Below are 230,686 nucleotides of genomic sequence, written 5' to 3'. Positions count from 1 at the left end.
TGGTATATACCAGATGCTTTTTACGCTAACGGGTTTATATGACAAAAAGATGAAATACAGCTAAATAGCTAAAATTATTTTTATAAGCAAAAATGCTTACAAAGTATCGACTTCGATGCGCAAACTATCATGGCGCCAATATTCAACATCATAATCTAAAATTCGCCCATGTTGGTCATAGTTTAAACGCTGCAACAATAGGGCTGGACGACCAACCGTAACGCCCAGTGCTTGCGCAGCTTGAGCCGGCATTGCCGTTGGGTAGAAAGACAAATGCATACTGGTATAAATTAAATTGAAATGAGTTTGGTATACCTCCGTCAGGCTGCCATTGAGGTCATGGCGCAATAGCTCGGGAACGCGAGCAGGTAAGCAATGGTTTTCACAGTAACAAACGGGCCTGTCATCAGCAAAACGTAGGCGGGTGAGTAAATAAATTTGTTCAAATGATTGAAGTTTTAACGGATCCATAGCCTCGAGAGGAACGGTAATAACTTTTCCATCCAATAAAACTGTTTTTGGTTGGCGACCTTGTTCGAGGCAAAGTTTATGGAAATTGGTATTTTGGGTTGGATCCAACCAAAGACGCTCAGGTGTGACAAACCAACCGCGGCGCTCAGAGCGGTAAATTGCCCCACTGGACTCTAACTGTGCCAAACTTTCGCGAATAGTGATGCGTGTGGTATTGAAAATAGCACAAAGTTCGCGTTCTGAAGGGAGTTTATCACCACATTTTAGCTCGCCATTTTGAATCCTTTCCTGTAATTGGGCTTTGATAAGCAGGTATTGTGGGGTTTCATCCGCGGATAATTTCATGGTTATTTCCTATTATTGTTTCCGCCATATTATACATAGTTATATGAATTTTTTGTTTCACACGCACTTTTCCTTTGACCTTTTGGGCGGGCTACGATCATTATAATAGCAATCTGGTATAGACCAAAGGTGAATTGAATGACAAACAACAATTATTTGCTATTAACACCGGGGCCGCTTACGACGTCTAAAACGGTGAAGGAAGCCATGCTGTTTGATAGCTGTACATGGGATGATGATTACAATTTAGGTGTTGTCCAAAACATCCGCCAACAGTTAGTCGCACTGGCAACCGACAAAAAAGGGTATTCGTCGGTGTTACTGCAGGGAAGTGGGAGTTATGCGGTTGAAGCTGTTCTAGGCAGTGCAATTGGCCCTAAAGAAAAAATCTTAATTATCAGTAATGGCGCCTATGGTGCTCGAATGGCAGAAATGGTTCAAGGTTTAGGAATTTCCCATTGTATTTATGATTGTGGTGAAGTGTCTCTGCCTGATCTACAGCAGATTGAGCAGATATTACAACAGGATAACCCGATCACGCATATTGCGATGGTGCACTGTGAAACCACGACAGGGATTTTAAACCCGATAGAAAAAGTCGCGAAATTAGCGAAGCAATATCAAAAACGCTATATCGTGGATGCAATGAGTAGTTTTGGCGGGGTTCCCATGGATATTGCTGAGCTTAACATTGATTTTTTAATTAGTTCAGCAAATAAATGTATTCAAGGGGTTCCGGGGTTTGCTTTTGTTATCGCCCGTACCGAAGCGCTTGAACGTTGTAAGGGGCGCTCTCGTTCATTATCGCTAGATTTATATGCGCAGTGGCGTTGTATGGAAGATTTTCAAGGTAAATGGCGATTTACTTCTCCAACTCATACCGTATTAGCGTTTGCCCAAGCGCTCAAGGAGTTAGCTCAAGAAGGCGGGGTGGCAGCTCGCTTTCAACGTTATCAGGGGAATCAATACAAGTTGGTGTCTGGTATGCGTAAATTAGGTTTTACCACACTGTTAGAAGATAGCCTCCATTCGCCGATTATCACCGCATTTTACTCACCAAATTCGCCTGATTACCAATTTAAGCAATTTTATCAAAATTTAAAATCACAAGGCTTTGTCATTTATCCGGGCAAGGTCTCGCAAAGCGACTGTTTTCGCATTGGAAACATTGGTGAAGTTTATGAAAAAGACATTGATGCATTGCTGGTAGCAATAGAAAAAGCCATTTACTGGGAAATATAAGGAAAAGAAATGAACCGTATTGAAGCCGTTATTCTTGATTGGGCGGGAACCACTGTAGATTTTGGTTCTTTTGCACCCACTCAAATTTTTATTGAAGCGTTTAAAGGGGTGTTTGATATGGATATCACACTGGCTCAAGCGCGCATTCCTATGGGGCTGGGTAAATGGCAACATATTGAAGCATTAGGAAAATTACCAGAAGTTGATACGTTGTGGACAGCAAAATTTGGTCGTTCAATGAACAGTGAGGACATTGATAAAATCTATGCGGCCTTTATGCCATTGCAAATTGCTAAGGTTGTCGATTTTGCAGCACCAATCGCTGGCGTTGTCGACACAATCAATACATTACGCAGCCAAAATATTAAGATTGGCTCTTGTTCAGGTTACCCCCGTGCCGTGATGGAAAAATTAGTTCCTGCAGCAAAGGCGTTGGGTTACCAACCCGACTACTGGGTCGCGAGTGATGACCTACTTGCTGGTGGGCGTCCGGGGCCTTGGATGGCTTTACAGAATGTCATTGAGTTAGGCGTGGGGTCCGTCTCTGCTTGTATCAAAGTGGATGATGCTGTTCCTGGTATTGAGGAAGGGCGCAATGCTGGGATGTGGAGCATCGGGCTATCGGTTTCGGGTAATGAATTCGGTAAAACATGGGAAGAATATCAAGGGATGTCGATTGATGCGGTGAATTTATTGAAACAGCAAGCTGCAGAGAAATTGTATGCCGCTGGTGCTCATTATGTGATTGATACTTTGGCTGATTTACCATCAGTTATTGATTGTATCAATGAGCGTTTGGCAAAAGGTGAACGTCCATAATGATAGGTTACCCTCAACTCATTTGATTGAGTTGAGGGGGATAAATATTAAAAAATATTAATAGGAAGCTCTGGCGCTAATGTCGCCACCATTACCGCTTTGATGGTGTGTAAGCGGTTTTCTGCTTGGTCAAAGACAATGCTATAAGGTGATTCAAAGACTTCTTCCGTGACTTCTAAACCGCCAAACATATTGAATTCTTTAGCCAATTGAGCACCTAATGTGGTGTCTTCATTATGAAATGCAGGTAAGCAATGTAAGAACTTCACATTCGGGTTACCAGTAAGCTTGATTACATCCATATTCACTTGATATGGCTTCAATAAATTAATGCGCTGTGCCCATACTTCTTTGGCTTCGCCCATCGATACCCACACGTCGGTATAAATAAAATCAGCATCTTTTACACCTTCGGCGACATCTTCTGTGAGTGTGATTTTTGCCCCCGTTTTTTGAGCCAGTGCTTGGCAAGTTTTCACTAAGTCTTCATCTGGCCAGCAACTTTTTGGCGCAACAAGGCGTAAATCTAAACCTGTGAGTGCAGCGGCTTCTAGCATCGAATTACCCATGTTGTTACGCGCATCACCTAAATAGGCAAATTTAATGTCTGAGAATGGCGTATTTGGTCGGTGTTCTTGGATGGTCAGCAGGTCGGCTAATAACTGTGTGGGATGGAATTCGTTAGTTAGTCCATTCCATACAGGCACTCCCGAGTGCGCGGCTAAGAGTTCTACTGTGTTTTGGGCGAATCCACGGTATTGAATACCGTCATACATCCTGCCCAAGACTCGAGCGGTATCTTTCATGGTTTCTTTATGGCCAATTTGGCTACCGGAAGGCCCTAAATACGTGACTCTAGCACCTTGGTCAAATGCGCCAACTTCAAATGCACAGCGTGTCCGTGTTGAATCTTTTTCAAAAATAAGGGCAAAGTTTTTACCTGAAAGGAGGGGCTGTTCTGTGCCCGCTTTTTTTTCTGATTTTAACCAAGAAGAGAGTTTTAAAAGTGAATGAATTTCGCTAGAAGTAAAATCAAGTAACCTTAGAAAAGGTTTATTATATAGGGGATTCATAATTGGCAGCCTTTTTGTTTTGAATTAATATTCAATTTATATTCATAAAAATTCAAAATCAACCCCCAGTGTAAAAGAAATTATCTTTAAATATATGGTTTCACTGTCAACCGTATGGGAGAATGGCGCAAAGAAAGATGAGCGACAAAGAAACAAAAGGGGTGTGGATATGGTAGATAAAGCTGAACTCGATGCGCAGTACGAAGAAACTCGCTTAATTATCGAAGAATTACTGGAAGATGGCAGCGATCCTGATGCATTGTATGCGATTGAGCATCATTTCTCTGCGGACAACTTTGCGCTGTTAGAAAAAGCGGCTGTTGAAGCTTTTAAACTAGGCTATGAAGTCACGGATGCGGAAGAGCTCGAAATTGAGACGGGTGAAACCCTGATGTGCTGTGATGTGATTAGTGAAAGTGCATTAAATGCAGAACTGATTGACGCACAGGTCGAGCAATTAATGAAACTGGCTGAGAAAATGGGCATCAACTATGATGGTTGGGGCACGTATTTTGAAGACCCAGATGCAGAGTATGACGACGAAGACGGTGACGATATCGACCCTGAAGATCGCGTACACTAATTATTAGTCACATCATATAATTACTTAAAAGGATAGCTAAAAACTATCCTTTTTTGTTGTCTGCATTAAACCATTCCTTAAGGAGATAGTGGTTAACTCTACGGTACCTCAGTTTGATTGGTTTGATATGACCTAGAACGTCTATTTTGTAGCGAGCTACGGGTGGGTAGCTCGTATCGTCGGTTTAGCCGTTGGTGAAGAAATAGCATAGCGAATACAGTGCCATTTCTTCGGGTTGAGCGGAAATTAACGGTTTGAAATGCCTAACCATGCAGGTGTTGCGCCAGGTTTCCCATTTTCGTTTGTAGGTGCTGAACACCATACACGGTTATCAGGACAAGAAGATTTTGTTCTTATTCCACCATAAACAGTGAAACTATCATCTTTGATTGCGATAGCAGCGTATGGGCCACCAGAGAACTCAATTGCATTATCTACATGTAATGCTTTGAACAGGCCATATAGCTCACGACGGTCTAGGCCATCATCTACGTCTCCTCCTTGATAGATATAAATCAGATTTTCATCTTCATTAAAACTCATCGCCACTCTACCCAACCCTCTTTCTGCATATGATGGGGTAATAGAAGGATCCTCTATTCGGTCGTTAATCCCCACACCGGAAACAGCAATATATTTGAATCCATCACGGTCTAACTCTTTCATCTGTTGTTCGACATTTTTTGCTTCCAGTGAGTCTGCATGGATCAGCATGCGATGTGAATAAACATCATCGAGCCAAAGCATTGTATCGAGTTTGATAGATTTATAGTTGTTAGGGTTTATAAAATAAGGCAAGCCCGCGAGATATTTATTTGGAGAATTATGAGTACCTTGAGTTGGCCCTTTTGTTACATTGTCATAATACATACCCATTGGAGATGAACACCGATTCATCTTCCAGTTGGTTTGCGCAGCTTGCTTGCGGATATCAAAGAAATTGGCATTTAGTGCCACTAAAGGGCCATCAAGTTCTTGCCAGGCTTCATACGGCGTATAGATTTCAGCGTTTTGATGCTGATAATCTACGGTAGCGTAAGCGTTGTATTCACAGCGCTCAGACTTACCCTTATGCATATCTCCTAGCAGATGCGGGTATACATAGCGAACTCTATCAATGAGTTTAGGGATCATCAGAAGGCTACCGGTCAGTCTAACTGTATAACTGTCCGACCCGAGAATGACAGGAACCTCATAATAATCTGTATGATCTTTTCTTTGACCGAAAACGTATTGACCTGCCTTTTTAGTCTTTTGTACATCTGATGCCGCTAAATGAATTCGATTAGCTTCATAGGCAGCTTGTCCTGCTATGAATGAAGTTCCTTTTCGGCTATCAGCTCCTTTAATTACGAAGGACCAGACAGGATAGTTATCATCGAGGTATTCAATTTTTATCATTTCAATTTCGATTTCGTAATCCCCTGAGCGGATAGCAGGGAACTCAAATCGAGTTTTAAATTCTTTGATTTTTCCAAATACTTCATTTGATTCTTGTCGCATCAATTTTCCAGAAATCACGTGTTTAGCTGATGCGGTTACTCGGACTCGTGTCTGGTCGTAATTGGGCCCTTGGTATTTCATATTATGTAGATAGACGTCTACCAATAGAGGCCTTTTGTTATTTCTCACTTTTACATCACTTTTGGCTTTAAAGCTATAAATTGGAGGGCTACCTAGACTGATGGATTGCTCCCCCCAGCTTACCCATGATTCTGTTTCCTTCATCTCATTTGCATGCACTGGTAATCCATAAATAAAGAGCATTAATGTCATATAAAACAATGACTTCATTAACTTAACTATGTTTGCCATGTTGGACGCCTTAAGGTTCATAATTTGGATGGTCAAGTCCGTTTGTTTTTTTAGTGATTACTGTGGTTGATATTATTATAAAACTTAAAATATCAAATAGTTCCGTTCGCTAATAGAAAGTGTAGATGCAAAACACAAGAGAGCAATTTCAGCACCTCGGAATTGGAACGTATAACTTTAGAAAAGCAAAAATAAACATAACAGCGACTGCAATAATTAAGTTAAAGCCTGCCATGTAAAAACAATCAAAGAACCCTATTGGCAATTCGTAATTAAAATTAATTTTGGATATGTATTGTGATCTCTGTTCAATTTTTAACACCAACGCATGGAATTGATACGTTCAAATCGTATGATTGATAAAATCGATTCAGCGAGGTCAATATGGAAAAAGTAGAAATTTTAGTCTCAGGGGGAATGGGCTATATCGGAAGTCATACTTGTGTCGAACTCATTAAAGCGGGTTATATCCCTGTGATACTCGATAATCTAATAAATTCGAATATAGAAGTGTTAAACCGAATTGAAAAACTGACAGGTGTCCGTCCTGTATTTTTCGAAGGGGATATAAGAGAAGCAAGTATGCTTCGCTGTATCTTTAAAGCACATAATATTCAATCTGTTATTCATTTTGCAGGTTTAAAGGCAGTGGGCGAGTCTGTTGAAAAGCCACTTAGTTACTATGATGTAAACGTCAATGGCACGCTTGTATTGCTTAAAGTAATGCAAGAACATGGCATTCACAGCATCATTTTCAGTTCGTCTGCCACTGTTTACGGTGAGCCTGACACTGTACCTATAGACGAAACCTTCAGTACGGGGGCAACGACCAGCCCTTACGGAACGAGCAAGCACATGGTTGAACGTATTTTAACGGACTTGCAGAGTTCAGCGCCTGAGTGGTCAATAACCCTGTTACGTTATTTTAACCCCGTCGGGGCACACTCGTCTGGCGAGATGGGGGAAGACCCGTCAGGGATCCCCAATAATCTTACCCCTTATATTACTCAAGTCGCTGTTGGTAAGCGTCCTATCCTTTCAATTTTTGGTGATGACTACCCCACGATTGATGGTACTGGCGTTCGGGATTATATCCACGTTATGGATCTGGCGGATGGACATGTTGCAGCACTGGATGTGGTGAGCAAGCAGCCTGGGCTACATGTTTATAATTTGGGAACGGGCAAAGGTACCAGTGTTTTAGAAATGCTTCATGCATTTGAGGTTGCTTGTGGCAAGCCCATTGCTCACGAATTTAAAGCCCGTCGTCAAGGTGATATTGCAGAGTATTGGTCAACACCGGAGAAAGCCCAACGTGAACTCCACTGGAAGGCAACACGAAACATTCAGGATATGGCTGATGATGCTTGGCGTTGGCAAAGCAATAACCCGGAAGGCTACAACGATTCAAATATTAATAAATGAGGTCCAACATGAGTTTACCCAAATTCGACCCAACAGAGGTGCCACATCGCCGGTATAACCCGCTAACTGACCAGTGGGTGCTTGTGTCACCTCACCGAGCTAAAAGACCGTGGAATGGCATGGATGAGGCTCCTGAGGCAACAAAACAGCCTGAATATGATGAAAAGTGTTTTTTATGCCCAACAAATAAAAGAGTCTCAGGTGAGATAAACCCAGACTACAAAGGAACTTTTGTTTTCCAAAATGACTTTTCTGCCTTAACACCACAAGGTTCTGCGCAGCCTGAAAATATAACTCGTTTGCTCCGCACTCAAGCTGTGCGAGGTCTTAGTCGAGTGATATGCTTTTCTCCAGATCACAGTAAAACATTGCCAGAACTGAGTGTTTCACAAATTAAAGACGTCGTGAAAACATGGAACGAACAGCTTTCTGAACTTGGGGAGGAGTATTTGTGGGTTCAAGCGTTTGAAAACAAAGGTGAAATGATGGGGTGCTCACAACCTCACCCTCACGGGCAGATTTGGGCCTCTGATTTTCTTCCTAACGAAATAAAGCGAAAAGATGAAAACCTACAGCGTTACTATAAGGAAAATGGCTCCAATCTTCTTTTGGACTACGCTGCTTTTGAAATGAGTGACGGAAAACGCACGGTGGTAGAAACGGAGCATTGGATTGCGGTGGTTCCATATTGGGCGGCTTGGCCATTTGAAACAATATTGATGCCAAAATCAATTGTTCATCGCATGAATGAATTAACGGAAGAGATGCAGGGTGACCTCGCACTTGCATTAAAAAAGCTCACTTCACGCTATGACAACCTGTTCAAAACATCTTTCCCTTACTCGATGGGATGGCACTTTGCACCTTTCTTCAAGGATGGCCAGAGCATTAACCATTGGCAGTTACACGCCCAATTTTATCCGCCATTACTACGTTCATCTTCAGTACGAAAATTTATGGTAGGCTATGAAATGTTGGCTGAAACGCAACGAGATTTGACTCCAGAACAGGCTGCAGAGAAGCTAAGAGCCGTTAGTGATATACATTATAAAAATTAAACAAGACCACGGCCTCGAGAGGCTGTGGCCTGTATTTTTAAAGATTTTTTAACCCTAGATTTATCTTCTGAATGGTTTCCTGAATGGTCATTAACCCATCTAAAGCATCAATGACCCCACGGCCAATGATATTTTCAGCCTGACGAAGATTAAATGCTTCTCCATTAGGCATTGTGGATTCACGGACTCCCGTCCTAATTTCATTATATGAAAGCGAAAGCCAAGGATAACGCTGCCTAACCTCTTGCATGTAAATATAATTACGCTGAATAGTATTCCCACCAAGCATCAGTATATGATCCTGAATGACGTCAGAGTATAGCCAGCGGTAAAAATGCTCGACTAATTCTGTCTTTTTACTACAACGTGACATACCTAAAACCCCACCGCCAATTTGAGGCTTTCCTCCAGGCACTGGGGCGAATCCAATGTTATTGGACATGGGGCTATGAGCTACATCATTAAATAAATTCATATACGCGATATTCATCGCAAGGCCTCCTGACTCAAACCGTTTTATCGATTCTCCCCACCACTCACTGTTAATCCGGTCTGTGTAGGAGAGTTGGTTCATGTAGTCAGTAAGCACTTTCTCAGCAATCAAAGGGCTTAAACTTGGTTCTGTACTGGTGTCAAACAAGCGTCCACCTGCGGCATAATAGCGTAGCAGGTACTCTGATGAGATTATTCCAGCACTGCCTGTTGTCGAAGAGGAGCCATAAGGTTTATTTTCGTTGCCTGCTTCTCGATGAGTATAGAAAAAATGGCTTATTTTGTCGTATTCTTCAAAAGTAGAAGGAACTTTCAGCTCTTTGCCTGTCGATTCAAAGTACATGCGTTTTGTAATTGGGTCTTCGAATAGGTCTTTTCTGTAAAACATAAGTTGTACACTTGCATCCAACGGCATTGCATAGGCTGTGCCATTAACCAAACAGAATCGGTTTTGCTTTTGTTCTGTGTACTTTGATTGCAAGTCTGTTAATCCATTACCTATCGCACTAAGTGGAACGAGTGTCTTTTCTGCAAACCAAGGAAAGAAAGCGACATCAACGCGTAATAAATCGTAAAAAGCATGTTCTTCTATCGTATTAAGGATGTTGAATATCTCACCAAAGGGGCGAACAGAGATATTAACGTGGACTCCTGTTTGGGCGAAAAAGTTAGGAAGCAGCTTTTGTAATGCGTCGGTTGAAGGACTGGGGATCGTTAGTAAATTAAGCGTATCAATTCGAAGACGTTCACCATCTCTAACCTCACTGGTGTAAACACGGCTACAAGGGTTGGAGATTTGCGGTTCCTGTTCTAGCTTTTGCCCCTCATTTTGAAATAAGCGAATAGCAACATCTTGACCTAATTGGGCGTAATTAATCGGGGAGCAATATATTCCATTAACCATTGGCGGTGTGCTGCCAGTTAATGAAAAAATACGGGGCGCAGCTCTCGAGCTTCCGAAATAACTAGCCTGAGTGATATATCGAGTTCTTTCGAGATCTTGCGTAATGATTGCATCTAACTTTTGGTTATTTGCGAAAAAATCAAATGCGGTATTGTAGGATTCGAGGTCGCTTGAGTAGCACACAACAATTTCGATATTCGGCACGTATTTTTGTAATGATAGCCGTACTTCCCGCACAAACTCCTCACTATTCAAATGATGTGAGGCCTCGGCAAAAACTCCAATTCTTTTATATGAGTTTTTTGCTATCTGATTTGCGATGGCTTCAGCTGCCTGAACGTAGTCAAGGCCAAAATGGATTTTAGCATTTTGGGGTTTTCGATAGACAAAAGTCACATTTTCAGGGGCAATTTGAAGCGTATCAAAATAAATAGCAGCATCATCAAGACAACTAACAGAGATAACACTTTTATATCCACCGGAGGCGATTTTTTGCAGTACTTTCAATTCTTTAGATTTGAGGTCATCAGTCAGGAAGATATCAAATGGCAAATCTGAACACTCTTCGATTGTTTGGCGAATAGAGTTGAATAGTACAGTGTATTTTTCTGATGTTAGGTGGGGGAGTACAATAGCAATCTTAATATTTGTATTTGCTCTGAGTAATTGAGCTTGTGTGTTAACGCTATAGCCCAGTTCTTTGGCTGCATTTAACACAGCTTCCATTTTCTCTACGCTGACGTTACCACGCCCATTTAACACATTAGAGACTGTGCCGTGCGAAACACCAGCAATCCTACAAATATCCCTCATCGTTGCCATTGATTATCCCCTCCAAATTGACTGTCAATAATAATACCTTAATTTGAGGTTATATAAAGATAAATGAAATTGATTCGTATCATCATATAGGACTTATTGTATGACTAAGAACATAATGAATTCAATTCTCTTACATCTAATTAACTTTGACTTATTGCATTGATATTTTTGGTATTAGTGAATTTTACTTTGAACATGATCACTTAATTCACTATAAAAGCTTTGTGATTATCTTAAATTATATATATTGATACGTATCAAATGCAGATAAGCATGATAATTACAAATAAAAGGAATTCACTATGAAAATCCATTTTTTAGGTACAGCTGCTTCCGAAGGTATCCCAAATCCATTTTGTCGATGTGAACATTGTTTAGAGGCACGCCGGCTAGGCGGAAAAGATATTCGAACCCAGTCATCCGCTATCATTGATGATGTTATGCTAGTAGATATGTCTCCGACGTTCAGTCATCAGTTATTGCGAGATGGTCGTGATGCGACTGATATTGAAACGCTTCTTTTTACGCATACTCACCCTGACCACTTTAATGTTGGCGATTTATATAGCCGTATGGAAGGTTATGGCTACGAAATATGTCACCCTTTGCACATTTTTGGTAACGACAGAGCAATTAATGGCTCTATCAGTGTTTTACCTGGTTACAGCAAAGAACGCTTCGGCTTTCATTGTATGGTTCCCTATGAAACCGTTGAGCATAATGGCTATAAAATCACCCCCTTGCTGGCTAATCATGCAAAGTGGGAATATTGTTTTGTGTATCATGTAGAGAAAGGTGGAAAGAGTATTTTTTACGGACATGACTCCGGTTGGTTCCCTGAATTGACTTGGAATTGGCTTGTCGATAAGCCGTTGGATATCGTTGTTTTAGAATGTACCTATGGCTTGAATGGTGATGATAGAACGGACAATCACATGAGTTTGGAAACCGTGTTTGCAGCCAAACAGAAGCTGGAAGATCAAGGCTGTATACACTCGAAGACAAAAACATTGGTTTCCCATATCTCACACAGCGCGCGTTTATTACATGAAAATCTGGAAAGTATTTGCGCTGAACATAACATTTTAGTTGCTTCTGACGGCCTCACGGTTGAAGCAAACTAAGGAGATCACTATGAGCGTGAATATAACTTCCAGGCTGTTGATTATGATGTTTGTCCAATATTTCATGCAAGGCGCATGGAATATGACGATGGGACTGGTATTGAGTTCTTATGGAATGGCTAACATCATTGGTAATGCTTATGCTTTACTGGGACTGGCGACTATCATGTCACCACTCTTCATCGGAATGATTGCGGATAGATTCTTTTCATCACAAAAGGTTATGGCTGTACTTCACATTATCAATGCAGGTGTGTTGCTAACGGTGCCTCAATTTGTGGAAACACAGAATGTTGGAATGACCTTGTTACTGATCTTTATCGTCGGTTTGCTGTTTTACCCTACCACAGCACTCTCCAATAGTATTACTTTCTCGCACATTAACGGCGTGAAAATGTTCCCGGTTATCCGAGTGTTTGGAAATTTCGGTTTCATGGTTGTGGGATTCTCATGGGTGAAATGGGCTTCTCTGGTAGTACCATGACTTGGTATATTGCTGCGGGTGCAGGTGTTGTGCTAGCGCTATACTGTTTAACACTGCCGGACACTCCTCCGAAAGCTAAAGACCAACCATTTAAGCCTAGGGATATTCTATGTCTTGACGCACTTTCTTTATTTAAAGACCGCTATTTCGCAATTCTCATGTTTAGCATCTTTGTGCTCATGATCCCAAAAACAGCCTATTCCGCTTATATTCCGGTATTCATTAAGGCGCTTGGGTTCGATAACGCAGCATCTATGATGCAGATTGGCGTGGCCTGTGAAATCGTCTTCATGTTTGTGCTGTCATTCGTGCTGTTAAAATTCGGGTTTAAAATTACATTAGCATTAGGTATTGGCTCTTGGATTATCCGAACAATCCTTTTCTCTTATGCAGCAATGGATACTGGCACGATGTTCATTATCATCGGCCTGTTACTGCAAGGTTTGTGTTGGGACTTTTTCTTTACTGCAGGCGACATCTATGTTGATAAAAAGGCGCGCCCAGAAATCCGAGCTCAGGCTCAAGGGATCCGCTTTATCGTCTCTAATGGTGCAGGCTTATTATTTGCTTCAACTGTCTGTGGTTATATTTTCAACAATACAGTCACAGAGACAGGAGCCGCGTCACTGCCTCAATGGGTTACCTATTGGCACTACCCAACAGTAGTTGCAGCCGTTGTATTAGTCTTCTTCCTTATTTTCTTTAAAGATGATGTTTCAAAAAAGAAAACAACGCAGCAAGATAATCACAATGTGGATGCTGTTGTTGAGAAATAAATGGAGTGAGGAGAGAGGTAAATGGAAGGCTTAACCTATATTTATGAGCAGTTAAGCAGCTTCCCTCCTACATTAATCAAGTTGATGGTCGCCTTTGTCTTAGGCGGCCTCCTTGGTTTAGAAAGGGAAGCAAAAGGTAAACCGGTTGGTTTTACCACATGTGTTATCATTTCTGTTGCTAGCTGCCTGTTAACGATTGTGTCAATACAATCCGCTGAATACTACGCAGGGATATCCGACAATATACGTAGCGATCCCATGAGGCTAGCGGCGCAGATTATTAGTGGAATTGGCTTTTTAGGTGCAGGGGTCATCATGCACCGCAGCGATGATGCCATCTCAGGCTTAACAACCGCTGCAATTGTGTGGGCTTCAGCTGGGATTGGTATAGCGTCAGGAAATGGTTTTTATATTCATGCTATCGCAGTGACGGTCTTATTTTTTGTTGCAATATGGATTAGCCCACAAGTCTTGCTCTATCAAGCAAAGAGCAAAAAACTTGGTAAATTAAATATCCGAATGTTGTTCAATGATGAGGATGGCTTGCAGTTAATGATTGACTACCTGAAATCGAACAAAAATATAATAGACAGTCTAAATATTCGGGATTTAAAAAAGGAGCGTGTTGAAGTTAACTTGAGAGTGAATGTCAGGCAAAAAATGACGTTAACTGAGTTTTACATAGCACTCAAACAACTCCCACATGTGCAGGCGGTGACTTTAGAGCATTAATATTAGGCCAGACAAATTATCTGGCCTAATATTACTATCAATTACTACTGTTATATATCCCCCACAGTCCCCATGTGTCATCTTCTACATAATTACCAGTTGCCAAAGAGCCATACATATCAGTCCCATACATGCCTTCGTTCATATTTCTAACCATTTGTCGCCCAGTTTCTGAGTGATAATACTGAATAGGAATTAAATGGTTTCTATCGAAAATAAATAGAGATTGCTCTTCCGCGGTTTTACAGCCTTTTTCCCACAGCAGTCGCCTTCTTGCATCTCTATCTACGGTTAGGCAGTATTCTGAGTTTTCATTAAAAATTTGAATAGCAGCGCCTGCTTCTGAAGAATACTTATGCTTTTCAATCACTTTTGTATGAAATACTTTATGATAACCATCAGCTGTCGCATTGGAATAATCGCACCGATAGGTCCAAGCATAATGATCGCCATCAAAGTTATCCCAAAGACAGACTACACCTCCCCAGCCCCATGCTGCTTCACCTAACCAGGGCTTGATAAATATGCTGTTTTCTTTTGGAAAATTGTCTAGCAAATTAAGTTGACGAGAAAGGACGGAGTTCATCTCTTTTGACGGTTTTACAGTAACTGGAATCGCGACTTTATCCAACTCGCCTTGCATTTTGTAATAAGTATCAACGGAGTCAGGGTCATCAACCGTAATTACATTTGCACCAATACTTCTGGCCCATGCTAGGTTCATGCGGATATCTTTTTGTTCGTTAGGACCTAATCGCTCTTCCATTGTGTAACAACAGTTACCAGTATTAAGAATATAGGCACTTTCAATATTTAACTGCCGACCATCCGTAGTGCTCTTAATGGTTACTCCTTGAGTAACTTTGTCTCTTTTCCATTGAATGAAATCTGGATTGGGCACAAATAACCCTAGTGCTTTTTGTTTGCTTTTAATAATTGAGATCATTCGAGCCATTGAGCCTTTAAAAGTGTTATCACTTTCTAAGCTAGTTGGCTTTTCATACATACCTTGATCTGAAAGACGCTTCGTAGTTGTAATAAAATCATCTGAGTTTTTAATCACAACCTCAACATTTGGCACCAATTTAGCGGGTTGCCGAGCCCAAGAAGCAACCGCTCGACTGGTATTGTCCTCATATTGTTCACCTGGAGGGTTAGGTATATCCATTTTATTGATTTTTTCCGCTCCCCAGGGACTAATATAAGGGTTTGCCATAACGGCGGAGTTCGCGCCTTCCTTTATAAGCAGTTCTTGCCACTTTTCATAAGTTGGCACATGCTCCATACCAAATTTGACAATAAATCGCTTTAGAACATCAGGATGTGTTTTAGCTTCTTCAGAAATCGCTTTCGCAACCATAATAATTGCTTTTTCATCTTTAATATCAAAATAAAAAAGAGATTGACCATTGTTTGCTATGTAATCTGTGATAACTTCTTCAACCGTTGGTACATATTGATTCGTCGCATCCCAGTTAACAGAATGCATTTGTTTTGATTGAATTTCACGTTGAGTAAGACTTGATATAGGGGGATTCGGGCCGCTATTTGTTTCAGGGTTGTAACCCATTTCCAATACACGACCAATATTAGCATCATGAAAAACCATTAGAGCCCCGTCACTAGAAAGTCTGACATCCGTTTCTATCGCGTGCCTGCATTTCTTGTATGAACCTTGGAACGCTAGCAGACTATTTTCGGGAACTTTGCCATTCATATCTCCCCTATGATCCACTGAAACAACGGTGTCATCTTTACCTATGAAATCTAAACGGTCATATTGTTCTTGCCCTGTAGGGCATGTTGCATTTGCTGTAATAGGAATTAAAGTCAATACGGCTGTGCTGAGTAAGAGCAATGTGTTTTTTTTGAAATTAGCGAATTGCAGATTCATTCTGTTCCTTAATTATTAGGTATTGAACAATTAAATGATTGAGATAAATCGATAGATCACTATCCCAGATATTTGGTCTATTCAGTACAGCATGGAAAAACTGAACAACCAGCCGCATTGGTCGCGGGGAAGGGGAAAATTTTAGTTAAGTGACGTGTCTCACATTATTATTGAGTTTAGTTATTGGCTATTTCCAAAAGAAATACACAAATTGTGGAGGGATATAAATCAGCAAAGTTGGTTTATATGGTATCGAGCTTGGTTAGAATTCCTCTAACCTTAAGCGTATTTAGTGGTATTTATTAGCACTGATTTGAAGACAATGAATAACCATTTTGGGGGTAGGGAGTATTTTACTGATACAGTAGGGGATAATGAAACGGTCATCAGGCGTTATTATGGTATCAGGATAAAGTCGATCAGGAACTCGGCCAACAAATGGAACTGCTCGGGGATTAATAAAGAATATAGCCCCCTTATCGTAGGAGGCCCAACTTAAAGCCATCTCTTCTCGAGGCGCTATTTTACTTATAGCAAAGCTATAGCGCTTTCAACATGCGAATTTCACAGTCACTATGGCCAGTATTACCCAGTGGCTCATCAATAAATTCAAAACCTAATTTTTCATACAGCTTAATGGCCGCTTGGAGCTCTTTGGTTGTCTCTAAATAGCAGCGGGTATAGCCCTGTTGTTTAGCAAACGCCAGTGACATTTGTACGATTTGCTTCGCTAGGCCTTTGCCTCTGAGTACAGAAGATAGGTACATTTTTTGTAGCTCAGCTGTTTGGCTATCACCACCTGCGACTTGCGAAACACCGCCACCGCCAACAATTTCGCCATCCATTTCCACCACCCAGTAAGCACTGCGCGGTTTGCTATAAACTTCAAATAAGGTATCTAAGATAGGGTCTGCAACGGCAAATCCTTTGTCTGCGGTTAAGCCATGTTCAGCAGAAACTTCGCGGATCACTGCGGCAATGCCTGCGTTATCTTGTTGTTCGATAAGACGAATTTTGTAGTTTTGTGTTGTCATGTGAAACTCTTGATTATTATTGTGTACAACTCAGTGTAGAGAGAACCAGAAGGGAACTTCAATCTGAGAACTGCGAACGCAGTCGTTTGATGATACTCGAATAAAAAGCCCTTATCAACGAATCGATAAGGGCTTAAAAATGATGAATTACTTAATAATTATAAAGAGGCGATAGTCACTTTTTGCGCTTCAATTTTAGCTTTTGCTTCAATATTAGCAGTTAAGCGTTCACGCTCTTTTTCAACAACGGCAGCAGGCGCGCGGCTCACAAAACCTTCGTTAGCTAATTTGCTTTCAATGGTTTCGATTTCTTTCACCACTTTTTCCAGCTCTTTATCTAAACGAGCCAGTTCTGCGTCTTTATCGACTAAGCCAGCCATTGGGATCAGCAGCTCTGCACCGCCAACGAGTTTAGTGACGGAAACCGGTGCTTCTTCACCATCAGCCAGTACGCGGATGCTTTCTAAACGTGCCATTGATTTGATAAAGCTTTGGTTTTCTTCGATACGACGTTTCGCATCAGCAGAAGCACCACGCAGCATCACATCCAGTGGCTTACCTGGAGAAATGTTCATTTCCGCACGAATATTACGGACAGCAATAATGGCTTCTTTGATCCACTCAAGGTCGCTCAGCGCAAGTTCATCCACTTTAGCCGCATCGAACTCAGGGAACGCTTGCAACATAATGGTATCGGCATCAATGCCTTTAACCACTTTCACACGCTGCCAGATAGTTTCAGTGATAAATGGAATGATTGGGTGAGCAAGGCGCAGTAAACCTTCTAGCACTTCAATCAGGGTGAAACGCGCTGCACGGACTTGCGCTTCGTTACCTTTATGAACAGCAGGCTTAGACAGCTCTAAGTACCAGTCACAGAATTCATTCCATGTGAAATCATATAAAATACCCGCTGCGATATCATAACGGTGAGTATCTAACGCTTCACGGTAAGCTTTCACGGTCTGATTAAATTGCGCCATGATCCAGCGGTCAGCCAATGAGAAGCTCATTTCGCCACCGTTTTGACCGCAGTCTTGGCCTTCCGTATTCATCAGAACGAAACGGCTCGCATTCCATAATTTATTACAGAAGTTACGGTAGCCTGACAGACGTTTCATATCCCAGTTAATATCACGGCCTGTTGATGCGAGTGCTGCTAAAGTAAAGCGCAGAGCATCAGTACCGTGGGCTTCGATCCCTTCTGGATACTCTTTACGGGTACGTTTAGCAATTTTCTCAGCCAGTTGTGGCTGCATCATGTTGCCAGTACGTTTTTCAAGTAAGTCTTCCAGAGAAATACCGTCAATCATATCCAGTGGGTCGATAACGTTCCCTTTGGATTTCGACATTTTTTGGCCTTCTTCGTCACGGATCAGGCCTGTCATGTAGACGGTTTTAAATGGCACTTGTGGCTCACCGTTTTCATCTTTGATGAAATGCATGGTCATCATGATCATACGGGCGATCCAGAAGAAAATAATATCGAAACCACTGACCAATACATCGGTTGGATGGAAAGTTTTCAGTGCATCGGTATTTTCTGGCCAGCCTAGGGTAGAGAATGTCCACAGACCGGAAGAGAACCAGGTATCCAGTACGTCATCATCTTGGCGCAGAGCGATATCCGCACTTAGATTGTTTTCACGACGAACTTCGTCTTCATCGCGACCCACATAGACATTGCCTTTTTCGTCATACCATGCAGGGATGCGATGACCCCACCACAGTTGGCGAGAAATACACCAGTCTTGAATATCACGCATCCAAGAGAAATACATGTTTTCATATTGGCGTGGAACGAATTGAATACGGCCATCTTCAACAGCTTTAATGGCATCACGCGCTAAAGGTTCGGTACGTACATACCATTGGTCGGTCAGCATTGGTTCAATAACCACGCCGCCACGGTCACCGTAAGGCACAGTTAAGTCATGCGGTTTAACTTCAACTAACAGGCCAAGTTGTTCGAACTCTGCCACGATAGCTTTACGAGCCGCAAAACGTTCCATACCGCGGTAAGCTTCTGGGATTTCACAGCTATATGCGGTAGATGGGTTACCGTTAGTATCGAAAACTTCCGCTTCATTACGGACGTTACCGTCTAAGTCCATCATGTTAATCATGGTTAACTGATGGCGTTTACCGACTTCATAGTCATTAAAGTCATGAGCAGGGGTGATTTTCACACAACCGGTGCCTTTTTCCATGTCGGCGTGTTCGTCACCCACAATTGGAATACGGCGATTGATAATTGGCAGAATAATTTCTTTGCCAATTAAATCTTTATAGCGTGGATCTTCCGGGTTAACTGCGACACCGGTATCCCCTAACATGGTTTCAGGGCGGGTAGTTGCGACCACTAAATAGTCTTTGCCTTCAGCGGTTTTTGCGCCATCAGCTAATGGATAACGCAGGTGCCACATAGAGCCTTTAACTTCACGGTTTTCAACTTCTAAGTCAGAAATTGCCGTGTGCAGTTTCGGGTCCCAGTTAACTAAGCGTTTACCACGATAAATTAAGTTTTCTTTGTAAAGGCGAACGAACGCTTCTTTAACGGCTTTAGATAAGCCTTCATCCATAGTGAAACGTTCACGTTCCCAATCAACAGAGTCGCCTAAACGACGCATTTGTTGTGAAATGGTACCGCCAGATTCCGCTTTCCATTCCCAGATTTTGTCAATGAATGCATCGCGGCCGTAGTCGTGGCGGTTTTTACCTTCTTCTGCTGCGATTTTACGCTCAACGACCATCTGAGTTGCGATACCCGCATGGTCTGTCCCCGTTTGCCATAAGGTGTTTTTACCTTGCATACGTTGGTAGCGGATCATGGTATCCATGATGGTTTGCTGGAAGGCGTGACCCATGTGCAGGCTACCAGTGACATTCGGTGGTGGAATGACGACGCAGAAGCTGTCTTGGGTGGTATCCCCATTAGGTTTAAAATAACCGCTTTTCTCCCAGTGAGCATACAGAGATTGCTCAATCTCAGCGGGGTTATACGTTTTATCGAGCGAAGGCTCATTCATTGGGCTATCTGGTTTCTTTTCCATTGTCTTTTTGTATTCAGTAAGTTGGCGGCGCCGCCATAGTCAAATTGAAGCCGACGCTACGGTAAGTTTTATACCGTTCACGCGCCAACTGTTTTAAAGTTTCATCAATAGGTACGAAGTCTACCACTTCATGGAAAGCCGTGGCAAAATCTGCGAATTGATTTTGTAAATTAATCAGAACATCACGAGGAGTATTTCCCCGTTTAGCTGGCCAACAAATTTCAATCGGAGCACCATAACGTGGCCCTTCACCTGCCAGATTATGCGGGACAAACTGGTGCGGGTCGCGTTGCCACAGGGCTTCATCAATCTTTTCAGCTTGTTGTTGTGTTTCGCAAGCAATCAAAACGCGTTTTCCACTGCGCCATAGCTGAGCCGCAAGCTCACAAGCTAACAATTCGTGGCCATCGAGTTCTGATGACGGCGAGGGAAGTTCAAGTTGATAGAATATTGCTTTTTTCATATACCCGTCTATACCCGTCATACTTCAATCTGTAGGGGTGTTGGCTACACGTTTTCACCTTAGTCACATACTTTTGTATGCTCCCAAGGTCTCAACCGCTTGCCGCCTACCTACAAACTGAATTATTTAGGGTATAGCGTAAATAGCTGCCCTTCAATTTGCAGGGTTGTTGGTTATGTTCTTTTGGTGACTGAAAGCCAGATTATTTCTATGCTGAATTATAACCTTTTTTATAGCTGGCTCAAAATGGCTTTCTTGGGACATCAAAAACCAAAAAATAATATCCCGAATCGCTATTGCTCATCGGGATATTTTTACGAGTGATATACAGCTAAATCACTAAATGGGATTAATCATCACCATTAAGGCCGGCACGGTTCAATAAGAACTGTGCGAGCATAGAAACAGGGCGACCAGTAGCCCCTTTCGCTGCGCCAGAACGCCAAGCAGTCCCTGCGATATCAAGGTGTGCCCAGTTATATTTCGTGGCAAAGCGAGATAGGAAACAGCCTGCAGTGATAGCCCCCGCAGGACGACCACCTGTATTGGCTAAATCCGCAAAGTTCGGTGTGATTTGGTCAAAATATTCATCGGCTAATGGTAAACGCCATGCACGGTCACCCGCTTGCTCAGATGCATTTAACAGTTCGTGAGCCAGTGGGTTATGGTTTGACATCAAACCGGTGTAGTGGCTACCTAATGCAATCACGCAAGCCCCTGTTAAGGTTGCGATATCGATAACCAGCTCAGGCTCAAAACGTTCAATATAGGTGAGAGCATCACACAGAACTAAACGGCCTTCGGCATCGGTATTGAGGACTTCAACGGTTTGCCCTGACATCGTCGTTAGGATGTCACCCGGACGATAAGCGCGACCGCCTGGCATGTTTTCACAGCCAGCTAATACCCCAATCACGTTGATTGGCAGTTGCAACTCAGTGATAAAACGCATGACGCCATATACACTTGCGGCACCACACATATCGTATTTCATTTCATCCATGCCTTCGGATGGCTTGATTGAAATACCGCCAGAGTCAAAGGTTAGACCTTTACCAAGTAAAACGATTGGCTTACTTTCAGGGTCTGAACTGCCTTTATATTCCATGATGGACATTAGCGATTCATTTTGTGAACCTTGACCCACCGCGAGATAGGCGTTCATTCCTAACTCTTTCATTTGCTCTTCACCAATGACTCGAGTGGTGAGTTTGCTGTCTGAAATATCTGCTAATTGACGTGCTTGGGACGCTAAATAACCTGCATTACAGATGTTTGGCGGCATATTACTTAAATCTTTCGCTGCTTTAACCCCAGATGCAATAGCTAATCCGTGAGAAATAGCACGCTCACCACTGGTTAATTCACGGCGTGTTGGTACATTGAATACCAGTTTACGCAGTGGGCGGCGATGTTCTGTTTTATTACTTTTCAGTTGATCAAACACATACAGCGATTCTTTCGCTGTTTCGACAGCTTGACGAACTTTCCAGTAGTTATTGCGGCCTTTGACATGTAATTCAGTTAAGAAACAGACGGCTTCCATTGAGCCCGTTTCATTCAACGTACTGATTGTTTTCTGAATAATTTGTTTAAATTGGCGCTCATCTAATTCGCGTTCTTTACCACAGCCGATAAGTAGAATGCGTTCAGACAGAACGTTGGGTACATGATGGAGTAGCAGGGATTGCCCCACTTTACCCTCAAGTTCGCCGCGGCGCAGCAGGGCGCTGATATATCCGTCACTTATTTTGTCCAGCTGTTCAGCAATTGGGGACAGACGGCGTGGTTCAAAGACTCCGACAACAATACACGCACTGCGTTGTTTTTCCGGGCTACCACTTTTTACACTAAACTCCATGCGTTCTCCTGAATCTTAAAGACAAAGGCCGATGCTCCCGCTAAAATTAGCGTTTCGCATGATCTACCTCATAGAGAATGAACTCTTTATGTTAAACTAACCATCTATACGCGAAATAGCTCACGTTGTATGCTGTTAATTGCGATACACCATGAAGTATGGCGGGTATATCTGGTTTCTCGAATATTAAGCATGTTCTGATATTTCTATCAGTACAGAGAATGCTTTTATATCATTGTAGCCATACAATAAACTAGAGTATATGTTAGTAAATGGCAGACATCGAACGAACTTAGCCATTTTCTTCCCAAAAGACAAGTTTTCACAGGCGTAATAAGCGTGATCATTATTAGATATTTGGTACGGGAAACCCTGAAAAGTCAGTTAGCCATACTTTTTGTATTGATGCTAATCTTTTTTAGTCAGAAGTCGATAGATATTCTTGGCGCAGCGGTTCAGGGTAACATTCCTTCAAACTTAGTACTTCCTTTGCTGGGGTTAGGTGTGCCTGAAATGGCGCAGCTTATCTTGCCTTTGAGCCTATTCCTTGGGCTTTTGATGACTTACAGTAAACTTTATACTGAAAGTGAAATCACGGTAATGCACGCCTGCGGTTTAGGCAAAAGTGTTTTAGTGAAAGCCGCGTTAGTCCTTGCGGTGATTACCGCGATGGTCGCAGTTGCTAACATTACATGGATGCTGCCATGGTCATCTCAATATCAAGAGCAAGTATTGGCGGATGCGAAAGCGAATCCTGGGCTAGCAGCCATGGTGGAAGGGCAATTTAAAACCACTAAAGATGGCAACTATGTGCTGTATATCGGTGATGTAAAAGGGAATAACTTCAAGAACGTTTTTCTTGCTCAGTTACGTGCTGCAAATGAACAACGACCTTCTGTTGTGGTAGCTGATAGCGGCTATATGAAAGAAGACCCTGATGGCCGTCAAGTCGTTGTTCTAAATGAAGGAACTCGTTATGAAGGAACAGCGCTACTGCGCGATTTTCGCATAACGGACTTTGTTAATTACCAAGCCATTGTTGATCACCAAACTGCAGAAACGCGTAGTGACCGAGTCGAGCAAAAAAATATGTTGCAACTGTGGTCTGAAAATACGCCTGAAGTAAACGCGGAGTTCCATTGGCGTTTAACGATTGTTTTCTCTGTTGTTGTCATGGCTTTGATGGTTGTGCCGTTAAGCGAGGTTAACCCACGTCAGGGGCGGGTGTTGAGTATGCTTCCTGCGATGCTGCTGTACCTTATTTTCTTTCTATTACAGAGCACATTGCGGAATAGTGCCGATAAAGGCGACCTCGACCCAAGGTATACCATGTGGGCGGTAAATGTGGGGTATTTGATATTAGCGATAGTTTTAAATGCGTGGAATACTGTCCCAATGCGCCGTATGCGTCTTAAATTGAGTAAAGGGGTTGCCTGATGTTTGGTGTTTTAGATAGGTATATCGGTCGAACCATCTTAAATTCGATTTTAGTGACGCTATTTCTGCTCGTTTCACTGGCAGGGATCATTAAATTTGTCGAGCAGCTTCGCAAAGTGGGCGATGGCGACTACACGGCATTGAGTGCAGGTGTATTCACCTTATTAACTGTCCCAAAAGATATTGATATTTTCTTCCCAATGGCGGCATTGTTGGGAGCACTAATGGGGTTAGGCGCACTGGCTTCACGTAGTGAGCTGGTGGTCATGCAAGCTTCCGGCTTTACCCGTTTACAAATTGCATTATCTGTGATGAAAACGGCTGTTCCATTGGTCATTGTTGCGATGTTTATCGGTGAGTGGATTGCGCCTGCGGGAGAGCAGTGGGCAAGAAACTATCGTGCAGAAAAAATTGTGGGTAACTCATTAGTGGTGACAGATGAGGGGATGTGGGCAAAAGATGCCAATGACTTTATCCATATTCAGCGGATTAATAATGCGACCTCGATTCAAGATGTATCGGTTTATCGCTTTGATGATCAACGTAAGTTGAAGTCAGTTATGTTTGCCGCAAATGGCGAATACGACTCAACAAATCAACTTTGGGTGCTATCTCAAGTGGATGAGTCAATTTTAAGTAGTGAGAAAAAAATCACAGGTTCACAGCGACTAACAGTAGATTGGAAAACTAATCTGACCCCAGAAAAACTGGGAATAGTTTCACTGAATGCTGACTCGCTATCCATTCGCGGCTTGTATCAATATGTCTCGTATTTAAAAGAGAGTGGCCAAGTGGCTGCTGTTTATGAGCTTAGTATGTGGAAAAAAATACTCGCGCCATTATCCGCAGCCGTCATGATGCTAATGGCAGTTTCATTTATTTTTGGGCCACTGCGTACCGTTCCTATGGGTGTTCGTGTTATTTCAGGTATCGTGGGGGGGTTCCTCTTCTACGTACTTAACCAAGGGTTTGGTAACTGGAGTTTAGTCTATTCGGTTCCCCCTATCATTGCTGCTGTTTTACCGAGCCTGCTATTTTTGATAGTGAGTATTGTTTTGCTAGTTAAGCGAAAATAACGGTAGGCCAATGAAAAATAAAAAACGGTAGTAAATTGAAAATCTACCGTTTTTTTTAGCCAAACAGTGCGTAACCTAGAGCGCTGATATAGGTTAATAACCCAGTTTGTGGTTGGAATAACTTTTTCCTGACGATAGATGTATTTGCTGGGTTATCAATAATAGCTAAAATATTTTCGCCACTGCGATTAGCTAGTTGTTGAGCAAGAGAAAACATTCCCCCGCATAGGCTATTATGGGTTTTGAATTTAAACGCTTTCTGACATTTTTCACGATAAATTCGCCTCTCTTCTTGCCGATAAGCTCGGATAGCCTGCATTTCAAAATCGCCTAAATACTTACAGGTAAATTGAGGGTTAATTGATTTATCTTCTATCTGTTGGGAATATTTAACTTTATGGCTTTTAATGTCATTTAGGATACTCGCCAATTCTGATTGACTTGTTTTATGGGCCAGAGTGGAATGGCTACTGGGTGATGTAGCGTAATTTTTAGTTCTCATTTTAGCTTTGCGGTTGTGGATAAAGTAGCTAAAAGATTACCGAGAAGATTAGATAATTGATTTTAAAAATGGATAGTAAATTTATTAAAAACAGCCTGAATATCTCAGGCTGTCCAGACTGCAGCCAAACATATAATGTTTGGCTGCAAGTCGAATAGGTTTTTAAAATAAACTAGGAAAATCAAATTATTGATTTTCGGCTGATAACACAAAGTGGGAAAAACCACGCTTTTATCCCGCTTTGTCAACAACCTCAACAGCCTGAATATCTCAGGCTGTTGTCGCAATTAACGTGATAACACGGGTAAATCCACGTTTTAAGGTTGGGGTGTAACTCGCCATTGCTTGTAACGCTTCGGCGGTACTCCTTCAATGTTTCCCATACGCATGGTTAGTAGACAATGAAGCGACTAGTTCGTTAACGCCAATCGTTAATTTACTGAATTTACTGCTATCTTTTCGGGTCATCACCACAAATACCCCAATGTTTTGCTGTGGTATCATCGCCATATAGGTATTAAACCCACCGCCACCACCGGTTTTCTGATAAATACCCGGAGTGCCATTTTTAGGTTTCATATACACCCACCCAAGGCCGAGTCCATCAGCATGGCCTGCAACATCCATCCCTTTAATTTCTAAAAGCTTTTCACGTGGGAAATAGATACCTTGTTCACGGGCTGCGGTGACTTTTCTTAAGTTACTGTCTGTCGATAAAAATTGTTGCATCCATTTTTGCATATCTGCAGGGGTAGAATACACGCCACCACTGCCTGCTGCTGCGAGTGTGTTATGGCAAGGGCTTGGTTTCGTTCCTTCCATTAAACGGGCACATTGAGCATTATTTGGCGTGTAAGTGGTATTTGTCATCTTAGCCGGAGAAGTCACGTAATGGCTAAATAACTGTGGGTATGAGTGCCCTGACGCTTTAACCATCGCATCAGCGAGTAAATCATATGCAAGGTTGGAGTAGGAGGCTTCTGTACCCGGTGTTGCATCTAACTTGCCAGTTTTTAGCCATGTCCAGCGGTTATCTTGAGTTGGCCAAATAAAAACAGGACGTCCCCATTTCCCACCGGGTTGTTCACGAGGTAACCCACTGGTATGGCTTGCTAAATGATATAAGCGAATAGGTTGCCCACTGGCATTATCAGGAACATTAACACCGTGGTAGGCGTACTGTTGCAACGGATCAGTAATTAACAGTTTCTTATCTTGCTCGAGCTTAATTAATATTTCGCTTGTCATTAATTTTGTAATTGATGCAATGCGAATTAATGAATTTGGGCCCGGTTTTTTACCATTACCCGGCGCAGTTTCACCATAATAGCGCGATAGCGCCTGATTATTATCGATAACAATAATCGCCATGCCTCGCGCATCACTTTCATTAAAAATGCGATTAGCATATAAATCGACAATCTTAGCGACGCGCTCGTAAGTCCTTCTATCTCCCTCAAAAACCTGCCAGTCTGAGGATTCAACATCATTACTTTGCAGAAATTTTGGTGCTTTTTCTGTCTTACTTGAACATGCCATTAACACTAAAGATAATGCGGATACAGACAGAACTTTTAGAAATGATTTCTTCATGTTGGAAGCCAGCCGATATGATTGTTTGCAAATAGCTTTTCAGCCAATATTATTTTTTCTTAGCGAAAATCTTCATGACGACACCAATTAAGATGCCAATAAAGATACCTGTTGCTATCCACCCAACAAAACCCATGATTAAACCTTAAATATTGACATTAGATTGCAGATAAACTAACAAAAATAATGACCTGCCGCCAGTCACAGAGCCTCGCGATAAGAAAAATAATTTGGGAAAAGTTAACATACTCATTAATAGATATATAAACAAAAGAAGCTTTCCCTGTGATTTTATCAAATCTAAGGAATATGCTTTTTTTTTAATCGAACAAACAACATCTTCACGAATAAGTGTTGCCAGTAGGCATAAGGCAAGTATAATGACAGCGTTTTCCAAGAAACACATCACTTCGTGCCGGAGTGGCGGAATTGGTAGACGCAGTTGATTCAAAATCAACCGCCTTCGGGTGTGCCGGTTCGAGTCCGGCCTTCGGCACCATAAGAACATCAAGAGACGTCAACCGACGTCTTTTTTTGTATCTGAAATCCAGTGTTTGCAAGGCTTCCCCCGTGTTTTCAGTCAATGCATGTCAACCTAACTCAACCCACATCAACCTCCGAGTGAGTATACATCTGAGTATATACACCGCTTCGATAATGAATGTATACTCATTATATCTCGAATTACCGATGCTAAAGCAATACAGGCGCAGCCTGTGGCGTAGGTACATAGTTGATTATGTCACTCGAAATCATCAACTGTAATCTGAGATATCTCGTTTATATACTCACTCTGGGGTGAAGAGGACAAAGAATATGGCATTAACCGATATGAAAGTTCGTGCAGCTAAACCAGACGAGAAAGCTTATACACTGACAGACAGTGATGGCTTGTTTCTTTATATTCACCCCAATGGTTCTAAATATTGGCGCTTCCGTTTTCGCTTTGGCGGCAAACAACATTTAATGGCTTTTGGTGTATACCCTGAAATTTCTTTAGCAGATGCCAGAGAAAGAAGGGATGCCGCTAGAAAGCAAGTTGCTTTAGGTATCGATCCTCGTGAGCTCAAGAAAGAATTAAAGGAAGAGCAGCAAAAAGAGTTCAATACCTTTGAGAAGGTTGCTCGTGATTGGCATGCAACAAATAAGAAGTGGTCAGAAGGTCATAGCCATCGAGTACTCAAAAGCCTTGAGGACAATATCTTTGCTGCTATTGGTAAGCGTAATATCGCTGAACTGAAAACTCGCGATCTACTCGAACCGATTAAAGCCGTAGAGATGTCTGGACGTCTTGAGGTGGCGGCGCGTTTACAACAACGTGTAACAGGCATCATGCGCTATGCCGTACAAAGCGGTTTAATTGACTATAACCCAGCGCAAGACATTGCTGGTGCAGTTGCCACTGGTAAAAGAGTTCATAGAGCAGCATTAGAGCTTAAACGCCTACCTGAGTTCTTACAACGTATTGACGATTATAAAGGAAGACCTTTAACTAAACTTGCCGTCAAACTTACCTTGTTAGTCTTCATTCGTTCCAGTGAACTACGCTTCGCCCGTTGGGATGAAATTGATTTTGAGAATGCCATGTGGACGATCCCTGCTGAACGCGAAGCGATAGAAGGGGTTAAGCACTCCCATCGTGGATCAAAAATGCGTACTCCTCACTTAGTCCCTTTAAGCCGACAAGCCATTGAGATTTTAAAACAGATCTATCAATTCAGCGGTAACCATGAATTGATATTTATCGGCGATCACAACCCTAGAAAACCGATGAGTGAAAATACGGTAAACAACGCATTACGAGTGATGGGCTATGACACTAAGACAGAAGTATGTGGGCATGGCTTCAGAACGATGGCGTGTAGCTCGTTGATTGAGTCAGGGCTATGGTCGAAGGATGCAGTAGAAAGGCAAATGAGCCACCAAGAACGCAACTCAGTGAGGGCTGCTTATATTCATAGAGCTGAACATATTGAGGAACGGAGGCTGATGGTGCAGTGGTGGGCTGATTATCTGGATGCGAATAGGGAGAGGGAAATTTCGCCGTTTAGTTTTGCGAAATTAGGCAATGAGATAGTGTGAGGGTTGCAGATACAGTTTTGCATACCTTGCTAGATATTCATCAAAAGCTGGTTAGCCAAGAAAGCGATTTAATTGCTTAGGTATGAAGGAGGGCTAACAGGACACGGTCTTCGCCACGAGATGGGGACTATCGTGAGAAAGGTTTTAATTTAGCATGGGTTGAAACCCAGCTGGCACATATCGATAAAAACGCGAACCGTGGCATGTATAACCATGTTCAGTATGTGGATGGACACAAATAAATGATGCAGCGGTATGCGGATTACATGGATGAGTTGGAGGGGAGCTTGGATAATGTGGTTAGTGTGAATTTTAAGTAACTAAAATAGCCATTCGTACGTAAATGCGTATAGATGGCTTTGTAAGATGGGTTATATTCGCGATTTCATGCAATTTATATCGAAAATTAGTGAAGCGGACTCCCTAAGCAGATGGTAATCCAAGTTTGTCAAAGAATGCACGGTTACGCTCTCCTGCAGCTTTCACCAATTGATCAAAACTAATCACTTCGATATAAGCGTGGGAAGGTTCGTTATAACCGAAATAGCCCATCCCATCAGATGTGATCCGCAAATTGCCCCGACGACAGCGTCGGTGCATAGATTCAGTGAGGTCACAAAGAACGTAACAATAGCCAGGTATGTCATTATTACCTGGAATTGGGCGGCCATTCTTTGTCGTTACCTTCCCTTCACGTATACGCTCTAAATAACTGAGTGCTTGATCAATAGGATCTTTATCTTCACCTTCTCGCATATCATTTCGCATTGGCCGTTTGATTTCGACAACGGTAATGGAGGCAAGTGGGAAGCTGTTTTGGTCATTAACAAGAAGTGGGTTGTCAAATACTTTCATGCTGAGTAAATCAGGTTCCTTTGTAGAACTATTGCCAGTGATAGGCATCGAGTTGAGCGTTTTATCCGAAGCTAAATAGTTATGAAATGCCAAACGTTCGTCAATTAACCAAAGGTTGCAGGAATCAAGGAAAATCTCGCCGGAATCTTTGCGCATAGGCATGATAAGTTCATGGATCATATCTTCACGGGCATATTTTCCGTCTTCTAGCCGCTCAATAGATTTTTGTAGAAGGTCAATAATCACCTTGCGGTGAGAAACATAATTGGCAAGATCTGACTTTTTAAGGTCCCCAGCTCTGCGTAGATACTCGCTTAGTCGCTCCTTATATTCTTCTACATGTTCTTTATTCTGGGGCTGCATGATATCGTGGCCTTCGCTCACCAGTTGGCGCTCTACTTCATACCACTGAGCATGTAAATGCAACTCTAGTTCTTTATCTGACTTCTCAGGGTCAACGATCAGTAAATCTTCTGGAACATAATTCGCAATAGGGCGATAGCGTGGTGCATGGTTGTCGATGAAATCATCCACTCTAACTTTTCCTGCGGATACATTTTTTGTTAGAACGTCTTGAAGGTACTCCTTGGTTCGAGCCAATATTGCTTCCCGAATATCTTTGAAAGTTACTTCATTGAGCATGTCTTCAACATCTTCAGTAATATCAAACGAAGTTCGTTCACTTCGCACATGTTGATTTAGATATTCGGAAGATACATAGCAGGTATAGGTGAACTCACCGGAAGAGTCAGATATTTTTGCGTAGAGACCAGGAAGTTTGCCTTGTATAGATTCTTCCTTAACAAGTCGATTAGCAGCACAGAGTGCTAACTGATGTTTTTTATTAACAGAGGCACGGAATTTGATATGAGTTAAGTCAAACGGATGGTCCCGAATTGTAATAGTTTCGATAAATGCGCTGGCATGCATATGTTCTTCGAGTAAATTATCAAGGTCAAAAATCTCGCCCAAATCCTCTAAAAGAATCTTAGGAGCGCTTCCTTGCCGCACAAAGTACCAGAGTACATGTTCCAATAATTGGTTAGCTATAGACAGACCTCTTGAAGGAACATGCTTGCGAAGGTTTTCATCAAAATTAATCAGTTTAATAATCGTACCTGGTTGTTGAGATGTGGCCTCAACAAGTTTTTCACCATGAATTCCTGATTTATCATTGAAGCGAAATATGCGTTTTTTAAGTTTGCTGTCAATATCGAAAAAGTGGCTTTCTATTTCAACTAAATCAAATGCCTTTAACCACATCAGACGACCAACACCTCGGCATCCCTTGTCAATTTTATGGTCGGAATCTAGAGTTTTAAATGACTTAACGTTGATTTCATTAAAACCACAGCCATTATCAATTATGGTGAATCCGATAATTGGCGGCTGAGACTTTATATCTAAATCCAAGTTAACTTGCGTGGCTCGATTAATGCGGAGAGTGATCTTTCCATCAGGAAGATTATTCATCTCTTCAATTGAATGGATGGAGTTTACCACAGCCTCGAATACAGGCATTAAACCGTGATTTTTGGGCAGCGAAGTGTTTCGTAAACGGCCTTTTAAATTTGTTTGTAAACTCACTGCTTAGCCACTCCCTTTTAATCGCTATTGCTGAAAAATTTGTGTACCTGTAAGTGAGCAATATTCCACTTATATGACTTAGTATTGTTCTAATCAACAAATACAGTGAATATAATATTATTAATTAGATTATTGTTTCTCATTGTAGCTGTATTTTACTGTGATTAATGGTGCTGATTGGACTGTTATGTATAGTAATTATAAATGCACAAATTATTTAAAGAAACATTGCAATCTTAAATTTGCTCAAGGATATACTCCCCTCCATCAGCAGCTTGTTGCTGAATAAAATCCAATTTTGCAACAAATGGAGATATATCTATTTGCTGTAATGCAAAAAAAAGTTGTTGGTACCAAAATGCCCATTCTTTGCGCTTTAGAGTATCTGCACTTTTAGGGGCGGCTTCTTCTATTATTCTCCTTGTAAGATGAGTGGGGTCTCTTGGAGTTATTTCATCTTCAAGGATAGCTTCCAGCGAGCGAAATTTTCCTTCAACTCGGCTACAAATTTCGTAGATATCATCCCATGTATTTAGCTTGTTTAGTAACGTTGTGTCTTGCACATTCCACTGAACTTGAATTGTAGGTTCAGGATCTGACAGGTTATTGATTTGAATTCTAATAAAATCTTTAGCTTCCTCATTGTATGGATAGAATGCTATACGACCAGTTTTATTCGAATCTTCAAATAGGTCTTTTGCTTTTTTAGCGTCTTGATTGCAAACATCACATAGCGGAATGAGATTATCAGGATGTACAGCAAAAATAGGATACTTTGACTTGCATAACTGATGGTCGTAATCTGCGCGCCACTGATCACCATCTGGCACACAAGCTCTGAATGAAGCCAACTCTTTCATACCACAAGCCTTGCATATATTGCCATTAATAGTTTGTTGCCTGTATTCATTGAAATGCGCTGTGATATTCGTGTCTTCAGCTGCTTCAACAATAGAAGTCAAATCTTTGGTTGAGCAATATAAATGAGTGCTCAACGATTTTAGGGCTTTGAAACATGGTTCAGGTAAAAAATTAAGTATACGCCTTTGAGGGGTATTAAAAAATGTCTGTAAATCCTGATTGTCCCTCATTATTTCAAATAATCGCTGTTTGATACTCTGGCCTGCTTCATTTAATGTATTGAAAAATTTTTCAAATTTATCTCTAGTTAAATCATTCTTGGCTCTAGAATCATTTTCTTTTGCGTTATCCCAGCAAGCTTGTCCTACGTGACTAGTAGTAAACAATGTTCTATTAAACGTATTTGTGCTTACAGCTTGCTCTAAAAAATATAGAAGTTCTGCATTTAGTAGCCTAAAAACCTCAAATCGCGGAGTATTGTCTGCTAATCGAAATAACATTACTGGCTTAACTTCCTTATTAAGTAGGCTTTTTCTGGTGACAATCCAAGGTGTTGTTCAATCCAATTCTTGGCGTGTTCATCACCTTGTTTTAACTGCTTACGAATTTCGTCTATGACACCTTGCGATATAAGCGAGCGTAGCTCAAATAAATCTTTAATCAATACATCAAATGATGCGCCGTAAGTTTCATTTTGGACTACTCTCATGTCTATTAAGCAGTTATCGTTTCGACGAAACTGATAAACATTATTTCGTTTTAATGATGAAATCATAAAGGGGGAGTGTGTTGAAATAAATAACTGGTTTTTTTCATTATCAACACCTATCGCACTTTCAACAAATGAATGGAAATAGGTTCTCCAGGATGGGTTTAAGTGTGTTTCAGGTTCATCAAGTAAAAATAGAGCTCTGCTATCTTTATATATCGAGGCCATAGATAAAATTTGAATTAATTGTGCTTCACCATCAGACAAGTCATCAAATTCAATACACTGTTGTCCATCCGTTAGCTTAAGAGATAGAATATGAATAGGTGATTTCCATTTTTGTGGTCTTCTTACTGTACCACTGAAGTTATCTTGTCTGAGGTGATGTTTGGTCTCACCTTGCCAATATTGCGCTGCTAAAAGTTGTAATCGATAGAGTTTTTCAAACAATATTTGCGGAGTGAAGAAACTACTCTCAAGAATGTTTTGCACACTATGACAGCTAAAATCTATCATGATTTCACCCGCTAAATAGTCCAATTCAAATTGGTTAAAGAACTCCTCTGAAGTTTTGTCTAATCTCGGTAATGCTTTAAATGAAGAAGAATGAATTTTACTTAAACAATTGATTAATTTTGCCATATCCAACAGGGCACTTGCATCATATGTAAATTTACGCAAGTCATAACGAAGCGTAACTGAATGAATCTTATTGAAACGCTGCTTTCCTTGCCATATGGATTTCTGCTCTTCGTCTGACATCATTCCCATACTTGCTAACATTAATGAAGTTGTGTCTTGATCAAAATATTTAAGGCGTGGTAATGCCGTTGCTCTTAAGCCGATATTAATGTTATCAGATGGTGATGATAATTCGGGTAAAGCTGGAAACAGGGCTGGGTAGCGAACTTGGTAATAGCTATAAACGTTCTTGTATTGTTGGTCAATCAACTCAATATCTGCTTCTGTTAGGTGTTTACCTTTTTCATTTTTCGTTTTATTGATGACTAGTAATCTTTGCTCCCAGGCTCGTTTTATATTCATCACGTCCAGATATTGAATCGAGTTCTTCATGAAAGCGCGCTGTAGGTTTTCATTTAAACCAGATGAATAGCCAATTATCTGGCTAGGTAAAATCTGTTCTTCTATATTTTCATTTTCAGAAGACGTTAGATCTAACCAAACACCATTACTATAGATAGTCACAGTACCATTTTGCTCGATACTGATTGAGTAAGTATTTGTTTGGGTTTCCGAATCATAAACTTGGTTGTTATAGCGAAGCTCAATTGATAAATTAGAGAACCAATTACGACATTTAAAGTCACTTCGTAAAAAACGTTCCAAATAGCCAAAGGTTTCAGCAATCAATTCTAATAGCTGAGATTTGCCAGAACCATTCAAACCAATAAAGGCAATGATATTTCCTTCGGTGGAATCAAAATTAAAAGTTTGATTCTTCAATCCCTTATATTGTCCTCTTAAGGCTAGTGACAATAAATGCATCAGATATTTTTCCTTTCTCGTGCTTTTTTCTCTTGTTTCAGTGACTTACGTTCAGATTTAATCTTTTCTAACAAGGATTCAGCACTATTTTCACCACTAATTAAATCTGGGTTAGCAGCACGCCAGTCAGCAGTAAGTTCGCCACGGAATGCTTTGGCAAGAATAGATTGAGTAAGGTTATTCACACGATTCAGTGCTACATTGGTTTTTTGCTCTATACTGTCAGCAAAGTCAAAAAGCTTTTCAACGTACTGAACGATTTCGGTTTGCTCTTCGATTGAAGGCAAAATAAACTTGAGTGCGGCAAGTTCCTTAGAATTTATATTATTTACACCACTCGTAGATCTTGAACCAATTTCTATGACATCTCTTACCACTCTCGAGCTCATTATATTCAAAAGGAAACTGGGTAATATTTTGTTCTCATTGCACCGGATTCGAATTAGATAGCCAGCATATAAAAAACCTTCATATTTTTGCTCAACTAATGCGGGTTTTGCTACTAAATCAAGGCTTCCATTCGATCTAATTACTAGTATATCTCCAGCTTTTAGAGCTAAAGTTTTCAGCTCTTTTTCTGTAAAATCAGCATACTTTAGATCTGAGGTATTTAGTTTTCTGTCACTAATGTTTGGAATTCTTATAACAGGGGTTTGCCCGCCATTGTAGTCACATTTTTTAGAGGTTCCATACCGTATATCAGTGGCTATTTCTCCAACTGTAACTGTAATGGGATTGTCTACTGAAACTAATTTCCCACTCACTGCTGCGGATAGAACAGATTGGCGAAAAGTATTCAAAAGCTCAGAAATACGTTCGAGACGAGTTTTGGTTTGTTCTACCTTGGTTAAGAGGGTATTGAGTTTATCAACGATACTTTTTTGTTCAGCTAGAGGGGGAAGTGGAACTGGTATTGTTCGCATATTAGCCTGAGTAAGCTTTAGCCGGGTTCCTCCATTGACATAACCTTGATAGTCAAATTGGTTTAAGTAGTGGAGAAGTAATTTGTTGTTTAAGCCATTTGGCCAACCTTTTAAAACGTGGGCGTGATTATTTACCCAGGTTTTCCCTGTCAGCAAATATGCTTTAGTTTTTAAATGGTCGAAAAATGGAACACCATCTTCACCGAGTGCAACTAATTCTTCATTAAAAAGATACCCATCAATTTTCCCTACTTCACCAGTAGCACCATAATATGGGAAAAGCTCACTAGCAAGTTTTCCTTCTATTCTAGACTGACGCTCATTGTTATTGACAGGGATTCGCATAGCATCAAGAATTTCAACGACTATTTCTAATTTTGTGGAAACCCAATCATTTGGAAAAATTTTTGCCATTACTCAATTCCTCCCAACGCAGCCAATAGCCCTTCCAGCTCACATAGTGCGGCTTCCAATTCTTCTTTCGTTTTTTGTGCTAATATACTTGGTTCAGGCAAGTCCTCTGCATCCACACTGTTTTTATCTTTTAGCCAGCTAATATCCAGTGAATCATCTTTAGTTTTGGAAATCCACTCGCGGCTAAAACAGCGCCAACGTGAATAGGCTAGACGGTCATCGACACCTTGGTTTTCTGCTATAGTTTCTTTATCGACGTCAATCTCTTGGGCATTGAAGCTATATTCACCTTCAGTTCGTTTACTGGTACCGTCTGAGTTGTCACCGAACACTTTTTCAAACGCGCCTAGGTGTGGGTCTGTGCCAAATTCTTTTGATGTAAAGCCAATATCCGAATTACCAAACGGAGTACGTTTACCAAAGCTAGGCATATTAGTTCGTAGATCGTAGACCCAGACATTCTCAGTGCAATTTTCTTCTTGATATTTGTTTTTAGCTGAGCCTTTAGTGAAAAACAGAACGTTGGTTTTAACACCTTGAGCGTAAAATATACCTGTAGGTAAGCGCAGTATGGTATGTAAATTACATTTATTCATTAAATCACGGCGTACATCTGTGCCCACACCTGCTTCAAACAAAACGTTATCAGGCAATACCACTGCAGCGCGACCACCAGGTTTAAGGTTACGATAGATGTGCTGCAAAAACGCTAATTGCTTATTGCTGGTTTTATAAGTGAGGTCATCGCGGGTATTAGATGCTTCACCGCCTTTACTGGTACCAAAAGGTGGGTTTGCTAAAATAACATCAGCTTGTTTTAATGACTTACCTGCCTCACCTAAGGAATTCCCTAAGTGAACTACGCCTTCGTTATCTCCTTCCATGCTATGGAGTAAGCAGTTCATTAAGGCTAAACGTCGGGTGTTGGGGACCAATTCGACACCGACAAAGGCTTTGTTTTTTTGAAAATCGGCGTCTTTCGCGCTTAAATCCATATAGTCATCGGTTTGTTCACGCATGTAGAGATCTGCCGCAACCAAGAATCCAGCTGTACCTGCCGCTGGGTCTTGTATTATTTCTCCAACTTGAGGTTTGATACAACGCACCATGCTGTTGATCAATGCACGAGGTGTAAAATACTGGCCAGCACCCGATTTAGTTTCACTCGCGTTCTTCTCTAAAAGTCCTTCATACAAATCACCTAGGCCGTCTTTCTGCGCGCTGAACCAGTCGATTTGGTCGAGAGTTTTGATCATTTGCTCTAAGTGACGAGGTTCACGCAAGCGTGTTTGTGCATCGGCATAAATAGCACTAATTAGTGGGTCTTCGTGAACCTGAACTTCAATGGTTTTACCTGGCTCGTTTGGATCGGCTTCTGTACGCTTACCTGTAGATAAAGCTAATAGCATAGCTTTATAGTCATTGAGTAGGTTAATACCTGACTTAGCATTGATATCGGTCCAACGGCATCCCTCTGGTAACGGATGTTTTTTTAATGTCCCTGCTTCTGTATTTTCGTGCACCATTTTAACAAATAGTAAAAGTACCAATTCGGTTACATAATCACTGTAGTTGATTCCATCGTCACGCAGTACGTCACAAAGATTCCAGAGTTTTTGAACGATGTCGTTGTTGGTCATAATTGTCTCTTCATTAAATTTTTATGTCTATTGAGCTTAGGCTATTTTCTGTGGCCAAATGGCATCACTGAGCTCATTTAATACGGTATTAAGTTGATTACCGAGTATCTTGTCAAATTGCTTAGCACCACCTTGCTCAGAAAAACGATTGTTCACGAACTCATGGTCAATGATAACTTCGTGTACTAGTTGTTTTGCTAAACGATCGAGCCATTTACGCTGTGCAGGGCTCCAACTATGGCTTTGATAAATACGTTGCATTGCTTGCGCTACTCGTTGGTTAAAGGGGATTAGTGGTTCCCTTAGGACAGCTCGGCGGATATGACCAATAATACTGGCGGCAATGTCTTGGTTAGTTTGATTACGTACGGCACTTTGCAATTTGGCTTCTGAATAACCCGCACTATCCAATAATAATTTTACTTCCTTCAATTGCTCACGGGTAAGATCTCTAGGTTTATTGATAATGACAGAAAGAGCGGCACTTTGGTTGAGCTGTTCTTTAATAAATTGAGTAAAGCTATCCAAATAGTCTTCAGGTTTTTGGTGTACACCATAGCTTTGTGTTCGTTCACGAAGCTCATCAAAGTGTTCAGAAATCAAAGGTTGGCGTTCGCTACCCAGTAAATGATTAACTTCAGCCAATTGGTTTAGCAGGCCACTGTGTTGAGTGATGAAGATTGCTGCTTGTTTAGGTCCTAGCTCCTGTAAGTGCTTATGTAGATTTTTAGGCTCTACCCCCCACAAATCTTGTAGCTCGTTCAGTTTTTGTCTTAACGTTGGTTTATTTTCCGCTTTTTTCTCTGCTTTACGTAAAACACGCATGACTTTTTGGCTGAGTTGACTAAGAACAACATCTGCATGGCTTTGCTCTGGCGTATCTCCTGGGGCAATCAAAGCTTGTTCCAATAGTTCTGGGGTGGTAATTTCATCAACCAATTGTTCCAGTGTGATGTTAGGATCTTTTACTAATGGTTTCATTGTATTGACGTCAGCGAGAGCTGCGTATATATCAACAGGATCGTAGATACGAAATACAGTTTTCCCAATATCATCACAGCGGCGCGTAGCACGACCAATCATTTGCTCGTACAAAATTCGTGATTTAACGCGACGCATAAACACCAAGTTACTGATTTTAGGTACGTCAATTCCGGTAGTGAGTAGGTCGACAGTAATGGCAATATTTGGGTAACGTTCATTTTTATATTGTCGAATTAGTTTGTCTACTTGATCACTTTGACCTGTGATTTTAGCTACCGCAGCTTGATTATATTCACCGTTGTACAGCGCTTTGAATTCATCATCCAGTAAGCGCTTAACCATGTCAGCGTGTAGGTCTGTAGCACAGAAAATGAGGGTTTTCTCATCACCAAATGGGTCAAGCTCTTGAACCAATTGCTCACAGATAACTCGATTAAAGTTTTCGTTAATCACTCGCCGGTTGAAAGCATCTACCTCGAAATTGAGTTCATCATCCAGTTCCGCACACTGTACTTCACCCGTTTGAGTATTGATTGCACTGACTTTTTCACCTTTGGCAAAAGTAATACCATTCTGGGTGAGTAGTGTTTCATAGCGGATTGGAGGTTCGTGGTCAATCAGCCAGTCATCTGCGACAGCTTCACGGTAGGAGTAAGTGTAAACGGGCTTACCAAAAATCTCGCTAGTATGTTTTGCGGGTGTGGCTGTTAAGGCTATTTTGACTGCGTCAAAATATTCCAGTACTCGGCGATAGCTGGAAAGATATTGGCTGGTATCACGCGTGGATAGCTCACCATCAGTCATCTCTTGGTCTAGAGTATAACCCCTATGAGCTTCATCGATAATGATGCAATCAAATAGATCAACTGGTGGTGGAGTATCGCTTATAAAAATACGATGAACCATGGCTTGTACTGTCGCAACCTGAATACGAGTTTCGGCTTCTGTTGCCATATCACTAAGCTCAGCAATATTATAAATTTTTGATAATGTATGGTTTTGTTCTAACGGTGCTTCGTTAAAGGCATCAATCGCTTGTTGCCCAAGAGCTGTGCGATCAACTAAAAATAAAATACGCTTGAATCGTTCAGTTTTTAGAAAACGATACATTAAGCCAATGATAGTTCGTGTTTTACCTGTTCCGGTTGCCATAGCCAATAATGCACTACGTATTTCTTTAGCTAATGTATTTTCCACTGCGATAATGGCTTTTTGTTGATAATCACGTAGTTTAAGATAACCAAATGGCTCTGTCTTAAGTTTTTGCTGAGCGGCATCTTTACTACGTTTAAGCTGGTCAATGAGGCCTTCTGGTGTATGGAAACCTGGTAATGCGCGCTTAGTATTAGCGGAATCGCGTACATCTCGAAACCATGTACCTGATTGCTCGGCTAACTGCGGTACATAGGGACGTCCATTACAGGAGTATACAAATGGAACTATATAGTGGCTATCACTCTCATCTGGCCAAGCAATAGTTTCTCCAGCTAGTTCCCATGCGCCTTGCATAGGGGCTGTTATGTTAAAGCCTTTACTGTAGCGTTCGGCTTGAGAGATTTTCCCTGCGACATTAGTATTTTCTTTTTTCGCTTCCACTATTGCGATTGGTGTGAGACCTGAAAATAGCACGTAGTCAGCTCGACCTTTTTCGTTCTTATGATTGGTTGGCCATTCGGCTATGGCAATGTTTTTTCCTTTTTCAGGACGAGTACCTTTTTGAAAGGTAAGAGCTTCGCTATCAGCTTCCCAGCCAGCTTCTGTTAATTGCTGGTCAATAAGAATCCGAGTTAAGGATTCATCTAAGACAATATGTTGAGTTGCAGCATATGCATTACGGTTGAGCTGTTGTCGTTGTGAGGCCTGGACTTTTTGATCTTGGCTTGCTAATTGAGCGAGAAGTGCCTTGATTTTTGTTTCATAGTCTTGTCGTTGTTGATTCAGAGCTTGTTCATGATCTGCCGCTTGCTGTGCTAATTCACGTGATTCTGCATCCATTGCGTGAGCAAGAGCTTCATACTCATTTTTTTCTTGAGCGATGAGCTCGTTAAGCTGTTGGCTTGAACCAAGGTCGATGTTGGCTTGTTGTAATTCATTTTTGAGGCGTGTGATTTCATTTTGTAAATTACGTAGCTGTTCGCTGGGATCTATTGGGGGATGGAACGGGCCAGGTTTGAATTGGGTTCCCATTTTACCAAAAGACTGATGAAACCAGATAGCTAGTTTGCGAGCGATGATTAAGCCATTAATAGCTTCCCGGTGCTGAGTCTTGAACTGGTGAGTAGCCTTATTACCTTCTATGCGCAGAGTATGAAATAGTTCCCTTACAACAGGTTCTAGTTTCAGCTCACGATGTATTTTATAGAGTAGGTCGGCTTGTGTAGTTTGTGCATCGAAAGGTATTCCAGCCAAAGCTGCAATATGTTGAGCTAGTGCTTCTCCCAGCTGACGAAGTTTAATGAGTGTTGTGTTAGGGTCACTAGAAAATGTTTGTTCTGCAGAGCGGGCTAGCTCGACAAATAATGGATCATGTTCAGCAAGGAATTCAAAGTTGCTGGTTTGATTGGGGAAAATCATAATACAGAAACTCCACTTTACTTATTGGCCAGTGTCATTTGGGATTCGTTCTAACAGGTCACTCAATTGGCAGTCGAATAGTTGACACAATTTATCAAGTGCTTCCAGATCCACTTTTTGAGCAGTCTCTTTATAGAGTAATGTTACTGTAGCGCGACTAAGCCCCGTCTCTCTGGCGACATCTGCAATGCGTAGCTTATGTTCACCCATCATGCGGGCTAGGTGGCAGCGGATCATGGTTGCGGCTCTTGCTGAATAGTTCAAATATAGGAAGAGTATAAGTATATCACAAATTGCTAATTAACGTGGTAATTTGTAATTTTAAATTATATTTTTTAGCTTAAACTCTCATTTTTAATTATTTGGACTAAAGAGAATATTCAAGGAGGGAGGATAGATAAATTTTCTTATTACCCAAACAACACATTTCATCTATTATTTTTTCACTCCCTCAGCTCATCATTTATCTGCCAATTATCCAACGGAAAATTTTTTTTCAATCATTACCAACAGAGCAACGTCAGTTTGTTGGTAAACAAGTGTTGCCCAAGTTGCATACTCTCTCGCATCAGAGGGTATGTAGTAGGTTATGACATTATGCTAATTTGAATAGCCATTCTTGGTGTTTTCTTAAAAATTCAAAATTACTAAAATTTACCATCACATTTTATCCTTCAAAAAATTCCTCATCGATACGTTTCAAGTACAGGATTTGTTCGTCACGACTGCCGATATTATAGCGAAGCATCAATTTCGCTAATTCTTGCCCATTGATAAGGACGATACGCATGCCTAAGTTTTTTGCAGTTTGTATTGCTGATTGAGTGAAGTCAGATGTAGTGACAAATATGCCTTTCTGTGCTTTCTTGAGGTTAAGGGAACCGAAGAAATCACGGATATCTCCTGAACTGACATTATTTCCTTCAGCGTAACGCTTAGCTTGTATATAGACTTGATCTACACCTAATGGATCTTGACTAATGACTCCATCAACACCGTTATCACCACTTTTGCCTAGAGTATGAGCCATTCCTTCATTGGTGCCGCCATATCCCATAGCAAGTAATAAATCAATAAGTAGTTGTTCAAAAAAGGCAGGACTAACTTTACGAGTACGAGTAAGAATTTCTGATGCTAGAGTGTCATTGATTTGTATGTAAGCCTTACGGAGAACTTCATCTGGAGTTATTTCTTCAATATTTTTATCATCAGATTGAGTTAATTTTGCTCGCCCATTATCTTGACCTTTAAATGCAATGAACTCATCGAACTGTTTTAGGTAATTATTATCTACGATAATGTTAGGGTCGTTAACTGCCAATTGTCCTCTTTCCGTTAAGACAAAATGTGCACGGCGTGTAACTTCAAGTAATCCAGCTTTAGTCAAATAAGTTCTAGCCCAACCTATACGATTATCTAAAACAGTTTGTTTACCACTAGGTAGACGTTCTTCCCGTTCAGCATCAGTGAGTTGAAATTTATCAGATAATTGATTGATGACATCGCGAAGTTTAACTTCTTTTCCACCAGCAGCACCTACAATTTCTAAAAACGGGCGCATAAAGGTTTGGTAGTTAGGTATCATTTATCACCTTTTAACTATGAATTCATACATTAAGGTTGTCATATTTGAAGCATCATAAGCTTTTAGTTTAAAAACCTGTCAACTTGTTCTGGTTAGTACGTCTATAAGATGTTTTTTCTGTAAGACATAAATAAAATTATTAATTAAAACAAAAAGTAAATTGTTTATTTTAGCGTATTAATTATAACGACTCTTATTGCTGAGCTTAATAATTAGAGGATATGAGAAAATTAGCAAAAGAACAATGATTCGTGTTGAGTTATAGCGTGGTTGAGACTGTTATTTGTAAAGTAGTCACGACATTGCACACAAAACCAGTCCATGACCTTTAAAATTGGTGAAACTGACTGAATGTGTGTATTCAGCCGTTCCTTGCCTCGTAAGCTCTTGAGCTTGCTGATGAGCAGTGGACAGTGTTCTGCTGTTTGAGGCTCTAAATGGGTAAACCATGACTCTGTCTGTGTTTTGTACAGTGTGGCAGACCCACCTTATAAATTAGAATGCCCTCGGGTAGTGCAGGCAGTACGTTTAGTGCATACGGCACCTAAAACGCACTGAATCGCATCAGGGATGGTATAGGGATTGTGGATGAGTCATGGTGGACATTAACTGGAGGAGGTGGATAGTTTACTGTTAGTAGCGCTAGTGTCTTAAGATGCAAGGTAGGGGTTGGGGCCTCTAGATTCAGCAATACGATTCTGTAACCATTGCTCAATTTCACTCCGTAACCAACGTGAGCTACGGCCTAGTTTGATAGGCTTAGGAAACTCACCATCTTGGATCAGCTTATAAAACCACTTATCCGTTAACCCCGTTAGTTTAGTGATAAATTTCATGTCAATGAATTGGTCGTTCAGTAGTGGGATGTCAGTTGTTTGAATAGTCATTGTTTGTTTCTCCGATAATTGAAAAGGAGAAGGATTCGAAAAGGGATAATAGGTGTGACGGGAATCCTTCAAACAATAACTGGCTGGCGTTATTTTTGATTTAGCGTGAAAGATTTACTTTTGCCCATATATGAAAATTACCCCCTGAGTCAGGGGGTAATACATTATGATGTCATTTTTCACTTGCCTATTTTTTATTTCGTTTTCGTCCAATTTGTCTTGCGGTCGGAATATCACTGATCTGATAAATACGGCGTTCTGTACGCTGACTATCTTTGCCTAAATAACTTAATATATATTTCATACCACTACGTCCATCCTCGTCGGAATATTCAATAACACGCTCACCAGGAACTGGATAATATGGTTTTGGTTCACAGTGGTGTGCATAACCTTCACCTTCAGTAACTTCTTCCCATATATCGCGAATATCTTCCCAGAAACGCCATACCTTCTGATGACGTTGACCATTAATGTAAAATGCTGCGTGAATATGCAAACGATGTTGCTCTCCATATTCTAATACCCATGCAAAACCTACAATGCTAGAAATATCTTTTACTTGTTCAATTAACAATGTCATATCCGAAGTGATTTGATGAATATCGGCATATTTAAATGATTCACTGTTTTTACGATAAGCAAAGTCGATACGCAACATAAGGAGTTTTGAATAATATTCAAATAGGTCATCTTGATGATTAAATAAATCATGTTGTAATAAATAGTCTGGTTTGTGATTAAAATTAATTGTGCTTTTCATAATGGTTATCCTCAGTGATTAATGTTTCTCATGGGATAACGGTATGTTTTAAATTTTGAATGAAATAAATCATTATGGTTCTACGCGGGAAATTATCATCAATCATGAATTGCTAAGAAATTTCATTTAATCAGTGAAAACTTAAAAATCAGTAGGTACTGATTCAAATATTTCTTCTGGCTTATTTTAATCCCATTGATATGGAAGAGTGGATACTCGACTCACCTTTCATGAATCTAACTACAGTTATTCATAGTAATGACTGAGAATGAATAGCCAGATTGAACTCAATACTATTTTGGGGAGTGGATTAATCAATTATGATCTTTATAATATTAAATAACCTTCTTTATTAAATAATACTAATTAACCTTAATGAAATATTTTAACTAAAAAATGGAGAGGGAAAGCATGGGTTAACTTGTCTAGGATTTGAGTGCTTTGAATGTTCAGACTTTGACTAAGCGCTCCTTGATGACAAGTAGGTACTACATTAGAATTGTTTTCTTCCATAAAAAGCATCTTTTGTGATTGAGTACCTGGAATTTATCTTGTTTTTATCAAAATTAGTCATGAATAAATCATGGAAATTTGATGTGAAAAACAAGTATAAATCATGAGGTTTTAATGGTAGCATCTTGTCATTATCACGGCGTGATTTACTGGAGGAGAGATGGCTTTTAATTATAATGATTACTCAACGGAATTCAGTAAGAAGACACGTTCTGAGTATGATGTCTTATTGAATAGTAATAAAAGGGAATTAATTTATTATATTCATCGCTTACAGAGTTATAGAAATTGGCGAGCTTATATTTCAGATTTGAATTACAATGATATTAGTAATATAAAAAAACAAATAGAAAACTCGATAAATAAATTTACATATCATGATGGTGATATAAATAAATTCATTGATAGAATGTTAAATAATTATCATAATCACGGCATTCGAGAAAGTGAATTTGAATGGTTGAAAAGTGATGAGCGAGCATGTTTTTTAGTATTATTAACCTTATTAATTAAGGATACTAGACCTGATGATTTAATCGGTATAGAAGAAAATAACAAACTTAATCTTCAATCTGGCTCTATTTATTACTCTATCATTGCTTGGTTTGATAAATTCACTGAGCCAAGAAGTCAGCGAAGTGGAAGGCATGAGAATGAAAAAAAATTAAAAAAATATTATGAAAGGTGCATGGGCTTAGACGAAAATTCAGTTTTCAGCTGGCTTATGGGTATGAATGATGTAGGTGAAATAAATTATTGTTATAACTACTTGCAACGCTTAGGTATGAATACGTTAGTTGTTGCTGTGAGTAATGAGAGCGCAGAATTTATATTTCGCCTAGGTGAAAAATATAATGTTAATAAAAAAGCAGTTTTAATCGCTTTTTTTGACTACCTATACTTATCATCAGATATAGGTGTTTTTGCTGCTGAAAACTTAAAAATGAAAATGGCGAGTGCACTCTCTTCTTGGAAAAATAGAAAAAATAAAGAAGGCTATGTTGATGTGCATTTTGATATCAAAAAAGAAAATATTCCTAAGCTGGATGAACTTAAAAAACGATTTAACGTAATGTCTAAAAAGGATGTCGTCAATGCGTTGATAGAATATATGTATGATAAAAAAGAATAGTCTTTCTAGATATATTCAATAGCAAGTTTAAAATTTTTTCAGATATATATCATTTTAGTGATATCTCATCCTTGATATCTCAATAAACCATCAGCCACCCATTTGGGTGGCTGATTTATTTTGAGGTTAATATGAAAAAATTATCGGGCAATGCCCTTATTCGTCGTCATCTCCGACGCTACCCTCGTTCACTGCGTCAAACCTTATTAAAAGAGCTCAATCAGCTTGTTACCTATCAGCCTGTGATTGGTATCATGGGCAAGACTGGTGTCGGGAAATCCAGTCTGTGTAATGCCTTATTTCGCAGTCAAGTTTGTGTTGTCAATGCTGTTGTCGCTTGTACTCGGCAGCCCCAACAGGTCAAGTTACGCTTTGGACGGCACACACTAACGCTAGTTGATTTACCCGGTGTCGGAGAAAGCCAAGCGCGTGATGAGGAATATCGTGAACTCTATCGTAAGTGGATACCTAAACTCGATATGGTGTTTTGGGTTTTGAAAGCCGATGATCGCGCATTTTCTATTGAAGAACAGTTTTATCAAACAGTATTCACGGAGTATAACGGACAGCTACCGGCTATTACTTGGATTTTGAATCAAGTTGATAAGATAGAGCCTGTAGAGCAGTGGCACTGGGCATCCGCACAACCTTCAAAACAGCAGCAAGCTCATATCACATTGAAACGACATGCTATCGCCAAACAAATGCATATCTCTGCAGATTCCATCATTCCGATATCTGTTAAAGGCCGATATCATCTCCCCCAATTGGTGGAGGCGATTATTACTCGTCTCCCAAAGCAGGCACGTAGTCCCTTAATCCCACATCTACAAAATGCCTATCAGACCACAACGGTTATCAATCATGCACGTAGCTCTTTCGGTGATACGGTCGTAGATATCATTGAGCGCGTGATTGATTTCGCTCCACTTCCCCAAGTCGCTCGACATGCTCTCAAATCAACAACGCATCATATCGCTCAAGCAGCGCGCTCTGTTTGGTCATTTTTCTTCAATTAATTCAATTGCATCCCTGAAATACTAACCTATAGATAAATGATTTTACGTTGTCATGATCGAATTTGTCGATCGAACCGATCGGTTTTTTTCATTATCCATACGGAAATGATGGCTATACAATCTCTCAGAGGTATCAATGAATTAAATTTAATTATAAAAATCAATGCGATAAGTCGCAGGGTTTGTCACGTTATTAAGAATGGAAAACCATCAGTCTCTTATTTAGAGCTCACTCTTTGTTCGCATTAATGAGTTCTTACGGTCCTATATCTGAATAGGAAAAATAGCTAATTGGAAAATATCATGAAAACAAAACTCATTATTTCTGCATTTTTTATTTCGGCTTTAACACCGACATTTACTCACGCTTTTGGTAACCAACACACTTGGATGAGTAACAAAACACAAGGCGTGACCGAGTTTGTCATTCTGGGGCAGGGCCAGTCTCAGCTTTATCTGTCTTGTGAAGATAAAGGCGATAAGCCTATTAGGATTATTTTTACCGATATGAATGGTCATCAGACTAGCATGGATTCCGGGCAGTATTTGGAAATGAAATTTGACGGAAAGGAGATATATCAAATCAGTGACAGTTCAAGCCGAGTCGGCTCAAGTCACGTCGAAGTCGCGTGGGATAATTTACGTCATGAAAAACAGGTCACCGTCTCTGCTGACGGCGGCCAGCCCGTGACCTTTACCTTAAAGGGGGCAGCAAGCGTTATCCCTGAAATCGGGAATAACGGTTGCTGGACTCAATTTATCCTCTAAGTGCCCTTTGGACTCAACGATAAGAGACCTAACTCACTGAAGCCACGGGATAGTAAAAACCGTGACAGCATTAATCGAGTGGGGGATGCCCCCTTATTCGAGATCAAGTCCGACATATCCGTGATTTTTATGCTCATTCCATCATAAGGATACTCATTATGAAAAAACTCATTTTTGCACTTTCGCTGGGGCTGATGACGTGTTTCGCCTATGCAGAAAAAGCTCCTATTCGACTCAGTGAAGGGCCCAGTAATGCCGGGCGTTCATACAGTAAAATCTATATCACCTCAAACGTTGATAGCGTGGTCATCAAAAAAATCTTAGTTAATCGCGGCAATTGTAAGGATGCGGAATACCGTCCTTGGAAGCCCATTAGGCTGAATTTTGGTAATACCTACACACGTCTATTTACGGGTAAAAGCCCGGGAATACCGTGCAATGTCATCGAAGTCGCCGTGGATACCAACCAAGGCGTTTGGACATTTGATTTCAATCCCTAATGTGATCATGTCAATTCTTACCACTAAAGGCCTGCTGCTTATCAGCAGGCCTTTTTGTTTACTGTCGTCATGACACTTCTTAGGTATCGGTAGTCAAACAGGTGGTTTGTAGTCCTGTTCACTCATCATTTTTATTACCCGTTATTAATTTATTAACAGGAGAAATCATATGTCTTCCTCTTATTCTGCTTCTGCGCTAGAACCAAACTCATTTATTCTCGCTAATGTCGTGCCGCTTTCAGCTAGACCAAATTTCTGGCAAAGCCACTTTGGTACAGTGAAAGGCTTCGCCACGTTTGAAGTAGTGATTTTCACTATCATGGGCCAGTTCTGTGATGAATATACGGGCGGCTATTGGGAGTACTGCACTTTACCCAACGGTGGCGCATTTATTTATCCTGATTTGGGCTCTGAAAAACTCACACTGTTCAATATGCACAATGGCAATGAAGAGATTCTAAGCCCTGAGGCAGCTGGAGTGGCTGTTTGCTTGATGCTGTATAGCCAGTGGTCGTTTAGAACGGAAAGTGAGCTGCTAGTTGAGCGTTTCTACCAACTTCGTGACTACGCTATTCAACACACTGAAAGCTCAGCTATTTTCCATCTTATCGATTAACTCTCTCTTAATTCATTCTTTCAGTTTTACCTATCTTATTTATATTCAAGGAAATTCATTATGACTCGTTTAGCTTCCCGCTTTGGTGCGGCGAATAGCATTCGTCGCGACCGCCCGTTAACTACAGAAGAATTATTTCGTACTGTACCGAGTGTTTTCTCAGAAGAAAAACACGAATCCAGAAGTGACCGATATACTTACATCCCAACCATTACCTTACTCGATAGCCTTCAAAAAGAAGGTTTTTATCCGTTCTTTGCTTGTCAGACGCGGGTACGTGATACCAGTCGTCGAGAGCATACTAAGCACATGCTACGGCTCAGGCGACATGATCAAATCACAGGAATCCAAGTGCCTGAAATTATCTTACTTAACAGCCATGATGGCTCAAGCAGCTATCAAATGTTGCCGGGATTATTTAGAGCGGTGTGTCAAAATGGTTTAGTTTGCGGTGATACCTTTGGTGAAGTGCGTGTACCACATAAAGGCGATGTGGTAGGCAAGGTGATTGAAGGGGCTTATGAAGTATTGGAAACCTTTGATTCAGTGGCTGAAAAGCGTGAACAAATGCAATCTCTCATGTTATCTCCACCAGCACAGCAAGCCTTGGCACAAGCAGCTTTGACGTATCGCTTTGGTGAAGAATATCAACCCATTACCGAGGAACAAGTATTACAGCCTCGTCGCTGGGAAGATAAGAAAGATGACCTTTGGACGGTATACCAACGTTTACAGGAGAATTTAATCAAGGGAGGATTATCAGGTAGAAATGCAAAAGGTAAACGCGCTCGTACTCGTTCGGTGAATGGTATTGATGGGGGTATTAAATTGAATAAGGCATTGTGGATAATGACTGAAAAGATGTATGAGTGTTTTTCAATTAATTAAATATAATATTTTATCGAGGAATATACCTAAATATATTCCTCTGTTTTTTATTATATTAGATAGCTTTGTAAGACTTTAACATGTCTGTGTTTTTTAAAATGAAATTATAATGATTGTCAGACTCTATATCCTTTTCATAACAAACCAACCATTGATTTAATATTATCCAGACAAATGCTGCTCTCGAAGTCATTAGTACTTTATTATCTAAACTATTAATACCGAAATCTCTTTTTATTTCATCTTTTTTTTGTTTTTTAAGGTTAGGGTTAATTTCTAACTCAATAGGGAGATTCATGTTCCACAAATCATCATAATCTAAGGTTTGATTATAATCTATTGATTCATTGGTTTTTTCTGCCTCGATTATACGAGAAAAATTAAAGTTTTTATATTTTATTTCCGTGTCAGAATCCTCATGGTAAGCCCTGAATATCCAATTTCTACCATCAAATAAAATGACTAGAGGTGATAAAATTCGATTTTCTTTATTATTACTAGTTGTTGAGTTATATTTAATTTTAATTTTATTTTTATTAAATATAGCTCTTGTTATTATGGCTACCTTGTTTTTTTCTAAAGGAGACTGAATGAAGTCTATATTTTCATATCGTATAATATTTCGACTTCTAACGAACTTATTTTTATCAAAACCTTCTGATAGCATCTTTAGTGCATCTTCAGAGCTAAAATCAACAAGAGATTGATACTCTAATTCATTTAATTCAAACTTTTTGCTTTTATTATCATAATAGAGATTTTTCTCTCTTAATTCTTTATATTTAGATATTATTCTAGTTGCAGTTATTTCAGAGATATCAAATTCACTTGTAATATCTGTTCTTGACAATGCACCAGTATAAAAAATTTTGAAATCTATAAATGCTAATCTAATAGCTAAGGCTTGGTCATTTTTTAAAATATCAATAAATGAGTTTAGTGACATGGGATAACCTTATAGGTATAAAAACATACCTAATTTTAGCATAAATTTTTTAAAAGAACATTTATCATTTTAACCTTAACCCCTATAAAGCAACCATTAAAACTCAATATTGCTATCATTTTGATAATCATTCCGGATGTTGTGCGGTAGGTTAATTGATTTTTTTATTTTCTAATATTGTTGACATCTTAAGATTGACAGGTTAGATTTAAATTGAAAAGAAGGAAATGGTTTTCTTCTAGTAGGATTACAAGAGGAGTCTATAATGGCTACAAATCCACCAAATGATAATCGTCGTATTGGAATGGTTCGTGAACGTTCTCAGGTATTGAACCCTGTGACAGGTACATGGGTTAAACGGGATGCAAACACAGGTCGTTTTATGGATGTAAAATCAGATGGTACACCATTCAAAGGTGTCAGAAAGGAAAAATAGAGCGGAATTGTTAGTAGCAATGATCCGCTTTATTTGTTTTTAGCACTTTTTCTTGACCGTTTAAGTGCGTAACCTTAATAGGCTGTTGCCTATGATCTCAATTTTATAGAGGCAAGTCAACAGCCCTTTTAAAAAAGAGCATATAATGCAATATCAATATTATAATTTAAGATCTTTAAATGCAGGGCAAGTTGTCGAAATTAGTCTTTCAGGTAATGCGGCTAATGTTAAATTAATGGATGCTAATAATTTCCATAGCTATAAGTCTGGCCGTCAACATCGTTATTATGGGGGGTATGTTACTTCATCATTAACAAGGCTAGATGTTCCATTTAGTGGTAGTTGGCATTTGGCTATTGATTTAGGGGGACGCTCAGGGTCTGTGAGATCAAGCGTTAGAGTGTATTAAAGTAAAAAACTAGAAATTTCTTAAGAAAGCATGAAAGCATTAGCGATATTTGGTAGTACAGCTAGGAATGAGAGAGAGTTTGATTCAGATATAGACATGATAGGAATTTATGAGGGCAGTATCATAAAATCAGTTAATCATGCTAATGTCAGCTTGTTCTTATACCCAGAAAAAGTACTAAATGAAAAAATGCTTTCAGGGGATTTGTTTGCTTTACACTTGGTAAAGGAGTCAATACCAATATTTGGTGAAGAAACCCTTAATAAGATATACTCAAGGTTTAAGTATAAAGATAGCTACAGGGAAGAAATGGATACTTCCCTGATGCTTGCCTTTAAAATACTTAATCTATATGAAGAGCTGACTGTTTTTAATGAAGCAAACAAAAAACTAGTATGGAGCCTTCGTACTTTTATAATTTCGGTATCTGCACAAGATCAAACTCCTGTTTTTTCAAAAAAACTAATAGCAGGATATTTAAAGCTTTTATCAATAAATTCTGAATCAATACTTAGACTAATAAACATGAAAAGTATGAAAAGTAAATTACCGAAATGTATTCTTAATGAATTCAAATCATTATTCGATGAACTATATGTTAAGTTTGGAAGTAAACACCTATTAGCAAATGAGTCATTAATTAATGATATAATTGATGGGATTAAGGGCTTAGATAAAGTCAGTGACTATTAAATAGCTTTTTTATGAGTATACTCTGTGAGTATATATTTAAGTATACAATAATTTTCACATAAAATTATATTGCTTAAAAACAATGTGTTGGCTATTAAAAGCGAGTCCGGCCTTCGCACCATAAGAACATCAAGAGACGTCAATCGACGTCTTTTTTTGTATCTAGAATCCCAGTTTTACAAGGCTTTTTACCACTTTTCAGTCTTCCCAAGTATACTAAGGTCAACCTACATCAAGTACCTACTGTTGGTTTAATTATTGGTGTTTACCTTGATATTTTATGTGCAGAAGACAGAAAGAAAAGAGATGCGGGTAGAAAGTTAATAGCAAATGGTATTGATCCCAGAGAAAATGCAAAGAAGTGGTCAGAAGGCCATAGCCATAGAGTGCTCAAAAGCCTTGAGGACAATATCTTTGCTGCTATTGGTAAACGTAATATTGCCGAACTGAAAACCCGCGACCTCCTCGAACCGATTAAAGCCGTAGAGATGTCTGGACGTCTTGACGTGGCTGCACGTCTACAACAACGTGTGACAGCCATTATGCGCTATGCCGTACAAAGTGGTTTAATCGACTATAACCCCGCGCAAGATATGGTTGGCGCAGTGGCAACAGGTAAACGAGTCCATAGAGCCGCATTAGAGCTTAAACGCCTACCTGAGTTCTTACAACGCATTGATGATTATAAGGGAAGACCTTTAACTAAACTTGCAGTCAAACTTACCTTGTTAGCCTTCATTCGCTCCAGTGAACTGTGTTTTGCTCGTTGGGATGAAATCGGTTTAAATAGAGGTTCCTTTTGTGAACAGAATGCTTCATATAAGCCCGTTGCATTCACTTGCCCTTAGACCCTGTATAAAGCACATATAAATTAAGCAAGAACTACGTTCGAGATATTGCGACAAATAACAAGCGACTAAAAGTCGAGATATTTCCTGTTGAGTTTAATTCCTACCCGTTTCTTTAAAGGAAAAATTTCTTTAAGATGAAATGAAATTAAGTCAAATAAAGTCACTGTTAGGTTTCCATGAGAATACTATTAATTGAAGATCACCTAAAAACCCAAGTGTGGGTCAAAAATGGGTTAGAAGAAGCGGGTTTTCTCGTTGATGTGACTAATGATGGCCGCGATGGTCTCTATTTTGCCTTAGAAAACAGTTATCAGTTGGTGATCCTCGATATCATGCTGCCTGGTATGAATGGCTGGGAAATTTTAAAAATCTTACGTACAGCTAAAAACATACCGGTAATTTGCCTCACTGCGCGGGATGCCGTTGATGACAGAATTAAAGGTTTAGAGCTTGGTGCCAATGACTATCTGGTTAAGCCGTTTTCGTTTTCTGAATTATTAGCTAGGGTTAAAAACCAATTAAAAGTTAACCAACCAGCCTCAACCACCATGACTATTGCGGATTTAAAAATCGATTTAACTCGCCATGATGTTGAGCGTGCGGGAAAGAAAATCACCTTAACGCGGCAAGAGTTTTCCTTATTGCTATTCTTCGTTCTACATTGCGATGAAATTTTACCTAGAACTTTAATTGCTAGCGAAGTTTGGGGCATTGATTTTGAAAGTGACACGAATATTATTGATGTGGCTATCCGTCGGTTGAGAAAAAAAATCGATGATGAGTTTGACGTTAAACTCATCGAAACCATTCGAGGGATGGGATACCGTTTAAATAGGCCTATAGAATGAAAAAGAAGTCACTTCGCTTCAAACTTATTTCTCTGTTTATCGTTCTTATGGTTACTAATGCTGGGGTGGTGACATGGGTTTTGTATCATTCACTCAAAAATGAGCTATCTGAACAAGATAATAATTTACTGGTTAACCGTGCGGAGCAACTTGCTAAGCTCATCGCTGGTGGTATTGATATCAAAACACTTCCCATGTATTTCCAAAGCATGATGGACATGCGTCAAGACTTGATCCAAATTTCTGATGCAGCAGGGAAAATACTGGTTACTACCAAACAAGAGTTATTGGGCTCCCAACCTCTTCAGTTAGTCAACCTTGAGCAGCTAAATATCAATGCCATTAACCATTGGCAAACTGCTCAAGGTATCCCTATTTCTGCGGTTTATTTCTCGATGAATTCCCCAATAGGGCCGCTCCATGTCGTTCTTGGTAAAGTTTCTGTCGACCGTAGTGGCGTGTTGACTCAATATCTCATCCAAAGCGTAGTGATTTCTATTTTCTCAATTTTGCTGATGGGGCTACTCAGCTTATGGCTGTTGAAAAAAGGATTATCCGACATTCAAGCATTGAGCCAGATAACGGTCAAAACAGACGTTCACGCATTAAATGATCCAATTGATATTGACCAGTTACCACAGGAGTTGAAAGAGTTGGGCGAATCAATGAATACGATGCGCCAGCGGTTAAAGCATGATTTTGTCAAACTTACTCAGTTTGCCGATGACTTGGCGCATGAGCTGAGAACCCCAATTAATGCGATCCGGGTACAAAATGAAATAACACTTCAGCGTTCGCGCAGTGTTAGCGAATATGAAGGGATGATAGTCAGTAATATTGAGGAGCTCGATAAACTGTCACAAATGATACAAAGTACTTTGTTTATTGCCCGTGCTGAAAATAAAAATATTACCTTAAATCGAGAAAACCTTTCTTTATATACGTTAGTTAACGATGTCTATGAGCTCTTTTCTGCCTATGCAGAAGAAAAACAGATTGAGCTGCATAGCGAGCCCTCATCCCTGACTCTTGATGCTGACCCTGTATTACTCAGCCGAGTTTTAGTGAATATTGTCTCCAATGCGATTAAATATTCTCACCCGGGCACCTGTGTCGTTACCCAAATTATAGCGCTGCCGCAACAGAGAGAAATTAAAATGACTAACCAAGGAGAACCTCTACAAAATAGTGATGAAATTTTCACGCGTTTTTGGCGTGGTGATAATGCTCGAACTACAGAGGGAACAGGACTTGGGTTAGCGATTGTGAAAGCGATAGTCGAATTACATGGCGGGTCAGTGAGTTTTGAGCACCATGCAGGAACCAGTACCATTACCCTGAAATTTCCTACAATTAAGTAAGATGACAAATTTGTCATCTTACTGTCAGCCACTTTTACTGCGCTTTCGGTATAACTAATTTCATATCCTTTTTGCTATGGAGCGCATGATGAAAAAGTTACCTAAAATTCCCACATCTCAAATCACGGATGAAACCCTCTTTTTTATGAAACGCCGTCAGTTACTTAAGGCTTTAGGCATTGGAGCTGCAGGTTTAACCGTTGCGGCGACAGCTAATGCCGGGCTGTTTTCTTGGTTTAACGACGATACGCCAACAACTCCGATGACGCCAAGAAAATCTCTGACATTTATTCAACCTGAAGAGTTTCAGCCATCTTTAACCCTCACACCAGAAGATAAAGTGATTGGTTATAATAATTTTTATGAGTTTGGGCTCGGTAAATCCGATCCTGCTGAGAATGCTCATACTTTAGTCACGGATGAGTGGACGGTGACAATAGACGGCGAAGTGAATCGTCCTCTTACGCTTAATTTGGATGATATAAACACTAAGTTTCCCTTAGAGGAGCGCATCTATCGCATGCGCTGTGTTGAGGCTTGGTCGATGGTTATTCCATGGGTTGGTTTCCCTTTAGCGAAACTATTGGCTTTAGTCGAACCCACTAGCAAAGCCAAATATGTGGCTTTTGAAACACGCTACGCTCCAGAACAAATGCCAGGACAAAAAAGTCGTTATATTGGTGGTGGTTTATCGTACCCCTATGTTGAAGGGCTACGCTTAGACGAAGCCATGAATCCACTGACTTTGCTGGCGACTGGCGTTTATGGAAAGACATTACCCAACCAAAACGGAGCACCGATCCGGTTGGTCGTACCATGGAAATATGGCTTTAAAGGGATTAAATCTATCGTCAAAATTCGCCTTACTGAGCAAATGCCTGACACGACATGGAACCTATCAGCGCCGAGCGAATATGGCTTTTTTGCCAATGTGAATCCAGGTGTAAACCATCCTCGTTGGTCACAAGCCACTGAGCGTTTTATTGGTGCTGGAGGCTTAGGCCAAGTGACCCGACAGCCAACATTGTTGTTTAATGGATATGGCGAGCAAGTGGCAAGTTTGTATCAAGGAATGGATTTGCGGAGATATTATTGATGCCCCAAGACAATAAGTTCATCGTTGGATTAACCAAAGGGAGTTTTCACCTTATTGCTTTGCTCCCTCTAGTATGGCTAATTTTTTTAGTCGAGACCCAACGGCTTGGAGCCGACCCAGCTAAAGATATCCAACATTTTACAGGAATAGCTGCTTTGCGTTTGCTCGTCATTATTGTATTGATCCCACTGGTTGCAAAATTATTGCGATTTACCGTATTGTTTCAGATGCGAAAATTACTGGGGGTATGGTGTTTTTTCTGGGCTGCGCTGCATTTAAGTAGCTATCTATTACTGGAAATTGGCGTAAATAATTTGGCGTTATTTTTCGAAGAGATTTTTTCGCGGCTCTATTTAGCAATTGGAGCGATAGCTTGGTTGTGTTTATTGTTAATGGCAGTTAGTTCATTCAACCGTATACGCCTTTATTTGGGCGTATGGTGGAACAGAATTCATATGCTGCTTTACCCTACGCTCATATTGGCGCTTTGCCACTATACTTTGTCACTAAAAACCTTAACGCCTGAACCATTTATCTATTTAGCCGTTGTGGGGAGTGCGTTTGCTTATCGCATGCGGAGCCAGCAAACACAACGAATAAAACCTTAATAAAGGGTGACGCGCTTTAATCGTATTCTTTCCTGATACTATCAAATGCCAGTACTGAAGTTTCTCAGTATTAGGTATTTGGTATGTATCTCAATATTGTGTAAAGCAAATCTGTACATCGTTTTATGATAAGTGCTTGTCGTCTTGCTCATCCCCTTCTTGTGGTAACGGTTATATCGTTACTATTTGAATTGAACCCAAACTTAGTGTGACTCGGCTAAATTCTTATTTTTCTACAGGGATGAAATGTTTAAACGAATCTTTCATGTACACTTTATTAAAGTATAAAATTAACAAATATGAAATATAATATCTTAATACTCATTATCGGAGTAATAAATATTCTGGTTTTTTATATTGTGTTGGAATTTATTGGGTGTTAGTGATGTTTTCTATGGTCTATAATTCTGGTGATAAACTTTACGGTAATTTATAATTAATTTGTTGGTGTTTATAAATAACAAAGCTCAGATAAGTCTTAAAAAAAATTCATATAATTTACAAACGCAAAATTCGAGTAATGCTGCATTCTTAAGTTGTATTTTGCGATTGAAATTTCACCATAAAATACATCTCATTAGTAAAATCTGTGTTTCAATATTTTAAAATGTACCAAAATGTAATTTCCAATATGAGTAAATCTAATTTTGCATCCATAACATATTGTTATTTATATTATTAATTTTACTGTTGAGCTGTTTTGTTACATTTACTTCGTATTAATAGGGCAATAAATTGTTTTTAATAGCAATCAATTTGCCTTATCGATTATACAAAACAAATAATCAACCATATAATCATTAAAAATTTTAGGACGGTATCTATGGTTCAGATTGGTGCCTATAATTAATTTTTAATACAAAGGTTGAATTAAATGACTTATTTTTCTAATGAGATAAATAAAGAGATAGGACAGTATTTGAGAGGAATTAGAAAAGAGCAAAACTTAACTGGTGGAGAGTTAGCAAGAAGATTGAATATTAGCCAGCAGCAGATATCTCGATACGAGACGGGGAAAACAAAGCTAACATTTGAAATGATGGATACAATCCTAATCATATTCAATAAGTCTTGGAGAGATTTTTTTAACCACGTAATAGATAAATATGATAATGAAAGATTACAGTACACCATGAAAAATGGGAATAATTATTTTTCTATTTTAGATAAAGATATTAAGAAAATGTGGCGATAATTCGGTTAATAAATAGTTTAATTCGTTTAGTGAAGGGAAATTGTTAAACATAACTAATGTAATATATTAAAATGAAAACTTTATTAAAAATAATCATTAATTAATTTTAAAGTTAATGATTATTTTTATCTAAAGTTGTTATTAACAACTGTTACGTTGAAACATACATCATGTAAGAATTACACAGGATTAAATAATCATGAAATTGAATAAATTTGTAATGGGTGCCGTATTTGCATCAGGTTTTGCTTCATTCGCAGCAATGGCTGCTTATACTGGTACTCCTACTAACGGTACTATCGAATTTTCAGGTGAGTTAGTGAATTCTGCTTGTGGTTTAAGTCAAGAATCAAGTCCTGTAAAAGTTAACTTTTATCAGATCCCTATTTCTAATTTAAAAAATGGTGAGCGTGCAGGTAATATCAAGAAAGATATCGTTCTGCAAGGGTGTGATACTACCGTTGCACAAACAGCAACAGTAACTTACACACCATCAACTATTAACCCTAATGATAATACATTAGCAGCGTTCACTTCAGGTACTGCAAGTGGTGCTGGTATTGGTTTAAGAGACAATGGAAATAAAGATGTTGTTTGGGGACAAGCTTCTTCTTCTGTTAACTTGTCTAATGGTAAAACTGCAATTCCATTCGTTGCTTATTTAAAATCTGATAATGCATCTAATGCAGTGACTCCAGGTAGCTTTGATTCAACTATCAATTTTAAAATTGATTACCAATAATTTGTAATTGGTTTTATATCAATGTGCGGAGTATTTAATACTCCGCATTAATAAAACCTACCAATAACTAAATGGTATTGTCCATGATAAGTCGGGTTGCAAAAATAACACTAGGCTCTAGTTTGTTATGGCCTCTATTAAGTTGGGGAATGACCGGCAATAACACCCCTGGTGATATTGTAATGCAAGGTGAATTAATAGAAGCCTCATGCACGATTGATCCTGAAAGCCGAGAGCTTTGGGTTAATTTTGGTGAAATTAGTGCCCGAGAGATTACCCCAGAAATCAATATTTTGGTGAGTAAGGATTTTGATATAAAGCTCGTTGGATGTACGTTGCCTTCTAATGACAAAGGTAGTGCATCGCGCGCGCAAATAACCATGATGGGAACCTCTGTTAATGATGACCAAATTTTACAAGTGAGTGGTGATTCAGAAGGATTTGGAATTCAATTTAGAGATTCTCACGGAGAAATACTTAAGCTTAATAGAAAAATGCCGGATTACACATTATTAGAAGGGCGCAATAGATTAGATTTTACTGCTGTTTTAGTTGCTTATCAAAAGCATATTAAGGCAGGTGATTTCGAAGGGGTTCTAAGGTTTAGGATGGATTATTTCTAAAACTAATAATTACATATAAAAGAGAATTGAACTAAATCTCTAGCCAACGAGTGAATACTGAGTAATTAAAATGATTATTTTAAATGGAAATATAAATAATATAAAAAGACTATTTGCAATATATATTGCAGTACTTTGCTATTCACCAAATATGTCTGCAAATGATCTTGTTGAGTTTAACGTTGACGTATTAGATGTTGGTGATCGTAACAATATTGATTTAACTCGATTCTCTAAAGATAACTTTGTATTTCCTGGGACTTATTTATTAGATGTCTATATTAATGGACAATCATTGTCGCAGCAGAAAGTCACTTATATTACCGATCCTCAAGATAGTGAAAAATCATTAGTTTGTTTTACTCCTAAGCAAATTGAAATGTTAGCGCTCAAAGAAGATGCGTTAAAAAAAATCCAAGCCATATCCCCTGAATGTTCAAATATTTTACCTATTTCAGGCGTTAAAATTAATAATAATGAAGGCAAACTGGATATCACTATTCCACAGGCATGGATGAAATATTCCGATCCTAGTTGGGTACCGCCTGAGCGTTGGGATTCAGGGGTTTCAGGCCTTATATTTGATTATAACCTGACAGGGTCAATTTCTCGTTCTTTGACGACAAATACAAACAAGCACTCATTGTCAGCATATGGCCAAACCGGGTTTAACTTAGGGGCGTGGCGCTTTAGAGCTGATTATCAAGCTAATTATAACGAGCGCGGTGATAGAAAATTCGATTGGAACCAGTTTTATGCATATCGTCCTCTGATCCACATGGCGGCTAAGCTGACACTGGGGGAAATTTATTTAAATTCTCAGGTTTTTGACACGATCCGCTTCACCGGTTTTAACCTGGCCAGTGATGAACGTATGTTACCACCGAATCTACGGGGATATGCGCCACAGATTAATGGTATCGCGAAAAGCAATTCAAAAATTGTTGTGACTCAAGCTGGGCGTGTCGTTTATGAAACGACGGTACCTGCGGGGCCATTCAGTATTCAAGATTTGCAAAGCTCCGTTCGTGGAACCTTGGATGTCAAAGTTGAAGGCGATGACGGCGAGGTATCGACTTTTCAAGTTGATACGGCAAATATCCCTTATTTAACGCGCCCAGGTTATGTGCGTTACAACGCTTCGGTCGGTAAGCCATCTCGATTTAATCACAAGCTTGAGGGGCCAATGTTTGCCACGGGAGATTTCTCTTGGGGACTGAGCAATAACTGGTCACTCATTGGTGGGCTACTTTTTGCTGGTAGGGATTACACCGCAATATCTGCTGGGTTAGGGCGTGATTTATCTATATTTGGTGCGCTTTCTGCAGATGTCACACAATCCATTAGCAGAATGCCAGGTGATAACACGCAAACGGGTTCTTCTTATCGCCTGAGTTATTCAAAATCATTTGATGAACTTAACAGTACGATTACTTTTGCGGGTTACCGCTTCTCGCAGGATAAGTTTAGAACGCTGTCGCAATACTTAGATGAGCGTGAGAACAGATATCTGGGTATTGGCCGTCAAAAAGAGATGTATACCGTGACAGGGAATAAAACTTTTTGGGCTGATGATCCTGATTGGAGAACGACGGTATTCCTAACTTATACCCATCAGACTTTTTGGGACCAAACATCTCAAGATAGGTATGGCTTATCTGTGGGTCGAACATTTCGTCTAATGGGCATCGATGGTGTCTCAACCAATATTGCGGCTTACCGTTCTGACTACCGAGGCCGACGTGACGATAGCATTTCACTTTCGGTTTCAGTACCTGTTGGTGATAGCCGTTGGGCAGGATACGACTTGCAAAACAGCGGCAGTAAGACCAGCCACATGCTCTCTTACAGTGATAACAGGGACATGAATAACTTATGGCGAGTTAGAGCCGGCCGAAGCAGCGATGATCGCGTGCGGTTTGATGGATATTATCAAAAACGGACGCAACTTGCTGAAGTTAATACCAATGTCAGCTATCAAGAAAGGCAAACGGCATCGATCAACGGGACATTACGCGGTGGTTTTACTGCTACCAAACATGGATCTGCATTACATAACAGTACTGGTACAACGGATACAGCAAGAATTATGGTCGATACCAACGGTGTTGGTGGCGTGCCGTTTAACCATGAAAAAACGCGGACTAACTGGGCTGGTATTTCTGTTGTGCCTGACATTGTCAGCTATTACAGCTTCGACACACGTATTGATGTCGATAAGTTAAAAAATAACGTTGATACCAATAAGGCGATAGCAACATCGACATTAACAGAAGGTGCAATCGGTTATCAGCGGTTTGATGTAGCAGAAGGTGAAAAGCTCATCGCAACTATTCGTTATAACGATACGGTACCTCCGTTTGGTGCTGATGTGACAAACGCTGATGGTATTAATATTGCCATGTTAATGGAAAATGGATTGGCGTATTTGATGGCAGTAAATCCTAAAGAAACATTAACGGTATCTTGGGGCGGAAAAGCGCAATGTAAAATTCAACTGCCTGAAAAAATTAATTCGGGTATGTCAGTTTTGCTGCCTTGCCAATAATGTAATGACAGTTTGAAAAAGTATCTTATAAGGTAGAGAAAATGGCGATTCGTATAAATAAATGGGTAGGTGGTTTGCTAGTTATGATGGTTGGCGTAGGGCAATCATATGCAGGTATTTCACTAGATAGAACACGACTGATCATTAAAGGCGATGAAAATTCTGCGAGTGCTAATTTATCAAACACCAGCTCAAGTATTCCTTTTCTTGCTCAGTCATGGGTTGAAGATGCCAATGGGAAAAAAATCACATCGCCATTAGTTGTATTACCTCCATTACAACGCATTAATGGTGGGCAAAAAGGCGTTGCTCGTGTTTCAAAAACAGCCGAAATAGATAAGCTCCCCCAAGACCGAGAAAGTCTGTTTTATTTAAATGTGCGTGAAGTTCCACCGAAGCCTGATAAACCAAATGTTTTACAGCTAGCGATGCAATCGCGCATTAAATTATTTTATCGGCCGACAGCTATTATTCCTGAATCTAAAAGTGCGGTTTGGCAAGACCAAGTGACATTTTATAAACAGGGGAATAATTGGCGTGCTGAAAACCCAACACCTTATTTTGTAACCATTATTAGCCTGAATAATAAACTTGTGGCAGACGGCGGAAAAAAACTGACTGATTTTCCTGGCGTAATGATCGCCCCTAAATCTAATCTCGATATTAAGGTCAATAGCTCAGCTGATAGTTTCACCATGATGTATGTGAATGATTATGGTGGTCATCCAGAACTGAAATACAGTTGTAGCGGAAATACGTGTAAAGCGTTACCACCAGAACAACAGATTCGCTAGGAGTATTCATATGAACATTAGGTGCTTAGGGATCGTATTGTTAGGGCTAGGAAGTTTCTCTGCGGTTGCAGATATTGCGGATGAAAAACTATCACGCCAAACGTTGCTAGACGTTCATAGTACTGTGCATTTTACAGGGAGCGTTTATGCATCACCTTGTGTCCTCGAATTGGAGACTCAAGAGCAATATATTGATTTAGGTGAGATTAATGCTAGAGCGTTTCGTCGTATTGGCGATAGAAGCGCGCCTGTTGCATTTAATATTCGACTCAAAGATTGTCAGCGAGGAGCATCTAAGTCATTTGTGAATGCTGCTGGAGAGTCAACTCAAAATGCGCAGCGTTACTACCTAACAGGTGAAAGTGCTGTTTCATTGAGTATTGCAGGAGATTCGAATTTTTTTAACCCTGAGCTCGTGCGAGTTACAGGTGATATTCGAGGCGCAGGATTACGTATTTCCAGTAAGGAACATCAAAACCTAATGGTCAATCAGCCAACAAGCTCATGGGTGATCAAACCTGGTGATAACAACATTACACTTAATGCCTCATTAGAATCTACAGCACAGTCTGTTTCAGCGGGAACTTTTAGTGGGTTAATTAGGCTAAAACTGGAGTATTTATAACCATGTTTGTATCCAACAACAAAAAACTAAAAGATATGACTCTTGTGGCTGGTTTACTGACAATAGGGGCTTTCCCGTTATCTGCTTTGGGCTTTCCTCACGGCTCGGTTATACCTACTGGGGGGACTTATACATTCGAAGCAAGGATGAATAATCAGATACTTGTCAATGAGAAGGATGCCGAAACAGTATTCAATTTTGATGTAGGTAACTGGCCTTTTTTCGATATTTATTGCCAAAAAAAAATGAATACAGGAGGGTCTGGGAGTTCAGATCCTGATTCAGGAATGACATTTGATTTAATGTCAACCATTCCTACATCAATGCAAAACCCAGGGTATCTGAACCTTAATGAATATTTTGATGTAAAAGTTGAAATTCAAATTGGGGGAACGATTGGTCAGAAAGTTCCTGTTCCTGTTAAAGATATATGGAATGGGGGATCTGAGCCAATAGAGTGTATTCCACCGAGTGTCAATAGCCGTGATTATGGCGTCGAGTTACGGACGGGATCGAGCGGAACAATCACGTTTAGACTGAAAAAACCGATTATAAATGGTATTACCATCAACCAAGCTGAACTGGTACAGGTTTTTGCTAAAAAAGGCAGCCCAGCGAATGGCAGTACAGCTTATGCGTCAATCCCTTCAACTCGGGTTGTTTTAGGTGCAGGGATTATCACAGTTGCTGACGAGTGTACGATTAATCAAGGTAACCCAATTAATATTGATTTTCTTGATGTAGCAAATACGAGTGAACGGTTAAATGGAGTTAATTATGCTCAGCCCTTTAAGATCCCAGTCAAATGTAGCGGTGGGAGTTTTACGACAGGTGATTTAAATATCAAACTGTCACTCTTACCAGGGGCGTCAGGTAGTGCGGATTTTAACCCTGCTTATTTCGGTACATTAAAAAATGGTGTGAAACGCACAAATCTTGGCATTGTGGTGACTGATAATGTGACGGGTACATTGGTAAAACCGAATCAAGCATACCAAGTGCCTAACTTTATTAATAACCAAGGTACTTGGAACTTAACGGCTGCGCCAATAGCAGCGCCTGGAAGTAGTGTGGAAGAAGGTGAGTTTACAAGTACCGGAACCATTCTTGCTGAATTCCAATGAGGCCGATCATGCGAAATAATAATCAGTTAAAACGTACAAAATATTTATTGTCGATTGGCTTATATTTATTAGTCTCGGGGGCGGTGAGTGCGAGTGTGATCCCGAGTAATATGGGTAGCTATTCATTCAAAGGCATGGTTGTTGCTACGCCATGTCAGATAGCGCCTGGAAGTGAGAAGGTCTCTGTTAGTTTTCAACAAATCTCGGTTAAAGAACTTTATAAAGAAGGCAAATCGAAACCTTTAAATTTCTCAATTCATTTAGCGAATTGTAATACGACTATATTTAAATCGGTGACAGTGACATTTAATGGAATTGAAAATGGGAATCTTCCTGACCATCTTGCGATTAGTGACCAAAGTGAAGCTAGCGGTATTGGTATTGGGTTATTAAATTTAAATGAAACACCCATAGAATTGAATACGCCATCACTAGCGCAAAACTTGGCAACAAATAATACGGAAATTCAATTTAAGGCTTATGTCGAGGCTGAGCCTGAAGCGAGAGTTAACCAAACTATTACTTATGGGAATTTTTATAGTACAGCATACTATACATTAAATTATCAATAACGAATGAAAATATGATTTTTGCAATAAAAAATAAAAATAATAAAAAAGAAAGTTATCCATGGGGGCTTTTAGGTTTTGTTATAATATTTTTTGGTATTATATTGCATATTTATTTGCCGAATATGGGCGGAACAGGTTTGTCATTACCATTTAATATAATTAGTAGTTTTTTTATTGCTTTTTTTATTATAGTGGTTAATATTACTCAAATTAAAAATTAAAAATTATATTACTCTAAGTCGAGTAATTATATTACGCTTGGGTTGGTGTTATTATTAGGTTTATGTTTTTTTTCACCTGAAGATTACCAGCTTAATGCATACTTGACTGCATATTGGTTATTGGGTGCGTTATTTTTTTATCAAGTTTTATTGCAAATAAATATTTCAGAATCCGTATTGAAAATAATTGTTTGCAGTGTATTATTTGCTGCTATTATTGAGAGTCTATATTCAATAGCACAAGTTTTTAAATTTTTCCCAATATCAGGGGATAGGCCATATGGCGTATTCCAACAAGTTAATGTTCTTTCTAGTTTTATTTGTGTTGGCATTGCCAGTGCAATAGGTATGTTTATTTTAATAAGAACCATCACATGGTATGCGTCTACTATTATCATTGTGAGTCTCATTTTAATGAGCACAGTATTATCGTTGTCTCAATCATTAACTGGATATTTAAATTTATTATTAATTGTTGTTGTTTTTTATTTTTTTGCAAAGTATCATCGTAAATATATTTTTTATTCTGTAATAGCGATTGTTATCGGTCTTATTTTTGGTTATGGAATAAAAGTTGCTTTTAATATTTCTGACTTTTCTGAAAGTAAATTACAGACATCGCATATTAGATGGGTATTGTGGCAGCATAGTTTATATTTATTCAGTGAGAATGTTTTATTTGGTACGGGTGTTGGTAGTTTTGAATCTGTATTTTTAGAGCGCTTTGGTGGTGGGTTACTAGAAACCAAAGTAAGGGGCATGTCACATCCACATAATGAGATATTACGTTGGATGGTTGAAGGTGGGTTAGTTGGCATTGCTGCGATATTGTTAGTTATTATTGGTGGTGGGTATCTACTTTATTCTTCATTAAAAAATAAAAATAATAATTATGTTTTTTTAGTTATTGCATTACCAATTGTTTTACACATGATGACAGAGTTTCCATTGTGGCTATCAATACCTCATGGGGTGGTACTGATACTGCTAATACGTTGTGCTGATATTCCAACTAAAAAATATCATTTGAATAAAGTTGTAGGGTATTGTTCTAAAATAGTTATTGCGTTAGGTGGTTTTTTATCAATGGGGTTGCTGTATTTTACTTTGCAAACGCAGCAATATTTAACCTATATAGAAAAAACAGGGCAACAGTTTCTTCTTTCGAGAAATGAGCCTGATTATAGCGAATGGAAATATTACTTAATCGATGATCGTTATAAATTAGATCTCAATATGGGATATTTATTACGCTATAATGAGACGCAAGACCCTTATTATTTGAATTTGTTTTCATCTTGGGCTGAAAGTTATTCACGTTCTTGGTCAGATGTTAATGTTTATTTTTCTTGGATCCTTGTTTTAAATGAATTAGGTGAGAGAGAGAAAGCGAAAAGTGTCAAAGAAAAAGCGATTTTTTTATTTGATAATAATGAAAAATTAGAAGAATTGAATTTTTAATTATTCATGTGGTACTTCATGTGTTAATTAAAAATCTAAAGAATTTATTGATGTCCATTATCAATAAATAGGGTGTTTTATTAATTTAAATCTATATAAAAGGAAATAACATGAAAAAGTTAAATGCTATCGAAGCTGCTGCTGTAATTGGTGGAACAGAACAAGTTTGTACTGATACTTATGAGAGCATCACTATTGGTGGAGTTAAATCTTGCCAATTAGTAACAACTTGTACTGATAAGCACGGTAACAAAACATACTCAGCGAAAGCTGTTGATGCACCAAACTGTGATGTAACAGCTCCATAATATTAAATTTAATTTTTATTAGTTGATACATGGGGAGCTATCCCCATGTATTTTTCGTACCTGAATGGAATTAACTGTTATGAATACTCGTTTTAAACCAATAACTATTACACTTTATACTCTATTTGTTATTATCGTTTCTTCACTCATGACGGTTTTGTCCTATCATATTTTTGTTTTTAATACTTTCTCAAATGATGATGCACAAGTTTCTTCTTTTATTGAATTTAATAGTGAACAAGCTCTGTTGAGTCCAATAAAAGAAAATAATAGCATCATAGAAGTTGTTTCTTATGGTTGCCATTATTGTGCAGTAAATCATGACAATGTCAGCCAATTCGAAAAAACACTCCCTGAGAATGTCAACTTTAAAGTCATTCATTTAGCCAAGGATAATAATCTAGGGCTGGCTGCCTATGCGCCTATTTTTGCGACATTGGAAGAGATGGGTGTGGAATCTCAATACCGTCAGGATCTTTATACTGCCGTTATCAGCGATAAGCTTGATTTAGCTAACAAAGATGTCTTAAACCAATGGTTAAAACAGCACAATATTGATTCTACTCAATACCTAAAAACCAGTGAAAGCCAAGCCGTTCAAGAACGTCTTAAATATATGCTTGAAATTAGCAAATTTTATCAAATCACTGGAACACCTGCCTTTATTATCAATAAACGCTATGTTGTTTATCAAGACCGCGATTTTGCAGACTTTACTACCTATATGCTTGAGTTATTAGATAAAAGTAATGAGGAGTTACGGTGATCCGGTTTTTCATTGTTTGGACGGTATTTACAGCGAAAAACTGTTTGATGCCGTTTAAAAAAGGATATCAAAAACTTAATCATAGTGGGCTTGCCTTTTTACGGTTGTTATTGCGTCGGGGCTATATCACATCGGTATTATTTGTTTCTAATTTATTATGTCGCGCTGGTTTATTAGGCCGTCAATATCGTAATCGTAATAAAGTCGCCACGGAAAACTTTCGTAGTTTAATGGAAACGAAAGGGCATATTGATATGAGCTGGATAGCTATTCGACGCTTCATTTTGGAAGAGGCAGCCACATGGGGACAAAACCAAGAAATCATGGCGCAAGTTCGAGTTTGTACCCTTGAACTTGATAGCGTTGTTGCGCCTTTGCACCAACAAAATAAACCCGTTGTACTTGCTCCGTTGCATATGGTTTCTGATGTTTTAGCCACAATGGTTGGGGCGGGGGTGACTCCTGGCAATGCGACGGTGGTGGTTTCGTCGAGCGCAGAGCAGCAAAAGTATAACGCTTCGGCACGTGAGCTAGGTCAGGTGAATTTATCTTATTGCTCTATTCATCAGGGAAATAAAGTATTAGCTAGCCAATTAATGACCGCGATGACAGAAACGGCGACAGGGCAAAAGAATATGATTGTTTTCCCTGATATTACCCCTGATTACACGGTTCAAACTGAGGAAGGGGCGTCGAGCAAATTATCGTGCCATTTATTTAACCGTGCAGCAAAGTTACACAATGGTGTCGTGCGTTTATCCAGTGCGATTTCGGCACAGGTAGTTTTTTATCATCTGTACTACCAAAACGGTTTACAAATCAAAGTTTATCCGCCTGTTGCAGCAAAAGATGTTGCAACTCAAATGCCAGCCATTATTGAAAATGCGGTTCGTCATTATCCCAATGATTGGCTTTTATGGCATAGCCATTCACTTTATTTTATTAGCCATTAAATAATAATGAAAAATATTATTCCAAATTTTGTTTCTCAAGAAGAAACCAATGAATGTGGCTTAGCATGTATTGCGATGTTAGCACAAACCCAAGGCCTCAACGTTTCTCTTGAAACGCTGCGAGAGATGTATCCGGCATCGGATCATGGAACTTCTTTGATTGATCTTTCGTCCATCTTAGCTAATTACGGTGTTGCGACGACACCGGTGCTATTTGAGCACCAAGAGCTCAATAGCTTACCGCTTCCCGCTATTTTACATTACGGAGCAAACCATTTTGTGCTGCTTGCTTATCGTAAGGGAAATAACGTGTGCGTGATGAACCCTGCAATTGGGCAGCAATGGTTACCTTTCTCTGCATTAAAAGCGGAAATCAGCGGCTATGCATTAATTTTAGAGCCGGATACCGCGCTGGAAAGAATTGAATCGCTAGCACCAGAAGACAAAAATGATGGGGATGGGAAAAAAGCTCCTCATGCAATGAGCCTGAAAGAAACCTCAGAGATTCGCGGTGTTTATTGGTTGATGATATTCGCTTTTTTGGTTTCTTTAACGCTATTTTTAATGCCAGCCATGGTGAGCAATGCGATTAACCAAGCCTTTTCCGACGCTAAAAATGCCATTTTCCCTTATGGCTGGTTTATTGTTGCCTTTGTGGTTGCAACACTATTAGCCCTTGGCGTGAGAATGCTCAGCGAGCGTTTCGTAAAACACTTTGTGTTGATTAAAAGCGGGGTTGGCTTTTCCCGTTTATTGAGTAATCCATTGCGCTTTTTTGAAAAACGCGCACCCGGGGATGTTTTTAGCCGTTTTGTTGCTTGGCAGAGGGCATTAACCGAAAAAATTGAGCTGGATAACGGGTTACGAACGGATTGGGTTATTTGTGCAATCGCATTAGGTACCATGTTTTGGATTGCCCCCGTGTTAGCCGCTATTTCGGCTGCGGGTGTTACCGTGATGGGCTTAATTAGTGTATGGGCGATTATTCGTGACCGGTGGTACACCCAGCAGTTACAGCTAAAATCAGCAGAATTAAATGACTTTTTTATGGAGACGCTGCAAGGCATTCTGACCATAAAAACAGCAGGGATAGAAAATCAGCGTAAGGCGCAATTTGCATGGTTAAACCGTGAATTGTTTACCTGTATGCAACGCAGAAATGTGTATCAACAAATTAAAGATGGCATCTATCAATTAATCGGTAGTTTGGAGATGGTCATTTTTATGTTGGTGGTTCTACCTATGGTGGCCAATGAGTTAATTTCGTTGGGGGATTTCTTTGCTTATAGTTTCTTACGTCAAATTTTCACCAATTATGTGACGCGTATTTTTTATGCGATTATACATAAGTCACAACTGCATATTATTGATACACGCGCCCATTCTTTATTCCCTAAGAAAAGCGAGCAGGACACCGAACCATTCCACGAGAAACAAGCCTCAGTGCAAGGAAATGCACCACACTTATCTTTCAAGGGGATTCATTTCTGTTATGACCCTGCAAAACCGATTTTAAATAATGTGTCATTAGACTTACCTTCAGGCTCACAGGTTGCCATTGTTGGGGAATCTGGGGTAGGAAAAAGCACGTTATTACGCACCATTGCGGGTTTATTCAGCCCACAGCAAGGAATATGCGAATCCAATGGGGAAGCCGTCAGTGTGCAGCAGCTTACGCAATTGGTTTGCTTGCAAAGCCAAGAAGATATTCTATTCAATGCGAGAGTCTTAGATAACATTACGCTATTTGACCCTAATTTCCGTGAAAAAGATAAAAAAAGAGTCGAAGTGCTGCTCGATAAATTGGCACTCGGTGCAGTGATTAATCAATTACCTGGTGGAGTGAATGCGTTAATAAGAGAAAGCCATGCGGCACTGTCACTTGGGCAACGCCAACGTTTGTTATTAGCTCGTTCGTTGTACAGTGCCCGTCCTATTTTATTATTGGATGAGCCCACTGCCAATTTGGATGAAGAAACAGCAAAAATAGTCATGGCGACTATTCAATCACATTGCCAGAAAACAGGTAAGACATTGATTGTCGTCACTCACAGTGAAGAGCTGGCGGCTAATTTTGATGCACTTTACCGAATCGTGGATGGGAAATTAAGTCTTGAGATAAGCACCAATAAAGACCCTTCTGTCACCGCAGGCACGCCTCAATCTGAACCTTCTTTATTAGCGGTAATGGAAGGTACTCCCTTATGACCTCTCGTCACGTAACACCAATATTGGGTTTAACGGCCCGACGATTACGCACTTTAGGTGGGCTGGTGGCACTGCTTGTGTTGATCGTGGTGATCGGCCGTTTTGTTTGGCAACCACCCGCCCCTGTATTGTATGAAAACGTAATTTTATCGGTGGAACGTGGCGATATAGAAAAAATCGTTATGGTAACGGGGAAATTAAAGCCCTCAATGCAAGTTAACGTAGGGGCTCAGGTTAACGGGCAAATCAGAAAATTGTATGTAAAACAAGGCGACAAAGTAGTTAAAGGGGAGTTATTAGCAGAAATCGACCCGACGATCCAACAGTCTGAGCTCAAAAATGCAACCGCCCGGTTATCCAGTGCTCAGGCGCAAAAACGGGCTGCAGAAGCAACTTTAATACAGTACATCAAAGCCTATCGGCGTCAGGTAGTGATGCAGCGAGATGGTTCTGGTATTCGCAGTGAATATGAACAAGCGCAAGCACAATATGAGGCGCAATTACAGCAGGTTAATGTCAATGAGGCGTTAATCACGCAATCAGAAATGGACGTACAAACTGCACAAGCTAACCTCAATTTTACACGGATCGTCGCGCCGATCAGTGGTGAAGTGCTGGGTATTGTGGCGAACGAAGGGCAAACCATCGTTTCTTCACAGACAGCACCAACCATTTTAGTGTTGGCGAACCTGGATAAAATGCAGGTTCAGACACGAATTTCAGAAGCGGATATTCAAAAAATTAGCCCAGGCCAACCCCTCACGTTCTATGTGATTGCAGACCCGGAAACGCACTACGAAAGTACGATGGGGTATGTTCAACCCATTCCGCCCGAAGCGCTTGATGAAAATAACAATAATTCTGGAGGGCAACAGAACAGCGCAATTTACTACAACGGAACGTTCGAGGTTGATAACGCCAATCGTGCATTAAAGACATCAATGACTGCGCAAGTATTTATTCGTGTTGCACAAGTAAAAGATGCCATTCGACTCCCTACTAGTGCGCTGGGGCGTGCGATGGGTGCAAACCAATATGAAGTGACCGTGATCAAAAATGAAAAACCGGAAACGCGCACCATCAAAGTGGGCATTAATGACCGCCATTTTGTCGAAGTTCTTGAGGGAATTAGTGAGGGTGAACAAGTTGTTATTCAATCAGATAATGTGGCGAGTGAATAATGGCGATGACACGAAATGTATCTTTAACTCGTCCTCTGATTGAACTTCATCATGTTTATCGTGAGTTTTCAGCTGGTACACAAACCATTCCTGTTTTGAATGATATTTCGCTATCAATTAATCAAGGAGAGATGGTCGCTATCATTGGCGCATCAGGTTCAGGTAAATCAACTCTGATGAACATCATTGGTTGTTTAGATAAGCCCTCTCAAGGGGAAGTATTTATTAATGGGATTGCGGTTCATGAGGTGAATAGCGACCAACTGGCGGAATTACGTAGCCAATATCTTGGGTTTATTTTTCAACGTTATCACCTAATGCCCTACCTGACCGCAGAGGAAAATATTGCGATCCCCGCTTTGTATACGGCGATGCCAGAAGATGAGCGGAGCGCTCGAGTTGCTTTATTAGCAGAAAAGTTAGGGTTACAAACGCGTTTGGATCACAAACCTTATCAATTATCTGGTGGGCAACAGCAGCGTGTCAGTGTCTGTCGCGCCTTGGTCAATGGTGCGCAAATTATTCTTGCGGATGAACCTACAGGGGCATTAGATAGCGCTAGTGGTCACGCATTGATGGATATTTTACATCAACTTCATCTCGATGGGCACACTGTTGTGATTGTGACCCACGATAAAAATATCGCTCAGCAAACTCAGCGAATTATTGAAATTAGTGATGGAAAAATTGTTTCTGATAAGCAGAACCAAGCGCAGAAAGGCACAAAACAACGACACCAGCTTCCTACTGTTGAAGATAATGGCCGTGCATCGGTGTGGCGCAATATTATTGAGTCTATTCGTATGGCATGGCGGGCCTTACTCGGTCATCGCATGCGTGCATTTTTGTCGATGTTGGGAATTATCATCGGTATTTCTTCTGTGGTGTCATCAATGGCCGTGGGGGAAGGAGCAAGACGCTCCATCATGGATGAAATCGGGAAACTCGGCAGCACGACTCTGGAAATTCGCCCTGGCACTGGGTGGGGGGCTAAGCGGCCTGATATGGAGCGTGCGTTATCGTTAAATGATGTCAAAAGCCTAAAGCAGTTGCCATGGGTTGAGTCTATTTCCCCCGTCGCGAGTAGCATGACGATGGTCGTTAATAAAGGCTTGGATAACTCCATCATGCTTAATGGGGTTTCAGAAGAATATTTTGCGGCACAAGGGTTTCAGCTTTTACATGGTAGCTTATTCAGTACGCTCGATATGGCAGACAGTGAGCCTGTTATCGTATTGGATGAAGGAAGCCGAGAGGTACTTTTTCAGCCAGAAGAAGAACCATTAGGGCAAATTGTGCAAATTGGCCATTCACCATGGCGAATTATTGGTATTGCCCGTAAACCGGGGCCCAAAATGTCGAGTGGCTTTGTTATGGGGTGGGTGCCTTACTCATCCTTACAGCAACGTGTGGTTGGGGACAAACCCATTGAATTTATTTCGTTGCGTTTCCCTGAAAGCTTAACTTCTCAACAAGCTAAATTACAGGTTGAGCGTTTGTTATTACGCGAACATGGTAAAAAGGACTTTTTTATTCAGTCGGATGACCAGCTCGCAAATGCATTACAGAAAACATCCGATTCTATGTCATTACTGATCACCTCGATTGCTGCTATTTCCTTATTGGTTGGCGGCGTTGGGGTGATGAATATCATGCTGGTTTCTGTGACGGAACGAACTCATGAAATCGGGATCCGCCTTTCGGTCGGAGCGCGTCCTCAAGATATTATGAACCAATTTCTGATAGAAGCCGTGATGATTTGTTCGCTTGGCGGGTTTATTGGTATTGTCGGTGCATGGTTAGCGGGGTGGGTTTTTTCTTATCTCACCACTGAATTTACGATGGTGTTTACTCTGTTCCCTATTTTATTAGCGTGCGGTTTTTCCGCTCTAATTGGTTTTGTTTTTGGCTATTTTCCTGCTCGTCGGGCTGCCAAACTTAACCCAACGGAGGCATTGGCACGCGAATGAATATCAAATCGCTTTATATCATTTCTGCTTTATTTTTGCTAAATGGCTGCGGCAGTTTTACGCGTACGGAATACCAACGTCCTGAGCTCACATTGCCACAGCAGTGGGATGATAAAATACACCAATCTGGTACAAATGACGTAGTGACGTCAGTTCAGTCATTGAACCTAACTGAAAATTGGTGGGATAACTTTAAAGATCCTCAGCTATCTCAACTGATCAACCAGGTACTAGAGAATAATAATGATTTAGCCGCAGCGGCAATTAAGTTAAAGATGGCGCGAAGTACGGCCGGGCTAGCAAACACCAATATAACCCCAAATGTCTCCCTTGGGGGCTCTGCAAGCAATACAAAATCTATTCGCAATGGAACCTCTCCTCAAGAGAGTTATAGCTCAAATCTAAACTTAAATTATGAAGTTGATTTATGGGGAAAGCTTGCACGTATTCGTGAAAAGAATGAGTGGGAAGCAATAGCAACCGAACAGGATTACCATGCAACAGCATTAGTGGTTATTAATACGACAGCACAATTATATTGGAATATTGCACTGTTAAATCAACAGATTGATAACCTGATAGCGAGCCAAAAGATTGCAGAAAAAAGTCAGCAGCAAATTAAGTCTTGGTATTTGGCAGGAAAAGTTAGCCAACTGGATTTTTTACAATCGCAGCAAACTGTGATTAGTCGAAAAAATGAATTGCGACGAATCATTAAAGAACGTGACAGTTCCCGTAATGCGCTAGCCCTATTGTTGAACCGCCCTGCAGAGCAGCATGCCAGTGAGCTCACCGCACTTAATCGAAATCAACGAATTGAAATTCTTAACGCGACACCGTTGTCCGTATTAGCACAGCGGCCAGATATTCAAGCTGCCGAGTCACGTCTTCGTTCCGCGCTTGCTGACTCTGACGCTGCTAAATTGAGTTTCTACCCGACACTGTCTTTGCAAGGTGCGCTTAATGCGGGTAGCCAATTGTTTTCTCAATGGTTTAGTGACCCGACACGAGTTGTTGGAGGTTCGATTTCTCTGCCTTTTATTCAGTGGAACACGGTGAAATTGACCATTGAACAATCCGACTTACAAGTGCAACAAGCTGCGGTGGCATTTCGTCGTGCAGCTTATACCGCCTTATCAGAAGTCGATAACGCGATGGAAGCCCGTTTTGCCGCGGATGAAATTCGTCAGCAATTGCAACAGTCATTATCACTTAGCCAGCAGCGGTTAAAGCTCACTAGCAGCCGTTACCGAGCTGGTGCCGCGAATTATCAAACACTGCTTAATGCGCAAGATGACCTTTTAACTATTGAGAACACATTAGCTCAAAATCAATACGATTATCTTTATGCAACGCTGCAACTTTGGCTAGCACAAGGTGGCGGTAGCGCCCGACAAGAGGACAACCCATTATGAACCAAAAATCTCACTTTAAACGCGTTGTTGTCACAGGCTATGGGGCTGTCACTCCATTGGGGGATACGGCTTCAGCATGTTGGCAAGCGATTATGGATAAAAAGCTCGGTTATCGTTACGTTGATAAAACTGCGCAAAATATCCACAGTCATTTTTTAGGGCTTATTGATAATGAACCCAGCTTAAAAGGGGTTCCCGCGGCTATTCGTCGTCGTTTACCGCGCCATACGCGCTTAGCTTTGGGGGCCGCACGAGAGGCCATGAACATGGCCTTCGCAGACACGCCATTAACGGATTTATATGACCCTCTGATGTGTGGCGTCATTATGGGATCGGGGTGGGCAGGGCTTGATGAAAATTATATGTCGGTAAGTGAATTCGAAGCGACAGGGATGACCTCGCCTTTCAACTGTTTTTATGCAATGCCAAGTGTGACAACAGCGGCTTGCAGCCAGTTTTGGAACCTGCGTGGATATCAAAATACGACCATCGCGGCTTGTGCGACAGGCACTATTGCGATTGGTGATGCTTTTGACGCGATCCGTCATGGACGAGCCGATATGATGCTCGCTGGTGCAGGAGAGTCCTTGCGGACCGATTGTGCTGTATGGAATATCGATGTTCTTGGTGCTTTAACTCGTGAAGCGGAAGACCCGACTCGTGCATGTTGCCCATTCAGTGCGGACCGTAGTGGATTCGTGCTTTCTGAAGGTGCAGCCGTGTTGTGTTTAGAAGAGCGTGAGAGCGCTATTTCACGTGGCGCCACTATTTTGGGTGAAATTACAGGGTATGCGAATTTTTCTGATGCATTTGATTTTACATCACCAGCAGAAGATTGTGTCGCCCGAGTGAAAACCATTGAAATGGCTTTACAACAAGCGGGAGCCGCTCCTGAATCTATCGATTATATCAATGCCCATGGGACCTCAACGGCTCTTAATGACTTAAATGAAACAGAATCACTGAAAAAGGCATTAGGTGCGGCAGCTTATCAAATCCCAATGTCTAGTACTAAATCCTATACCGGACACTTAATTGCCGCTGCTGGTAGCTTTGAAACCATTATTTGCTTGCAAGCGATGGCGCATGGCGTGATGCCTGCAACCGCTAACTTACATCACTCGGACCCGCAATGTGACCTCGATTATATCCCTAACGAACACCGTATTGGTGAAGTTAAGCGTGCACTAAACCTGAGTTTTGGCTTCGGTGGGGCAAATGCGGCGCTGATTTTAGAGAAAGCGTCATGAGGACATTACGTTATACCCTTGAGGATGCAAAACAGTGGGCATCATTTTCTGGTGATGATAACCCGATTCATTTTGACCTTGAATGGGTCAAAGCGAAGGGCGTAGAGCAACTGAGTGTACATGGCATGCGTGCACTACTCGATGTGAAACAATTTGCGAGTGAATCATTAAATCACGAACTATTGGCTTCACAAGAGGTTATCGACTCTGAGTTTATCAAATGTGTCGTGCGGTTACGCAATCCGTTATGGAACGATAAAGATTATCAATTAGTTGCACGAAATAAAGCGGGATCTGTGGCTTTACTCTCTTCTGATGAGCAACAAAATTGTTTAACTTGCCAATTGTCGGTCACCTCCCCACCGCGATTACATGAAATCGCAAATGAGATAACGATTTCGACCGCCGAACTTGTGAAATTGCAGTCAATATTCTCTCAGTTTCCCAACGAAATGTATGAATGGCAATTTATTGATGCAGTTTTGTTTTGGTACTTAATTCATGATAGCTCTTTATTTCAACAACAAGAGATCGCGCAATGGCTGCCAGCCGGCTCAACGTTGAAAGATATTTTTTGCCGTTATCCTATCGTACAAACCCACCAAGAAGTGGTTTTTGACCGTGCACTTCTGACTAAATGGGTTCCTATCACCTCTCCTGAACCTATTTACCTACGTATTTTACCCGCCTTAGTCATTGCGGATAGTGAGAGTGGTCGATTAGTAAGTATCAGTATCACTGCCCATTACGGGGAAAAAATAATAAACAATTCAATAACATTGAAAGTTAATTCAATAACTCAATAAGAATGCAAGGATAAAAAAAATGAGCCAATATCAAGAAATTTATATCAAAATTAGTGACATGATCTGTGACGCAAAAGATATAGAAGCAGAAGAGTTGAATGCGGATATGACTTTAGTCCAGTTAGAGTTTGATAGCTTAGATTATGTTGAACTTATGGTGCTTGTTAAACGTGACTTTAATGTTGTTTTAGATGCGGAATTTTTCCTAGAACATCCAGAAATTTCGGTAAAAGCACTGTGTGAACATATTGATAAGGAACCGAAATCTTAAAATGGCAAATAATCAATGGATACTCGTGACGGGAGGAAGCCGAGGAATTGGACTCGCACTGGTTAGTGAATTGCGACGCCACTGGAATGTAGTTTTTACTGGGCGTAACGTTGATGGTGTTAATGAAACACAAGCGAGTCTTGAAAACCCCGATTTAGATACATGGGTGAAAGGATCCCCGTGTGATGGTAAGAATGAAGCACAAGTTGACGCGCTTTCTAGCTCGTTATTGGAACAGTTTGGGGCTCCTACGGCTATTATTCATAATGCAGGTATCACTAGGGATGCCTTACATATTCATCAAGATGCTGAAATCTGGCGAGACGTGCTAGAGAACAACGTCATTTCCGTGATGAATTGGCACCGTAAATTATTACCTGCAATGTTGATGACGGGGAATGGCTCGATCGTATTGATGTCATCAATTACTGGGCTAAAAGGCAATATTGGCCAGACAGCTTATGCGGCGAGTAAGTCCGCGATGATGGGGTTGACGCGTTCATTGGCTCATGAAGTTGGGCGTTTTGGGTTACGTGTGAATTGTATTGCTCCGGGGCTTATTGATAGTGATATGACCCGTGCAATGCCTGAAGCTAAATTAAAAGCTATGTGCCAAAACATCCCGTTACGCCGCTTAGGGCAACCCCAAGAAGTGGCAGAGCTAGTTGAATTTTTGATTGGCGATAATAGCCAGTACTTAACAGGGCAAATATTGGTCTTAGATGGTGGCCTAACTGCGTAATGGATTGTTTTAATTACGGTTAGCAGAACAAATATTCACTCGATAATTTATATTTTATATTTCCCCTTAAACGTTTTAGTAAATTTCCGTTTAAGGGGTTTTTTTATGGGTTTAAACAACCTTATTTAAAGTGATTTATTCAGCTGTAGTATGGCTTTCATGCAGTGATGTGTGGGTAGTAAAGAGCTGTAATATGACACCAAGTAGTGCGCAGGCAGCCATTGCAAAGAAGGTATAAATATAGCCTAAAGAGCTATTCCAGCCTCCACCAAGATTAATTAACCAGCCCATTAATAGCGGGGATAATGCACCACCAATGAACATGGATGTGGTGATAATACCATTTGCAGTAGAAATGGATTGGTCATTGGCATTATCAGATGCCATAGCGTAGTAAATTGGCCAAACGGCATTAGCCACCAAGCCGAAGAACAGCTGTATAGCGATAATTTTTGGCATTGACGTTGCGAAGTAAAATAAAGCGATACCAATGCTCATCCATAAACCGCAAATGATTAAGGTTCTTTTTCGACCTAATATGTCTGATAGCCAAGGCCAAACAATTTGCCCGAGTACACCCGTTAATGTGAAGATGATACTCAGCCCCGCTGAAGCGGCTAAAGATAACCCAGAGACATGATATAAATAGGAGGGCAATACCATGCTGATCCCCATATAAACAATCTGAGTTAATAATGTATTCCCAGCTGTTAGTGCAATATTTCTATTTTTTAGTGTCTTAATAAAAATTTTAAATCCTTGGCCTTTTTGTACTTGAGTACTACTACTTTCTGCTGGTTTGGTCATGCCTGATTTTTCAATATGCTCATATAATATTGAGATCCGTGCTGCGGTTGAATATTTAGCCCAAAAAATCATAATAGGCAGTGCGACCACGAGTGGTATAAAGAAGCTATATCGCCAGTTCGCTTCGCCAAATTCAGAGATAATAAAACTTGCAACAACACCGCTTAATAAAGCTCCGATGGGATATCCAGTATGGTGTACACCAAGTGCAAAACCTCTTTTTTCTTTTGGCCACCATTCTGCCGTATTACTTACTCCAACAGGTTCACCCCAACCGGCACCGAGATTCACTCCAAATCTTAATAGGATAAAATAGGTTAAATTATGGCTAATAGCTTTAAAACCAGAAACAAATGAAATAGCGGTATAACCTAATACTAAAGGAACTTGAAAACGAGCACGTTTCCAACCTGAACCATATCGATCACTTAGAACTGAACCGGGTATATCTAAAATAGCGAGGGCTATCATAATAATAGCAACGATATTCCCCCATTCTTCAGGGCTTAAATTAAATTCCTGAGAAATAACAGGGCCTAGTCTTAATATCATTTCTCTATCATAAGCATTTAATAACCAAATAAGCCAGCAAACAAATAATGAGACCCACGAGAAACGATGTATTTTCTTAAATGATATTTTATTATTTGAAACATTATTTTTAATCATAATTGTAGCTCTTTTATAAGTATAATAATTTGTGAACCGTTGATATTCATTTTTGATTTAAACGTTATTTAACCCCCAAACCGTTTTTCAGGAATACCGGTCACACCAAGATTATGTATGGAGAAGACACTACCGCGTAATTGGCCATCTTCAGGAAAGCGAGGTAAAGGCGGCCTTGCCATCGATGTGACATATAAAATATCTAAGTTTTCACCTCCAAAAGCGACGCTGGTGACTTTCTTAACAGGCATTTCGATAATTCTGTCAATTTCGCCAGTAGGGCTATATCGAACGATTTTTCCTGCATATACAAGGGCATTCCAAAGATAGCCTTCACTGTCAACGGTCGCACCATCAGCAGCTCCACCCGATGAGGTGTTAACGGTACAGAATGTTTGGCGATTACTGATATTGCCTGTTAAGCCGTCATAATCATATTTCCATATTTCACCTGTCCATGTATCAGCGAAATAGAAAGTATCGCCTTTAGGCGACCAGCAAGGCGCATTTGAAACAATAATACTTTGTTCAATTTTATGAAGGGAATAGTCCGTATCTAGTCGATATAACGCACCTGACGGGGTCTCTTCTTGCATATCCATCGAACCGACAACAAAGCGTCCTTGCCTATCAACTTTCCCATCATTGAATCGATTATGAGGTTTATCACTTTCAGGTGAGTGCAGAAGATTTGTTTCTCCCGTAGCAAAATCAAGAAGATAAATTCCTTTCTCGAGTGCAACAATTGCGGAGTTTCCATCTTTACATAAAGCCATTGAACCAATTTTCTGCCTAACATCCCAGCTTTTAATTTCAGTTCCACGTTCCGTACAGGAAAATACACGGCCATCTAAACTGTCAATCCAATATAAGCGTTGCTGTTGAATATCCCAAACAGGGCCTTCCCCTAAATTATTCTTCAAATCTAATAATACATTTATTTTCATTTTTACAGCCTTATTAATAATATCGATTGATTAAAAGGAATGTATCTAATTAATTTAGATATGATGTGATATATATGATTGGCTATTGGTTAGAGGTAATCTTAATAGTAGGGAAGTACTATTAAAATAATGTGAAGATAGCTGTATTTATTGTACGGCCAATTGTTAATTTGTTTGTTCATTTGCACAATAGAAATGAATGGCGCAATTTATTAAGTAAAAAATATTTATTAAATAAAAAGGCTTTAAAATAGTTAAATCAACTCAACTTAAGAAATAATCTCACTATATTTATTTTAATTAAATTAATTTTTAAAGATAAAAACTGGGATGGTTTTATTTTCAATATTATTTAATGATTGCTAATGGATAAAAACCATACTTTTTGTGCTGGATTGTTGATCGTGCACAATACCCCACGGTGCCTCGGTTATAGAATGGTAATTGGAAGTCGATAAATAAATTAAAGATAAAAATAAATTTCAAAAAAGCCATTTTAAAACGCTGAAGCAATGTTAAGTGAGGCAGATTATGAGTAAAGCATTATCTGAGGGAGTACTCCAATCGGAGATCAGCCGCAGGAAGCTAATGCAAACCAGTACCGTCGGGGGACTCGCACTTGCAAGTGGAGCGCTAAGTTTACCTTTTAATAGTGTTGCTGATACCAGTGAAACAGCACCCAAAACAGCCATACCTGAAGAAAAAATAGTTTGGAGCGCATGTACCGTTAACTGTGGAAGCCGTTGCCCACTGCGAATGCATATTGTTGATGGTGAAATAAAATATGTTGAAACCGACAATACCGGTGATGATGTTTACGGTAATAAGCACCAAGTTAAAGCCTGTTTACGCGGGCGCTCAATGCGCCGTCGTGTCTATAACCCTGACCGCTTGAAATACCCGATGCTGCGCGTTGGGGCACGTGGTGAAGGTAAATTCAAACAAATTAGTTGGGAAGAAGCCTACGATTTAATTAGTGACAATCTAAAACGGATTATTGCCGATTATGGCAATGAAGCGGTGTACTTGAACTATGGAACTGGCACATTAGGTGGCACAGTCGCACGTTCATGGCCGCCAGCGAATTCACCAATCGCCCGCTTGATGAACTGCATGGGCGGCTATTTAAATCATTACGGTACCTATAGTACAGCACAAATCAGCTGTGCGATGCCTTATACCTATGGTAGCGGGGCGGGTAATAGCGTTTCTGATATCGAAAACTCCAAGTTGGTGGTTCTGTTCGGAAACAACCCTGCCGAAACCCGTATGAGCGGTGGTGGGATCACTTATCAACTCGAGCAAGCCCGTGAGCGTTCTAATGCAAGAATGATCGTGATCGACCCGCGTTATACTGATACAGCAGCAGGGCGTGAAGACGAGTGGATCCCAATCCGTCCGGGAACAGACGCCGCATTGGTGGCAGGGATCGCTCATGTGCTGATCACTGAAAATATGGTTGACCAACCTTTCTTAGATAAATACTGCGTCGGCTATGATGAGAAAACGCTACCCGCAGATGCTCCGAAAAATAGCCACTACAAGGCATATATTTTAGGGCAAGGGGATGACGGTGTAGAAAAAACACCACAATGGGCTGCGCAAATCACCGGTATTCCTGCTGATAAAATCATCAAACTAGCGCGTGAAATCGGTTCCGCAAAACCTGCTTATATTAGCCAAGGTTGGGGGCCACAGCGCCATTCGAACGGCGAGCAAACCGCACGTGCGATTGCGATGTTACCGATTTTAACCGGTAATGTGGGTATAAATGGGGGAAATACGGGGGCTCGTGAAGGGAACTATGATATTCCATTTGAGCGGATGCCAACGTTAGAAAACCCAGTTAAAGCAAGTATTTCTGTATTTTTATGGACCGATGCGATAGAGCGCGGCCCTGAAATGACCGCAACTCATGATGGGGTTAGAGGAAAAGATAAACTGGATGTTCCGATTAAGTTTATTTGGAACTACGCCAGCAACAGTTTAATCAATCAACACTCTGATATTAATAAAACGCATGACATCCTTCAGGATGATAAAAATGTGAAATGATAGTAGTGATTGATAACCATATGACGGCTTCAGCGAAATATGCGGATTTAGTCCTGCCAGATTGTACCGCGTCTGAACAAATGGATTTTTGCTTGGATGGTGCCGCTAGTAACATGGGGTATGTGATTTTCGCCAGCCAAGCCATTGAACCACGTTTTGAGAGCAAAACGGTGTATGAAATGTGTACACAAATCGCACGCCGTATGGGGGTTGAAGAGAAATTTACCGAAGGGCGAACCCAAGAAGAGTGGCTACGCCATTTGTATGAAATTTCACGACAAAAGTTACCTGAGCTACCTGATTTTGAGACATTCCAGCAGCAAGGGATTTACAAAAAAATGAACCCACAAGGGCATGTCGTGGCACATAAAGCCTTCCGCGAAGACCCAATTGCAAACCCATTAAATACCCCGTCAGGAAAGATTGAGATCTATTCATCTCAATTAGCGGATATCGCGAAAACATGGACGCTCGCAGAAGGTGATTTGATATCAGCACTCCCAATGTATTCACCAGGCTTTGAAAGCCATGATGATAAGCTCACCGAAAAATACCCACTGCAACTGAGTGGTTTCCACTATAAATCACGAGTTCACTCCACTTACGGCAACATTGATGTGCTTAAGGCTGCTTGTTTACAAGAGATGTGGATCAACCCTATTGATGCAAAACGTCGCAATATTAAAGATGGCGACATAGTGCGTATTTACAACGATAGAGGGGAAGTGCAGATCGCTGCCAAAGTGACCCCACGCATCATCCCAGGGGTTGTGGCTATGGGGGAAGGGGCATGGTACGCACCTGATGAAAACAAGGTGGACCATGGTGGTAGCCTAAACGTCCTGACGACTCAGCGCCCGTCACCGTTAGCGAAAGGTAATCCGCAACACAGTAATTTGGTTGAAGTGGCAAGGGTATAGGGAGATAAATCATGACAACACAATATGGTTTTTATATTGATTCCGCACGATGCACCGGATGCAAAACGTGTGAATTAGCTTGTAAGGACTACAAAAATTTATCTCCTGCGGTGAATTTTAGACGCATTTATGAATATGCAGGGGGAGATTGGCAAGAAGATAACGGTGTATGGCATCAAAACGTATTTAGTTATTATTTGTCGATTTCATGTAACCACTGTGAAGACCCTGCTTGTGTGAAAGTGTGCCCAAGTGGCGCGATGCATAAACGTGAAGATGGCTTTGTCGTTGTTGATGAAAGCGTGTGTATTGGCTGCCGCTATTGCCATATGGCCTGCCCATACGGTGCGCCGCAATTTGATAGCGAAAAAGGGCATATGACCAAGTGCGATGGTTGCTATGAACGTGTTGCGGTTGGCAAAAAACCGATTTGTGCTGAGTCTTGCCCACTGCGTGCATTAGATTTTGGTCCCATTGAAGAGTTACGTGAAAAACATGGCAATTTGGCAGAGATTGCGCCACTACCTGAAGCGCATTATACCAAGCCCAATATTGTCATTAAACCCAATGCCAATAGCCGTCCTGTCAATGATACGACAGGCCATTTAGCCAATCCTCGGGAGGTATAACATGGGCAATGGATTACACGAATGGCCGCTGATTTTATTTACGGTATTAGGCCAAAGTATTGCAGGTGGCGTGATTGTGACAGGGCTTGCTTGGTTATCGACAGATGATAAATCCCAAAAACAGCGCATTGTGAATGCAATGTTGGCGTTATGGGTGTTGATGGGCTTAGGCTTTCTCGCATCCATGATGCATATGGGCTCACCGATGCGTGCATTTAACTCGATGAACCGTGTGTTTGCGTCATCATTAAGTAACGAAGTGCTGTTTGGCTCCATTTTCTTTGCTTTGGGCGGCCTATGGTGGCTGTTATCTGCAATGAAAAAAATGCCAACAGGGTTAGACAAAGTGTGGTTAATCATCACCATGCTGGTGGGGCTGTTATTTGTTTGGGCAATGACTCGAGTTTATATGATAAGCACGGTGCCAACATGGAATACGCCACATACCACCATTGGTTTCTTTATGACTTTGTTTGTTGTTGGGCCAATTTTAGGCGCACTTTTATTACGCGTGGCTAAATTTCCGTTTAATAGTGGTAAGTTAGCAGCGATTAGTATCGTGGCTTATATTGTGACTATCGCGTCAGTACTACTGCAAAGCGGAGAAATTGCATTAATTGCCACTTCTGTTCAAAAAGCAGTGGATTTAGCCCCTGATTTTGGTGTTTTACAAGTGATACGCTTAGTGGTGACCAGTCTTGGGTTACTGCTATGGATTTTGCCTGTTGTGCGACAAAATCAGCCTTCAGTATTGAGTTTACTTCTGGGTACCGTGCTGGTACTGATTGGTGAATTTATCGGTCGTGGGCTATTCTATGGTTTACATATGACAGTCGGTATGGCTGTGGCTTAATTGGTAAACCTTTCAGCGCAGGAGATGGTTTCCCTGCGCTGATAACTTCAGAGACAATCAATATGCAAGAAGCGCACTTTCTTGAGCACGTCGCAGTCACAGGGCGAGTTCTGGGGGCTTTATTTTATTTCTCACCAGAAAATGAAAACAACGCAGAGATTATTTCGATTTTACAAGAGCCAACTTGGCATGAAGAATGGCCATTTTCCTTACCTTCTTTAGCAAAAATTAGCCAGCTTTTACAATCCAGTGCTCAGGAGAATGAACCCCTCAGTGAAGCATGGCAGCGCTTGTTTATCGGGCCTTATGCTTTACCCGCGCCTCCTTGGGGCTCAGTCTGGTTAGATAAAGAAAAGATTGTTTTTGGTGACTCAACCGTTGAGCTGCGCCAATGGATGCGTACTAAAGGTGTTGAGCCAGTGACAACACAAAAAGAGCCAGAAGACCACTTTGGGCTGATTTTGATGTTAGCGGCTTGGCTCGCTGAGCAAAATCGCAGAGCTGATTTAGAAGAGTTACTCGCTTGGCATCTATTACCTTGGTCGGCACATTTTCTCGAAGTATTGATAGATTCGGCTAACAGCGATTTTTACTGCGCATTGGCGATACTGGCCAAAGAAACATTGGATGGATATCAACAACAGTTAACATTGCCTGTATTAGAGAAAGTGGTGTTTTACAAAGATACGTTATAAATAAAAATAGCACCGCTATCATTTGCGCGGTGCTATTGGTTTTTCATATCAATCAGCTATTGATATTTACTGTTGTGAATCACTTTGTTGCACATACGGTGTATACACACCGGTTAAGCTTTCAAGAAAGGCAACAATGTCATCGACATCTTTCTGTGGCAGTTCTTTACCGACTTGATAACGCAGCATCAGTTTCACGGCTTCATCTAAGGTGGCGACATCCCCACGGTGGAAATAAGGCGCTGTTAATTCAACATTTCTTAGCGTTGGTACTTTTTGGCGTAATTTATCACGCTCATCAGAGGTGACATTCATACGACCAATATCTTGTGCAGTGATTTCACCAAACTCATAGTCTTTTTTCAAACCAAGCGGTTCGAAGGAACGACCACCTAAGATCACACCACCATGGCAGGTTGCACATTTGTTTTCTTTAAATAACTGGTAGCCATGGAGTTGTTGCGCGGTTAATGCAGTCTTGTCGCCTCTTAACCAATTATCAAACGGAGAGTCTGGGGTGATTAAGGTTTTTTCGAACTCTGCAATCGCATCTGTGATGGTGTCACCCGTGAACCCTTCTGGGTAAACGGCATTGAAATCTTGCTTTAAGATAGGGTCTTTATCCAGTTTTTCAATGATTTCATCCCATGATTTTGATGCCATTTCGATAGGGTTTAATGGTGGGCCACCGGCTTGGGCTTGTAAATCAGGTGCTCTACCATCCCAAAACTGTTCGACATTAAATACCGAGTTAAACACCGTTGGCGCATTGATTGGACCTACTGCACCGCCAACACCAATTGACGTTTTACGGCCATCAACACCACCTGCATTGAGCGCGTGGCAGTGTGCACAAGAAATCGTGCTATCCCCTGACAGACGCGCATCATGATACAAGCGGAAACCTAATGCGACTTTTGCATCATCGACATCCAGTGATTTTGGAATTGGTTGAATTGGTTCATTGCGGTGCTCAGCAGCGGTATCTTGGCTGGCATAGTGTTCTTCCCGCTGTTTAGCTATCCAATTCAATAGGTTATCACGTTCTTCGTCACTGACGCTACTGGCCCAATGAAGTGCAACATAACGCGTTGGTGGCATGGTGTGGTTCTGCATAACCCACTCAATTTTATTTAATTCACTTTGCGGTACAGGTTCTCCTGCGATGAGTGCAGCGCGAGCGGCCTCAAGGTTGAATGATTTATAACCTAGCTGAATATCGTACTCCATCAGTTGCTTAGCAATGGGGAATGATGCGTAGGCAGGTAAATCAGTTGACGGCGTGTGACAGTAATCGCATCCTTTTTCAGCAAAGAATTTTAGGACTTGATTATTTTCTGCAATTTTAGATGTCTGAATGTCATTATTTTCTCTTCGTTGGTTATCGTGATACCACACATATCCAGATAACCCAAAATAACCGAGTAAAAGCAAAAATATGACAGCGACCGTAATGCGAGTAAGTTTTTTCATTACACTATCCTTGAAAGATTGCGGTCAAATATATTTAAATATTTTTTAATTAATATAATTCTACAGCCGGACTATGATGGATAAATAAGTCTGAGAGGTTCTTGATTTTTATCAATGATGGCCATCGGTTTAAGCGATTGCTGAAATAAGATTTGCCTATCAATGGTCGGGAAATAAATAATCCGAAGAAATTGTTTTAATTTAACCATATGAAATATATGTGTTATTTAATATTTTTTGTGGCTGAAATATTATTGTCTGAGTAAAATGATTAGATAGCATTTATGATGAGTTTCTTTATTTCTTAAATTATCAAAATGAATTTAAGAAATTGAGTGTTTTTTATTTGTTGTAAATTAAATGCTTGTTTTAACTTGCTAGCTAATCTCACAAGGAAATCATGAAATTAAATTTTATCATTTAAACTTTAGGCTTTATTTATAATGAAAATGAACAAAAGTTAAAAATTAATTGTTAATTAAAAAACTATTTTTTTACGAAAAATAAGACAGTGTTCGACAATGGTCGTTAATACGAAGGTACTAGTTTCAAGCCAGCACTCAATAGGATTATTAGCATTTTTATGGGTATTTTCCTTTTCTTATTATAATGGGTAAATTTAGAGGTTTCATTACTCTCTCAAGTAGCGAATCATAGAAGAATCTATGCTAGGTTTTTATCAATCTTGTCTACAAAAGTCTACGTCAGCTCGTTACATCAAGAGTTTTGGTTTGAAGAATGACAAATCTCTCTGAGTATGTCGATATGTGGTTATTTGATGAAAAATATTTGCTCTATCTGTTGAATCATAGAAGAATAATAAACAATAGCATGTTTTTCTTTGCGAAAGATAAAATTGAACACAGTACGTTTTCAATGGGTGAAGAGTGTGAATTTAATTTTTAAATTCTTAAACAATTTTTTTATGTACTTAGAACTTAATATTACGGTTCCTTATTATGTATATACTTAAAAGAATACTCATAAGTCTTTGCTTATGTAACTTATTATTTTTTTTATTAAACCCATTAGCAATATCAAAGCCAGCCTCAGTACCCAAAGAAGTAATCACAGTTGGTGTTTTTGCTGATAGAGGGGTAGAAGAGGCGAGTAATCGTTGGCAAAAGACTATAGATTGGCTAAATGAGCGTCTCCCAGAATATCACTTCACTCTACAGCCTTTATTACTAGAACAGTTACAAGAAGAAATTTTACGGCAACGTTTACCTTTTATTATCGTTAATCCCTCTGAAAGTATCCGTATTGGTCGAAAATCATCACTCTCTTGGTTAGCAACTTTGATTAGCCCTATGGATAGCGGAACAAAATATTCAACAGGGTCCGCGGTTTGGGTGAAAGAAGAAAGTGTTATATCTTCAATTGAAGAGTTATCGGGGCATTCGATTGGGACTGCGAGTAAACAAGCTTTTGGCGGGTTTATGGCATTTGCTCATGATGTCATTCATGAAAGGAAGCTAAAGGGATATTTTTCTCATCTGGTTGAGATTGGCTACCCTCATGAACATGTTGTGGATGCATTGGTTAGTGGGCAAATAGAGGGGGCGATCTTACCTGTTTGTTTGATTGAATCTATGATTTTAAAAGGTGAATTAAAGCCAAATCAATTACGTATACTTGGTCAACGAAATAAATCTGACGCGCATTGTAAAGTATCTACTCATTTATATCCTAATTGGAGTTTTGCTATGACTAATGCGGCAGACCGTTTATTGGCTAAGCAAGTCGTTGTTGCTTTATTCGATATTCCGTCAGATTCTTCTGCTGCAAAGAGTGCCCAATCTCTGGGATGGAGTGTTCCTGAAAGTCAAATTGAGTTAGATCGGTTATTTACTGACTTAGGGGTGCATCCACTACAAGAAAAATGGTGGTATCAAACTTGGAATTGGTTAATTAATAATTACTACGCTACCATTGCTGGTCTATTACTGTTTGCAATTCTTCCTATTCAATATTTCTTTTTGTCTCTTCGTTACCGAAAAAATTATCTCAAACTGAGACATGCTCAAGAAAGTTTGCATAAGGTTCAACGTCACGCATTAGTTGATAAATTAGGTTCAGGCTTGGCACATGAATTGAATCAGCCTCTAGCTGCAATTCGCCTCTATGCTGAAAGTGAAATTTCACGAAGGAATCAAGGCAAATTAGATACAGATATCACTGTACTCTTAGATAAAATCCATCGACAGGTTAATCGAGTCGATGAGGTTGTGCGCCGTTTTCGTTCATTACTTCAAAAGAAAGCAATAGAAAAAAAGTATATAGATATAAATGCATTAATCGGTGGAACAATAGATTTAGTTAAAATATATGCAGATCAAAAGCACGTTCACTTACATTGGAAGTCAGCTAGTGATGCAGTTTTTATCTTTGGGGATAAAGCAGCAATTGAACAATTGCTTGTGAATTTGTTGACAAATGCAATTGATGCTACATTTCAAAATGATCGTGAACAAGTCACCATTACCTTAACGAAAACAAATGATAAAGTTGAAGTATCGGTTTACGATCAGGGTACAGGTTTATCAATGCCTTTTGAAAAGTTGTTAACTCCATTTGTGACAACGAAGCAAGATGGTATTGGTTTAGGGTTGGTGATTTGTAAAGAAGTCATGGAGTCCCATTTCGGTGAGTTTGAATTGATAAATTTATCAACCGGAGGCTGCCGAGCTGTAGCTCGTATCCCTATAGCTAAAGTTAAATAAAATATATTGACTGTAACCCGTCTTAATGTTCGAGAGCTCCAGAGGATTTTGGGATGAAAAAATCATTTTTATTTGTAGTTGATGATGATGAGTCCGTATTAGACGCCTTGGAATTTATGCTACAAGGTGAAGGGTATGAGCCATTATGTTTCTCATCAGCAGAAGCATTTTTGGACTTTATTCAAAAACAATCAGGTGTATTGCAAGGATGCCTGGTTCTTGATAGCCGAATGCCAGGAATGAGTGGGCAAGAACTACAAGTTATCCTTCAACAGAATCATAAAACTTTAGGTATAATTTTTATTACTGGGCATGGTGATGTCCCTATGGCAGTTGATGCGCTTAAACTCGGTGCCGTAGACTTTTTACAGAAACCTATCTATAGGGAGTCATTGCTTAGTGCGGTAGAAGCCGCGTTGTCTTATAGTAAAAAACAAATATATCAAAAAAATCATATTGAAAAATATCAAAAACTTACGCAACGTGAACGTGATATTTTAGCCTTGCTTGCGAATGGGAAAAATAATCTAGAAGTGTCAAATATTCTTCACATATCACCACGGACTGTAGAAGTTCATAAAGCGAGTACACTACGTCACTTGGATGTAACTACATTGGCGGAAATGATTAAAATTTACATTCAGATTGAGCCATTTATAGCAACTATTCCTCCTCCTCCAATGAGAATTCGGCGAAAAAAATAAAACCGTATTATTGATGCTTATTGATTAAATAGTTCTTGGATAGAGCATCTAATTTGAGAAATATAAATATATTTCAATTGGTTATGATATTTTTTTGATGTTCTATTAATTATAGAATTTAGCAGTAATCACTGAATTCAAAAACAGTGAACCACATTATATACCCATATTTTATGTGGGTACCCCTAATAGAAAAATGGCAAAAAAATCGTAAATATACTTATAAGGATTTAATACTATATAGGTATATGGTTATGGCACAACAGTATGGTTTTTTTGTTGATACGAGTAAATGTACTGGCTGTAAAACTTGTCAGGTTTCTTGCAAAGATAAAAACGAATTACCAATCGGCGTTAATTTCCGCCGTGTATATGAATACACAGGTGGTGAATGGACTAAACAAACTAGTGATGATACATGGCAACAAAATGTATTTGCCTATTATGTTTCGATTAGTTGTAATCACTGCAGTAATCCTGCTTGTACAAAAGCTTGCCCTACAGGAGCAATGCATAAGCGTGAGCATGATGGCTTAGTTGTTGTTGATGAAAAAATTTGCGTAGGTTGCCGCTACTGTGAAATGGCTTGCCCATATGGAGCGCCGCAGTATAACCCTGAAAAAAAACATATGACAAAGTGTGATGGATGCTTTGAGTTAATAGCTCAGAATAAAGCGCCAATTTGTGTTGCATCTTGTCCTTTACGGGCTCTTGATTTTGGGCCAATGGATTTCCTTCGAACTAAATATGGTGAAACGGCTAATATCGCTCCCCTACCAGATTCCAATCTGACTCAACCATCTTTAATTATTCGACATAATCGTCATGCTAAGCCTACTCATAGTCAGCAAGGCTTTATCATTAATAAGGCGGAGTGGTAACTATGCAGGAATTTCCTTTAGTTTTTTTTACTGTATTAGCTCAAGCAGTCGCTGCTAGTTTTATATTCTTGCAGTACTTGCGAGTCATTTCAGTCAGCTATCAATTTCTGATAAATAAAAAGCAGCTTACTAATATTTTCATTATATTACTTATTTTACTTGGAATATCAGGGGCCGTGGCATTAACTCATTTAGGTACTCCTTTACGGGCTCCAAATGTGTTACTCGGTTTAACCCATTTATCAGCTATGTCAATAGAAATTATAACGATATCTATTTTTGGTGCTATGTTATTTTCTCTGATATTTCTTGAAAGGCTTAATATAAATAATGTGATAAAAATAATTATCAATGTTATTGCTACTATTTTTGCATTTGCACAAATCATTGCCATTTCAAATGTTTACTATTTGGATACTGTTTATTTATGGAATTCGGAATGGACGTTAATAAACTTTATATCTAGTGGTTTTATTTCAGGTTCACTACTGATTGCACTGATCATTAAAATAGTCACTAATCAAGAAGATATTCGGAAATTTTTTAATCAACTGTGGAGTGTTATTTTTATTATAAGTATGGCAGTTAATACTGGATATTTAATGCATTTTTTTACCCAGTTAGTTATAGAAAATATAATTTTACCTCAATGGATTAAATTGTTTTTGTTCATCAAAATGATGCTGATTGTATGTGCTTTTACTTGGGTAATCAGAAGTGCTGTACAGATTAAAACAGTCTCTTTAATACTTGTCACGCTTTTAGTCTTCAGTGCTGAGTTATTAGGCCGTGCTGTATTTTATGAGTTAATTACATTTAATCACCTCTAGAATTCTTATTAAAAATAGAGATATCATTATGCTTAAAGATACAAAAGACCAATTTGAAAAAGAACGTTATACGCTTTCTCGACGCCATTTTATAAAGCTGGGAACATTTTTAGGTTCAGGTGCTTTTTTATCTACTCATTCTATGAATGCAATAGCATCAGCAGTAATAGAAACTCATATTGGAGAAGTAACAAAATGGCATAACTGCTGGGCACATTGTCATTCCAGTTGTTTACTAAAGATTGTTACAGAAAATAATCAGATAAAGCGAATTGAAACTGATGATATAGGTAATGATCAATTTGGACAGCATCAAGTTCGAGCATGCTTACGTGGGCGTTCGCTACATAAACGTACATTTTCACCAGATCGCTTGAAATATCCAATGAAAAGAGTTGGCAAACGAGGAGATGGTGAGTTTAAAAGAATTAGTTGGGATGAAGCATTAGAAGAAATATATACTAGGCTGAGTAAAATTATTAGCCAATATGGTAATCAGGCTATATTTAGCCGTATAGGCTATGGTAAACCTGATGGACCCTATCATTTTGTTCCTCGCTTCCTTAATATGATTGGTGGTTTTCTATCACCTGTTGGTAATTATAGTAGCCACCAAATTGATACTGCCTCAACTTATACCTATGGGGATAAGTCTTACACAATGGGGAGTGCTCCAACAGAATTAGCTCGTTCAGACCTCATTGTTTATTTTGGTAATAACCCCGCTAATACTAGAATGAGCGGAGGTAGTGATACTTATCATTATCAAGTTAGCAAAGCGAAAAGTTCTGCTCGGACTATTATTATTGACCCTCAATATACTGATACAGCTTGTGGGCGGGAAGACCAATGGATTCCAATTCGCCCAGGAACAGATGCTTTATTAGTCGAAGCGTTGTCATGGGTTTTGATTACCGAAAAATTTGTTGATGAAGCTTTCTTAAAGGAATATTGCTACGGTTATGATGCAGAGCCTGCGATACCAGAGCATGGGCTATCCGCTTTAGACGCATCACTTAGTTATAAAGCGTATATTTTAGGGCAGGGTGAAGATGGAATAGAAAAAAGACCTGAATATGCGGCTCATATTTGCGGTGTTCCTAGCGAGCAAATATATAAGCTAGCGCGTGAATTAGGTAATGCTAAAGCTCCATTTATCGCTCAAGGTTGGGGGCCTCAACGTCATGCAGCTGGTGAGCAAACAGCTCGGGCCATATTTATGTTACCAATTTTACTTGGAAAAATTGGTTTGCCTGGAACGAATAATGGCGGCTCAGATTTTTTATTTCATAAAACTGATATTGCTAAGATGCCTACAGGCAAGAACCCCGTCAAAGCAAAAATACCTTGTTTTAAATGGTCGGAAGCGATCCTACGAGGTCACGAAATGACATCATTAAGTGACGGTATTGAAGGTGAAGATAAACTTAACACAGATGTAAAATGTGTGTTTATGTATCAAGGTAATTGGCTATTAAATCAACATTCTGACTGTAATGCAATGGCTAAAATATTAGCCAATGAAGAGCTGCTTGAGTTTATTTTTGTCATGGATAATCATATGACTGCAAGTGCCAAGTTTGCAGATATCTTACTCCCTGATATCACATGGCTAGAAAATTCACGCGTTGTTGCATTTTCTACACATATAACAAAAACAGAACATGTATTGGATCCATTATATGAGTGTCGCCACCCTTATGATGTGTTTTCAGATTTAGCAGGAAAGTTTGGCATAAGAGAGCAATATAGAGAAGGTAGAACATGGGATGATTGGCAACGTCATTTATATGAAGAAAGCCGGGTTAAACATCCTAATTTTCCTAGTTATCAGGAATTGTCACAAAAGAAAACAATACGTAGACCTTTCGATCCTGAAGAAGATCGCTATGTATTAAAAGCATTCAGATTAAATCCTAAAGAAAATGCATTATCAACGGAATCAGGCAAAATTCAGATATATAGCCATAAGCTAGCTAAAATCGCGAATACTTGGCAATTAGATGAAGGGGACAAAGTTACTCCTTTACCGCAATATATACAAACATGGGAAAGCTACACGGATATAGATACGAAGAAACGATATCCACTACAGCTAATAGGATTTAAATCAAAAGGGCGTCCACATTCTACATTCTATAATGTCCCTTGGCTGCGAGAAGTCATTGAAGATGCATTGTTGATTAATCCTATTGATGCCAGTGAGCGTCGCTTGGAGCAAGGACAACTTATTCACGTTTATAATGATCGGGGAACTATCCAGATACCGATTAAAATCACACCTCGTATTATGCCTGGTGTTGTCGCTTTGGCTGAAGGAGCATGGTATAAGCCGGATTCTAATGGTGTCGATATAGGCGGATGCATTAATACGATTACTCGCTTAAGACCTACTGCATTGGCTAAAGCCAACCCACAAGGCACCAATTTGGTAGAAGTTAAAGCTATATAGTTGCTGTAGTTTATGGGGAAAGAGGCAAGTGATGAGAAATGACCAAAGTATTATTACAGATACTCAATTACAACTTGAACCATCAGAAACTGTTGTTACATTGAAATTGTTATACCAATTATTTTTTTTCGAGCCAAATGCTATACTTTTAAAAGAAGTTTGTTCAAGTGGTATTTTATTATATTGGCAAGAAAAATTAGGTAATGATTGTAGTGTATTAGAAAACTATTTATCTGATGAAAATGTTTTAGATAAATTACAGGCAGACCATTTATCATTATTTGTTGGTATTGGAATGCCTCTAGCTCCACCATGGGGCTCTGTCTATCTAGATGAAGAAAATTTATTATTTCGCTCATCAACTTATCAGTGGATAGCTTTTTTAGAAGAGCATAAATTCCGATATATACTTGATGAAAAACAACCGCAAGACCATATAGGGTTAATGCTGTCAGTATTAGCGACACTATGGCAAAAAATAATGGACCCAAATTTAAAGGGTGAAGATAAGGAGTATTATAAACATGCAACTCGTATTGTTTTATATGAACATCTTCTTACTTGGGAAGAACGTTTTTGCCAATTAGTTTATCAAAATACAAAAACTCCAGTGTATCGATTGGCTGGGGAGATTACACATATAGTAGTAAATATGTTAGCAAGAGAATTACAAGTACAGCGTACAATGACCAAGCTGTTTTTCTAAATAATGCTCCCGCCAATATAAGGCGGGAGATAAAGTTAAAGGATTAATTATACATTTTCTTAATGCTGACCTTTTATCTTACATGTTTGTTAATTATTCTTTTAAATTTAATGCGCAATTGTGAATGAGTAGTATGGATTAATTATTTATAAGGATTTTTTAATAATGTTAATTTGAAAATAAATGTAATAAATAATTCAGAAACAATTAGGATGCGGATCATAAAAATACGCTTATAAAGAGAGTTCAGTCCCTGACATAAATAAGTTACACGATAAAAGTTTATATTTGATAGAACAATATTGGCATACTTTAGTGAGCTTAAATGAGGGGTAAAGTTTAAAAAAGCACAAGGTGAGCTCATAATAACTACCTTGTGCGATTTAAGTACTTTGGTTGGTAAAAATGACTTAACTTATATCACTCGCATCGTGGCGTTCGCGTACTTGCTGTGCAGGATCACCTTGTAGGCGATTAACCCGTCGACCGCGCTGTACTGCTGGGCGTGCATAGACTTCATCAGCCCAACGAATGACATTTTTATATTCATGGACAGATAAAAACTCAGCGGCATCATAAAGCCAACCTTTCACTAATGCACCGTACCACGGCCAGATGGCGATATCAGCGATACTGTAGTTTTCCCCTGCAACATATCTATGTTCTGCTAAACGTTTGTCTAACACATCTAATTGACGCTTGGTTTCCATTGCAAAGCGGTTAATAGGGTATTCAAATTTTTCAGGAGCATAGGCATAAAAATGGCCAAAACCGCCACCTGCAAAAGGTGCTGAGCCCATTTGCCAAAATAGCCAAGATAAGGTTTCAGCACGTTCTGGTTGAGTTGTGGGTAAAAAAGCAGAAAATTTTTCAGCTAAATAGGTCAGAATCGAACCTGATTCGAATACTCGGATTGGCTCCTTACCACTTCTGTCGACTAAGGCGGGGATTTTTGAGTTAGGGTTAATTTCAACGAAACCCGAACTAAATTGGTCTCCTTCACCGATATTAATTAGCCAAGCATCGTACTCAGCCTCCTTAATGCCAAGGGCTAATAGCTCTTCTAACATAATAGTGACTTTTTGCCCGTTCGGTGTTCCTAATGAATATAGCTGTAGTGGGTGCTTACCTACAGGTAAAGATTTTTCGTGAGTTGCACCGGAAATTGGACGATTAATATTGGCGAATTTTCCGCCATTACCTTGCTCCCATTGCCAGACATTAGGGGGAATATAAGGGGGGTTTGCCATGAGTTAACTCCTTAACCGTTTTCAAAGATGGCGATTGCTTTCACATCATTTCTTTCATTATGACCGTGTTCCACTGTAGCAATCTCTAGTGAATTCACCACTATTATTATCTTGTTGGGTTTGGTGAGAAGGCTAAATAGCACAGAGTGCAAGAGCAGATAGGGGATAAACGGGCTTGTTAAGTATTAACCCTGAACTCTTTTTCGTTTGTGAGTCGTTGTTTATACGCACAATGGAGGTTGAGTTCTTTATAGGAATTTCTGTGCCTTTTGGGTGGTTCGCCAATAACAAAAGGTAAATATTTTCATCTGTTACAAAAATCAGGGTGTGAAATGAGACCTAAATAAAAAAAAACGTTAACAAATGGGTTGTGCAGATCACTAATTCAAATAAAAAAAGGGTGTGAATAATTTGTGAAGATTGGCACTAATTTATCGGAGTGTATTTTATACATTGATAGCATATCAGTCATATTCAGCGGTATCGGAGTGTGTCCATGCTTGTGCCAAATTCAAACATCTACCAAAGCTTATTACAGAGAGCAAAAGTGCAGCCAGACGCTGTTGCCATTGTATTTGAAGAGCAAAGTTGGAGTTATCGCCAATTACTTGTGAAAGTAAACCAAACAATGTTGTGGCTAACAACCACCGTGCAGTTAAAAAAAGGCGATCGAATTGTACTCGGCTGGGGTAATACGATTGAATTTTGCCAATTATTTTATGCCGCGGTAGGGCTGGGTATTCAGGTAATGCCCTTAAGTACCAAAATGAAAGAATTTGAAGGTAAAGAGCATTTATCCTGTATTAATGCCGATGCCATTTTTTGGGATGATACATACCAACCATGGCTGGCACAGCTCAGTGAAAAAGGAGTTAGCCTTTCTCAGTGGCGTAATTTAATCCTTACCGATGAAATTAATTTTATTAACCAAGTTGATGAAGAAGACCCAGCGGTGGTGATATTCACTTCGGGCACAACGGGAACACCGAAAGGTGCTGTGATCACGCACAAGAATATATTATCTGCTGTATATGCCTATCAGGAAACGTTAAAGTTATCTGAACACGATAAAACAATTTTGGCTGTACCGATTTATCATATTACGGGGCTCTCCGCTATTTTAGCATTATTTATTCATATTGGTGGTACGATCTATCTTCAGAAAAAATTTAATGCAAAAGATATTATCTCAACAATTGCAAGAGAGAAAATAACATTTCTACATGGTTCTCCAACTGTATTTATATTGTTAATTCAAAAAATAAAAGAAAATAAAAGTATTAATCTAGAAAGATTTAATTCATTAAAAATGATTGCTTGTGGTGCAGGGCATTTAAATGAAGGTACGATTAAAGAGCTTTCTTATATATTCGCCAAAACATCTATTCATTCTATTTATGGTTTGACTGAGACATCATCCCCTGCCACCATATTTCGTGAAGATATTCGTTATAGTGATAAGAAAGCGAGCTCAGGTACACCAGTTCCCGGATTACAGGTGGCCATACGTGACGATAACGGTAAAGATAAACCCGCTAACACGACAGGTAACATTTGGGTGAAGGGGGATGTTGTTATCCAACGTTATTGGCCTGACAGCCCTGCGAACACGACATCATTTAATGATGGTTGGTTTTTCACAGGGGATATTGGTTATAGGGATGATGATGGTTTTCTTTATATTCAAGATCGAATTAAAGACATGATTAACCGTGGTGGTGAAAAAATATATTCTATTGAAGTCGAAGATTTGATTTCTAATTATCCGGGTGTTAATGAAGTCGCTGTCATTCCAATTGAAAGTACCATTTATGGTGAAGAGCCTATTGCATTTATTATTCCTGAAAACCAAGTATGTTTAACCAGTAAAGAAATTATTGAATGGCTAAAAGACAGGGTGCCAACTTATAAAGTTCCAGTAAGAATTATGTTTACACGTAATTTCCCTAGAACGTGGAATGGGAAAATAAGTAAGAAAGATTTGAAATTACGATATTACTCTTTAAATAACTAAATTCTAAATTAGTTTTTAATTAATCAAAAAGGGGCTATGAAATATTAGCCTTCAGGTAGGTTTTATCATGAATAATAAATTTATTTCGAAACAAGATGCCGCTAAATTAATTAATAATGGCGATACGATTTGTACTGTGGGAATGACATTAACCAGTGCTGCTGAATCTATTTTATCGGCAATTGAACAACGTTTTTTATCCGAGGGTACACCAAATCAATTAACACTGGTTCATGCAGCTGGACAGTGTAACCGTATTCGAGGGAATCAACACTTTGCCCATGAAGGGATGGTGAAACGGATCATTGGTTCCCATTGGGGGTTAGCACCTCGATGGATGCAAATGATTAATGATAACCAAGTCGAAGCGTATTGCCTCCCTCAAGGGCAAATGGTGCACTTATATGGCGCAATGGCTGCAGGCTTACCGGGGCGCTTATCCAAAGTAGGGTTAGGGACATTTATCGATCCTGATCTTGAAGGCGGTAGGATGAACGCGAAAACGTTGGCACTTCCTCCTTTGGTTGAAAAAGTGAATTTCAAAGGGGAAGAATGGTTATGGTACCCAGAAATTCCCTTAGATGTGGTGGTGATCAGAGGAACTCACGCTGATAGTAAAGGTAACCTCACCACCGATGAAGAAGCCATGGCCCTAGAGGTCTTGCATGCGGTACTGGCGGCTAAACGCTTTGGTGCGAAAGTGATTGCACAAGTGAAGTATTGCGTTGAAGAAGGGACTCTGCATCCCAAGCGTGTCACTGTTCCCGCAAGCTTTATTGACCACATTGTCGTGTGCGATAACCCTGAAGAAGACCATCGCCAATCCTCAAGCTGGTTTTTTGACCCAACTCTATGCGGTGATATTCGCACCCCTGTCCAACAAACTACGCCATTACCTTTGGATATTCGCAAATTGATTGGGCGAATTGCATGCCGTTATCTATATGAAAACTGTGTGATTAACTTAGGAACGGGTATTCCAAACGATGTTATCGGCTCAATTATTCAGGAAGAAAATGCAACTAAGCGCGTCGATATTACCGTGGAGTCAGGGATTTGGGGGGGCGTCCAAGCTGGCGGTATTGACTTTGGTATAGGCCGTAACCTGTCAGCGATGATTAGTCACCAAGACCAAATGTTGTACTACAACGGTGCAGGCGTTGATATCACGTATATGGGCGCAGGGGAAATGGATGCCCGTGGCCATGTCAATGCGACGTTGCTAGGCAATATTTGCCCTGGGGCAGGTGGGTTTATTGATATTACCCAAAATGCGCGGCACGTGGTGTTTTGCTCGACGTTTACCGCAAAAGGGTTAGATATTCGTTGTGAAAATGGGCAGTTAAATATTGTGCGGGAAGGGGATATTAGAAAGTTAGTTAACCAAGTACGGCAAATTTCATGGAATGCGGATGTCGCACGAAATATCAACCAAACCATGCATTTTGTCACGGAACGTGCAGTGTTCACATTAGGGGGGGGAACCCCAGTACTGGTTGAAATTGCCCCCGGTATTGACCTAGAGCGTGACATCCTTGCCCATATGGACTTCGTACCCGAAATTTCCCCTGATTTGAAGGTGATGTCTTCTTCACTATTTGAAGAAGCGCCTTTTGGACTGGTTTCGTATTTGTAGTTTCAATATTAAAGAGGAATTTATCCATGTTAGTAAAAGATAAAGTCGCCATTGTGACGGGTGCTGCAAGAGGTATTGGTTTTGCGATTGCTCAGGTACTTGCGGAAGAAGGGGCAAAAGTCGTTATTTCTGATTTAGCCATGTCATCAGGTGAAGAAAGTGCAAAACAGCTACAAGAGCAAGGTCATCAAGCCATTTTCATTCCTTGTGACATTGCCAAACGTGAAGAGGTAAATGCCTTATTTTCTAACGCATTAGCGCATTTTGGGGCGATTGATGTACTGGTAAATAATGCGGGGATCAACCGAGATGGCATGCTGCATAAATTAACGGAAGATGATTGGGACAAAGTGATTGATATCAATCTGAAAGGGACATTTAACTGCATGCAAGAGGCGGCAAAGCTAATGCGTGAACAAGGAAATGGGCGAATTGTCAATATTTCCTCGGCCAGTTGGCTTGGGAATGTTGGGCAAGCCAACTATGCCGCGTCTAAAGCAGGGGTTATTGGTCTGACAAAAACGGCTTGCCGTGAGTTAGCCCGTAAAGGTGTCACAGTAAATGCGATTTGCCCGGGGTTTATTGATACAGATATGACCCGTGGTGTACCTGAAAAAGTGTGGGACATCATGATCAGTAAGATCCCTGCGGGTTTTGCCGGGGATCCGCGCGATGTAGGCCAATGTGTTGCCTTTTTAGCCTCTGATAAAGCGCGTTATATCAATGGTGAAGTGATCAATGTTGGCGGCGGAATGGTGCTATAGGGGGAAATAATGAAACAAGCGAATGATATTGTCATTGTGAGTGGTGTGAGAACAGCAATTGGCACGATGGGGGGAAGTTTTGCAAATACGCATCAACATGACCTCGGAGCTGTGGTGATCCGTGAAGCTGTGAAAAGAGCAGGAATTGCCCCCGAAGATGTTGATGAAGTCATCGTGGGTAATGTTGGGCAAATCGCAGAAAGTGGTTTTATCGCACGTATTTGTCAGCTACGAGCAGGGCTCCCAAAAGAAACGACTGCATATTCGGTTAACCGCCAATGTGGCTCAGGGTTACAAGCTTTAGCTGATGGCATGATGCTGCTACAGACTGGCCAATCCGATGTTGTGGTGGCATGTGGTACAGAAAATATGACGATGCTGCCGTATTACTTACGCAAAGCGCGTTATGGCTACCGCATGGGGAATGATGTGCTCGAGGATGGGTTAACGTCTATCTTAACTTGGCCAGAAGGCCCTTATCACAACGGAATGACGGCAGAAAATGTTGCAGAACAGTTCAATATTACCCGTGAAGAAATGGATGATTTTGCATGGGATAGCCAGCAAAAAGCGTTAAAAGCGATTCAAGCGGGTTATTTTGCTGATCAAATATTACCCGTAGAAATACCTGAAGGCCGTAAAGGCACGCGTATTTTTGATACCGATGAACATCCACGGGATACACCACGTGAAAAATTAGCAAAATTGCGCCCTGCATTTAAAGCTGATGGTGTGGTTACGGCAGCAAACTCTTCAGGTATCAATGATGGAGCTGCGGCATTAGTGATGATGCGTCGTGAAGAGGCGGAAAAACGTGGTTTGAAGCCAAGAATGAAAGTGGTCGATTGGGCTGTAGCAGGTTGTGAAGCGGCCATTATGGGCTTTGGACCCGCGCCAGCAACCCGTCGATTAATGGAAAAGCTCAAAATGGATGTAAAAGACATTGATTTAATTGAGTTAAATGAAGCGTTTGCTGCACAAGCTATTGCAGTCATGAATGATTTGTCTCTTGATAGCACTAAAGTGAATGTGAATGGTGGCGCAATTGCTCTGGGTCATCCTGTGGGTGCCAGTGGGGCTATTTTGCCTGTGAAGTTAATGTATGAAATGGAACGCCGCCAGGTTGCTACCGGGTTAGTGACTATGTGTATCGGTGGTGGTCAAGGGATATCAATGTTGTTCGAAAGAGAATAAGAAAAACTGCAAGCAGAAAGCCCGACGTGGGGCGTCGGGCTGTTGCTGAAGTAAAACAACAGGTATGGGTCACTTATTGCCGAGAGCCGTACCTGTTTCACTACAACATGAGGATCTTATCTATGTTTTCTACAAATGCAAAGTTAGATTATGCAGCTCAGGGTAAAAAAACTAACGCAAAGATATATCGTAACCTGATGCCGTTGTTGATTTTAGCGTACATTATTAGCTTTATTGACCGAACCAATATTGGCATGGCAAAAAATGCGATGTCGATTGATTTAGGATTATCTGCAACCGCATTTGGTATTGGTGCAGGGCTTTTTTTCCTAACCTACTCGATTCTTGAGATCCCAAGTAATTTAATAATGGAAAAAGTGGGCGCGCGTTTTTGGATCACGCGGATTATGATCACTTGGGGGTTATTATCTGCGGCAATGGCGTTTGTGACAGGGCCGACTTCTTTTTATATCTTGCGGTTATTACTAGGAGCGGCTGAAGCGGGTCTATATCCTGGGGTCATTTTGTATATGACATATTGGTTTAGCCAAGAGGAGCGGGCTAAAGCAACAGGATTATTTTTACTTGGAGTCTGTCTCGCGAATATTATTGGGGCACCGCTGAGCGGCCTATTATTGAGTATGGATGGCTTATGGGGCTTCCATGGTTGGCAATGGATGTTTGTTATTGAAGGCCTGCCAGCAGTTATCCTAGCATTTGTTGTGTGGTTCGTGTTGCCGAATAAACCAGAAGATGCGAAATGGTTAGATGAAGATGATCGGAATTATATTAAATATAAACACGATCAAGACAAAAATAGCATTAGTGTGAGTAACAGTAAATTCTCACTCAAGGCGGCATTTAAAAATAAAGCCTTCATGATGATTGTTGCTATCTATTTCACTCACCAGTTCTCGGTCTATGGCTTAAGTTACTTCTTGCCTACTATTATAGGTGAGTATGGCAAATTGACGCCTATTCAAATTGGCTTATTAACAGCAATCCCTTGGATTTCAGCTGCAATTGGTGGCATTTTTGTGGCGAGAAAGGCCAATACACCACGACGTTCATCACGCATTCTAGTTTCAGGTTATGCAGTAATGGCGGTTGGGTTAGTGATTGGTGCCTTAGGTGGCCCAGTAGTCGGTTTAATTGGCTTTTGCTTAACTGCATTTATGTTTTTTGTGGTTCAATCGATTATTTTCTCGCTTCCACCGACGTATATGAGTGGCAGCATGCTAGCGGGAAGTTTGGCATTATTGAACTGCTTAGGGTTATTTGGTGGCTTCCTTGGCCCGTTTATTCTAGGATTTTTTGAAGATTATACAGGAACAGCCACTTCTGGATTATGGTTTGGTGTCGGTTTGTTAGTTATTGGAACGATTATTGCTTCACGAGTGAATACTAACGGTATGAGCGAGCCTGAATCACTACAAGTATCGGCTCCAGCGGAAAGCAAATAATTCAACATCGCCATTTACAATAGGAAAGTCTGCATGAAAATTGTTATCGCACTTGATTCCTTTAAAGGAAGTTGTTCTGCAAGGTTGGCATGCCAAGCCGTTGCTGAGGGTTTCAAGCGTGTATCCTCTGAGTTAGATATGACGTTATTACCCATATCTGATGGCGGAGAAGGTTTGTTGGAGTCACTGGAACATAGCCCCGTGCTTTCTGGTGTAACACCTTACATTTTTAGCTGTACTGGGCCTTATGGTAGTAAGGTTGATGCAGGGTTATTAGTGCTGGAGGAAAAAACTGCCTTTATTGAAATGGCGCAATGCTGTGGGCTGGAATTAGTTCAACGTGAACACCGTCGAGTTGAGAATGCCTCAACTTATGGTTTGGGTGAAATGGTCAAACATGCATTAGATATGGGCTGCTCTCGTATTATTATTGGGATAGGAGGAAGTGCAACTAATGATGGTGGTGCGGGATTTGCTCAAGCATTAGGTGCTCAGTTCTATGATAAAAACTCGCAGCTTATTGAGGCGCCAATTTGTGGTAAAGATCTCATTAATATTGCAAAGATTGATTTTGATAAATTTGATTCACGAGCCGTAGAAGTTGAATTTAATGTCTCTTGCGATGTTGAAAACCCTTTATTAGGCAAAAATGGTGCGACTTATGTTTATGGTCCCCAAAAGGGGGCCGACCAAGCCACACTCGACCAGCTTGAAATCGGAATGGCTCACTATGCGAAATTGATGTCAACAATAACGGGGAAAGATGTCTCACTGGAGGCTGGCAGTGGTGCAGCGGGTGGGTTAGGTGCGGGGCTTCGTTGGTTTGTTTCGGCAAAACTCGAAAAGGGAATTGATCTCGTTTTGGGGCTCCTTGGCGCAAAATCTTATATTCAACAAGCGGATTTAGTCATTGTAGGAGAAGGGCGGCTGGACAGCCAAAGTGCGAATGGTAAGGCTCCTGTGGGAGTGGCTCGTATGGCCAGCCATTATGGTGTGCCTGTCATTGCACTTTGTGGGGGGTATAGTGATGATAGCCGTATCCTATACCAACATGGCATTACCGCAATGTGGTCGCTTTGTCCGGGGCCGGTTTCCCTTGAGCAAGCAATGATAAATTGTGAGCGTTACTTGGCAGATACAGCTGAAAATTTGCTGCGTACCGTACTCGCAAATTCGAATACGTACATAAAACCCTAAAGTGAGGCGGTAAGATGCTACTGACTGAAAAACTAGCCAATGATATTGTCACGCGTGCAATGGGAATTATCCATCACAACGTCAATGTGATTAATAGTCAGGGCGTGATTATCGCTTCAGGAGAAAAAAAGCGTATTGGTGAAACCCATGAAGCCGCAGTGGAAGTGATCCGCTGCGGCAAACGGATCACTATTTACAATGAAAATGAAGCGCGAGCTTATTCGAATGTGGCACCGGGGATAAACCATCCGATTGTTGTGGCAGATAAAGTGGAATTAGTTATTGGTGTGAGTGGTGATCCTGTTGTGATCCAGCGTTATGCCGAGCTCGCTATACTGACGGCTGAGCTGCTAATTCAACAAGAAATTGAGCGGCGTAGTATTAACTGGCAGCATCGTTTGCGTGACATGTTATTTGTCCAGTTTATAGAAAGCACAACGCCAGCACAGGGGCGCAGTGCATTACTAAAATTGCATAATTCCGGTTTTGCGTTCACTTTACCGACTATTCCTGTGATTATTAATATTGAAGCTATTCAGTACCGTCCTGAAATACTCGATACGATCATTACTGAATTATCCGCTATGGAGAAAAGTGATGTGTTATTACTCAATAGCCGCGAAATTTTGATGCTATTTCCATCAACACATTATCAAAATGAGTCATTTATTCCGAGCCTTCATTTCATTTTAGATAGCCAACTTAGCCAATATTACATTGGTGTTGGTGTTCAGGCAGATACACAGGAACATGTGAGAGATGCCGTTCATTTCGCACGTTCAGTGATTGAAGTTGGCCGGCTAACGGTTCCCGATAAACAAGTCTTTTTATTTAAAGAAATGGCATCTTTATGCCTCTTTAATGAATTGGAAAATAGCTATCTATTTAATTTCTTTTTAGATATTTGCCATAAAATATTGTTGCATGATTCGGGCGATATTTTGCTTGAAACCCTGGAGTTATTTTTATCGCAAAATGGCGAAATAGGTAGCACAGCGCAGCAATTAGGTATTCACAGAAATACATTAAGTTATCGGTTACAACAAATTAAAAAGCAAACTAGTTTGGACCCCACAAGGTTTACGGATCTTATTCAGCTATCTGTTGCTATGCATGGCTATCGTCGACGTTACCCAAAACAACAGCCATGGCTCGATGCATTAAGTTGAGGTGCTGTGTCATGACTTTTGTTGTAAAACCCAAATAGCGGCTTCAACACGCGATTTTAAATTAAGTTTCTTTAGTAAGTGTTTGACGTGGACTTTGACGGTGCTCTCTGTGATTTGTAATTTATTCGCAATCATCTTATTTGATAGCCCCTGTGAGATTAAATCTAAGATATGCGTTTCTCTTGGGGTTAATGCGGATAGATTATGCTCTGTAGCGGCTCGGCTATCTCTTAAAGATTCAGCTAAAATGGAGGTAAGCGTTGGGCTAACGACCATTTTACCACTTGCTGCTTCTTTTAATGCAATAATGAGTTTTTCGGGTTCCATGTCTTTGAGTAAATAGCCATCAGCACCTCGTTTTAATGCATGAATTAAGTCTTCACCGTAATTGGATACTGTAAATAAGATAATTCGGCCTGAAAGTTCGCGGCTACGTAAATTATCGAGTACTTCAAAGCCATTCATACCCGGCATATTGAGATCTAATAGGATTAAATCGGGGTCTTGCTCTTCCGCAATTTTAATACCCGTTATTCCATCGTCTGCTTCACCAATGACCTTCAATGTGGGTTCTAAACTAATTAATTGTTTAACACCGTTACGTAGCATCGGGTGGTCATCAATCAGTAGAATGGTAGATTGCCCAGTCAGTTTATTGTCATTTTTCATTAATGAGTTACTCCAATTTAATTAGGCCACAGTCAGTGGAAATACGACATTAACCGTAGTGCCACCCTGAACTCTTGGGGAAATTTGATATTTCCCATTTAGGCTTAGGGCTCTTTCTCTCATAATAATCAATCCATAATGGTTATTTTTTGTTGGCTGAGGTTGGATCCCTTCCCCATTGTCTTCTATCATCATGGTGATTAACCCATTATTTTCGATTAATGAGACTCGCGACCAGTTCGCATTAGCATGTTTGAGAATATTGCTTAAAGCTTCTCGGATTATCTGAATAATATGAATAGATTGATGTGGAGAGAGGCTTTTGGCTGGAATTTGGTAATCTAATTCAATTTGAAAACCAAGACGTTGGCTGAATTCTTGGATTGTGCTTTCTAAAGCAGGGAATAAGCCTGGTTCAGTTAATTTTAGCCTGAAGGTTGTTAAAAGTTCACGTAATTGGCTATAGGCGGAATTTATTTCATTGCGCATTTCGTTTAATAGTTCTTGGTGCTTAGTTGGCAATGTTTTAGGTTGCATTTGCAGATAACTAATTTGCATTTTGAGACAAGATAATGATTGTGCGATGGAATCATGTAATTCTCTCGCAATCGCCGAGCGTTCATCCATAATCAGTAACTGCTGTTGTTGTTCTAATTGGTGCTCCATCGCTAGCATTCCAGCAATTTGTTTGACTAGCATGAGCACTAAATTATTTTGCTCTTCAGATAATGGCTGGTTTATATCTATTTCAGCCAAAATCATGCCATAACGCTGTAAGTTATCGGAAATCTCCCATGATATTACTTTAAGGTGCTCAGCTTTTTTGGGTGACTTGAGGCAGTGTTCCTTGTTTTCAGGGCAATGAATTTCTTGAAAGCAGGCATTATTATTTTCTTCATATAGCCTCAATCTGATGTTTTGTAATGGCATTAAGCTTTTCAGTTCAGATAATACTTTTTCTAACCTGACGGATAGTGGCCCAATGGCATGTAAGGTGCGATTAGATTGGTATAAATAGAGTAATACGTTATTTTTATTTTGTAGATCAGCCGTTTTTTCGATAACTCGGGATTCTAATTGATGGTAACTCTGTGCGAGCTCATCCGACATTTGATTTAATGTTTGACCCAGGGAATTTAGCTCATCTTGTTTCTTGCCGACAGGGAAGCGCTGACTAAAATCTTGATGGCTAATCGCATTCACCATATGAAGTAACTTAAGCCAAGGTGCATAAATTTTCTTTCTAAAATGGCAGATAGCAAAAATAAGTAGCAATGAAACGAGGCTAATAAATACCATTTGGGTGATGGCTACATAGGTTATTTTTCGTTCTGTTTTTTCATCAATATTACGAACTAATGCATCGAGTTTATTAACGAAGGTAACGACCGCAAGACGTGCATCATTAGGAGAAACTGCATGGTTAAGTGCTGGTTTTAATTCTGTAACCCAATATTGATAAAGCTCAGCAAATTGCGGATTTAAATCTTCTATTTCGACAACTTGTGTCAGTTCATTGCTTAATAAATTTTTTTCAAGCTCACTAACATATACGTCAGAGTATTGGTTGAGTGGCACTAATGAAAGTAAATGATAGCTTTGCATCCGCAATGAGCCTGACTTATTAATTGCATGTGCATTTCCTTGCACACTAATAATCATACTATTTGAAATTGTCATGCCAATAATACCGAGTACGGCAATCAATAACATTAGACCAATAACTTGGTTAATGATTGAAAATCGGTGATAAGCAATAGACATAAGTGATCCTTTCTACTCTTTACGTTTATTCATTATTTTTGATAACGTAGATATTGTTTCTCTATTATATAAAATTGAATATGCCACTTCGGTATTACTCCTTAATATCCCATTGAATTATTCGCTTTAAATTCCAACAAATAAAATTACGCAGTAATAAGTTTTTTTGTTTTAATTCAATTTGTTATTGTTTTGTACTCCTAATACCCCTCTAGTGGTTAACGAAAAAAATCACGCATATTTCATTTAAATCTCTCTTGATTTAGATCAGCTTCACAGTGGTCTATTCGCCACACACTGCGAGCAGAATTTGTATTTATCGGGGTGATTTATGTCTCAACGAGATAATGTTAATAACGTGGTTGCACAGTCAAATAATGGTGTTATACAGGATTGGCGTCCTGAAGATATTCGGTTTTGGCAGCAAACGGGGCAGCGTATTGCAAATCGTAATTTATGGATTTCTATTCCATGTTTATTGCTCGCATTTTGCGTATGGATGTTATTTAGTGCCGTTGCTGTGAATTTAAATAAAGTGGGTTTTAATTTTACGACAGACCAATTATTTTTATTAACCGCATTACCTTCCGTTTCAGGCGCTTTATTAAGAGTCCCTTATTCATTCGTTATTCCTATTTTTGGTGGGCGTCGTTGGACTGCTATTAGTACGCTATTTTTAGTGATCCCATGCATTTGGCTAGGTTATGCGATTCAAAACCCCGCCACGCCTTATCAAGTCTTTGTCATTATTTCCCTACTTTGTGGTTTTGCCGGCGCTAACTTTGCATCCAGCATGTCTAATATCAGCTTCTTTTTCCCTAAAGCTCGTCAAGGTGGTGCACTTGGCCTGAATGGTGGGCTAGGCAATTTAGGGGTCAGTGTCATGCAATTGGTGGCCCCTTTCATTGTGGGTGTTGGCGTATTTACTTTCGTGGGGGGAACGGGAGCGACTCAACCTGATGGCTCAACGCTGTGGTTAGAAAATGCCGCTTGGATTTGGGTGCCATTTCTACTGCTTTTTACGGTGATGGCTTGGTTTGGCATGAATGACTTAGCGGCTAATAAGGCATCTCTTAAAGCACAATTACCTGTTTTGAAACGGGGGCATTTATGGGTATTAAGCCTGTTATATCTGGCGACATTCGGCTCATTTATCGGTTTTTCTGCCGGTTTTGCGATGTTATCGAAAACGCAGTTCCCAGACGTCATTATTCTGAAATTTGCTTTTTTTGGTCCTTTCCTCGGGGCGTTAGCGCGTCCAGTTGGCGGCATGCTGTCTGACCGTTTTGGCGGCGTGAAAGTCACATTACTGAACTTTGTTGTCATGGCTGTTTTCTCTGGTTTGCTGTTTTTTACGTTACCAGAAAAAGGTCAAGGGGGCTCTTTCGGGGCTTTTTATGGCGTATTTATGGTGCTGTTTTTAACGGCAGGGTTAGGTAGTGGCTCAACCTTCCAAATGATCGCAGTCGTTTTTCGTAAATTAACCATGGATAAAGCCATTTTAAGAGGGGCTTCAGAGCAAGAGGCTCAAAAAGAAGCGGTAACAGAAAGTGCTGCGGCTCTAGGGTTTATCTCTGCTATTGGGGCAATCGGTGGCTTTTTTATTCCAAAAGCGTTCGGAACATCATTAACACTGACGGGTTCGCCGGCAGATGCGATGAAAGTATTTTTTGTATTTTATATTTCCTGTGTGTTTATCACATGGCTGGTATACGGCCGTAAACACAAATAATAACAAGTCATAAAAATCAATTTTAGCAATGTACGGCGCCGGTCGCCGTCTCTTTGGAGGCAATCCGATGAGCAAGTTTTTAGACAGATTTCGGTATTTTAAGCAGTTGGGCGAAACCTTTTCAGGTGATCACGGGCAAGAGTTAAATGTAAACCGTGATTGGGAAGATGGTTATCGTAGCCGCTGGCAGCATGACAAAGTTGTGCGTTCCACTCATGGTGTTAATTGTACTGGCTCTTGTAGCTGGAAAATTTATGTCAAAAATGGGTTAGTCACTTGGGAAACTCAGCAGACGGATTACCCACGAACTCGCCCTGATTTACCTGACCATGAGCCGAGAGGATGCCCTCGAGGGGCAAGCTACTCTTGGTATTTATACAGCGCAAACCGTGTTAAATACCCAATGATGCGTAAGCGCTTACTTAAATTGTGGCGTGAAGCAAAAGCGGAGCAACAAGACCCTGTTGCAGCGTGGCTATCTATAATCAATGACCCGCAAAAGGCACAAAGCTATAAACAAGCTCGTGGTCGTGGTGGTTTTGTTCGCTCAAGCTGGCAGGAAGTGAATGAACTAATTGCAGCGGCAAACGTCGCGACGATTAAAGAATTTGGTCCTGACCGCATAGTTGGTTTTTCACCCATTCCCGCGATGTCGATGGTTTCCTATGCCTCAGGTGCGCGCTATTTATCATTAATTGGTGGCTCGTGCTTAAGTTTTTATGACTGGTATTGTGACTTGCCGCCTGCATCACCCATGACGTGGGGCGAACAAACTGACGTACCGGAATCAGCAGATTGGTACAACTCGTCTTATATTATTGCTTGGGGTTCTAACGTTCCGCAAACGCGTACGCCAGACGCACATTTTTTTGCAGAAGTGCGTTATAAAGGGACGAAAACGGTCGCGGTGACGCCAGATTACGCGGAAATTGCCAAATTATGTGACCATTGGTTGAACCCGAAACAAGGAACAGATAGCGCCATGGCAATGGCGATGGGGCATGTGATCCTCAATGAATTCCATGTAAAACGCGAAGCTGAATATTTCCGTGAATATGTGCGTACGTATACCGATATGCCGATGCTTGTCATGCTAGATAAGCGTGAAGATGGCTCTTATGCCGCAGGCCGCATGCTACGGGCATCTGATTTACATAATTCATTAGGCGAAGAAAAAAATGCCGAATGGAAAACTATTGCGATTGATGAAGAGACAGGCGAATTATGTGCTCCACAAGGTTCAATGGGATTCCGTTGGGATGGCGGTCAAAAATGGAATTTAGAACCGCGCGCTGGACAAGATGCACATAACATTAAAATGAAACTCAGCTTGGCAGATAGCTATGATGAATTTGTCGATGTTGGTTTCCCTTACTTTGGTGGCTTAGAAAGCGAGCACTTCCTGCATGTTGAACTTAAAGATATTTTATTACATAAACTGCCCGCTAAACGTATTCAGTTAGCTGATGGTAGCGAATCATTAGTTACTAGTGTTTATGATTTAATGCTAGCGAACTACGGCATTGACCGTGGTTTTGGTGATGAAAACTGTGCAGTTGATTACGATGATATGAAAGCGTATTCACCTGCGTGGGCGGAGAAAGTCACAGGGGTTAGCCGCCAAAATATTATTCGCATAGCGCGTGAGTTTGCCGATACCGCAGAGAAAACCCATGGCCGCTCTATGGTGATTGTTGGCGCAGGGATTAACCACTGGTATCACATGGATATGACCTACCGCGCGATTATCAATATGTTGATTTTTTGTGGTTGTGTAGGGCAAAGCGGTGGTGGCTGGTCTCACTATGTGGGGCAAGAAAAATTACGTCCACAAACGGGTTGGTTACCTTTAGCCTTTGGTTTGGACTGGCAGCGCCCACCTCGCCATATGAATAGCACTTCTTTCTTTTATAACCATTCAAGCCAATGGCGTTATGAAACAGTCGCAACAGAAGAGTTGTTATCGCCTCTAGCCGATAAGCAAGCCTTTAGTGGCAGTTTGGTTGATATGAATGTACGAGCAGAACGCATGGGGTGGCTGCCGTCAGCACCACAGTTAAATGTCAACCCATTAAATATTGCGAAGAATGCACAAAGTGAAGGGATGTCACCCACTGATTATACTGTTAAACAGTTGAAAGAAGGCAATATTCGCTTTGCTTCAGAACAACCTGATGACCCTCAAAATTTCCCACGAAATCTGTTTATTTGGCGTTCAAATTTATTGGGTTCAGCAGGGAAAGGCCATGAATACTTACTGAAATACTTATTAGGAACTGAAAATGGTATTCAAGGCAAAGACTTAGGTCAACAAGGCGGCGTCAAACCAGAAGAAGTGGAATGGCAAGATAAAGCGGCAGAAGGGAAAGTTGACTTAGTGGTGACTCTCGACTTCAGAATGTCGAGCACCTGCCTGTTCTCGGACGTTATTTTACCGACTGCTACTTGGTATGAAAAAGACGATATGAATACCTCGGATATGCATCCATTTATTCATCCGCTCTCTGCGGCAGTTGACCCAGCTTGGGGATCCAAAAGCGATTGGGAAATTTACAAGGGGATTGCCAAAGCATTTTCTGAAGTCAGCGTTGGGCACTTAGGCAAAGAAACGGATGTGGTGACGCTGCCGATCCAACATGATAGTGCTGCTGAGATGGCACAGCCTTTTGATGTGAGAGATTGGAAAAAAGGCCAGTGCGAGCTGATCCCCGGAAAAACTGCACCGCACATTATCTGTGTTGAGCGTGACTATCCAAATACTTATGCACGTTTTACCTCTCTTGGCCCACTGATGGATAAATTGGGTAATGGGGGAAAAGGGATCAATTGGAATACGCAAGATGAAATTGATTTCTTGAAAAAACTCAATAGAACCCAGCCAGAGGGGGCTAATGCTGGGCGGCCAAAAATTGAAACAGCGATTGATGCCGCTGAAGTTATTTTAACACTCGCGCCTGAAACCAATGGGCAAGTGGCAGTAAAAGCATGGGATGCGTTAAGCAAAGTAACAGGCCGCGACCATACTCATCTTGCTCGTCATAAAGAAGACGAAAAAATCCGTTTTCGCGATATTGTTGCGCAGCCGCGTAAAATTATCTCTAGCCCGACATGGTCAGGATTGGAAGATGAACATGTTTCTTACAACGCCTGTTACACCAACGTTCATGAAATGATCCCATGGCGAACGCTCAGTGGTCGTCAGCAGTTATATCAAGACCATGAATGGATGCGCGCCTTTGGGGAAAGCCTTGTGGTATATCGCCCACCGATTGACACACGAGCCGCTCAGCCACTTATGGGGAAAAAATCCAATGGGTTCCCAGAAAAAGCACTGAACTTTTTAACACCGCACCAAAAATGGGGGATCCACTCTACTTACAGCGACAACTTATTAATGTTGACGTTAGGCCGCGGTGGCCCAGTGGTTTGGCTTAGCGAAGAAGATGCCCGCGAGCTTGGTATCGAAGATAACGATTGGGTTGAAGCTTTTAACAGTAATGGTGCATTAACCGCTAAAGCGATCGTTAGCCAACGTATTCCTGATGGCATGATCATGATGTACCACGCCCAAGAACGGCTGATCAACTTGCCTGGATCTGAAATTACGGCTCAACGTGGCGGAATTCATAATTCGGTCACGCGTGTTTGCCCGAAACCTACGCATATGATCGGTGGCTATGCGCACCTTGCCTATAGCTTCAATTACTACGGAACAGTAGGTTCTAATCGTGATGAATTTGTGGTTGTTCGCAAAATGAAACAGGTTGACTGGCTGGATGGTGAAGGTGATGCCTACCAGCAGACCTTGAGCGGAAAGGAGAAAGCATAATGAAAATTCGTTCTCAAGTCGGCATGGTGCTAAACCTTGATAAATGTATTGGTTGTCACACTTGCTCAGTGACCTGTAAAAACGTGTGGACTAGCCGCGAAGGGGTTGAATACGCATGGTTTAATAACGTCGAAACTAAACCGGGTATTGGTTATCCCCATAATTGGGAAGACCAAGAAAAGTGGAAAGGAGGCTGGATACGCACTATTAAGGGTAAATTGGTTCCACGGATGGGGAACAAAGTGGGTGTTTTATCGAAAATCTTCGCTAACCCAGATGTACCTGCTTTGGATGATTATTATGAGCCGTTTAATTATGACTACGGCCATTTAAAAAATGCCAAAGAAGGCAAACACGTACCAACCGCGCGCCCTCGTTCATTAATTACGGGTGAGCGAATGAGTAACGTGAAAATGGGACCAAACTGGGAAGATGATTTAGGCGGCGAATTCGCCAAGCGAGCCCAAGATAAAAACTTTGAACATATTCAAAAAGAGATGTACGGGCAGTTTGAGAATACATTCATGATGTATTTGCCACGCCTGTGTGAACATTGTTTAAACCCAGCGTGTGTAGCGACCTGCCCAAGTGGGGCAATTTATAAGCGCTCAGAAGACGGTATTGTGTTGATTGACCAAGACAAATGCCGCGGCTGGCGTATGTGCTTAACCGGTTGCCCGTATAAAAAAATCTATTTCAATTGGAAAAGCGGTAAATCAGAAAAATGTATTTTCTGTTACCCACGTATTGAGTCAGGCATGCCAACGGTTTGTTCTGAAACCTGTGTTGGTCGTATCCGCTATTTAGGGGTATTGCTGTATGACGCCGATAAAATTGAGTCGGCAGCCAGTGTCGAAAAGGAAACCGACCTTTACCAAAGCCAACTTGATGTTTTCCTTGATCCCCATGATCCAAAAGTGATTGAAGAAGCGCAAAAACAAGGGATCCCATTAAGTGTGATCGATGCGGCACAGAAATCCCCAGTGTACAAAATGGCGATGGAATGGCGCTTAGCTCTGCCACTGCACCCTGAATACCGCACGTTACCCATGGTGTGGTATGTCCCCCCTTTGTCACCAATTCAGTCAGTGGCGGATTCAGGGCTCTTAGCTAATAACGGTGTATTGCCGGATGTAGAAAGTTTACGTATTCCAGTGCAATACCTTGCGAATTTGTTAACGGCGGGGGATACCGAGCCGGTGTTATTGGCGTTAAAACGTATGTTAGCGATGCGCCATTTCAAACGGGCAGAAACCGTGGAAAACCAATGTGATACCAGCGCGTTAGAGCAAGTTGGATTAACACAAGCTCAAGCACAAGAAATGTACCGTTATTTAGCTATTGCTAACTATGAAGACCGTTTTGTCATTCCATCCAGTCATCGAGAATTGGCGCGTGAAGCATTTCCTGAAGCGAAAGCTTGTGGCTTTAGTTTTGGTGATGGCTGCCATGGTAGCGATAGCAAAGCGAATTTGTTTAATAGCAGACGCATTGATGCCATTGATATCACACCAAAAAATAATCAGGAGAAAGCACTATGATGGCACTAAAAGTGATCTCTCGGTTATTGGAATACCCTTCGGAAGCGCTTTGGTTACATCGTGATGAGCTCATTGAAGCGCTAGAACAGGCTGATGAACTGTCTGTCACACGGGCTGTTCAACTGATGGTGTTTGTGCGTGAGTATCTCAATGAAGACTTACTCGATATGCAAGCGCAATATTGTGAGCTGTTTGATAGAGGCCGCGCAACATCATTATTGCTATTTGAGCATGTGCACGGTGAGTCCCGAGACCGAGGACAAGCGATGGTGGATTTAATGGCTCAATATCAGCAACACGGTTTGCAAATTGATTGCCGTGAATTACCTGACCATTTGCCCATTTATTTGGAATATCTAACGGTATTACCGACCAATGAAACTATCGAGGGGTTGCAGGATATTGCGCCAATTTTAGCGCTGTTAGGGGAAAGGCTAAAACAGCGAGAAAGCCGTTTCTCTGTTTTATTTGATTTTTTACTTGAGCTTTCCCATAGCGATATTGCTGCGGAGCAATTAAGCAAACAAGTAGCAATCGAAGTACGGGATGACACTCCAGAGGCGCTAGATGCGGTTTGGGAAGAGGAGCAAGTGAAATTTTTTGCTGATGAAAAAACATGTGGTAGCGAAGTGGCGGCACATCAACATCGCTTCGCCAATGCGGTGGTACCACAATATTTGGATCTCAGTGTGGGTAGCCATGTAGGAGTTCAAAAATGAATTTTATCAATCAATTTTTCTTCGATATATACCCCTATATCGCTGGGACGGTATTTATTGTCGGTAGTTGGTTACGTTACGATTACGGGCAATACACGTGGCGAGCGGGTTCCAGCCAAATGTTAGATAAAAAGAACATGCGTTTGGCATCAAACTTATTCCATTTGGGGATTATTGGGATTTTTGTCGGGCACTTTTTAGGTATGTTAACGCCTCATTGGATGTATGAATCTTTTCTGCCAATGCATATTAAGCAATTAATGGCGATGATTGGTGGGGGGGCAGCAGGTGTGATGATGTTAATTGGTGGCGCGATGCTGTTGAAGCGCCGCCTGACGAACCCTCGCGTGAGAGCAACTTCATCCTTCGGTGACATTATGATTTTAACCTTGCTGGTGGTGCAAGTTTGCTTAGGGTTACTCACCATTCCATTCTCAGCACAACATATGGATGGTAGCGAAATGTTGAAATTAGTGGGATGGGCGCAATCTATTGTGACATTCCATTGGGGGGCATCCAATTACCTTGAAGGGGTTGGCATCGTTTTTAAACTGCATATTGTGTTGGGTATGACGATATTTTTACTCTTCCCATTCTGCCGTTTAGTGCACATTTGGAGTGCCCCTATCGAATACCTGACTCGTCGGTATCAATTGGTGAGAAATCGCCATTAGGTTTGGCTCGACAAGGCGGTGGGCCAGTACATTGCTTTTGTACAACTTGTTCTTGTGTAAACAACAAATATTGCTATTTTGGCACCCCATTTCATATGAGATGGGGTTTTTTGTTTTAAGTGGTGATTTACTTTGTATCGCCATATAAACATACTCTAATTTGGGTGTAGGTAATGTTAAATATAATGGTAAGTTATGCTCAGTCTTTATGGTGTTTTGACTTAAACAGCGGTTTCTATATTTGAGATATTATTATTAGGTCAGTAATGTAATTGTCGACAATAATTTATGGCATTACTTTTACTCATTTTTGGGATATCCTCATTTTCGTTATTTAACTTACCTTGATTTAGCTAATCAACTTAAATAGAGATTGGTTTATTTCTATTAAAGGTGTCTTGTTTTTCTATTTTAATCCTTCTGGTGGTATTTATAAAGTTATTGAAAGTTACTTTTAATTACTGTTTGAAATAATTTGAAACATTAAGGCTGTCTGACTATCGTTTTTCATTTTATTTTCTATCAATTATTTCTATTTTTATTTTTATTTAAAAAGTGTTTTATTATATTAATGGCACCTAGGTGTTGCTTATATTGAATGCATGGTTGTTTTTAATCTATCATGATGATATTTATGGATTTATTTTTAATTTATTACTCATTTAAAATGTAACAATTGGTGAGTTTAGAAACATTATGAAAATATTTAATTGTTTTTTTTGGGAAGTTTCTGATTAATTATTTTTCGGTAAAATCTCGATTTAATATTTTTGAGTTAATTTCATGATTTCACTTTATCTCATCCCATTTTTTTTCACTAATAAGAACCCGTTTTATGAGTATAAAAAACTTTATTAATAATGATTGGGTTTATTTTATGGTTTTTTATTAAGAAAAGGTCAATTTAATTAGAAGCACATCACCAACTTATCCCGTAATGGTGTATTTAAGATGGGGTATGTTATGAATTATATATATATATCACTAACTTATAGTTAAGGTGTTTAATTAACCCTTAAATTTGACATAACTAAAATGTGGTATAATAATGGCAACGCATTGATGCATTGTTTAATTATTTCATTTATTAACTAATAGAGTTTGATAAATAGAAATAGTTATTGGTGTCAATCTTTAATATTTGCTAATCGAATATATTTTAAGAAAAAGTTGAAATAATCAGATTAATAATAACTCATTATTTTAATTTGTGTTGTCTTTTTATCTAATGGAAATGTATAAAATGAAATTAAATAAACTTGCTTTAGTATTAGGTTTAGGTTTAGCAGTAGTTGCTGGTTCTGCTTCTGCAAACCAAGGTGGCGGCCAAGTCACTTTTAAAGGTTCAATTATTGATGCTCCTTGCTCAATTCCACCAGGATCTCAAGCATTTGAAGTACCAATGGGTGCTATCGCAACATCTGCATTAAACGGTGGCGGTAAAAGTATTGCTCGTGACTTCAATATTCAATTAGAGCAGTGCGACATCACAACTCTGAAAACAGTTCAAACTACATTTACTGGTATTCCAAGTACTTCGGTAACTGATGGTTTAGCTATTGCTGGTACTGCGAAAAACGCGGGTATCGTGATCACTGATTTCAACGGCACCAAAATTGCTTTAGGTGCTAAATCACCATCTCAAACTTTATTAACTGGTGCGAACACATTGCGTTTCCAAGCTTATTTGCAAGGCGATGATGATGCAACAAACAAACCAGCTGTACCAGGTGAATTTGATGCAATTGCAACATTTGCTCTGAGCTACCAGTAATTGGTATAGCCCGTACAAGGATGTATGGGCACTAATTTTAATGCATTGAAATTGGTTATTAAGTTGAGATGGAGTCGCTATGAATCACTTTGGCATCATTGTCATGGTGCTTTCAGGAATGATATTTGCCCCGATAGTCAGTGCGCAAAATCAAAATTCTCGGGCACAAAGTCAGTTCAAAGGAACTGTTACTATGGGCGGTTCAATCATTGAGAGCCCTTGTGCAATAGATGCAGATAGCCGAGATCAATCAGTTAGCATAACGACTGTACCGGTTAGCCAGATAATTCACGACAGAGAAAGTCCAACAAGTGATTTCTCTATACGCCTTATCAATTGTGTTCTAACACCGGTAACTCCTGGAACCCCTAATTGGCAAACTTTCAATATTACATTTGATGGCCCAACTGATGGCCGTAACTTCGATGTTTTTGGGCATGCAAATGGATTGTCAGTAAAAATTTCTGATATGGCTGGAAATGTTGCAATACCTGGTAAGGCAATGCCTGATTTACCTATTAGCGCGGGGGAGACAACTCTGCACTATAAGGTGCGGGTAGTACCTAATAATAAACGCTTAAAACCAGGAAATTATCAGACAACTATCCGTTTTAAAATGGATTATTACTGAGTTATTACTAAGGGACTATTATGGCTCTGCGATTAAAAAGTAAAAATAAAGTATTTAATAACTCAGTAAGTTATTTTTTAACGCCTGTTGCTACCATGGTGTTTATAGCCATTGCTCATATAAATTTAGCTAATGCAAATAATGATAGTATTGAGTTTAATACGGATGTTTTAGATCTTCAGGATAAAAAAAATATTTCCTTAAATGAGTTCTCTCGCGCAGGTTATGTTATGCCTGGGAAGTACCCATTTAAAATTAATTTAAATAGTCGCGATTTAGCTGACATTTTTGATATTGAATATATCGCGGATCCTAATGATCCGGGTATGACTGAGCCTTGTTTAACGCCAGATGTTGTTGACCATATCGCTTTGCGTGATGAATGGAAACAAAAGGTTGAATTTGCTAAAAATGGCCAATGTTTAATTCCAGAAACGATCCCAGGAATGACAGTAAGTGGTTCTTTAGCCAAAGAAACGATCACCATTACTGTACCTCAGGCTTATATCGAATTTACCTCTGATAACTGGGATCCACCATCTCGTTGGGATGAAGGTGTTCCCGCTCTGATCTTTGACTATAACTTGAATGCTAACTTAACAAGGCCTGCAGATTCAGCCAATACCCAGTCAGTTACTGGTAACGGTACGACAGGTTTTAACTTAGGCGCATGGCGTTTTAGAGCTGACTGGCAAGCAAGTTATAATCGAACGAATGGTCAATCCACAGATCGTAAATGGGATTGGAGTCAATATTATGCTTATCGAGCCGTCAAAGAGCTAAATGCAAAGCTAACGATGGGGGAGCAATTTCTTCGCTCAGGGTTATTTGACTCATTCCGTTATATGGGGGTAAGTCTTATCTCTGATGAGAGAATGTTACCACCTAACTTACGTGGCTATGCACCTGAAGTCACTGGTGTTGCGAGAACCAATGCAAAAGTGATTGTGACTCAGCAAGGGCGTGTCATTTATGAAACGCAAGTTGCTCCGGGGCCTTTTCGTATTCAAGATTTAAGTGATGCCGTTAGCGGTAAATTAGATGTACGTATCGAAGAGCAGGATGGCTCCATACAAGAATTCCAAATGAATACCGCCTCCATTCCGTATTTAACTCGTCCAGGCTCAGTGCTGTTTAAGATTGCCGGTGGCCGACCGAATAATATGGAACATGAAACAGAAGGGCAAGGATTCGTTACAGGGGAATTTAGCTGGGGGGTCTCTAACGGTTGGTCATTATTCGGTGGTGGTGTCGCGGCAGGTGACTATAACGCATTATCACTCGGTGTTGGTCGAGATTTACTCGCCTTCGGTGCAATTTCATTCGATATCACTGAGTCACGAGCAAAACTGAAAACAGAAAACAAAATTTATACAGGGGCGTCTTATCGCTTAAGTTATTCAAAACGTTTTGAAGAATATGACAGCCAAGTCACCTTCGCAGGATATCGATTCTCTGAACGCGACTTTATGAGTATGAACCAATATCTCGACCGTCGTTACAGAGGGGTGGAATTCGATAATAGTAAAGAGCTGTATACGATCACATTTAATAAGTATTTCACTAGTGCGGATCTGACTGCGTATCTGAACTATAACCACGAAACTTATTGGAATAAGCCTGCGGCAAAACGCTATAACGTTTCTATTGCTAAATATTTTGATATTGGTCGTTTTAAAAACATCAATTTAAGTTTAACGGCATTCCGTAACAAATTTGATAATAGAAATAATGATGATGGGCTATATATGAACCTCTCTTTGCCTTGGGCTGATAGAGCGTCAATTAGCTATAACAACATGGTGACGAGGGATGGTAATTCACATACCGTCAGCTATTTCGATTCCGTTGATGATAAAACAAATTATCGTGTTGGTACTGGGGTTAGTAGTCGTGGACGTGGAACCATTGATGGTTTCTATACGCGTTACGCTGATTTAGCAACCGTTACGGCAAGTACCAGTTATATCAATGGCGATACCTCTTCAGCTGCATTTTCTCTACAGGGTGGTGCAACAGTCACAGGGCATGGTGCCGCATTACACCGCATTAACACGCCAGGTGGAAGCCGGGTGATGGTAGGTACTGAAGGTGTGAAAAATGTCCCTATTCAAGGTTTTGGGCCAACCACAGAAACCAACATTTTTGGTAAAGCAGTAGTCTCTGACATCAGTGATTACTACCGTACCAGTGCGCATATTGATGTGACTCAGCTGCCTGACGATGTGGAAGCTATTCGGACATCGCAGCCTATTACGTTGACTGAAGGGGCTGTTGCTTACCGCGAATTTGAGGTGTTAGCGGGTGTTAAAACGATGGTGAGATTGGCATTGGCCGATGGAAGTTATCCGCCATTCGGGGCTACCGTGAGAAATGAGAAAAATAGAGAGCTCGGTATCGTGACTGATAATGGCTCCGTATATATCTCTGGTGTCAATCCAAATGAAGTTTTAGATGTGCATTGGGATGGAAGTGCGCAATGCAAAATTCAGATCCCAGGAAATATTAAAACGGCGGAATTTAACTCACTGTTATTACCGTGTACAAGCAGCCCAGGTATTGAACCTGGATATATGCCTGCAAAAGCTGTTCCTGTTGGGCAACCAGCCCCTGTCTACAAACCTGCACCCGTTAAACAGGGCGTAGAACCGAGTCAGCGTTGGTTATTGAAGCCACCGGATATTGCTTACAGCGCAGATTATACCGAGTAACCCAAGTTGCTTGATTTTATAAATAGTTGGTACATATGAATATTAAGAAAATTGCATTTTTTACTACGACAATTACGTTATCTGCAGTGCTATGTGGACAGGCTTTGGCCGCTATTGCACTTGATAGAACACGCGTCATTTATAATGGGGCTGAAAAGACCATTAGCTTAAATATTAAGAATGAAAACACAGAGTTACCTTATCTTGCGCAGGGCTGGATTGAAGACGCTAATGGTAACAAAATTGAAAGCCCACTCACGGTTTTACCACCAGTTCAACGTGTAGAACCTGGTGAAGGTAGCCAAGTTAAAATTCAATCTCTTCCTGATATCGCGACATTACCTCAGGACAGAGAAAGTGTTTATTACTTTAACTTACGTGAGATTCCACCACGTAGTAAAGAAGCTAACGTATTACAAATTGCATTACAAACACGTATTAAGTTGTTTTATCGACCAAAAGCGTTATATGCCACTCGTACGGATTTAGAAAACCCATGGCAAGAAAAAATTACGTTAACGCGTAAAGGTGATGCCTACGAAGTCACGAATCCAACTGCTTACTTTGTCACGATTGTGGATGCAAGTTCAAAAGTGGGAGGAGATACGGTGAAGCAGTTTGAGCCTGTGATGATCTCACCAAAAGGTAACGGAATGCTTAAGGGTAGCGCAAGTGCTATGGGGGCAAAGCCAGTTCTAACTTATATCAATGATTATGGTGGAAGGCCTAAATTGACGTTTGGTTGCGCAGGTACAACTTGCAAAGTTGAATCTTCGACGGACAGATAACGGAGAACAATGTATGAAAAGGACTCTCCAGTTCAGCACTATCTTATTCAGCTTAGTTCCAGTGTTTACCTTTGGAATAAGTAGCTGGGATATTGATGGATTACACGGAACATTGACAGTAAATGGCATGATGACCGAGGCACCTTGTACGATGGATGTGACCAATTCAAAGCGCCAAGAAGTGTCTCTAGGGGAGATCCCTTCTTATTCACTCCGTAAACCTGGTGATAGAGCTGAACCAGTGTCATTTGAATTAGAATTTAGACATTGCATTCGTACAGAAAGCCGAATGAAAGACACGAGAACGGGCAGAGCGATTTGGGATGCAATGCAGCCCGTCATAACGGTTTCCTTTGTTGCCGTATCGGATAAACACTTTCCAGAAATGTTAAGTGTAAAAGGTGTCTCTGGCTTGGCATTAGAAGTGACTGACGCACAACGAGAAGATATCAGGCTAGGAAGCCGAGGTCGTCCACAATTCCTTGATGCACCGCAGGGGACTCTTCAATATTTTGTCACACCAGTGAGAACTCCCGAAAAATTGACGGAAGGAAGTTTCAGCGCCGTAATGGACTTTAAGGTGGATTATGAGTGATTTAAATAAGCAGCGGTACCTGCTGGCATCATGTCTCGTTGGACTACTTTTTACATCGGCCTCCTATGCAGGGTTACCCGATTCACGTATTAGCCCGTCGGGAAGTACACGGGCGACAGTCACACCCGGTATGATAACCGTACCGATTAAAGGGGTTGTTTTAGCACCACCCCCTTGCAAAATTAATGGTGGAAATATCATCAAAGTCAATTTTGATGAAATCATGAGTACGCGAATTGACGGGAACGCCTATTCGAAACCCATAAATTACAATATTGACTGTGAAAAAAGGCCAACGTCGCAAATGAAAATGACGTTGATTGGTATTCCTGCATCTTTTGATACTGGTGCAATTGAGACAGATCTTCCGGGTTTAGGGATTGCTTTTCGTTATAACGGAAGCAAGCTTCGATTAAATCAAGAAATCAAGTTCGTGTACCCAAATGCCCCTCAATTTGAAGCTATACCTGTTCGTGACTTATCCACAACATTGACAAAAGGTGGGGTTTTTCATGCGGGCGTCACTATCAAACTTGATTATCAGTGAGGGAAAAATAATGCAAAGAATAATGAAAAGATTTCCGCTGATAATGGGTCTGCTAGTAATACCTGCTAGCGCTGCGATGGCGAACGATGTGGAATTTACGGGAACTTTATTAATTCCACCGCCTTGCACTGTTTTTGAAGATAAAGTCAACGTCATTGAATATAAAGATATTGGTTTACATAAAATAGATGGGGTCAGATTCACGAAACCTATTAATTACGCATTGAAGTGTGAAGACAATTTAAAAGGTTGGGACTTGATGCTGACAATCAAAGGAACTGCAACCGACTTTGATACGTCGGCTCTGGAAACCAATTTCCGAGATCTTGGCATGCGTATTACCCAAAATGGTTTAGGCTTTGAAATCAATAAACCGTTAAAGATTACGTATGGGCAACCGCCTGTTTTAGAAGTTGTTCCAGTTAAGAGATTGGGAGTTACGTTGCCTGAAGGAGGCTTTACCGCAACAGGGACATTGCTAGCGGAGTACCAATAATGAACAAACTAATTCAATGTGCAGTAGCTGGAGCCTTACTTATCGACGTTAGTACGGCTTTTGCTGTACCTGATAATTTAAGGATTATCGGTAATTTAGTGGAGGAACCCTGCACTATTTTACCTGGTGATGAAAACATCCCGATGGATTTTTTTGATACACCAGAAAAAAACTTTTATGCCTATGGTGAAACTCCACCTAAAGAGTTTGTGATTAAGCTGTCTGATTGTGACACAACGATTGGTAAATTTGTAGAAGTCACTTTCTCTGGAACTCCGAATCTAGCGCTTCCTGGTTTTTTAGCATTATCAACAAGTAGTGTCGCATCTGGTTTTGCGGTGGGGCTGCAAAATTCAGATAAAACACCACTGGCTCTTGAACAGAAAGGCTCGAAGCTAACGCTACAAGATGGCGCTAACCAATTGCGGTTCTATGCCTATTTAAAAGGTGAACCGGATGCTATTGCAGATAAGACAATAAAAGTAGGGCCTTACAGTGCTGTAGCAACATTTAAATTAGATTATGAATAATAAGGCTGTGAACTAATATGAAAGTATTTTTATCGCTATTAATTGGTGCAGTCATGTTTTCATCTACTGCATCAGCTTATGTTTTTTCCTATATCACTGAATCAAGACCCGGTAATAACCCAAATAATGGCGATGCAGACTATAAGTACGTTATTGCCCGCTGGGACCCTGAATTGCCAACTACGCCTAATCCTTGTTTCGGATGGTCGAAATGCTATCTCACCATAAGCCATAAGCATACCGCTAATGGAACACCGGGGGCGGCAACCGTCGAGTTGGCCGAAATTTCTAGATATCGATACATGCTTGATGTTCAGAATATACCCGGCGTTTTGGCAAAGGCGACAGCTCCAGCAACACAGTGGGCTGTTCATACCGGGGTTAGGCTACAGAATAATCAGGAATGTGTGGGGCTGTTTTACCAAGATCGCACAGGGGTTACAAGTAACGGTGGGTTAATTCCCGGCTCATTATGTGGTATTGCGCCTCCACCAATTGGAGCTTGTAAGATCAACAATACCGTCCCGGATATCAACTTTGGCCCAATTAGTGAAGCCGATCTCGCTGGCCAATCAAAACAAGTGAACATTAGTGTGACATGTAACTTATCGATGGATGTTTTGGTGGTTGCAACTGGTGTTAACGTGACAAATGGTCGTGTAAATCTACGGGCGGATAATAGCTTATATGCGAATTTGTATTTAGGTGGGAACGATACACCTGGGGAAAATGGTTACAAAATCCATGTGCCTGCAGGTGGAACAAACTCGGTCACCCTCAAAGCCGTGCTAGGCACTAATGGCCGAGTTCAAGCTGGTCAGTTTGAAGGTGCTGCAGCCCTTATTTTAACTGTGCCTTAATAAATGGTGAAAATATGTATTCAGAAAATGGTAGTGAAAAAATCCATTATATGGTAGGTCAGAGGATCTTAGAAAAGCGTAGAGAGTTGGGATATACAGGCTTTCAGTTAGCTCAGTTGCTAGGTGTTAGCCAACAACAGATCTCGCGTTACGAAAGAGGCAAAATTAAAATTGACCTGTTTCATCTGTTCAAACTTGCATTTTTAATGGGAACCCCAATCGATTGGTTCCTTGAAGATATTAGCTCCCAGCTTAATAAACATGGGAACTTGGATGATATACAATAATGAGTTTTTAAATGATTAGTGGTGATAGGTAGGTTGAGATTACGGTGTTGTATTGTCTTTTGCACAAATGAGTAGGGCATCAAGGTTTAACTGTAAATTCAATCTATCTATCAATATATCCATCTATCAATATATCCATCTTCAAGTCACCATTTCCTCATCTTAATTCTTTAATATCTTCCCTATCGTTTTACTTTTGCAATTCTCTTAATTATCCACCAATAGAATGAAATTGATGTTTTTGTGCGTTGTAACAACTTTTTAGCGAATGCAAATGCAAACTAATATCATTTGCGCTTATTTGCGTGTAATATACGCTAAATTATGGGGCACCAAATTTAATCATCAGTACTTTTATCGATGGACGGAGGAAATTAGATGTTTGTAAAATCATTAGTTTCGGGTATTGCTTTGTTATCAGCATTAGTATTAGCGGGTTGTGATAACGCGAAAGACACATCAGAAACAGCTCAAGTTGCAGAAAAACAAACTATCACAGTAGAACATGCCCAAGGCAAAACTGAAATTCCTCGTCATCCGCAAAAAGTTATGGTGATGAACATGGAAACACTGGACATCATGGATGCACTCGGAGCCCCGGTTGCTGGTGTTCCACAAACCAACGTTCGCTTCCCTGAATTCTTAACGAAATATAGCGGCTCTGAATACGTCAATGGCGGAACATTATTTGAACCTGCTTATGAAACATTAAGTAATGCTAAACCTGACCTGATTTTAGGTGGTAGCCGTGCTCGTGATGCCTATGACAAACTCAGTGGTGTTGCTCCAACTATCTCATTAGACATTGATAACAAAAACTTTATTGGTAGCTTAACTGAGCGTACTAATGAGCTTGGCGCATTGTTTGGTAAAGAAGAACAAGCCAAAAAACTGATTGCTGACTTCAACACAAAAATTGAAGGTATCAAAACTAAAGCACCGACAGCAGGTAAAGCGATGGTGATCTTAGTCAGTGGTGGTAAAATCTCCGCGTATGGCCCAGGCTCACGTTTTGGCTTTATTTTTGATGTGTTAGGTTTCGAACCGGCTTATGTATTTACTGAAAACACAGGGCGTCACGGTAATATCGTTAATGCAGAATTACTGGTGAAATTGAACCCAGATTGGTTATTTGTTATCGACCGTGATAGTGCGATTGGTAAATCTGATGCTCAGCCAGCAGCAGAGGTACTTGATAACGCATTAGTGAGAAAAACAGCAGCATGGGAAAAAGGCCAAATTACTTACCTTGACCCAACTGCCGTGTATATCGCAGGTGGGATCCAAACTTATTCTCAGTTGATGGACGACATCAATACAGCACTAGAGAAGAGCCAAGCAAAATAACCGATGAAAACGCTTTATCTTTTTTGTGGAATTATCGCGTTATTGGTTTTAGCGGTATTAAGCTTGTTTATTGGAGCGGGTGACGTGTCACCCGTTTCGCTTTTCACCGACCCAGAGATGCAAGACATCTTTTTTATTAGCCGAATTCCCCGAACCATATCCTTGATTTTAGCCGGTAGCGCGATGAGCGTTGCAGGTCTAATCATGCAATTATTAACGCAAAACCGTTTTGTGGAGCCTTCTCTTGCAGGAACAACCCAGTCAGCCAGCTTAGGTTTATTGGTTGTCATGGTACTTTTCCCAGCAGCGAGTATTATGACCAAGATGGTGGTCGCCAGCGGTTTTGCACTCCTTGGCACCATGCTGTTTATGATGCTATTGCGCCGCGTAATTTTAAAATCTGCACTAATCGTCCCTCTGGTAGGGATTATGTTAGGTGCAGTGATTAGCGCATTAACCATCTTTACTGCTTATTATTTCGACTTATTGCAATCTCTTGGTGCATGGATGAGTGGTGACTTTTCTAGCATCATTCAAGGTCGATATGAACTCTTGTGGTTAGTAGGAATATTAACGTTAATTGCTTGCTGGATTGCAGATAGCTTTACGGTTGCCGGTATGGGACGTGAGTTTTCAATTAATGTTGGCCTAAATTATCGCAAAGTGATGACTATCGGTTTATCGATTATCGCCTTAATCAGTGGTGTGGTGGTCGTGGTGGTCGGGGCATTACCTTTCCTAGGCTTAATTATTCCAAATCTGGTGAGCTTAGTGATGGGCGATAACATACGTAAAACCATTCCATGGATTTGTCTTGCTGGTGGTGGCTTAGTTTTACTCTGTGACATTATTGGGCGCTTAATTCGCTATCCATTTGAAATCCCTGCAAGTGTGATTTTAGGTGTTGTTGGCGCGGTGATTTTTTTATATTTATTGTTGAAGCAACAACGTTATGCAAAAAGTTAACTCATCAATAGCGTTGCCTAGGAAAGGGGTAACGCCGTTGCAAAGAATATGGATACTACTGGCATTGTCATTGTTATCCATTGTTCTTTATATGACGGTCAATTTGGGCAGTAATCTTGCCTACATTTTGCCGCACCGAGGCTATATTGTTCTCACCATGATCGTGGTGGCTTTTGCCTCAGGGGTTTCAACAGTTCTCTTTCAAACTATTGCTAATAATAAGATATTGACTCCATCTATCATGGGATTGGAAGCATTATTTATATTATTACAAACCATTTTTGTCTTCTATACCGATAGCTTTCCATCCTCTTGGCTATTGAATATTGGTAAGTTTTTATTAGAGTCCACACTACTCGTGCTGTTCTCTGTACTGCTTTATCGCTGGTTATTTGTGTCAGTTAAAATGAATATCAACCTAGTATTGATGGTGGGTATTATTCTTGGCACATTATTTCGCAGTGTAGCGACATTGCTACAGCGCTTAATGGATCCCAATGAGTTTTCCATTTTACAAAGCCGGATGTTTGCCACCTTTACCAAAGGGACACCTGAGCTCATTCTATTCACGCTGCTTATCACTGCGGTCGTGGGCGTTTTATTGTGGCGTATGCGCTATTGTTTCGATGTTATCGCGTTAGGGCAAGCCAATGCGGTGAACTTAGGGATTAATTATCGCCAGCAAGTCACGGTTATCTTGTTGCTTATTTCAATCTTGGTTGCTGTTTCGACGGCACTGGTTGGCCCTTTAACATTCTTAGGCTTGATGGTCGCGAACTTAGCTTACTTAGTGGCTGGCAGTAGCCAACACCGCTATTTGCTACCCGTTTCCTTTCTACTTGGTGTCATTGCACTGGTTGGTGGTCAATTGATCCTTGAATATGGCCTAAATATGGCGGGGACATTATCGGTTGTTATCGAGTTTGTCGGTGGAATATTCTTTATTTATATGGTGTTAAGAAGGTTTTAGTATGATTGAAATTAGTCAGATATCGAAAAGTTATCAGGATACTAAAGTCTTAGATAACGTAACAACAACAATTAAAAATAGCGGTATTACCTCAATCATCGGGCCTAATGGTGCAGGTAAATCAACACTGTTGTCGATTATCGGGCGTTTGTTACAGCCCGATGACGGTGGCTATGTCAAAGTGAATGAACTTGATGTATCAACAACTCCGAGTGATAAACTCGCAAAATGTTTATCTGTTTTGCGCCAAGAGAACCAATTTGCGAGTCGACTAACGGTTGAAGAGTTGGTCGGTTTTGGGCGCTACCCGTATACCAAAGGTCGTTTAACCATTGATGATAAAAAGAAAATTGATGAGTCACTCTCTTTTCTAAACTTATCAGATTTACGTCACCGTTATTTAGATGAATTATCGGGTGGTCAACGTCAACGGGCCTATGTGGCAATGGTTTTATGCCAAGATACAGAATATGTTTTACTCGATGAGCCATTGAATAATCTTGATATGAAGCATGCCGTGATTATGATGAAACTGCTGCGTAAAGCCGCAGACGAGTTGGGAAAAACGATTATTTTAGTTATCCATGATATTAACTTTGCGTCAGTTTATTCTGACTACATTGTTGCACTGAGAAACGGCCGTTTGTCTTATCACGGTAAGCCTGAGGAGATCATGAAATCTGAAATTATTGAGGATATTTTTGATACCCCGGTTGATATTAAGAGGGTGGATGACCAGTATATTGCTCTCTACTACTAAATTTTCGTCATCCTTCGAGCTGTAGCGGTGTTGGCTATGCTCGCTACCCCGGGTCACATACTTTTGTATGCTCCCAATTTTCGTCATCCTTCGAGCTGTAGCGGTGTTGGCTACGCTCGCTAACCCTAGTCACATACTTTTGTATGCTCCTAGGGATTAGCTTCTCTTACCGCCTTGCTACAGTTCGAATGATTTAGAAAATTAAATGTTAGAATATTTTTTATAAAAAGGGGTAATCTTCACTGCGGTGAAATTTCAATGTCTTCATCGGTTGTCAGCAAGTCCAGTGATTGCAACATTTCTAAGCGTTTTATCCCATCGGCATTTACCACTAAACGCGCCAGCTCATTGTAGGTTTTTTTATTTATCGTGATGCGACGGCAAAGGTAAATATGGTAAACCTTTTCTCCCATAATCGCGGGCTCATCATCATTGACGGTTAACTCTTCATAACTAATATCAATGTGTTTCAAAAAATCAGAAATATTGAACCGAGTAATATCGGCGATAGAAGATTGGTTCTTTTCGAAGACGGATTGGCGATTATGCAGTAGCACATCCTTTCGGTAATACAGTATGTCTTCCATACGTTGAACATTGACCAAATTAACCCAATGGGATTTTTGCCGCATTTCACGGATATCGGGTGAAAGCATCGCTTCATTGATAAAACGAAAGGACTCCTTACAGATACCAACAGGTGCTTTAATACCTTCCCGATAAATACGCAATTGGCGGTCAGGGATCCATTTTTGGAATAGCCGATACAATTGCTCCCGGCCAACTTCTTTTAGCCTATCTTTGAAGATATAGCCGATGATCATCGCTAAAAATAAGTTGGCACTTAAAGCACCATATTTTCCTTGCCAGAAAAAGGCGATAACAGTCGCGAAAATCATTGAAATTGCAGCTGCAATACCATAGATAGAGTGTAGTAGAAGAGGAAGTCCCCGTTTATGACGAATTTCTAAATAGAGATAACGATTAATATATTTTTTCAATAAATTGCGGCGGTATGTGACTAATTCAGCATCCGTTTCATCACTGGGAAAACAATCAGGATACTGCTTTTTCAAATAACGCATCTCTTGGTACCAAAAATGACGTATTTCTTCGCGTAACGGTATTTGTTTATCTGCTAATAAATCACGCAAATAATTCATGGTGTAATACGTCATAAATTCGTCACAATAAGAAAAAGCATTGGAATGGATAGCTTCTTCAATTTTGGCTGACGGAATGGCTAATTCCCGATAAGCACAGAAACATTTGGCGATATTTGCCATGAACTCAGTCAAATATTCGGGAGTCTGCCGTTGGGGAGTTTGGCTTACCATTTTAATGTTCAAGCGGATCGTTCTTTTGAACGTTAAAGCATAACGTTTTAGCCTATTTTCATATTCGTCCAATGAAGGTAAGTTTTGTGGGTTATATTGCTGTAGCCACTGCTTTAGCTCATTCAATGCCCCGTTTTCATCAGTAAGTGATGATAATTTTACTGTAGGTGGGCGTAGCCGAATATAGTTCTTTAGGCTGCGCTGGAGGTTTGATGCTGCATAGAGGTCAGGGTTAATCTGTAATGATGAAGGTAAAAAGAAAAAAGTATCTACTTGGTAACGGATCTCTTTAGACTTACGTGGAAACAACACTTTTTGTTTGATTTCAAACTGCTTTTTTCCATGGATCTTGAGAGACTCTTTAATCATACATTACCTTGTCTTATGCCATTACTAACGTTTACGATTGATAATCGCAGCATAGCACGTTTATTTATTGAAGAACTTTAAGCAATAGCATACAGGAAACGAGAGTAACAATCTGTGAGAGGATGTTGAAAGATATGGCAATAGAAGAAAGGTAATTAATATAACGAGGCACATTGCTATGCCCCATTATCGTTTAGTTATTCGTTATCGAATAACTTATTTTTTTGCAGCTGGGCGTACCGCTGTCACTTCGATTTCTACTCTCCAAGCTGGATTAGCCAGTTTAGCGACTTGGAAGGTAGAACGAGCTGGCAGATTAGTTACTTTCTCAGACTCATAGAACTTGTTGTAACCAGCCATAAAGCCAGCAAAGTCCATAGTACCTTGAGTTTCTTCACCACCAACTAAGAATACTTGCATTTTAACAACGTCGTTCATGGTCAAACCCATACCTTCAAGGTTAGCTTGGATTTGTTTTAACACGTTGATAGTTTGTGCTTCGGTATTACCATAAGACTCTAAAACGCCTTCTTTAGCGTCTGCAGAGATTTTAGAAGGTACTTTTCCGCTCAGGAAAATAAGGCTGTTGCCCGCACCGATTTCTACTGATTCAGAGATAGGGAATCCTTTCACTGGAACGCGTTTAACATCATCAGCTGCATTCGCACTTGCTACACCTAAAATCAAAGGCAGAGAAAGCAATAAAGTTTTATAGCGCATGTAAACTCCTTAACATTATCAAAGTAAATAGGATCTATTAATTTTATCAAAAATTAAACTTTCATTTAACTTTAAACTATTCACTAATAGATCCACAGTAAAAATCGCTATTTTTCCCGTTTTTTAGTTAAAACGAGAAAGTTTGTACGGCGTTGGGTCGATAAATGGTTTTTCGCCCATTAATAATTCAGCCGTTAATCGACCAGATGCAGGGCTTTCTGTCATACCCCAGCCTGTTGCGGTGTTGATGACTAAACCTGGATACTGCTCGACTGTTGAAATAATTGGAATTTCATCATCCGTTGGCGCAACGGTACCACCCCAACGTTCAACCACTTTGGACTCTTTAAATACTGGGAATTCTTTTCTCAGTCTTTCTAGAACGCCATCTAAGTGTTCGTTGTTTGGTGTATTCGTTGCTGTACGGAACTCTTCGAATGGTGTCTTCTCATCTAAGTTCCAAGATGTTGCCATCATGAAGGAGTTGAATAAGTCTTTACCAATAGAGAACTCTAATGGTAATTCTCCACCGCCTAATACGTGCAGGAATCTTGGTCCTAACAGGAAGCTGTCTTTAACGATAGAGCTGGTAAAGATACGTGGAGCAACCGCGTAGGTGCCATCAGCTTGTTCACGGAAGTGAATACCATTAGGTAAGTGTACGTTACCTTTTGGTGCACCTGGTACGCCAGTAATACGTTGTTGTGACAGGTAAACGTTCAGTGTTGGAACGTCAATACCTAAGTTACCCATGAACAGACGCGACCAAATACCACCCGTCAGAACAACACGAGAAGTTTTGATTGCACCTTTTTCTGTGACAACATCAGAGATTTTACCGCCTGCAGTTTCGATACCACGTACTGCACAATTGGTGTAGATGCGGATACCGATTGATTTTGCGTAGTTTGCCATGGTTGGTGTGACAACTTCTGGGTCAAGGCTACCTGAGTCTTCTTCAAATCCACCAATTTTCCATGGAGTTTGTGCATCAACCAGACGATTAGCCAGTTCAGTACCTTCAATCATACGGGTACGTAATGGGGTATCGAAACCTGGGTTTTCAGATGCAGATTTTATCCACGCTCTTGAAATTTCTAAATCTTCTTCGCTAGAAGGTACTTCAACACGGCCTTGAACACGGTAGCTGGTGTCAGCACCGATTTTTTCGTTCATTCCAAGCCATTGAATTTTCCCGTAGTGGTGTAAAGGGAAAATCGCTGGGGAGGTCTTGTAGCTGATGATTTGGCTGTATGCACGGCCTGATTGCTCACCGCCGACAACACCTTTTTCACAGATAACAACATTAAGACCTTTTTCTGCAAGGTTAATTGCAGTCATGATCCCTTGAAGGCCAGCACCGATGATGACTGCATCTGCAGACTCAGGTAATTTGCCTTCAGTACCAGCAACAGCAGGTACACGTGATTTAGTCGATTCAAAACGACCTTCACGATTGATCATAGGAACAACTGCAGCACCCCCTGCTAGAACTCCAGCAGCACCAACCCCTAATAATAGCTTTCTTCTCGAGATTTTCATCTATAACCTCAATAACAATCTTGTTTTTTATATAGTAAATAATTTCAAATTGAGATGATGATCTTATCATATATTTTGTAATTGTTAAGTGCCGGTGGCATTTGTTAACAAAGGTCATTGAAATGAAATGTGACGTAAATTGATGTGCTCAGTGCTGTAAAGGCTTTGTCGGTGATTACTTTATTTTAGAGATGTAAGAATTAATATTTTTTTAATGTTAATGTCATTAAAAGTGTACAGGTGTAAATATGATAATTTAACTTAAGGTTAATAATTGATGAGGGGATCAAAGAAGGAGATTAATATTTCACCATAGATGAAAGTTCTGAATATCCCTTAAGTTATAAAATGAGAAATATAATATATAAATGGAATTTTAATGACCTCTTTGAGTTATTTTTGTTCATTTGATTATTAATTATCCATCTGGTAAGACCTGCAAAATTTAAGTTTATTTAATATTGCTTGGCTGGCCTGTCTAAATATCATTCATGATATTAATAGTAATGGCTGTTTTTAACGTGTTGATAATGTTGTTCATTCTATTTTTTATGTGTAATACATAAGCAGAAGAAAATAACCTAGCATTTACTAAGGTTAATTAACGTCATCATTTATGAGATAGAATTAGACAGACTCAAAGAGATAGGTATTTTCTATTATCTTTAATGTTGTAAAAATAACCATTTATTTTTTGATGACTATCAGAGATAAAAGTTAAGAGAATGTATAACAAGAATAGATAATTAAGATTAAGTAATGAATTGGAAATTGAATAAAAAGCTAAATTGGTTGTAATAAGAAAAAATACAGAGTGATTCATGTGGTTAATTGTCATTTAGCGGATGGCTATTTTTTATTTTAGGTACATATCATTCAGTTATTTTACTTTATTAGTCGATATGCACCATGATAGGTTCAATTATTAGTGATATATTCATTCCCTGTAGGAATTTGTGCGAAAAAATTAGCATAATCCTCGGATCGGACTTGTTGAAGAATGGTGACAAGCGCGGATAACGGTGCTTCAGACCAGTCACAGCGAATATCGATATCTGCATATTGTCGGTTATTCCATATTTTTAATGCAGCGGAACGGATCCCCCGGTAGTCACCGCCTTCATCTGCACCTGCTTGCATGGCAATCAGTAGCCTATCAGCCAGATCTTGATGGGCGTTTTTATAATAGCTTTGATGTATGGCATCCAGAACCTGCTCACCAGCTAACATATTTCCAGCAATGGCGAAGTTGGGCTCCGATAAACTTCCACACCAAGGTAAGCAATCTTGTCCCGTCCAATCGGCTGTACCACCGTGGTTATCAAGAATAATCAATTGCCGTTGTTCGCAGCCAATATCTTGTGTCACTAGGTAATCTAAGCTTTTATTCGCATTATGACCTTGTTGCAAATATTCAATACCTGTTAGTCCTGCAATAGGGTTTGTCATTGCTTGAGTAGCGATTGCACCCGTTTGGCTTTCACCATGTAAGACTAATGCACCAACAGCAGGGCCACCTGTTGCCGTTGCTGCGCCTATTTTTCCTGTCACTGGGCAGCGTGCCACAATTGAAAATGTCATTTTACACCTCATAAATTAGACCTTGATCAAATTTATCATCATAAATTCTTGCTTGAAATATAATTTATCATCATAAATAAAGAAAAAGATAAAATTATTAACAAAATTGACACAAATCACACTTCACAATCATATAGCAATGTCAGCACTCGGGGAGGCGCGAATGAAGATGCGTTTATGTAGATGGATAGCCAGTCTTTGGCTTTTATGCTTTATTTCGCTACCGACATTGGCGGTGAATCATCCTAATGTCTTGTTATTAGGGCAAGTTGCTGAGCCGCAGTCATTAGACCCACAAGTGGCGACAGCAGCGAATGATTCCCGAATTTTGGTTAACTTGTATGAAGGGTTAGTTCGCAATGCCGATGGCACATTAACGCTTGAGCCTGCTTTAGCCCAGTCATGGTCTATTAGTGACGATGGCCTCACCTATACTTTCCACTTACGTGAGAATATAAAGTTTCATGATGGTAGCCCCTTCAACGCAGATGCAGTCAAATTCACATTTGAACGAATGTTGGATAACCAGCACCCGTATTACCATACAGGGCCATTCCCATTATCGTTTTTTTTCTCCGCGATAGACAAGATAACGACCCCGGATGACAGAACCGTCGTTTTTACCTTAAAAGAGCCGTTTGCCCCGTTTTTATCGAACTTAGCGACACCGGCAGGGCTGATTGTTTCACCTACAGCAGTAAAACAATACGACAAAGACTTTAGCCGCCATCCCAGTGGAACAGGGCCTTTTAAATTTGATGAGTGGACCGCAAACCAAAGGGTGGTCGTATCCGCGAATGAAAACTATTGGGATGGAAAACCCAGTTTAGAGCATGTGGTTTTTCGGCCTATTACTGACGCTAATACTCGAGTCGCAGAAATGTTAGCAGGGGGGATTGATGCCATGGTTGAGGTACCCGCTGATAATGTCCCGCTATTTGTTCATGACGACCGCTTTGATGTTTATGAAGCGGTAGGGCCTCATGTTTGGTATGCCATGCTCAATGCGTCTCAGCCACCGTTTGATGATGTGCGGGTAAGGCAAGCAGTTAACTACGCGGTAAATAAAGACAATATTGTGAAATATATTCTTCAGGACTCTGCGGGGGTAGCACAAGGGCCCATCCCATCGGCATTTGATTGGGCATTTGATGCAGAAACAAAGGCTTATCCTTATGACCCTGAAAAAGCACGCCAATTGATAGCAGAAGCAGGGGCTCAAGGGCAAAAAGTTATTTTTTATGTCACGGAAGGGGGCTCAGGGATGCTAGACCCGATCCCCATGGCAACCGCCATTCAAGCTGACCTGAAAGCGGTTGGGTTATCTGTCGAAATCCAAACTTTTGAGTGGAATACCTACCTATCCAAGGTCAATGCAGGCCTCAAACAAGCACACATGGCTGAAATGGCATGGATGACGAATGACCCAGATACTTTACCCTTTTTAACCTTACATAGCGCCTCTTGGCCAGATAAAGGCGGGTTTAATTCCGGTTATTACAGTAACAAGCAGCTCGATAGGTTATTAGACAAAGCTCGAGTCACCAATAACCTCGAGGAGCGCGCCCAGCTATATCGGCAAGTACAAAAAATTGTTCATCAAGATGCACCTTGGCTGTTTGTCGCGAATTGGAAGCAAAATGCGGTCGCGAATGAGCATGTTAAGCATTTCAAATTGCAGCCTAATTTTAATTTATTACTTAAAGACGTTCGTAAAGATTGATTAATGTGAATTGATTATTCAATTAATCATTTGATTTTATGGGGAAAAACTATGTGGTTATACTGTTTGAAACGCGTTTTAGCGACCATACCCATACTGATTGGTTTGACGTTAATTGTCTTTTTTATCATGGCAATGATCCCTGGAGACCCAGCTCAAGCGTTGCTTGGCCCTTGGGCGACTCCTGAAAATGTGGCGAGAGTCAAAGTTGAGCTTGGGCTCGATAAGCCGTTATATCAGCAATATTTTATTTGGATGAATAATTTAATTTCGGGTGACTTTGGCCGCTCATTTGTCCTTAACCGTCCAGTTGTTGATGAGGTTTTAGAGCGATTTTCTGCCACGTTAATTTTGGGCGGAAGTGCGTTGTTACTCAGCTCAATTCTAGGGCTGCTGGCGGGGGTCCTTTCTGCCATTCGTCAGTTCAGTTGGAGTGATCGGTTTATTACACTCGCTGTTTTATTGGGTATATCAATGCCATCTTTTTGGATAGGCTTACTGATGATTATGCTTTTTTCTGTTCAATTACAATGGTTTCCGGCATCTGGAATGTATGATATTTGGCAAGGAGGTGGCCTGAGCGATTTATTACATCACCTTGTTTTACCTGCTGTAACGCTTTCATTGGTTGCGACAGGAGTGATAGCGCGTTTGACACGTACGGCAATGTTAGAAGTATTAAGGCTCGATTTCATTCGTACCGCCAGAGCTAAAGGGCTGAGCGAACGCAGAGTGATTTTCCGCCATGCATTTCGTATGGCGCTGGTTTCAGTCATCCCAGTCATTGGTATCCAAGCGGGTTTCGTTTTTGGTGGTGCGGTGTACATTGAAACCGTTTTTCAGTGGCCGGGGCTAGGCGCCATGCTAGTCAAGGCAGTAGCAACCCGTGACTTGTTTTTAGTCCAAGGGGGCGTATTGATTGCGGCAGCGTCCTATGTCTTTATCAATTTGCTTGCGGATGTTGTGCAAGCCATGTTAGACCCGAGGTTGAAATCATGAGCCAGTCTGTGACCCCTGTTATTCAGCATCGTCATCGCCAATCGATCGGCTCGTTATTATTGGCGAACCGTCTAGCAACGTTGGGGCTATTTATTTTAGTTATCATTATGCTCTTGGCATTTTTAGCCCCTTGGCTCCCCCTTGCTGATCCAGATAAAACCGATTTAGTGAATCGGCTACTTCCCGCTTTTTCACCTGATCATTTATTAGGGACAGACCATTTAGGGCGAGATATTTTGTCTCGATTGCTGTGGGGAACCCGAGTATCCCTATTGGTCGGTATCTCAGCAACGTTCATTGCGGCAATATTCGGCACCCTGATTGGCTTGGTGGCTGGCTATGTAGGCCATCGCACCGATACATTATTGATGCGTTGTATTGATATGCTAATGGCATTTCCATACATACTATTGGCATTAGCGATTGTCGCAGTCCTTGGGCCAGGGTTACTCAATGCGTTATATGCTATCGCATTGGTCAATATTCCCTTTTTTGCGAGAAATATTCGTGGGTTAACGGTGGGTTTGCGTGATAGGGATTTTATTCAAGCAGCAAGGTTGTCAGGTAAAAACCACCTACAAGTGCTATTAACGGAAGTGTTACCGAATGTCTTGCCAATTATTGTGGTTACCATGTCAACGACCATCGGTTGGATGATCTTAGAGACGGCGGGCTTGTCATTTTTAGGGCTAGGGACTCAGCCACCGAATGCAGATTTAGGTTCAATGTTAGGGCAAGGGCGCGCACAAATGTTTGTCGCTCCTCATGTGGCATTGGTACCCGGTATTATGATCTTTCTTATTGTGATTAGCTTTAACCTGTTAGGGGATGGCGTGCGTGACATTCTTGATCCCCGGTTAAAATCAGGGGCTCTACAGCGCTCACAACCGATGACACAGACTGATAGAGTTAATATTCCTGCGAAAACAGGGGATAAACAAGCGGTATTAGAAGTCAAAGAGTTGTCTGTCGCTTTTCGCCAAGGAAATCAATTACGTCCGACTGTAAAAGGGATTAGTTTTACCGTTGGGGCGGGGGAGTGCTTAGGGTTAATTGGGGAGAGCGGCTCAGGTAAGAGTGTTACGGCTTTGTCTGTGATGGGGCTGCTAGCGTCGCCTCCTGCGCTGATTACCGCGGGGGGGATTTATGTAGAACATGAAGAAATGTTGTCATTGCCATTATCCGTTATGCAGCGCCGTCGTGGTGCGAAGGTGTCCTATATTTTCCAAGACCCACTGACGACACTCCATCCGCAATTTACCATTGGTGTGCAATTGCGTGAAGCCATCACTGCTCACCAGTCTTTGTCACTCTATGAGGCGAAAAATAAAGCTATCGAATTATTGGATAGTGTTGGGATCCCTGATGCGCAAGAACGTTTTGGTGCCTATCCCCATGAGCTCTCGGGCGGGCAGCGTCAGCGGGTAGGGATCGCGATGGCGTTGGCCAATGACCCGGTGTTGATTATTGCCGACGAGCCGACCACCGCATTAGACGTCACGGTCCAGGCGCGTATTTTAGAGTTACTCAACCAACTACGCCGTGAACGCGGTGTTGCGCTCTTATTTATTACCCATGACTTCGCGGTTATTAATCAAATTTGCGACCGTGTTGCGGTGATGCAGCAAGGTGAGATAGTCGAAACGGGGGATACGCAAACGGTATTACGTCAGCCTCAGCATCCTTACACACAACGTCTGATCGCCAGTGTACCGAAGTTAGGGGAAGGGCGTGGGTTTTTAAAGCAGGTTCAACAACTCTATGGTCATCAGCCTAATGGTAATGATTTAGCATCAACGCAGGAGGCTTAATGAAAAAAGTGATTGAGGTTAATCAGTTGGTGAAAACCTTCGGGCAGCCGAAGAGCCTATTTCACCCCCGAGGGCGCCAAGTTCATGCACTAAAAAACATTTCATTATCGCTCTATGAAGGCGAAACACTTGCTGTTGTAGGGGAGAGTGGTTCTGGAAAAAGCACCTTAGCGCGTATTTTAGTTGGGTTGGAGCGTGAAACCTCGGGGGAAATTACCGTATTAGGGCAGACTCGAGCCGAGTGGCTGCAGCAAGGTGCTCGTGCGTTTGGGCAAGCTATTCAGTATGTTTTTCAAGACCCTGTCGCATCTTTGAACCCACGTAAAACGATTGGGGAAACATTAACGGTTCCCTTGAAATACTTAAAGCACATGAATGCATCACAAAGGGCGAAACGCTTGGCGGAATTACTTGAGGCCGTCAATATGCCAATTGACGCGTTAGCTTGCTATCCCCATGAGTTTTCGGGAGGACAGGCACAGCGGCTAGCGATTGCGAGAGCCTTAGCCGCAGATGCGCGGATATTAGTCCTTGATGAGCCAGTTAGTGCGTTGGATGTTTCGGTGCAAGCGCAAGTCTTGTTGTTATTAGAACAACTTAAACAACAGTTTTCGTTGTCGTATTTATTTATTAGCCACGATTTAGCGGTAGTGGAATCGATAGCAGATAGGGTTGCCGTACTCTATTTAGGGGATTTGCTAGAATGTCGAGATACCCGCAGCTTATTTGCCGCGCCGGAGCATGAATATACGCGAAATTTATTGGCTAGTGCCCCACGTATTCGTGTTGATTCAGTCGTTTAGAAAATAATTTAAACCAGTTGAGAACCTAATATGAGCACCAATAAGCCGACGACAATAGAGCCAGTACGTATTAAGCGGACTGATGAAATCGTCAATGCAATAAAAGAAACTATCATGGCCAATAACCTCATACCCGGTGACCGTTTGCCACAAGAAAAAGAACTGATTGAACATTATAACGCCAGCAAAAGTACGGTGCGAGAAGCACTGAAATCATTAGAAGTTCAAGGATTAATTAAAACGAAAACCGGGCCGGGTGGTGGCGCGTTTATTGATTCCATGACTGAATCCCGAGCAATGAGTTTGTTATCGAACTATTTGTTTACGCGGGATATATCAATCAAAGATATTTATACGCTACGTAAATTACTCGAACCAGTGGTTGCCGTTAGTGCGATTGACAACATTGATAATGAGGGTATTCAAAAGCTGTACGATACCATCGCCATTTATGACCATGAACCCGTAGATGAAAACGAACGCTGGCAACAGCGGATGGCCGAACTGGATTTTCATGCCGTGGTTGCCAGCTATTCCGACAACGTTTTATTAGTGTTTATTTGCCATTTTTTACAGCGTTTACTCAAAGATTTAGCGGTTTGTAAGGATATTTATTTAAAACCTGAGCCTGTCGATAGACGCCAAGGCATTGAATACCAATATCAATTAATCGAAGCATTACGCCGTAAAGATGTCGCAAAAGTTCAATCGGTGATGGAAGCTCATATGGCTTATGCAGAACAAGCCATGTTAGCGCTGCAAGCCACATTGCAAGAACGTTTTTTAAGTGAAGATAGGTAATATAATGATAGATAAAGTATATCTGACCTCTGTATTAAAAACATTGTTATGTACGCCTAGCCCGGTTGGTATGACGGAGCAAGCCGTGGCGCAAACTCACCAATGGTTGACTGAGTTGGGGTTCACTCCGAAATACACACGCCGTGGGGTGTTATATATCACGCTTGGCTCTGAAGAGCCTAAACGTGCATTAGCCGCCCACCTTGATACGTTAGGGGCGATGGTGACACAGCTCAAACCGAATGGGCGTTTGGCTCTGCGTAATACAGGTACATGGGCAGCGCGTTTTGCAGAAGGTGCAAGGGTGACGGTATTTAGTGACAATCACCAATATCGCGGCACGATTTTGCCATTAAAAGCCTCTGGGCATCGCTTTAATACTGAAGTTGATACCCAAATAGCCGATTGGGATAATTTAGAAATTCGCCTTGATGCCCCCTGTTATAACTTCGCTGATTTGCAATCCCATGGCTTAAATGTCGGTGATATTGTTGCGGTTGATGCGCAACCCGAATTCATTGACAACGGTTTTATTGTTTCTCGTCATTTAGATGACAAAGCTGGCTGCGCGGTGATGTTAGCTGCATTAAAATCACTGGTGGATGATGGCATTGTGCCAGCGGTGCCTTGCCAGATGATGTTCACGATTTCAGAAGAGGTCGGTATTGGCGGAACACACGGTTTTGGTCCGCAGGTTCAAGAATTATTAGCGATTGATAACTCTGTTTCTGCCCCAGACCAAACCACACGGGATGACGCACTCACTTTAGCTTTTCGTGACAGAACCGGGCCGTTTGATTTAGCCATTACACGGCATTTATTGCAGCTATGTCAGCAGTATGATATTCCTCACGTCCGCGATACGTTTAAACATTATCGTTCGGATAGTGCCGCCGCGATTGATGCAGGGTGGGATATTCGTGCGGCTTTAGCCTGTTTTGCTCTAGACAGTTCCCACGGCTGGGAAAGAACGCATCTTGACTCATTAGTCGCGCTCGCAACGTTAGTAAGACGCTATATTGAAAGTGATTTAGTGCCATTACCGGGGCAATCATTATAAAGCGAATAATGTGCGGTTGATGGTAAAAAGCCCTCATATCATTTAACGTGAGGAGGGCTTTGAACATGTTAATTGTTAACTTAGATTGGCTTGTGATAAATATTTTTGCATTTCATCTGCAGGAACCATACCACCACCCGTTGCCCATACCAGATGTGTTGCGTTAGCCAGTTTCGTTGGTGTGAGTGCTTTTGATTGCAAATAATCGGTGTTTTGCGTGACATGCACGCAGCCAGTCATACCCGCCAAGGCCGACGGTTCTAATTTAATAGACTCTGTCTGGTTGAGTAAGCCTAACAGGTTATACATTTCGCTATCTTCGATGGTGTAATAACCATCAATTAACCGCTCCATTGCGCGTCCTACAAAGCCTGATGCACGGCCAACCGCAAGGCCGTCTGCGGCGGTGATATTATCGATACCAATTTCTTGAACAGAGACTCCATCATGCAGGCCAGTATGTACTCCTAGCAGCATACAAGGTGAGTGGGTTGGTTCAGCGAATAAGCAGTGGACGGCATCCCCAAAGGCGAGTTTTAACCCGAAAGCGACACCACCGGGGCCACCCCCGACACCGCAGGGTAAATAGACAAACAGCGGGTGGTCGTTATCTACGGTAACACCTTGGTCTGTAAATTGCTTTTTCAAGCGCAAGCCTGCCACGGCATAACCTAAAAATAAGGTGGTAGAGTTTTCATCATCAATAAAAAAGCAGTTCGGGTCTTTTTCGGCTTCTTTACGGCCTTGTTCGACGGCAATGCTGTAATCTTGCTCGTATTCCACCACATTCACGCCATGTGAACGCAATTTGTCTTTTTTCCACTGTCTGGCATCTGCGGACATATGCACGCTGACGCTAAAGCCAAGCTTAGCGCTCATAATACCGATAGACATGCCCAGGTTGCCGGTTGAGCCTACCGCGATGCGGTATTGGCTAAAGAATTGACGAAATTGTTCAGAGAATAAAATTTCGTAATTATCGTCTGTAGATAAAATACCCGCTGCTAAGGCGAGTTTTTCCGCATGGGTGAGGACTTCATAGATGCCGCCCCGAGCTTTGATTGACCCTGAAATTGGCAGGTGGCTATCTTTTTTAAGTAATATTTTCCCGGTAATTGGCGTTTGGTAGCGAGCTGCAAGAGCGGCTTGCATCTGTGGAATAGTGACCACTTCGGATTCTATGATCCCTTGTGTGGCTTGGGTTTCAGGAAAGGCTTTCATCAAATAAGGCGCAAAGCGGTTTAATCGCGCTTCTGCGTCTTGCACATCTTCAATGGTTAGCCCAACATAAGGCAAACCCGCTTGTGTTGTCGTGACATTTGGGTTGAACCACGCAATTGGCTTTAAATCGATTAAGTCCTGAACTAAAGGGTAGTCAGCAATTAACTTATCAACATTTATCTGAGTCATAATTACTCTCTTTTAAATCACAAATGAAAGTGCAAAAGTCCCTGCCAGCGCGACGAAAGACGCAATCAACGTGGCGACACTATAAAAACGGAATGTTTCGGCTAAAGTGGCATTACAGTACTGTTTAACTAACCAGAACAACGAGTCAGTGACGATAGTGCAGCCAATTGCGCCGGAGCCAATGGCTAATGTCATGATTTCTGGGCTAATGTGTGGGTACATTGGCATTAATGGAGCCACAATCGCGGTTGCGCCCATCATCGCAACGGTGGCAGAACCGACAGCGGCATGAAGAATAATGGCGACTAGCCAGGCCAGCAAGATGGGGTGCATATCAATGCCCGATAACACCATCGCTAAGGAGTCGCTCAATCCACTGCCTTTTAAGATGCCGTTAAATGCTCCTCCTGCGCCGATAATCAATAAAATATTAGCGATTGAGCTAAAACTCTCTTCGGTTTTGCTGAGTAATACGCTCATACCCATGTTACGTCGGATCCCTAACATGTAATAAGCGACAAAAGCAGCAATAAACATAGCGGTTATTGGGTTACCAATAAACTGTAAGAGGGTAAATAACTGGCTATCTTTGCTCATGTTCAAGTCAGCGGCAGTCTTGATTAACATGAGGGCAATTGGCAATAACACCGTGAACAGTGTCGCACCTAAAGAAGGTAAGTCTTTTTCTTCACGTACCTCAAGATCTGAGAACGCTTCTGGCACAGTTTTAAATGGTAAGCGGTCACCTAAGAATTTGAGGAACAGTGGCCCGCCGACTAATGACGCGACTAGGCCTACGGCTAACCCTGCAACAATCACCGTACCAATATCAGCACCTAATTCATTTGTGACAAATAGAGCAGCAGGGTGTGGCGGTACGATGCAATGGACGGCCATCAGCGCAGTACACAATGGGATCGCTAACTTTAATAATGAAGTATTGGTTCTTTTGGCAATGGAAAATGCGAGTGGGATCAGTAACACCACACCGACCTCAACAAACAGGGTGATACCGCAGATTAACCCAATGAGTACCATGGTGACATCGGGAGTCAACCAACGGCTTTTTTGTAATGTCACTCCAATTCGCTCTGCTGCCCCGGAGATTTCCATCATTTTTCCAAGAATAGTTCCTAGCCCGATAATGGCAGCTAAGAAACCAAGTGTACCCCCAATGCCATTTTCGATAGCGTTGACCATCTCCAATGGATTCATTTGCATGGAGATACCAACAAAGAAGCTGGCGAGTAAAAGTGCTAAAAAGGGATGAAACTTAAATTTAATAATTGAAACGATGATTAGTAAAATACTGATAACTAAAGTACCAATCATCCACATTGTAGAGTCCATATCCTACCTCTGATCATCTTGTTATTGTTTTTCTATTGGATAATAAATATTCAGTGGTGACAAACGATGAAACACGAGCTTTAGATGAATCAAATTAACTCAAAGGTGTGATATTAGTCATATAAAATGGAGATTAGTGCATTTGAGTCACCCTAATTCATCTTAAAATGGGTATTGTAGAGATCATTGGGGGTCATTGTTTTTATCGGAGGCGTTGTGTCAGCACATTTCAATCAATTTGAGCAATCTGGATTTATTCAGTGGAATAAACGGTTATCAAGTTATCAGCTATCGCGTCTACATACCTTTGAAGCGGCGGCACGGCACTGCTCTTTTGCATTGGCGGCACAGGAACTGGCGTTAACGCCTAGTGCAGTTAGCCACCGAATTAACACCCTAGAAGGGGAATTGGGGTTTAAATTATTTGAACGTTTTCATCGGCGCATTGAATTGACGGTTGATGGTGAGCGGATTTACTGGGCTTTACGCAAAAATTTGGATGATATTAACCAAGAAATCATTGATATCAAGAACCAAGAAATCTCGGGTGAACTTACGGTATATTCGCGACCATCCATCGCTCAGTGCTGGTTAATTCCCAAAATTGCGGATTTTGCTCATCAATACCCCTCGATTCAATTGAATCTATTAACAGGGAACGATGACGTTAATTTTCGAGGTTATGGTATTGATGTTGCTATTTATTATGATGATATCACTCGGCCAAACTTATATTGTGAAGATTTAATGTCAGAATCAATTGTCCCAGTTTGTAGCCCACAATATGCAGAACAGCATGATTTACTTAATAATATGCACCAATTGAAAAATTGTACTTTATTGCATGATAGGCAAGCATGGAGCAGTAACTCTGACTATGATGAATGGAAGGCGTGGAGTGAGTATTACCAATTAACGTTGTTTCCTCATCGCCGAAACTTATGTTTTGATCGTTCTGATCTAGCGATTGTTGCCGCCATGAACCATGCAGGTGTAGCCATGGGGCGTAAACAATTGGTTGAAAAACGTCTTAAGCGGCAAGAGCTAGTAATGCCATTTGGCGATATTTCGCTGAAGTGTGAACAACGCCACTATTTTGCGATGCTTAATGATAAACGTAATCCGAAGGCAGATATTTTTATTCAATGGTTAAAACAGCAAGTTAACGCAATATCACAAGTAAAATGACGCTTACTCGAGTAAGATAACCACTTGGTGATGTTTTTAGAGAATGGAAAAACCGCAAGCTATGGCCCCGAAAACGCAAAAAGTTGCCACGATCAAAGATGTCGCTGCCAAAGCTCAGGCAGGGAAAACCAGTATCTCACGTTATTTGAATGGTGAATTCCATTTGCTTTCAGATAATTTGCGTCAACGTATTGAAAGTGCCATCCGTGAATTAAACTATCGCCCCAACCAAATGGCACGTAGCTTGAAACATGGGCGGACAGGCTTGATTGGCTTGATTATTGCCGATATCGGTAACCCATTCTCTGTTGAAGTCCTAAAAGGGGTGGAAGCCGAGTCAATCAAACAAGGTTTTATGACAGTGGTTTGCAATGCCAATAATAGCATTGAGCGTGAATGCCAATTTATTCAGCTACTAAAAGGTTACCGCGTGGATGGGCTTATTATAAATTCAGCGGGTGTTAATGAGCAATTCATTGATGTGTTGAAAGAAACCACGCTTCCTTTTGTCTTATTAGATAGAAAAATCGATAACTTTCCCAGTGATATGGTTGGGTTAGATAACCCCGCTTCTGCACAAATGGCCTTTAATCATCTGATTGAACAAGGGTTCGAAGCGATTTGCTTCGTGACTGAGCCCATTGTGTATAACAGCGCACGTCAGGAGCGTTTACAGACATTCCAAGCGTTATCGCAGAGCCATCAACATATTCAAAGCGAATTTCATGAAGTGACCTTGCCTGACCCGGCAAAATTAGAAGCCATCGTTGCTGATTTTTGTACGGCACATCGTGGTATGCGCAAAGTGATTGTCGCCGCCAATGGCGTGCTGACCTTGCAGTTGGCATATGTCATGAATAAGCAAGGGCTACGTTGGGGGACAGATATTGGTTTTTTAAGTTTCGATAACCTCGAATGGGCTGCATTAGCTGGGCAAGGGGTGACTTCGGTGTCTCAACCGACAGCGGAAATGGGGCACAAGGCGGTGGAGTGCTTGCTAGAAAAACTGGAAGACCCAGATAAACCCCCAGTGCAATACTTATTTAATGGGGAACTACTGATCCGTAAATCAACGACATTGTAGTCTTTAGTGGCTCTTAAAATTTAGTTACCATTTACCAATTTAGCTTAAGATTTATTACATGTATACTGATGTGTAGACTAAATTGTAACCATTTTGAGAGCATAGGGAACATATGAAAAAGATAGGGATATTATTGCTAGCTAGCCTTGTTTTAGCGGGTTGTAGCACCAGAAGTCAGGTCAAAGAGTATACCTGCCAAGTAGACCAAAGTTATAATCACATCACATTAGAACGTAACGGCAAATTTACCTTTCCAACAGGGGCAAGTAAAGTACAAGTCTTTTTCAATAATGGTCAGGTCAATATTGTTGATTTTGTTGGCTATGAGTATATGAGTTATCCGCTAGTGAAAAGTACAGAGCAGCGACGTGTTGAGAAAATAAAAGACTTTAACATCGTGATAAATAAAGGTGATTATTATTCTGATGTCAATGGCATGTTGGAAATTTACTCACCAACTCAAAAAACAGTGGGGTTATATTATTTAGCGCCATCGACCAGTAAACTGAATTCTATCCAATTTCTGACGGAGTGTGAACGAAGCAGTGTTGCTCGCCCGGGACGCGCTCATGAGCATTGATGGGTAAATAGGCAAAGAACCCTAACAAATTAGGGTTCTTTAGGTTCTGAGTTATTTTGCTATTTCAGGGTTAACACAGTTTTGGCTTAGGTCACCCTTTAAAGCCGCTATTAGGTTATCAACGGCACATTCGACCATAGCATAACGGGTTTCATGGGTGGCGGAACCGATATGCGGCAGAGCAACCACATTTGGCAGCGTGAGTAGCTTAGAGTCGCTTGGAAGCGGCTCCACCTCAAACACATCTAAACCCGCTCCACGAATTATGCCCATTTCTAATGCATCGGTCAGCGCGGCCTCATCAATAATTCGACCTCTTGAACCGTTGATCAAAAACGCACTGGGTTTCATTTTTTCCAACTCATTTTTGCCGATCAATTTTTCGGTTGAAGGTAATAATGGCAGCACGACACAGACAAAATCAGATTCCGCGAGTAATGAATCGAGGTCACAACGACGTGCCTTAAGTTGGGTTTCTGCATCGGAGTGGATATGGTTATTGTAATAGAGAACTGGCATTCCGAAGCCTAAGTGAGCACGTTTAGCGACAGCATAGCCAATGCGCCCCATTCCGAGTATACCAATCGTTTTACCATGCACATTGCTGCCGTATGCATTTTCACCAATACTTTGGGTCCATTGGCCGTTTTTGACCATCTCAGCCATTTCGATAATGCGTCGCGCACTGCAAAGCACTAATGTAAAAATGGTATCCGCGGTGGTTTCGGTTAATACATTGGGGGTATGCATCAATGCAATCTTTCTGGCATTCATGGCGTCAATATCAAATTGGTCGACACCAACCGAAATGGTCGACGCGGCTTTCAAATTTGGTGCATTGGCAATGTCATCTGCTGTGATCGGGTAACTAGCACCAATAATGCCGTCAGCACTCGTCAAAGCTTGTTTAAAGCAAGCGAGATTCTCAGGGGTAATGCTATCAAATGCAGTGACATTAAAGTGCTGCTGTAGCCGCTCAAGTTGATCTGCGGGAATGGATTTATATAAAACAATATTCTTTTTCATGGTATCCCTTTTAAGCATGCTCTGTGATGACGGCATCACTCTTTTGCTCTTGGTTTGGTTTAACAATCAGGGTAAAGAAAACCGAAGCTAACAATGCGATCCCCATAAACATATACGAGGCACTTGGGCTACCTGTCGCCCCATTTAAGTAACCCACAAACCATGAACCAAAGAATGAACCTAATGCGCCCATACTATTGATTAATGCCATTGCACCACCAGCAACGTTCTTTGGCAACATTTCAGGAATGATAGCGAAGAAGGGCCCGTATGGGGCGTACATTGCAGCACCTGCAATCACTAATAAGGTATAAGAGAACCAGAAATTCGTGCTACCGAGTAAGTATGAACCGAGGAAACACACCGCACCGAGCAAAAGCATTGGCCAGACAAATAATTTGCGGTTATGCATTCGGTCAGATGCCCATGAAACTAAGATCATAGCCATCGTTGCTGCAAGGTATGGGACTGCGGAAAGCCAACCTGTTTCTACCATCCCGAGGTTGGATGCGCCACGAATAATGGATGGCAACCACAGCACAAAGCCATACACCCCAATGCTCCAACAGAAATATTGAGCGCAGAGTAAAATCACATTACGAGACTTGAAGGCTTCACGGTAATTACGAACGGGTTTGATGTTTTTCTGTTCGTCACTCAGGATCTTATCTAATGTCTCTTTTTCTGATTGGCTTAACCAATTGACTTGGTTTGGCTTATCTCGTGCTGTTCTCCACCAGAAAAAGGCCCATAAAATCGCAGGCACTCCTTCAATGATAAACATTTCACGCCAACCGAAGGCTTGAATGAGATAACCAGATAGCACGGACATCCACAGTACCGTAACGGGGTTGCCTAGAATTAAAAAAGTATTGGCGCGAGAGCGCTCTGATTGGGTAAACCAGTTACTGATATAGATAAGCATCGCAGGCATGACCGCGGCTTCGACGACCCCTAGGCTAAAGCGAATAATCACTAGCATTGGGATATTGCTCACCATGCCAGTTAAACTAGCGAATAAGCCCCATAGGAAGATACAAGCAAAAATGAGTTTACGGACACTGCGCTTTTCTGCATAGATAGCCCCCGGTATTTGGAAAAAGAAATAGCCAAGGAAAAATAATGAGCCGAGTAGGGACGACATCCCTTTGGTAATCCCTAAGTCCGCGTTGATCCCTGCGGCAGCGGCAAAACTGTAGTTGGCTCTGTCTAAGTAGGCAAGGCTATAGGTGATAAACACGATTGGCATGATGCGCCACCAACGTGACGCTGCTGGAGTATTCATTGTCATAATCGATTTCCTTTTAACATACCGCTTTAGTGGTGGCTGCAGACAGTAATGCCATTTCATGCTGCAGTTGTGCCTGAGTTGGTAAACCTTCACTGTCGCCAATGACTTGAATGGCTCTTGCTCCAACAAAATTACCTCTTGCAACAGCTTGTGGTAATGTCAAACCTTCAAGTAAGGCGCTAATAACGCCAACGGCGAAACCATCACCAGCTCCGACGGTATCAATGACGTGTTTCACATGAACGGCAGGTGCTATGCCCTGTTGGTTATTTACCGTTTTATAATATGCTCCGTGTTCCCCGGTTTTAATCACAACCACTTCGACACCTTGAGCGAGATAAAAATCAGCAATAGACTCGGGTTGGTCGAAGCCCGTCAGGATTTTGCCTTCTTTTAAGCCAGGTAAGACCCAATTAGCTTGGAACGCGAGTTGGTTGAGCTGTTCGACCATTTCCTGTTCACTTTTCCATAGGGATGGGCGCAAATTGGGGTCAAATGACAGTGTTTTACCTACATTTCGCATCCATTTTGCTGCATACAGTGAAAGTTGATAGCTGGTGGGCGAAAGTGCGGCTGCCACGCCACTTAAATGTAAATGACGGGCAGACAGAAAATACGCTTCATTAAAGTCAGTGAGATCTAAATGGCTGGCTGCTGATCCTTTACGGAAATACTCCACGGTGGGATCGGTTCCATTTTCGGCTTTAGATTTAAGTTGGAAGCCCGTTGGGTAACGAGAGTCCACTGTAACGCATTGAGTATCCAGTTGTTCTTTATCCAAAGTGGCTTGAATAAAACGCCCGAAGGAGTCATCGCCAAGTCGGCTTATCCAGCCACTTCTTAACCCTAGGCGAGACAGGCCGATGGCGACATTCAGCTCAGCACCGGCTGCGCGACGGATGAAACTTTCAATTTCGTGCAATTCCCCTGTTTGTGTTGCCACAAACATCATCATGGCTTCACCAAGAGTGATAACATCTAATTGATTTTTCATGATGTTAAATCTCCTTCAACAGAGAAACATAGTATTCAGTGACTGTGCGTAAATCATGGCCTTCGAGTGGAAACTCGATACCACAAGGAACGTCACTCGGTAGCGCGTTTAGCACTTCTTTCCATGTGCCATCGCTGTCATCAAGTGCTACTGCAACGCGTTTATTGCCACGTAATTGGCAGGCTTTAACGTGAATGTAAGCGACTTGGGGGGCAAAAATATGTGCGGCTTTTAACGGATCTTCTTGATGCCAATACCAATTCGCCATATCAAATGCCATTTTTATAGGTAGATTTTGGTGTTTTACATCAGCAAAAAAACGTTCAAGAGGCGCAATGTGACCGCCAACCTCGGTTTGGTCATTCTCGATCACTAACTGTGTGGTGTATTGATTGAGAAGGTTAATGACTTCGGATAAATCATAATTTTCTGGTAATTCACCGAGTGATAGTTTTAAAAAGCGAGCATTAAGTTGTTTGGCATCTTCAAAATAGCCTTGTAGTTTAGTGATTGCGATAGGGGTCTGTTGTTGGAATAGCGTGTCTGGCACGGAATAAACCGCAGTGAGCTGCCTTGATTGCAGTCCTTTGGCAATATCCAAAAAATTATCGCTTGGTAGCAATAGTTCTTGACGGATCTCAGCACCATCCGCGTGGCTGCTTTGAATAATATCGAATAAAGCTTGTTGGCCCCCTAACTGTTTTACGGTTTGTGCACCGTAGGCGGCAGTAACAATGATAATGTCTTTGCTCATGACTTTCCTCTGTCTGATTAAAGGGTATTTAGCCCATTTGTCATTGCGAATGACTTATTATGGAACCGGTTCCATAATGCTTTCTAGTGACGAAAGAGCAAAATCAGAGCTATATCACTAACCAAATGGCGATAAATGTTTAATTAACGATCACTGTCACAACTTTTGATGTAATGGGTGTAATAAAAAGTTCAGATAGGTTTTTCACAGAGTATGTGATTTCGTCAAAGCATCATTTTTAATAGTTTTGCTCATGGGACGTTTTGGGCTTTAACGGGCTAAAAGAAAGGGCGCTAATTCATTTCTTACTGCAATCAAGAACGATAATTTATTAGTCTAGAAAAAGTAAGGCAGAACTGAGTTATAAGTTCTGCCTTTATTATTTTTATTCAATAAGTTATTGGCTCAATGCATCGGCAACTGCTTTAAAACGAGCAAATTTGTCACGTAGCTGTTGATGGCTAATTGTATTCGGTTGATAAGTGGTGATTTTTGGGGTACTTGCCGCAATAGCGACATCAAAACCTGAATAATAACCTGTTCCGACTGCGGCACAAAGTGCAGCGGCTTGGCAACCTGATTGCTGCACGTTGACGACATCTAACGGCAAGTTACTGGCATCACAGAACATTTGCATCCACAGTGGTGATTGTGTTGGGCCACCCGTGAACCGAATGGATTCGGTTGTATTATCAAGGCCAACAATACGGTCTTGATGCAACAAATGTGAGAATACAATCCCTTGATAGATAGCATAAACAATATCAGCATCTGTATGGTGTGAGCTCAAACCGAGTAGGCCACCGTGCAAATTACTGTGGTAGTTAGAGCCATAAAGCCAAGGGAAAAACAGAATATCATTTTGCCGTGTTGCCCCTTCAGCCACGCAGTGATTCAGTACGTCATAATCTTGCAAACGCTGATTGAAGAAGTGCCGAGTAAACCATGCGAGGTTACTGGCTGAGGTCGGGCTGCCTTCATGGACAAAATAGGTGCCTGGGATGCAGTATTTACTCCAAACGTATGGGTAATCAGAAGGCACAATTTCATCAAAGACACGCGTTGAAATAGTCCAAGTACCTGCTACCGCACTGAGTTTATCTTTTTGACTCACCCCAGATGCTAACGCTGCGCCGACTACATCAAAGAAGCCACCAAATACAGGGGTTCCTTCCACCAGTCCAGATTCTGCGGCAGCTTTGTGGGTTACGGTACCCGCTAATTGGGCCGAGTTAATCACGGGAGCTAGTTTGTCATTTGCCTCATCAATACCAAACAGTTGGCATAGTTTAGGGTCATAACTCGACTGGATTTGGTTAAATAATTGGCTACCCGAAATATTGGTTTCTTCGCAGGCAATTTGGTCGGTTAAGCGATAGCGAATATAGTCATGAACCATCAAAACATGCTGAGTATCGCGATAATTATCAGGCTCGTGTTGTTTTAGCCAACGCAGTAGTGCCACGGGATGAGAAGCCCATAATTGCTGCAAACTCAATGGGTAAGCTTTATCCGCAGTACCGTTTTGGTGCCATTCATCAACAATGGATTGAGCGCGTGAATCAGATGACACAATCCCATTTCTAACTGGCTTTCCTTGGCTATTGAGCAAATAAAGCCCTTTACCGTGGGAAGAGAAACTGACACCGGAAATTTGGGCGGCACTGAGCTGGCTATTTTGAATCGCTTTGCGGATCACGCTGCAAGTCGCTTCCCATAACATTTCCATGTTGCGTTCACTAAAACCCGCCTGTGGGCTTTCAGTGGGAAAAGAGTGCTCAGCAACCGTAATTTCTTGGCCTTCTGCGGTATAGATACCCGCTTTGATGACGGTACCACCAAGGTCAACACCCATAAAAAATGCATTCATTATCGGCTCCTTTAGGCGTTATACCAGCCAGCTTGTTGCATTTTGTCTTCCATCCAATGACGGGCTTTGATAATTTCAATCAGTGGCTCATCGGCTTTTTCTGTCCACATTTCAATCAGGAAGGAACCGCGGTAATTTAAACGTTTTAATAATTTGAATAAATTAACAAAATCTACGCAGCCTTCACCGAAAGGGACATCACGAAATTGGCCTTTACAGGTTTCAGTCACCGCATATGTATCTTTTAAGTGAATGGCTGCGACGTGTTCAATTCCTTGGGTGAATTCTTTTTCGACATCATTACCCCATGCCGTTAAGTTACCGACATCAGGATACACCTTGAACCAAGGTGAGCGAATTTTATCGGAAAGTGTTTGCCATTTGCTAATGGAATTCATAAATGGCGTATCCATGATTTCCACTGCGCACATCACTTGAGAAGCGGCCGCAATTTCGCTGACCCACTGCATGCCTTTTTCGAAATTGGCAATCGTCTCGGCATCTTGCTCTTCATAGTAAACGTCATATCCTGCGAGCTGAATAGTGCGAATGCCTAAGTCTTGAGCGAGCTTAATGGCTTTTTCCATTAAGGAGTAGGCCATCATACGAGTGGCTTCATCATGGCTACCAAAAGGAAAGCGGCGGTGACCAGATAAACACATACTTGGAATGCGAATACCTGTTTCTTGTATCGCTTTCACAACTTCCAGACGCTCTGAGGTGCTCCAGTCTAATCGAGCCAGACGTTCGTCAGTTTCATCTACTGACATTTCCACAAAATCATAACCCGCAGATTTTGCGATGACTAATTTTTCTAACCAACTGCTGTTTTTCGGTAATGCTTTTTCATAAATACCAATTGGATGCTTACGCATGGTTTTCCCCTTGAAAAATTAACTTTGTGTCGATGCTTTATTAAGGCGTTGGTTACGGTTCATCGCACGTTTAGCACTCCATTTTTCTTTGAAGAACTTGAATGCTAATGCCAAGATGAGCGTGATCCCCCAAACTGCGAGGTTAAAATGCAGGCTTACACCTAGCAGACTTAAACCTGTCGCAATGACCTGTAAAACCAATAAGGCACAGAACACTCGGCTAACCTTACCAACTCCCCCAAATGGGTTAGTTCCACCTAATACGATGGCAAGAATGGTGAGCAGTAAATAGGAATCCCCGTAGCCCATACGTGCAGAGTTAAAGCGAGCCATCATGATGAGCCCAGCTAATACACATAACAGGCTAGAAATGGTGTATATCGCAATCATGACACGGTCGGTACGAATACCGCTGAACCACGTTGCATTGATATTACTGCCACTCATATAGATATTTTTACCTAAGCGCGTACAGCCTAGAAACAGCGCTAAGAGAATTGCGGTAACAATGAAGATAATCATCGCAATTGGCACCCCAAGCACAGTATCGGAACCAATGGCACGAACAATGGGTGGCATGCCACTCAGTGCGGCTCCTTTGGTGAGGTAAACACCAATGCCGCTGATAATCGTCATTGTACCGAGGGTCACTAAGATCGGGTGGGCCCCGATATGGGAAATCATCAGCCCTGTTAAGCTACCGATAATGACCGCAATCACGGTTGCGCCGATTAATGCGAAGACCAACCACATTAGCTGTGTGCCAGTACTGGCATCCACTGGGAGGTAATTGATAAACACCCAAGCCATAAAGAGCCCCGTTAAGTTAGCAGTGCTAATAATGGCAAGGTTTAACCCGCCACTTAACATAGGAACAAACATGGCAAAGGTGAGTAAGCCCAACTCAGGTAACTGAAACGTGATGCTTAAAAAGGTATTTTGGGTAAAAAAGTGCCCTGGCATGGCGATACTAAACGCAGCGATAGCCAAAACAAAGATTGAAAGCAGTCCGATAACAGAGCCATCAATTTTAAAAAAAAGATTTTTTCTCATGGTGATATTCCTGTTAAACAAAACCTACGTCCGTCTCTTTACGTTTTTTGTAGTGGGTAATACAAATCGCAATGAGAATAACCAGCCCGATGACGATATTGACGAAGTAGTTTGAAACACCAATCAGGTTAAGGCCGTTTTTCAAGATACCAATCAGGAAAACGCCCATGAGTGTGCCTATCACTGAGCCTCGCCCACCGGATAAACTGGCACCACCCAGTACAGCCGCGGCAAGCACATCTAGCTCTCCGCCCACAAGGGCACTCGGTACCACTTCACTCATTCGGTAGGTTTGCAACATACCGCCAATCGCTGCCATCGCGCCAAGGTAGCCGTAAGCAAACAGGTAAATCACTGAAACACGGATACCAATACGAGACGCAGATTCTTGGCTGCCACCAACGGCATATAGCTGACGGCCGATGTGCGTTTTATTCATTAAAATCCACGTTAAGAAGGCAATGCCAAGCATCACAATTAACGGCAAGCCAACTTGGTAATATTCACCATCCACTTCAAAAGGCAGGATAGTCACAGGGTCTACCCACCAATCAGGTAAGTCATAAATACTGTGTCCGTTGGTTAGCCACATCAGCATTCCGAACAGCAGTGATTGCATACTGATGGTGATGATAATTGACACAACATTCAGCGAATAAATTAAGATAGCGTTGATTAAGCCAAAAGCGATACCGATGATAATCGCCAATGTGATACTGACGGCAGGGCTTGCAATAAAACCTTGCAATAGCCAAGTGGCGATCACGTATTGCACTACGGAAGCCACTGCGGCAAACGAAATATCAATGCCCCCAGTGACGAGAACCACAAATAAACCTAAGGCGAAAATACCTGTAACGGCGTAGCTTTCACTGAGGTCGAGTAAATTTTGAATAGTTAGAAATTGCGGGCTCATCAATGTGAAGAACACCACCATGATAAGAATGACCCAAGTCAGCCAGCCTTCGACAGATTGTGGTCGTAATTTTTGCCAGTTAGCCATTGATGATTTCCTCCAATTGTTGCTCATTGATGGAATCTGTCTCAATTTCTTTGACGATAGAGCCTTGTTTCATATGTAAAATTCGGTCGCAATTGTAATACGCTTCGGAGGCTTCATCGGTAATTAATAGAATAGAGATACCGACACCTGACAAACGGTGAATGAGTTTGTAAATACTGTCTTTTGCGCCAATATCGACGCCAACGGTCGGTGAGTCTAAAATGAGTACTTTAGGACGTGTTAAAATCCATTTAGCAAGTACCACTTTTTGTTGGTTACCGCCTGAAAGTGTTGAAAGGGCATTATTGGGGTCAGTGACTTTAATATCTAAGTCGGCTATCCACTCTTGCACAATTTCTTGGCACTGTTTTTCATCAATTAAATGTAAAGGCGTTTTGAGGCGATCGAGAATCGAAATCACCATATTGTCTGCGATGGATTGCTGTAAAATTGCACCTAAAGTCAGGCGGTCTTCGGAGACATAACCAATGCCGCGCTTAATGGCGTCGGTGTTGTTTTTTAACTTAACAGGTTTGCCTTCGATGAGTAATTCACCACTATCTGGGTGGGTAATGCCAAACAACGATAGCGCTAATTCAGTGCGGCCTGAGCCAAGTAAACCACATAAGCCTAATACTTCGCCGCGTTTTAGATTTAAGTTGATATCACGATATTGCCCAGCTCGGCTGAGGTTTTTTAGCTCTAGTACCGTGCGTCGGTCTTCCGCATTATTAGGTGGCTTACGTTCATGGACAATATCTAAGCCAGTCATTAACTCAGTAATTTTGCGGGTAGTTAAGCCTTCAGCAGGCCATGTACCAATTTTTTGACCATCGCGGATCACGGTGATGCGGTCAGAGATCTCTTTGACTTCTTCTAGTCGATGACTCACAAAAACAACGGTAATTCCCTTATCTTTTAGGTAATTAACCGTTGAGAGTAGTTGGTTGACTTCTGTACGGGTCAATGAAGCCGTTGGTTCATCCATAATCACCAGACGTGCATCGGCGACTAGGGCGCGGCAGATAGCAACCTGTTGACGTTGAGCAATGGGTAAAAATTGCACAGGTGTGTCTGGGTCAATGGTGAAAGCCAGTTCATTGAGGATTTCTAAGGCTTTCTCGCGCAGTTGTTTTTTGCGAAACCAGCCAAAATAGCCTTTGAGGTTTAGCTCAAAGGCGATATTTTCAGCAACGGTTAAATTTGGAAATAATGACAAATCTTGGTAGATAACTTGTACGCCTAATTCACGCGCTTTATCGGGCGTCAATCGGTGATAACTTTTCCCATCAATTTCAATTTTACTACCGTCATCAGGGGCATAGACACCACTGATAGTTTTAATTAATGTGCTTTTCCCACACCCATTGGTGCCCGCTAAACAGTGCACTTCACCTTTGTTGAGCGTCAAATCGATATTGCGTAATGCACGGTGACCACCGAAGCTTTTGGAAAGGTCGCGCAAGGTAATGAGTGGATCGGATTTGTCAGCTTTTGAGGTGCTTGTCATAAGTACAATTCCTACTGCAAATAAATTGGTGTTGGCTTGTTCGTGATGAGCGCGAGCCGCTGTGCTAGTGCAGGCGACCCGAACTCAAAGAACATAAAATTTAATATCTTGATAAATATTGTATTTTTGTTTTAAACATTATTTTGATAATGTGAAATTACAGACCGACTTCAACCAATTTTTTCGTATTTTCAATATTCAAATTAACAGGGTTATCACTTAAAATCGTGTTACCACTGACTTTGATTTCACCCATATCACCAATAGACACGCCATCTTTAATTTCTTCACCATTCATCATGGCTGTTGCGACTTGTACAAATACTTGTCCTGCGACTTTTGGATTAGAAATATAGCCGCCATCAATTGCACCTTTTTCCAGTAACTTGATGCCTTGACCTGGTGTGAACGTTCCGAATACACAGGTTTCGTCATTTTTACGGCGTTTATCAATGGCTCGTCCTGCACCGATAGGGCCTTGTGAACCAAATGACATGATGCCTTTTAAGTCTTTATGCTTAGATAACAAGTCATTAGCTGTACGCATTGAGTCATCAACGGATTCGGCAACACCAAAGCGGTCATCGACCATTTGCATTTTCGGGTAGTTCGCTTTTTGGTAAGCAATTGCCGCGTCGGCCCATTCGTTCACTAATGGTACTGTCAGGCTTCCCACAAACATGGCGTATTTGCCTTCTTCACCCATACAGGCCGCCATATCTCTCATATGGTTAGCACCCATGCTTTGGGTATCAAGTAATTCAAAGTCCCAATCTGCATTTTTTTGATTTGGTGATTCGTGGGTAATAACTTTAATTCCAGCGTCTTGGGCGCGTTTTAATACAGGCTCAAGCACTTTAGCGTCGTTAGGGACAACGCCAATGACATCCACTTTTTTCGCGATTAAATCTTCGATAGCACGAACTTGTTCCGCTGGGTCAGCCGTTGTTGGGCCAACTTGGAAGGCATTTACACCGAGTTTTTTGCCTTCTTCAGTAATACCTTGTTCCATTACATTAAACCAAGGAATACCACCGACTTTAACGACGACACCCATGGTAAAGGGCTTTTGTGCTTTTTGTGATTCAGCCATCGCGACATTTGAAAATAGTGCAACGCTCATTAAACAAGGTAAAACTAGCTTCTTCATGTTCATAGTTGTATTCCTTAGTGTAGATGGATACTAAATCAAGAAATTCCATTATTTAGAAATAATGAATTTCTCATATTTAGGTATGCCTATAATTAAGTGCCAAGGAATTATGAATAAATAACATCCCTGCACTTATTTAATACAGAAAATAAAATAGAACTTGTTTTTTTACTTACATCATAGTTACATGATTTTTATATTTATAAATTATTTATCGCACTCGATAATTCTAAGGTTGGAAAATTGTTTTTGAAAATTATTATCATTTAGTTTGTTTGTGATTAATACGTCGATATCATCAAATGTACAAACCTGACTAAATGCATACTTTCCTAATTTACTATTATCCGCGAGCAAAACTTTATTTTCAGAAACCTGTAACATAATATTTTTTAATTTTGAGTTTATTTCACTGCCATCACGAATACCATTTTCGATATTAAATCCTTGGCATGAAAGAAATAAGGTTTTTATCTGAAAGCTACGAATAATACTTTCTGCAATTGGGCCATGAAAATCATCATGACGTTCTGAATATTCCCCACCAATACCAATGACGCGTACTCGGTCACGGCAGGCCAACGCTTGGATAATCTTGACCGAGTTTGTCACTACCGTAATGTCGATATCAGGTATTTGCCGTGCGAGAAACCAGCAAGTACTGCTGTTATCTAACATAATACAGTCACCAGGCTGAATTAATTTTAGTGCAGCCTTCGAAATCTTCATCTTGGCATCAGGGTGCTCTTCGGTTCTTTTGCGAAAAGATTCTGCACCATCAACCATTTGACTGAGCTTGACCGAAGAAGGCATCACATTCACCATCGGCATTTCTTCTTGGTCGATGGCAACTGCTCCCCCAAAACTACGGATGATCCTATTTTCACGTTCAAGAGCCGTTAAATCACGACGGATAGTTTCTTGAGAAACGAGGCATAATTGAGCTAAATCACGCACTAGCGCCGAGCCATTCTGCGAAACATGAGAACAAATTAATTTATGGCGTTCGGCTTGTAACATATTTAACTCCTATTCTTTCCACGATATTTATTCTGCCCGTATTGCTTTTTTTTTGTCGTGATTAGATTCAAGTTATCTCTTTTTGAAAAAAACAAAGCCGATTAAAGTGATTGCGATCGGTATTTTATGAATTTAATTTCACTCAGTTACACAATAACTAGACTTGCATCACTATATTTGCGGTATCTTTTTACTTTTATGGTATTAAACAAAAAGCATTGGGCTAATTCGGTCAACTAACCACATCCTATTTATGTGTTTTCTTGACTGTCTATGCCCGAATGCGTCCGAGTTGGTCTGTTTTGTTGCGAGTTTGTAAAGTGAGGTGCTTTTTAAATGGCCTAAATCTGTTTACCTTAATAGGTAGATATAGGTTATCAACACACAGAAAACATCATGATAATAAATTTTTGTTGTTGATATTAAAGCATATTTAATAAAGCTAGGGAGTTGTTATGTTAGAAAAATTGAAACAACAAGTCTTTGAAGCAAACCTTGCCTTACCCAAACATAACCTAGTGACCTTTACTTGGGGGAATGTGAGTGGTATTGACCGTGAAGCTGGGTTAATGGTGATAAAACCTTCTGGCGTTGATTATGAAACCATGAAAGCAGAAGACATGGTGGTGGTCTCGTTGGAAAGCGGAAAAGTGGTAGAAGGGAAATATCGGCCTTCTTCGGATACCGACACGCATTTGGCGCTGTACCAAGCATTCCCTGAAATTGGCGGTATTGTCCATACTCACTCTCGCCATGCGACTATTTGGGCTCAAGCAGGCCTGCCATTGAGTGCTTTAGGGACAACCCATGCCGATTATTTCTATGGTGAAATTCCTTGTACCCGTAAAATGACAGCAAGTGAAATTGAAGGCGATTATGAAAGAGAAACGGGTCATGTGATTATTGAAACCTTCAAGGAAAAAGGCCTGTCAGCAAAAGATATTCCAGCCGTATTAGTGAATAGCCATGGGCCATTTGCTTGGGGAACAAGCCCCGATAATGCAGTGCATAACGCCGTAGTGTTAGAAGAAATTGCCTATATGAATTTATTTACCCGTCAATTAAGTTCACAAATAGGTTCCATGCAACAAGTATTATTAGATAAACACTATTTACGTAAGCACGGTAAAAATGCGTATTACGGGCAAAAATAAAGCGGTTAAAAAATTAATTAAATAGAATTGGCAAACGAGAGCAATTATTGATCTTATGATCAATAACGGATTTCTTCGTTTATAAAATAGCCACAATGAATATGCTATGTGGCTATTTTACTGTTTTTTAAATACAGCCATCACTCAGGTTTATTTAGTTAAACCTGTGGTTGTTTTTTGATTAATTAAATATTTTTAAACTAAGTATATTTCTCTAAGCTGATTAATATCATTATCTGTGAATTTAAGTTCATCTTTAATATACCTTTCAACAGAGCCAGATATTTCTTCCATTGTATTAAAGACTTCTAAAATAAATGATTCTTGAGTATCAATTAGAGAAAGTAAATAATCCAGTACATTTTGGTCTTGGGTTATTTTGCGATATCCCGCCATTTTAATTTCGTTACGTTCAAGGCGATTAAAATGAGTAAGCATATAATCCCGTACAATGGTTTCTTTTGGCACTCCTAACATGGAAAGTACCAGTAATGCACCATAACCCGTTCGGTCTTTTCCTCCTCGGCAATGCTGAATATTTGGGGCATTGTGGCTATCGAGTAAAACCTCGATCATTTGTTTGAAGGCAGCTTTTGACTTATCACTTACCACAAATTGGCGATATTGCTCCAATATTTGTAACCCATCGCCGTTAATCATCTCTTTAGGAATATGTTGGATAACACTTTCGATTAATGCTTTGTCTTCATTATCCGGTGATGCGGCAAATTGTGCTGCTAATTCAGCGGTTTGAGCTGTAGCATCGAGATGATACGTTTTCTTTTCACCAACATGGCAATTAGGCGATTTATTAATTTCATTTTGAGTACGGTAATCGATGATGCTGTTTATCCCTAAATGGGAGATGTAATTTACTGCTTGTTCATTTAGATTAAACAGATGGTTAGAGCGATATAGCATTCCCCATTTCACCTGTTTTCCGTCTGTTGTGGTATAACCTCCAAAGTCACGGAAGTTATTTAACCCCTCAATAGGCAATGTTCTTTCAGCGAATAATTTACATCCATTGGCATTTTGTAAAATAAAATAGATACGTTGTTTCGCCTTTAATGGGTCTTGAACTGTAATTGTATTCTCTATTTTATCCGTAATGAAATTCTCAGGACAAACCTGAGTATCAGGTTTGTCCGTCCAATATAATGCCAGAGGGGAGGATGGAACTTCACTAAATTTTATTTCGAGTGTTGATTCACTCACTCTATTGATTTCGATTTCCATATATTTCCCTTTATCATCCTAAAATTCCGAATACAGAACAAACAACACCTAAAACCATGATGGCGACAATTAATGCAACGGTATGTTTCCCTTGGAATTTACGAACAAGGAAGAAAATACCGAGCGCAAAGAGAAGAGTGAGTAAGTTAGGTATTACCTTGTCAAACATCTCTTGTACTTTGATAGATTGCTCACCAACGGCAATGGTTAGCGGTGTGGAAAGTTTGACGGTCGTGGCAATTAAAGAGCCGAGGACCATGACCCCGACAACGTTCGCCATATTAGTAATTCGCTGAATAATATTTGATTTTTTCGATTGTTCGATTAAATCAACGCCTTTGTTATAGCCATAATGAATAAAGAAATATTTGGTACCGATATTGACGATATTAAACAAAATAAACATTAATATTGGGCCAATAATATTACCTTGCAGTGCAAATGCAGCTCCGATGCTGCCGCAAATAGGCAGCCACGTAAATTTTAATAAGCTATCACCGAGACCTGCAAATGGCCCCATCAAACCAGCTTTTACAGAAACAACAGCCTCTTTTTCTTCTTCTGTTGTTTTTTCTTCTAATGCTGCGGTCACACCAAGAATTAATGCGCCTGCGTTAATTTGTGTGTTAAAGAATTCAAAATGGCGTTGCATGGCTTTAATACGCGTTTCTTGGTCAGCTTTTTCATAAAGCTTATCGAGAACGGGTACCATACAATGTGCAAAACCAATAGTTTGCAGTTTTTCGTAGTTGTATGAGAATGACATGGTTTGAATTCGCCAAAACATACCATTGAGTTCTTTTTTCGTGAGTTTCTTATTTTCAGAGGGGGTTATTTCACTCATAAGTCATATTCCTCTTCTTCATTTTTATGGGCGGCTGGTGTAGCTTTTTCATCTGGTGTTTGGCGCAAACTGCTGGCGAATGCCATGTCATAAAGCACAGCAAATGCCAGAGCGATAAATGTAATTGGGATAATTGGCAGTTTTAAATAGGTTGTAAGCATGAAGCCGAGCAGAAAGAAAAACCACATTCTGCCTTTCAGCAGCATTAATAACAGAATACAGATACCGACCGCAGGGATCAGCTTAGATGCAACCCCCATACCTGTTAAAATACTTTCAGGCACAGCATTTAATATGCTATTGACTAAGTCACTACCAAAATAAACGGCAATAAAGCAGGGAATGGCGCGAATAAAAAACCACAGTGGTGTCGAGAAATAATGGACTTTGGTTAGGCCGCTGTAGTTTCCATCAAGAATGGATTTACTTGCCCAAACATTTAAGAAACTGGCAAAAGAGCGCCAGATAATCAGTAATTGCTGACATAAAATAGAGACAGGTACGGCAAGGGCGATACCTGCTGCAATTCCACCATTGGAAGCAATACCGAGAGCAACTCCAATAATAGAACCGGCGATGATATCGGGTGCGGAATAAGCCCCAACGTTACCAATCCCCATCCACATCAATTCTAAGGTGGCGCTAATGGCGAGTCCTTGAACCATATCACCCATGATAATACCGGCCACAGTACCGGTGAGCAGTGGGCGTCTTAGCATTTGCGGACCGACATCATCCAATGAGCAAATACCGGCCCAAATCGCAATTAAAATGGCCTCTACCAACATAATAGGCTCCTCACTTATTAAGTGAAAATAAGCATGACTAAATGAATTAATTGAGTAATGTTTTCAATTCAACAATGGGGTCTTTAGGAACCATTTGAATTTCAACGGCAACGTTATTGTTGATCAGTGACCTAAAGGCGTGTTCTTCTTCTGGTGTGACGGCAACTGCACGGGATAAATTACGACGGCCTTCTTGCATACGCATTCCACCAACATTCAATTTTTCCAGTTTTAAGCCACTTTCGACGAGTTTGTTTACATCAATGCTGTTAGTAAACAGCAACATGGTGCGACGTTTAATTTCTGCTTTTTTTAAGACCTCAATGAATTTATCGACACCAAAAACGACGACTTTGAGATCTGGTGGAGCCGCCATAGTCAGAACTGATTGTTGAACGGTGTCATTGGCAACTTTGTCATTAACGATAATCACCTGCTCAATATCAAAGTTTTTAACCCAAGTGGTAATAACTTGGCCGTGAATAAGTCTGTCATCAATCCGAGCAACATTAATTGGCATGGGGTTCTCCTAAAGTTCGCTATCGTTTTGTGTTAATGGTTTAAGTTGTTCACCGACATTGATGCAACTGCCAGGGAATACATCATTAATGATTTGATGAAGTTCATGTAAAGGGAGGTCTCGGTTACTGAGTATTTCGAGAAAAGTAGGCACATTGATCCCGCAGTACAGCACAACATCATTTTGGGTAATAACGAGCTCGCTGGCTAGGTTGCAAGGAGATCCACCTAATAAATCCACTAAAATTAAAACGCCATCACCTTTATTAACATTTTGATATGTTTCAAATAAATGCTTTTTTACCTCATTAATATTGCTTTCTCTTTGAATCGAAATCACGCTGATATCTTCTTGCGAGCCAATTAGCATTTCTGCACATTCCAATAACCCTTGTGCAAAAGGCCCATGGCTGGCCAGAATGATAGGTATCTGAGAGCTCATTTTTTCCCCTTATCTTTCTTCTTTTAGTAATAAAATTACTTTTATATATTTATTTTAAAGTAACAATATCACAAAAAAGAGGAATGAAAAGGGGCGCCTATTAGAAAGGATCATTTTTGTGAGCAAGATCGAAGTGGCTACTTAGAGCCACGTAGAAGATACTAAGAAGAAAAAGGGACTAGTTATTGCTATTTAAGCGAGAAAAGCGCTCTGCACGAGTGCTAATTTGTTTTTGAATTCTTTCATCATACTGTTTAATAAATAGATTAGTAATCAGCATATTAATTACAGTCAGTTGCGAAATTTTTGAACGAATAGGAATGAGCCTTGAAACATGTTCAGTGGAAATAGTGTGCAAGATAGTTTCTGCTAGCGATGACACCGAACTTTGTCCCATTTTAGTGATAGCAATGGTTGGAACATGTAATTCACGCGCAAGGGTAAGTAGCTTGATGCATTCGTGGTTTTCACCGGAATGAGAAATGACAATGACAAGATCGTTTTGATCTAACGTATTCACAATACTGAATTGGATGCTGTAATCAAGGTGGCAATTGACATCTTTTTTTATTTTAATTAGTTGATATTCAAATTCTTTTGCAACTAATCCGCTACTTCCTGCACCATAAATGACAATTTTTTTACTCTTACTAATTAATTCATTTGCTTGCGTAAAGGCATTTAAATTAACCAGAGCACACGTTTCTTCTATGGATGATTTCTCAATCAGTCCTACTTTGTGATTAACGGTTTCCATTGAGTCATTAAGATCAATATCTTCTTGCAGCAGGGTGCCGTAAGACTTGTGATTAATCGATGAAATTAAATCAATTTTTAGGTCGCTAAAACCTTGGTAGCCCAATTTATGACATAGGCGCAAAATAGTGGTGGTACTGACCTTATTTTCTTGGGCGAGGGATTGAATGCTAATACTTTGCATGTTTTTCTTATTAGCAATAATGTACTCAGCAACTTGTTTTTCTTTGGTGGAAAGGCTGTCTCTGGCCTCTCTAAGTTTTAGGTCTATCATTATTTACCCTGCTAATAAATTAAAATTCGCCATCACGAAACGGATCCTACCATATCTTAAAAATAGGGAAATGGTGACTTTTCTTTATTGGGGGTGTGTCACGATAAATGGGGTTATGGCTCAGGCGAGAAAGTAAGGTTAGTAAGAAAAGATTAACAACTATAAATAGTTAGCTATATCCCTATTGCTTAATAGTTACCTAAGCAATAGGGGACAGTTTGTTTTTAAAGTGTGACGCCCATTTTAAAAATCGCTAATTCACGGAAATCATTGATTTCATTTTTAGTGTGTTCACCATTAACGGTTTTGACAACAAGCTGAATGAAGTCATCTAATAATTGATCCATGGATTTTCCTGTTAATAAGGCGCCTGCATTAAAATCAATCCAATGGGGTTTTTTGGCAGCTAACTCATTATTGGTCGCAATTTTCATGGTGGGAACAAATCCCCCATAGGGCGTACCTCGACCTGTCGTAAATAATACCATGTGGCAGCCAGCTGCGCCTAAGGCACTGGTGGCAATGGCATCATTACCCGGTGCGCTTAACAAATTGAACCCTGGGGTTGTCAGGCGCTCTCCATATTTTAAAACATCCATTACTTGGCTAGTACCCGCCTTTTGTGTGCAGCCGAGGGATTTTTCTTCAAGTGTCGAAATTCCTCCTGCTTTATTGCCTGGAGATGGGTTTTCATAAATTGGCTGGTCATGAGCAATAAAATACTGTTTGAAGTCATTGATCATATTGACCGTTTTCTCAAACGTCAGCTCATCATGGCAGTGGTTCATTAGAATTTGTTCAGCACCAAACATTTCAGGCACTTCGGTTAACACCGTCGTTCCGTTATGGCTGACTAAAAAATCAGAAAAACAGCCTAACAATGGGTTAGCTGTGATCCCTGAAAGGCCATCAGAGCCACCACATTCAAGACCAAATTTTACTTCGCTTAGCTTACCCGCCTCGCGTTTGTCTTGCTGTACAAATTGATAAAGTGCATTAAGGTGCTCGACACCGGCTTCAATTTCATCATCTAATTGTTGGCAGACCATAAATTTGACGCGTTCATCATCATAGTCACCTAGTGTTTCTTTAAAAGCGGCGACTTGATTGTTTTCACAGCCTAAACCGATGACGAGTACGCCACCTGCGTTAGGGTGCTTAACCATATCTTGTAAAATAGTACGGGTTGTTAAATGGTCATCACCGAGCTGGGAACAGCCTAAAGTATGGTTATAAAGATAAACACCATCAATATCAGAAGCGCCATTATGTTGTTTATTAAAGCGTTCGATCATTTTTCTCGCCAGCGCATTAACACAGCCAACCGTTGGGATCACCCAAATTTCATTACGGATAGCCACATCACCGTTTGTTCGGCGATAGATTTGCACGTCTGGATCCGGCCGTGTAGCGGTAATTGTGTTGTGCTCAGGGTGGTACTCATATTCATTTAAAGCACTTAAATTGGTAGCGGTATTATGAGTATGAACATGTTCTCCAGCTGTTATGGTAGTCGTTGCATGGCCGATGGGAGCGCCATATTTAACAATATTTTTGCCGGTTTCAATCGGGTTCAGGGCGATTTTATGCCCTCGGTCAACATCTTGTTTTAATGTCACTGATTGCTCTGCAACAGTAATGGTTTCCCCTGCTTGCCGGTTAACTAAAGTAATGGCGACATTGTCATTGGGATGTATTTTAATTATATCTTTTATCATATTGCGTTCCCTGAACTGGAAATCGGATTAAGCGTGATCAGCCACAAAAAGTATGAATGATCTTTTGTTGTCTAAATTTCATTCATTATACGATCTGGTTTATAACTTTAAAAGATGTTATACCAATTTATTGCAATTTATTTATTAGTGAAGTTCTATTTCACCCATCGTCGAAAAATTTCGTTATACTGTGAGGCATTAGTGGCCAGCGAGTCGGGTGGTTATGTGAAAGGAGAAAATAATGAGCTCACAAGAGAGTGAACCGCGCCTATACCAACAAGTTGCGGCTCTGGTCAAAGAACGTATCGAAAATGACGAATACCCAGTTGGCACTAAATTACCTGCGGAACGGTTACTTGCTGACGAAATGAAGGTGAGCCGTACGGTGATCCGCGAAGCCATCATTATGTTAGAAGTGGAAGGCTATGTGGATGTACGCAAAGGATCTGGCATACATGTCATCAATAATCGGTCTAATAACTCAGTCAATACAGAAACCGGATTAGAATTTAGTCGTTGTGGGCCATTTGAACTCTTACAAGCAAGGCAACTGATTGAAAGCCATATCGCCGAGTTTGCCGCGACCCAAGCCACTAAAGAAGATATTTTAAAACTAGTTGATATTCAAAAGCATGCTCGCAAAGAGGATCGTTTTCGTGACTCAACATGGGATCTTGCCTTTCACATGCAAATTGCCGCGTCGACCCATAACAGTGCGATGGTGGTGATCGTTGAGCAAATGTGGAGCCAACGCTTACGTAACCCATACTGGCTCAAACTTCATGAGCACATTGATAACCGTTCGATTGAGAGCTGGTGTGATGAGCACGACCAAATTTTGCAGGCACTAGCGCGTCGAGACCCAAAAGGGGCGCGGCAAGCCATGTGGCAACATTTGGAAAATACCAAAAAAATGTTATTCAACGCGACTAGTGATGACTTCGAGTTCACCATGGATCGCTACTTCTTTGCCGATAGCCCAACGATGGATGATAACAGCTAGTTATTCCTCATCATCTTCAGATATCTGCTTCAGCGCGGGGAGGTTAACTAAAATAATTTTCCCGTATTTTGCATCAATCCAGCCTAGTTTTTCCCATGCGACTAAACGCTTATTGATAGTTTGCCGTGTGGTATTAATGATGGTCGCCAAGTCATCTTGTGTCAGGTATAGGCTCAATTGAATTCCCTTTTCATGGGGCTCACCATAGCCTTCTGCTAAGCTCAATAAGCGTTTGGCGAGTCGGGCTGAAACGGACAATAAGGCACTGTCATTGATAATGGTAAAGGCATTACGGATCACTTTACAGAGCAAAATATTCAGGAATTGGTAAAAAACGGGGTGTTTTTCCAAGATCATGGTTAAGTCTTTCGGTGATATCGTCAGTAAAATAGTTGGGCTAATCGCTTTGGCATCATGGGTGCGCGCTGATTTATCTAGCATGGCAATTTCGCCAAACCAATTGCCTGGTGAAAGATAGCGAAATACACATTCACGGCCATCTGAGGAAATTGAACTTACTTTTACTGAACCTTGGAGCACCGCATATAGACCACGGGCAGGGTCACCTTGGTAGTGAACCATTTCACCATCTGGATAAAAACGCAATGTGGCGCATGTCATTAAGATAGAAATTAAATAATCAGGTAAGTTACTAAACCAACTATTTGTTTTTAATATTTCAAGAATATTTTCATGCGTTAGAACTAATTGGCTGTTTTGTACCGCAATGTTCATCTGAATGCTCCCTGCATGATTAGCTAACTTTATCATGACATTTGGTAGGGTTATGTTCAATCATGAACCGCTGTAATATTCGAGTAAACCTCATAAATAAGAAATAGGGTAATAGAAAACCCGAGCCATTGATGCGGCTCGGGAGGGATTTAAAAGATAATTAATTAATCTTCAAATCGTTTTTCAATACCTAATCTTTTTAATGTCAAAATCAATAGACCTCCGATAAAGGCGACTAACGCGATAAAATAGAGCCCTGCACGGGCAGACTCAAAGGTAGCCTCAGCCCAAACTCGTAAGTTTGGTGCCACAAAACCACCTAAGTTACCCACTGAGTTAATCAACGCAATACCCGATGCAGCTGCGGTGCCGCCTAAGTATGCCGATGGGAAGCTCCAATACAGCGGTTGCATAGCTAAGTGGCCAGCCGCTGCCACACACAGGGCAATAATCGCAATGACTGGAATGCTATCGAATAAACCAGAAACCGCAATGCCCGCAGCCCCTAACATAAAGGTAATAGCGGCCACTTTACGACGTTCTTTGAGACGTTCTGAAATACGTGGAACATAGTAAACGGCAATTGCAGCGCACAGTGGTGGAATGGCGGTAACAAAGCCTACAAGTATGCCGACTTTACTGCCCAACAACGTACCGATTTGGGTTGGTAAGAAGAAATAAATCCCATAGCCACATACTTGAACGGTAAACCAAATCAGACACAGGTAGAGAACGCGCATATCTAATAGCGCACTCAGGGCGCCTTTCGGGCTATGGCCTGCTTTGGCATCTTCTTCCAAGGCTAATTTAGCGGAAAGTGCACTTTTTTCCTCAGCTGTCAGCCACTTGGCTTTTTCAGGGCGGTCATCAAGGTAAAAGAATACCCAAATCCCGACGATAGACGCTAATAAGCCTTCTACGACAAACATTAACTGCCAGCCGTATAAACCGAAGGCAAATGACGTTCCTTCTAACGACAATAATGAGCCGGATAATGGGCCGCCAATGATAAACGCCAGTGGTGCACCAAATAAGAAGTAGCCTGTCACCCGTGCACGGATATTTTGTGGGAACCAGAAGGTTAAATACAGAATAACCCCCGGGAAGAAGCCGGCTTCACTGACACCGAGTAAGAAACGTAGCACAATAAAGGTGGTTTCATCATGGGCAAACATCATGGCGGCAGAGACTAGCCCCCACGTGACCATAATGCGCGATAGCCATACCCGAGCACCAATGCGGTACAACAGAATATTACTTGGCACTTCAAACAGTGCATAGCCGATAAAAAAGATCCCTGCACCAAATGCGTATGCAGCGTCACTTAATCCAGTTGTTAATTGAAACTCTTGTTTTGCAAAACCAATATTTGAACGGTCTAAATAAGCCAATATGAACATTAATACCACCATAGGTATTATTTTTCGTATTGCTTTGCTGGTAGCCGATGATAAATGATCCGTATTGGTGGACATGGTTCACCCCAGTTTTTTGTAAGATAGTAATGTTATCTATTCATTTTTATTATGTGTTTAGCCCGCCGCTGAATAACCAGCAGAGTAGAGTATAGAGCTAATATACTCGTCATACTTCAAGTTGCGGTGTTGTTGACTGCACCATGAATTATTTAGAGTGTAAATAAGTAATTTAAAATGAATAATTCTTGTTATTAATTTCCCTTTTTCATGTTGTTAGAAATGAAATATTGAAAAAGGGAATGATCATTATTTCACGTTAAATTTAGCTAATGCTTCAGGTTTTAACGTTGTACCTGCCCCAGGCGCGGTTGGTGTGGTATAAACACCATCAATGACTTCGACTGGGTCAACAAAGCAATCCAGTGTCCATGGAATAAATTCCAGTAAAGAACAAGCTGGATGTGCCATTACCAGATGCAATTGTGCTTGCATCATATCGCCATGGTGTGGTGTCACGGGTAAATTAAAGGCCATACCTAAGTCAGCAATTTCCCATACCGCCGTTAAACCGCCACAGCGTGTTGCATCAGGCTGTAAATAATCAACGGCACCCGCCAAGACAAATTCCTTGAATGAATCATTGTGATAAAGTAATTCACCTAATGCGATAGGTGTGTCCATATAAGCGGCAAGCTGTTTATGGCTGGCGACATCATCATGCCATAATGGTTCTTCAAACCACTTAATATTAAAATCATTTAAACGGTGGCCATATTGCTTGGCAATACTGATATCCCATTTACCGTTTGCATCGACCATTAGGTCGATATCGTCGCCAATTGCGTTGCGAACAGCTTCAATACGCTGAAGATCTTCGCGTGGGTCGGGTTTGCCAATCTTCATTTTTATTGCTTTGAAACCTTCTTCGAAGATCATTTTTTTACAATCATCGACTAAATCTTCTTGGCTACGCACTAACCAACCGCAGTCAGTGTTATAGGCGTTAACTTTATTGTGTTTTGAACCGCCAAACAGTTGCCATAGTGGCTGCTCTGCGGCTTTAGCTTTAAGGTCCCAAAGGGCGATATCGATGGCAGAAATCGCCATTTGCATCAAACCACCACGACCTACCCAGATATTGGTTGAGCTGCGAGTGAGTTTTCGATGTAAATAGCGCACTTCTGTTGGGTCTTCGCCGAGTAACATTGGGCCGAAAACATCTTCCATAATAGTGGTGATTAAACGGTCAGTGGTGATGTCGGCATGTGTCCCTGTATGGCCATAACCGACTAATCCACATTCTGTTTTGATCATGACACCCGGCATCCCCCAATGGGTAATGCTGTGAGTTGAGTCACCAATTAGGTCATTAGTGACAGGTACGTGCATGATAAAAGTACTAATTTCTTTTATTTTCATTGTTGTTCCCAGGTGTTGTAAGGTGGTTGAATGCCAATCTAGCAGCGGGAAATGGATTAAACTGTCAAATGATTTACAGATTGTGCCTGTATGGTGTTTTTTACTGATAAATATGAGCTAGATCTCTTTATTCTGTGTGATAGGTTAGGTCATATTTTTAAAATTGGTATAACAGCTTAGTGGGCGAAAATAATGGGTGGCAGGGAATAATAAAAATTTCTATCAGGGTATGGGGTTCAATCTAGAGTCGGTTTAGAATAATTACGGAAACCCAGCGTTATAGTGGATAAAACATGTCTAGACGATTTCTTTTATTGCTTTGTATTTTATTTACGAATTATCTTCCCCAATCTATGGCTTCTGAGACCGTCAACAACACTGACGATTGGCAGTTGGCAGACATCCCACCAAAGCTAGTGCAAACGAAACAGCCTGAAATTATTTTTGCGATGATTGCTGGAGAAATGCGCGCTGTCGCAGAACTTAACGCAGAACACGGTTTTTACGCTTATTCTCCCTCAGGGGATTATTGCGCGATGCAGTTTGGCAATGACTACGCATTTGTAAAAACAATATCGTTTTCTAACCAAAAACCGCGTTATGTCCCTGAAGTAGATAGGCTAAATGACTTACAAAATCCTATTTATGATTATTTGGTCACACACCAAAAAACAGCGGTATATAACTCAACTCAGGGTAATCGTAAGCAAATTGCCTCTTTATGGGAAAACCTGCGCTACCCTGTGTTAGCTCGGATGATTAAAACGGATAAAGCAGGAGAAAAGAGTGCTTGGCTAACCATCCGTATAGGGGATAGGCTGGGTTATGTGCGTTTAGATGATGTCGCATTAGATAAAGGCATTCCAATTTTAACTTATCACCATATTCTCAAAGATAGTGAAAATAAGCATTTCCGTGAAACATCCACGACGACATCGGTAGAAGCATTTCGAGAACAAATGAATTATTTAAAACAGGCGGGTTACCAAACACTTTCGCTTGCCGATGTGGAAGATTATCTGAATAAATCCGCTAACCTACCTGGTAAAGCCGTCGTGCTGACATTTGATGATGGTTTAAAATCAGTTTATCGCTATGCATTACCGATTTTAAGGCATAACCGCCAGCAGGCGACGTTGTTTATTATTTCTTCACGTATCAAAACACAGCCACAAAAATGGTCAGCGCATGACTTGCAATTTATGAATAAGCAAGAAATCAAAGATAGTCGAGACGTTTTTAATATCCAATCTCATACTCACTTTTTACATCGTTTAGATAACCATAATTCACCCATTTTATTTAGCCGGAAAGAACATACGATCATGTTGGATTTTAAACGGTCGATAAGAGTTTTAAGTCGTTTCGAACCTGAGCAGCGTTACCTTGCATATCCATTTGGTGGTTATAACCAATCAGCGATGGATGCGGCTAAAGATGCGGGGCTACACCTTGCCGTCACGACCATTCAAGGAAAAGTCAAATTGGGGGATAACCCTTTTGCGCTCAAACGTTTGTATGCTTTTCGGACTGACCCATTAGAGAAATTTGCTCAGATGGTGGGTAATAGTGAAAAAAGCGTGATAAATCAAAATATTATTATCGATAGATAATCAATGTAGTGAACTAAGCACTGGGTTTTTGGCTCAGTGCTCATCCGCTTTCTTGCCCGTTCCCATCTCTTTTAAAAACTGCTGTTGGTAAACAAACAATTCTTTTGCGCTAATACAATGATAATCCATCGAAAACTGTTTGGCGGTTTGCTCAATAATCTTAGCAAGGGCAGGGTAATGGCGGTGGTTCCAATTGGGAAATAAATGGTGCGTAAGATGTAAGTTTAACCCGCCTAACCAATAGGTTAGCCAACGAGGCGTGGTTTGCCAATCATAAGTGGTTGAAAACGTGTGAGTATAAAAACCATGTGGCATATTGCCTTCTTTGGGAGGCGTATAAAAAGTTGCTTTCGCCCAATGGGTGCCAAGTATCAATACAACAAATATGAGAGAGGCAAACATTTGGCTAAATAAGTAAGTGAGCAGCAAGGTCCCTAAACTGATATCAGTAATAACAAACGCAGGTATGACTATTGCAACAATCAAATGCAGTAACTTAGCCAATAAAAATGCCCCAATACCACGACGGCCTTGATGGCGCATATGAGGGGCGACGCGCGTCAAATGAAATCTGTCCATCCAATCAAAGAACCAAATCAGTGCAGGGAAAGTCATTGCGGCAATTAATGGCCAATACAGATGCTGAGCTCGCATAAACGGGTACCAGCGCTGATAAGGGGTTTGGCGTAAGACGAAATTTTCTTCGATATCTAAATCATAATGGCGAATATTGGTGTGCGCATGGTGAAAAATAATATGCCTGACTCGCCAACATTCAGGGTCTAAACCCAACGGAATAGTGACCCAAAAATTGAGCCAATAATTGGCTTTGGCCTGTTTAAAAATTGCATTATGGGAAGCATCGTGAACTAAATTAATCGCCAATAACAATGCGAAGCAAATAAATAGAGGGTAAAAAATAAAAAACGCCCAAGACGTATTAACACATAACGCTATGCCGTAGCTGCCTAAGCAGCACAAGATTAAAACCAGACTTTTTAAATAAAAACGTGTGTCAGCGAATCGGTGATCAGCCCGCTGTTGTAAATAGTGTTTGGCCGCCATGTTCAATGCTTTTTGGAACGCTTGGTCATGGCGATGTTGGTAGCCTAACGGCCTTAGCGGCTCAGAAGACATCACTCACCTGTATGGGTTTTCGGCCTATACCGATTAACATTAATAAACTATGCAACCACAGAGCACTGGTAAAAATAACCCAAAATGGGGTTGTCCATTGCCAAATAAATAAAATGCAAATTAATAGCAAGCAAGCGATGAAAAACCAGCTCAACAGGCCAATTTTACGGCCATCTGAAATACCGGATAGTGCCACGGTACCTAAGGCTAATAAGATAAATAAAATTACTTGTTGTTGAGTCGTCCCTTGGTAACCATAGCCATAAATATAGACATAACCAATAACTAGGCTAAATAGAAGGAGCGTTCCCATTACTAATGCAATTTGGTTTACACGAAATAATGGTGCGGGTTTTACCTTGGGTTGACTGCGGCGTTTAATGATACGCCAAAAAGGTAAATTACTATCAATAAACGGGTTTTCAGATGCGGGAGCCCCTTTGATACCAAAATGGTGCTCAGTTTCAGGCAATTTGGAAAATGTACCAAACAGTTTGTCCCAAAAAATAAAACTGCCACCAAAATTACGGTTGGAATAATGCCCTTCCTTGACATGATGAACTCGGTGGTGTTGTGGCGTTACCATGAATTTCTCTAACCAACCCAAACGAGGGATCAGCGCACTGTGGTTAAAAAACTGAATGGTATAGTGCAATATTGAAACGGTGATAAACACCTCTAAGGGGATCCCCATTAGCGCCAGTAACATAAAGAATGGGATTGATGTCAGTGATGAGTACCAAGAATTACGCACACCTAATGATAGATTGTAGTGTTCCCCTTGGTGATGTACCACATGAACGGCCCATAAAACACGGTAGGTATGGTGCAAACGGTGTAGCCAGTAAAAACCAAAGTCCCAAGCCAAAATCGCAAACACCCACACCAGTGCGGTTAGCCAGTTTTCAACGAGGTTGAATGAGTAGTGGGTCACGACAAAGCCGTAACAGAAAATCTCTAACCCTCTGAATAACCATAACATGATATGGCCGGAATTGAGGTTGAATACCAATTCTTGCCAGCTAACGGTGCCTTTTTGTGTTTTAGCGATCACTAAACCTTCTGCGACTACGACCGCTAACATGAAAACAATCGGAAAGGTTAATTCATTCATTAGTGTTTCTCTTTAAGACAAACTTCGCAGTGTGAACAATCACTAATGCTCCACAAGCGGTGAGTGCGCCAGTGACAACATCAATAAATAAATGGCGTTTTAACACCAATACAGAGACACAAATAGCAATGGCCCAAATCACGGCGAGAACCGTGCGAAATTTTTGTTGTGTTGACCATAATGCATTCAGTACGACGAGAGTCAATGAGACATGTAGAGAAGGGAGTAAATTTTGTGGGCTATCAATATCAATCAATGCAGACAAAATCCGCCCAGATAAGGTTGAAAAGTCGTAATCGTGGTACAGCATGGTCGTGGGATACCACAGATAGACCGCCCCAGAAACCAGCGCACAGAGCTGCATGGCATACATGAGTGAGCGAGCCTTTCTTAGAGGGCTGAGAAAATACCCAAGTGGGATAAACAGGAAAAATGAGAGATAAAGCCAGATGGCGTCGGGTGAAAATGGCACGGCATTATCAATCTCACTGGGGGACAAAATATGAGCCTGCCCCATTACTTGCCCGGTATATTGATAAACAATACCAACGGTTCCCCAGCCGAGCAGGCAATAAATAAGGCGAGTGAATAATTCTTTGCTACTCATTTCGCTTCCTTACGGGTTATGCGTCGCTTTTTAACCGAGAGTGTTTGCATAATAGCAGCTGATGATAATTGCCAATCTAATTGAGTAATATCAACGTGTTGGTTTGAAAAATAGCCTGCCAGTTGTTGTTGGCAATGGGACAGCTCCGTAGGGGAACATTCAGCCTGTAAATATAATGAGTTTCCTTGCTGTGTTAAGCGGAAATCGGCAGTAACAGGTAAGTGATTCACAATAACCCTTGCACAGGGATCGGCGAAAATCGTCACAATTTTGCCGTTATAGCCTGGAAGTTGCAGCAAATCATCACTGCGGCCCTCAATGCGTTCAATCGCCATTTCAGGAGAGCCACAGGGGCAGGCATTTTTTTTCACCACTAACACATCATCCAGTTGATAGCGAACAATAGGCTGTGTTTTACGGGTAAAATCCGTGATAATCGGCGAAAAACGGTCATTATCAAGCCAATTAGGCTCAATATGCACAAACGCTTCATTTAAGTGCAAAGTACCATGGGAACAAGTACAGCCTAAAAACCCTTCCGTTGCTTGGTAGACTTCCCCGACATTGGGGAAATACTCCTGTAATTTTTGTTTGTCATGAGGCTCTAATACCTCAGCGACAGAAATCACTTTTTGTGTATTTAATTGAATTTTCTGTTGGCTGATGGCATCAGCAATCGCGCATAACACTTGGGCTGGCGCAACGATGATGGAAGGTTGATATTGTTCAAGCGCAGCGAGTTGTAGGTCAAAATCTGCAAAAAGGTCATAAAAACGTAGTGAAATCCAACGGTTATTGACACTTTCATACAGGTTATTATTGGCACGTAAAAACAGTGCAACGCGTTCACCACTAAACAAGCCTTTAGGTAACATTTTAGCTAACATACTGCCAGACCAGACATTTTGTTCTTCTGGGCTAACAACGAACAGGCCTCGACGGCCTGAAGTTCCAGAGGATAACCCGACACTGTAGCGCCCCACTTTAGGGGCAAAATCCCGAGATTGCTCACTTTTTTGTGCACATTCTAGAAGTTTTTGACTAGAAAGCCCGGCGGTATTCATTTCATCAAAATTATCCATCATGATTTGCTTATTCATAATGGGGAAATCATGTAACTCTTGATGAATATAAGGCTGAAAATAGGGGCTTTTGGTTAATACGTTGCGCTTGAATTGTGCCAAATGTCGTTGTTGATGGGCTTCTAGTTCATCCCGAGTTTTAAATTTTAAACGGCGTGCGCGCCAGTAATGCCAGAGCATCGAGAGGATCACAATAAATCCCCTTCATGGCACAGTTGGATAACCACATTGCGTTTATCAATCTCATGCAATTTATTTAGTGTTTCATAATAAGCTTGCTTATCATCCATGATGATATTGGCAATTGCCATAGGGCCGCGTAATTCACGATAATTAGTGGGAGACCAAGCCGCATCGCCTGCGAGCAATATCCAGCCTGAGTTAGTTAGTACACACAAACCAATATGCCCTGCAGCATGCCCAGGGAGAGGGACAATGAGTAACGTTTTCTGCTGATTGACGGCATAGCCTTCGCCTAAAACTTGCAATTCATTGGGTAACGCGACCTTGGGGAAACCTTCATAAAATACAGTACGTTGTTCGAAGTCGTCAGGTAATAGACCACTGACAAAGGCATTTTTCAGTGCAGCAAACCCAGTTAAAGGGCGAGTTTTAGCCCAACCATCCCCTGAACAAATAATGGGTATGATGGGGAAGTCACGTAGCCCTGCGATATGGTCGCCATGAAAATGGGACAAAATCACACCATTGATATCATTAGGTTTTAGGCCATCACTAGCCAATTGATTGACAAGGGCGTCTTTGCTGTCGAAATACACTGGGGTAACTGTTCGGTATAGCCGCATAATGCCATGGCGCGTATGATCATAAAAATGGGTGGCATAACCGGTATCAAACAGCCAACGTTGGTGCTCATCTTCAATCAGCCATGCTCTTGCTGGGAATTTACAGGATTTAAAACTAGCACCTTTCAAAGCTACACAGCCTGGATGTGTGCAATAACCCACCTCATATTGATGAATAGTTAGCATGGGGTCTCCTGTTGTTTCAGCCATTTTGCAGTTAAATGAACGCCTTGTTGCATACTATATAAAGGATAGTAACCCAGCTCTTGTTGGGCTTTTTGGTTATCTAATGTCATGGTGAAATAGGCAGCGCCAAGGCTATAGCGTGTCAGTAATGGCTCTTTTCCCGTTAAATAGCCAATGGTCTCTAATAGACAGGCAATAGCATACAGTAAAGGGTAAGGGGCTGAACGAATTTCACAATCTAAGTTAAGTTCACTAAATAGCTGATTTAATGTTTGTTTAAGAGCTTGTGGCTGCTGGTTCGTAATATTATAAATGGCGCCACTGGGGAGTGTTTCTTTGAACGTCGCCAGCTGCATGCTGTGAACCACATTTCCCACATAGGTGAGGTCAAAATGGTTATTTCCCCCATTAGGCAAGACCAACTTTCCTTTTCGTGATTTTATTTGGGCAAGCAAACGCGGTAGCAAAACGCGATCATGAGGGCCAAATAAGCCTCGAGGGCGCAAAATAGTGTAACGCGTTGTTGGAAACTGCCTAACACACTGTTCTATCATAGTCTCGGCTAAATATTTTGTTCTAGCGTATTGGTTAGCGAAATGTTTATTAACCGTAGACTCAGGAATATTTTGCTGGTGGGTGAAATTAAAATAGATGGCAGGGGTGGAAATATGGATAAAGCGTGAAACTTTGGCTTCCCCCGCAGCGGTAGCCAATATTTGAGTTGCATGAACGTTTGTTTTCTCAAAATCTTGGCGTTTTCCCCAAGGCGAGGAAAGGGCAGCGCAATGCCAAATTGCATCACAGCCCGCCATGAGTATTTTTGCTTCTTGAACGGTAAGTTCAGATAATTCACTGGCAATAAATGTTGCACCTAATTGGCTTAACTGTTCCCCTGCTTGATGGTTTCGGCCACAAGCGACGACATCAATGCCTCTTTGAAGTAAGTACTCGCTAGCATTACGTCCCAGGCCACTTGTTGCGCCTGTTACCAAGATCTTCATGGCACCAACACCATAGCGCACAACGCTAAACCGGCGGCAGTACCAATCAGCATCGCACTTTGTTTTTCATAGAAACGGCCTGTGATAATCGCTTCGTGCAGTGCTGAAGGAATCGATGCCGCGACTTGGTTCCCGCGGTGACGGTAAATATCAATCAGTTGGTCAGTCGTCACGCCTACACGTTGGCGCATATGTTCTAAAGAAAGGTGACTGGCTTGGTGTGGGATAACGGTACCAATTTGTTTGAGCTGTAAACCCGATTCACTGAAAACCTGTTGCATAAAATCTTCAATCAAAGAAGACGCGAGGCGAAACAGTTTTTTCCCTTGCATATGAAAAAGAAAATCATCGTCAGTCATACCTGAGCGCGGGTTGCATCTTGTGCCACCTGCGCGAATTTCGCAAAAATCGATCCCTGCAGTATAGGTGGTATGGGTGTAAGAAATAATTCCGCTATTTCCATCTCCTTTTTCCACAACAACACAAGCTGCGCCATCACCAAAAATCAGCGATGATTCTTTATCTTGCCAGTCAATACCGCGCGAGGCGATATCTGCAGAAACAATTGCGATGCGTTGGTAAGCACTGGTGGCTAATAACCCAGCCGCGACCTGAAGTGCAGTGATGAAGCTGATGCAACTGGAGTTGACATCAAAGCAGGCAATACCTTGGTTTAAATTCGATTGCTCAAGGATATGCGCAGCTGAACACGGTAGCGCTTGCACTGGGATAGCTGAAGCATTAATCAACATATCAATACTGGCTGGTGCGATATGGTTCGTATGTAAAGCATTTTGAATCGCTAGTGCGGCTAATACTGCTTGTGAATCGGTATGAGTTGCATGGAAGCGGTATTCGATACCTGAATGTTTTTCGACAAACCCTTTTGGTTTATTTAATTTTTCATCCAACATGGATGAGTAAATTTTATGCTCAGGAAGTGCAACTCCAGAAGCAATGATTTTTAGGGGGGTTATTGACTGGTTACCAGACATATCAATATGTGCCTATCTTGCGATGATAATGACAATAAATATCAGAGTTCAAATATTTAATATATAGGAATTACGGAGTTATTCTGATTCTCTTTCTCTTAAGAATATTTCATAAACTTCATCAATTAATTCATTGATGGTTTTTTGCCATGATTTAGGCAATGAAGCCTGCCATATCACATCAATACACCATTGGGCTTGTTCACAATGTTGAGCGAGTGTCATTTGAGCTTAAAGTTTCACTTAAGGCATGAAAAAGCCTCATCTGGTAACTTTGGCACATGCCAATAACCAGTAATACATATCTCAGGCAACACCACTATTTTCACGTCTTGTTGTTCGACTTGGGTAATAAAGTTATGAATACGGTCTAGGTTATAGGTCTTATCATTAGGGCGATGTCGAAACTGAACTGTTGCAGCGTGAAGTAGGGGGTATCTTTGCATTCTTTTTATCTCCTTAGGTTAAGGAGATAAAAATATGTCGTTCGAACAAAAAATAATGAGTTATTTTTGTATTTTATTATTATAAGTTGTTGAATATAATGTTTAACTAACTCGTTACAGGTGTTTTTTTCGGGTAAGTTAACTTAAAAAGATGATTCATAGTTACATTATGTGAAAAAAATCTTTAATTTAGCTTTAATATTCTTATATTATCAACTTTGCTTAAAGGTGCTTGGGTGATTTTATCTTAATAAGTGTCTTTATTTAGTGAATTAGCCATGTAAGTAACCTTTATTCTTAGCATTAAAGGCAAGAAACTAACTTAAGCTATGAGCGCAAAATGTAATAATGATAGGTGTCTTTCTTGTCATTTTGACTATTTATTGGGGAAATTGCGAAGTGAAATGCTTGTATTACTCATTTTGTAATGCTCCAGGCTAATATTATTATGTTTTATTTTTGTTATTTTCCATTTTAACTCTATAAAATTGCAATATACATTTGTGATTTGTTACAATTTGAAATAAATGTAACTTGTTGTTATTTAAAGGTTATTTATGTCATAAATTGTTTTATTTTACTCTAAATATGTGTTAATGAAGGCTATCGACATTTTTTTACTTTAATTATGAGTAACTTGCTCTATTCATGATTAAATAGTAGTAATTTAAAGGGTATTTCAGTTTTTTATATTCTAAACCCTTAATGTGAGTAAGTTAAAATTGCTATTAATCTAATCATAATAAATGATAAAAATAAAAAAAACATTGTCAGTTGTTTTTTTGAAGTAAACATTAAAAATGTAAAAATTAAATTAATTTATAAAAATAAATACATAAAAATACTTATTAATCAATGAATACCATATTAAATCAACAGTAAATGCCTTTATTTTATTGGAAATTAAATTTACGGCATATTTCCCGATGTTACCATTGGTGATGGTTATTATTTTTTTTGATTTAAAATCAACACCTTGAGATGGTGTAATTCGTTTTATAAAAAATAGTAACTAATATGAACAATGTGATTTTTATCTTATAAGATAATCAAAGCTTAAATAATGAAATATTGATAGGTTTCAATGGCTTTAATTTATTATATTGATCGTTATAAACAGTTTTACTTTTATATATTGAAAACTATAATTAACTCAAATTTCGTGTTTTAATTGGTTCTTGCTATTTTGATTTGGATATATAAGCGGTGTATAATCAGTGCAGTTTATTATGTTAAAGATTTTGATCTGTAATATAATTTAGCCATTTAATATTTTAGGTTATTTTGGGCTATTGTTAATGATAAATGTAAATCGGATAGTAGGCAGAGAGATTAGAAAAAGAAGAAAGCACTTAGGGCTTTCAGGTATTGAATTAGCGAATCTTGTTGGCGTTAGTCAGCAGCAAATTTCCCGCTATGAAAGAGGCGAGTGCAATATTAATATTGAGAATTTGCACGTGCTTGCTAATGCGTTAGAAACTGAAATGATTTGTTTTTTTATCGATGATGTTTTTATCAATAAAGAAAATAATTAATTTAAAAAAATAAGAATAATCTGGTTACAAGATTAAATTAATAAAGTTATATGTTTTTAAATTAATTAATAATTTAAATTAATAAAGGTGTAGTGTTTTTACTTTTATCTAGTAAAAACCTAGATCTTGTATCTTATTTATCATTACACTCTCAGTAAATAAATATCAACTTAATAATTTATTGATTATTAGGTGATTGGTACATCTGTCGTCTTTTTATAGGAAAATATAAATGAAATTAACTAAAATTGCATTAGCTACAATTATCGCTTCTTCATTTGGTATTGCACACGCAGCACCTGTAGATCAAGGAAGTGGCATCATCAACTTTACTGGTAAAGTGATTAATGCACCTTGCTCAATCCCTGGTGATGGTACAATCAACGTTGACCTTGGCCAAGTTGCAAATAAAGTATTGGAAACTGGTAACAAATATAGCCAAAGCGTTCAATACAATATCCAGTTAGAAAACTGTGATTTAGGTGCAGTGACAGATGCTGACAACAAAGTTATCTTCCCTGCGGTTAGCAAAGTTAAAGTAACGTTCACTGGTACTCCAGATACTACAGCTAAAGAATTGCTGGCAAATACTGGTACTTCTAAAGGTGTGGGTGTTCGTTTAATCAACGCAGATGGCGCAACAATGAAAGTTGGTGATACCAGCGTTGAGATGCCATTAGCGGATGGTCCAAATAAATTAGCATTCAGTGCACGTGTTGAAGCAAATGGTAGCAAAGTTGAAACTGGTAGCATTATTTCTCAAGCAACTTACGCTTTAAACTACCTGTAATTTTTTATTTTAAATAACAGGCATATATTTGCCTGTTATTTTCCTTTTTTTATTTTTTGACAGGGAACATCATGTCTCTATTGCCTCAGTTTAAAATAAATAAAATATTATTTTCAATTGCTTTGGCGTTTTCCGTTTCGGGAATAGCGAATGCAGTGGAATTTAATATGAATATTATTGATGCTAAGGACAGAGATAATATTGATTTGAGTCAGTTTTCTAATCCCGATTTTATTCCTGCTGGTGAATATTTAACAGATATTACATTGAATGGTAGAAAGTTATCTGGGCAGTATTTAATTAAATTCATTGAAGAGAATAAAGATACTTCAACACTCTGTATTACACCAGAGATGGTAAATATTTTTGCATTAAAAAAGAAGGTAAAGGAAGAACTTCTGCAAAATAATAATGGTCAGTGTGTTGAACTATCTAAAAATTTAGATATTACCTATCGCTTTGATAAAGCGAATCAGAATATCTTATTTTCTATCCCTCAAGCTTGGCTTGAATATGATGACCCGTATTGGGTTCCACCTTCCCAATGGGAAAATGGGATTGCGGGCGCATTTCTCGACTATAACCTGTTTGTCAATTACTCAGCGCCTAAAAATAACAGTGAAACATTCAGTGGTAGTAGTAACGGTACCGCTGGCGTTAACTTAGGAGCTTGGCGTTTTCGTGCTGACTATCAATATCAATATAATCGTTCTCAAGGTAAAACGAATGAGCGGTTTGATTGGACTCAGTTATACGCTTTTCGTGCTTTACCTCAAATGGGTGCAAAGGTTTTACTTGGTGAGTCTTATTTGAAGACTGACTTATTTGATAGTTTTCGCTTTATAGGGGCGTCTATTTTTAGTGATAACCGGATGCTTCCACCTTCATTACGCGGTTATGCACCTCAGGTTACCGGTATTGCGAAAACGAATGCGATGGTGATTATTTCACAGAATGGGCGTGTGATTAAGCAAGTTAAAGTCGCTCCAGGGCCATTTAATGTTCAAGATATCACTGAAGCGGTACAAGGTACTTTAGATGTAACCATTGAGGAAGAAGATGGTTCAAAAACCACTTATCAAGTGACAGCGGCATCGTTGCCATTTTTAACGCGTCAGGGGCAGCTACTTTATAAATTTACCATGGGGCAATCCGACCCATTTGGTCGCTCACAGAAAATTGATCCTAAGTTTATTGTAGGAGAAGTTTCCTATGGTTTATTTGGTGATACATCCATCTTTGGTGGGTTAATTGCAACGGTAGATAATAACAATTATCAAGCGATGAACTTGGGGATAGGGCAAAACATGAATATGTTTGGTGCTATCTCTGTTGATATCACTCGCACCCATGCAAATTTAGATAATTTTGGATCTTATTCAGGTAATAGCTATCGTTTAAATTATTCTAAACGTTTTGAATCTACCAATTCACAGATAACATTCGCAGGCTATAAATTTTCTGAAAAAGAATTCTTAACGATGCCTCAATACATTGATGCAGCTAACGGTGTGCTTGATTTTAGACGTGACAAAAACGTCTATACCGCGTCTTTTAATCAATACATTAGCCCACTGGATTTAACTGTCTATTTTAATGCTTCTCATCGCCAATTTTGGAATAGTGAATCAACAACAAACTTTGGGATGAGTTTTAGTAAGTTATTTAGTATTGGGCAAATTAAAAATATTTCCGGCACATTATCACTCAATAAAATTAAATATGAAGAGACGGATGATAATCAAATTTATCTATCTTTCTCCGTGCCACTCGAAAATGGCGCTTCAGTGAGTTATGACGCTCAGTATGCAGACAATGACCATAGCTTTGGTCAATCTGTGGGTTATTACAGTGCAAACGAGAATAACAACTATTGGAGTATGCGTGTTGGTGGTGATCAGCACAAACTTGGACGCGCAGAACCAAATATCAGTGGTAGTTATCAATATTCATCACCTTATGGCGTATTAAATGTTAATGCGACTGAAAATGTGAACTCATATCGTGCTGTCGGTGGTAGTTGGTATGGTTCCATGACAGCAACGAAATACGGTGCGGCCATGCACCGCAACGGGACTAACAACGAGCCTCGTGTGATGATTGATAGTGACAATGTTGCAGGGATTTCGATTGATAATGGCGAATCAGTCACAAACCGATTTGGGATTGGTGTAGCGACAAGCTTAAATAGTTTTTCTAATTCAGATGTTTACATTGATATGAATACATTACCTGATGATGTAGATGTCAATGACAACATTATTGGTAAAACCCTGACTGAGGGGTCAATTGGTTATCAGAGAATAAAAGCGAATCAAGGAAAACGTATTTTAGCAATTATCCGTTTGAATAATGGAAATTATCCACCGCTTGGCACCAGTGTGATTGAGTCAAGCACAGGAAGAGAAGTCGGAATTATTGCTGATAGCGGCGTTGCGTATTTAACGGGTGTGGATCCAGAAGAAAGCTACATAGTGAAATGGGCTGCGGGCGCAAACCAATGTAGTTTGAATTTACCTAATATTGCCGAAAAAAATCAGGGTAAAGTCCTGATCCCTTGCCAATAAAGGAATGATGTATGAGTAAAAAGTATGTAGTAGCTTTAGGATTTTCATTAGTTTTTGTCGGCATGCAAGTTGCGTCTGCTGCGATCAATATTGACCGTACACGAATTATTTTTCCAGGTAAAGATAAATCAATAAGTCTGGTTATTAATAATCAAAGTAAAACAATGCCTTATTTAGCCCAATCTTGGATGGAAGATGAAAAAGGGAATAAGGTTTCTGAACCTTTTACGGTTTTACCACCGATGCAACGTGTTGAGCCTAATGCTAAAAACCAAATAAAAATTATTAAAACAGAGGGAATTGATGCTCTTCCACAAGATAGAGAATCGCTGTTCTATTTAAATGTGCGCGAAATCCCCCCTGTTGCAGATAAAGAAAATGTTGTTCAGATTGCGATTCAAAGCCGTCTAAAAATGTTTTATCGGCCACCTCAAATCGAAAATAATAGCGACAAAGTATGGGCTAAAGAGCTGAAATATACGCATACAGGTGGACAATTATTAATTGAAAACCCAACTAAATATTACGTGACACTGGGTTACCTTAGTAACAACAACCAGAAAAATTTCCCTGGTTTTGAAAGTGTGATGATTGCTCCGCTTTCTAAGGAAAGTGTCTCCGTGCCGACAAGCGGTTTTAATCAATTATATACCGGCTATATGGATGATTACGGTGGGATGAAAATGTTGACTTACCAATGCGCTGCGTCGACCTGCCAGCTGTCAAAAGAGAGCCAATAGGATTTTAGATATGAGAAATTGCTACTTTTCAATATGTCTTTTCATGCTATCTCTATGTGGAAGCCAAAGCTATGCAGATAGTAGCATGATGAGAGGTGATCTTAATTTTACAGGGAATGTAGTGGCATTGCCTTGTAAAATTTCATTTTACTCTATAGATCAAAATATTGAATTAGGCCCAATATCTCTGAATTATTTTAATGAAATTGGGGATAGAAGCCCTAAGCATGAAATCAAATTAAAATTTGATGACTGCATTTTCCCAAAACGCGATCGCGATGATAGGGATCCAGTTGTCAGGATCATGTTTATTTCAGAGCCAACTGCAAGTACAGACCGCAATTTATTTGGTGGTAAAACCATTCTAAATGGCTACGGCATTCGCTTAATGGATAAAGATAGCAATATTGTTCCTAATGGTGAATATCGTAGTTATCCAATCTATTTTGATGATAACCAGCAAATTACGATTTATTCCATGCTAGAGAGTTATCTACCCAGAAATGAATTAACAGTGGGTAATATTAAAACGCAAATTACCTTAAATATTACTTACCTATAAGGTGTATAAATCATGATACACAGGTTTATTCAAAAATATGGTTTTTATATTGTATTTCTATTCGTTTTTATTAGCCCAAAAACCTTTGCATTAGATTGTGTGGAAGCCGGAACCGGAGTGGTTATTAAACCTGCAGTACCTGTTGGCCAATTAGCTATTCCGGCAGATACACCAGACGGAACAATTATTTGGCAATCTGACCCACTGACAGTCACCGTTTTTTGCGACAACGTGCTTGGAAATATGGTTGACGTTGTTCATATGTATTTTAACCCAACATCTCAAAAGTTAGGTACTGGCTTACTACTCGGTGCGAACTATCAAGGCCAACAGCTTGAGAGAGATAAACAAAAAGTGAGTTTAGGTACAAAACCAATTAGTGGCAACGAAAACGTGACAGTGACGGTGACATTTACACTGTATATCAAAGTGACAGGGACTGTACCGCCATCAGGTAACTATGAGGGTGATAATCAATTTACAGTTTTCCAATTTGATGGGAGCGGTGGGATCAATACGACACCAGGGGCGAAAAACTTACGCTACTCGATATCTGGATTACGGGGGATCCGTTTCTTAAAGTGCGGCGCAGATATTAAAGTTTTCCCTGAGTCACAGCAAATTGATTTTGGCCAGCTAATGATTACAGACTTGAATCAAGGGAAAGAGTTTAAAAAGGATTTTCAAGTCCAAGCGGTGAAAAGAGGTTGTCTTGATAATTTCTCTATGAATATCAATTTTGAAACGACTGATCCACTGAATGGTGAATATGCGATTGATTTAAAAAATGGCACCAACTTAATAATTATGGACGATAAAAGTAATAATATAAAATTCAATTACTTCCAGTTTTTTGGTAGCCTACCGCAAGGAAGTACTTCAGTAACCCGTGATTACAGTGCAACAATTAAAAAGGCGGGGACGGTGAAAACGGGTGGATTTAACGCCTCAACCATTGTTCGAATTAACTATTATTGATATCAGTAATATATCGATGTGAGTGATAGTTAAAATAATAGTATAAAATGATAGTAAAAGAGTGGGCTTTTGGCCCACTCTTTTATTATATAACTGTGTGATTATATAACTGTGTGATTATGTAACTGTATGATTATGTAACAGCATGGCTATGCTACATCGTCATACCGGCTAACGAAAGTTAGCGCACTCCTTTGCGCTAGGGTGGCTAACTCTATTTAACACATTTGCCGCAAGTTTCATTTTGCACTTGCTCAAAGAAGTTATTTCCTTTGTCATCAACCAAAATGAACGCAGGTAACCCTTCAACTTCCATTTTCCAAATTGCTTCCATTCCAAGTTCTGGATATTCAAGGCAATTTAGACTTTTCACATATTCTTGAGCAAGTATTGCTGCGGACCCACCAATACTGCCTAAATAGAACCCACCATGCTTTTTACAGGCATCCGTCACCAATTGAGTTCGGTTACCTTTCGCCAACATTAGCATGCTGCCACCGTGGGACTGGAATAGATCGACATAAGGATCCATCCGATTACCGGTTGTTGGGCCCAAAGAACCGGAAACCATATCTTCAGGTTTCTTCGCTGGGCCTGCGTAATACACCATGTGATCTTTAAAGTATTGAGGCAGTTCTTCGCCGCTATCTAAACGCTCTTTCAATTTCGTATGCGCAATATCCCGAGCAATAATAAGTGGCCCACTGAGGGAAACACGTGTTGATACAGGGTGTTTACTCAGCTCAGCCAAAATGTCTTTCATTGGGCGGTTGAGGTCAATATGTACTACTTTTCCTTCAGCTTGATTACGCATAGACTCAGGAATGTATTGGGCTGGGTTGTGCTCCATTTTTTCAAGCCATAAACCGCTTTTGGTTATTTTGGCTTTAATGTTTCTATCAGCAGAGCAAGAAATAGCTAAGCCGATTGGGCAAGAGGCACCGTGGCGAGGTAAACGAACAACACGAACATCGTGAGCAAAATATTTACCACCAAATTGTGCGCCAAAACCAAGATGACGTGAAGCTTCTAATAACTCATTTTCTAGCTCTATATCACGGAAGGCACGGCCATACTCATTACCTGTGGTTGGCAGATTATCGTAGTATTTTGCAGAGGCAAGTTTGGCGGTTTTCAGGGTTGTTTCTGCAGAAGTACCACCGATAACAAAGGCAATATGATAAGGCGGGCAAGCTGTTGTGCCTAGATTCCGCATTTTTTCAATTAAGAAATTTTTTAACTTAGCTGGAGTTAATGTTGCTTTTGTTTCTTGGTAAAGTGCTGATTTATTTGCTGAACCGCCGCCTTTGTTAACAAACAGGAAATGATATTCATCGCCAGTGGTCGCAAAAATGTCAAACTGAGCAGGTAGGTTTGTGCCAGTATTGACTTCATTAAACATATCTAGCGGGGCATTTTGAGAAAAACGTAGGTTTTCGTGTTGGAAGACGTTATAAATCCCTCGAGAGAGGTACTCTTCGTCGTCGCAGTCTGTCCAAACTTGTTGACCTTTTTTCCCAACAACCGCGACAGTGCCCGTATCTTGGCAGTTTGGTAATATACCTTTTGCCGAAATTTCAGCATTGCGAAGTAACTGCAATGCAACATATCTGTCGTTTTCGCTGGCTTCTGGGTCATGTAAGATAGCAGCGACTTGTTTCTGGTGCGCGGCTCTTAAAAAAAACTGAGATTCATAAATTGCGTGTTCGGCAAGGAGGGTTAATGCTTCAGGTTCAACTTTTAAAATTTGCTTTCCCGCAAATTGTTCTACAGAAACATATTTATCAGAGACTTGGAAATACTCGGTTTTATCCTCAGATAATGGATAAGGTTCTTGGTAAAAAAACTCTTTATTAGCCATTTTGCTCACTCACATATTAATTTCAGTGGAATTTCCAAAAATAGTCACCCGCAGGCTTATGTTTATTCTTTAATTGGTTTAACGCGAAAGATACAAAGTAAAATTTATAGGTGCAATAATGAAACAAAAATCACAAAATAAATCACTAAAAGTTACAGTTTAGCTTGGGATTATACTAATTTGATTATTATATTCAAAGGGATGCAGGGGATAATATGATGTTGGTTAAATTTATTGAGATAAAAGATAAGGATTAATGAAAATTAGATTTAAATCACATAATAATATTATTAACTGCAACTTTAATTATTTGTTATAGATGTTACCGGTTATTTGATTTTTTCATGTGTAATCACGATATATACCTATTGAATATAATTACCATCATAACTTGATAATTTTGTTATACGGTTTTTATTGTATTTTTCTTGTGCATCTAATAGTAAGATTTATATCACTGAATACATTAATTAAAAAATTTAAAATAATAAAAACTATTAATTTTATAATTATTATTTTTATTGTGAATTGTATTAACCCTATGAATTTTAGTGTATTTGACTTAAGTTTCACCCTCTAATGCATCATGTAAATCTATAGATATAGGCGGATTAATTCTATATATCGCTATGTTGCTTATTTTTCTCAAAAATCTGTTTTATTTATTGAGAATTCATAATGAAAGGCAAACGAAGTTGTGAAAATGGCTTTCAATTTACAAAAACAGTGTTTATCATGCATGCCTTATGAAGTTTAAATGGCGCTACTGGTTTTGGGCTTTGCTGGGGAAAATAATTTGCTTATGTCACGTTAAGTCGACAGAGTAAACCTCCGACAAGCTTATACAGTCTTTAACGGTGGCGGTTCTATCTGCATTATTCCTAGGGATAGAGTGTATAAATAAATGACTGAGACAACCTCTCTGACACCACTCATTGAATTAAAATCTTTAAGTAAAGGTTTTGATGGCAAACAAATTATTTCTGAGCTTGACTTAACCATTCAGAACGGTGAGTTTTTGACCATTCTTGGGCCTTCTGGTTGCGGCAAAACGACGGTTTTACGTCTTATTGCTGGGTTAGAAGATGCCGATGACGGCCAAATTATTCTTGATGGTCAAGATATTACAGATATTCCTGCAGAACAGCGTTTTGTGAACACTGTGTTCCAGAGCTACGCTTTATTTCCTCATATGACGGTTTTCGATAACGTTGCTTTTGGCCTACGCATGCAAAAAACGCCTGCGGCTGAAATTCAAAAGCGTGTCGACCAAGCCTTACGTATGGTGCAGCTAGAAGATTTTGCTGAGCGTAGACCCAACCAACTGTCTGGTGGCCAACAACAGCGTGTGGCGATAGCCCGTGCGGTAGTGAATCGCCCGAAAGTCCTACTGCTGGATGAATCATTGTCTGCGCTTGATTATAAACTGCGCAAACAAATGCAAAATGAGCTAAAAGCCCTTCAACGAAAACTGGGGATCACGTTTATTTTTGTGACTCACGATCAAGAAGAAGCCTTAGCCATGTCTGATCGGATCATTGTGATGCGTGAAGGGCGAATTGAGCAAGACGGCACACCTCGTGAAATCTATGAGGAACCGAAAAACCTATTTGTTGCTCAATTCATTGGTGAAATTAATATTTTTGATGCGAAAGTATTGTATCGCATTGATGATAAACGTATTCGTGCCAATGTTGAAGGTCATGAATGTGATATTTTCACTGAGCTCTCTGTCAACGAAGGGCAACACGTTAGTGTGTTATTACGTCCTGAAGACTTGCGCGTTGAAGAAGTAAATGATGCAGATAACCATCCAGGGCTGATTGGCTACGTTCGTGAACGTAACTATAAAGGCATGACGTTAGACTCAGTGGTTGAAATGGAAGATGGCAAAATTGTCATGGTGAGCGAATTCTTCAATGAAGATGACCCCGATGTCGACCACTCCCTTAACCAAAAAGTTGCTGTGACTTGGGTTGAAAGCTGGGAGGTAGTTCTGGATGATCATTCGTAAACATAAAATTTTGCAGAACGTTATTATCACCGGGGTAGTCGCCTGGCTGCTGCTGTTCGTCTTTTTGCCTAATATTATGATTATCGGCACTAGCTTTTTGACGCGTAGCGACACCAACTTAGTTGACTTAGTTTTTACGTGGGATAACTACATTCGCTTGTCTGACCCGATGTATGCAGAAGTGATGTTGCACTCACTCAATATGGCGGTGATCGCAACTTTTTTCTGTTTAGTTATTGGCTATCCATTTGCCTTTATATTGGCAAAGCTACCTAAACGGGTGCAACCTTTGATGCTGTTTCTGTTAATTGTGCCATTTTGGACCAATTCATTGATTCGTATCTATGGGTTAAAAGTTTTTCTCAGTACCAAAGGGTACTTAAATGACTTTTTACTGTGGGTTGGTGTTATCGATAAACCGTTGAAAATTATGTATACACCTGAAGCCGTCATACTAGGTCTCATTTATATATTGTTGCCGTTTATGGTGATGCCGCTGTATTCAAGTATTGAAAAATTGGATAAGTCATATATAGAGGCTGCAAAAGACCTCGGTGCGAATAAATTTCAGCGGTTTGTGAAAATCATCATTCCGTTAACGATGCCAGGAATTATTGCAGGCTGTTTGCTGGTTTTATTACCCGCAATGGGGCTGTTTTATGTAGCGGATTTAATGGGCGGTGCGAAAAATCTACTGATCGGTAACGTGATTAAGAGCCAGTTCTTAAATATTCGTGATTGGCCATTCGGGGCCGCAACCAGCATTTTCCTCACAGCGATGATGGGGTTATTGCTGTATGTCTATTACCGAGCAGCTAAGCTTCTGAATAAAAAGGCATATGAAGAATGATCGGACGTACTCTCCGTGGTGGCTTTATGGCCATCATCTACGCTTATCTTTATATTCCAATCATTATTTTGATTGTTAATTCCTTTAATGAGTCACGTTTTGGTATTCAGTGGCAAGGGTTTTCAACTAAATGGTATGAATTACTGAGTAATAACGATAGCCTATTAGAAGCTGCGGGGCATTCATTAACTATGGCGGTTTTGTCAGCGACTTTCGCGACAGCCATTGGCACACTCACTGCCGTCGCATTATTTCGCTATCGTTTTAGAGGAAAACCTTTCGTCGGTGGCATGTTATTTGTGGTCATGATGTCCCCGGATATCGTTATGGCGATTTCGTTATTGGTTCTATTTATGATCCTTGGGGTTTCGCTCGGTTTTTGGTCGTTATTATTTTCGCACATTACCTTTTGCCTGCCGTTTGTCGTGGTGACGGTCTATGCAAGGCTGAAAGATTTTGATGTGAAGATGTTAGAAGCAGCGCGCGACCTTGGAGCGGGTGAATTTACCATTTTGCGTAAAATTATTTTACCTTTGGCATTACCTGCGGTTGTTGCCGGCTGGCTACTCAGTTTTACCTTGTCGATGGATGATGTGGTGGTTTCCTCATTTGTCACGGGGCCAAGTTATGAAATTTTGCCATTGAAAATATATTCCATGGTAAAAGTTGGGGTTTCCCCAGAAGTTAACGCATTGGCAACGGTGCTGTTGATTATGTCCCTCTTACTGGTGTGTTTAAGCCAGTGGGTGATGCGGGATAAATACTCAAAAAAAACTAAGTAATACGTTAAACGACGGTGCTGCCCATTTTTATCGGGCAACATCTTTTTCAGTGCCATTCGGCGAGAGGGTGGGCTCCAACTGAGCCTATTAGATATAACCCCGAAATCATTCAAGCGGCTGCTTGGTGCATTAAGGGATAAAAAACACTTTGTTGAGGGAATCTCAGTAATGAAAAAATGGTCCTATCTACTGGCAGCGGGTTTAATGGCTGCAAGTATTGGCACGGCGACTGCCGCTGACGATAACAAAGACGTACTGTATTTCTATAACTGGACAGAATATGTTCCCCCCGGTTTATTAGAGCAATTTACCAAAGAAACTGGCATCAAGGTGATTTACTCCACCTATGAATCAAACGAAAGCATGTATACCAAGCTAAAGACCTATAAAGACGGTGCTTATGATTTGGTGGTGCCTTCTACTTACTTTATTGCCAAAATGAGTAAAGAAGGGATGCTACAAAAGATTGATCAAAGTAAATTAACCAATTTTAAAAACCTTGACCCAAATTTAATTCATAAAGAATTTGACCCGAATAATGATTATTCAGTGCCTTATATTTGGGGGGCGACAGGGATTGGTATTAATGGTGAAGCGGTTGACCCACAATCTGTTACTTCATGGGCTGATTTCTGGAAACCTGAATATAAAAATAGCCTGCTGATGATGGATGACGCACGGGAAGTTTTCCAAGTGGCCCTCAATAAATTAGGTTATTCAGGCAATACCACTGACCCGAAACAAATTGAAGAGGCGTATAAAGAACTACAAAAATTACGCCCAAATATTTTGGCCTTTAACTCTGACAACCCAGCGACACCTTTTATTGAAGGGGAAGTGGATGTCGGTATGTTATGGAATGGCTCCGCATTCGTTGCAAGGCAAGCTGGCTTGCCGATTGAAGTGGTGTGGCCTAAAGAAGGCGGAATTTTCTGGATGGACAGCTTAGCCATTCCTGCTAATGCCAAAAATGTGGAAGGGGCCCATAAGTTAATTAATTTCTTATTGCGTCCAGAAATTGCGGCTCAAGTAGCTGAATCTATTGGCTACCCAACTCCAAACTTAGAAGCTAAAAAATTATTGCCGGCTGAAATTGCTAACGACCCATCACTTTACCCAAGTGAAGAAGTTCTCCAAAAAGGCGAATGGCAAAGCGATGTTGGGAACACGAATATTTTGTACGAAGAGTATTTTCAGAAGCTAAAAGCCGGGCGTTAATGACTTGAGCATTACGTTTACGTTTCCTAGAAAGGGCACTGATTGAGAATGAAGTGCCCTTTTTTATACGCGTCATTATTGCTCAGCGACTTATTTACTCACTGCATTATGGGCAACAAATTTGGCAAAGGTATCGGCCCACGGCTGTAAGAAATCTTTGCTTTTTGGGGAAATATTGCCTTGCTCATCCACCATACCGTCATACCATTTTAGGAAACATTCAGGCTGGTTCATGGTTGGCATGTTTAAAAATGTCAGGCTATTGCGTAAGTGCTGTTGGGCAATTGCCGTACTGATATTGCCAATAGAAACACCAAGAACACCTGCTGGAATGGCATTCCACGAGTTATCTCCCCATGGGCGAGAGCCTTGGTCTATCGCATTTTTCAATACACCAGGTACCGAGCGGTTATATTCTGGGGTGGCGAAAATAATGCCATCACAGGCTTTAATTTGAGATTTGAAATTAGCCACAACAGGAGGCACATTTTGGTCTGCATCTTGGTTATAGAGAGGGAGTTCACCAATATTGATAAATTTAAACGTGAAATTTGTGGGGAATAATTTAGTCATGGCCTTAGCGACAACTAAATTATATGAATCAGCGCGCAAACTACCCACAATGACACCAATATTGTATTGATTTGACATGATAAAACCTCTTTCACGGGGAGTTAATTAGGGATACTGCAAACCACTATTTATTGAATAGAGCATTGTTTCACTCTCACTATTAAACATCATAATCTGAGGATGTGCAAAACTAAGTGAAATTAATATAGATAACTAAACATCAAAAATATTTGATATTTTTAAATTAATTATGGAGTTGCAACTTATCATAATTCGATATTGTGAGTCCTCTTACACTATTTAGATTTACCCATGAACAAATCAGGGTTACTTGATTTTAGTCAAAATGAAACATACCGACTGGTCGGTATCATTCATCGCATGAATAAGTCTGCTCAGCATAGAAAAAAAGATCCTATTAAGCTTCAAGTGGAGCTATTGAAAGCTGCTCGCATTATTGCTGGCAGAGAAGGGATCTCTTCACTCTCACTTAATGCGGTGGCAAGGGAAGCGGGTGTTAGCAAAGGTGGGTTGATGCATCACTTCCCAACGAAGCAAGAGCTTATTCATGCGCTGTTTTTGCAATTGTTGGGGATTATGGATGAGCGAATACATACCATTATGGATAATGACCCAAATCCCTACGGGCGTTTTTCTCGTGCTTATTTGCACTATATTGGCGAATTAAAAGAATCTGATGAAAGTTTTCAGCTCGCGTTATTGTCCTTAGCCATGCCAACCGAGCCAGTGTTACGTCAGTGCTGGCGAGATTGGGTAATTAACCATTTGGAAAAGGGGGATGAGTTCGATAACAGTTATTTAGGCGCGTTAGTGCGTTATGCGGCTGATGGGTTGTGGCTTTCGTCATTGACTGAGGGAGAAACGTTATCACAGCAAGAGCGTGATGCGATTGTGAGTCGGTTAACGACAATATCATTTGAACAAATTCCATAAGTAAAAATAACGCATAAGTAAAAATAGCAATAATAACGGTAGTGCAATTTTATTCATAAAATAAGCACATGAGGCGATAGTGAAATATAAAATCAATGCTTTCATTCTATATGATGCGGTTGATGGCACTTTATCTTTAAAAGAAGATGAGGTGGATACACAGCTGTCGATAACTGCCAATGCATTATTGTTTTACTTTATTCAGCACAGAGGTGTTGTTTCTCGAGATGAGGTATTAAAAGCAGTTTGGGATGATAATGGGTTAGTCTCATCAAACAGTAATTTAAATCAATATCTCAGCCTATTACGAAAAGCATTTCGTCCATATGGTATTGAAAATATTATTGTGACAGTCGCTCGGGGTCGATTAGAGTTTAATTCCGATGTTTCCCTTGAATTAATTGATGATATCAAAATTTCTCCAACTGAATTAATAACTAGCTTAAGTGACGTAGAAGAAACAGCGGTTGTTTTATCTCCAGCTTCCAAACCTATCTCTGTCCCTACAGATCCCAAAAAAATAGATTCAGCACTGACGCCAGAAAAAAAAGAGATCTGTTGGTATCTTGCGAGTGGTGCTTTTTTATTATGTTCTATTTTATTAGCTATCATGGCTTATTTATCAAAACAACCGTCAGTGCCAATTGACATGACGGTGCTTGAGCACTCTGGTTGTGATGTATTATCGAATGAAAAAATGATCAATAACACTGTCGCACTAAACTATGTGCAAAACTTTGATAAAGTTAGAAATAACTTAAATCTAGAGTGTGTTGAGAAAGAACGGTTTGTTTTTTTCTATGGGGACAAACTGCAGACTAATGGATTGGGTCGAGTATTTCTTGCACATTGTGCAGTCAATGAAGATAACCCATTTAGCTATTGCGATAACTACTTTTACTATTCTTGGAAACCATCATGAAGATATCAGGAAAAGTATTATGCTTACTGAGTTTTTTGTTATTCATTATTGTTACGATTTATACCCAGTCGGTCTTCTTTTCCAATAAACAAGATGGTTTATTAGTGTGCTCGACAAAAGGCATTATGCGTTTTGAGAATATGCAAGATGAAAACGTTAATGGCAATATTCACTTCAATTTTGGCGCGAATGGAAAGGGCTCAATTGTGGTGGAAGGCTATACTGATTCTAAAGCGGGCTGGCTGTATTTGCAGCGTTATGTGAAATTTAGTTACACGACAAAACGAGTTTCCCCAATAGAACGTCATTATATTATTAGTCAGTGGGAAGCGAGCGCTTCTTCTATTGATGAATCGCCAGATGTGATATTTGACTATTTTATGCGGGAAATGTCAGATAGCCATGATGGGCTATTTCTTAATGCACAAAAGCTTAATGACAAAGCCTTACTACTCAGCTCAATTAATTCCCCACTTTATATTTGCACACTCAAACCCAATAGTAAGTTCGATTAGCTTTCTTGTAGGTGGTAACAAATATCATATTTAAATAGTCTGGGTTTCACTTGGTGAAAGGAAAAGCGTTAAAGGCGTAGCTCGGGGCTTATCGCGTTATATTTAAATAACCAGTCTGTATCCGTCTTCTTTTTTAGCCATGTATTTGTACTTGATAACTTTTGTACAAGCGCTACGCGTTCTATACGGTAACTCTGATATTGATTAAAAGCGCATGAATAATTATCAATGCCGTACTGTTGTAGACATTTAACTAATATAGCCGCATCTTCAATTGCCATCGAAGCACCCGACATCATATGAGGTCGCATCGGATGACATGCATCTCCGATAAGTACTATCCTACCTTTATTCCACGTTGAATCAGCTGTTCTTTCGTGTAATGGCCAAAGTGTCACGCTTTTAGTTAATGACAGCATTGATTTTGGTACATCGTGAAATTCATTAAATATTTTCAAAACATCATGTAAAGCAGCGGGTTGAACAGAAATACCTCGAGGCCAGTAGGGGAAGGAAAAACCAGCTACGTAATAAAATTGTGTTTCATTTTTGTCTAAAAAGTACCCAATGATAAATTTATTATCTTTACCAAACCATTTATTCACACTGTGTTTCATTTGAGGTGCCAGCCCTTGAAGCTCGACTAATCCCCTAAATACAGCTTGTCCAGTATAGCTGGAGCATTGAATATCTGTGCCAGTTATTGCATTTCTTACTTTTGAAAATATCCCGTCGGCACCAATGACAATATCGGCCTCGTAACGACTGTTATCGTTGAAAACGAGTTCAATTTTGTTTTTTATCTCATTAAGCGCAATTAACTTTTTTCCCATATGAAGATTGTTTAAGTTAATTTTTTCCGTCATTGCACGGTGTAAGTCTCCTCGATGGATAGTCAGGTAAGGCATGCCATATAGGTCGCGCATTTCCTGTCCTAATTTCAAGTAATTTAGCGTTTTGTTTGAATAGGCATCGCGACTGATAAATCCGTTAGGCTCCCAGCCAAGCTTTTCAATAGATTTTGAAACACCTATTTTTTCCATTATGTACATGAGGTTCGGGGATATATGGATCCCTGCCCCGATTTTTTCAAACGAAGAAGCTTGTTCAAAGACAGCAATATTAAACCCTATATTCTGCATTAGGAGGGCGAGTGCTGAACCGCCAAGGCCACAACCTACAATCGCAATAGTAAATTTATGTGTCATTCTTTTCACCTATGAGTTTTATCACTTTTAGATGGAAAGTAGCAAAATTGTTGTCGCCGTTATTTTTTATTATTTAGCAGAAGGGAATATTTTTAAGTACGCGATAGCCATTGATAGGGAAGTTATGGCGAATGGTTTTCAAAGAGTGCGGTGGTCTGAGTATATAAATTAAGGAATTAACAGAAAGTAAAAATATGCCGCAAAGCGATCACGAGCACAGTTATAAGAGAAGAAAAAACGTAGGCATAGCAGCTTAGTAATACCTCATTAACAATCCTTCATAAATAGCTCTAAATACATTTCCCCTTCAATTTTCACCTCAAATTTCAAACGTGAATTTTTGGTTTTTTTAGCATAAACATATAAATGACCTGAGTGTTCACTCTAATTATCAGCCTTAAAAACTAAATATCTGTGCTTTGTGGATTTATATTTTGTTTTTATTTTTCAGTTCTATAGTGGGTTTGAAGCCAAAGGCTGCGTTCAATAGATCACCGCGCAGACACCATTGGCGTAAATGATTACTTAGATATTTCAAGGGACATGTACTCGGACACATTAGCTTGGAATATCGAAGGTAAAGAAAAATAAAGAAGGCTTCTCGGAGGAAACAACAATGGGTGATGCATTAGGTCTTATTGAAACAAAAGGTCTGGTGGCTTGTATCGAAGCAGCTGATGCCATGTGCAAAGCGGCAAATGTTGAGCTAATTGGTTACGAAAATGTCGGTTCAGGCCTCGTTACCGCAATGGTTAAAGGCGATGTCGGTGCAGTCAAAGCAGCCGTCGATTCAGGTGTTGAATCAGCACAGCGTGTTGGTGAAGTCGTGACCTCACTGGTCATTGCGCGTCCACACAACGATATCAACAAAATCGTTATTAAGCATAAAGCATAACTTTTTCCGGAGGAAAAAACATGGGTGACGCATTAGGTCTTATTGAAACTCAAGGGTTAGTGGCTTGTATTGAAGCTGCAGACTCGATGTGTAAAGCCGCAAATGTTGTGCTGATTGGTTATGAAAATGTTGGGTCAGGTTTAGTTACCGCCATGGTCAAAGGCGATGTGGGTGCGGTGAAAGCTGCAGTGGATTCAGGTGTTGAATCTGCCTCTCGTATTGGCACCGTTGTGACATCACTGGTTATCGCTCGTCCTCATAGCGATATTCAGAAAATCGTCGCCCAGTATAAAGTCACGGAATAAAACAGGAAATTACTTATGAAAGAAGCACTTGGTCTGATTGAAACCAAAGGTTTAGTGGCTTGTATTGAAGCTGCTGATGCCATGTGTAAAGCCGCAAATGTCGAGCTAATCGGTTATGAGAATGTCGGTTCAGGGCTGGTAACAGCGATGGTTAAAGGCGATGTCGGTGCCGTTAATGCTGCGGTTGAGTCAGGTGTTGAGGCTGCAAAACGTATCGGAACAGTGGTGACTTCACGTGTGATTGCAAGACCACACAACGATATTGGCAAAATTGCACAACAACACAAAGCCTAAGTCATTGGCTAATAAGCCAATAACACGACAAGCGAATGAATTAATTTTGGCTCCGATACGGGGGAAGACATGGTTGCATTAGACAAAGATCTGCAATCCAGACAACTGGCAAGAGAGCTAGTTAGAAACGCGAAACAAGCGCAGAAAGAGTTTGCGACATTTTCGCAGGAAAAAATCGATAATATTGTTAAACACATCGCAATTGAGTCCGCACTTCATGCAGAAGAGCTGGCAAAAATGGCTAACGAAGAAACTGGGTTTGGTAAGTGGCAAGATAAAGTCCTGAAAAACACTTTTGCTTCAATGCGTGTTTATGAACACATTAAAGATCTCAAAACCGTTGGCATCATTAATGATGACAAAATCAACAAAGTTATGGATGTGGGTGTTCCTCTTGGTGTGATCACGGCGTTAGTTCCTTCTACTAATCCAACATCTACCATCATCTACAAAACGTTGATTGCCTTGAAGGCGGGTAATGCCATTGTCTTCTCCCCTCATCCAAATGCCAAAGCCTGCAGTTTCCGCACATTAGAAATTGTCAAAAAAGCCGCATTAGAAGCGGGTGCTCCAGCTGGAATTGTCGATGCTGTCACAATGCTGACTTTAGAAGCAACGAAAGAACTGATGCACAGCAAAGACGTCTCTTTAATCTTGGCAACGGGTGGTGAAGGCATGGTACGTGCAGCTTACGCATCCGGTACACCAACCATTAGTGGCGGTCCAGGTAATGGCCCTGCATTTATTGAACGTAGCGCCAATATCAAACAGGCGGTAAGTGACATCATCACCAGTAAAACGTTTGATAACGGTGTGATCTGTGCTTCTGAGCAATCCATCATTGTAGAGCGCTGTATTTACAACGAAGTTCATCGTGAATTACTCGCTCAAGGCGCTTACTTCATGAATGAAGACGAAGCGAAACGCATGGCATCGATGTTGCTTAGAGCGAACGGCACCATCAACCCAGAAGTGGTGGGGAAAGATGCCATTACACTCAGCCAACGTGCAGGTTTCACTGTTCCGGCTAACACACGTGTGTTGATTGCGTTGCAAGACACCGTATCACCGAAAAACCCATACTCCCGCGAGAAATTATGTCCAATTTTAGGGATGTATATTGAGGAAGATTGGCAATCCGCTTGCCATCGCGTGGTTGATTTGCTGACCAACGAAGGTCTCGGCCATACCTTGGTGATCCACACGCAAAACGAAGATGTCATTCGCCAGTTCTCTTTAGAAAAACCCGTTAATCGTATTTTGATCAATACGCCAGCAGCATTGGGCGGAATTGGTGCGACGACGAATATCACGCCAGCGTTAACACTGGGCTGTGGTGCAGTTGGCGGCGGTTCTAGCTCTGATAACGTTGGCCCAATGAATTTACTGAATATTCGTAAAGTGGGTTATGGCGTGCGTTCCATTGATGATTTAAGGCAACCCACCCAGCCTTGTGCAGTGGCTCAGCCAACAGCACCGGCTACGGTAAATCAACCTCAAGTCAGCATTTTTGATGATAACCGTTTCCGTAATCCAGCGGCAGCGTCAACAGCAGTGGTTAATCCAACGGGCGATGACCGATTCGGCAGTGCGGTAACAACGGCTGCGATTGCTGAAGCGGTGGTTTCTCAAGGCGACATCACTGAAGAAAATGTTGAGCAAATCATCAAGGCTGTTCTCGGACGCCTAAATAAGTAACTCATTGGAATAAGGCGGTATAAACCATGATCCTCGCAAAGGTAGTCGGACATGTTGTTGCAACGCAGAAATGCCAAGAACTTAGTGGCAGTAACTTATTAATGGTTACCAAGCTAGGGGATGACCTTGAACCGTTGAAAAACAAAACGTATGTGGCAGTCGACAGTGTTGGCGCAGGTATTAACGACATTGTGTTAGCTGAAGCTTACTTCGCTTTGAATAAAGACAATTACAAAGCCATGTCAGTGGTTGCCATTGTTGAGAAGGTTTATACCAAGGAGTAAAAACAGCATGAACCAGTTTTTGATTAAACCTAAAGTCCAATTCGGTGCTAACGCATTGGATTTTATCTCACAAATGAGTGCTCACCATGCCTTTATCGTCACTGACAAAGCGATGGTGAAGTTTGGCTTAGCTGATGAAGTCACTCGCAGGCTAACCCAAAGTGGCATCGCATTTTCGATTTACGACGATGTTGAGCCAGATCCTGACATTTCAGCCATCGTTAAAGGTATGAAAATCATGGATAAGCAATATCCAGATGTGGTGATTGCACTCGGTGGTGGGTCGGTTATTGATGCTGCGAAAGCTGTTATTTACTCCCTCTGGCACACGAAAAAAGACGTCAATCGAGTTAAACCGCAGTTTATCGCGATCCCAACTACCAGTGGGACGGGCTCGGAGGTCACTTCATTTTCAGTGATCAAGTCCCAGTCTGAAAAACTGGTTTTAGTTGACGAATTTATGTTGCCAGATGTCGCCATTTTAGACCCTGCACTGGTGAAGTCAGTACCCGCTTCTATTACGGCTGACACAGGTATGGACGTGCTGTGCCACGCGCTAGAAGCCTATGTTTCTCGTACTGCATCTGACTTTTCTGATGCCTTAGCAGAAAAAGCCGTGCAGTTAGTGTTCGGCCACTTAATTGATTGTTATCGCGACGGTAGCAACTTAGTGGCACGCGAAAAAATGCACAACGCTTCATGCATTGCGGGAATGGCCTTTACTAACGCATCACTAGGGATAACTCACAGTTTAGCCCATGCATTAGGCGGCGTATTCCACATTCCACATGGTCGTGCAAATGCCTTATTGATGGCACAAGTTGTGGCCTTCAATGCGGATTTAGAAGGGCGATGCGATAACGAAGCTGCAAAACGTTACGCTCATCTCGCGAAAAACTTAAATTTACCTGCCTCAACAATACGAGAAGGCGTTGAAAGCTTAATTATGGCAATCAACGTATTGAAAGATGAAATGAATATGCCAAAAGGCATTCAAGCAACCGGTACCAATGAATTCGATTTTAACGCCCGTTTAGGGGAAATGGTTGGGCAAGCACTGCGCGATAGTTGCACTCCGACCAATCCACGGGATGTGAGCAAGGTGCAACTGGAAATGCTGTATAGACAGTCTTTTTAACAGTTAACGCTTTTATGTGATGAACAACAAACTAGAAAGAACATCAGGATAGGCTAACATGAATAAATATGCTTTGACCCCACGCGTAAAAATGCTGGCTGAACGCTTAAGTGCCCGCAACAGCTCAATTATTACTGAACGTGCGAATATTTTAGAAGCGCTTGGCAACCAACTGTCTGGCGCACCACAGGCGATTAAACCTGCACAACGTTTTTATGAATTTATCCGGCATTTTCCGGCATTTATTGGCCAAGATGAGCTGATCATCGGTAGCCAATCATCAACCCCTCGTGGTGCCATTTTCCATACTGAAAATGAAATCAACAGCCACAGTATTTATACCTTTTTAGCTGGCGATAGCACAGTGGATGCGCCTGATTACTTAGCGGTTTTAAATATTGGTTTCTTGGCTATCAAAGCCCAATTAGAAAACAAAGTCAGAAACATTGGCAGTGCAGTTAGCCGTAATAGCATTGATGAAGCGAATAACTGCCGCTCAGCAATTTACGCATGTGATGCGGCCATTCATTTTGCACAAGCTTTAGCGTCTAAAGCAGAGAGCATGGCGGCAGCAGAATCTAATCAATATCGTCGTGCAGAATTGCAAGAAAGCGCAGCCATTTTACGCAATGTGCCGGCAAAACCAGCGCAAACCTTCAAAGAGGCTTGCCAAGCTTTCTACTTGCTTCAGCTAATATTACATCTAGAAAATGGCAGTTATGCGGTGAACCCAATGGGGTTCGATAAAGCCGTTTATCCATTCTATCAACGTGATATCGAACAAGGCCGCTTAACCCAAGCACAAGCTTATGAAATTGTAGAAAGTTTATGGTTGAAACTGGCTGAACTCTCTGAAGTTCGCTCAACCAAGCAAGTCGATGGCTACCCAATGTTCGATGCATTGAAAGATGGCATTTATCTGAATGACCCGCGTGTATGCATTAACGAATTATCTGCCATGATGTTATCCGCTCATGAAAATATCAGTGCTATCAATAATGGATTGAAAGTTCGCTTATATTGTGGAAAAAACAGCGCTCAGCCGCAATATTCTGCACCAAATGCGAATTATGTTGCTCCAACGGCACAAGTAGAAACCGAATTCAAAGTGATGGAAGGCTTAACGCCTCGCTTACAACGCTTACGTAACCGTTACTTAGAAGCGCGTCCAAGTGTGTCTATTTATCGCGCACTCGCCTTCACTGAAGTTGTTAAAAATAACCCGGGTTTACCGCCAATTCTATTGCGTGCGAAAGCATTCCGCCGCGCTTGTGAAACCGCGCCAATCTTAATTCAACCTGAAGAACTGATTGTGGGGCATCCATGTGGTAAAGCCCGTGCGGGTGCCTTCTCACCGGATATCGCATGGCGCTGGGTAGTCGAAGAACTTGATACGATGAGCACGCGTCCACAAGACCCGTTTGTTATCTCTGAAGAAGACAAAAAAGTGATCCGTGAGGAAATCGCCCCGTTCTGGGAAGGTCGTTCACTGGATGAGATTTGTGAGGCTCAATACCGCGAAGCGGGGGTATGGGAATTTAGTGGTGAAACCTTTGTCAGTGACTTGTCTTATCACCAAATTAACGGTGGTGGCGATACCTGCCCTGGTTATGACGTGCTGTTATTCACCAAAGGAATGAATGGTATTAAAGCAGATGCTCAGGCGAAACTGGCTGAATTAAGCATGGAAAACCCTGATGATATTGACCGCATTTATTTCTATAAAGCATCAATTGAAACCTGTGAAGGGGTTGTGGCGTATTCACACCGTATTGCTGCCCACGCTCGTGAATTAGCAGTGTTGGAGTCAGACCAAAAACGTCGTGAAGAATTGCTAACTATTGCACAAGTCAACGAAAATGTGCCAGCGAACCCACCGGCGACGTTACAAGAAGCATTACAGAGCATTTGGACGGTTGAGTCACTGTTTGAAATCGAAGAGAACCAAACCGGTCTTTCTCTAGGACGCCTCGACCAATATTGTTTGCCAATGTATGAAAACGACATCAAATCAGGCCGTTTGACCCAAGACCAAGCGCTAGAAATGATGCAGGCGTTTATCATCAAATGTGCTGAGTTAATGTGGATGTCGAGCGAATTAGGTGCAAAATATTTCGCCGGTTATCAGCCATTTATCAACTTAACAGTGGGTGGGCAAAAACGTTCAGGCGGTGACGCTTGTAACGACCTGACCTACTTAATTATGGATGCGGTTCGTTTCGTTAAAGTGTATCAGCCATCGCTGGCTTGTCGTATTCATAACCAATCACCACAGAAATACATGGAAAAAATCGTTGATGTCGTGAAAGCCGGTATGGGCTTCCCTGCATGTCACTTCGACGATTCCCACATCAAAATGATGCTGCGTAAAGGCTTCGACTTTGAAGATGCGCGTGATTACTGCTTGATGGGCTGTGTTGAGCCACAAAAATCAGGTCGTATTTATCAGTGGACTTCAACGGGTTACACCCAATGGCCAATTGCGATTGAATTCGTATTAAATCGTGGTCGCATGGTGTTATTCGATAGCTATCAAGGTTTAGATACTGGTGACTTACGTGACCTGAAAACATTCGAAGACTTTGATAATGCAGTGAAAGCGCAGATTGCTCATATTGTTCGCTTATCCGCTATCGGTACCGTCATCAGCCAACGCGTTCACCGCGATGTGGCACCAAAACCATTAATGTCCTTGCTGGTGGAAGGCTGTATGGAAAAAGGGAAAGACGTTGCAGCGGGTGGGGCGATGATCAACCACGGCCCAGGGCTGATTTTCTCTGGTCTTGCAACCTATGTTGACTCCATTGTCGCTATTCGCAAATTAGTTTACGAAGATGGTCGCTACACCCTTGAGCAAATTCGTGATGGCCTGCTAGCCAACTTTGAAGGCTATGACGAACTGCGTCGTGATTGCTTAAATGCGCCTAAGTTTGGTAACGATGATGACTATGTTGACCAATATGCACTGGATATTACGGAGTGGACAGAGCGTGAGTGCCGTAAGTACGACATGCTGTATTCAACACTGAGCCACGGAACCTTATCTATCTCCAACAACACACCGATTGGTGAGTTAACCGCCGCGAGTGCCAATGGTCGCTTGGCGTGGATGCCGCTATCCGATGGTATCAGCCCAACACAAGGTGCGGATAAACAAGGCCCAACTGCCATTATTAAATCAATCAGCAAAATGAATGTTGAAACGATGAACATTGGTATGGTGCATAACTTTAAGTTCTTAAAAGGCTTATTGGACACGCCAGAAGGCCGTCATGGCTTAATCACCTTGCTGAGAACCGCGTCTATCTTAGGAAACGGGCAAATGCAGTTCAGCTATGTAGATAACGAAATGCTGAAAAAAGCCCAGCAAGAGCCTGAAAAATATCGTGATTTAATCGTTCGTGTCGCAGGATACAGTGCTTACTTCGTGGAACTCTGTAAAGAGGTTCAAGATGAAATTATTAGCCGTACTGTAATTGAGAAGTTCTAAACCCATGTAGGCAGGTATGAGTTTATACCTGCCATTTTATACCGGCTATTTCATAACAACAATAATAAATTTTGATTTATAAACATAGTTTTAGAGGTGCAATGATGAGCGCGGCAGAGATTAAAGGTCGGATATTTAATATCCAAAAATACTCGATTTATGATGGCGATGGCATCCGCACATTGATTTTCTTAAAAGGGTGCAATATTCGTTGTCCATGGTGCGCCAACCCAGAAGGGCTAAGCAGCCAGTTCCAAGTGATGTTTTCCCATGACAAATGCGTCAACTGCGGAAAATGTGTTGATGTCTGCCCAACAGGGATCCACTACAAAACCATTAATGAGCAAGGTGAACAAATTCACCGCGTGAATCGTAGTATTGATTGCATTGGTTGCCGTAAATGCGAAGAAGTGTGTATTGGTGGTGCGTTAGACATTATGGGGAAGGATGTCACAGTAGCCGAAATGATGGAAATCATCATGCAAGATTATGATTTTTATATTTCTTCCGGTGGTGGCGTGACAATAGGTGGCGGTGAAATGAGCCTACAAACCGATTTTGCCGTTGCGCTACTGCGTGAGTGTAAAAAAATGATGATCAACACCGCAATAGAAACCCAAGGCACTACATCGTTAGAAAACTATGAAAAGTTATCTGAAGTTGTCGACCTATTCCTCTATGACATTAAACATATTGATACTGCACAGCATAAAAACCTGTTCGGTATTGGCAATGAAAATGTTCGCCGCAACCTTGAAAGGTTGGTTGAACTCGGTGCCAACGTTGTAGTGAGAATGCCATTGGTTCGCGGCTATAACGACTCTTTTGATGCCATCACGGGGGCGATTCACTATGCGATGGAATTATCCAAACGTGGCAATGTAAAACGTATTGATATTCTGCCTTATCACCAGTTGGGACGCGGCAAATACGACAAACTGGATATGATTTATCCCGTTAAACAAGACCCAACCTATAGCGCAGAAGAGTTAGATCAACTTGAAGCATTCTTCAAACAATTTGATTTCGATATTCGACTGGTTCGTCATTAAGTAGGAGAGACAGATGAAAAGTTTAGGCGTAATTGAAACTCGGGGGCTGACATCCGCCATACAGGCTGCAGACGCAGCCTGTAAAGCCGCCAGTGTAGAAATTGTAGGTTATCGAAAAATCGGCTCTGGACTGGTATCCGTTTGTTTTCAAGGCGAAATCAGTGCCGTTCGCACCGCAGTTGACCATGGCATTGAAGTGATCGCCAGTAGCCAACTATTAGTCGGTTCATTAGTGATTGCACGGCCTGAAGAAAGTGTGATCACCAAATTACTGACAGTGAAAAGTAAAAAGGGCGAATTAGAGAAAAGTATTCAACCAGAAGCAAAAGCAGAAAAGCTAGTGGAAAAAGCAGTTATTGAAGCTAAAACTGAAGCGCCAGTGGCTGAAGTTAAAACCGATATCAATGTGAAAGACATCAAAAATGACCCGCGTAAAGGGAAAAAATCATGATGAATGAGCAATTGATGGGGAAAATACTGGCTCGGCTTTCAGCTTATACACCGGCACAAAATGGCGTTGCTAACATCGCTATCCCTGTTGGCATCTCTAACCGTCATGTTCACCTTTCACAGCAGGACGTTGAAGCGTTGTTTGGCCAAGGTTATCAGCTAACGCCATTCAAAGATTTAAAACAGCCGGGGCAATTTGCTGCGAAAGAGTGCGTGATGGTCGTGGGGCCAAAAGGCTCTATTAGCAAAGTCAGAGTGCTAGGGCCTGTTCGCCCAAAAACGCAGCTCGAAGTGTCTAAAGCCGATTGTTTTGCCCTTGGCATTAAAGCTCCTGTGAGAGAGTCTGGGGATATGACGAATTCGGGTAATGCTTTACTGATTGGCCCAGCAGGACATGTCAATCTTGAGTCACAGGTCATTTGTGCTCAGCGTCATATTCATATGAGTGTGATGGACTCAAGAGCACTAAATGTAGTGAATGGGCAAAAGGTGAATATCCGTACTGAAGGTGAACGCAGCTTAGTGTTTGATGAAGTTGTCGTGAGAGTCGATGAGCGGTTTTCTCTTGAATTTCATATTGATACCGATGAAGCGAACGCAGCGGGATTACGGAATAACGATAGCGTATTCATTGCAGGCTAAGGAGCGGTGGCAAAATGAACGAAAAACGGATCGAGCGAATTGTGCAACAAGTTTTACGTCAGTTGAAGCGACAAGTTCTGGTTGTGCTATCGCCTGTTGAGGGGTATCAGCAAGCGATTTACCAAAGACTGGCACAGCTAGATTCTGTTTCTTTTTCCTTTTATGCCACCGCATCCATGCTTCAGTCCTCTGATGTTGAAAAATGGGCTGAATTGGGAAGTGTTGTAAATAAAAGTACCTTATCAATAAGTAGGTTAAGTCATTATGACAGCCTGTTTTTACCGTTTATTGATGCAAAAGTGGTTGGTGAGATAGCCAATGGTTTGTTTGTGAGTGAGGAAAGTGAGCTAGCCCTACATGCCTTATCACAAAACATGTCGATATTGGCACTGAAATATCATTGTTGCCCTGAAAGTGAGTTAAGTCAGGTTTTAGGTTTAAATAAAAACGAAAATTATAATCGTCTGATTAAAGAAAATATCAGTAAGGCTATTAATTTAGGAATTCATTTTGGCTCGTTAAACGAAGTAGAAAAAAAATTTATAGTCAATGAAATTACTGAGGAATTAAAACCTGAAATAAATAATGAACATCCAAATCGCTATATTACTTTAAAGGAAGTAATGAATAACCCTATGGGGTATTGTGCGAATGAAAATAAATTAACGGATTCAGCAATCGATTATTTAAAGTCACTTAAAAAATAAAGTTATTAAATTAAAAATTAATTTTAATCATTCTATTTATCGTAGGAGTATTATCTATGTCCCCTAAAGCAAAGTCATGGCTTTGGATGCTGGCGGTTATTATTTCTGAAACCTCAGCAACATCGACCTTAAAAATGTTTGATAATAGCGAAGGTATGACCAAATCATTATTATTGGCATTAATCGTTGTGTTATATGTTATTTGTTATTACTCACTTTCCCGCGCGGTAAAATACATTCCTGTTGGCTTAGCTTATGCAACATGGTCAGGTACTGGGATCCTAATGGTTTCAACCCTTGGTATGCTATTTTATGGGCAACATCCTGATACCGCAGCCATGATTGGCATGGCGGTGATCGCAAGTGGTATTGTGATCATGAATCTATTCTCCAAAATGGGCTCAGATGATCCAGAAGAAACTGAGCCACCTAAAGATGAAACAGAGTCTTCATTATTATCCGCAAAAAATAACACAGCTCATTAATTTAAAGCTAAGGGGAATATTATGTTTACTGGATTTCTATGGTTAGCACTTTCTATTGGCTCTGAAATAACGGGCACCTCAATGATTAAAAAGACCAATAGTTTTAGCAAATTGGGCCCATCCGTATTAGTTATTATTGCTTATTGCCTGTGTTATTTCGCTTTAACTCGTGCAATGGGCTATATCCCAGTTGGTGTCGCTTATTCACTGTGGTGTGGGTTTGGTATTGTCGGTGTGACACTCGTTTCTATGGTTTTATATAAACAAAAACCCGATTTTCCAGCGGTATTCGCGATGGGGCTCATCATTAGTGGTGGGATTATTATGAATACATTCTCGACTATGTAATTAATTTTTAGACCATTGTTGCATCTTTCTTTCGTTCATTATTTGGCCCTCAATGTATTTTCGTGAGGGCTATTTTTTTATCATACGATAGTATGACTATTTCACGATACAAAGTGATGGTTTGGCGATAAAAGAAAGGATCTATCCTATGTTAATTTACGTTCTATAAATAATCTAATTAGGAAAAATGAATGAACATAATTGAATGGGATGATTTTACCCGTGTTGAAATGCGTGTTGGGACTATTGTTAGTGCAGAAGTTAATATTAAAGCTAAAAAGCCCGCTTATATAATGGAGGTTGACCTCGGTGAATTGGGCATTAAGCGCTCAAGTGCACAGATCACCGTCAATTATACGCCTGAAGACTTGATTGGTAAGCGAGTACTGTGCGTGTGTAATTTTGAAGTAAAGCGTATAGCAGGCATTAAATCTGAAGTGTTGATCACGGGGGCGCCTGACGAAACGGGGGCGATTGTCCTTGCTGAATTTAACCTGCCTTTGCCAAATGGTGCTTTATTAGCATAATGCTCGTTATACTTCTAATACTCGTCATACTTCGTGTTATTGCGTTGTTGGCTTCACTCACTCGCTCAGTCACATACTTTTGTATGCCCCTAGGGCTTAATTTGTTTGCCGCCTAGCGATAACACGAGTTATTTAGAGCATTTAACGTTTTTGTTGCACTCACTTTCCTCAATAGGTGGCGCATTGGCATCACTGCCATTTATTAGTAAAAAGGTTATACTGCTATTATCTGTATCAGTAGGAGTGTGACCCTTTGCGATTGCCTGAACTTCATTTTCGCCAATATTCAGACGAAGTCATTTCTCATCAACATGATGGGCAGTGGCAAGTTGTGTTGTCGTTATCTGGGCAGATGGAAATCAATATGTACCGGCAACATTATCTATTAAATGCAGGAAAGGGGGTTGTGATCCCGCCTTGTGTGAGCCATGCATTTAGCGGGCAGCTAGGAAATCAAAATTATGTATTAGAAATGCCCGCCACAGCACAATGGGCATTGAGTGAAAAAATGACGGAGTTTACTCTGACGCCTGCCGCAATTGGCCTTTTGAATTGGTTGCAAAACTTCCCACAAGCTCCCGAACATAATTTTACGGTTGCCCGTCTATTATTGGCCCAGTTAAAATCTGAAAATAAATGGATTGATGAGCTTTCTCAATGGGTAGAACCGCGCCTACACCATCCTATTAGTTGTGAAGACATGGCAACTGCTTTTTGTATGTCAGTGAGTACATTGCAACGACGAATAAAAGCAGAAACACAATTAACAGCGATGCAATTTCTATTACAAAAACGAATGGAAATTGCAGGAAGCTTATTACTAACCAATACCTCAATAGAACAAATTGCATTATCTGTCGGTTATGAATCTCATTCGGCATTTAGCCAAGCTTTTCGTCGATTTTATGGCAGAACACCAAATGAATATCGAATTCAGGGCATTAACTTAGTACCTTGTAAAAATTAGCAGCTTTGCTAGCCACCAATCTTTACAATATTTGCTATCTACAGCATGCGGATCCCTTCAAATGGGTTCCAGTTATCCAATCCTTTGGTTTCTTTAATATAGTAAGCATAGTTGGCAACCATGGCCCACAGCGCTGACATACCGACAGATACCCCAGTAAAGACGGCGTTAGGAATTGTTCCGCCAATCATAAAATCAATAATATTCAAAACGAGAGCAACCCCAAGAGTGATACCAAGCATCACTAACCCTTTCTTCCAAAGCCCTAAAATGAGGAAATAAATAATACCGAAGAAAAAGGCAAAAATGTTCATATTAATGAGAATACGCTCACCGAAAGAGGCGGCTTTTAACGCTGCTTTGAATTCAGGCGTATCAGGAGCACCATGCTTATCGAAGAAATCGAAACGTTTTTGCCATTTATTAGAATATTGCTTCTGTTCCATTTTCCATCCCTTGCTTATTAATAAGTATAAAATCGGGATTGATAATACTTGGATAACCGCATAAAAAAGAGGTAAATAGTCTTAATGTGACTATTGAGGGATGTTTTTAATAATGTGTCAATCAAAGATAAATAAAGGAAAAATGATTAAGATAAATAGCAAATAGATGATGGGTTAATTTATTGGAAGGCTTGCCTACATTATTTGGTATTTGACTTATTGGTTATTTGTTCAGAAATTGCATTTGCATAGTTGCCATGTAAAAAATCAGTATTTACATTGGCTTGCTTGAGTTTTAGTTCGAGTAAAGCTAATTGCTTACTCATCGACGTATAATTGGGGTCGTCCACAGAGAGACCTTGTAGCATATGGCTTAGCGTTAGAGCATCTTTCCTTTGTTGTAATTCTACAGGTAAATAACCTGAGTTTTTTAATATGCGATATCCAGCCCTTAGCGCTGGTGGAACTAAACTGTCGTCTTCAAGCTGTAAAGCTTTCCCTTCACCATTTAAATTTGAAAGCTCCCCTTTATTCAGCGCCTCTTGAATATGGCGTTCTGCCCAAAGATCAATAACTGACATGATAGCGACTCCATGAGTTGATTTTTTACTATTATAGCCCCCCATATCAATATAAAGGAACCTGGTAGATTATTCTTTATTGCGTTTGTTATTCCGAGTTATTGGCAAGGTTTTATCGAGTATTGATAAATAAGGGGTTGGCTATTTTTATAAAATAAAATTGCTAAAAAATGGTATTTAATTAGTGATAAATGGCGGAAAAAAGCTAAGGATAATATGAAAATTGTTATGTTGACCACACTTATAGAAATTAATTTATCTTGTTTATTTTAGTTTTAACTATCAACTTTATATAAATTATAAATATTAACGACTAATTGAAATAAATCATTCTTAATTATGTTGAACTTTATATCTGATTTGTATGAATTTTGTTTATTTAAAATTATCTATTTGTAAATAGCAAAAAGCAAAAACATTGTGTAATGTCCGTTTTTCTTGTTTATAAGGAGAAAATATGGAACAAAAGAAGCAAGAGGGAAGCCGTTTTTTGCGAACGGTTGAGTGGCTAGGTAATGCACTACCACATCCCGTCATCTTATTTATTATTTTAATTGCAATTTTATTAGTTTCTTCAGCAATAGGTCAGTATTTCGGTGTCAGCGTGCCAGACCCTCGCCCAGAAGGGGCAAAAGGGCGTGCAGAAGACGGTATTATTCATATCGTTAGCTTATTGGATGCCGAAGGGATCCGAAAAATTATTGCTAACGTCGTCACTAACTTCACCGGTTTCGCACCATTAGGGACGGTATTAGTTGCATTATTAGGGGTTGGAATTGCAGAACGAGCAGGTTTGCTTTCTGCTGCCATGCGTTTGGTTGTAACCAAAGCCCCACGTAAATTAACGACAATGGCGATCGTGTTTGCAGGCATCATGTCAAACACCGCGGCAGAATTGGGTTATGTGGTACTTATTCCGTTAGCCGCTATCATTTTCCATTCATTAGGACGTCATCCTTTAGCTGGCCTTGCCGCTGCATTTGCAGGGGTTTCAGGCGGTTATTCAGCAAACTTATTATTAGGTACGGTTGACCCATTACTGTCTGGTATCACCCAGCAGGCTGCGCAAATCATTGACCCGACTTATATCGTGGGAGCGGAAGCGAACTGGTATTTTATGTTTGCGAGTACGTTTTTGATCACTATTTTAGGTTACTTGATCACAGAAAAAATTGTTGAGCCACAGCTGGGCCCATACACAGGTGGGGCAGTCGACGAAGATGAAAATAGCCTCTACGCCTCAGCAAATGTCACCCCGCTAGAGAAAAAAGCGTTATTTTGGGCATCGGTAACATTTTGGGGATTAGCCGCGATTTTGGCATTAATGGTGGTACCCGAAAATGGAATATTACGTAACCAAGATACTGGGTTAGTCAGCAACTCGCCTTTCCTAAAAGGCATCGTGGTGTTCATTTTTGTGTTCTTTGCCGTCCCGGGTATTGTGTATGGCTATATTGCTAAAACTATGCGCTCTGATAAAGACATTGTTGACGCAATGGCAGGGGCAATGAGTACTCTTGGCTTATATCTGGTTATCATTTTCTTTGCCGCACAATTTGTTGCTTTCTTTGGTTGGACAAATATCGGGCAAGTTATTGCGGTTAAAGGCGCCAACTTTTTAAATAGTATTGATCTCCACGGTGGCGTGCTATTTATTGGCTTTATTCTTATTTGTGCATTTATTAATTTAATGATTGGCTCTGCATCAGCTCAGTGGGCTGTCACCGCGCCTATTTTCGTTCCAATGTTGATGTTGGCCGGTTATGCGCCTGAAACTATTCAAGCAGCTTATCGTATTGGGGATTCGGTAACCAATATTATCACTCCGATGATGAGCTATTTTGGGTTGATTATGGCGATAGTGGTTAAATATAAAAAAGATGCAGGGATAGGGACATTGGTTTCAATGATGCTGCCATATTCCATCATTTTCTTCATTGGCTGGTCGTTGTTCTTTATAGTGTGGGTATTTGTATTGGGTATCCCTGTGGGCCCAGGCTCTCCGATATATTTCACGCCAGGAAGCTAATCATTGTACGTGGTATAGCCCGTCTCAAAGAGGGCTATATCTTTGAGTTTATCTCAGTATTAATGAAGGTAATGCTAAATAATTGATAAGTATGACTTTTTGCTTTAATCAAGCCCTTCCCACAAATAGTCTTTTAGTTTTACCTTATCATTCACGCTAAAAATAATCCCTTCATCTACAAGTGCTTGTTTATGGCGTAGATAGCATTCCCCCGTGACGGATAACTTCCCCTGACCATTAATAACGCGGTGGCAGGGTAGGGAACTGCCTGCTGGGATAGTCCGTATCGCTTGGCAAACTTGGCGTATATGAGCAGGGTAACCGGCCATTTTGGCGAGTGTTCCATAAGTAGTGACTCTTCCGCTAGGGATGCTCCCTATGAGGCTATAAATGATATCTCGAAAAGATGGCGCACTGTTCATGGTCACAGCCCTAATTACGATGAGTGTGTGTCGGCCTTATTATAAGGCGTAGGTGATATAAAACATTATTTTGTTCTAAGCTTATTTAGAGCGCAAGTGATTATAGAACTTAATGAATATCAATGAGATATGATTTTATCGGGAGATGCAAAGCAAAAACCCGCCTTTTGGGCGGGTTCTTTAAATAAGTGGTGCCGGACTCGGAATCGATTTTTTATTATAACTAGTTGTATTTAAATTCATTAATTGAATTTGATTTTATTTATACCCTCTTTTGTACCCTCGGTCCGTTTGGTAGGTTTTGTTGAGCACGGTTGGGGCGATAGAGCGCAGCAAATAGATTGGTTTTTTGCACAGATGACAGGTGTAATTATAACGTATTCGGATCCTTTTTAAGTATACATTTAATGGGGATCATGTTCATGTTAATTGTTTCTAGTATGAATCATGGTATTGCCAATTTGACATGTTTAATGATGTCTTATTGTGTCATTTTTGTTTAATTCCTCAATGTCTAATTCAGTTAAGATCCAACGGTTTGATATGTGCCATTGAATACTAATCAAAGTGGAAGTAGGCTTAATTTATCCATCCAATATAGGATAAACTCAAAGTGATCAGTACTTATTCAATTCAATGTTACACACATGACACACGCATAAGGGCCATCTCTGTCTTGGCGACGTTCAACATAAACAGCTAACACGCCACGACAATCTGGCACCTCCTTACCAATATAATGCTCGCTATTACCAACCCATTTATACTTTCCCCCACAATAACGAGCAAGGCGAGAGCCTAAATGTTGCTGATGGATCTTCATTGCTGCGGATTTACGGATGATATTCATGGTTCACCTCATACTAAGCCATGCTCAGCGAAAGAGAAGATTTGCTGACCACCGATGATCAGATGGTCAAGTACTCGTACTTCAATTAGCTGCAATGCTTTTATTAATTGTTGCGTGATAGATTTATCCGCTTGGCTTGGCGTGATATCGCCTGACGGATGGTTGTGTGCAAAGATAACGGCAGCAGCATTAAAATGAAGTGCTCGTTTGACGACTTCACGAGGATAAACCTGTGTGCTGCTAATCGAGCCAGCAAACAGGGTTTCACTGCTTATCAACTGATTTTGTTGATTCAAGTAGAGCACAATAAACGCTTCACGCTCTAATGCTGACATTTTTAGCCGTAACCAATCCCTCACATTTTGCGTTGATGTAAAAGCAATACCCGGTTCACGCAGATACTTATCCAGTATGCTCAACGCACGTTTGATAGTACGTTGTTCATTAGGAAGCAGTGTTAAGGTATTCGTATAAGTATTGATACTCTCCATCGTTAATATCTCCATCATTACGAGGCTAGTTGAAGCATATTTTCAGCCATCACCCACAAGGCTCGGTTAAGCTTCACATCACCATCAATCCCATTCACTGAACGCGTGCGAGCGCGTTTACCTTTCGCATTTCTGCCTGATAATCCCCCTTTAATTAAATTTTCTTGCAAACGTTGGTACACCGTCCAAAGATCGTCCTTCTTATCTTCTACACGGCGTGGCTGTAATACTTGTGCTTCGGTGATCGGCTGATGCGCTTCACCATAACGATATGTGAGAGCAGATTGAGCAAAGATGTGTTGGGCTGGTGGCGGTAATAATAGGGACTGCATGGCATCACGTTGCTCATCCATGCGTTCAAATAGCCCTAACACTTCATAAGCCCCTTTAATCACTTTTTCCACCACATCGCCCTTGTGCGGTACACGCACCTCACCAAAGGTTTGTCCGCAAATTAAGCAATTCTGACAAACGAATCGGAACATCCCCGGTAACATCTGATAACTCGATGAGCCATCATGACTATTGAGCAAGATAATCTCAGGCACTTGCTGACTGGTGATTTGACCTTCACGACGTAGACGTAACATATGCTTAGTATGATCACGACGGCTGTCATCTCGCACACGAGTCTGGCAAGCAAAGAACGGCTGAAAACCTTCTTTCTGTAAACTTTCTAATAACGTAATCGTAGGGATATAGCAGTATTTTTCACTGCAAGAGTTGTGTTTTTCTTCTGAAAACACACTGGGTACTGTGCGAAATAACTCTTCGGTAGTTAGCGGGCGGTCACGACGAATAGAGCAAGCATTGCCAAAACGGGAAGCTAAACGAGACATAGGGGTTCTCCTCAATAATTAAACTGATAAATAATTCGATAAATGGATTAAATGAAGATTGCTGGTGGGAGAAAGATAAAACCGTGACTGATAAATCAGTCTATAAGGCGAAAGATTTGTGCTTGCTCGGGATGTTGCATTGCATAGTCACGAAGTTGGTAAAAATACTCTACCAGCACAGAACTCTCGGTTTTAAACGACCAGATGCTATACACCATTAGACAAACTGCGATACCGGCTGCTTCAGGGCTTAACTCAGCTTCATTTCCGTTATGCGGGTTAAACATTTGCAGGGAGGTTTCGAGCATATCAGGCCAGATAAATGCGCCGCCATTAGACAGCATACTGAACTCCCAGAAAGCACCTTGATAGCGATTACAAAGCTTCGCCATCATGTTAAAGATATCGCCTTCAATACGTTGCCAGTCTGGCACAGTACTAAAGTAAAAACGCCAGAAGGTACTACGCCCACGGGAATTGACGAGGTTGGTTTTGATAACCGTTGATTCTTGCTCTTGTAAAGTAAACATAATAGAACTCCAATTCAGTCGATATTGATAGACAGTAATAAACAAAAAAGCCCTACACCTTGCGGTGCAGAGCTTTCTCGAAATGATAGGTATATTGAGTATCATTTTTAGTGACGCATTCTGATGATTGATTCACTAAAATAATATAGATATAAAAATAAATGTAAGTTAATTAATGGGTTAGTCTGATGATGCTTTTATAATGAATCAGATAATACGAAGGCGTAAATAAGGACGTGGTTAATCGATTAGATGGAAAATGGCGGAACGTTCTGGGTGTTGCGCCGCATAATCACGCAATTGATAAAAGCGATCGACGAGGATGTCACTTTCCGTTTGAAATGACCATAAACTGTACATCATCAAACACACAGCAATGCCTGCCGCTTCACAGCTAACGTTCGCTTCATTGCCATTATGCGGGTTGAATAGCGTAAGCTCCTCTTGATTCAAATCGGGATAAATAAAAGCGCCGCCATTAGATAAAGTGCAATATTCCCAATACCCGCCGTGGTAGTCCTCACAAAACTGGCCCATGGTAGTAAAAATCACCACTTCAAAGGTTGAAAAGCCTTTAACGTTGCCAAAATGAGTTTGCCAAAAATGCGTGCGCTGGCGGTTGGAAGCGGGTGTTGAGATGATGGGTTTAAGTGTCATAAAAAAGCCCTTTTGTGGATGTTACGAAATAAAAAAGGCAGACCGATTGGTCTGCCGTTATGTTGAATCTACATTGAAATAGTTGAGTTTTAGTGGTCACTAAATAGCCCGTTGAGTAGTCGTTCAATGGCTCCCCCCAATAAGGTTGTGCAAGTAAGCGTCGCCCCAAGTCGAGCCGCTTGAATTTCCGTGTCGGAATACTTGCCTTCAAGCGCAAGTTGTTCATTGACCGTCTTCTGGGCGTAGTAGGTGATAGACACCAGTGTCACAACACTCACAGAGGTGGCGATAAGTTTAAAAATGGACATAGATTACCCTTTAGTCAGGCGTTCATTGAATATGAACGCCGAATAGTGTGTGAAAACTCAGTATTGATATCGGGCGATATCCGGTTTTTGAAAGGATTGTGTTTGGTAGTAAAATAACGCTTTTGCTATTCCGTTAATAATTTGAGGGGTTTCAAGTTTACCTTGATACGCCCATGCGACGGCATCTGTTCTTGCTAAACGGCTCAATGTTTTTTCCATCATAGGGGTAAAATCCTCCTGCCCTTGTTTATCCTCTAGGTTATACAGAACATGCGTTAGAACAGGCTTTTCAGGGTTAACGAGGCTCCAAATAAAAACTTGGGTGATTGACCAGTCGTGTGCATTTTGTTGTGCACGTTTTAGGTCTGTGATGTATTGCTCCGTGATTTGAATGGCTTCATTTTGCTGGTGTCTAAATTGTGTTAACGCATTGGCATTGTGTTGCTGAAGCTCAGAGACCTTTTTCCGGAGCATTGCCTCGACATTTTCTGTTTGGTTTAACCACGGTAATAAATACAGGCTAACATCAGGGGCGCGGTCATTCAATGTCTCCGTTAACGTATTCCACGCTTTAAGCTGGCGCTCGGCTTCCTCTGACGGAGTATAACCGGCATTAAATGCAATCGGTGTCGTCATTGCATAGGGCTGGTCAACATTGCCTCTGAGCAATGACCAGTCATGTCGGGACAGTGTTGTGATGAGCTGTAAAACCTGTGTAAGCCTCTGCTCCTCAAGGGTTGAATCTGTTTTCGGTGTTTCCGCATTGGCAAAGCGCGGTATGAATTTAGTCATACCGTCTATTGCCGTTTGATACCAGTTATTTAAATCGTGGTTAATGGCGTTTTGTAATGCCCCTTTAGCTAACTGACACTTATAGACCACCAAGGGCCTTTCTTGTTCATCCGTTAAGGTTTCCCATGTTGGCGAAACACAATCTTTACGATGGTTGAGTACCCCACCGAGTGTGACACTGCGGTCGTAATCATAAATCAATCCTTGAACACGCAAAATGTCTTGGGAAACAGTCTTAGCAGTCGTTGAGGTTGCATCATCACATCCCAGCAAGAGTGCGCTGCTGATGCAGACGGTATAAAAAATAGTTTTCATCTTAATACCTTATAATTTAACGAGTGATTGAATATATTGGTAATGGGGCAAGGCTTGAATAAACGCCTCTTCACATAACCGTTGGTTGAGGTCTTCACGATAACGAAAGCCCCGCGCCGTCATGACCACGTCTTGCAAGGCGATCACATCAAAGACATGAATGTGCTGCGCGATATCAGCGGCGAGATACCAATGACCGTGGTAATAAATCAACTTATACGGGGCGACGTTCGTGATGCTTTTTCCTTGGTGGGTAAATTGCAGTAAACGCCGTTTCACAATAGCTTGTGTGAGGACATAAAATCCCCCAAACAGCGAAGGACGCTGCTTAGGTGGTGTATGGTAGACAATGAACGGTGAATCAATCGTCGGGTCGAGCAGAACCGTCAGCAGCTTCCTGTCTAAAGCCGGAAACAGTGAGGTGACATGCGTAATGGCGGCAAAGCGCAATATGTCCTTATCGGTACGAAAGGGACGCTGTGATGCTGCCAATCGATAGCCACCTTGGTGATATTCCAAGTCCAGATATTGAAGGCGCTCATTAAAGTCACGCCGTAGGGTACGAGTCGAGACATTGAGCTCTTCTGACAGCTCGGATAAATAAACGGTTTCTCCTCGAAATAATTGACTGATAATAAACGCCAACCGAGACGCAAGCCGGTCATGGCGAGACACAGATGTCGACATGATGTTGTCCTTATTAAAATAGCTCCGGCAAGCGGATAAAATGGGAGTGGTGGGCCTTATTGCGATAAGGCTTTTTGTCGTAAGTACGCCACAATGATGCAGGCGGGGACGGTGACGCGATAAGCGGGTCCCGCTAAGTCAGCGACAAGCCATGCCGAGCTCACGGCAAGACCAATCGGCCCAGCAATCAAGGAAAGTGCTCGGTGTGCGGCAAAGAGTGTACCAATGGTGGCAACCCCGCCGAGCGCATTAATCACACCAATGGCTGAGAGTGTTGCCACTTCCAGAGCAGCAATGCCTGAGGTACGGATAGCCGCTTGAACCGCAATCAAAATCAATTGTGGCGTGGGGTTGGTGAGGTTAAGTTGCATATCACGAGAGAAGGTTTGTAGCTCTTCTGTGGTCAGCTCATTTAAGCTTTTTTCTAATACTTTCAATAACAAATTTAATTCTAAGGTTTCGGTATTACCCTCCTTTGGATAATTGACATCAAGGTGGTCACAGACATCTTGTAAAATTTCACGGTACAACACGCCTTTATTACCTCGAACGAGACTCATCAAGCTGTTAGCCCCAAAGGCTTGCAGCTCAGCCGCAATCGACATCCAATATTGTTGGTGTTCAGGGTGATAGAGTTGATATTCAGGTGAGCTGGTCAAGGTTTCAGTCCAGCGTTTTTGCCCGTCTTTGCTGTCGTGAGTTAGGACGGATACAAGTAAGCCCAGTTCTTCGTTACTGCATTCACGTAAAAACGCTAAATCGGTATCTAATCGGTAAGTTGCCATCAGTGTTATTCCCTAGCTTGAAAAAGAGAACACCACGATAACAACCTCACCGGACAGGTTATGTCCGGCTATTTGACTTTTTTTCGGGGGAAAAATGAAGGGAAATGACAGGACGTGTCACAAAAGAGTTATATCATTTTGATATGTATGCTATTTTCATATGTCATAACAGTACTGTATATTTGAAATTTTCTTGAGTTAACACCAACTTAAAAGACTGGGATAAACCAACCATGAGGAAATTCTAAATAACTAGTCTATTATGCTCATCATTTGCGACCGTGATATTCTTTCTCAATCAGCTCCGTAACCATATCAACAATGGACTTATTGTAGGCTTGGGCCAACTCATCCAAGTGATTTTTTACATCAATATCCAACTCACAATTTAATATTTTTATATTGTTTCGTCCTTTACGATATGCACGTTGTCTCCACGCTTTTTTCATATCCAATAACAACATTTTTCTCTCACTATGGTGTCTAAAATGCCAAGAGCGCAGTACGGCATAAATAACTAAGGGTAATTCCCCTTCACCACTTGGATTAAATAATTCAAGAGTATTAATCCCCCCGTAACTACGCTCAGCTCTTTCTTTATCATTATATTTTTTTAAGTATTCCCATGTCCAAATAGCCGCATCTCTTCCTCCATCGCTTAACCAAGTCATCTCTTTGACATTTTGAGACTCCTCATTCCATTGCGCCTTAATTTCGTCCATCAGCATTTTTTTTGTATTGCGCTGAAAAACCGCGCAATTAAAAAAATAGGTAATCGCTTTGAATCTATCTATATGTGATAATTGAACAGGTTCAATGCGAAGTAATTCAAACCAATTTCTTGGGACATCATCATTATATTTGGATAAATAAAATCCTGATGCCGCTCTATCAATATCGAAAGCATATCGACGATAAAATCCCGAATTATCACCACTATTAAATAACACTCCCCAAATAAAAGCGCATGCATTTTCGTCATTAAAAAACCAAGAGAAATCAAACTCCGGTAATACATTCCTCTCCGTTACATCCATTGCTGAGAAAAGATATTCCTCATCTCGATAATCTCTTCTTTCGAGAAGATAATTTAACGTATCTTTAATTATTGTGAAGTTATTTACATCTAAACCGGGTGTATTCAGATGCTCAAGGTATCTACTTCCGAGCAAAACTCTAATAAAGAAAAGTGCCTTTATTCCATTTTTATTTTTTATTAAGTTGTTGATGTATGATTGAATGACCATCTAAAACTTGCCTTCTACGTCGTAGTGTATGTGCGTTTATTATGAATCTATTTTTATTTTTTTTATGTGACGTTGTAGGCATATCAGTACAAAAAAGATGAAAAAGGGAAGGTTATTTGTTGTAGGGATGTAGTGAAAAAAGGCGGTGATTTATCATTGAATGGATAAAAAGGAGCCTGTTATCGCGAGAAGTAACGTGAATTTTCGCTTGAAAAAAGGACTAACTTTTCAATTCTACTGACTAAGCCATTGTAGTGTTATTTTATGTATAGGGTATGCTTTTGTATTTAATTGACCTAAAAGTAACCATATCAAAACTAGGATTGTTTATTATTATATTATAACTATATTAACTATGATAATACTCAATTTATCACCTTATAATTATACACTACGTTTTTCATTATAGTAGCAAACACAATGCTTACGATTAATTGTCTACTAAGTATACACCGCTTACTCTTATTGTACAGTCTTTAAACCAATTACTCCGCTGGAATAATAACGTATTCAAATAGTGATTACTGAACCCTATTTTTACATTAAGCGGTAAATAGATGCTCGTATTTAATAAATAACACAAATCATATCAACAACGGGTAATTAGAGTTCTACTGACAGTAATCACCTTTACATACGGCTTCCTCATTATCTGAAAATACTGATTAAGGAGCACCGTAAAATACTAATCTTGTTAAGCGACTGACTCGTTATCATTATCGGCCCTTACTTTTCATTAGCGATTAGGACTGATACCCATTAAAAATTAAAAATAACTCTCTTGCCTGATGATACGAACCTTTATTCGATCACAGGCAAATAAAATGACAAATCGAGCACTACACTTAAATCAAGTTGTTCTCTCAACCACGTTTGAACATGACTGTTTAACGCTCACTCGAGACCACTCACTGCGTGAGCTGGTGTCTCTACTCATGGGTAATATTAAACACCTTTCAAAACATCTAACTCATAAATTAGATTTATATAAAGGCATTCCTTTGTCGCCTGAAAACCCACGCTTAAAACTCACCTCGGCATCCCCCAAAGGTGAGCTCTTTTTAGAAACGCTCAAGTTCACCCGTTACATTCAATCAATGAAAATATCGCAAATACAGTGCTTGCATCCCACTCTTGTGCTCTTGGTCTCTCTTGTTAACAAATACCGTCTGAGTGAGATACTGATAGACAAAGATAAATACTGGCTGGCTGATACCCCTGAACACGTTCAGTGGATTAACGAGGCCTTTCATGAGTTCCAAAGCACGTTAAAGAGCCCTGACTACAAAAAGCAAGTCCGAATCTTCGAGCAAGGCGCTCAGAAGAACTACCGACGAGCTCAGCAATACATTGACTCGTTGTATCAACGTTACTCCAAACTGCTAGTTGTGCGTGTAGACCTGTCTTACAAAAGTGGTATTTGCCATAGAGTTAAAGCTCATCACCTTCGTCAGCATCGCCAAGCCCTGTACAAAGCCATTAATAGCGACCCACTCTTTTCACACTGTGTCGGGTATATCTTTAAATTGGAATTCGGTATGGAAAAAGGCTTCCACTACCACGCTTTGTTTTTCTTTAACGGTCAAAAAGTGAGGCAGGACATCACGCTGGGTAAACTCATTGGTGAACTCTGGCAAGAACGTATTACAGAGTGGGCGGGTTTGTACTTTAACTGCAATTACCAAAAAGAAAAGTATCGTGAACTGGGGATTGGTTTACTAAAACGTACTGATGCGGAGAGTAAGAAAGGGTTACTCAATGCGGTAAGGTATTTATGTAAAGCCGATGCATGGGTCCGTCTGGCTGTGCCTGAACTTAAACGCACCTTTTGGCGAGGCGAAATCAAACCGAGAAAACGCCAGTAGTTAGCAACCAAATTATTTTTTACACATCCGGTTAATGATGTGGAGTGATATCCACATCCCATTTTTCGATATCGCTCCTGCTTTTTATCCACATTAAAAACAGGAGTTTTACCATGAGCACGCAAACTGAAAATATTGCATTACTTGATGACCAATTTATCGACATGAAATTTATCACCGCACTAACGGGGTTAACGGATAAGTGGTTCTACAAATTAATCCAAGAGGGTGAGTTCCCCAAACCCATCAAGTTTGGTCGCATGTCGCGCTGGTTAAAAAGTGAAGTCGTACAGTGGTTACAAGCACGCATTGATGAATCGAGAGGAGCCAACACAAATCTTGAATCCTAAGGCGCTAGAGCTAGTCGCCGTGCATTTTCCATAGCATACCCACCCAATTACCCACCAACTCAATTTCAACCACACCTGGTGCGATTGAATGCGCTCTAGGCAAAGCGACGCCCTAAACATACGAACCTGGCTCGATACGCATGCAGGCACAGCTCAGTGGTCTTCTAAGTTTCAAGGTGGGTTGCCGAGTGTGGATCCTGAATGTTGGGTACTCAGAACGTTTAGTTTAAATTTTACAGAAGGAGCACACCCATGCTTAAATTACATGAAGTCAAAATGTCGCTAGCCTTAACGCAGAACAATCGTTTCGCGGGAGCCACCCAAGAACCGAGTTATTCACGAGAAAACTATTACTGTGCTCACTGCGGTGAGCCCGTCACACTGCACAAGACGCCAACGGAGTCATGGTTTACCCATTCAGATCCTCAGAGCGCAGAGCACTGTCCGCGGGTCATCAGTAAGATCAAGAGCTTAGAAGACAAGGCACGACTGAGCACACAGGTTCGATCAGTTTCACCAATATTAAAGGTCACGGATTGGTTTTGCGTGCAGTGTCGTGAGTATTTTACAAACAATCAAAAATGTTGCCCGAAGTGCCATGAGGGGATTTGGTGTATTCCAGCGGAGAATGTAACAGAGGAACATCAGCCTAAAACAGAAAAATCGTTTCCATTATGACCTTTTAATGCTCATGGTGTTAGGTTAATCAATCACGCTTTCGCTAAATGTGACCACGGTACTGCCACCAAAATTAAGTGAACTATATCTAGCGTATTGTAAAACCTGACCTTAAAGGGGGGGAGCCCTCAGAAACACAGTGGCATAAAGTATGTGACACCTCAACAGAGATACTGCGGCAAGGATAATGAAATTCTCCGACAGCGTATGCAAGTCTATCGTCGCGCTCAATTGAACCATCCAGGCAGATGGAGTCGGCAGACAAGAGACTGGAGTTATATCGATGAAGTGTACTTGAACCCTGAAAAGTGTGCAGCGTAACCATTAACGTTGCCAAATTGTAAAAAAGACGACAACTTGCTTGAAAAACAGCGTTATTGGGTGATCTCCATTCATGAAAATACGCAGAATACCAGTTCTACCATGCTAGGTACCAGTTCGTACTATGCTGAAGAAGCTCGTTCATAGTTTCTCACAGATAGCAACATTAAGACGAACAAACTCATCCCACGAAAGAACATCAGCTAGTTTCGCTCGGTAATACTCTTCAACCCGGCAAACCAGCGGACGGGTTGTATAGATTGCGCACAGATGGGTCCCTTCAACGAAATGGTGGCAAACTCCATCCCCGCGATCAAGGAATGCAGTTTCAGTGCTAGCGCTCACCCTGCGGCAACACTTGCCGCAGGCATTGCACGGAAAAGGAGTGAGTAGTGGCTCACTCATGCAACATCACTCAATTGTAATAATAAACGCTGCGCTTCAAGTTGTGCGTCACCTATGGACTGGTCTTGACTGCTAGCGATACGAGAAACTTATCCACATTCTCAGAAGGTCTGTCTCATTCTGGATGGGAGCCTCACCACACTCACTCGCAAAGCGACGAATGGAGTTTTTACCCATTAAGGTATTGAGTCTGTCCTTAAATCCCTTCTGGGGTAGGTTTTTAGAGCGTGTTTATCTTTGTAGTGCATATTTCAATCGACTCACATTGGGAGCCACATGATTGAAAATGCTAAAGCAACAACACTTTCATAATTTCGGGCTAATTTGTCATACCGAGTCGCCACCGCTCGATATTTCTTTATTTTTAGGAAGGCATTTTCAACTAAATGACGATATCGATATAAGCACCAATCAATATCTTTATTCCCTTGTTTACTATTCCCTTTTCTTGGGATGACATGCTGACCCCGACGGCTTTTTATCAACTGTCGTAAGGCTTCACAGTCATAGCCTTTATCTGCAATAACAACTTCGGCTTCCGGTGAAGAGGTAACCAATGTTTCTGCATAACTCACATCATGGGCTTGCCCACCTGACAATTCAAAATGAACCGGAAGACCACTGCTATCTACCGCTAAATGTATTTTAGTTGAGTTGCCGCCTCGACTTTTGCCTATAGCCTGCTTTGAAGCATCTTTAACGTTGGCTCCATCTTGATGCGTTTTCACGATACTGGCATCAATAAATAGCCACTGAGGATCATTGAAGCGAGATAGAAATTGGAAAATTTCCATCATCACGCCTTTCTTTGACCAAAGGTTAAAACGTCTAAATACCGTATTCCATTCACCAAATTGACGAGGTAAATCGCGCCATGGAATGCCTGTTCTTATTCGGAATAAAATACCTTCAAGGGTCATTCTATGTTCTGGTTTGTTATAAATACGTCCGGTTAGGTGCATGATTTTTGATAGTAACTTCCAGCTATCATCTGTTAACATAAGTCTCGGCATTTGGGGGTGTTTTTTTGATTTTTGGCGAAACCATTATAACAGCCCCATTTGCTGTCTGCTTTTTATACCGAAAAGATCAACACGCTCTAGTCTGATTTATAGATAATTTGCTTAAAAACTATCTTTCTCAAGTTTATTTAGATATAATACCCCAAAATTATTAGAGTTAATTAAGAATAATCAGTGAACTGGTAGCTGTAAGCCCGGGGCGGTAGCGTACAAAAATTATGTGATAACTACTTCAGTGTCTGTTTTCTATGATTAAAATTCGATTCATTATTCCAAAATGAAAATATTAGTTACTGGTGGGGCAAGCTTTATTGGTTCAGCAGTTATTCGCTTTCGCTGAATTACTAATAACATCAATGACACCTTTATTAATGTTGATAAATT

Annotated in this window: 205 protein-coding genes, 1 tRNA gene and 3 pseudogenes; 127 read left to right on the top strand and 82 right to left on the bottom strand. The window is 40.7% G+C overall.

Features of this window, described 5'->3' with window-relative positions:
* Positions 1-96: 96 nt before the first annotated feature.
* Positions 97-816 carry a phosphonate utilization transcriptional regulator PhnR gene (gene phnR / locus PR809_RS04335; protein WP_102138182.1) on the bottom strand — a complete coding sequence of 240 codons (720 nt, stop codon included), beginning with the start codon at positions 814-816 and terminating at the stop codon, positions 97-99.
* A 138-nt stretch (positions 817-954) separates the two neighbouring features.
* On the opposite strand from phnR, the gene phnW reads away from it, so the two are divergent.
* Together phnW and phnX are read left to right on the top strand one after the other, a co-directional pair.
* Entirely contained in the window at positions 955-2,058 is a 1,104-nt protein-coding gene (gene phnW, locus PR809_RS04330; protein WP_102138181.1) for a 2-aminoethylphosphonate--pyruvate transaminase, read from the top strand.
* A gap of 9 nt (positions 2,059-2,067) precedes the next feature.
* Positions 2,068-2,877, top strand: coding sequence for a phosphonoacetaldehyde hydrolase (phnX, locus tag PR809_RS04325; protein ID WP_206276053.1), 810 nt, complete (start codon positions 2,068-2,070; stop codon positions 2,875-2,877).
* 47 nt (positions 2,878-2,924) lie between these two features.
* Here phnX and argF read toward each other — a convergent pair whose 3' ends face one another.
* On the bottom strand, positions 2,925-3,950 hold the full coding sequence (gene argF, locus PR809_RS04320; protein WP_102138179.1) for an ornithine carbamoyltransferase: 1,026 nt from the start codon (positions 3,948-3,950) through the stop codon (positions 2,925-2,927).
* Between the two features lie 169 nt (positions 3,951-4,119).
* Between argF and rraB the strand changes: the two genes are divergently transcribed.
* On the top strand, positions 4,120-4,533 hold the full coding sequence (gene rraB, locus PR809_RS04315; RefSeq protein ID WP_004907524.1) for a ribonuclease E inhibitor RraB: 414 nt from the start codon (positions 4,120-4,122) through the stop codon (positions 4,531-4,533).
* A gap of 246 nt (positions 4,534-4,779) precedes the next feature.
* Here rraB and PR809_RS04310 read toward each other — a convergent pair whose 3' ends face one another.
* Complete coding sequence (locus PR809_RS04310) at positions 4,780-6,348, bottom strand: hypothetical protein (protein ID WP_206276052.1); 1,569 nt, start codon at positions 6,346-6,348, stop codon at positions 4,780-4,782.
* A 384-nt stretch (positions 6,349-6,732) separates the two neighbouring features.
* Between PR809_RS04310 and galE the strand changes: the two genes are divergently transcribed.
* Complete coding sequence (gene galE, locus PR809_RS04305) at positions 6,733-7,773, top strand: UDP-glucose 4-epimerase GalE (protein WP_102138177.1); 1,041 nt, start codon at positions 6,733-6,735, stop codon at positions 7,771-7,773.
* An 8-nt stretch (positions 7,774-7,781) separates the two neighbouring features.
* Positions 7,782-8,831 (top strand): UDP-glucose--hexose-1-phosphate uridylyltransferase, encoded by a 1,050-nt coding sequence (locus tag PR809_RS04300; RefSeq protein WP_102138176.1) that lies wholly within the window; start codon positions 7,782-7,784, stop codon positions 8,829-8,831.
* Positions 8,832-8,868: 37 nt separating this feature from the next.
* Here PR809_RS04300 and PR809_RS04295 read toward each other — a convergent pair whose 3' ends face one another.
* Entirely contained in the window at positions 8,869-11,049 is a 2,181-nt protein-coding gene (locus PR809_RS04295; RefSeq protein WP_102138175.1) for an extracellular solute-binding protein, read from the bottom strand.
* Positions 11,050-11,351: 302 nt separating this feature from the next.
* Between PR809_RS04295 and PR809_RS04290 the strand changes: the two genes are divergently transcribed.
* The 3 genes and pseudogenes from PR809_RS04290 to PR809_RS04280 all read left to right on the top strand — a co-directional run bounded on the left by PR809_RS04290 (position 11,352) and on the right by PR809_RS04280 (position 14,165).
* Positions 11,352-12,173, top strand: coding sequence for an MBL fold metallo-hydrolase (locus PR809_RS04290; protein WP_102138174.1), 822 nt, complete (start codon positions 11,352-11,354; stop codon positions 12,171-12,173).
* Between the two features lie 10 nt (positions 12,174-12,183).
* A pseudogene (locus PR809_RS04285) lies at positions 12,184-13,307 on the top strand (MFS transporter); the annotation flags it as partial.
* A gap of 147 nt (positions 13,308-13,454) precedes the next feature.
* A complete protein-coding gene (locus PR809_RS04280) occupies positions 13,455-14,165 on the top strand; it encodes an MgtC/SapB family protein (protein ID WP_181489922.1) in 711 nt (236 codons plus the stop codon).
* 37 nt (positions 14,166-14,202) lie between these two features.
* On the opposite strand, the gene PR809_RS04275 is transcribed toward PR809_RS04280, so the two are convergent.
* The 5 genes from PR809_RS04275 to pepA form a co-directional block, all read right to left on the bottom strand.
* Positions 14,203-16,059, bottom strand: a complete 1,857-nt coding sequence (locus tag PR809_RS04275; protein WP_206276051.1) for a glycerophosphodiester phosphodiesterase family protein — start codon at positions 16,057-16,059, stop codon at positions 14,203-14,205.
* Between the two features lie 539 nt (positions 16,060-16,598).
* The gene (locus PR809_RS04265; RefSeq protein WP_102138171.1) at positions 16,599-17,093 is read right to left on the bottom strand and encodes a GNAT family N-acetyltransferase; all 495 of its coding nucleotides are present in this window, start codon (positions 17,091-17,093) and stop codon (positions 16,599-16,601) included.
* A gap of 158 nt (positions 17,094-17,251) precedes the next feature.
* Positions 17,252-20,122 carry a valine--tRNA ligase gene (locus PR809_RS04260; protein WP_206276058.1) on the bottom strand — a complete coding sequence of 957 codons (2,871 nt, stop codon included), beginning with the start codon at positions 20,120-20,122 and terminating at the stop codon, positions 17,252-17,254.
* A gap of 37 nt (positions 20,123-20,159) precedes the next feature.
* Positions 20,160-20,609 (bottom strand): DNA polymerase III subunit chi, encoded by a 450-nt coding sequence (locus tag PR809_RS04255; RefSeq protein WP_102138261.1) that lies wholly within the window; start codon positions 20,607-20,609, stop codon positions 20,160-20,162.
* Positions 20,610-20,958: 349 nt separating this feature from the next.
* Positions 20,959-22,470, bottom strand: a complete 1,512-nt coding sequence (gene pepA, locus PR809_RS04250; protein ID WP_102138169.1) for a leucyl aminopeptidase — start codon at positions 22,468-22,470, stop codon at positions 20,959-20,961.
* A 339-nt stretch (positions 22,471-22,809) separates the two neighbouring features.
* Here pepA and lptF point away from each other — a divergent pair, with 339 nt between their 5' ends.
* Together lptF and lptG are read left to right on the top strand one after the other, a co-directional pair.
* The gene (gene lptF / locus PR809_RS04245; RefSeq protein ID WP_102138168.1) at positions 22,810-23,907 is read left to right on the top strand and encodes an LPS export ABC transporter permease LptF; all 1,098 of its coding nucleotides are present in this window, start codon (positions 22,810-22,812) and stop codon (positions 23,905-23,907) included.
* Positions 23,907-24,983 (top strand): LPS export ABC transporter permease LptG, encoded by a 1,077-nt coding sequence (gene lptG, locus PR809_RS04240; RefSeq protein ID WP_166264052.1) that lies wholly within the window; start codon positions 23,907-23,909, stop codon positions 24,981-24,983. The genes lptF and lptG overlap by 1 nt, the downstream gene beginning before the upstream one ends.
* A gap of 55 nt (positions 24,984-25,038) precedes the next feature.
* Here the strand turns inward: lptG and PR809_RS04235 are convergent, their stop codons facing one another.
* Together PR809_RS04235 and ampH are read right to left on the bottom strand one after the other, a co-directional pair.
* A complete protein-coding gene (locus PR809_RS04235; RefSeq protein ID WP_102138166.1) occupies positions 25,039-25,485 on the bottom strand; it encodes a hypothetical protein in 447 nt (148 codons plus the stop codon).
* 369 nt (positions 25,486-25,854) lie between these two features.
* Complete coding sequence (gene ampH, locus PR809_RS04230) at positions 25,855-27,078, bottom strand: D-alanyl-D-alanine-carboxypeptidase/endopeptidase AmpH (RefSeq protein ID WP_166264056.1); 1,224 nt, start codon at positions 27,076-27,078, stop codon at positions 25,855-25,857.
* A gap of 414 nt (positions 27,079-27,492) precedes the next feature.
* Between ampH and PR809_RS04225 the strand changes: the two genes are divergently transcribed.
* Together PR809_RS04225 and PR809_RS04220 are read left to right on the top strand one after the other, a co-directional pair.
* Positions 27,493-27,577 (top strand) — tRNA-Leu (locus PR809_RS04225).
* Positions 27,578-27,894: 317 nt separating this feature from the next.
* Positions 27,895-29,160: a tyrosine-type recombinase/integrase gene (locus tag PR809_RS04220; protein ID WP_181488751.1), complete on the top strand. Its 1,266-nt coding sequence runs from the start codon at positions 27,895-27,897 to the stop codon at positions 29,158-29,160.
* Between the two features lie 423 nt (positions 29,161-29,583).
* On the opposite strand, the gene PR809_RS04210 is transcribed toward PR809_RS04220, so the two are convergent.
* The 10 genes from PR809_RS04210 to PR809_RS04165 form a co-directional block, all read right to left on the bottom strand.
* The gene (locus PR809_RS04210) at positions 29,584-31,602 is read right to left on the bottom strand and encodes an ATP-binding protein (protein WP_137019336.1); all 2,019 of its coding nucleotides are present in this window, start codon (positions 31,600-31,602) and stop codon (positions 29,584-29,586) included.
* Positions 31,603-31,838: 236 nt separating this feature from the next.
* Positions 31,839-32,963, bottom strand: coding sequence for a hypothetical protein (locus tag PR809_RS04205; protein WP_137019325.1), 1,125 nt, complete (start codon positions 32,961-32,963; stop codon positions 31,839-31,841).
* A complete protein-coding gene (locus PR809_RS04200; RefSeq protein WP_137019323.1) occupies positions 32,963-34,678 on the bottom strand; it encodes an AAA family ATPase in 1,716 nt (571 codons plus the stop codon). Before PR809_RS04200 ends, PR809_RS04205 begins: the two co-directional genes overlap by 1 nt.
* Positions 34,678-36,015: a restriction endonuclease subunit S gene (locus PR809_RS04195; RefSeq protein ID WP_272524452.1), complete on the bottom strand. Its 1,338-nt coding sequence runs from the start codon at positions 36,013-36,015 to the stop codon at positions 34,678-34,680. The genes PR809_RS04200 and PR809_RS04195 overlap by 1 nt, the downstream gene beginning before the upstream one ends.
* Positions 36,015-37,655, bottom strand: a complete 1,641-nt coding sequence (locus PR809_RS04190; protein ID WP_137019319.1) for a class I SAM-dependent DNA methyltransferase — start codon at positions 37,653-37,655, stop codon at positions 36,015-36,017. Before PR809_RS04190 ends, PR809_RS04195 begins: the two co-directional genes overlap by 1 nt.
* A 36-nt stretch (positions 37,656-37,691) precedes the next feature.
* The gene (gene hsdR / locus PR809_RS04185; RefSeq protein WP_137019317.1) at positions 37,692-41,213 is read right to left on the bottom strand and encodes a type I restriction-modification system endonuclease; all 3,522 of its coding nucleotides are present in this window, start codon (positions 41,211-41,213) and stop codon (positions 37,692-37,694) included.
* Positions 41,214-41,234: 21 nt separating this feature from the next.
* The gene (locus PR809_RS04180; RefSeq protein ID WP_137019315.1) at positions 41,235-41,450 is read right to left on the bottom strand and encodes a helix-turn-helix domain-containing protein; all 216 of its coding nucleotides are present in this window, start codon (positions 41,448-41,450) and stop codon (positions 41,235-41,237) included.
* Positions 41,451-41,880: 430 nt separating this feature from the next.
* Positions 41,881-42,798 (bottom strand): restriction endonuclease, encoded by a 918-nt coding sequence (locus tag PR809_RS04175; protein ID WP_137019313.1) that lies wholly within the window; start codon positions 42,796-42,798, stop codon positions 41,881-41,883.
* Between the two features lie 650 nt (positions 42,799-43,448).
* Complete coding sequence (locus tag PR809_RS04170; RefSeq protein ID WP_137019311.1) at positions 43,449-43,685, bottom strand: helix-turn-helix transcriptional regulator; 237 nt, start codon at positions 43,683-43,685, stop codon at positions 43,449-43,451.
* A gap of 187 nt (positions 43,686-43,872) precedes the next feature.
* Positions 43,873-44,448, bottom strand: a complete 576-nt coding sequence (locus PR809_RS04165) for an inovirus-type Gp2 protein (RefSeq protein WP_137019309.1) — start codon at positions 44,446-44,448, stop codon at positions 43,873-43,875.
* A gap of 673 nt (positions 44,449-45,121) precedes the next feature.
* Here PR809_RS04165 and PR809_RS04160 point away from each other — a divergent pair.
* The 6 genes from PR809_RS04160 (at position 45,122) to PR809_RS04135 (ending at position 49,884) form a co-directional block, all read left to right on the top strand.
* Positions 45,122-46,093: a hypothetical protein gene (locus PR809_RS04160; protein WP_137019307.1), complete on the top strand. Its 972-nt coding sequence runs from the start codon at positions 45,122-45,124 to the stop codon at positions 46,091-46,093.
* Between the two features lie 131 nt (positions 46,094-46,224).
* Positions 46,225-47,112, top strand: a complete 888-nt coding sequence (locus tag PR809_RS04155; protein WP_137019305.1) for a GTPase family protein — start codon at positions 46,225-46,227, stop codon at positions 47,110-47,112.
* 303 nt (positions 47,113-47,415) lie between these two features.
* Complete coding sequence (locus PR809_RS04150) at positions 47,416-47,880, top strand: hypothetical protein (protein WP_137019303.1); 465 nt, start codon at positions 47,416-47,418, stop codon at positions 47,878-47,880.
* 158 nt (positions 47,881-48,038) lie between these two features.
* Complete coding sequence (locus PR809_RS04145; RefSeq protein WP_137019301.1) at positions 48,039-48,380, top strand: hypothetical protein; 342 nt, start codon at positions 48,039-48,041, stop codon at positions 48,378-48,380.
* 169 nt (positions 48,381-48,549) lie between these two features.
* Positions 48,550-48,996, top strand: coding sequence for an antirestriction protein (locus PR809_RS04140; RefSeq protein ID WP_243154725.1), 447 nt, complete (start codon positions 48,550-48,552; stop codon positions 48,994-48,996).
* Positions 48,997-49,056: 60 nt separating this feature from the next.
* Positions 49,057-49,884: a DUF932 domain-containing protein gene (locus PR809_RS04135; protein ID WP_137019299.1), complete on the top strand. Its 828-nt coding sequence runs from the start codon at positions 49,057-49,059 to the stop codon at positions 49,882-49,884.
* A gap of 55 nt (positions 49,885-49,939) precedes the next feature.
* On the opposite strand, the gene PR809_RS04130 is transcribed toward PR809_RS04135, so the two are convergent.
* A complete protein-coding gene (locus tag PR809_RS04130) occupies positions 49,940-50,830 on the bottom strand; it encodes a WYL domain-containing protein (protein ID WP_137019297.1) in 891 nt (296 codons plus the stop codon).
* Between the two features lie 265 nt (positions 50,831-51,095).
* Here PR809_RS04130 and PR809_RS04125 point away from each other — a divergent pair, with 265 nt between their 5' ends.
* From PR809_RS04125 to PR809_RS03985, 29 genes and pseudogenes are all read left to right on the top strand, one after another.
* Positions 51,096-51,266 (top strand): hypothetical protein, encoded by a 171-nt coding sequence (locus PR809_RS04125; RefSeq protein WP_165119770.1) that lies wholly within the window; start codon positions 51,096-51,098, stop codon positions 51,264-51,266.
* A 145-nt stretch (positions 51,267-51,411) separates the two neighbouring features.
* Entirely contained in the window at positions 51,412-51,675 is a 264-nt protein-coding gene (locus tag PR809_RS04120; RefSeq protein WP_036894097.1) for a DUF1883 domain-containing protein, read from the top strand.
* A gap of 30 nt (positions 51,676-51,705) precedes the next feature.
* Positions 51,706-52,368 carry a hypothetical protein gene (locus PR809_RS04115; protein ID WP_036894099.1) on the top strand — a complete coding sequence of 221 codons (663 nt, stop codon included), beginning with the start codon at positions 51,706-51,708 and terminating at the stop codon, positions 52,366-52,368.
* A 251-nt stretch (positions 52,369-52,619) separates the two neighbouring features.
* A pseudogene (locus PR809_RS04110) lies at positions 52,620-53,147 on the top strand (tyrosine-type recombinase/integrase); the annotation flags it as partial.
* A 248-nt stretch (positions 53,148-53,395) separates the two neighbouring features.
* Positions 53,396-54,067 (top strand): heavy metal response regulator transcription factor, encoded by a 672-nt coding sequence (locus PR809_RS04105; protein ID WP_102138149.1) that lies wholly within the window; start codon positions 53,396-53,398, stop codon positions 54,065-54,067.
* Complete coding sequence (locus PR809_RS04100; RefSeq protein ID WP_206276028.1) at positions 54,064-55,428, top strand: heavy metal sensor histidine kinase; 1,365 nt, start codon at positions 54,064-54,066, stop codon at positions 55,426-55,428. The genes PR809_RS04105 and PR809_RS04100 overlap by 4 nt, the downstream gene beginning before the upstream one ends.
* Positions 55,429-55,513: 85 nt before the next feature.
* Entirely contained in the window at positions 55,514-56,524 is a 1,011-nt protein-coding gene (gene msrP, locus PR809_RS04095; protein ID WP_195697835.1) for a protein-methionine-sulfoxide reductase catalytic subunit MsrP, read from the top strand.
* Complete coding sequence (locus tag PR809_RS04090; RefSeq protein ID WP_206276027.1) at positions 56,524-57,132, top strand: sulfite oxidase heme-binding subunit YedZ; 609 nt, start codon at positions 56,524-56,526, stop codon at positions 57,130-57,132. Before msrP ends, PR809_RS04090 begins: the two co-directional genes overlap by 1 nt.
* A gap of 874 nt (positions 57,133-58,006) precedes the next feature.
* Positions 58,007-58,327 carry a helix-turn-helix domain-containing protein gene (locus PR809_RS04085; protein WP_102138145.1) on the top strand — a complete coding sequence of 107 codons (321 nt, stop codon included), beginning with the start codon at positions 58,007-58,009 and terminating at the stop codon, positions 58,325-58,327.
* A gap of 199 nt (positions 58,328-58,526) precedes the next feature.
* Positions 58,527-59,069 carry a fimbrial protein gene (locus PR809_RS04080; protein ID WP_102138144.1) on the top strand — a complete coding sequence of 181 codons (543 nt, stop codon included), beginning with the start codon at positions 58,527-58,529 and terminating at the stop codon, positions 59,067-59,069.
* A gap of 83 nt (positions 59,070-59,152) precedes the next feature.
* Complete coding sequence (locus PR809_RS04075) at positions 59,153-59,692, top strand: fimbrial protein (protein ID WP_166264108.1); 540 nt, start codon at positions 59,153-59,155, stop codon at positions 59,690-59,692.
* A gap of 70 nt (positions 59,693-59,762) precedes the next feature.
* Positions 59,763-62,240 carry a fimbria/pilus outer membrane usher protein gene (locus tag PR809_RS04070; RefSeq protein WP_102138142.1) on the top strand — a complete coding sequence of 826 codons (2,478 nt, stop codon included), beginning with the start codon at positions 59,763-59,765 and terminating at the stop codon, positions 62,238-62,240.
* Positions 62,241-62,323: 83 nt separating this feature from the next.
* Positions 62,324-63,034 carry a fimbrial biogenesis chaperone gene (locus PR809_RS04065; RefSeq protein WP_229597622.1) on the top strand — a complete coding sequence of 237 codons (711 nt, stop codon included), beginning with the start codon at positions 62,324-62,326 and terminating at the stop codon, positions 63,032-63,034.
* A 10-nt stretch (positions 63,035-63,044) separates the two neighbouring features.
* Positions 63,045-63,659, top strand: coding sequence for a fimbrial protein (locus PR809_RS04060; RefSeq protein ID WP_102138140.1), 615 nt, complete (start codon positions 63,045-63,047; stop codon positions 63,657-63,659).
* A 2-nt stretch (positions 63,660-63,661) separates the two neighbouring features.
* The gene (locus PR809_RS04055) at positions 63,662-64,783 is read left to right on the top strand and encodes a fimbrial protein (protein ID WP_102138139.1); all 1,122 of its coding nucleotides are present in this window, start codon (positions 63,662-63,664) and stop codon (positions 64,781-64,783) included.
* 8 nt (positions 64,784-64,791) lie between these two features.
* Entirely contained in the window at positions 64,792-65,355 is a 564-nt protein-coding gene (locus tag PR809_RS04050; RefSeq protein ID WP_229597489.1) for a fimbrial protein, read from the top strand.
* A gap of 11 nt (positions 65,356-65,366) precedes the next feature.
* Complete coding sequence (locus PR809_RS04045) at positions 65,367-65,576, top strand: hypothetical protein (RefSeq protein ID WP_272524451.1); 210 nt, start codon at positions 65,367-65,369, stop codon at positions 65,574-65,576.
* 45 nt (positions 65,577-65,621) lie between these two features.
* Positions 65,622-67,037 (top strand): PglL family O-oligosaccharyltransferase, encoded by a 1,416-nt coding sequence (locus PR809_RS04040; protein WP_272524450.1) that lies wholly within the window; start codon positions 65,622-65,624, stop codon positions 67,035-67,037.
* Positions 67,038-67,147: 110 nt separating this feature from the next.
* Positions 67,148-67,345 (top strand): DUF4762 family protein, encoded by a 198-nt coding sequence (locus tag PR809_RS04035; RefSeq protein ID WP_102138136.1) that lies wholly within the window; start codon positions 67,148-67,150, stop codon positions 67,343-67,345.
* Positions 67,346-67,424: 79 nt separating this feature from the next.
* Positions 67,425-68,111 (top strand): DsbA family protein, encoded by a 687-nt coding sequence (locus PR809_RS04030; protein WP_229597488.1) that lies wholly within the window; start codon positions 67,425-67,427, stop codon positions 68,109-68,111.
* On the top strand, positions 68,108-69,064 hold the full coding sequence (locus tag PR809_RS04025; RefSeq protein WP_166264114.1) for an ABC transporter: 957 nt from the start codon (positions 68,108-68,110) through the stop codon (positions 69,062-69,064). Before PR809_RS04030 ends, PR809_RS04025 begins: the two co-directional genes overlap by 4 nt.
* Before the next feature lie 6 nt (positions 69,065-69,070).
* Positions 69,071-71,272 carry a peptidase domain-containing ABC transporter gene (locus PR809_RS04020; RefSeq protein WP_102138133.1) on the top strand — a complete coding sequence of 734 codons (2,202 nt, stop codon included), beginning with the start codon at positions 69,071-69,073 and terminating at the stop codon, positions 71,270-71,272.
* Complete coding sequence (locus PR809_RS04015) at positions 71,269-72,453, top strand: efflux RND transporter periplasmic adaptor subunit (RefSeq protein ID WP_241098754.1); 1,185 nt, start codon at positions 71,269-71,271, stop codon at positions 72,451-72,453. The genes PR809_RS04020 and PR809_RS04015 overlap by 4 nt, the downstream gene beginning before the upstream one ends.
* On the top strand, positions 72,453-74,423 hold the full coding sequence (locus PR809_RS04010) for an ABC transporter permease (protein ID WP_375373106.1): 1,971 nt from the start codon (positions 72,453-72,455) through the stop codon (positions 74,421-74,423). Before PR809_RS04015 ends, PR809_RS04010 begins: the two co-directional genes overlap by 1 nt.
* Positions 74,424-74,425: 2 nt before the next feature.
* Complete coding sequence (locus PR809_RS04005; RefSeq protein ID WP_206276786.1) at positions 74,426-75,838, top strand: efflux transporter outer membrane subunit; 1,413 nt, start codon at positions 74,426-74,428, stop codon at positions 75,836-75,838.
* Complete coding sequence (locus PR809_RS04000; RefSeq protein WP_102138131.1) at positions 75,835-77,088, top strand: beta-ketoacyl-[acyl-carrier-protein] synthase family protein; 1,254 nt, start codon at positions 75,835-75,837, stop codon at positions 77,086-77,088. Before PR809_RS04005 ends, PR809_RS04000 begins: the two co-directional genes overlap by 4 nt.
* Positions 77,085-77,894: a MaoC/PaaZ C-terminal domain-containing protein gene (locus PR809_RS03995; RefSeq protein WP_206276781.1), complete on the top strand. Its 810-nt coding sequence runs from the start codon at positions 77,085-77,087 to the stop codon at positions 77,892-77,894. The genes PR809_RS04000 and PR809_RS03995 overlap by 4 nt, the downstream gene beginning before the upstream one ends.
* A 19-nt stretch (positions 77,895-77,913) precedes the next feature.
* Positions 77,914-78,165 carry an acyl carrier protein gene (locus PR809_RS03990; RefSeq protein WP_102138129.1) on the top strand — a complete coding sequence of 84 codons (252 nt, stop codon included), beginning with the start codon at positions 77,914-77,916 and terminating at the stop codon, positions 78,163-78,165.
* 1 nt (position 78,166) lies between these two features.
* Positions 78,167-78,907, top strand: a complete 741-nt coding sequence (locus PR809_RS03985; RefSeq protein WP_206276782.1) for an SDR family NAD(P)-dependent oxidoreductase — start codon at positions 78,167-78,169, stop codon at positions 78,905-78,907.
* Positions 78,908-79,042: 135 nt separating this feature from the next.
* On the opposite strand, the gene PR809_RS03980 is transcribed toward PR809_RS03985, so the two are convergent.
* Both PR809_RS03980 and PR809_RS03975 read right to left on the bottom strand, forming a co-directional pair.
* Entirely contained in the window at positions 79,043-80,383 is a 1,341-nt protein-coding gene (locus tag PR809_RS03980) for an MFS transporter (protein WP_166264124.1), read from the bottom strand.
* A 68-nt stretch (positions 80,384-80,451) separates the two neighbouring features.
* The gene (locus PR809_RS03975; protein WP_195697827.1) at positions 80,452-81,330 is read right to left on the bottom strand and encodes an SMP-30/gluconolactonase/LRE family protein; all 879 of its coding nucleotides are present in this window, start codon (positions 81,328-81,330) and stop codon (positions 80,452-80,454) included.
* Between the two features lie 531 nt (positions 81,331-81,861).
* Between PR809_RS03975 and PR809_RS03970 the strand changes: the two are divergent.
* From PR809_RS03970 to dmsD, 4 genes and pseudogenes are all read left to right on the top strand, one after another.
* Positions 81,862-84,305, top strand: a pseudogene (locus PR809_RS03970) (DMSO/selenate family reductase complex A subunit).
* A gap of 11 nt (positions 84,306-84,316) precedes the next feature.
* The gene (locus PR809_RS03965) at positions 84,317-84,934 is read left to right on the top strand and encodes a DMSO/selenate family reductase complex B subunit (RefSeq protein WP_102138125.1); all 618 of its coding nucleotides are present in this window, start codon (positions 84,317-84,319) and stop codon (positions 84,932-84,934) included.
* Position 84,935: 1 nt separating this feature from the next.
* Positions 84,936-85,787: a DmsC/YnfH family molybdoenzyme membrane anchor subunit gene (locus tag PR809_RS03960; protein ID WP_206276783.1), complete on the top strand. Its 852-nt coding sequence runs from the start codon at positions 84,936-84,938 to the stop codon at positions 85,785-85,787.
* Between the two features lie 62 nt (positions 85,788-85,849).
* Positions 85,850-86,482, top strand: coding sequence for a Tat proofreading chaperone DmsD (gene dmsD / locus PR809_RS03955; RefSeq protein WP_206276784.1), 633 nt, complete (start codon positions 85,850-85,852; stop codon positions 86,480-86,482).
* A gap of 66 nt (positions 86,483-86,548) precedes the next feature.
* Here the strand turns inward: dmsD and PR809_RS03950 are convergent, their stop codons facing one another.
* Entirely contained in the window at positions 86,549-87,955 is a 1,407-nt protein-coding gene (locus PR809_RS03950; protein ID WP_195697824.1) for a cytochrome-c peroxidase, read from the bottom strand.
* Between the two features lie 959 nt (positions 87,956-88,914).
* Here PR809_RS03950 and PR809_RS03945 point away from each other — a divergent pair.
* The 6 genes from PR809_RS03945 to PR809_RS03920 all read left to right on the top strand — a co-directional run bounded on the left by PR809_RS03945 (position 88,915) and on the right by PR809_RS03920 (position 96,251).
* A complete protein-coding gene (locus PR809_RS03945; RefSeq protein WP_206276580.1) occupies positions 88,915-90,678 on the top strand; it encodes a sensor histidine kinase in 1,764 nt (587 codons plus the stop codon).
* Positions 90,679-90,731: 53 nt separating this feature from the next.
* Positions 90,732-91,382, top strand: a complete 651-nt coding sequence (locus PR809_RS03940; protein WP_166185224.1) for a response regulator transcription factor — start codon at positions 90,732-90,734, stop codon at positions 91,380-91,382.
* A 254-nt stretch (positions 91,383-91,636) separates the two neighbouring features.
* Positions 91,637-92,263, top strand: coding sequence for a DMSO/selenate family reductase complex B subunit (locus PR809_RS03935; protein WP_102138119.1), 627 nt, complete (start codon positions 91,637-91,639; stop codon positions 92,261-92,263).
* A 2-nt stretch (positions 92,264-92,265) separates the two neighbouring features.
* Positions 92,266-93,093, top strand: coding sequence for a dimethyl sulfoxide reductase anchor subunit family protein (locus tag PR809_RS03930; protein WP_206276581.1), 828 nt, complete (start codon positions 92,266-92,268; stop codon positions 93,091-93,093).
* A gap of 28 nt (positions 93,094-93,121) precedes the next feature.
* Entirely contained in the window at positions 93,122-95,545 is a 2,424-nt protein-coding gene (locus tag PR809_RS03925) for a DMSO/selenate family reductase complex A subunit (RefSeq protein ID WP_206276582.1), read from the top strand.
* 31 nt (positions 95,546-95,576) lie between these two features.
* The gene (locus PR809_RS03920; RefSeq protein WP_195697821.1) at positions 95,577-96,251 is read left to right on the top strand and encodes a TorD/DmsD family molecular chaperone; all 675 of its coding nucleotides are present in this window, start codon (positions 95,577-95,579) and stop codon (positions 96,249-96,251) included.
* Positions 96,252-96,661: 410 nt separating this feature from the next.
* On the opposite strand, the gene yghU is transcribed toward PR809_RS03920, so the two are convergent.
* Positions 96,662-97,501 (bottom strand): glutathione-dependent disulfide-bond oxidoreductase, encoded by an 840-nt coding sequence (yghU, locus tag PR809_RS03915; protein ID WP_206276583.1) that lies wholly within the window; start codon positions 97,499-97,501, stop codon positions 96,662-96,664.
* A 496-nt stretch (positions 97,502-97,997) separates the two neighbouring features.
* Between yghU and PR809_RS03910 the strand changes: the two genes are divergently transcribed.
* From PR809_RS03910 to PR809_RS03880, 7 genes are all read left to right on the top strand, one after another.
* On the top strand, positions 97,998-99,515 hold the full coding sequence (locus PR809_RS03910; protein WP_206276584.1) for a class I adenylate-forming enzyme family protein: 1,518 nt from the start codon (positions 97,998-98,000) through the stop codon (positions 99,513-99,515).
* Positions 99,516-99,582: 67 nt separating this feature from the next.
* Entirely contained in the window at positions 99,583-101,151 is a 1,569-nt protein-coding gene (locus PR809_RS03905; RefSeq protein WP_206276585.1) for an acyl CoA:acetate/3-ketoacid CoA transferase, read from the top strand.
* Between the two features lie 26 nt (positions 101,152-101,177).
* Positions 101,178-101,915 (top strand): 3-oxoacyl-ACP reductase FabG, encoded by a 738-nt coding sequence (gene fabG, locus PR809_RS03900; RefSeq protein ID WP_206276586.1) that lies wholly within the window; start codon positions 101,178-101,180, stop codon positions 101,913-101,915.
* Between the two features lie 9 nt (positions 101,916-101,924).
* Positions 101,925-103,109, top strand: coding sequence for a thiolase family protein (locus PR809_RS03895; protein WP_102138110.1), 1,185 nt, complete (start codon positions 101,925-101,927; stop codon positions 103,107-103,109).
* A 122-nt stretch (positions 103,110-103,231) separates the two neighbouring features.
* Entirely contained in the window at positions 103,232-104,572 is a 1,341-nt protein-coding gene (locus tag PR809_RS03890; protein WP_166264150.1) for an MFS transporter, read from the top strand.
* Positions 104,573-104,605: 33 nt separating this feature from the next.
* The gene (locus PR809_RS03885) at positions 104,606-105,769 is read left to right on the top strand and encodes a glycerate kinase (RefSeq protein ID WP_206276587.1); all 1,164 of its coding nucleotides are present in this window, start codon (positions 104,606-104,608) and stop codon (positions 105,767-105,769) included.
* A gap of 14 nt (positions 105,770-105,783) precedes the next feature.
* Entirely contained in the window at positions 105,784-106,938 is a 1,155-nt protein-coding gene (locus tag PR809_RS03880) for a CdaR family transcriptional regulator (RefSeq protein WP_166264154.1), read from the top strand.
* Between the two features lie 9 nt (positions 106,939-106,947).
* On the opposite strand, the gene narL is transcribed toward PR809_RS03880, so the two are convergent.
* Together narL and narX are read right to left on the bottom strand one after the other, a co-directional pair.
* A complete protein-coding gene (gene narL / locus PR809_RS03875) occupies positions 106,948-107,607 on the bottom strand; it encodes a two-component system response regulator NarL (RefSeq protein WP_166264156.1) in 660 nt (219 codons plus the stop codon).
* Positions 107,608-107,628: 21 nt separating this feature from the next.
* Positions 107,629-109,371 carry a nitrate/nitrite two-component system sensor histidine kinase NarX gene (narX, locus tag PR809_RS03870; RefSeq protein WP_206276588.1) on the bottom strand — a complete coding sequence of 581 codons (1,743 nt, stop codon included), beginning with the start codon at positions 109,369-109,371 and terminating at the stop codon, positions 107,629-107,631.
* 331 nt (positions 109,372-109,702) lie between these two features.
* Between narX and PR809_RS03865 the strand changes: the two genes are divergently transcribed.
* The 19 genes from PR809_RS03865 to PR809_RS03775 all read left to right on the top strand — a co-directional run bounded on the left by PR809_RS03865 (position 109,703) and on the right by PR809_RS03775 (position 131,128).
* Positions 109,703-111,103, top strand: a complete 1,401-nt coding sequence (locus PR809_RS03865) for a NarK family nitrate/nitrite MFS transporter (RefSeq protein ID WP_206276589.1) — start codon at positions 109,703-109,705, stop codon at positions 111,101-111,103.
* 67 nt (positions 111,104-111,170) lie between these two features.
* Positions 111,171-114,932, top strand: a complete 3,762-nt coding sequence (locus tag PR809_RS03860; protein ID WP_206276590.1) for a nitrate reductase subunit alpha — start codon at positions 111,171-111,173, stop codon at positions 114,930-114,932.
* Positions 114,932-116,473, top strand: coding sequence for a nitrate reductase subunit beta (gene narH / locus PR809_RS03855; protein WP_102138105.1), 1,542 nt, complete (start codon positions 114,932-114,934; stop codon positions 116,471-116,473). The genes PR809_RS03860 and narH overlap by 1 nt, the downstream gene beginning before the upstream one ends.
* On the top strand, positions 116,470-117,192 hold the full coding sequence (gene narJ / locus PR809_RS03850; RefSeq protein WP_166264164.1) for a nitrate reductase molybdenum cofactor assembly chaperone: 723 nt from the start codon (positions 116,470-116,472) through the stop codon (positions 117,190-117,192). Before narH ends, narJ begins: the two co-directional genes overlap by 4 nt.
* Complete coding sequence (gene narI / locus PR809_RS03845) at positions 117,189-117,866, top strand: respiratory nitrate reductase subunit gamma (RefSeq protein ID WP_004907792.1); 678 nt, start codon at positions 117,189-117,191, stop codon at positions 117,864-117,866. Before narJ ends, narI begins: the two co-directional genes overlap by 4 nt.
* Positions 117,867-119,109: 1,243 nt before the next feature.
* Positions 119,110-119,640, top strand: coding sequence for a fimbrial protein (locus PR809_RS03840; protein ID WP_148241605.1), 531 nt, complete (start codon positions 119,110-119,112; stop codon positions 119,638-119,640).
* Positions 119,641-119,719: 79 nt separating this feature from the next.
* On the top strand, positions 119,720-120,271 hold the full coding sequence (locus PR809_RS03835) for a fimbrial protein (RefSeq protein ID WP_102138102.1): 552 nt from the start codon (positions 119,720-119,722) through the stop codon (positions 120,269-120,271).
* A gap of 20 nt (positions 120,272-120,291) precedes the next feature.
* Positions 120,292-122,982, top strand: a complete 2,691-nt coding sequence (locus tag PR809_RS03830; protein WP_166264166.1) for an outer membrane usher protein — start codon at positions 120,292-120,294, stop codon at positions 122,980-122,982.
* A gap of 35 nt (positions 122,983-123,017) precedes the next feature.
* Positions 123,018-123,770 (top strand): fimbria/pilus periplasmic chaperone, encoded by a 753-nt coding sequence (locus PR809_RS03825; RefSeq protein WP_102138100.1) that lies wholly within the window; start codon positions 123,018-123,020, stop codon positions 123,768-123,770.
* Positions 123,771-123,783: 13 nt separating this feature from the next.
* Positions 123,784-124,365, top strand: a complete 582-nt coding sequence (locus tag PR809_RS03820) for a fimbrial protein (protein ID WP_102138099.1) — start codon at positions 123,784-123,786, stop codon at positions 124,363-124,365.
* The gene (locus PR809_RS03815; protein WP_102138098.1) at positions 124,358-124,912 is read left to right on the top strand and encodes a fimbrial protein; all 555 of its coding nucleotides are present in this window, start codon (positions 124,358-124,360) and stop codon (positions 124,910-124,912) included. The genes PR809_RS03820 and PR809_RS03815 overlap by 8 nt, the downstream gene beginning before the upstream one ends.
* A 43-nt stretch (positions 124,913-124,955) precedes the next feature.
* Entirely contained in the window at positions 124,956-125,408 is a 453-nt protein-coding gene (locus tag PR809_RS03810) for a fimbrial protein (protein ID WP_229597487.1), read from the top strand.
* Positions 125,408-125,938 (top strand): fimbrial protein, encoded by a 531-nt coding sequence (locus PR809_RS03805; protein ID WP_102138097.1) that lies wholly within the window; start codon positions 125,408-125,410, stop codon positions 125,936-125,938. The genes PR809_RS03810 and PR809_RS03805 overlap by 1 nt, the downstream gene beginning before the upstream one ends.
* Positions 125,939-125,955: 17 nt before the next feature.
* Positions 125,956-126,798, top strand: a complete 843-nt coding sequence (locus tag PR809_RS03800; protein ID WP_102138096.1) for an MrpH family fimbial adhesin — start codon at positions 125,956-125,958, stop codon at positions 126,796-126,798.
* A gap of 14 nt (positions 126,799-126,812) precedes the next feature.
* The gene (locus PR809_RS03795) at positions 126,813-127,085 is read left to right on the top strand and encodes a helix-turn-helix domain-containing protein (protein WP_102138095.1); all 273 of its coding nucleotides are present in this window, start codon (positions 126,813-126,815) and stop codon (positions 127,083-127,085) included.
* A gap of 378 nt (positions 127,086-127,463) precedes the next feature.
* Positions 127,464-128,432 carry a siderophore ABC transporter substrate-binding protein gene (locus tag PR809_RS03790; protein ID WP_102138094.1) on the top strand — a complete coding sequence of 323 codons (969 nt, stop codon included), beginning with the start codon at positions 127,464-127,466 and terminating at the stop codon, positions 128,430-128,432.
* A 3-nt stretch (positions 128,433-128,435) separates the two neighbouring features.
* Positions 128,436-129,398, top strand: a complete 963-nt coding sequence (locus PR809_RS03785) for an ABC transporter permease (protein ID WP_102138093.1) — start codon at positions 128,436-128,438, stop codon at positions 129,396-129,398.
* A complete protein-coding gene (locus tag PR809_RS03780; RefSeq protein WP_102138092.1) occupies positions 129,385-130,368 on the top strand; it encodes an iron chelate uptake ABC transporter family permease subunit in 984 nt (327 codons plus the stop codon). The genes PR809_RS03785 and PR809_RS03780 overlap by 14 nt, the downstream gene beginning before the upstream one ends.
* 1 nt (position 130,369) lies before the next feature.
* Positions 130,370-131,128: an iron ABC transporter ATP-binding protein gene (locus tag PR809_RS03775; protein ID WP_102138091.1), complete on the top strand. Its 759-nt coding sequence runs from the start codon at positions 130,370-130,372 to the stop codon at positions 131,126-131,128.
* A 239-nt stretch (positions 131,129-131,367) separates the two neighbouring features.
* Here PR809_RS03775 and PR809_RS03770 read toward each other — a convergent pair whose 3' ends face one another.
* The 4 genes from PR809_RS03770 to PR809_RS03755 all read right to left on the bottom strand — a co-directional run bounded on the left by PR809_RS03770 (position 131,368) and on the right by PR809_RS03755 (position 136,677).
* Positions 131,368-132,834, bottom strand: a complete 1,467-nt coding sequence (locus tag PR809_RS03770; protein WP_102138090.1) for a hypothetical protein — start codon at positions 132,832-132,834, stop codon at positions 131,368-131,370.
* Between the two features lie 216 nt (positions 132,835-133,050).
* On the bottom strand, positions 133,051-133,554 hold the full coding sequence (locus PR809_RS03765; protein ID WP_102138089.1) for a RidA family protein: 504 nt from the start codon (positions 133,552-133,554) through the stop codon (positions 133,051-133,053).
* A gap of 123 nt (positions 133,555-133,677) precedes the next feature.
* Positions 133,678-135,096 (bottom strand): NAD(P)/FAD-dependent oxidoreductase, encoded by a 1,419-nt coding sequence (locus PR809_RS03760; protein ID WP_102138088.1) that lies wholly within the window; start codon positions 135,094-135,096, stop codon positions 133,678-133,680.
* A 918-nt stretch (positions 135,097-136,014) separates the two neighbouring features.
* Positions 136,015-136,677: a DUF1028 domain-containing protein gene (locus tag PR809_RS03755; protein ID WP_102138087.1), complete on the bottom strand. Its 663-nt coding sequence runs from the start codon at positions 136,675-136,677 to the stop codon at positions 136,015-136,017.
* A 163-nt stretch (positions 136,678-136,840) separates the two neighbouring features.
* On the opposite strand from PR809_RS03755, the gene PR809_RS03750 reads away from it, so the two are divergent.
* The 6 genes from PR809_RS03750 to PR809_RS03725 are packed head-to-tail and all read left to right on the top strand — an operon-like array spanning position 136,841 to position 143,874.
* The gene (locus tag PR809_RS03750) at positions 136,841-138,400 is read left to right on the top strand and encodes an ABC transporter substrate-binding protein (RefSeq protein WP_206276647.1); all 1,560 of its coding nucleotides are present in this window, start codon (positions 136,841-136,843) and stop codon (positions 138,398-138,400) included.
* A 51-nt stretch (positions 138,401-138,451) separates the two neighbouring features.
* Positions 138,452-139,399: an ABC transporter permease gene (locus PR809_RS03745; RefSeq protein WP_102138085.1), complete on the top strand. Its 948-nt coding sequence runs from the start codon at positions 138,452-138,454 to the stop codon at positions 139,397-139,399.
* Positions 139,396-141,210 carry a dipeptide/oligopeptide/nickel ABC transporter permease/ATP-binding protein gene (locus PR809_RS03740; RefSeq protein WP_206276648.1) on the top strand — a complete coding sequence of 605 codons (1,815 nt, stop codon included), beginning with the start codon at positions 139,396-139,398 and terminating at the stop codon, positions 141,208-141,210. The genes PR809_RS03745 and PR809_RS03740 overlap by 4 nt, the downstream gene beginning before the upstream one ends.
* Positions 141,210-142,013, top strand: coding sequence for an ABC transporter ATP-binding protein (locus PR809_RS03735; protein WP_166264184.1), 804 nt, complete (start codon positions 141,210-141,212; stop codon positions 142,011-142,013). Before PR809_RS03740 ends, PR809_RS03735 begins: the two co-directional genes overlap by 1 nt.
* Before the next feature lie 30 nt (positions 142,014-142,043).
* A complete protein-coding gene (locus tag PR809_RS03730; RefSeq protein WP_206276649.1) occupies positions 142,044-142,814 on the top strand; it encodes a FadR/GntR family transcriptional regulator in 771 nt (256 codons plus the stop codon).
* Between the two features lie 4 nt (positions 142,815-142,818).
* Positions 142,819-143,874, top strand: coding sequence for an osmoprotectant NAGGN system M42 family peptidase (locus PR809_RS03725; RefSeq protein ID WP_102138081.1), 1,056 nt, complete (start codon positions 142,819-142,821; stop codon positions 143,872-143,874).
* Between the two features lie 75 nt (positions 143,875-143,949).
* On the opposite strand, the gene PR809_RS03720 is transcribed toward PR809_RS03725, so the two are convergent.
* Together PR809_RS03720 and dsdX are read right to left on the bottom strand one after the other, a co-directional pair.
* The gene (locus tag PR809_RS03720) at positions 143,950-145,284 is read right to left on the bottom strand and encodes a D-serine ammonia-lyase (protein WP_206276650.1); all 1,335 of its coding nucleotides are present in this window, start codon (positions 145,282-145,284) and stop codon (positions 143,950-143,952) included.
* Between the two features lie 12 nt (positions 145,285-145,296).
* Positions 145,297-146,634, bottom strand: coding sequence for a D-serine transporter DsdX (gene dsdX / locus PR809_RS03715; RefSeq protein ID WP_094961591.1), 1,338 nt, complete (start codon positions 146,632-146,634; stop codon positions 145,297-145,299).
* Positions 146,635-146,850: 216 nt separating this feature from the next.
* On the opposite strand from dsdX, the gene dsdC reads away from it, so the two are divergent.
* The 3 genes from dsdC to PR809_RS03700 all read left to right on the top strand — a co-directional run bounded on the left by dsdC (position 146,851) and on the right by PR809_RS03700 (position 149,486).
* Positions 146,851-147,822: a DNA-binding transcriptional regulator DsdC gene (gene dsdC / locus PR809_RS03710; protein WP_102138076.1), complete on the top strand. Its 972-nt coding sequence runs from the start codon at positions 146,851-146,853 to the stop codon at positions 147,820-147,822.
* Between the two features lie 43 nt (positions 147,823-147,865).
* Positions 147,866-148,906, top strand: a complete 1,041-nt coding sequence (locus PR809_RS03705) for a LacI family DNA-binding transcriptional regulator (protein WP_206276651.1) — start codon at positions 147,866-147,868, stop codon at positions 148,904-148,906.
* Positions 148,907-149,018: 112 nt separating this feature from the next.
* Entirely contained in the window at positions 149,019-149,486 is a 468-nt protein-coding gene (locus tag PR809_RS03700; protein WP_102138074.1) for a hypothetical protein, read from the top strand.
* A 51-nt stretch (positions 149,487-149,537) separates the two neighbouring features.
* Here PR809_RS03700 and PR809_RS03695 read toward each other — a convergent pair whose 3' ends face one another.
* The 11 genes from PR809_RS03695 to PR809_RS03645 form a co-directional block, all read right to left on the bottom strand.
* A complete protein-coding gene (locus PR809_RS03695) occupies positions 149,538-150,512 on the bottom strand; it encodes an NAD(P)-dependent oxidoreductase (protein ID WP_206276652.1) in 975 nt (324 codons plus the stop codon).
* Between the two features lie 10 nt (positions 150,513-150,522).
* Positions 150,523-151,803 (bottom strand): MFS transporter, encoded by a 1,281-nt coding sequence (locus PR809_RS03690; RefSeq protein ID WP_102138072.1) that lies wholly within the window; start codon positions 151,801-151,803, stop codon positions 150,523-150,525.
* Between the two features lie 13 nt (positions 151,804-151,816).
* Complete coding sequence (locus tag PR809_RS03685; protein WP_206276653.1) at positions 151,817-152,797, bottom strand: sugar kinase; 981 nt, start codon at positions 152,795-152,797, stop codon at positions 151,817-151,819.
* Positions 152,798-152,801: 4 nt separating this feature from the next.
* Positions 152,802-153,551 (bottom strand): sugar phosphate isomerase/epimerase family protein, encoded by a 750-nt coding sequence (locus PR809_RS03680; RefSeq protein WP_206276654.1) that lies wholly within the window; start codon positions 153,549-153,551, stop codon positions 152,802-152,804.
* Positions 153,552-153,948: 397 nt separating this feature from the next.
* Positions 153,949-155,421, bottom strand: coding sequence for an FGGY-family carbohydrate kinase (locus PR809_RS03675; protein WP_206276655.1), 1,473 nt, complete (start codon positions 155,419-155,421; stop codon positions 153,949-153,951).
* Between the two features lie 11 nt (positions 155,422-155,432).
* A complete protein-coding gene (locus tag PR809_RS03670; RefSeq protein ID WP_206276656.1) occupies positions 155,433-156,296 on the bottom strand; it encodes an L-ribulose-5-phosphate 3-epimerase in 864 nt (287 codons plus the stop codon).
* 18 nt (positions 156,297-156,314) lie between these two features.
* Entirely contained in the window at positions 156,315-157,349 is a 1,035-nt protein-coding gene (locus PR809_RS03665; RefSeq protein WP_102138067.1) for an ABC transporter permease, read from the bottom strand.
* Positions 157,350-157,362: 13 nt separating this feature from the next.
* Positions 157,363-158,352 (bottom strand): ABC transporter permease, encoded by a 990-nt coding sequence (locus PR809_RS03660; RefSeq protein WP_004259203.1) that lies wholly within the window; start codon positions 158,350-158,352, stop codon positions 157,363-157,365.
* Positions 158,345-159,862, bottom strand: a complete 1,518-nt coding sequence (locus PR809_RS03655) for a sugar ABC transporter ATP-binding protein (RefSeq protein ID WP_166264204.1) — start codon at positions 159,860-159,862, stop codon at positions 158,345-158,347. The genes PR809_RS03660 and PR809_RS03655 overlap by 8 nt, the downstream gene beginning before the upstream one ends.
* Before the next feature lie 157 nt (positions 159,863-160,019).
* Positions 160,020-161,012, bottom strand: coding sequence for a substrate-binding domain-containing protein (locus PR809_RS03650; protein WP_036958239.1), 993 nt, complete (start codon positions 161,010-161,012; stop codon positions 160,020-160,022).
* A gap of 210 nt (positions 161,013-161,222) precedes the next feature.
* Complete coding sequence (locus PR809_RS03645) at positions 161,223-162,035, bottom strand: DeoR/GlpR family DNA-binding transcription regulator (protein ID WP_102138065.1); 813 nt, start codon at positions 162,033-162,035, stop codon at positions 161,223-161,225.
* Positions 162,036-162,490: 455 nt separating this feature from the next.
* On the opposite strand from PR809_RS03645, the gene araD reads away from it, so the two are divergent.
* Positions 162,491-163,189, top strand: coding sequence for an L-ribulose-5-phosphate 4-epimerase (araD, locus tag PR809_RS03640; RefSeq protein ID WP_102138064.1), 699 nt, complete (start codon positions 162,491-162,493; stop codon positions 163,187-163,189).
* 195 nt (positions 163,190-163,384) lie between these two features.
* Here araD and PR809_RS03635 read toward each other — a convergent pair whose 3' ends face one another.
* The 7 genes from PR809_RS03635 to PR809_RS03605 all read right to left on the bottom strand — a co-directional run bounded on the left by PR809_RS03635 (position 163,385) and on the right by PR809_RS03605 (position 169,769).
* A complete protein-coding gene (locus PR809_RS03635; RefSeq protein WP_272524449.1) occupies positions 163,385-164,428 on the bottom strand; it encodes a tyrosine-protein phosphatase in 1,044 nt (347 codons plus the stop codon).
* Between the two features lie 13 nt (positions 164,429-164,441).
* Positions 164,442-165,272, bottom strand: coding sequence for a PTS system mannose/fructose/sorbose family transporter subunit IID (locus PR809_RS03630; RefSeq protein WP_102138062.1), 831 nt, complete (start codon positions 165,270-165,272; stop codon positions 164,442-164,444).
* Entirely contained in the window at positions 165,269-166,060 is a 792-nt protein-coding gene (locus PR809_RS03625; RefSeq protein WP_102138061.1) for a PTS mannose/fructose/sorbose/N-acetylgalactosamine transporter subunit IIC, read from the bottom strand. Before PR809_RS03625 ends, PR809_RS03630 begins: the two co-directional genes overlap by 4 nt.
* Before the next feature lie 46 nt (positions 166,061-166,106).
* Positions 166,107-166,580, bottom strand: a complete 474-nt coding sequence (locus tag PR809_RS03620; RefSeq protein WP_102138060.1) for a PTS system mannose/fructose/N-acetylgalactosamine-transporter subunit IIB — start codon at positions 166,578-166,580, stop codon at positions 166,107-166,109.
* 9 nt (positions 166,581-166,589) lie between these two features.
* A complete protein-coding gene (locus PR809_RS03615) occupies positions 166,590-167,021 on the bottom strand; it encodes a PTS sugar transporter subunit IIA (protein ID WP_195697797.1) in 432 nt (143 codons plus the stop codon).
* Between the two features lie 178 nt (positions 167,022-167,199).
* Positions 167,200-168,051 (bottom strand): MurR/RpiR family transcriptional regulator, encoded by an 852-nt coding sequence (locus tag PR809_RS03610; protein WP_102138058.1) that lies wholly within the window; start codon positions 168,049-168,051, stop codon positions 167,200-167,202.
* A gap of 224 nt (positions 168,052-168,275) precedes the next feature.
* Positions 168,276-169,769, bottom strand: a complete 1,494-nt coding sequence (locus tag PR809_RS03605; protein WP_102138057.1) for a UxaA family hydrolase — start codon at positions 169,767-169,769, stop codon at positions 168,276-168,278.
* A 241-nt stretch (positions 169,770-170,010) separates the two neighbouring features.
* Here PR809_RS03605 and exuR point away from each other — a divergent pair, with 241 nt between their 5' ends.
* A complete protein-coding gene (gene exuR / locus PR809_RS03600) occupies positions 170,011-170,772 on the top strand; it encodes a transcriptional regulator ExuR (protein ID WP_102138056.1) in 762 nt (253 codons plus the stop codon).
* Here exuR and PR809_RS03595 read toward each other — a convergent pair whose 3' ends face one another.
* The 3 genes from PR809_RS03595 to PR809_RS03585 all read right to left on the bottom strand — a co-directional run bounded on the left by PR809_RS03595 (position 170,773) and on the right by PR809_RS03585 (position 174,344).
* Positions 170,773-171,507 (bottom strand): Crp/Fnr family transcriptional regulator, encoded by a 735-nt coding sequence (locus PR809_RS03595; protein ID WP_229597485.1) that lies wholly within the window; start codon positions 171,505-171,507, stop codon positions 170,773-170,775.
* A 164-nt stretch (positions 171,508-171,671) separates the two neighbouring features.
* Positions 171,672-172,982, bottom strand: coding sequence for an MFS transporter (locus PR809_RS03590; protein WP_102138054.1), 1,311 nt, complete (start codon positions 172,980-172,982; stop codon positions 171,672-171,674).
* A gap of 249 nt (positions 172,983-173,231) precedes the next feature.
* Complete coding sequence (locus PR809_RS03585) at positions 173,232-174,344, bottom strand: mandelate racemase/muconate lactonizing enzyme family protein (RefSeq protein WP_102138053.1); 1,113 nt, start codon at positions 174,342-174,344, stop codon at positions 173,232-173,234.
* A gap of 293 nt (positions 174,345-174,637) precedes the next feature.
* On the opposite strand from PR809_RS03585, the gene PR809_RS03580 reads away from it, so the two are divergent.
* A complete protein-coding gene (locus tag PR809_RS03580) occupies positions 174,638-175,957 on the top strand; it encodes a polysaccharide deacetylase family protein (protein ID WP_206276800.1) in 1,320 nt (439 codons plus the stop codon).
* Positions 175,958-175,990: 33 nt separating this feature from the next.
* Here PR809_RS03580 and PR809_RS03575 read toward each other — a convergent pair whose 3' ends face one another.
* The 9 genes from PR809_RS03575 to PR809_RS03535 form a co-directional block, all read right to left on the bottom strand.
* Positions 175,991-177,094: a fatty acid desaturase family protein gene (locus PR809_RS03575; protein ID WP_206276801.1), complete on the bottom strand. Its 1,104-nt coding sequence runs from the start codon at positions 177,092-177,094 to the stop codon at positions 175,991-175,993.
* Positions 177,084-178,208: a sterol desaturase family protein gene (locus PR809_RS03570; RefSeq protein ID WP_206276802.1), complete on the bottom strand. Its 1,125-nt coding sequence runs from the start codon at positions 178,206-178,208 to the stop codon at positions 177,084-177,086. Before PR809_RS03570 ends, PR809_RS03575 begins: the two co-directional genes overlap by 11 nt.
* Positions 178,201-178,815 carry a phosphatase PAP2 family protein gene (locus PR809_RS03565; RefSeq protein WP_206276803.1) on the bottom strand — a complete coding sequence of 205 codons (615 nt, stop codon included), beginning with the start codon at positions 178,813-178,815 and terminating at the stop codon, positions 178,201-178,203. Before PR809_RS03565 ends, PR809_RS03570 begins: the two co-directional genes overlap by 8 nt.
* Positions 178,812-180,092 (bottom strand): F390 synthetase-related protein, encoded by a 1,281-nt coding sequence (locus PR809_RS03560; protein ID WP_272524454.1) that lies wholly within the window; start codon positions 180,090-180,092, stop codon positions 178,812-178,814. The genes PR809_RS03565 and PR809_RS03560 overlap by 4 nt, the downstream gene beginning before the upstream one ends.
* Positions 180,086-180,889, bottom strand: a complete 804-nt coding sequence (locus tag PR809_RS03555; RefSeq protein ID WP_102138047.1) for an MBL fold metallo-hydrolase — start codon at positions 180,887-180,889, stop codon at positions 180,086-180,088. The genes PR809_RS03560 and PR809_RS03555 overlap by 7 nt, the downstream gene beginning before the upstream one ends.
* Positions 180,883-181,890: an NAD-dependent epimerase/dehydratase family protein gene (locus tag PR809_RS03550; RefSeq protein WP_206276804.1), complete on the bottom strand. Its 1,008-nt coding sequence runs from the start codon at positions 181,888-181,890 to the stop codon at positions 180,883-180,885. The genes PR809_RS03555 and PR809_RS03550 overlap by 7 nt, the downstream gene beginning before the upstream one ends.
* Positions 181,887-182,885: a 3-oxoacyl-[acyl-carrier-protein] synthase III C-terminal domain-containing protein gene (locus PR809_RS03545; protein ID WP_206276805.1), complete on the bottom strand. Its 999-nt coding sequence runs from the start codon at positions 182,883-182,885 to the stop codon at positions 181,887-181,889. The genes PR809_RS03550 and PR809_RS03545 overlap by 4 nt, the downstream gene beginning before the upstream one ends.
* A gap of 78 nt (positions 182,886-182,963) precedes the next feature.
* On the bottom strand, positions 182,964-183,110 hold the full coding sequence (locus PR809_RS03540; RefSeq protein WP_206276806.1) for a hypothetical protein: 147 nt from the start codon (positions 183,108-183,110) through the stop codon (positions 182,964-182,966).
* A gap of 14 nt (positions 183,111-183,124) precedes the next feature.
* Positions 183,125-183,331 carry a nitrilase-related carbon-nitrogen hydrolase gene (locus PR809_RS03535; protein ID WP_102138044.1) on the bottom strand — a complete coding sequence of 69 codons (207 nt, stop codon included), beginning with the start codon at positions 183,329-183,331 and terminating at the stop codon, positions 183,125-183,127.
* Positions 183,332-184,629: 1,298 nt separating this feature from the next.
* Between PR809_RS03535 and PR809_RS03530 the strand changes: the two genes are divergently transcribed.
* From PR809_RS03530 to PR809_RS03505, 6 genes are all read left to right on the top strand, one after another.
* Positions 184,630-184,866 carry a helix-turn-helix domain-containing protein gene (locus PR809_RS03530; protein ID WP_004907928.1) on the top strand — a complete coding sequence of 79 codons (237 nt, stop codon included), beginning with the start codon at positions 184,630-184,632 and terminating at the stop codon, positions 184,864-184,866.
* Between the two features lie 232 nt (positions 184,867-185,098).
* The gene (locus tag PR809_RS03525) at positions 185,099-185,656 is read left to right on the top strand and encodes a fimbrial protein (protein WP_102138043.1); all 558 of its coding nucleotides are present in this window, start codon (positions 185,099-185,101) and stop codon (positions 185,654-185,656) included.
* Between the two features lie 71 nt (positions 185,657-185,727).
* Positions 185,728-188,223, top strand: coding sequence for a fimbria/pilus outer membrane usher protein (locus tag PR809_RS03520; protein ID WP_206277048.1), 2,496 nt, complete (start codon positions 185,728-185,730; stop codon positions 188,221-188,223).
* A gap of 11 nt (positions 188,224-188,234) precedes the next feature.
* The gene (locus PR809_RS03515; protein ID WP_102138041.1) at positions 188,235-188,963 is read left to right on the top strand and encodes a fimbrial biogenesis chaperone; all 729 of its coding nucleotides are present in this window, start codon (positions 188,235-188,237) and stop codon (positions 188,961-188,963) included.
* 85 nt (positions 188,964-189,048) lie between these two features.
* Positions 189,049-189,525: a fimbrial protein gene (locus PR809_RS03510; protein ID WP_229597484.1), complete on the top strand. Its 477-nt coding sequence runs from the start codon at positions 189,049-189,051 to the stop codon at positions 189,523-189,525.
* A gap of 12 nt (positions 189,526-189,537) precedes the next feature.
* On the top strand, positions 189,538-190,503 hold the full coding sequence (locus PR809_RS03505; protein WP_102138039.1) for a fimbrial protein: 966 nt from the start codon (positions 189,538-189,540) through the stop codon (positions 190,501-190,503).
* Between the two features lie 214 nt (positions 190,504-190,717).
* Here the strand turns inward: PR809_RS03505 and PR809_RS03500 are convergent, their stop codons facing one another.
* Complete coding sequence (locus tag PR809_RS03500) at positions 190,718-192,364, bottom strand: fumarate hydratase (protein WP_102138038.1); 1,647 nt, start codon at positions 192,362-192,364, stop codon at positions 190,718-190,720.
* A gap of 904 nt (positions 192,365-193,268) precedes the next feature.
* Between PR809_RS03500 and potA the strand changes: the two genes are divergently transcribed.
* The 4 genes from potA (at position 193,269) to potD (ending at position 197,228) form a co-directional block, all read left to right on the top strand.
* Positions 193,269-194,378 carry a spermidine/putrescine ABC transporter ATP-binding protein PotA gene (potA, locus tag PR809_RS03495; protein WP_102138037.1) on the top strand — a complete coding sequence of 370 codons (1,110 nt, stop codon included), beginning with the start codon at positions 193,269-193,271 and terminating at the stop codon, positions 194,376-194,378.
* On the top strand, positions 194,365-195,228 hold the full coding sequence (potB, locus tag PR809_RS03490) for a spermidine/putrescine ABC transporter permease PotB (RefSeq protein ID WP_206276463.1): 864 nt from the start codon (positions 194,365-194,367) through the stop codon (positions 195,226-195,228). The genes potA and potB overlap by 14 nt, the downstream gene beginning before the upstream one ends.
* Positions 195,225-196,010, top strand: a complete 786-nt coding sequence (gene potC / locus PR809_RS03485; RefSeq protein WP_102138035.1) for a spermidine/putrescine ABC transporter permease PotC — start codon at positions 195,225-195,227, stop codon at positions 196,008-196,010. The genes potB and potC overlap by 4 nt, the downstream gene beginning before the upstream one ends.
* Before the next feature lie 168 nt (positions 196,011-196,178).
* The gene (gene potD, locus PR809_RS03480; protein WP_166264220.1) at positions 196,179-197,228 is read left to right on the top strand and encodes a spermidine/putrescine ABC transporter substrate-binding protein PotD; all 1,050 of its coding nucleotides are present in this window, start codon (positions 196,179-196,181) and stop codon (positions 197,226-197,228) included.
* 90 nt (positions 197,229-197,318) lie between these two features.
* On the opposite strand, the gene PR809_RS03475 is transcribed toward potD, so the two are convergent.
* The gene (locus tag PR809_RS03475) at positions 197,319-197,879 is read right to left on the bottom strand and encodes an NADPH-dependent FMN reductase (RefSeq protein WP_102138033.1); all 561 of its coding nucleotides are present in this window, start codon (positions 197,877-197,879) and stop codon (positions 197,319-197,321) included.
* Positions 197,880-198,182: 303 nt separating this feature from the next.
* On the opposite strand from PR809_RS03475, the gene PR809_RS03470 reads away from it, so the two are divergent.
* The 3 genes from PR809_RS03470 to PR809_RS03460 all read left to right on the top strand — a co-directional run bounded on the left by PR809_RS03470 (position 198,183) and on the right by PR809_RS03460 (position 200,192).
* Positions 198,183-198,755 carry a TetR/AcrR family transcriptional regulator gene (locus tag PR809_RS03470; RefSeq protein WP_102138256.1) on the top strand — a complete coding sequence of 191 codons (573 nt, stop codon included), beginning with the start codon at positions 198,183-198,185 and terminating at the stop codon, positions 198,753-198,755.
* Between the two features lie 79 nt (positions 198,756-198,834).
* A complete protein-coding gene (locus PR809_RS03465) occupies positions 198,835-199,677 on the top strand; it encodes a transcriptional regulator (protein ID WP_102138032.1) in 843 nt (280 codons plus the stop codon).
* Positions 199,674-200,192 (top strand): FidL-like protein, encoded by a 519-nt coding sequence (locus tag PR809_RS03460; RefSeq protein WP_102138031.1) that lies wholly within the window; start codon positions 199,674-199,676, stop codon positions 200,190-200,192. Before PR809_RS03465 ends, PR809_RS03460 begins: the two co-directional genes overlap by 4 nt.
* A 68-nt stretch (positions 200,193-200,260) precedes the next feature.
* On the opposite strand, the gene PR809_RS03455 is transcribed toward PR809_RS03460, so the two are convergent.
* Positions 200,261-201,400: an FAD-dependent monooxygenase gene (locus tag PR809_RS03455; RefSeq protein WP_102138030.1), complete on the bottom strand. Its 1,140-nt coding sequence runs from the start codon at positions 201,398-201,400 to the stop codon at positions 200,261-200,263.
* 616 nt (positions 201,401-202,016) lie between these two features.
* Here PR809_RS03455 and PR809_RS03450 point away from each other — a divergent pair.
* The 15 genes from PR809_RS03450 to PR809_RS03380 all read left to right on the top strand — a co-directional run bounded on the left by PR809_RS03450 (position 202,017) and on the right by PR809_RS03380 (position 214,682).
* The gene (locus PR809_RS03450) at positions 202,017-202,295 is read left to right on the top strand and encodes a BMC domain-containing protein (protein WP_004249182.1); all 279 of its coding nucleotides are present in this window, start codon (positions 202,017-202,019) and stop codon (positions 202,293-202,295) included.
* A 20-nt stretch (positions 202,296-202,315) separates the two neighbouring features.
* On the top strand, positions 202,316-202,600 hold the full coding sequence (locus tag PR809_RS03445; RefSeq protein ID WP_004259066.1) for a BMC domain-containing protein: 285 nt from the start codon (positions 202,316-202,318) through the stop codon (positions 202,598-202,600).
* A 15-nt stretch (positions 202,601-202,615) separates the two neighbouring features.
* Positions 202,616-202,894, top strand: coding sequence for a BMC domain-containing protein (locus PR809_RS03440; protein WP_004259063.1), 279 nt, complete (start codon positions 202,616-202,618; stop codon positions 202,892-202,894).
* A gap of 69 nt (positions 202,895-202,963) precedes the next feature.
* Positions 202,964-204,592 carry an acetaldehyde dehydrogenase (acetylating) gene (locus PR809_RS03435; protein WP_206276462.1) on the top strand — a complete coding sequence of 543 codons (1,629 nt, stop codon included), beginning with the start codon at positions 202,964-202,966 and terminating at the stop codon, positions 204,590-204,592.
* 26 nt (positions 204,593-204,618) lie between these two features.
* Positions 204,619-204,876, top strand: a complete 258-nt coding sequence (locus PR809_RS03430) for a EutN/CcmL family microcompartment protein (protein WP_004259057.1) — start codon at positions 204,619-204,621, stop codon at positions 204,874-204,876.
* Positions 204,877-204,883: 7 nt separating this feature from the next.
* Entirely contained in the window at positions 204,884-206,014 is a 1,131-nt protein-coding gene (locus PR809_RS03425) for a 1-propanol dehydrogenase PduQ (RefSeq protein WP_195697784.1), read from the top strand.
* A 58-nt stretch (positions 206,015-206,072) separates the two neighbouring features.
* Positions 206,073-209,504 carry a choline trimethylamine-lyase gene (cutC, locus tag PR809_RS03420; RefSeq protein WP_102138027.1) on the top strand — a complete coding sequence of 1,144 codons (3,432 nt, stop codon included), beginning with the start codon at positions 206,073-206,075 and terminating at the stop codon, positions 209,502-209,504.
* 101 nt (positions 209,505-209,605) lie between these two features.
* Positions 209,606-210,556, top strand: a complete 951-nt coding sequence (gene cutD, locus PR809_RS03415) for a choline TMA-lyase-activating enzyme (RefSeq protein ID WP_206276461.1) — start codon at positions 209,606-209,608, stop codon at positions 210,554-210,556.
* Between the two features lie 13 nt (positions 210,557-210,569).
* The gene (locus PR809_RS03410) at positions 210,570-211,007 is read left to right on the top strand and encodes a BMC domain-containing protein (RefSeq protein ID WP_195697782.1); all 438 of its coding nucleotides are present in this window, start codon (positions 210,570-210,572) and stop codon (positions 211,005-211,007) included.
* The gene (locus PR809_RS03405; protein WP_102138024.1) at positions 211,004-211,648 is read left to right on the top strand and encodes a phosphate propanoyltransferase; all 645 of its coding nucleotides are present in this window, start codon (positions 211,004-211,006) and stop codon (positions 211,646-211,648) included. Before PR809_RS03410 ends, PR809_RS03405 begins: the two co-directional genes overlap by 4 nt.
* Before the next feature lie 14 nt (positions 211,649-211,662).
* Positions 211,663-212,355, top strand: a complete 693-nt coding sequence (locus PR809_RS03400; RefSeq protein WP_206276460.1) for a hypothetical protein — start codon at positions 211,663-211,665, stop codon at positions 212,353-212,355.
* 56 nt (positions 212,356-212,411) lie between these two features.
* Complete coding sequence (locus tag PR809_RS03395) at positions 212,412-212,840, top strand: DMT family transporter (protein WP_166264232.1); 429 nt, start codon at positions 212,412-212,414, stop codon at positions 212,838-212,840.
* Positions 212,841-212,861: 21 nt separating this feature from the next.
* On the top strand, positions 212,862-213,188 hold the full coding sequence (locus PR809_RS03390; protein ID WP_042845455.1) for a DMT family transporter: 327 nt from the start codon (positions 212,862-212,864) through the stop codon (positions 213,186-213,188).
* A 191-nt stretch (positions 213,189-213,379) separates the two neighbouring features.
* Positions 213,380-213,715: a tRNA-binding protein gene (locus tag PR809_RS03385; protein WP_102138021.1), complete on the top strand. Its 336-nt coding sequence runs from the start codon at positions 213,380-213,382 to the stop codon at positions 213,713-213,715.
* A 253-nt stretch (positions 213,716-213,968) separates the two neighbouring features.
* Positions 213,969-214,682, top strand: a complete 714-nt coding sequence (locus PR809_RS03380) for a helix-turn-helix domain-containing protein (RefSeq protein ID WP_206276459.1) — start codon at positions 213,969-213,971, stop codon at positions 214,680-214,682.
* A 38-nt stretch (positions 214,683-214,720) separates the two neighbouring features.
* On the opposite strand, the gene PR809_RS03375 is transcribed toward PR809_RS03380, so the two are convergent.
* Together PR809_RS03375 and PR809_RS03370 are read right to left on the bottom strand one after the other, a co-directional pair.
* The gene (locus PR809_RS03375) at positions 214,721-215,128 is read right to left on the bottom strand and encodes a DUF2628 domain-containing protein (protein ID WP_102138019.1); all 408 of its coding nucleotides are present in this window, start codon (positions 215,126-215,128) and stop codon (positions 214,721-214,723) included.
* 200 nt (positions 215,129-215,328) lie between these two features.
* Positions 215,329-215,709: a DUF1992 domain-containing protein gene (locus tag PR809_RS03370; protein WP_206276458.1), complete on the bottom strand. Its 381-nt coding sequence runs from the start codon at positions 215,707-215,709 to the stop codon at positions 215,329-215,331.
* Between the two features lie 457 nt (positions 215,710-216,166).
* Between PR809_RS03370 and PR809_RS03365 the strand changes: the two genes are divergently transcribed.
* Entirely contained in the window at positions 216,167-217,738 is a 1,572-nt protein-coding gene (locus PR809_RS03365; RefSeq protein WP_102138017.1) for an AbgT family transporter, read from the top strand.
* A gap of 104 nt (positions 217,739-217,842) precedes the next feature.
* On the opposite strand, the gene PR809_RS03360 is transcribed toward PR809_RS03365, so the two are convergent.
* The 11 genes from PR809_RS03360 to PR809_RS03310 form a co-directional block, all read right to left on the bottom strand.
* Complete coding sequence (locus tag PR809_RS03360) at positions 217,843-218,160, bottom strand: MGMT family protein (protein WP_195697779.1); 318 nt, start codon at positions 218,158-218,160, stop codon at positions 217,843-217,845.
* Positions 218,161-218,788: 628 nt separating this feature from the next.
* Positions 218,789-219,010: a DUF987 family protein gene (locus PR809_RS03355; protein WP_094963069.1), complete on the bottom strand. Its 222-nt coding sequence runs from the start codon at positions 219,008-219,010 to the stop codon at positions 218,789-218,791.
* 8 nt (positions 219,011-219,018) lie between these two features.
* Entirely contained in the window at positions 219,019-219,501 is a 483-nt protein-coding gene (locus tag PR809_RS03350) for a JAB domain-containing protein (protein WP_101495227.1), read from the bottom strand.
* A gap of 17 nt (positions 219,502-219,518) precedes the next feature.
* Positions 219,519-220,340 (bottom strand): DUF932 domain-containing protein, encoded by an 822-nt coding sequence (locus PR809_RS03345; protein WP_272524448.1) that lies wholly within the window; start codon positions 220,338-220,340, stop codon positions 219,519-219,521.
* 95 nt (positions 220,341-220,435) lie between these two features.
* Positions 220,436-220,870 (bottom strand): antirestriction protein, encoded by a 435-nt coding sequence (locus PR809_RS03340; RefSeq protein WP_272524447.1) that lies wholly within the window; start codon positions 220,868-220,870, stop codon positions 220,436-220,438.
* Positions 220,871-221,110: 240 nt separating this feature from the next.
* On the bottom strand, positions 221,111-221,527 hold the full coding sequence (locus tag PR809_RS03335) for an antirestriction protein (RefSeq protein ID WP_094963071.1): 417 nt from the start codon (positions 221,525-221,527) through the stop codon (positions 221,111-221,113).
* 89 nt (positions 221,528-221,616) lie between these two features.
* Complete coding sequence (locus PR809_RS03330) at positions 221,617-221,835, bottom strand: hypothetical protein (RefSeq protein WP_272524446.1); 219 nt, start codon at positions 221,833-221,835, stop codon at positions 221,617-221,619.
* 57 nt (positions 221,836-221,892) lie between these two features.
* Positions 221,893-222,942 (bottom strand): hypothetical protein, encoded by a 1,050-nt coding sequence (locus PR809_RS03325; RefSeq protein WP_272524445.1) that lies wholly within the window; start codon positions 222,940-222,942, stop codon positions 221,893-221,895.
* A gap of 9 nt (positions 222,943-222,951) precedes the next feature.
* Positions 222,952-223,629, bottom strand: coding sequence for a helix-turn-helix transcriptional regulator (locus PR809_RS03320; RefSeq protein ID WP_071547779.1), 678 nt, complete (start codon positions 223,627-223,629; stop codon positions 222,952-222,954).
* A 56-nt stretch (positions 223,630-223,685) separates the two neighbouring features.
* Positions 223,686-224,414: a DUF3944 domain-containing protein gene (locus PR809_RS03315; RefSeq protein ID WP_071547780.1), complete on the bottom strand. Its 729-nt coding sequence runs from the start codon at positions 224,412-224,414 to the stop codon at positions 223,686-223,688.
* A gap of 269 nt (positions 224,415-224,683) precedes the next feature.
* Positions 224,684-225,661 carry a hypothetical protein gene (locus tag PR809_RS03310; RefSeq protein WP_206276454.1) on the bottom strand — a complete coding sequence of 326 codons (978 nt, stop codon included), beginning with the start codon at positions 225,659-225,661 and terminating at the stop codon, positions 224,684-224,686.
* Between the two features lie 824 nt (positions 225,662-226,485).
* Here PR809_RS03310 and PR809_RS03305 point away from each other — a divergent pair.
* The 3 genes from PR809_RS03305 (at position 226,486) to PR809_RS20105 (ending at position 228,554) form a co-directional block, all read left to right on the top strand.
* Positions 226,486-227,526, top strand: a complete 1,041-nt coding sequence (locus PR809_RS03305; protein WP_272524444.1) for a YagK/YfjJ domain-containing protein — start codon at positions 226,486-226,488, stop codon at positions 227,524-227,526.
* Between the two features lie 113 nt (positions 227,527-227,639).
* On the top strand, positions 227,640-227,876 hold the full coding sequence (locus PR809_RS03300) for a helix-turn-helix transcriptional regulator (protein WP_272524443.1): 237 nt from the start codon (positions 227,640-227,642) through the stop codon (positions 227,874-227,876).
* 252 nt (positions 227,877-228,128) lie between these two features.
* Entirely contained in the window at positions 228,129-228,554 is a 426-nt protein-coding gene (locus tag PR809_RS20105; RefSeq protein ID WP_442959981.1) for a putative zinc ribbon protein, read from the top strand.
* A gap of 462 nt (positions 228,555-229,016) precedes the next feature.
* Here the strand turns inward: PR809_RS20105 and PR809_RS03295 are convergent, their stop codons facing one another.
* Both PR809_RS03295 and PR809_RS03290 read right to left on the bottom strand, forming a co-directional pair.
* Complete coding sequence (locus PR809_RS03295) at positions 229,017-229,280, bottom strand: YkgJ family cysteine cluster protein (RefSeq protein ID WP_336298712.1); 264 nt, start codon at positions 229,278-229,280, stop codon at positions 229,017-229,019.
* Positions 229,281-229,540: 260 nt separating this feature from the next.
* Positions 229,541-230,293 (bottom strand): IS5 family transposase, encoded by a 753-nt coding sequence (locus tag PR809_RS03290; RefSeq protein ID WP_272524441.1) that lies wholly within the window; start codon positions 230,291-230,293, stop codon positions 229,541-229,543.
* Between the last annotated feature and the right edge of the window lie 393 nt (positions 230,294-230,686).

Source organism: Providencia sp. PROV201 (assembly GCF_028479545.1).
Classification (GTDB): domain Bacteria; phylum Pseudomonadota; class Gammaproteobacteria; order Enterobacterales; family Enterobacteriaceae; genus Providencia; species Providencia huaxiensis.
This window is presented reverse-complemented; position numbering and strand designations above follow the sequence as displayed.

Excerpts from the sequence above, each read along its gene's own strand:
- PR809_RS03620 (WP_102138060.1), bottom strand. The coding sequence starts at position 166,580 with ATGCCAATTAATGTTGCTCGGATTGATGACAGACTTATTCACGGCCAA.
- PR809_RS03390 (WP_042845455.1), top strand. The coding sequence starts at position 212,862 with ATGTTTACTGGATTTCTATGGTTAGCACTTTCTATTGGCTCTGAAATA.
- PR809_RS04170 (WP_137019311.1), bottom strand. The coding sequence starts at position 43,685 with ATGACTATTCAAACAACTGACATCCCACTACTGAACGACCAATTCATT.
- PR809_RS04115 (WP_036894099.1), top strand. The coding sequence starts at position 51,706 with ATGAAAGCATTAGCGATATTTGGTAGTACAGCTAGGAATGAGAGAGAG.
- PR809_RS03805 (WP_102138097.1), top strand. The coding sequence starts at position 125,408 with ATGAACAAACTAATTCAATGTGCAGTAGCTGGAGCCTTACTTATCGAC.
- PR809_RS04100 (WP_206276028.1), top strand. The coding sequence starts at position 54,064 with ATGAAAAAGAAGTCACTTCGCTTCAAACTTATTTCTCTGTTTATCGTT.
- PR809_RS03580 (WP_206276800.1), top strand. The coding sequence starts at position 174,638 with ATGTCTAGACGATTTCTTTTATTGCTTTGTATTTTATTTACGAATTAT.
- PR809_RS03940 (WP_166185224.1), top strand. The coding sequence starts at position 90,732 with ATGAAAAAATCATTTTTATTTGTAGTTGATGATGATGAGTCCGTATTA.
- PR809_RS03885 (WP_206276587.1), top strand. The coding sequence starts at position 104,606 with ATGAAAATTGTTATCGCACTTGATTCCTTTAAAGGAAGTTGTTCTGCA.
- PR809_RS03695 (WP_206276652.1), bottom strand. The coding sequence starts at position 150,512 with ATGAAAAAGAATATTGTTTTATATAAATCCATTCCCGCAGATCAACTT.
- PR809_RS03765 (WP_102138089.1), bottom strand. The coding sequence starts at position 133,554 with ATGCGCTATAAAACTTTATTGCTTTCTCTGCCTTTGATTTTAGGTGTA.
- PR809_RS03585 (WP_102138053.1), bottom strand. The coding sequence starts at position 174,344 with ATGAAAATAAAAGAAATTAGTACTTTTATCATGCACGTACCTGTCACT.
- PR809_RS03290 (WP_272524441.1), bottom strand. The coding sequence starts at position 230,293 with ATGCCGAGACTTATGTTAACAGATGATAGCTGGAAGTTACTATCAAAA.
- PR809_RS03590 (WP_102138054.1), bottom strand. The coding sequence starts at position 172,982 with ATGTCCACCAATACGGATCATTTATCATCGGCTACCAGCAAAGCAATA.
- narX (WP_206276588.1), bottom strand. The coding sequence starts at position 109,371 with ATGTCTATTGCTTATCACCGATTTTCAATCATTAACCAAGTTATTGGT.
- potB (WP_206276463.1), top strand. The coding sequence starts at position 194,365 with ATGATCATTCGTAAACATAAAATTTTGCAGAACGTTATTATCACCGGG.
- PR809_RS03595 (WP_229597485.1), bottom strand. The coding sequence starts at position 171,507 with ATGAACATTGCGGTACAAAACAGCCAATTAGTTCTAACGCATGAAAAT.
- PR809_RS03815 (WP_102138098.1), top strand. The coding sequence starts at position 124,358 with ATGAGTGATTTAAATAAGCAGCGGTACCTGCTGGCATCATGTCTCGTT.
- PR809_RS04195 (WP_272524452.1), bottom strand. The coding sequence starts at position 36,015 with ATGGCAAAAATTTTTCCAAATGATTGGGTTTCCACAAAATTAGAAATA.
- galE (WP_102138177.1), top strand. The coding sequence starts at position 6,733 with ATGGAAAAAGTAGAAATTTTAGTCTCAGGGGGAATGGGCTATATCGGA.
- PR809_RS03975 (WP_195697827.1), bottom strand. The coding sequence starts at position 81,330 with ATGAAAATAAATGTATTATTAGATTTGAAGAATAATTTAGGGGAAGGC.
- PR809_RS03825 (WP_102138100.1), top strand. The coding sequence starts at position 123,018 with ATGAATATTAAGAAAATTGCATTTTTTACTACGACAATTACGTTATCT.
- cutC (WP_102138027.1), top strand. The coding sequence starts at position 206,073 with ATGAATAAATATGCTTTGACCCCACGCGTAAAAATGCTGGCTGAACGC.
- PR809_RS03755 (WP_102138087.1), bottom strand. The coding sequence starts at position 136,677 with ATGACATTTTCAATTGTGGCACGCTGCCCAGTGACAGGAAAAATAGGC.
- phnW (WP_102138181.1), top strand. The coding sequence starts at position 955 with ATGACAAACAACAATTATTTGCTATTAACACCGGGGCCGCTTACGACG.
- PR809_RS03890 (WP_166264150.1), top strand. The coding sequence starts at position 103,232 with ATGTTTTCTACAAATGCAAAGTTAGATTATGCAGCTCAGGGTAAAAAA.
- PR809_RS03650 (WP_036958239.1), bottom strand. The coding sequence starts at position 161,012 with ATGAAGAAGCTAGTTTTACCTTGTTTAATGAGCGTTGCACTATTTTCA.
- PR809_RS03990 (WP_102138129.1), top strand. The coding sequence starts at position 77,914 with ATGAGCCAATATCAAGAAATTTATATCAAAATTAGTGACATGATCTGT.
- PR809_RS03760 (WP_102138088.1), bottom strand. The coding sequence starts at position 135,096 with ATGAAAATCTCGAGAAGAAAGCTATTATTAGGGGTTGGTGCTGCTGGA.
- PR809_RS04180 (WP_137019315.1), bottom strand. The coding sequence starts at position 41,450 with ATGATCCGCTGCCACCTAGCCCGCATGATGGGTGAACATAAGCTACGC.
- PR809_RS03555 (WP_102138047.1), bottom strand. The coding sequence starts at position 180,889 with ATGCTAACTATTCATCAATATGAGGTGGGTTATTGCACACATCCAGGC.
- PR809_RS04120 (WP_036894097.1), top strand. The coding sequence starts at position 51,412 with ATGCAATATCAATATTATAATTTAAGATCTTTAAATGCAGGGCAAGTT.
- PR809_RS03375 (WP_102138019.1), bottom strand. The coding sequence starts at position 215,128 with ATGGAACAGAAGCAATATTCTAATAAATGGCAAAAACGTTTCGATTTC.
- PR809_RS03605 (WP_102138057.1), bottom strand. The coding sequence starts at position 169,769 with ATGATAAAAGATATAATTAAAATACATCCCAATGACAATGTCGCCATT.
- PR809_RS03795 (WP_102138095.1), top strand. The coding sequence starts at position 126,813 with ATGTATTCAGAAAATGGTAGTGAAAAAATCCATTATATGGTAGGTCAG.
- PR809_RS03860 (WP_206276590.1), top strand. The coding sequence starts at position 111,171 with ATGAGCAAGTTTTTAGACAGATTTCGGTATTTTAAGCAGTTGGGCGAA.
- PR809_RS03350 (WP_101495227.1), bottom strand. The coding sequence starts at position 219,501 with ATGGAGAGTATCAATACTTATACGAATACCTTAACACTGCTTCCTAAT.
- PR809_RS03500 (WP_102138038.1), bottom strand. The coding sequence starts at position 192,364 with ATGGCTAATAAAGAGTTTTTTTACCAAGAACCTTATCCATTATCTGAG.
- PR809_RS04070 (WP_102138142.1), top strand. The coding sequence starts at position 59,763 with ATGATTATTTTAAATGGAAATATAAATAATATAAAAAGACTATTTGCA.
- PR809_RS03520 (WP_206277048.1), top strand. The coding sequence starts at position 185,728 with ATGTCTCTATTGCCTCAGTTTAAAATAAATAAAATATTATTTTCAATT.
- PR809_RS03730 (WP_206276649.1), top strand. The coding sequence starts at position 142,044 with ATGAGCACCAATAAGCCGACGACAATAGAGCCAGTACGTATTAAGCGG.
- PR809_RS03505 (WP_102138039.1), top strand. The coding sequence starts at position 189,538 with ATGATACACAGGTTTATTCAAAAATATGGTTTTTATATTGTATTTCTA.
- PR809_RS04255 (WP_102138261.1), bottom strand. The coding sequence starts at position 20,609 with ATGAAAAAAGCAATATTCTATCAACTTGAACTTCCCTCGCCGTCATCA.
- PR809_RS03775 (WP_102138091.1), top strand. The coding sequence starts at position 130,370 with ATGATTGAAATTAGTCAGATATCGAAAAGTTATCAGGATACTAAAGTC.
- PR809_RS03450 (WP_004249182.1), top strand. The coding sequence starts at position 202,017 with ATGGGTGATGCATTAGGTCTTATTGAAACAAAAGGTCTGGTGGCTTGT.
- PR809_RS03315 (WP_071547780.1), bottom strand. The coding sequence starts at position 224,414 with ATGGCAACTTACCGATTAGATACCGATTTAGCGTTTTTACGTGAATGC.
- PR809_RS03540 (WP_206276806.1), bottom strand. The coding sequence starts at position 183,110 with ATGACACTCGCTCAACATTGTGAACAAGCCCAATGGTGTATTGATGTG.
- PR809_RS03475 (WP_102138033.1), bottom strand. The coding sequence starts at position 197,879 with ATGTCAAATCAATACAATATTGGTGTCATTGTGGGTAGTTTGCGCGCT.
- PR809_RS04220 (WP_181488751.1), top strand. The coding sequence starts at position 27,895 with ATGGCATTAACCGATATGAAAGTTCGTGCAGCTAAACCAGACGAGAAA.
- PR809_RS04015 (WP_241098754.1), top strand. The coding sequence starts at position 71,269 with ATGACCTCTCGTCACGTAACACCAATATTGGGTTTAACGGCCCGACGA.
- dmsD (WP_206276784.1), top strand. The coding sequence starts at position 85,850 with ATGCAAGAAGCGCACTTTCTTGAGCACGTCGCAGTCACAGGGCGAGTT.
- ampH (WP_166264056.1), bottom strand. The coding sequence starts at position 27,078 with ATGAAGAAATCATTTCTAAAAGTTCTGTCTGTATCCGCATTATCTTTA.
- PR809_RS03725 (WP_102138081.1), top strand. The coding sequence starts at position 142,819 with ATGATAGATAAAGTATATCTGACCTCTGTATTAAAAACATTGTTATGT.
- PR809_RS03510 (WP_229597484.1), top strand. The coding sequence starts at position 189,049 with ATGATGAGAGGTGATCTTAATTTTACAGGGAATGTAGTGGCATTGCCT.
- PR809_RS04280 (WP_181489922.1), top strand. The coding sequence starts at position 13,455 with ATGGAAGGCTTAACCTATATTTATGAGCAGTTAAGCAGCTTCCCTCCT.
- PR809_RS04200 (WP_137019323.1), bottom strand. The coding sequence starts at position 34,678 with ATGCATTTATTGTCACTAGCCTTAAGAGGACAATATAAGGGATTGAAG.
- potD (WP_166264220.1), top strand. The coding sequence starts at position 196,179 with ATGAAAAAATGGTCCTATCTACTGGCAGCGGGTTTAATGGCTGCAAGT.
- PR809_RS04130 (WP_137019297.1), bottom strand. The coding sequence starts at position 50,830 with ATGTCACTAAACTCATTTATTGATATTTTAAAAAATGACCAAGCCTTA.
- PR809_RS03905 (WP_206276585.1), top strand. The coding sequence starts at position 99,583 with ATGAATAATAAATTTATTTCGAAACAAGATGCCGCTAAATTAATTAAT.
- argF (WP_102138179.1), bottom strand. The coding sequence starts at position 3,950 with ATGAATCCCCTATATAATAAACCTTTTCTAAGGTTACTTGATTTTACT.
- PR809_RS03425 (WP_195697784.1), top strand. The coding sequence starts at position 204,884 with ATGAACCAGTTTTTGATTAAACCTAAAGTCCAATTCGGTGCTAACGCA.
- PR809_RS04010 (WP_375373106.1), top strand. The coding sequence starts at position 72,453 with ATGGCGATGACACGAAATGTATCTTTAACTCGTCCTCTGATTGAACTT.
- PR809_RS04080 (WP_102138144.1), top strand. The coding sequence starts at position 58,527 with ATGAAATTGAATAAATTTGTAATGGGTGCCGTATTTGCATCAGGTTTT.
- PR809_RS03320 (WP_071547779.1), bottom strand. The coding sequence starts at position 223,629 with ATGTCGACATCTGTGTCTCGCCATGACCGGCTTGCGTCTCGGTTGGCG.
- PR809_RS03895 (WP_102138110.1), top strand. The coding sequence starts at position 101,925 with ATGAAACAAGCGAATGATATTGTCATTGTGAGTGGTGTGAGAACAGCA.
- yghU (WP_206276583.1), bottom strand. The coding sequence starts at position 97,501 with ATGGCAAACCCCCCTTATATTCCCCCTAATGTCTGGCAATGGGAGCAA.
- PR809_RS03685 (WP_206276653.1), bottom strand. The coding sequence starts at position 152,797 with ATGAAAAATCAATTAGATGTTATCACTCTTGGTGAAGCCATGATGATG.
- phnR (WP_102138182.1), bottom strand. The coding sequence starts at position 816 with ATGAAATTATCCGCGGATGAAACCCCACAATACCTGCTTATCAAAGCC.
- potA (WP_102138037.1), top strand. The coding sequence starts at position 193,269 with ATGACTGAGACAACCTCTCTGACACCACTCATTGAATTAAAATCTTTA.
- PR809_RS03660 (WP_004259203.1), bottom strand. The coding sequence starts at position 158,352 with ATGGCTAACTGGCAAAAATTACGACCACAATCTGTCGAAGGCTGGCTG.
- msrP (WP_195697835.1), top strand. The coding sequence starts at position 55,514 with ATGATGAAAAAGTTACCTAAAATTCCCACATCTCAAATCACGGATGAA.
- PR809_RS04085 (WP_102138145.1), top strand. The coding sequence starts at position 58,007 with ATGACTTATTTTTCTAATGAGATAAATAAAGAGATAGGACAGTATTTG.
- PR809_RS04045 (WP_272524451.1), top strand. The coding sequence starts at position 65,367 with ATGATTTTTGCAATAAAAAATAAAAATAATAAAAAAGAAAGTTATCCA.
- PR809_RS03395 (WP_166264232.1), top strand. The coding sequence starts at position 212,412 with ATGTCCCCTAAAGCAAAGTCATGGCTTTGGATGCTGGCGGTTATTATT.
- PR809_RS04090 (WP_206276027.1), top strand. The coding sequence starts at position 56,524 with ATGCCCCAAGACAATAAGTTCATCGTTGGATTAACCAAAGGGAGTTTT.
- PR809_RS03340 (WP_272524447.1), bottom strand. The coding sequence starts at position 220,870 with ATGTTTACTTTACAAGAGCAAGAATCAACGGTTATCAAAACCAACCTC.
- PR809_RS03455 (WP_102138030.1), bottom strand. The coding sequence starts at position 201,400 with ATGACACATAAATTTACTATTGCGATTGTAGGTTGTGGCCTTGGCGGT.
- PR809_RS03690 (WP_102138072.1), bottom strand. The coding sequence starts at position 151,803 with ATGACAATGAATACTCCAGCAGCGTCACGTTGGTGGCGCATCATGCCA.
- PR809_RS04150 (WP_137019303.1), top strand. The coding sequence starts at position 47,416 with ATGAAAACAAAACTCATTATTTCTGCATTTTTTATTTCGGCTTTAACA.
- PR809_RS03615 (WP_195697797.1), bottom strand. The coding sequence starts at position 167,021 with ATGAGCTCTCAGATACCTATCATTCTGGCCAGCCATGGGCCTTTTGCA.
- PR809_RS03330 (WP_272524446.1), bottom strand. The coding sequence starts at position 221,835 with ATGTCCATTTTTAAACTTATCGCCACCTCTGTGAGTGTTGTGACACTG.
- PR809_RS03840 (WP_148241605.1), top strand. The coding sequence starts at position 119,110 with ATGAAATTAAATAAACTTGCTTTAGTATTAGGTTTAGGTTTAGCAGTA.
- potC (WP_102138035.1), top strand. The coding sequence starts at position 195,225 with ATGATCGGACGTACTCTCCGTGGTGGCTTTATGGCCATCATCTACGCT.
- PR809_RS04055 (WP_102138139.1), top strand. The coding sequence starts at position 63,662 with ATGTTTGTATCCAACAACAAAAAACTAAAAGATATGACTCTTGTGGCT.
- PR809_RS03770 (WP_102138090.1), bottom strand. The coding sequence starts at position 132,834 with ATGATTAAAGAGTCTCTCAAGATCCATGGAAAAAAGCAGTTTGAAATC.
- PR809_RS04205 (WP_137019325.1), bottom strand. The coding sequence starts at position 32,963 with ATGTTATTTCGATTAGCAGACAATACTCCGCGATTTGAGGTTTTTAGG.
- PR809_RS03865 (WP_206276589.1), top strand. The coding sequence starts at position 109,703 with ATGTCTCAACGAGATAATGTTAATAACGTGGTTGCACAGTCAAATAAT.
- PR809_RS03535 (WP_102138044.1), bottom strand. The coding sequence starts at position 183,331 with ATGCAAAGATACCCCCTACTTCACGCTGCAACAGTTCAGTTTCGACAT.
- PR809_RS03735 (WP_166264184.1), top strand. The coding sequence starts at position 141,210 with ATGAAAAAAGTGATTGAGGTTAATCAGTTGGTGAAAACCTTCGGGCAG.
- PR809_RS03410 (WP_195697782.1), top strand. The coding sequence starts at position 210,570 with ATGAAAAGTTTAGGCGTAATTGAAACTCGGGGGCTGACATCCGCCATA.
- PR809_RS04065 (WP_229597622.1), top strand. The coding sequence starts at position 62,324 with ATGATGGTTGGCGTAGGGCAATCATATGCAGGTATTTCACTAGATAGA.
- PR809_RS04160 (WP_137019307.1), top strand. The coding sequence starts at position 45,122 with ATGGCTTTTAATTATAATGATTACTCAACGGAATTCAGTAAGAAGACA.
- PR809_RS03705 (WP_206276651.1), top strand. The coding sequence starts at position 147,866 with ATGGAAAAACCGCAAGCTATGGCCCCGAAAACGCAAAAAGTTGCCACG.
- PR809_RS03440 (WP_004259063.1), top strand. The coding sequence starts at position 202,616 with ATGAAAGAAGCACTTGGTCTGATTGAAACCAAAGGTTTAGTGGCTTGT.
- PR809_RS20105 (WP_442959981.1), top strand. The coding sequence starts at position 228,129 with ATGCTTAAATTACATGAAGTCAAAATGTCGCTAGCCTTAACGCAGAAC.
- narI (WP_004907792.1), top strand. The coding sequence starts at position 117,189 with ATGAATTTTATCAATCAATTTTTCTTCGATATATACCCCTATATCGCT.
- narH (WP_102138105.1), top strand. The coding sequence starts at position 114,932 with ATGAAAATTCGTTCTCAAGTCGGCATGGTGCTAAACCTTGATAAATGT.
- PR809_RS03960 (WP_206276783.1), top strand. The coding sequence starts at position 84,936 with ATGGGCAATGGATTACACGAATGGCCGCTGATTTTATTTACGGTATTA.
- PR809_RS04165 (WP_137019309.1), bottom strand. The coding sequence starts at position 44,448 with ATGAAAAGCACAATTAATTTTAATCACAAACCAGACTATTTATTACAA.
- PR809_RS03645 (WP_102138065.1), bottom strand. The coding sequence starts at position 162,035 with ATGTTACAAGCCGAACGCCATAAATTAATTTGTTCTCATGTTTCGCAG.
- PR809_RS04030 (WP_229597488.1), top strand. The coding sequence starts at position 67,425 with ATGAATACTCGTTTTAAACCAATAACTATTACACTTTATACTCTATTT.
- PR809_RS03750 (WP_206276647.1), top strand. The coding sequence starts at position 136,841 with ATGAAGATGCGTTTATGTAGATGGATAGCCAGTCTTTGGCTTTTATGC.
- PR809_RS04275 (WP_206276051.1), bottom strand. The coding sequence starts at position 16,059 with ATGAATCTGCAATTCGCTAATTTCAAAAAAAACACATTGCTCTTACTC.
- PR809_RS03550 (WP_206276804.1), bottom strand. The coding sequence starts at position 181,890 with ATGAAGATCTTGGTAACAGGCGCAACAAGTGGCCTGGGACGTAATGCT.
- PR809_RS03880 (WP_166264154.1), top strand. The coding sequence starts at position 105,784 with ATGCTACTGACTGAAAAACTAGCCAATGATATTGTCACGCGTGCAATG.
- PR809_RS03920 (WP_195697821.1), top strand. The coding sequence starts at position 95,577 with ATGAGAAATGACCAAAGTATTATTACAGATACTCAATTACAACTTGAA.
- PR809_RS03445 (WP_004259066.1), top strand. The coding sequence starts at position 202,316 with ATGGGTGACGCATTAGGTCTTATTGAAACTCAAGGGTTAGTGGCTTGT.
- PR809_RS03910 (WP_206276584.1), top strand. The coding sequence starts at position 97,998 with ATGCTTGTGCCAAATTCAAACATCTACCAAAGCTTATTACAGAGAGCA.
- PR809_RS03365 (WP_102138017.1), top strand. The coding sequence starts at position 216,167 with ATGGAACAAAAGAAGCAAGAGGGAAGCCGTTTTTTGCGAACGGTTGAG.
- PR809_RS03525 (WP_102138043.1), top strand. The coding sequence starts at position 185,099 with ATGAAATTAACTAAAATTGCATTAGCTACAATTATCGCTTCTTCATTT.
- PR809_RS03635 (WP_272524449.1), bottom strand. The coding sequence starts at position 164,428 with ATGGAAATCGAAATCAATAGAGTGAGTGAATCAACACTCGAAATAAAA.
- narJ (WP_166264164.1), top strand. The coding sequence starts at position 116,470 with ATGATGGCACTAAAAGTGATCTCTCGGTTATTGGAATACCCTTCGGAA.
- PR809_RS03570 (WP_206276802.1), bottom strand. The coding sequence starts at position 178,208 with ATGAATGAATTAACCTTTCCGATTGTTTTCATGTTAGCGGTCGTAGTC.
- PR809_RS03680 (WP_206276654.1), bottom strand. The coding sequence starts at position 153,551 with ATGAGCAAAGACATTATCATTGTTACTGCCGCCTACGGTGCACAAACC.
- PR809_RS04290 (WP_102138174.1), top strand. The coding sequence starts at position 11,352 with ATGAAAATCCATTTTTTAGGTACAGCTGCTTCCGAAGGTATCCCAAAT.
- PR809_RS03965 (WP_102138125.1), top strand. The coding sequence starts at position 84,317 with ATGACAACACAATATGGTTTTTATATTGATTCCGCACGATGCACCGGA.
- PR809_RS03460 (WP_102138031.1), top strand. The coding sequence starts at position 199,674 with ATGAAGATATCAGGAAAAGTATTATGCTTACTGAGTTTTTTGTTATTC.
- PR809_RS03830 (WP_166264166.1), top strand. The coding sequence starts at position 120,292 with ATGGCTCTGCGATTAAAAAGTAAAAATAAAGTATTTAATAACTCAGTA.
- PR809_RS03655 (WP_166264204.1), bottom strand. The coding sequence starts at position 159,862 with ATGACAAGCACCTCAAAAGCTGACAAATCCGATCCACTCATTACCTTG.
- PR809_RS03985 (WP_206276782.1), top strand. The coding sequence starts at position 78,167 with ATGGCAAATAATCAATGGATACTCGTGACGGGAGGAAGCCGAGGAATT.
- PR809_RS04295 (WP_102138175.1), bottom strand. The coding sequence starts at position 11,049 with ATGGCAACGATGAGGGATATTTGTAGGATTGCTGGTGTTTCGCACGGC.
- PR809_RS03935 (WP_102138119.1), top strand. The coding sequence starts at position 91,637 with ATGGCACAACAGTATGGTTTTTTTGTTGATACGAGTAAATGTACTGGC.
- PR809_RS03665 (WP_102138067.1), bottom strand. The coding sequence starts at position 157,349 with ATGAGAAAAAATCTTTTTTTTAAAATTGATGGCTCTGTTATCGGACTG.
- PR809_RS03745 (WP_102138085.1), top strand. The coding sequence starts at position 138,452 with ATGTGGTTATACTGTTTGAAACGCGTTTTAGCGACCATACCCATACTG.
- lptG (WP_166264052.1), top strand. The coding sequence starts at position 23,907 with ATGTTTGGTGTTTTAGATAGGTATATCGGTCGAACCATCTTAAATTCG.
- PR809_RS03675 (WP_206276655.1), bottom strand. The coding sequence starts at position 155,421 with ATGAATGCATTTTTTATGGGTGTTGACCTTGGTGGTACCGTCATCAAA.
- PR809_RS03310 (WP_206276454.1), bottom strand. The coding sequence starts at position 225,661 with ATGGTCATTCAATCATACATCAACAACTTAATAAAAAATAAAAATGGA.
- PR809_RS03820 (WP_102138099.1), top strand. The coding sequence starts at position 123,784 with ATGAAAAGGACTCTCCAGTTCAGCACTATCTTATTCAGCTTAGTTCCA.
- PR809_RS04050 (WP_229597489.1), top strand. The coding sequence starts at position 64,792 with ATGCGAAATAATAATCAGTTAAAACGTACAAAATATTTATTGTCGATT.
- PR809_RS04190 (WP_137019319.1), bottom strand. The coding sequence starts at position 37,655 with ATGACCAACAACGACATCGTTCAAAAACTCTGGAATCTTTGTGACGTA.
- PR809_RS03405 (WP_102138024.1), top strand. The coding sequence starts at position 211,004 with ATGATGAATGAGCAATTGATGGGGAAAATACTGGCTCGGCTTTCAGCT.
- PR809_RS03670 (WP_206276656.1), bottom strand. The coding sequence starts at position 156,296 with ATGCGTAAGCATCCAATTGGTATTTATGAAAAAGCATTACCGAAAAAC.
- PR809_RS03925 (WP_206276582.1), top strand. The coding sequence starts at position 93,122 with ATGCTTAAAGATACAAAAGACCAATTTGAAAAAGAACGTTATACGCTT.
- PR809_RS03945 (WP_206276580.1), top strand. The coding sequence starts at position 88,915 with ATGTATATACTTAAAAGAATACTCATAAGTCTTTGCTTATGTAACTTA.
- PR809_RS03435 (WP_206276462.1), top strand. The coding sequence starts at position 202,964 with ATGGTTGCATTAGACAAAGATCTGCAATCCAGACAACTGGCAAGAGAG.
- PR809_RS03335 (WP_094963071.1), bottom strand. The coding sequence starts at position 221,527 with ATGACACTTAAACCCATCATCTCAACACCCGCTTCCAACCGCCAGCGC.
- PR809_RS03515 (WP_102138041.1), top strand. The coding sequence starts at position 188,235 with ATGAGTAAAAAGTATGTAGTAGCTTTAGGATTTTCATTAGTTTTTGTC.
- PR809_RS04175 (WP_137019313.1), bottom strand. The coding sequence starts at position 42,798 with ATGATACCTAACTACCAAACCTTTATGCGCCCGTTTTTAGAAATTGTA.
- PR809_RS03360 (WP_195697779.1), bottom strand. The coding sequence starts at position 218,160 with ATGAACAGTGCGCCATCTTTTCGAGATATCATTTATAGCCTCATAGGG.
- rraB (WP_004907524.1), top strand. The coding sequence starts at position 4,120 with ATGGTAGATAAAGCTGAACTCGATGCGCAGTACGAAGAAACTCGCTTA.
- PR809_RS04155 (WP_137019305.1), top strand. The coding sequence starts at position 46,225 with ATGAAAAAATTATCGGGCAATGCCCTTATTCGTCGTCATCTCCGACGC.
- PR809_RS03630 (WP_102138062.1), bottom strand. The coding sequence starts at position 165,272 with ATGAGTGAAATAACCCCCTCTGAAAATAAGAAACTCACGAAAAAAGAA.
- PR809_RS03370 (WP_206276458.1), bottom strand. The coding sequence starts at position 215,709 with ATGTCAGTTATTGATCTTTGGGCAGAACGCCATATTCAAGAGGCGCTG.
- PR809_RS04145 (WP_137019301.1), top strand. The coding sequence starts at position 48,039 with ATGAAAAAACTCATTTTTGCACTTTCGCTGGGGCTGATGACGTGTTTC.
- PR809_RS03325 (WP_272524445.1), bottom strand. The coding sequence starts at position 222,942 with ATGAAAACTATTTTTTATACCGTCTGCATCAGCAGCGCACTCTTGCTG.
- fabG (WP_206276586.1), top strand. The coding sequence starts at position 101,178 with ATGTTAGTAAAAGATAAAGTCGCCATTGTGACGGGTGCTGCAAGAGGT.
- PR809_RS03785 (WP_102138093.1), top strand. The coding sequence starts at position 128,436 with ATGAAAACGCTTTATCTTTTTTGTGGAATTATCGCGTTATTGGTTTTA.
- PR809_RS04135 (WP_137019299.1), top strand. The coding sequence starts at position 49,057 with ATGACTCGTTTAGCTTCCCGCTTTGGTGCGGCGAATAGCATTCGTCGC.
- dsdX (WP_094961591.1), bottom strand. The coding sequence starts at position 146,634 with ATGGACTCTACAATGTGGATGATTGGTACTTTAGTTATCAGTATTTTA.
- PR809_RS03530 (WP_004907928.1), top strand. The coding sequence starts at position 184,630 with ATGATAAATGTAAATCGGATAGTAGGCAGAGAGATTAGAAAAAGAAGA.
- PR809_RS03345 (WP_272524448.1), bottom strand. The coding sequence starts at position 220,340 with ATGTCTCGTTTAGCTTCCCGTTTTGGCAATGCTTGCTCTATTCGTCGT.
- PR809_RS03740 (WP_206276648.1), top strand. The coding sequence starts at position 139,396 with ATGAGCCAGTCTGTGACCCCTGTTATTCAGCATCGTCATCGCCAATCG.
- PR809_RS03700 (WP_102138074.1), top strand. The coding sequence starts at position 149,019 with ATGAAAAAGATAGGGATATTATTGCTAGCTAGCCTTGTTTTAGCGGGT.
- araD (WP_102138064.1), top strand. The coding sequence starts at position 162,491 with ATGTTAGAAAAATTGAAACAACAAGTCTTTGAAGCAAACCTTGCCTTA.
- PR809_RS03305 (WP_272524444.1), top strand. The coding sequence starts at position 226,486 with ATGACAAATCGAGCACTACACTTAAATCAAGTTGTTCTCTCAACCACG.
- PR809_RS03300 (WP_272524443.1), top strand. The coding sequence starts at position 227,640 with ATGAGCACGCAAACTGAAAATATTGCATTACTTGATGACCAATTTATC.
- PR809_RS04020 (WP_102138133.1), top strand. The coding sequence starts at position 69,071 with ATGAAAAATATTATTCCAAATTTTGTTTCTCAAGAAGAAACCAATGAA.
- PR809_RS04235 (WP_102138166.1), bottom strand. The coding sequence starts at position 25,485 with ATGAGAACTAAAAATTACGCTACATCACCCAGTAGCCATTCCACTCTG.
- PR809_RS04105 (WP_102138149.1), top strand. The coding sequence starts at position 53,396 with ATGAGAATACTATTAATTGAAGATCACCTAAAAACCCAAGTGTGGGTC.
- PR809_RS04140 (WP_243154725.1), top strand. The coding sequence starts at position 48,550 with ATGTCTTCCTCTTATTCTGCTTCTGCGCTAGAACCAAACTCATTTATT.
- PR809_RS04125 (WP_165119770.1), top strand. The coding sequence starts at position 51,096 with ATGGCTACAAATCCACCAAATGATAATCGTCGTATTGGAATGGTTCGT.
- PR809_RS03545 (WP_206276805.1), bottom strand. The coding sequence starts at position 182,885 with ATGTCTGGTAACCAGTCAATAACCCCCCTAAAAATCATTGCTTCTGGA.
- PR809_RS03980 (WP_166264124.1), bottom strand. The coding sequence starts at position 80,383 with ATGATTAAAAATAATGTTTCAAATAATAAAATATCATTTAAGAAAATA.
- PR809_RS04260 (WP_206276058.1), bottom strand. The coding sequence starts at position 20,122 with ATGAATGAGCCTTCGCTCGATAAAACGTATAACCCCGCTGAGATTGAG.
- PR809_RS03470 (WP_102138256.1), top strand. The coding sequence starts at position 198,183 with ATGAATAAGTCTGCTCAGCATAGAAAAAAAGATCCTATTAAGCTTCAA.
- pepA (WP_102138169.1), bottom strand. The coding sequence starts at position 22,470 with ATGGAGTTTAGTGTAAAAAGTGGTAGCCCGGAAAAACAACGCAGTGCG.
- PR809_RS04060 (WP_102138140.1), top strand. The coding sequence starts at position 63,045 with ATGAACATTAGGTGCTTAGGGATCGTATTGTTAGGGCTAGGAAGTTTC.
- PR809_RS03930 (WP_206276581.1), top strand. The coding sequence starts at position 92,266 with ATGCAGGAATTTCCTTTAGTTTTTTTTACTGTATTAGCTCAAGCAGTC.
- PR809_RS03295 (WP_336298712.1), bottom strand. The coding sequence starts at position 229,280 with ATGAGTGAGCCACTACTCACTCCTTTTCCGTGCAATGCCTGCGGCAAG.
- PR809_RS03610 (WP_102138058.1), bottom strand. The coding sequence starts at position 168,051 with ATGATAGACCTAAAACTTAGAGAGGCCAGAGACAGCCTTTCCACCAAA.
- PR809_RS04035 (WP_102138136.1), top strand. The coding sequence starts at position 67,148 with ATGAAAAAGTTAAATGCTATCGAAGCTGCTGCTGTAATTGGTGGAACA.
- narL (WP_166264156.1), bottom strand. The coding sequence starts at position 107,607 with ATGAAAAATGACAATAAACTGACTGGGCAATCTACCATTCTACTGATT.
- PR809_RS04265 (WP_102138171.1), bottom strand. The coding sequence starts at position 17,093 with ATGACAACACAAAACTACAAAATTCGTCTTATCGAACAACAAGATAAC.
- PR809_RS03385 (WP_102138021.1), top strand. The coding sequence starts at position 213,380 with ATGAACATAATTGAATGGGATGATTTTACCCGTGTTGAAATGCGTGTT.
- PR809_RS04300 (WP_102138176.1), top strand. The coding sequence starts at position 7,782 with ATGAGTTTACCCAAATTCGACCCAACAGAGGTGCCACATCGCCGGTAT.
- hsdR (WP_137019317.1), bottom strand. The coding sequence starts at position 41,213 with ATGATTTTCCCCAATCAAACCAGCAACTTTGAATTCCTTGCTGAACAT.
- PR809_RS03800 (WP_102138096.1), top strand. The coding sequence starts at position 125,956 with ATGAAAGTATTTTTATCGCTATTAATTGGTGCAGTCATGTTTTCATCT.
- exuR (WP_102138056.1), top strand. The coding sequence starts at position 170,011 with ATGAGCTCACAAGAGAGTGAACCGCGCCTATACCAACAAGTTGCGGCT.
- PR809_RS03950 (WP_195697824.1), bottom strand. The coding sequence starts at position 87,955 with ATGAAAAAACTTACTCGCATTACGGTCGCTGTCATATTTTTGCTTTTA.
- PR809_RS03835 (WP_102138102.1), top strand. The coding sequence starts at position 119,720 with ATGAATCACTTTGGCATCATTGTCATGGTGCTTTCAGGAATGATATTT.
- phnX (WP_206276053.1), top strand. The coding sequence starts at position 2,068 with ATGAACCGTATTGAAGCCGTTATTCTTGATTGGGCGGGAACCACTGTA.
- PR809_RS03995 (WP_206276781.1), top strand. The coding sequence starts at position 77,085 with ATGAGGACATTACGTTATACCCTTGAGGATGCAAAACAGTGGGCATCA.
- PR809_RS04000 (WP_102138131.1), top strand. The coding sequence starts at position 75,835 with ATGAACCAAAAATCTCACTTTAAACGCGTTGTTGTCACAGGCTATGGG.
- PR809_RS03720 (WP_206276650.1), bottom strand. The coding sequence starts at position 145,284 with ATGACTCAGATAAATGTTGATAAGTTAATTGCTGACTACCCTTTAGTT.
- PR809_RS03400 (WP_206276460.1), top strand. The coding sequence starts at position 211,663 with ATGAACGAAAAACGGATCGAGCGAATTGTGCAACAAGTTTTACGTCAG.
- PR809_RS03355 (WP_094963069.1), bottom strand. The coding sequence starts at position 219,010 with ATGAATATCATCCGTAAATCCGCAGCAATGAAGATCCATCAGCAACAT.
- cutD (WP_206276461.1), top strand. The coding sequence starts at position 209,606 with ATGATGAGCGCGGCAGAGATTAAAGGTCGGATATTTAATATCCAAAAA.
- PR809_RS03790 (WP_102138094.1), top strand. The coding sequence starts at position 127,464 with ATGTTTGTAAAATCATTAGTTTCGGGTATTGCTTTGTTATCAGCATTA.
- PR809_RS04310 (WP_206276052.1), bottom strand. The coding sequence starts at position 6,348 with ATGGCAAACATAGTTAAGTTAATGAAGTCATTGTTTTATATGACATTA.
- PR809_RS03780 (WP_102138092.1), top strand. The coding sequence starts at position 129,385 with ATGCAAAAAGTTAACTCATCAATAGCGTTGCCTAGGAAAGGGGTAACG.
- PR809_RS03810 (WP_229597487.1), top strand. The coding sequence starts at position 124,956 with ATGGGTCTGCTAGTAATACCTGCTAGCGCTGCGATGGCGAACGATGTG.
- PR809_RS03430 (WP_004259057.1), top strand. The coding sequence starts at position 204,619 with ATGATCCTCGCAAAGGTAGTCGGACATGTTGTTGCAACGCAGAAATGC.
- PR809_RS04075 (WP_166264108.1), top strand. The coding sequence starts at position 59,153 with ATGATAAGTCGGGTTGCAAAAATAACACTAGGCTCTAGTTTGTTATGG.
- PR809_RS03565 (WP_206276803.1), bottom strand. The coding sequence starts at position 178,815 with ATGAGTAGCAAAGAATTATTCACTCGCCTTATTTATTGCCTGCTCGGC.
- PR809_RS03575 (WP_206276801.1), bottom strand. The coding sequence starts at position 177,094 with ATGTCTTCTGAGCCGCTAAGGCCGTTAGGCTACCAACATCGCCATGAC.
- PR809_RS03625 (WP_102138061.1), bottom strand. The coding sequence starts at position 166,060 with ATGTTGGTAGAGGCCATTTTAATTGCGATTTGGGCCGGTATTTGCTCA.